152 protein-coding genes, 1 tRNA gene, 2 pseudogenes and 1 CRISPR repeat array are annotated in these 183329 nt (G+C 37.4%); of the genes and pseudogenes, 108 read left to right on the forward strand and 47 right to left on the reverse strand.

Going from position 1 to position 183329, the window contains the following annotated elements; all coding sequences use genetic code 11:
* Positions 1 to 117: 117 nt before the first annotated feature.
* From BUC06_RS14750 to pnuC, 5 genes are all read right to left on the reverse strand, one after another.
* A complete protein-coding gene (locus tag BUC06_RS14750) occupies positions 118 to 2673 on the reverse strand; it encodes a TonB-dependent receptor domain-containing protein (RefSeq protein ID WP_073334787.1) in 2556 nt (851 codons plus the stop codon).
* Positions 2674 to 2842: 169 nt separating this feature from the next.
* Positions 2843 to 3868 carry an endolytic transglycosylase MltG gene (gene mltG / locus BUC06_RS14755; RefSeq protein WP_073334788.1) on the reverse strand — a complete coding sequence of 342 codons (1026 nt, stop codon included), beginning with the start codon at positions 3866 to 3868 and terminating at the stop codon, positions 2843 to 2845.
* Positions 3869 to 3896: 28 nt separating this feature from the next.
* Positions 3897 to 4664 carry a diaminopimelate epimerase gene (dapF, locus tag BUC06_RS14760; RefSeq protein ID WP_073334789.1) on the reverse strand — a complete coding sequence of 256 codons (768 nt, stop codon included), beginning with the start codon at positions 4662 to 4664 and terminating at the stop codon, positions 3897 to 3899.
* A gap of 92 nt (positions 4665 to 4756) precedes the next feature.
* Positions 4757 to 5413 carry a hypothetical protein gene (locus BUC06_RS14765; protein WP_073334790.1) on the reverse strand — a complete coding sequence of 219 codons (657 nt, stop codon included), beginning with the start codon at positions 5411 to 5413 and terminating at the stop codon, positions 4757 to 4759.
* A 4-nt stretch (positions 5414 to 5417) separates the two neighbouring features.
* The gene (gene pnuC / locus BUC06_RS14770; RefSeq protein WP_073334791.1) at positions 5418 to 6089 is read right to left on the reverse strand and encodes a nicotinamide riboside transporter PnuC; all 672 of its coding nucleotides are present in this window, start codon (positions 6087 to 6089) and stop codon (positions 5418 to 5420) included.
* A gap of 166 nt (positions 6090 to 6255) precedes the next feature.
* Between pnuC and BUC06_RS14775 the strand changes: the two genes are divergently transcribed.
* From BUC06_RS14775 to hemN, 3 genes are all read left to right on the forward strand, one after another.
* The gene (locus BUC06_RS14775; RefSeq protein ID WP_073334792.1) at positions 6256 to 7797 is read left to right on the forward strand and encodes an APC family permease; all 1542 of its coding nucleotides are present in this window, start codon (positions 6256 to 6258) and stop codon (positions 7795 to 7797) included.
* Between the two features lie 56 nt (positions 7798 to 7853).
* Complete coding sequence (locus BUC06_RS14780) at positions 7854 to 8864, forward strand: WD40/YVTN/BNR-like repeat-containing protein (RefSeq protein WP_073334793.1); 1011 nt, start codon at positions 7854 to 7856, stop codon at positions 8862 to 8864.
* Between the two features lie 246 nt (positions 8865 to 9110).
* On the forward strand, positions 9111 to 10469 hold the full coding sequence (gene hemN / locus BUC06_RS14785) for an oxygen-independent coproporphyrinogen III oxidase (protein WP_073334794.1): 1359 nt from the start codon (positions 9111 to 9113) through the stop codon (positions 10467 to 10469).
* Between the two features lie 85 nt (positions 10470 to 10554).
* Here hemN and BUC06_RS14790 read toward each other — a convergent pair whose 3' ends face one another.
* Entirely contained in the window at positions 10555 to 11928 is a 1374-nt protein-coding gene (locus BUC06_RS14790) for a PQQ-dependent sugar dehydrogenase (protein WP_073334795.1), read from the reverse strand.
* A gap of 218 nt (positions 11929 to 12146) precedes the next feature.
* Between BUC06_RS14790 and secD the strand changes: the two genes are divergently transcribed.
* Entirely contained in the window at positions 12147 to 15056 is a 2910-nt protein-coding gene (gene secD, locus BUC06_RS14795; RefSeq protein ID WP_073334796.1) for a protein translocase subunit SecD, read from the forward strand.
* A 277-nt stretch (positions 15057 to 15333) separates the two neighbouring features.
* Positions 15334 to 16569: a TCR/Tet family MFS transporter gene (locus tag BUC06_RS14800; RefSeq protein WP_073334797.1), complete on the forward strand. Its 1236-nt coding sequence runs from the start codon at positions 15334 to 15336 to the stop codon at positions 16567 to 16569.
* 124 nt (positions 16570 to 16693) lie between these two features.
* Here the strand turns inward: BUC06_RS14800 and BUC06_RS14805 are convergent, their stop codons facing one another.
* Positions 16694 to 17638, reverse strand: a complete 945-nt coding sequence (locus BUC06_RS14805; RefSeq protein ID WP_073334798.1) for a hypothetical protein — start codon at positions 17636 to 17638, stop codon at positions 16694 to 16696.
* 325 nt (positions 17639 to 17963) lie between these two features.
* On the opposite strand from BUC06_RS14805, the gene BUC06_RS14810 reads away from it, so the two are divergent.
* The 4 genes from BUC06_RS14810 (at position 17964) to BUC06_RS14825 (ending at position 20239) form a co-directional block, all read left to right on the forward strand.
* Positions 17964 to 18299: a Sec-independent protein translocase subunit TatA/TatB gene (locus BUC06_RS14810; protein WP_073334799.1), complete on the forward strand. Its 336-nt coding sequence runs from the start codon at positions 17964 to 17966 to the stop codon at positions 18297 to 18299.
* A gap of 3 nt (positions 18300 to 18302) precedes the next feature.
* Positions 18303 to 18869, forward strand: a complete 567-nt coding sequence (locus BUC06_RS14815) for a phosphatase PAP2 family protein (RefSeq protein WP_073334800.1) — start codon at positions 18303 to 18305, stop codon at positions 18867 to 18869.
* Positions 18866 to 19678, forward strand: a complete 813-nt coding sequence (locus tag BUC06_RS14820) for a tetratricopeptide repeat protein (RefSeq protein ID WP_073334801.1) — start codon at positions 18866 to 18868, stop codon at positions 19676 to 19678. The genes BUC06_RS14815 and BUC06_RS14820 overlap by 4 nt, the downstream gene beginning before the upstream one ends.
* A 105-nt stretch (positions 19679 to 19783) precedes the next feature.
* On the forward strand, positions 19784 to 20239 hold the full coding sequence (locus BUC06_RS14825) for a tRNA (cytidine(34)-2'-O)-methyltransferase (RefSeq protein ID WP_073334802.1): 456 nt from the start codon (positions 19784 to 19786) through the stop codon (positions 20237 to 20239).
* Between the two features lie 31 nt (positions 20240 to 20270).
* Here BUC06_RS14825 and BUC06_RS14830 read toward each other — a convergent pair whose 3' ends face one another.
* Positions 20271 to 20744: a 23S rRNA (pseudouridine(1915)-N(3))-methyltransferase RlmH gene (locus BUC06_RS14830; protein WP_073334803.1), complete on the reverse strand. Its 474-nt coding sequence runs from the start codon at positions 20742 to 20744 to the stop codon at positions 20271 to 20273.
* A gap of 350 nt (positions 20745 to 21094) precedes the next feature.
* Here BUC06_RS14830 and BUC06_RS14835 point away from each other — a divergent pair, with 350 nt between their 5' ends.
* Positions 21095 to 22108, forward strand: a complete 1014-nt coding sequence (locus tag BUC06_RS14835; protein ID WP_083564087.1) for a YihY/virulence factor BrkB family protein — start codon at positions 21095 to 21097, stop codon at positions 22106 to 22108.
* Here the strand turns inward: BUC06_RS14835 and nhaA are convergent.
* From nhaA to BUC06_RS14900, 13 genes and pseudogenes are all read right to left on the reverse strand, one after another.
* Positions 22105 to 23283 carry a Na+/H+ antiporter NhaA gene (nhaA, locus tag BUC06_RS14840; RefSeq protein ID WP_073334804.1) on the reverse strand — a complete coding sequence of 393 codons (1179 nt, stop codon included), beginning with the start codon at positions 23281 to 23283 and terminating at the stop codon, positions 22105 to 22107. The genes BUC06_RS14835 and nhaA overlap by 4 nt on opposite strands.
* Before the next feature lie 2 nt (positions 23284 to 23285).
* Complete coding sequence (locus BUC06_RS14845; RefSeq protein ID WP_073334805.1) at positions 23286 to 25496, reverse strand: RelA/SpoT family protein; 2211 nt, start codon at positions 25494 to 25496, stop codon at positions 23286 to 23288.
* Between the two features lie 110 nt (positions 25497 to 25606).
* A complete protein-coding gene (locus BUC06_RS14850) occupies positions 25607 to 25972 on the reverse strand; it encodes a hypothetical protein (protein ID WP_073334806.1) in 366 nt (121 codons plus the stop codon).
* Positions 25973 to 26277: 305 nt separating this feature from the next.
* Positions 26278 to 28188: pseudogene (gene acs / locus BUC06_RS14855) on the reverse strand (acetate--CoA ligase); the annotation flags it as partial.
* 57 nt (positions 28189 to 28245) lie between these two features.
* Entirely contained in the window at positions 28246 to 30132 is a 1887-nt protein-coding gene (locus BUC06_RS14860) for an AMP-binding protein (protein WP_073334808.1), read from the reverse strand.
* A gap of 201 nt (positions 30133 to 30333) precedes the next feature.
* On the reverse strand, positions 30334 to 30696 hold the full coding sequence (locus tag BUC06_RS14865) for a response regulator transcription factor (RefSeq protein ID WP_073334809.1): 363 nt from the start codon (positions 30694 to 30696) through the stop codon (positions 30334 to 30336).
* Positions 30697 to 30702: 6 nt separating this feature from the next.
* Positions 30703 to 33399: an ATP-binding protein gene (locus BUC06_RS14870; RefSeq protein WP_073334810.1), complete on the reverse strand. Its 2697-nt coding sequence runs from the start codon at positions 33397 to 33399 to the stop codon at positions 30703 to 30705.
* Positions 33392 to 33586: a hypothetical protein gene (locus BUC06_RS14875; RefSeq protein ID WP_073334811.1), complete on the reverse strand. Its 195-nt coding sequence runs from the start codon at positions 33584 to 33586 to the stop codon at positions 33392 to 33394. The genes BUC06_RS14870 and BUC06_RS14875 overlap by 8 nt, the downstream gene beginning before the upstream one ends.
* 2 nt (positions 33587 to 33588) lie before the next feature.
* A complete protein-coding gene (locus BUC06_RS14880) occupies positions 33589 to 34047 on the reverse strand; it encodes a GNAT family N-acetyltransferase (protein WP_073334812.1) in 459 nt (152 codons plus the stop codon).
* 101 nt (positions 34048 to 34148) lie between these two features.
* On the reverse strand, positions 34149 to 34376 hold the full coding sequence (locus BUC06_RS14885; protein WP_073334813.1) for a DUF6814 family protein: 228 nt from the start codon (positions 34374 to 34376) through the stop codon (positions 34149 to 34151).
* A 43-nt stretch (positions 34377 to 34419) separates the two neighbouring features.
* Positions 34420 to 36000, reverse strand: coding sequence for an MFS transporter (locus BUC06_RS14890; RefSeq protein ID WP_073334814.1), 1581 nt, complete (start codon positions 35998 to 36000; stop codon positions 34420 to 34422).
* A gap of 51 nt (positions 36001 to 36051) precedes the next feature.
* Positions 36052 to 37431, reverse strand: coding sequence for a porin (locus tag BUC06_RS14895; RefSeq protein ID WP_073334815.1), 1380 nt, complete (start codon positions 37429 to 37431; stop codon positions 36052 to 36054).
* Between the two features lie 344 nt (positions 37432 to 37775).
* Positions 37776 to 38192: an IS1/IS1595 family N-terminal zinc-binding domain-containing protein gene (locus BUC06_RS14900; RefSeq protein WP_073334816.1), complete on the reverse strand. Its 417-nt coding sequence runs from the start codon at positions 38190 to 38192 to the stop codon at positions 37776 to 37778.
* Positions 38193 to 38352: 160 nt separating this feature from the next.
* On the opposite strand from BUC06_RS14900, the gene BUC06_RS14905 reads away from it, so the two are divergent.
* The 8 genes from BUC06_RS14905 to argH all read left to right on the forward strand — a co-directional run bounded on the left by BUC06_RS14905 (position 38353) and on the right by argH (position 47382).
* Positions 38353 to 38958, forward strand: a complete 606-nt coding sequence (locus BUC06_RS14905) for a GNAT family N-acetyltransferase (RefSeq protein WP_083564089.1) — start codon at positions 38353 to 38355, stop codon at positions 38956 to 38958.
* Positions 38927 to 40120 carry an argininosuccinate synthase gene (gene argG, locus BUC06_RS14910; protein ID WP_073334817.1) on the forward strand — a complete coding sequence of 398 codons (1194 nt, stop codon included), beginning with the start codon at positions 38927 to 38929 and terminating at the stop codon, positions 40118 to 40120. Before BUC06_RS14905 ends, argG begins: the two co-directional genes overlap by 32 nt.
* 75 nt (positions 40121 to 40195) lie before the next feature.
* Positions 40196 to 41158, forward strand: coding sequence for an N-acetyl-gamma-glutamyl-phosphate reductase (argC, locus tag BUC06_RS14915; protein WP_073334818.1), 963 nt, complete (start codon positions 40196 to 40198; stop codon positions 41156 to 41158).
* Positions 41159 to 41444: 286 nt separating this feature from the next.
* On the forward strand, positions 41445 to 42584 hold the full coding sequence (locus tag BUC06_RS14920; RefSeq protein ID WP_073334819.1) for an aspartate aminotransferase family protein: 1140 nt from the start codon (positions 41445 to 41447) through the stop codon (positions 42582 to 42584).
* Positions 42585 to 42791: 207 nt separating this feature from the next.
* Positions 42792 to 43748 (forward strand): N-acetylornithine carbamoyltransferase, encoded by a 957-nt coding sequence (locus BUC06_RS14925; protein WP_073334820.1) that lies wholly within the window; start codon positions 42792 to 42794, stop codon positions 43746 to 43748.
* A gap of 122 nt (positions 43749 to 43870) precedes the next feature.
* Positions 43871 to 44665 carry an acetylglutamate kinase gene (gene argB, locus BUC06_RS14930; protein ID WP_073334821.1) on the forward strand — a complete coding sequence of 265 codons (795 nt, stop codon included), beginning with the start codon at positions 43871 to 43873 and terminating at the stop codon, positions 44663 to 44665.
* On the forward strand, positions 44640 to 45722 hold the full coding sequence (locus BUC06_RS14935) for a M20 family metallo-hydrolase (protein ID WP_073334822.1): 1083 nt from the start codon (positions 44640 to 44642) through the stop codon (positions 45720 to 45722). The genes argB and BUC06_RS14935 overlap by 26 nt, the downstream gene beginning before the upstream one ends.
* Positions 45723 to 46077: 355 nt before the next feature.
* Positions 46078 to 47382, forward strand: a complete 1305-nt coding sequence (gene argH / locus BUC06_RS14940; protein WP_073334823.1) for an argininosuccinate lyase — start codon at positions 46078 to 46080, stop codon at positions 47380 to 47382.
* A 150-nt stretch (positions 47383 to 47532) separates the two neighbouring features.
* On the opposite strand, the gene BUC06_RS14945 is transcribed toward argH, so the two are convergent.
* A complete protein-coding gene (locus BUC06_RS14945) occupies positions 47533 to 47994 on the reverse strand; it encodes an Lrp/AsnC family transcriptional regulator (protein WP_073334824.1) in 462 nt (153 codons plus the stop codon).
* Between the two features lie 241 nt (positions 47995 to 48235).
* Here BUC06_RS14945 and BUC06_RS14950 point away from each other — a divergent pair, with 241 nt between their 5' ends.
* The 8 genes from BUC06_RS14950 (at position 48236) to BUC06_RS14985 (ending at position 57592) form a co-directional block, all read left to right on the forward strand.
* Positions 48236 to 49126 (forward strand): aspartate carbamoyltransferase catalytic subunit, encoded by an 891-nt coding sequence (locus BUC06_RS14950; protein WP_073334825.1) that lies wholly within the window; start codon positions 48236 to 48238, stop codon positions 49124 to 49126.
* A gap of 173 nt (positions 49127 to 49299) precedes the next feature.
* On the forward strand, positions 49300 to 50373 hold the full coding sequence (locus BUC06_RS14955) for a carbamoyl phosphate synthase small subunit (RefSeq protein ID WP_073334826.1): 1074 nt from the start codon (positions 49300 to 49302) through the stop codon (positions 50371 to 50373).
* A gap of 56 nt (positions 50374 to 50429) precedes the next feature.
* On the forward strand, positions 50430 to 50780 hold the full coding sequence (locus BUC06_RS14960) for a four helix bundle protein (RefSeq protein ID WP_073334827.1): 351 nt from the start codon (positions 50430 to 50432) through the stop codon (positions 50778 to 50780).
* A 56-nt stretch (positions 50781 to 50836) separates the two neighbouring features.
* On the forward strand, positions 50837 to 54019 hold the full coding sequence (gene carB / locus BUC06_RS14965; RefSeq protein ID WP_073334828.1) for a carbamoyl-phosphate synthase large subunit: 3183 nt from the start codon (positions 50837 to 50839) through the stop codon (positions 54017 to 54019).
* Between the two features lie 186 nt (positions 54020 to 54205).
* Entirely contained in the window at positions 54206 to 54895 is a 690-nt protein-coding gene (locus BUC06_RS14970; protein ID WP_073334829.1) for a hypothetical protein, read from the forward strand.
* Positions 54896 to 55236: 341 nt separating this feature from the next.
* Positions 55237 to 55707 (forward strand): DUF1203 domain-containing protein, encoded by a 471-nt coding sequence (locus BUC06_RS14975; protein WP_073334830.1) that lies wholly within the window; start codon positions 55237 to 55239, stop codon positions 55705 to 55707.
* Between the two features lie 65 nt (positions 55708 to 55772).
* Positions 55773 to 56549: an isocitrate lyase/PEP mutase family protein gene (locus BUC06_RS14980; protein ID WP_073334831.1), complete on the forward strand. Its 777-nt coding sequence runs from the start codon at positions 55773 to 55775 to the stop codon at positions 56547 to 56549.
* The gene (locus BUC06_RS14985) at positions 56546 to 57592 is read left to right on the forward strand and encodes a bifunctional transcriptional activator/DNA repair enzyme AdaA (RefSeq protein WP_228423767.1); all 1047 of its coding nucleotides are present in this window, start codon (positions 56546 to 56548) and stop codon (positions 57590 to 57592) included. Before BUC06_RS14980 ends, BUC06_RS14985 begins: the two co-directional genes overlap by 4 nt.
* 9 nt (positions 57593 to 57601) lie before the next feature.
* Here BUC06_RS14985 and BUC06_RS14990 read toward each other — a convergent pair whose 3' ends face one another.
* Positions 57602 to 58456 carry a hypothetical protein gene (locus tag BUC06_RS14990; RefSeq protein ID WP_073334832.1) on the reverse strand — a complete coding sequence of 285 codons (855 nt, stop codon included), beginning with the start codon at positions 58454 to 58456 and terminating at the stop codon, positions 57602 to 57604.
* 76 nt (positions 58457 to 58532) lie between these two features.
* Between BUC06_RS14990 and BUC06_RS14995 the strand changes: the two genes are divergently transcribed.
* From BUC06_RS14995 to BUC06_RS15025, 8 genes and pseudogenes are all read left to right on the forward strand, one after another.
* Positions 58533 to 59051: a Crp/Fnr family transcriptional regulator gene (locus BUC06_RS14995; protein ID WP_073334833.1), complete on the forward strand. Its 519-nt coding sequence runs from the start codon at positions 58533 to 58535 to the stop codon at positions 59049 to 59051.
* 54 nt (positions 59052 to 59105) lie between these two features.
* Entirely contained in the window at positions 59106 to 59666 is a 561-nt protein-coding gene (locus tag BUC06_RS15000) for a DinB family protein (protein WP_073334834.1), read from the forward strand.
* Positions 59667 to 59705: 39 nt separating this feature from the next.
* The gene (locus BUC06_RS15005; RefSeq protein ID WP_073334835.1) at positions 59706 to 60572 is read left to right on the forward strand and encodes a hypothetical protein; all 867 of its coding nucleotides are present in this window, start codon (positions 59706 to 59708) and stop codon (positions 60570 to 60572) included.
* A 147-nt stretch (positions 60573 to 60719) separates the two neighbouring features.
* The gene (locus BUC06_RS24305; RefSeq protein WP_262487920.1) at positions 60720 to 60848 is read left to right on the forward strand and encodes a hypothetical protein; all 129 of its coding nucleotides are present in this window, start codon (positions 60720 to 60722) and stop codon (positions 60846 to 60848) included.
* A gap of 171 nt (positions 60849 to 61019) precedes the next feature.
* A pseudogene (locus BUC06_RS24310) lies at positions 61020 to 61079 on the forward strand (methylated-DNA--[protein]-cysteine S-methyltransferase); the annotation flags it as partial.
* A 183-nt stretch (positions 61080 to 61262) separates the two neighbouring features.
* Positions 61263 to 61868: a DUF2911 domain-containing protein gene (locus BUC06_RS15015; protein ID WP_073334924.1), complete on the forward strand. Its 606-nt coding sequence runs from the start codon at positions 61263 to 61265 to the stop codon at positions 61866 to 61868.
* A gap of 3 nt (positions 61869 to 61871) precedes the next feature.
* Positions 61872 to 62399, forward strand: a complete 528-nt coding sequence (locus BUC06_RS15020) for a GNAT family N-acetyltransferase (RefSeq protein ID WP_073334836.1) — start codon at positions 61872 to 61874, stop codon at positions 62397 to 62399.
* Entirely contained in the window at positions 62396 to 62755 is a 360-nt protein-coding gene (locus BUC06_RS15025; RefSeq protein ID WP_073334837.1) for a cupin domain-containing protein, read from the forward strand. Before BUC06_RS15020 ends, BUC06_RS15025 begins: the two co-directional genes overlap by 4 nt.
* Before the next feature lie 105 nt (positions 62756 to 62860).
* On the opposite strand, the gene BUC06_RS15030 is transcribed toward BUC06_RS15025, so the two are convergent.
* From BUC06_RS15030 to BUC06_RS15040, 3 genes are all read right to left on the reverse strand, one after another.
* A complete protein-coding gene (locus BUC06_RS15030; RefSeq protein WP_073334838.1) occupies positions 62861 to 63604 on the reverse strand; it encodes a dienelactone hydrolase family protein in 744 nt (247 codons plus the stop codon).
* A gap of 158 nt (positions 63605 to 63762) precedes the next feature.
* The gene (locus tag BUC06_RS15035; protein WP_073334839.1) at positions 63763 to 64374 is read right to left on the reverse strand and encodes an HAD family hydrolase; all 612 of its coding nucleotides are present in this window, start codon (positions 64372 to 64374) and stop codon (positions 63763 to 63765) included.
* Positions 64375 to 64898: 524 nt separating this feature from the next.
* Positions 64899 to 65330 (reverse strand): type I restriction enzyme HsdR N-terminal domain-containing protein, encoded by a 432-nt coding sequence (locus tag BUC06_RS15040; RefSeq protein WP_073334840.1) that lies wholly within the window; start codon positions 65328 to 65330, stop codon positions 64899 to 64901.
* 7 nt (positions 65331 to 65337) lie between these two features.
* On the opposite strand from BUC06_RS15040, the gene holA reads away from it, so the two are divergent.
* From holA to trxB, 3 genes are all read left to right on the forward strand, one after another.
* A complete protein-coding gene (holA, locus tag BUC06_RS15045) occupies positions 65338 to 66375 on the forward strand; it encodes a DNA polymerase III subunit delta (protein WP_073334841.1) in 1038 nt (345 codons plus the stop codon).
* A 55-nt stretch (positions 66376 to 66430) separates the two neighbouring features.
* The gene (locus BUC06_RS15050) at positions 66431 to 67324 is read left to right on the forward strand and encodes an alpha/beta hydrolase family protein (protein ID WP_073334842.1); all 894 of its coding nucleotides are present in this window, start codon (positions 66431 to 66433) and stop codon (positions 67322 to 67324) included.
* A gap of 231 nt (positions 67325 to 67555) precedes the next feature.
* Complete coding sequence (gene trxB / locus BUC06_RS15055) at positions 67556 to 68497, forward strand: thioredoxin-disulfide reductase (RefSeq protein WP_073334843.1); 942 nt, start codon at positions 67556 to 67558, stop codon at positions 68495 to 68497.
* 895 nt (positions 68498 to 69392) lie between these two features.
* Here the strand turns inward: trxB and BUC06_RS15060 are convergent.
* Together BUC06_RS15060 and cas13b are read right to left on the reverse strand one after the other, a co-directional pair.
* Entirely contained in the window at positions 69393 to 69755 is a 363-nt protein-coding gene (locus tag BUC06_RS15060) for a helix-turn-helix domain-containing protein (protein WP_073334844.1), read from the reverse strand.
* A 241-nt stretch (positions 69756 to 69996) separates the two neighbouring features.
* A CRISPR array of direct repeats spans positions 69997 to 70494; the repeat unit is 36 nt; unit sequence GTTGTGAATACCCTTAAAATTGTGATATGTCTCAAC.
* A gap of 144 nt (positions 70495 to 70638) precedes the next feature.
* Positions 70639 to 74109, reverse strand: a complete 3471-nt coding sequence (gene cas13b / locus BUC06_RS15065; RefSeq protein ID WP_139263368.1) for a type VI-B CRISPR-associated RNA-guided ribonuclease Cas13b — start codon at positions 74107 to 74109, stop codon at positions 70639 to 70641.
* A gap of 168 nt (positions 74110 to 74277) precedes the next feature.
* Between cas13b and BUC06_RS15070 the strand changes: the two genes are divergently transcribed.
* The gene (locus tag BUC06_RS15070; RefSeq protein ID WP_073334846.1) at positions 74278 to 74505 is read left to right on the forward strand and encodes a glyceraldehyde-3-phosphate dehydrogenase; all 228 of its coding nucleotides are present in this window, start codon (positions 74278 to 74280) and stop codon (positions 74503 to 74505) included.
* Between the two features lie 213 nt (positions 74506 to 74718).
* Positions 74719 to 74803, forward strand: a tRNA-Ser gene (locus tag BUC06_RS15075).
* A 547-nt stretch (positions 74804 to 75350) separates the two neighbouring features.
* Here BUC06_RS15075 and BUC06_RS23875 read toward each other — a convergent pair.
* Positions 75351 to 75527 carry a hypothetical protein gene (locus BUC06_RS23875; RefSeq protein WP_164466262.1) on the reverse strand — a complete coding sequence of 59 codons (177 nt, stop codon included), beginning with the start codon at positions 75525 to 75527 and terminating at the stop codon, positions 75351 to 75353.
* 368 nt (positions 75528 to 75895) lie between these two features.
* Here BUC06_RS23875 and BUC06_RS15080 point away from each other — a divergent pair, with 368 nt between their 5' ends.
* From BUC06_RS15080 to BUC06_RS15130, 10 genes are all read left to right on the forward strand, one after another.
* Positions 75896 to 76450: an OmpH/Skp family outer membrane protein gene (locus tag BUC06_RS15080; RefSeq protein ID WP_073334847.1), complete on the forward strand. Its 555-nt coding sequence runs from the start codon at positions 75896 to 75898 to the stop codon at positions 76448 to 76450.
* An 826-nt stretch (positions 76451 to 77276) separates the two neighbouring features.
* Entirely contained in the window at positions 77277 to 78245 is a 969-nt protein-coding gene (locus BUC06_RS15085; RefSeq protein ID WP_073334848.1) for a phosphatase PAP2 family protein, read from the forward strand.
* A 3-nt stretch (positions 78246 to 78248) separates the two neighbouring features.
* Entirely contained in the window at positions 78249 to 78482 is a 234-nt protein-coding gene (locus BUC06_RS15090) for a hypothetical protein (protein ID WP_139263369.1), read from the forward strand.
* Between the two features lie 23 nt (positions 78483 to 78505).
* The gene (locus BUC06_RS15095) at positions 78506 to 78997 is read left to right on the forward strand and encodes a phosphatase PAP2 family protein (protein ID WP_073334850.1); all 492 of its coding nucleotides are present in this window, start codon (positions 78506 to 78508) and stop codon (positions 78995 to 78997) included.
* 194 nt (positions 78998 to 79191) lie between these two features.
* Positions 79192 to 80664: a tetratricopeptide repeat protein gene (locus BUC06_RS15100; RefSeq protein ID WP_139263370.1), complete on the forward strand. Its 1473-nt coding sequence runs from the start codon at positions 79192 to 79194 to the stop codon at positions 80662 to 80664.
* Positions 80665 to 81500: 836 nt separating this feature from the next.
* Complete coding sequence (locus BUC06_RS15105; protein ID WP_139263371.1) at positions 81501 to 81983, forward strand: hypothetical protein; 483 nt, start codon at positions 81501 to 81503, stop codon at positions 81981 to 81983.
* Between the two features lie 22 nt (positions 81984 to 82005).
* A complete protein-coding gene (locus BUC06_RS15110; RefSeq protein WP_083564091.1) occupies positions 82006 to 82443 on the forward strand; it encodes a hypothetical protein in 438 nt (145 codons plus the stop codon).
* 41 nt (positions 82444 to 82484) lie between these two features.
* A complete protein-coding gene (locus BUC06_RS15115) occupies positions 82485 to 83186 on the forward strand; it encodes a hypothetical protein (protein ID WP_073334853.1) in 702 nt (233 codons plus the stop codon).
* A gap of 24 nt (positions 83187 to 83210) precedes the next feature.
* Positions 83211 to 84476, forward strand: a complete 1266-nt coding sequence (locus BUC06_RS15120) for a hypothetical protein (protein WP_073334854.1) — start codon at positions 83211 to 83213, stop codon at positions 84474 to 84476.
* Positions 84477 to 85021: 545 nt separating this feature from the next.
* Positions 85022 to 85369, forward strand: a complete 348-nt coding sequence (locus tag BUC06_RS15130) for a transposase (RefSeq protein WP_073334855.1) — start codon at positions 85022 to 85024, stop codon at positions 85367 to 85369.
* Between the two features lie 656 nt (positions 85370 to 86025).
* Here the strand turns inward: BUC06_RS15130 and BUC06_RS15145 are convergent.
* Complete coding sequence (locus BUC06_RS15145) at positions 86026 to 88503, reverse strand: beta strand repeat-containing protein (protein WP_073334857.1); 2478 nt, start codon at positions 88501 to 88503, stop codon at positions 86026 to 86028.
* A gap of 681 nt (positions 88504 to 89184) precedes the next feature.
* On the opposite strand from BUC06_RS15145, the gene BUC06_RS15150 reads away from it, so the two are divergent.
* The 8 genes from BUC06_RS15150 to BUC06_RS15185 all read left to right on the forward strand — a co-directional run bounded on the left by BUC06_RS15150 (position 89185) and on the right by BUC06_RS15185 (position 99303).
* Positions 89185 to 89625: a hypothetical protein gene (locus BUC06_RS15150; protein ID WP_073334858.1), complete on the forward strand. Its 441-nt coding sequence runs from the start codon at positions 89185 to 89187 to the stop codon at positions 89623 to 89625.
* Positions 89626 to 89891: 266 nt separating this feature from the next.
* A complete protein-coding gene (locus BUC06_RS15155; protein ID WP_073334859.1) occupies positions 89892 to 91262 on the forward strand; it encodes a tetratricopeptide repeat protein in 1371 nt (456 codons plus the stop codon).
* A 529-nt stretch (positions 91263 to 91791) separates the two neighbouring features.
* Positions 91792 to 93867 carry a hypothetical protein gene (locus BUC06_RS15160; protein ID WP_139263372.1) on the forward strand — a complete coding sequence of 692 codons (2076 nt, stop codon included), beginning with the start codon at positions 91792 to 91794 and terminating at the stop codon, positions 93865 to 93867.
* 338 nt (positions 93868 to 94205) lie between these two features.
* The gene (locus tag BUC06_RS15165; protein WP_073334861.1) at positions 94206 to 94721 is read left to right on the forward strand and encodes a hypothetical protein; all 516 of its coding nucleotides are present in this window, start codon (positions 94206 to 94208) and stop codon (positions 94719 to 94721) included.
* Between the two features lie 204 nt (positions 94722 to 94925).
* Positions 94926 to 95870: a DUF4421 family protein gene (locus BUC06_RS15170; RefSeq protein WP_073334862.1), complete on the forward strand. Its 945-nt coding sequence runs from the start codon at positions 94926 to 94928 to the stop codon at positions 95868 to 95870.
* 713 nt (positions 95871 to 96583) lie between these two features.
* On the forward strand, positions 96584 to 97522 hold the full coding sequence (locus BUC06_RS15175) for a DUF535 family protein (RefSeq protein WP_073334863.1): 939 nt from the start codon (positions 96584 to 96586) through the stop codon (positions 97520 to 97522).
* A gap of 480 nt (positions 97523 to 98002) precedes the next feature.
* A complete protein-coding gene (locus BUC06_RS15180) occupies positions 98003 to 98803 on the forward strand; it encodes a hypothetical protein (RefSeq protein ID WP_139263373.1) in 801 nt (266 codons plus the stop codon).
* Positions 98804 to 98928: 125 nt separating this feature from the next.
* The gene (locus BUC06_RS15185; protein WP_073334865.1) at positions 98929 to 99303 is read left to right on the forward strand and encodes a hypothetical protein; all 375 of its coding nucleotides are present in this window, start codon (positions 98929 to 98931) and stop codon (positions 99301 to 99303) included.
* 289 nt (positions 99304 to 99592) lie between these two features.
* On the opposite strand, the gene BUC06_RS15190 is transcribed toward BUC06_RS15185, so the two are convergent.
* Together BUC06_RS15190 and BUC06_RS15195 are read right to left on the reverse strand one after the other, a co-directional pair.
* Complete coding sequence (locus tag BUC06_RS15190) at positions 99593 to 100978, reverse strand: MAC/perforin domain-containing protein (RefSeq protein WP_083564093.1); 1386 nt, start codon at positions 100976 to 100978, stop codon at positions 99593 to 99595.
* Positions 100979 to 101229: 251 nt separating this feature from the next.
* Positions 101230 to 101511: a DUF3817 domain-containing protein gene (locus BUC06_RS15195; RefSeq protein WP_073334867.1), complete on the reverse strand. Its 282-nt coding sequence runs from the start codon at positions 101509 to 101511 to the stop codon at positions 101230 to 101232.
* 926 nt (positions 101512 to 102437) lie between these two features.
* Here BUC06_RS15195 and BUC06_RS15200 point away from each other — a divergent pair.
* The 6 genes from BUC06_RS15200 (at position 102438) to BUC06_RS15225 (ending at position 113412) form a co-directional block, all read left to right on the forward strand.
* Complete coding sequence (locus BUC06_RS15200) at positions 102438 to 104024, forward strand: histidine kinase (protein ID WP_073334868.1); 1587 nt, start codon at positions 102438 to 102440, stop codon at positions 104022 to 104024.
* 112 nt (positions 104025 to 104136) lie between these two features.
* A complete protein-coding gene (locus tag BUC06_RS15205; protein ID WP_073334869.1) occupies positions 104137 to 106719 on the forward strand; it encodes a zinc-dependent metalloprotease in 2583 nt (860 codons plus the stop codon).
* A 6-nt stretch (positions 106720 to 106725) separates the two neighbouring features.
* Positions 106726 to 110055, forward strand: coding sequence for a SusC/RagA family TonB-linked outer membrane protein (locus tag BUC06_RS15210; RefSeq protein ID WP_073334870.1), 3330 nt, complete (start codon positions 106726 to 106728; stop codon positions 110053 to 110055).
* A 12-nt stretch (positions 110056 to 110067) separates the two neighbouring features.
* On the forward strand, positions 110068 to 111387 hold the full coding sequence (locus BUC06_RS15215) for a RagB/SusD family nutrient uptake outer membrane protein (RefSeq protein ID WP_073334871.1): 1320 nt from the start codon (positions 110068 to 110070) through the stop codon (positions 111385 to 111387).
* Between the two features lie 74 nt (positions 111388 to 111461).
* On the forward strand, positions 111462 to 112226 hold the full coding sequence (locus BUC06_RS15220; RefSeq protein WP_073334872.1) for a LytR/AlgR family response regulator transcription factor: 765 nt from the start codon (positions 111462 to 111464) through the stop codon (positions 112224 to 112226).
* 205 nt (positions 112227 to 112431) lie between these two features.
* Positions 112432 to 113412, forward strand: a complete 981-nt coding sequence (locus tag BUC06_RS15225; RefSeq protein ID WP_073334873.1) for a S41 family peptidase — start codon at positions 112432 to 112434, stop codon at positions 113410 to 113412.
* 75 nt (positions 113413 to 113487) lie between these two features.
* Here the strand turns inward: BUC06_RS15225 and BUC06_RS15230 are convergent, their stop codons facing one another.
* A complete protein-coding gene (locus BUC06_RS15230) occupies positions 113488 to 113667 on the reverse strand; it encodes a hypothetical protein (RefSeq protein ID WP_123881453.1) in 180 nt (59 codons plus the stop codon).
* Between the two features lie 182 nt (positions 113668 to 113849).
* Here BUC06_RS15230 and BUC06_RS15235 point away from each other — a divergent pair, with 182 nt between their 5' ends.
* The 8 genes from BUC06_RS15235 to BUC06_RS15270 all read left to right on the forward strand — a co-directional run bounded on the left by BUC06_RS15235 (position 113850) and on the right by BUC06_RS15270 (position 123600).
* Positions 113850 to 115652 carry a serine hydrolase domain-containing protein gene (locus BUC06_RS15235; protein ID WP_073334875.1) on the forward strand — a complete coding sequence of 601 codons (1803 nt, stop codon included), beginning with the start codon at positions 113850 to 113852 and terminating at the stop codon, positions 115650 to 115652.
* Between the two features lie 96 nt (positions 115653 to 115748).
* Positions 115749 to 116093: a hypothetical protein gene (locus BUC06_RS15240; RefSeq protein WP_073334876.1), complete on the forward strand. Its 345-nt coding sequence runs from the start codon at positions 115749 to 115751 to the stop codon at positions 116091 to 116093.
* Between the two features lie 228 nt (positions 116094 to 116321).
* Positions 116322 to 117797, forward strand: a complete 1476-nt coding sequence (locus BUC06_RS15245; RefSeq protein WP_073334877.1) for a hybrid sensor histidine kinase/response regulator — start codon at positions 116322 to 116324, stop codon at positions 117795 to 117797.
* Positions 117798 to 117801: 4 nt separating this feature from the next.
* Positions 117802 to 121413 (forward strand): response regulator, encoded by a 3612-nt coding sequence (locus BUC06_RS15250; protein ID WP_073334878.1) that lies wholly within the window; start codon positions 117802 to 117804, stop codon positions 121411 to 121413.
* Positions 121414 to 121779, forward strand: a complete 366-nt coding sequence (locus tag BUC06_RS15255) for a response regulator (RefSeq protein ID WP_073334879.1) — start codon at positions 121414 to 121416, stop codon at positions 121777 to 121779.
* Positions 121780 to 122610, forward strand: a complete 831-nt coding sequence (locus BUC06_RS15260; protein WP_073334880.1) for a CheR family methyltransferase — start codon at positions 121780 to 121782, stop codon at positions 122608 to 122610.
* A gap of 9 nt (positions 122611 to 122619) precedes the next feature.
* A complete protein-coding gene (locus BUC06_RS15265) occupies positions 122620 to 123195 on the forward strand; it encodes a chemotaxis protein CheB (RefSeq protein WP_185116983.1) in 576 nt (191 codons plus the stop codon).
* Positions 123196 to 123237: 42 nt separating this feature from the next.
* A complete protein-coding gene (locus BUC06_RS15270; RefSeq protein ID WP_073334882.1) occupies positions 123238 to 123600 on the forward strand; it encodes a response regulator in 363 nt (120 codons plus the stop codon).
* Between the two features lie 77 nt (positions 123601 to 123677).
* On the opposite strand, the gene BUC06_RS15275 is transcribed toward BUC06_RS15270, so the two are convergent.
* Entirely contained in the window at positions 123678 to 123980 is a 303-nt protein-coding gene (locus tag BUC06_RS15275) for a hypothetical protein (RefSeq protein ID WP_073334883.1), read from the reverse strand.
* Between the two features lie 178 nt (positions 123981 to 124158).
* On the opposite strand from BUC06_RS15275, the gene mug reads away from it, so the two are divergent.
* The 15 genes from mug (at position 124159) to BUC06_RS15350 (ending at position 141939) form a co-directional block, all read left to right on the forward strand.
* The gene (gene mug / locus BUC06_RS15280; RefSeq protein ID WP_073334884.1) at positions 124159 to 124668 is read left to right on the forward strand and encodes a G/U mismatch-specific DNA glycosylase; all 510 of its coding nucleotides are present in this window, start codon (positions 124159 to 124161) and stop codon (positions 124666 to 124668) included.
* A gap of 106 nt (positions 124669 to 124774) precedes the next feature.
* Complete coding sequence (locus BUC06_RS15285; protein WP_073334885.1) at positions 124775 to 125941, forward strand: cytochrome-c peroxidase; 1167 nt, start codon at positions 124775 to 124777, stop codon at positions 125939 to 125941.
* 102 nt (positions 125942 to 126043) lie between these two features.
* A complete protein-coding gene (locus BUC06_RS15290; protein ID WP_073334886.1) occupies positions 126044 to 126832 on the forward strand; it encodes an SDR family oxidoreductase in 789 nt (262 codons plus the stop codon).
* Positions 126833 to 127165: 333 nt separating this feature from the next.
* Positions 127166 to 127342 carry a WGR domain-containing protein gene (locus BUC06_RS15295; RefSeq protein WP_083564095.1) on the forward strand — a complete coding sequence of 59 codons (177 nt, stop codon included), beginning with the start codon at positions 127166 to 127168 and terminating at the stop codon, positions 127340 to 127342.
* Positions 127343 to 127444: 102 nt separating this feature from the next.
* Positions 127445 to 128023 (forward strand): DUF4240 domain-containing protein, encoded by a 579-nt coding sequence (locus BUC06_RS15300; protein ID WP_228423775.1) that lies wholly within the window; start codon positions 127445 to 127447, stop codon positions 128021 to 128023.
* Positions 128024 to 128052: 29 nt separating this feature from the next.
* Positions 128053 to 128595, forward strand: coding sequence for a helix-turn-helix domain-containing protein (locus BUC06_RS15305; protein WP_073334888.1), 543 nt, complete (start codon positions 128053 to 128055; stop codon positions 128593 to 128595).
* An 87-nt stretch (positions 128596 to 128682) separates the two neighbouring features.
* On the forward strand, positions 128683 to 129618 hold the full coding sequence (locus BUC06_RS15310) for a hypothetical protein (RefSeq protein WP_073334927.1): 936 nt from the start codon (positions 128683 to 128685) through the stop codon (positions 129616 to 129618).
* 71 nt (positions 129619 to 129689) lie between these two features.
* Positions 129690 to 133175 (forward strand): glycosyltransferase family 117 protein, encoded by a 3486-nt coding sequence (locus BUC06_RS15315; RefSeq protein WP_073334889.1) that lies wholly within the window; start codon positions 129690 to 129692, stop codon positions 133173 to 133175.
* Positions 133176 to 133344: 169 nt separating this feature from the next.
* Complete coding sequence (locus BUC06_RS15320; RefSeq protein WP_083564096.1) at positions 133345 to 134346, forward strand: GlxA family transcriptional regulator; 1002 nt, start codon at positions 133345 to 133347, stop codon at positions 134344 to 134346.
* A 101-nt stretch (positions 134347 to 134447) separates the two neighbouring features.
* The gene (locus tag BUC06_RS15325; RefSeq protein ID WP_073334890.1) at positions 134448 to 135080 is read left to right on the forward strand and encodes a DJ-1/PfpI family protein; all 633 of its coding nucleotides are present in this window, start codon (positions 134448 to 134450) and stop codon (positions 135078 to 135080) included.
* A 318-nt stretch (positions 135081 to 135398) separates the two neighbouring features.
* The gene (locus BUC06_RS15330; RefSeq protein WP_073334891.1) at positions 135399 to 135617 is read left to right on the forward strand and encodes a hypothetical protein; all 219 of its coding nucleotides are present in this window, start codon (positions 135399 to 135401) and stop codon (positions 135615 to 135617) included.
* A gap of 99 nt (positions 135618 to 135716) precedes the next feature.
* A complete protein-coding gene (locus BUC06_RS15335; protein WP_073334892.1) occupies positions 135717 to 137429 on the forward strand; it encodes a S41 family peptidase in 1713 nt (570 codons plus the stop codon).
* Positions 137426 to 137650 (forward strand): hypothetical protein, encoded by a 225-nt coding sequence (locus tag BUC06_RS15340; protein WP_073334893.1) that lies wholly within the window; start codon positions 137426 to 137428, stop codon positions 137648 to 137650. Before BUC06_RS15335 ends, BUC06_RS15340 begins: the two co-directional genes overlap by 4 nt.
* Positions 137634 to 138839, forward strand: a complete 1206-nt coding sequence (locus BUC06_RS15345) for a lanthionine synthetase C family protein (protein WP_073334894.1) — start codon at positions 137634 to 137636, stop codon at positions 138837 to 138839. The genes BUC06_RS15340 and BUC06_RS15345 overlap by 17 nt, the downstream gene beginning before the upstream one ends.
* Positions 138829 to 141939 carry a lantibiotic dehydratase gene (locus BUC06_RS15350; protein WP_073334895.1) on the forward strand — a complete coding sequence of 1037 codons (3111 nt, stop codon included), beginning with the start codon at positions 138829 to 138831 and terminating at the stop codon, positions 141937 to 141939. Before BUC06_RS15345 ends, BUC06_RS15350 begins: the two co-directional genes overlap by 11 nt.
* 64 nt (positions 141940 to 142003) lie before the next feature.
* Here the strand turns inward: BUC06_RS15350 and BUC06_RS15355 are convergent, their stop codons facing one another.
* Positions 142004 to 142507: a GNAT family N-acetyltransferase gene (locus tag BUC06_RS15355; protein WP_073334896.1), complete on the reverse strand. Its 504-nt coding sequence runs from the start codon at positions 142505 to 142507 to the stop codon at positions 142004 to 142006.
* Between the two features lie 333 nt (positions 142508 to 142840).
* Here BUC06_RS15355 and BUC06_RS23390 point away from each other — a divergent pair, with 333 nt between their 5' ends.
* The 3 genes from BUC06_RS23390 (at position 142841) to BUC06_RS15375 (ending at position 149839) form a co-directional block, all read left to right on the forward strand.
* The gene (locus BUC06_RS23390; RefSeq protein ID WP_139263375.1) at positions 142841 to 144292 is read left to right on the forward strand and encodes a tetratricopeptide repeat protein; all 1452 of its coding nucleotides are present in this window, start codon (positions 142841 to 142843) and stop codon (positions 144290 to 144292) included.
* 87 nt (positions 144293 to 144379) lie between these two features.
* Entirely contained in the window at positions 144380 to 145807 is a 1428-nt protein-coding gene (locus tag BUC06_RS23395) for a tetratricopeptide repeat protein (protein WP_083564098.1), read from the forward strand.
* Between the two features lie 969 nt (positions 145808 to 146776).
* A complete protein-coding gene (locus BUC06_RS15375) occupies positions 146777 to 149839 on the forward strand; it encodes a reprolysin-like metallopeptidase (RefSeq protein WP_073334897.1) in 3063 nt (1020 codons plus the stop codon).
* Between the two features lie 109 nt (positions 149840 to 149948).
* Here the strand turns inward: BUC06_RS15375 and BUC06_RS15380 are convergent, their stop codons facing one another.
* On the reverse strand, positions 149949 to 150341 hold the full coding sequence (locus BUC06_RS15380; protein ID WP_073334931.1) for a VOC family protein: 393 nt from the start codon (positions 150339 to 150341) through the stop codon (positions 149949 to 149951).
* A 271-nt stretch (positions 150342 to 150612) separates the two neighbouring features.
* Between BUC06_RS15380 and BUC06_RS15385 the strand changes: the two genes are divergently transcribed.
* Complete coding sequence (locus BUC06_RS15385; protein ID WP_073334932.1) at positions 150613 to 151617, forward strand: aldo/keto reductase; 1005 nt, start codon at positions 150613 to 150615, stop codon at positions 151615 to 151617.
* Positions 151618 to 151634: 17 nt separating this feature from the next.
* Positions 151635 to 152537, forward strand: coding sequence for a helix-turn-helix domain-containing protein (locus BUC06_RS15390; RefSeq protein WP_073334898.1), 903 nt, complete (start codon positions 151635 to 151637; stop codon positions 152535 to 152537).
* Positions 152538 to 152749: 212 nt separating this feature from the next.
* On the opposite strand, the gene BUC06_RS15395 is transcribed toward BUC06_RS15390, so the two are convergent.
* Together BUC06_RS15395 and BUC06_RS15400 are read right to left on the reverse strand one after the other, a co-directional pair.
* Positions 152750 to 153910, reverse strand: coding sequence for an FAD-dependent oxidoreductase (locus tag BUC06_RS15395; RefSeq protein ID WP_073334899.1), 1161 nt, complete (start codon positions 153908 to 153910; stop codon positions 152750 to 152752).
* Between the two features lie 25 nt (positions 153911 to 153935).
* Positions 153936 to 154694: a helix-turn-helix domain-containing protein gene (locus tag BUC06_RS15400; protein ID WP_073334900.1), complete on the reverse strand. Its 759-nt coding sequence runs from the start codon at positions 154692 to 154694 to the stop codon at positions 153936 to 153938.
* Between the two features lie 180 nt (positions 154695 to 154874).
* On the opposite strand from BUC06_RS15400, the gene BUC06_RS15405 reads away from it, so the two are divergent.
* Genes BUC06_RS15405 through BUC06_RS15415 form a run of 3 tightly spaced genes read left to right on the forward strand, consistent with a single transcriptional unit; the run spans position 154875 to position 157435 of the window.
* Positions 154875 to 156011 (forward strand): tetratricopeptide repeat protein, encoded by a 1137-nt coding sequence (locus tag BUC06_RS15405; protein WP_073334901.1) that lies wholly within the window; start codon positions 154875 to 154877, stop codon positions 156009 to 156011.
* Positions 156012 to 156063: 52 nt separating this feature from the next.
* Positions 156064 to 157056: an MsnO8 family LLM class oxidoreductase gene (locus tag BUC06_RS15410; RefSeq protein WP_073334902.1), complete on the forward strand. Its 993-nt coding sequence runs from the start codon at positions 156064 to 156066 to the stop codon at positions 157054 to 157056.
* Between the two features lie 16 nt (positions 157057 to 157072).
* Positions 157073 to 157435: a hypothetical protein gene (locus BUC06_RS15415; RefSeq protein ID WP_073334903.1), complete on the forward strand. Its 363-nt coding sequence runs from the start codon at positions 157073 to 157075 to the stop codon at positions 157433 to 157435.
* Between the two features lie 106 nt (positions 157436 to 157541).
* Here BUC06_RS15415 and BUC06_RS15420 read toward each other — a convergent pair whose 3' ends face one another.
* Positions 157542 to 158414 (reverse strand): NAD(P)-dependent oxidoreductase, encoded by an 873-nt coding sequence (locus BUC06_RS15420; protein ID WP_073334904.1) that lies wholly within the window; start codon positions 158412 to 158414, stop codon positions 157542 to 157544.
* A gap of 169 nt (positions 158415 to 158583) precedes the next feature.
* Between BUC06_RS15420 and BUC06_RS15425 the strand changes: the two genes are divergently transcribed.
* Entirely contained in the window at positions 158584 to 159165 is a 582-nt protein-coding gene (locus BUC06_RS15425; protein WP_073334933.1) for a Crp/Fnr family transcriptional regulator, read from the forward strand.
* Between the two features lie 263 nt (positions 159166 to 159428).
* Positions 159429 to 160364: a ketopantoate reductase family protein gene (locus BUC06_RS15430; RefSeq protein WP_073334905.1), complete on the forward strand. Its 936-nt coding sequence runs from the start codon at positions 159429 to 159431 to the stop codon at positions 160362 to 160364.
* A 162-nt stretch (positions 160365 to 160526) separates the two neighbouring features.
* On the opposite strand, the gene BUC06_RS15435 is transcribed toward BUC06_RS15430, so the two are convergent.
* The 5 genes from BUC06_RS15435 to BUC06_RS15455 all read right to left on the reverse strand — a co-directional run bounded on the left by BUC06_RS15435 (position 160527) and on the right by BUC06_RS15455 (position 163114).
* Positions 160527 to 160874 (reverse strand): 4Fe-4S dicluster domain-containing protein, encoded by a 348-nt coding sequence (locus BUC06_RS15435; RefSeq protein WP_073334934.1) that lies wholly within the window; start codon positions 160872 to 160874, stop codon positions 160527 to 160529.
* Between the two features lie 164 nt (positions 160875 to 161038).
* Positions 161039 to 161362 carry a 2Fe-2S iron-sulfur cluster-binding protein gene (locus BUC06_RS15440; protein ID WP_073334935.1) on the reverse strand — a complete coding sequence of 108 codons (324 nt, stop codon included), beginning with the start codon at positions 161360 to 161362 and terminating at the stop codon, positions 161039 to 161041.
* A 32-nt stretch (positions 161363 to 161394) separates the two neighbouring features.
* The gene (locus tag BUC06_RS15445; protein WP_073334906.1) at positions 161395 to 161952 is read right to left on the reverse strand and encodes an NADPH-dependent FMN reductase; all 558 of its coding nucleotides are present in this window, start codon (positions 161950 to 161952) and stop codon (positions 161395 to 161397) included.
* 5 nt (positions 161953 to 161957) lie between these two features.
* On the reverse strand, positions 161958 to 162458 hold the full coding sequence (locus BUC06_RS15450; protein ID WP_073334907.1) for a DUF2480 family protein: 501 nt from the start codon (positions 162456 to 162458) through the stop codon (positions 161958 to 161960).
* A gap of 29 nt (positions 162459 to 162487) precedes the next feature.
* Entirely contained in the window at positions 162488 to 163114 is a 627-nt protein-coding gene (locus tag BUC06_RS15455) for a superoxide dismutase (protein WP_073334908.1), read from the reverse strand.
* Between the two features lie 192 nt (positions 163115 to 163306).
* On the opposite strand from BUC06_RS15455, the gene BUC06_RS15460 reads away from it, so the two are divergent.
* A complete protein-coding gene (locus BUC06_RS15460; protein ID WP_073334909.1) occupies positions 163307 to 163924 on the forward strand; it encodes a helix-turn-helix transcriptional regulator in 618 nt (205 codons plus the stop codon).
* Between the two features lie 150 nt (positions 163925 to 164074).
* Here the strand turns inward: BUC06_RS15460 and BUC06_RS15465 are convergent, their stop codons facing one another.
* Both BUC06_RS15465 and BUC06_RS15470 read right to left on the reverse strand, forming a co-directional pair.
* The gene (locus BUC06_RS15465; protein WP_073334910.1) at positions 164075 to 164461 is read right to left on the reverse strand and encodes a hypothetical protein; all 387 of its coding nucleotides are present in this window, start codon (positions 164459 to 164461) and stop codon (positions 164075 to 164077) included.
* A gap of 42 nt (positions 164462 to 164503) precedes the next feature.
* Positions 164504 to 165883 carry an MFS transporter gene (locus BUC06_RS15470; protein WP_073334911.1) on the reverse strand — a complete coding sequence of 460 codons (1380 nt, stop codon included), beginning with the start codon at positions 165881 to 165883 and terminating at the stop codon, positions 164504 to 164506.
* A 73-nt stretch (positions 165884 to 165956) separates the two neighbouring features.
* Here BUC06_RS15470 and BUC06_RS15475 point away from each other — a divergent pair, with 73 nt between their 5' ends.
* A complete protein-coding gene (locus tag BUC06_RS15475; protein ID WP_073334912.1) occupies positions 165957 to 166829 on the forward strand; it encodes an AraC family transcriptional regulator in 873 nt (290 codons plus the stop codon).
* A gap of 125 nt (positions 166830 to 166954) precedes the next feature.
* Here BUC06_RS15475 and BUC06_RS15480 read toward each other — a convergent pair whose 3' ends face one another.
* The gene (locus BUC06_RS15480) at positions 166955 to 167581 is read right to left on the reverse strand and encodes an RNA polymerase sigma factor (protein WP_073334913.1); all 627 of its coding nucleotides are present in this window, start codon (positions 167579 to 167581) and stop codon (positions 166955 to 166957) included.
* Between the two features lie 242 nt (positions 167582 to 167823).
* Between BUC06_RS15480 and BUC06_RS15485 the strand changes: the two genes are divergently transcribed.
* From BUC06_RS15485 to BUC06_RS15530, 10 genes are all read left to right on the forward strand, one after another.
* Complete coding sequence (locus tag BUC06_RS15485; protein ID WP_228423771.1) at positions 167824 to 168771, forward strand: FecR family protein; 948 nt, start codon at positions 167824 to 167826, stop codon at positions 168769 to 168771.
* A 58-nt stretch (positions 168772 to 168829) separates the two neighbouring features.
* Complete coding sequence (locus BUC06_RS15490) at positions 168830 to 172138, forward strand: TonB-dependent receptor (RefSeq protein WP_073334915.1); 3309 nt, start codon at positions 168830 to 168832, stop codon at positions 172136 to 172138.
* 33 nt (positions 172139 to 172171) lie between these two features.
* A complete protein-coding gene (locus BUC06_RS15495; RefSeq protein ID WP_073334916.1) occupies positions 172172 to 172381 on the forward strand; it encodes a hypothetical protein in 210 nt (69 codons plus the stop codon).
* Positions 172382 to 172438: 57 nt separating this feature from the next.
* Positions 172439 to 173752, forward strand: coding sequence for a hypothetical protein (locus BUC06_RS15500; RefSeq protein WP_073334917.1), 1314 nt, complete (start codon positions 172439 to 172441; stop codon positions 173750 to 173752).
* A gap of 75 nt (positions 173753 to 173827) precedes the next feature.
* Positions 173828 to 174751: a T9SS-dependent choice-of-anchor J family protein gene (locus BUC06_RS15505; protein ID WP_073334918.1), complete on the forward strand. Its 924-nt coding sequence runs from the start codon at positions 173828 to 173830 to the stop codon at positions 174749 to 174751.
* Between the two features lie 210 nt (positions 174752 to 174961).
* The gene (locus tag BUC06_RS15510) at positions 174962 to 175702 is read left to right on the forward strand and encodes a hypothetical protein (RefSeq protein ID WP_228423773.1); all 741 of its coding nucleotides are present in this window, start codon (positions 174962 to 174964) and stop codon (positions 175700 to 175702) included.
* A 15-nt stretch (positions 175703 to 175717) separates the two neighbouring features.
* The gene (locus BUC06_RS15515; RefSeq protein WP_083564099.1) at positions 175718 to 177070 is read left to right on the forward strand and encodes a S41 family peptidase; all 1353 of its coding nucleotides are present in this window, start codon (positions 175718 to 175720) and stop codon (positions 177068 to 177070) included.
* Positions 177071 to 177088: 18 nt separating this feature from the next.
* Positions 177089 to 177379, forward strand: a complete 291-nt coding sequence (locus BUC06_RS15520) for a hypothetical protein (protein WP_139263376.1) — start codon at positions 177089 to 177091, stop codon at positions 177377 to 177379.
* A 941-nt stretch (positions 177380 to 178320) separates the two neighbouring features.
* Positions 178321 to 179880, forward strand: coding sequence for a T9SS type A sorting domain-containing protein (locus BUC06_RS15525; protein WP_073334920.1), 1560 nt, complete (start codon positions 178321 to 178323; stop codon positions 179878 to 179880).
* Positions 179881 to 179884: 4 nt separating this feature from the next.
* Complete coding sequence (locus BUC06_RS15530) at positions 179885 to 183235, forward strand: hypothetical protein (protein ID WP_139263377.1); 3351 nt, start codon at positions 179885 to 179887, stop codon at positions 183233 to 183235.
* Positions 183236 to 183329 lie beyond the last annotated feature (94 nt).

Consider the following 183329-nt stretch of genomic DNA (forward strand, 5'->3'; position numbering starts at 1 on the left):
TTAATACATTCTAATTTGAAAGCAACGCTAAATTTTTCTTTTCTATACATAAAAAATGCCCCTAAAAAGTGTCTAACTTTTTGGGGGCAGTCCATATTTTCGGGATTTTTTGTGGTATTACATTGGACCTTGCTGGTCGTCTCCAGATGCATTGGAGTTAATATCTTTTTTCCTTTTAGGCTGTTCTACCTTCTCACCCTGTTTGAATCTGTAGGTAAGAGAAACGGAGAATTGCCTTGGTTGCCATTGCATATAAGAATCCCTTACACTATTAGCTGTATAAGTCGTAGATCTCATTGCTCGGGTATTAAAAATATCCTGAACGTTGAATGCTAAAGTTCCGTCACCTTTCCAAATGGTTTTAGAAGCACCGAGACTGATGGCATACATGTCTTTTCTATCCTGATAAGCCGTTTTCTGGCCCCCTCTGTAGAATCCTTGTAACTGGAAGCTGAATGTTTTATCCACTTTAATCGTTGAAGAAAGTCTTGCTCTTGTTGAAAAACCTTTACCATTAAAATCAGCAACCGCCTGAATAGGATTGCCATTTTTATCAAAGGTGTCATATAGTGTGCTTCCTTTCGTATTGTAACCAAAAAGATCTACATTTCCTAAGAATTTCAACCAACTTGTTGCATCCCAGTTGAAGTTTAAATCTAAACCGAAACGGTCATCTGTACCCAGGTTAATAGGTTTTGTATGAGATTCTATACGCTTTGGATTGATAATAACTCCATTTTCATCTGTAGCCAAAATATTGTACACTAACATTTTTGTGTCATCAGTCTGATGTCTGTAATATAGCGTAGGGTTAATCGTAAATTTCTTTTTTGAAATACTGTACCCAAATTCAAAAGAGTCTACATAGGATGGATTAAGATCAATGTTTCCGTCAAAAATATTTTGGTTATCATTATAACTCGGGTTAGGAATCATAAAGAATGATCTTGGACGGTCTATTCTTCTTGTGTAGTTTAATAGCAACTGATTATCCTTAGCGAATTCATAACTTAAATATACGCTTGGGAATAAGTTATTGTAATTTTTAGTAGTTGCAGGTACACTTTTCTTAGGGTCAAGGCTGACGTAATTAATATCTACATTCGACAATTCGTCTCTTACACCTACCTGATACCCTAATTTTCCGATTTTACTTTTGAATTGTAAATAAAAAGCATTAAAAGTCTCCTTATAGGTTGCATCGTAAGTGTATGGCTTAAGAAAATCTAATGGCTTTGTTGCGGTGCTTTCACGCACATCATTGCTATAATCATTGGTATTGATATCAATTCTATATCCTGCTTCTAATTTTGAATATTCACCAATAGGCAACTCATAATCAGCTTTACCAATAACAGATCTGTTCGTGGTATTTTGATTAATGATATCTTTCAAATTATCAATAGTATCATCAATATTGGTATCATTGTATGATCGGCTTCTCTGTAAACTTAATGATAATGATAAATTTTGTCCTTTATCATCAAATTTATGATCTAACCCAAAATCACCTTGAAAAGCGAGGTTGTTGTTTGTTCCGAAAGTACTTCTGTTTGATGTATAAAAAGGATTTTTAAAAGGAGTATAAAGATAATCAATATTTCCAAAATTTTCACTGTCAAAAGTTCTTACGGTTCCGGATGCATTTACTGAGGTTTTTTCAGAAATGTCATAAACGATACCTGCAGAAGCATTATAGTTGTTGTTTTTACTTTTAGTTTCAGAGTTCGTATTTCTTTGTACCAAATCATCATCTAATACGGCATTGTTAAAATAATCATCGTTTCTGCTGGTGTTTTTTGATTCCCTGTAACCTCCTCCGCCATTGAGAAACCATGTAAAGTTTCCTTTTCTCCAGTTAAGGTTGGCATTCAGGTTGGTTTGAGGAAGATATCCTAAAGTTCCGATCACACTCCCGTTGAAACCTGTCTTCTTGGTTTTCTTTAAAATAATATTCAGAATACCCGCTGTACCGCTTGCTTCAAATTTAGAAGAAGGGTTGGTAATCACTTCAATTCTGTCGATCTGGTCTGCAGGAATACTCTGAAGCGCATTGGCACCATCATCTATCCCAAGCAGGGCAGAAGGTTTTCCATTGATCAGAAATCTTACATTGGAACTTCCCCTCATAGAAACTGTACCGTCAGTATCCACAGAAACGGAAGGAACGTTCGAAAGGACATCCTGAAGATTCCCTCCTTTACTTACGATATCCTGAGAAGGATCATACGTTCTTTTGTCCAACTCTACCTTATAAGGTTTTGTAGCTGCAGCAGTGATCACAACTCCCTGGATTTCCTGAGTTTTATTACCGGCAGTACTTGTTGACTCAGCCTCTATAGACAAAGCTCCGATGTTTCCCGCGCCTGCAATGCTTTTATTAATAGTGCTCTTTTTGTAGTCGATGGCTTCTACAGTGATGTCGTAATTTCCAGCTGCTAATTCCAGTTTGTACTGTCCTTTTTCGTCGGTCAGCACAGCATCGCTTAACGATTTGTTCGTTTTATTGCTGAACGTCACCGAAGCATAAGGAACCGGTTGGTTGTTTTTGTTGACAATCATTCCCGTGACACCTGCTTTCTCCTGACCAAAAGCCATTACAGCGGCTGAAAGTACAAAAGTAAGGGCTAGCGTTTTTTTTGTGAAAATATTGACAATTTCCGTCTGATTCATAGGGTATTTTTTGTGTAAAATCGTGAAAGTATAACTGTTAATATTATGAAATTATGAATTGGGTTAATTTACAAAATATTAAAATTATGTATTGTTTATAGATGTATAAGTCGTATAAAAGTGTTAAAAGTTAATTGTGAAATTGTTAAAATAAAGTTAAATTTGGTTTTTATTTAATATTTTTTGAATTTAACCAGTCCTGGTAAGCTTTTGCATTGATGGCATGCTCTTCTGCACTGGCTGTGAATTTGTGGTAGCCAAGCCTTGCAGGATCGGCACACATAAATATATAATTGTTGTTTTCTGCATTTAATACAGCATCTACCGAGTTTTTATCTACCACACAGATGGGTCCCGGAGGGATTCCTGCATTGGCGTAAGTATTGTAAGGTGATGGTGTAGAAAGATGTTTATAAAACACCCTTTTGATCGGTTCCTTGAAATTAGTTTGCTTATTAATGGCATAAATTACCGTAGGATCGGACTGAAGTTTCATTCCTTTTCTATATCTGTTCAGATAGAGTCCTGCGATGGTTTTCATTTCATCTTTCTTGCCTCCCGATTCTTTATAAACAATAGAGGCCAGCGAATAGATCTGATCTCTGGTAAGCCCTGACTTTTGCTCCTTGTTTTTTCTTTCACTGGTCCAGAATTCATTGTATTGTTCATCAAACTTCTTGAAAAACTCCCTGGGACTTACCGTCCAGAAAAAATTATAAGTATCGATGAAGAAATACTTTTTTAAATCCTCTGCATTTTTATAGCCTTTTTCTACCGCTACCTGATTCAGATCATTCACAAAATGTAAAGAATCCAATTCAGTCTTTTTGGTTACTTTCCCGATCATCTGGTACATATCTCCGAAATCTCCGATTCTGAAACTGTTTTCAGCCTGATTTCCGGCCTTGATCATATTCACAAGTTTCGTGTTTCCTTCCCCCGATCGGAAATGGTAACGTCCCGGTTTAAAATATTTATCCAGATCTTTATCCCTGGCTACAGCCTCAAAAGCTTCCTTATCTTTTACATAGGGAGTCACGGAATCTAGAATTTGTTTGAAATCCGCTTTGTGGGGAATCAAAACGTAACCGTCTTTCTCCACATTGTTTCCATAATATTTATTATAAAATCTCAAACCAAAAAATCCTGCCGCCCCAAAAATAATGAGAGCGATAACGAGAACCGTTTTTTTCATTCTTAAAAAATTGATTAAAAGTTTGTTTTTAAATAAGATCTATTTTACCTCTAAAAACTTGCTTCGCAGGACCTTCCAACCAAATGTTTTGAAAAGAATTTCCGTTTTTCTCAGCATGAACCTTCAGATTTCCGCCTAAGGTTGTAACTTTTACAGAGATTAGATTATGTTTTTGCAGAAAAGTTAAAGCAGAAGCTGTAACTCCTGTTCCACAACTGAAAGTTTCGTCCTCAACGCCTCGTTCATAGGTTCTTACAAAGATTTCATCATCCGTAATTTTTTCAACAAAATTTACATTGATGCCTTTTTCTTTATACTTTTCTGAATTTCTTATGCTGTTTCCTTGTGCGAAAACATTGTAATTCACCAGATCTTCTACATATTTTACATAATGTGGAGATCCTGTATTCATCACCGTATCTTCTCCATCCATCGAAGTGGAGTCTACATCAATCATTTTTAATTTAATAACCCCATTATGGATCTCCGCTTCATGCTCTCCGTCAGTCGCAATGAATTTACATTTATCTTCAAATATATCAAGGAAGAAAGCAAAGGCTACCAGACATCTTCCGCCATTTCCACACATCGTGCTTTCGCCGCCATCTGAATTATAGTACACCATTTTGAAGTCATAATCCCCTTCGTTTTCCAAAAGGATGAGTCCGTCGGCGCCAATTCCAAAACGTCTGTCACATAGTTTTTCAATAAGATCTTTCTCCTTTGGAAATTGCAGATCCCGGTTGTCGATCATCACAAAATCATTTCCAGTCCCCTGATATTTATAAAATTCCATATTCTTTTAGTGTAAAATTAACGAGCAAAATTAATATATTTAAAATGAAAAACGAACAGTGTTAGCTGTTCGTTTTCTTATTTATAATCGTTTTATCTAAATCCACCTCCGCTGTTCTGCTGTCTTGTGGAACCGCTGTTCTGCTGGGGATTGGCTGGAGTACTTGTACTGCCTCTGAATCCGCCATTAGAAGATTCTGTTGATCGGGTAGTATTTCTGTTTTGGTTCTGATTAGACTGTTGTGTATTTCTGAAACCGCCACTGTTTTGATTATTCTGAGAGCCTTGGTTGTTCTGATAATTTCCGCTTTGATTTCTGAAGCCTCCGCTGTTCTGGTTGCTCTGTTGTCTTTGGTTGTTATTAGAATTGCTGTTATTCGGGTTTCTGAATCCGTTACCATTACCATTGTTACTTCCATCTACAGGCTGACCTCTGAAGCCATTACTCGGTCTCTGTGAAGTTACCGTAGTTCTCCTCTCTACATATACTTTTCTTCGGTTGTTTCCTGAATTGTAGTAATAATAAGGAATGCCGTTATCATAATAATAGTTGACGTCGTTTCTGTAATAGTAGCCGTCGTTTCCGTAATAACCACCATTTCCGTAATAACCGGAAGGAGCATAATAGGCTCCGTTATTATAATATGGATCTCCATAGCCATTGTTCGAATAGCCATCGCTGTAAGCTAAACATGATGACAAACTCGCAATAGCAACGATGCTGAGTGCTATTTTAAATAAATTTTTCATGACTTTATTGTATATTTTTTTCTTTTAAACTTTTTTTCCAATTGAGGTATCCAAGGATAGCCATTATAGTAAATACCAAATATTGAACCGAAGTGATTCCAAGCTCCTTAAAAATCATCATGGGGATGCATATAAAATCTCCGATAATCCAGAAAATCCAGTTCTCAATGCGCTGTCTGGCCATCAGCCACATTCCCACTAAAAATATAGAAGTTGTGATCACATCCAGCCAATTGGCCCAATCCAGATGATACAGTCCTAAGTTGGCGCCATCCATAGAAAAGTGATTGTCTATATAAGGTTTGTAATAGTAGATAAGCGTAACAAGAGCCATACTTAGTACAAAAAGAAATCCCGCGAACATTCTTTCTCTTCTTGTAGCCCAGCTTACATCCACATGAATATGATCTTTAGAGTTTTTTGACCACAAGATCCAGCCATAAATGCTCATGGCGGTATAGTATACATTGATCATACAGTCTCCCAACAGACCGAAATTAAAAAGAATGTATACATAAATCAACGTAGATATGATGCCTGTAGGGTAAACCCAGATATTCTTTTTAATTGAAAAATAGACGCTCAAAATTCCGAAAACCGTACCAGTAGCTTCCAGCAGAATTTGTACAGCGCTGTAGTTTTCATACGGCTTTACAAAAAGATCATATAAATTCATGCGATCAAAAATAAACAAAAATTAACACTTTTGGAAATAAATTAAATAAAGTGTAAATCAGTTTTTTAAATATTTTAATGTAAAATAAATCACGAAAGTTTGTCAATAAACGTTAAGGTTTGTAAAATTTTTATATTTTCGTAAATCTTTAATTAAATAAAAAAACATGTCTAAAATTTGGGTTAAGAAACCAATGAGTGCTTATGAAGCTGATATCAAAAAGAGCCAGCTGAAACGCGTTCTGGGTAAATGGAGCCTTACTGCTATCGGGATCGGAGCAATTATCGGAGGAGGAATTTTTGTACTTACAGGAACCGGTGCATATTATAATGCCGGGCCTGCACTGGCACTTTCATTTGTTATTGCAGGGATTGCCTGTGTATTTGCAGCACTTTGTTATGCAGAGTTTGCTTCCATTCTTCCGGTAGAAGGTTCAGCATATGCCTACGCGTATGGAACAGTAGGGGAAATTTTTGCATGGATCATTGGCTGGGGACTGATATTAGAATATGCTATGGGATCTATGACCGTTGCCGTATCCTGGTCAGGATATTTTGCCAAGCTCCTCAAGATGTTTGGATTGCATTTGCCAGCATATCTTACCTCAGATCCTCAGACTTATATTGCTGCAGGAAACTCAGGATTCTCAATGAATTTACCTGCGTTTTTGATCGTATTCTTTGTGATTTCTATTCTTGTAAGAGGAACGAAAGGTGCTGCTAAAGCGAATAATTTTATTGTAATACTTAAAGTTTCCGCGATTATCTTCGTGATTATTGCAGGAGCTTATATCATTTTAAATTCTGCTGATCCATTTAAAAACTGGATTCCTTTTATTCCTGAGCCTACAACCATTACAGAAAACGGAGTCTCACATTCCGCATATGGTCTCGCTGGAGTAGTAGCAGGAGCGTCCGCTATTTTCTTTGCTTATGTAGGTTTTGATGCCGTTTCTACTCAGGCAGGAGAGGCTATAAATCCTAAAAAAGACGTACCATTTGCCATCATCGCTTCATTGATTATCTGTACCCTTTTATATATTCTTGTTTCTCTGGTATTAACCGGAATGATGCATTATACAGACTTTAATCCTCTTGGAAAATATCCGGATGCGATCAAAGCTCCTGTTGCTTATGCATTTGATATTGCCGGATACGCCTGGGCTGGATACATTATTACCATTGCTGCTACAGTAGGATTAATTTCTGTATTGATGGTAATGATTATGGGACAGTCAAGAATTTTCTTAGGAATGTCTAAAGACGGGTTGATCCCGGCTACATTTTCAAAAGTAAACCCTAAAACAGGAGTACCGACAAAAAACCTTCTTATTTTGGGAGTCGTTATTGCGATTGTTGCTTCTCTTACGCCTATTAACGATCTGGCACATATGACGAGTTTCGGAACTTTATTTGCCTTCACAATGGTATGTGTAGCCGTTTGGGTATTGAGAGTGAAAGAACCTAATTTGCAGAGAAACTTTAAAGTTCCTGCTTTACCGGTCATTGCATGTTGTGGGATCGCAATCAATGTTTATCTGATCTTTAACCTGAGCAAGGAAGCACAGATGTATTCTTTCGCCTGGCTGATCATCGGATTTTTTGTTTACTTCCTGTACAGTAAAAAACACTCTAAACTTCAGAAAGGAGAATATGGTGAGACTTTTAAAGCAGAACAGGAGCCTTTAGAAAAACCTGATTTAGATTAAAAAAAATATACACTCAAAATCCGCAGTAATCTGCGGATTTTTTATTTTTGTTCATTATGAAAAAAACTTTTTCCATTTTATTTTTAAGTCTTGGACTGTTGGTGTTTTCACAGCAAATAGAAAGCTTTACCACGATTCTGAATGATAAGATAAGTATAAGAGCTCTTGAGGTTGATGGTGACAAGGTCTGGTATAGCGGAACAGATTCAAAGTTAGGGTTCGTTGATTTAAAAAAAATCAAAAATCAGAAACAGATCAGACTCTCTGAACTAAAGCTGCAGTTCAGAACTCTTGCTCAAGACAAAGATTCACTGTATGCTGTAAATATCGAAAGTCCGGCTTACTTTTATAAGATTGATAAGAAAAATTTAAAGTATCAACTTGTTTTTACTGATATGAGTAAGGCAGCATTTTATGATGCTTTTCATTTTGTGAATGAAAAACTGGCGTTCGCTTTTAGTGATACAGATGATAATAGATTGAAACTTACTAGGTATAAAAATGGAGAATGGAGTTTTTTTGAAAATAAAGTAAAATTAAATCCTGGTGAAGCCGCATTTGCAGCCAGTAATACCAATATCGCTTCAACAACAAAATATCTGTGGATTGCTACAGGAGGAAAATCTTCGCGAATTTTACGATTAAATTTTAAAACTGAAGAAATTGAAATCTTTAACACGCCTTTTATTCAGGGAGAGTCTTCTCAGGGAATGTATTCAATAGATTTTTACGATGATAAATTCGGCGTTGCAGTCGGGGGAGATTATACAAAACAAGAGGCCAATGTCGATAACATTGCAACAACATACGACGGTGGGCAAACCTGGCAAATACGAGCTTCAGGAAAGAATGCAGGCTATACGACCTGTGTGAAAATAAAACCTGGTTCGAAGGGTAAAGAAATGATATCAGTAGGAGATCAACATATCAGCTATTCTTTTGATTCCGGGAAAACATGGAAGAAAATTTCCGATGAAAAAGGTTTTTTTGTTTGCCGTTGGATCAATGGAAATACCATTGTTTTTGCAGGAAAAGACAGGATTTCTGTGATGAAATTGAAATTTTAATCCTTTAAAAATAGTAATGGCAACGGCTTGAATATCGCGTCCACTAACTTAACTATATCAGAATTTTAAATCTTACAAATAGAATTTATCATTCTTTGAAGGATCCCAGTAAAGACCGTATTTAGACTCATTATAAAATACAGGCTAATATATTTCATGGTTTAAAATTCATAAGGAATGGTTAATTTTGTACGGTGAAATTTTTTAGGCTAAATTTCATCCTTCGATAATATTTTAAATTTTGAAATGAATTCTTTAATAGATAAGTATAATATTCCCGGACCACGTTACACGTCTTATCCTACCGTTCCTTACTGGGATGAAACTACATTTTCGCCTGAAAAGTGGAAGGAGACGGTGATCAGGTCTTTTCATGAAAGTAATGCAGAGGAGGGGATTTCTATTTATATTCACCTGCCTTTCTGCGAGGCATTATGTACGTTCTGTGCCTGTCATAAGCGTATTACAAAACAACATAGCGTTGAAATTCCTTACCTCGAAAGTGTTTTAAAAGAGTGGAAACTTTATCTTGCTCTTTTTGAAGAAAGACCAAAGCTGAAAGAACTTCACCTGGGAGGGGGAACACCAACATTCTTTTCGCCCAAAAACCTGAAAACCTTACTGGAAGGAATCTTTGAAACGGTAGACATTGCAGAGCATCCAGAGTTTTCTTTTGAAGGACACCCCAATAATACAACAAGAGATCATCTTCAGACTTTATATGATCTTGGATTCAGAAGAGTGAGTTTCGGAGTTCAGGATTACGATCCTAAAGTTCAGAAAGCAATCAACAGAATCCAGCCTTTTGAGAATGTGAAAAATGTGACGGAATGGGCGAAGGAAATAGGGTACAGCGGAATCAGCCATGACCTTGTATTCGGACTTCCACACCAAACCTGGGACGCGATGGAACATACGATCAGAAAAACAATGGAACTGAAGCCGGACAGACTTGCATTTTATTCCTACGCACACGTTCCGTGGGTAAAAGGAGTAGGACAAAGAGGTTTTGATGAGAATGACCTGCCAAGTGGTGAAGAAAAACGCCGTTTGTATGAAGATGGGAAAAAACTGCTTCAGGATTTAGGATACATTGAGGTGGGAATGGACCATTTTTCTCTGGAACACGATGATCTGTACCAATCTCTGATTCATAAAAAACTTCACAGGAATTTTATGGGTTATACCTCAAGCAATACCCAATTGATGGTAGGCCTCGGTATGTCTGCCATTTCAGATTCCTGGTATGCGTTTGCCCAGAATGTCAAAACGGTGGAAGAATATCAGAAAATGGTAGAACAAGGAGAAATTCCTGTGGTAAAAGGTCATATTCTGAATGAAGAAGATCTTACCGTGAGAAGACATATCCTGAATCTCATGTGTCAGCTGGAAACCACATTTAATGATAAGAATTCATTCCCCGAACTGGAAAATGCATTTGAAATGCTGGAAGAAATGGAAAGGGATGAATTGGTGGAGATCTATGACAATCAGATTAAGATCACAGAAAAAGGAAGAGCATTTACGAGAAATGTCGCCATGGTTTTTGATCTCAGAATGATGAGGAACAAACCCGAAACGAGAATTTTCTCTATGACGATATAAAATAAAGCGGTTCAGGTTGAACCGCTTTTTTATTGAAAATGGATAGAATTTCTACAACTAATAGTTTCAGGATTGAGTAAAAGTGTTATTCAATAATAAGTTTCTGACTATAAGATTTTACATCTCCTGATTTGAGGATAAGATAATAAGCTCCGGCAGGAATTCCCGTAATATCTACACTGCCATCATTTTCGATTTTCACACTATCCAAAACGATTTTTCCTTCCGTGCTGATAAGTCCGGCGGTACTTTTATTTTTGCCGTCTGCAAAACCTTCAATAAATACTTTTTCAGAAGCCGGATTAGGATAAAGCCTGATGGAAGGCTGGCGGCTTAATTCTTCCGTTCCCAGAGTGCCGGTGGTGATTTTAAATATTTTTCCACTTGTAACTGCAGCTACAAAAAGCTCTTTCTGAGAATTCTGTCCAAATGTAGAAAAATTATTTCCTGTACTTGCAGTGCTCCAAACGATAGAATTATCCGGATTTAACATTCCAATTTGGGTAGAGCAGTAGTCTGCAAAGAAATATTTCCCCTGAAGGGAAGGATATTGCGTTCCTCTGTAGACATAACCTCCCGTGATAGAGCATTTTCCTCCGGAGTGATCATAGACCGCAACCGGGAAAGTCATGGTGCCCATCGCAGCACATCCTGATGTATTGTAGGCATTATTGCCTTCGTAACAGCGCCATCCGTAATTGACTCCGGCTTGCGTCACAGGGATTTTATTAATTTCTTCAATGGCTCCCTGACCTACATCTGCAATCATTGCATTTCCTGTGGTAGTATCAAATGAGAATTTCCAGGCATTTCTAAGTCCGTAGGCCCAGATTTCATCAGCTCCGTCAATTGCTCCGGCAAATGGATTTCCGGCAGGAATAGTATACGGTCCGGTTGCATTGACATCAATTCTTAGCATTTTTCCCAAAAGTGAATTTTTATTTTGAGAGTTGTTGTTAGGATCTCCGCCACTTCCGCCATCTCCTGTAACGATCCAAAGATTTCCATCCGGAGCGAAATGAATACTTCCTCCATTGTGATTGTCAAAAGGCTTTGGAATGTTCAGTAAAATCTTTTCCGTCGCAGGATCTGCAATGTCTGGATTCGTAGGACTTACAGAATACCTTGCTACGATAATATTTCCCGCAGTATTGTTATAATAAACAAAGAAATATCCATTCGTGGAATACTGCGGATGAAAGGCAAGACCCAAAAGACCTCTTTCTCCACCATACAAAACTTTGGAACTGATATTCATAAAATCAGCCCCGTTAATCGTTCCGTTGGGTTGGATAATTTTGATAATTCCGTTCTGCTGGACCACGAAAAGCCGGGTGTCATTGGCGTTTGTAATTTCGACGGGACTGGTAAGCCCGGAAGCAAATTCAACTAAATTAATGCTTTGAGCATTAGCAATTAAAGAAGAAAAGATGCTTAAGGTAAAAAATAGTTTTTTCATAATATTTTGATATTTAGTGTATTGATAAATGAATGAAAATTTTATACCAATCAGGATTTGAAAATTTCATTACGATATGTAAGAAAAATTATTAAATCTTAAATAGAAATTAAAACCCGGATATATCTGAAAATAAACCATTTCTGCTGTTAAAAAATTCATAAAATAATAATAAAATCATTATATTTGCCGACTTAATTTAACGTAGTTATAACAAAATGCAAGGAAAAGGACTTATTACAATTGTTGCTATTGTACTAGGGTTAATTTGCTTAAATGAGCTATTACCAACTTGGTACGCCAGCAAAATTGAAAGGCAGGCGACTGCTGTTGCAGGAGACAATCCGGAAAAGTATCAGAAAGAACTTTTAAGACTTTCTAAAGATACTTTGAACCTGGGATTCACAAAACTTTATTACACTAAAGCCAAAGACAAGGAAATGAAACTTGGTCTTGACTTGAAAGGTGGGATCAACGTTCTTTTGGAAATTAACCAAAGAGACTTGGTGAATGATTTAACCAATTATTCCACAAATCCTGTGCTTATCGAGGCTTTAAACAAGACAGATGAAGTTCAGAAGAATTCTACAAAATCTTATATTGATAATTTCTTTGATCAGTTCGAGGCGATCAATAAAGCGAAAGGAACCAACCTTAAGCTTGCCGATCCGGAACTTTTCGGAAATACCAATTTGTCAGAGATCAAGTACAATACGTCTGATGATCAGGTAAAAAGTATCATCAAAAGAAGAATTGATCTTTCTGTAGGTACAGCGTTCGAGGTCATCAGAACCAGAATCGATAAAATGGGTGCGGTGCAGCCAAACGTTCAGAGAGTACCGGGTACGGCAAGAATTTCTGTTGAAATGCCTGGTATGAAGGATATCGACAAAGTGAAGAAAATGCTTCAGACTTCCGCAAAACTTCAGTTCTGGGAAGTACAGCAGGTTCCTGAAATTGCCCCTTATTTCCAGACATTGACTACCATGGTGGCAATCAAAGGTGATTCTATGGGAGTTGCGAAGAATACCAACTTCATGAATCTTTTAAACCTTGACAAATTAAGATCAAACGGTGTTGCAAGTGTAAAACTTTCAGATACTGCTGCGGTAAACAAAATTTTGAGCAGCAAAGTAGGTCAGTCATTGCGTCCTGCCAACATTAAATATACTCAGTTCATGTGGGGTTACAAGCCTGAAGCTACAGATGCTCAAAGTTTAGTATTGTATGCGATCAGAGGTAACATCAACCAGAAAGCTCCGGTAGACGGTGCTGTTGAAACTGCAAGCATTGGCTATGATGAGCTAAGCAGAGTAGTAGTAGACATGCAAATGGATTCTAAAGGGGCTAAAGAATGGAAAACATTAACAGAGAAAAACGTAGGTAAGCCAGTAGCGGTAACGTTAGATGGCAGAGTATATACGGCACCAAATGTGGTGGGCGCTATTCCTAACGGTAGAACTCAGATCTCCGGTAACTTCTCTCAGGAAGAAGCTAAAGAACTGGTAGACGTTTTAGGAGCAGGTAAATTACCGGCAGGAGCAAAAGTAGTTCAGGCTACAGTAGTAGGACCTTCATTAGGACAGGAGTCTATTGATGCAGGTGTTATTTCATTTGCCATTGCCTTCCTGATTATTATTGTTTATATCATTTTCTATTACGGTGGAGCAGGGATCTACGCAGTAATTGCAATGATTATTAACTTATTCTATATTTTCGGAATTATGGATTCCGGAGACTTTACTTTAACACTTCCTGGTATCGCCGGTATTGTTCTTACGATGGCCATGGCGGTCGATACGAACGTAATCATTTACGAAAGAACGAAGGAAGAATTATTCGCAGGAAAAAGCATTTTAGAAGCTTATAAAGATGGTTTCAAACATGCATTAAGTGCAATTGTTGATGGTCACTTAACAACTTTACTGACAGCGGGTGTACTTTTCTTATTCGGAACAGGACCTATTAAGGGATTTGCTTTGACTTTAGGAATTGGTATATTAATGACATTCTTTACTTCTGTATTGCTTTCAAGAGTAATGATCTTCTCAAGACTGAACAAAGGAAAACACCTTTCTGTTTGGACAGCTCCAACGAAGAACCTATTCAGAAATACCTGGATCGATTTTATCGGAAAGAGAAAATATGCCTATATCATTTCTGGTATTTTAACAGTGGTGTGTGTTGCATCCATTGCGATCCACGGATTCAAATACGGAATCGACTTTACAGGAGGTAGAAACTATGTGGTAAGATTTGATAAAGCTGTAAACGCTGAAGATATTGAACAGAACTTAGTAAAAATATTCAAAACTGAAGATGGTAAAAACTCTTCTGTTGAAGCTAAGACTTTTGGAAATGACAGACAATTAAAGATTTCTACCGATTACCTTATCGAGGATGAATCTTTAAAAGCTGACCAGACGGTAGAACAGAAATTATACGAAGGATTAAAATCAAACTTACCTGCGAATACGACTTTGCGTGATTTCAAATCTGCAGACAAAGAACACGCAGGAATTATTTCTTCTGAGAAAGTAGGACCTACAGTAGCAGATGATATCCAGACTCACGGTATCCTTGCGGTAGTAGCTGCTTTGGCAGGAATCTTTATCTATATCTTGTTAAGATTTAGAAAATGGCAATTCTCATTGGGTGCTGTTGTGGCATTATTCCATGATGCGGTAATTATTTTAGGAGCTTATTCATTGCTTCATAAATTTATGCCGTTCAACATGGAGATCAATCAGGATTTCGTTGCAGCGATTCTTACCGTATTGGGATATTCAATCAATGATACCGTTATTATCTTCGATAGAATCAGAGAGTATCTGAGAGAGAAGAAATCTCTTACATTGGCTGGATTATTTGATGACTCTATCTCTAGTACGTTAGGTAGAACCTTCAATACTTCATTCACAACAATCCTTGTAATTTTAGCCATCTTCATCTTCGGTGGAGACAACTTGAGAGGATTTATGTTTGCAATGCTGATTGGTATTGGATTCGGTACTTACTCATCTATCTTTATTGCATCGGCTATCGCGTATGACTTCCTTAAAACAGGAAAAGAAGACGAGGTGCACGGTAAAACGACAAGTACAAAAGAAGTACTTGCTTCAAAATAAGATCAACTACAATAAATAAGTAAAGGCTGTTTCGAAAGAAACGGTCTTTTTTTTGTTCACAAATCCGGGATACGAGTTACAAGGTCCGGTTTATGCGATCAGATTTAATGTACTTTGGATTAGAATTTAAAAATTTAATACTTAAAGTTCAAAGTTTGAATTTATATTTACAAGTCTGATATCTAATATCATATGTCTTACCATTTGTCTTTCAATTCTCTTCCAAAGTCGAAATTTAGAACCATTATATTTCAGATTTGATTAATTTTGCAGCATTATGAAAAACTCAAATAAAAAAGCGGCCATCAGCTTTATATTTATAACCTTACTGATTGACATCACAGGGTGGGGAATCATTATTCCTGTTGTTCCCAAATTAATTGAGGAACTTATTCATGCCGATATCAGTGAAGCAGCGAAATATGGTGGCTGGCTTGGTTTTGCATATGCATTTACCCAGTTTATTTTTTCTCCTGTTGTGGGAAATCTGAGTGACAAATACGGAAGGCGGCCTATTATTTTGATCTCTCTTTTTGGATTTGCTGTAGATTATATTTTCCTTGCCCTTGCGCCAACCATCTGGTGGCTCTTCCTCGGAAGGATTATTGCCGGGCTCACCGGAGCCAGTGTAACAACAGCAAGTGCCTACATTGCCGATATTTCCACAGATGAAGACAGAGCCAAAAATTTTGGTCTTATCGGTGCTGCATTCGGGCTTGGTTTTATTATAGGACCAGTGCTGGGGGGGCTTTTAGGACATTACGGAGCCAGGGTACCTTTCTATGCAGCAGCAGGTCTATGTCTTTTAAATTTCCTGTACGGGTATTTTGTTCTGCCGGAGAGTTTGGACAAAGATAAAAGAAGGGAATTCGACTGGAAACGAGCCAATCCTGTCGGTTCATTTAAATTTTTAGGTAAACATCCTGAAATTTCAGGATTGATCTTTGCTCTTATTTTAATTTATATTGCAGGACATGCGGTACAGAGTAACTGGAGTTTTTTCACGATGTATAAATTCAGCTGGACCGAAAGAATGGTCGGGATTTCATTAGGAGTCGTGGGCCTTTTGGTCGGTTTGGTTCAGGGAGTTCTGATCCGCTGGACAACTCCGAAGCTGGGAGAGCAGAAAAGTATTTATTACGGATTGGCTCTGTATGCATTGGGAATGTTGCTCTTTGCTTTTGCTTCGGAAGGCTGGATGATGTTTGTGTTTCTCATTCCTTACTGTTTGGGAGGAATTTGTGGACCGGCACTTCAGTCGGTGATCACGAAAAGTGTTCCTTCCAATGAGCAGGGAGAACTTCAGGGCGCATTGACCAGTTTAATGAGTGCAACTTCCATCATCGGACCGCCATTGATGACCAATCTTTTTTACTATTTTACACATGATGAGGCACCGTTTGAGTTTTCAGGAGCACCGTTCTTTCTTGCATTTATTTTAATGGCTATAAGCGTGGTAATGACCTATAATGCCTTTAAGAAAGAGAATAAAAATGTGATCAAAAAACTGTAAATAGATAAATCATTCCTGGCCAGCCTTAACAGTTCTGTTTTTGGAAAAAATTAAAAAATAAAACAGGGAAGCCATAAATGCTTCCCTGTTTTATTGAAAAAATCTAATAATGTGTTGAAAATTTTTACGGATAAAGTGATTTGGTACCATTACTTACCACATTACTTCCCAGTCCCGAAAAAGATACAGAAAAGTTACTGCTGTTAAAGCTTAAGGAACCTGTAGGCGTACACAATCCAAGTGCATATCTGCATTGTCCGTAGGCACCGGTTCTCTTGGTTACTTTACTTTCACTTTTAGCTTTACCTAAGCTGATATTTCCCCAGTCGCTTACATCAACATTAGAAACGCTGGAACCCGAATAATAGATCGTGATCTTATATCCTATTTCACCTCTTTTAGAACCCCAAAGCCAATTGGCCGTCCACCATTCTTTAAACCATTTAGAAGATACTTTAGCCTGAGATTCATTAGAAGAAACCTCAGAATTTCCTCTTGCATCCATCATAACAAGTCCGGCAAATACATTATCCCAGATAATCCCGGACTCATTATAAAAGCAAAGAGACGTAAATGTTTCTCCTTTATAGTTCCACGAAATTTCAAGAAGATCAGTCCCTGTTTTGATCTGCTCAGAAGCTGATTCTTTAAGGCCTTTTTGAGCTTCTGTCAATTGATCTCCGGAAAACAATACTCCGATTTTTCCAACTTTTACGGTTTCAGGATCAAGGATATTTCCTTCAGCGACAAATTGTTCTTTGTCAGAAATCAACTCCTGAGAGATTTCAATCCCTTTCTGTGTAGAAATTTTCCCTAAAATAGTAATGCCCGTGATCTGCAGATCATTTTTCAGATACTGTTCAAGGTTTTTCTTAGAATCACTGATCTGGATCTGTACATTCTCCGGAATCGTCTTCAATCCGGGGGTAATTTCCTTTTTCAGATCAGCTGTTGATGACTTAGATACAGTAGAATCCTGAATCATTTCACTGTTGTCGTCCTGACATGCAGTAAGCGTTAATACCGATATCACGGCAAAAAGCTTGAAAGTAGTAACAAGTTTTTTCATAGTGCAATATTTAATGGTTTTGTGTCTACTAAATATAAGAAAATTCATCATAAATCCCATTTATTTGAATTAAATATTTGTGAACTGAATGTTGTAGTGAAGTTAAAAGAGTAGAGAGGTAAGATCTCAGATTTCAGATATGAGATGTCAGACATCGGATAGTAGATATTGGGCCTTACATAATTCACTCCACAACAGGCAACGCTCCAGCCCATTTACCCTCTCAATCAAGCCTTCCAGCCCGGAAAAGTCCTAAAATCTTAAAATTTGTTTAAAATTTTAGTTTACTGCGAAATAAATGTATAATCTTTCGTAATTTTACCTCATGGAATTAAGCATTGGAGAAATGGCACTGATCGCGATAGCGATTGTTGTATTATTCGGTCCGGATAAGCTTCCTCAGATAGCACGTGATTTAGGCTCAGGTGTAAGAAAAATGCGCGGCGCAGTGGAAGACATTAAAACTGAGATCATGAAGGAAACTGATAATCCGGTTTCTGAGATCAAGCGTGAAATTGAGAAGGTAAAAGATGCAGCAAAAGATTTCAATCCTATGAAGGATATTGAAAAAGATGTTGTAAAGGAACCTTTAGCAACTAATGAACCTCCAAAAATAAAGCCTGCCGACGATGAGACCTACGAAGGGCCTGTAAGCAGATAATTCATGGAGGAGATCATTCAGGAAGATAAAAAGGTATTTCTGTACCTTAATAATTTGGGCGATACTTCTTTCGACCAACTGTGGATGCTCATTTCCAGTACATGGATCTGGGTGCCTCTGTATATTATATTTCTTTACTTTTTATACAAAAATTACAAACTAAAATCTTTAGTTTTCATCCTTATATTTATTGCTCTGGGAGCTACCGTTTCAGATCAGCTCGCCAGTATTTTCAAATACGGCGTCGCCAGACTCAGACCATGTCATGATCCCAGTTTGGAACATTATATGAGGATTGTAAAATGTGGAGGACAATACGGGTTTTATTCTGCCCATGCTTCCAACACATTCTTTTTAGCCGCTTATTTAAGTATTTTATTGAAAAAGAAGCTCAATTGGTTTCCATATGCTATATTTGTATGGGCTGTAGTAGTTTCTTACAGCCGAATATATTTAGGAGTACATTTCCCGATAGATATTTTGGTGGGGGCGTTTGTTGGATCTTTATTGGGAGTGATATTTGGAGTACTCGCCAAAAAAGTCATCAACAAACAAACTATAACTTCATGAAAAAAACTTTATTACTCGCAGCATTAATATGCTCCTCATTCAGTCTTTACGCACAGGATAAGAAAATAGCCGAAGAATGCTTTAAAAAAGCAGACTATAAATGTGCAGAAGAACAATATACCAAACTGGCAGAAAAAGAACAGATTCAAAAGTATCAGTCTGAATATTACAACAGTCTTGGTACAGCTCAGAGAAGGTTAGGAAAGACGGCATTAGCTTTGAAATCTTATGAATTTGCTTTGAAAGCCAATCCTTTATCAGCTCCGGTATATGCTAATCTTGCTTCGCTCAACAGTCAGAAAGGAAACAAAACAAAAGCGTTGGAATATATTTCCAAAGGACTTTCGATTGATTCTGAAAATCCCGAATTTTACCTCACCCGCTCCAAGATCTACGACAGTCAGGGCAAAAAAGAGCTCGCGATTAAAGACCTTAAGCAGATCCTTACGTTTGCTCCGGATAATATTTATGCAAAAACAGGACTGGCAAATCTGAAGAAAAACAGCGGTGACCTGGACGGCGCTTTAAAAGATTACAACCAGCTGATTTCCGAGAAACCGGAATCACTTCTTTATAATGGAAGGGCAGACGTTTATTTCAAAATGAAAAAGCCTAAGGAAGCCCTTACAGACGTTAACAAAGCAATTTCCATCGATCCTAAATTTGCGCAGTCGTATGTTACCAAAGCACTGGTTTTATTTGATACGGCGAAACCTAAGGAAGCCTGTGAAAATCTTAATAAAGCAGTAAGTTTAGGCTATGAAAAAGTGGTGCTGGCAGATTATTATACGAAATGTACGGTAAAATAATCTTATTTTGATCGTCCGTTTTTTTGCGAAAACCAATTTTAACCATAAAACTAAATAGATTTTATTCTCAGTTTTAATTATTTTGAACCCCATAAAGATATAGAGATGTTGAATATTGTTCTTGTAGAACCCGAAATACCCAACAATACAGGTAATATAGGACGATTATGTGTAGGAACAGAGAGTAAATTGCACTTGGTTCACCCGTTTGGATTTGTGATCAATGATAAGAACCTGAAAAGATCCGGCCTGGATTATTGGGTGCATCTTGATGTTACCGAATATGCCAATGTGGAGGAGTGGATAAAAAGTATTCCTGATCCGTCGCGTGTTTTCTTAATGAGTTCCCATGCTGAAAAATCATATCTGGAAAACGATTTTCAGGATGGCGACTGGCTGGTTTTTGGAAAAGAGAGTGTGGGGTTGAGTAAGGATGTTCTGGATCAGTTCCAAAATCATTTGACCATTCCGATGTCCAAATTAATCCGAAGCTTTAATATTGCCAATTCTGTAGCATTTGTCATTGGTGAAGCCAAAAGGCAGATTGGTGTAAAGGGTTAGCAGTCAATTACGGTTTTGAAAACCGGTAATTTTAGTCATTATGATAGGGTTTCCCCTGTAAAATCTGATCAGCCCGGTACAGCTGTTCAACAATAAATAAACGGATCATCTGATGCGTGAATGTCATTTTAGATAATGACATTTTTTCGTTGGCTCTGTTATAAATCTCTTCTGAAAAACCATAGGCACCTCCAATCAGGATATGGACTTTTTTTACTGATGAATTCATCCAGTTATCAATTTTCTGGGCAAATTCGCGGCTGGTGAACTGTTTTCCTTTTTCGTCAAGAATTACCACCAGGTCATTTTTATCAATATGATTGAAGAACAGCTTTGCTTCTTCCTTCTTCAAAAGGTCCGGCGAAAGATTTTTTGCATTTTTCACATCAGGAATTTCAGTGATTTCAAAATTCCAGTGTTTGGGAAGTCTGGTAAGATAATAACTGATCAGAGAAGTAATCTCTTTGTCATCTGTTTTGCCGATACAAAGTAAGCCGATTCGCATGTGTAGAAAATTTCAAAGGGCAAAGATACCAATTTTACAGGTGAAAATAAATGAATAAGGATGAAAGCCGGACCTGAAATGTTAAAATAGGGAGCACTTTTCATTTTTAAGGTTTTTAATATTTTGCTCATTTAATTTTAAAATCTGTTTATTTTGGATGGATTCTATTGGTTGAGCAGCCTATGAGCTCCTGATCTGTTCAATAATTGCCATTTTTTAGCCTGGCAGGTATGGGAAAAAGGATGGATAAAATGTTTATATTTGTACAAAGACTTAGGTAAAAGCGGTAATGTTTCTCCGGTTAAGGAGATAAAAATAGGCTGTTTTTTTAAGTGAAATGCACCAAATCGATGAGTATAAAAGTTCCCAGATTTATCTTGAAGATTCAAGAGTTTTTTGAAGGTATTCATATTCCTGTTTTAGGAATATCATTATGGCAGATGTTTCAGATCTATATTTCCGGCATTTTTAAAGGAAATATAGGGAGAAAAGCAGCCGCTATTTCCTGGAGCTTTACCATCAGTCTCTTTCCGTTTCTTCTCTTTCTTCTTTCCGTTTTGCCTTATATGCCGCATTATGACAAGCTGCAGTTTTATATTTTTGAAGTTCTGATGCACAACGTTTTTCCTTCTAATATGGAAAATGATGTGAGAGGCTATATTGAAACCAATATTATCCCGAATATGAAAGGGATCAGCAATCTGACAATCGTACTTGCACTGGTTTTTGCAACCAACGGAACTTTTTCCCTTATCAATGGATTCAATGAAAATTCAGATGAAAAACTCACAGATGTAAAGGAATTCATTCTTTCCTTTTTTATCACCATAGGCTTTATTACCATTGTTTTTCTGGCACTTTTCGGAGTCTATTATGTGGAAGTTGTGATGAAACTTTTTACCCCAGCTTACGATATTTCATGGCTCGTAAAAAACCTTTCCAAGATCATTGGATTTGTTTCTTTTCCACTTTTCTATTTTATTCTTCTCACGCTTTTTTACTGGTTGGGAACGGTAAAAATAGCAAGATTCAGACAGGCTGTTCCCGGAGCTATTTTAACCACAGTTTTATTTGTTCTCACCACTTTTATCTTTGCGATCTATGTGAAAGATATTGCCCGGTATAACGTACTTTACGGATCCATTGGAAGCATGATCCTGCTGATGGTTTGGGTGAATGTCAATGTGTATCTTCTCCTGTTCGGAAACGAACTGAACATGGCTCTCAGAAAGCTGAGGATAGAAAAACTGATGTCCGACGAAATCAAAAGAGAAGCTGTTCATTATCAAACAAGGATTACAGAACCCAATCTGGAAAGTGATGAGGAGCACAGAAGAAAGATAGAAGAAAAGAAAAGAGATTAATTTTCTATTTCGTTCATATCTTTTTTAGAACTCATACTTAATATGATAAATCCTAAGACTGCTGCCAGGAAAGACGCGATCAGAATCGCAAATTTAGCTTCGTCCTGAATGGGAATATCATCTTTAAAGGAAAGCAGCGCAATAAAAATAGACATGGTGAATCCTATTCCTGCCAGTAATCCAACACCGGCCATTTGGGTCCAGGTACTGTTTTGAGGCAGTGAGCTTAGTTTTAATTTGATGGCGATAAAAGAAAACAGATTGATCCCGACCAGTTTTCCTAACACCAGCCCGCAGATAATACCCAAACCTAACGTACTTGTAACTCCTGCTACCATTTCACTGGTAAAAGCAATATTGGTATTCGTTAAAGCAAATATCGGCATGATGAGAAAGCTTACCGGAAAATGAAGGCTATGTTCAAGTTTTTCAAGAGGGGAGATTTCTACAGTAGACACATTGGTAGGAATTGAGAAGGCCAGTAAAACTCCCGCTATTGTTGCATGGATTCCCGAATGATGCAGGAAATACCATAAGAACAATCCTGGAATAATATAAAAAATAAGTCGGGTAACTTTTAAAAAATTGAGTAAAAACAATAAGGCCGCTGTTCCAAAAGATAGCAACAGATAAGTCCAGTGAATCTGTTCGGTATAAAAAACAGCAATCACCAGAATGGCACCCAGATCATCTACAATAGCCAATGCTGCGAGAAATATTTTAATGGAGTTCGGAATCTTTTTGCCCAGCATCGAAATGATAGCCAATGAAAAAGCAATATCTGTAGCCATGGGAATTCCCCAGCCACTGCCATATTCTGTTCCGGAGTTGAAGAATGTATAGATGACGGCCGGAACGAGCATTCCTCCAACCGCTGCAAAAATAGGCAATGAAGCATTTTTGAAAGAAGAAAGTTCGCCTTCTACCATTTCTCTTTTGATCTCAAGCCCTACCAAAAGGAAGAAAACGGCCATCAGTCCGTCATTAATCCATATGCTGACAGGATAGGTAAGGTGGAAAAGGTGAGTGCCGACTTCTTTGTCTAAAAAGTTCTGAAAACCTTCGCCTGCAGACGAATTAGCGATTAATAATGAAACAAGGACACAGAAAATAAGTATAATTCCTGATGCCTGATTACTGCTGAAAAATTTTTTAAAATATAAGGATAAATTCATGTTTATGATTGTAATCGTCTCACAATGGAAACGCCGTCGATGCTTTTAAGTTTTTTAAATGTTTCTTCAAGCTGACCTTTGTTTTTAACTTCAAGATTGATATTTCCTGTAAAAATACCATTATTGGATTCTATAGACATGCTTTTCATATCCATTCCCATGCTTCCGCTGATCACGGTTGTAATATCGTTGATCATTCCCATTCTGTCAAGACCTTCAATTTCGATCTTCACTCTGTTCTTAAAGCTCTCTGCATTCACCCACTTGGCTGGGATTACACGGTAATCATACTGTGCTCTCAGATTGATGGCATTCGGGCAGTTGTCACTGTGGACTTTGATACCGTCAGAAATGGTAATAAATCCAAAAATTTTGTCACCGGGAATTACCGTACAGCATTTCGCATAGCTGTAGTTGAGCTTTTCCTCATCCTTCCCGAAAATAATCATGTCAAGGTTTTGCTCTTTCGGCTCCTCAAAATGCTGATTTTTTGTTGGTGATTTTCTGAACCTTGAAAGTAAGTTGTTGAATACATTTTTACTTTCTATATATTTTCTCAGACTGCTGACATCCAGTTCATTGCTCTGGAATTTCAGGAACAGATCCTGAGAGGTTTTTAAATTAAAGAATTTCTGAAGCTTGTTGATCTCTTCATCGTTAAAGTTGATCTTTGCATGTCGCAGTTTTCTCTGAAGAATTTCTTTTCCTTCTTCTACCAGCTGATTCTTCTGAGAATTCAGATAACTTTTAATCTTAGACTTCGCTTTGGAGGTTACTACAAACTCCAGCCAGTCAGACTTAGGTTTCTGGTTCTGTGAAGACAAAATATCGATCTGATCACCATTTTGGAGAACATATGAAATAGGGACCAGTTTTCCGTTGATTTTAGCGCCAAGACATTTCATTCCAAGATCAGAGTGAACGGAAAAAGCGAAATCCAGAGCTGTGGCATTGGTGGGAAGAATTTTAATTTCTCCTTTCGGAGTAAATACAAATACTTCTTTAGAATATAAATTGAGTTTAATATTATCTAATAGTTCAGAGGTCGAGAGGTTTTGCTGTTGTTCAAGAACTTCACGGATCTCAGTGACCCATTTTTCAAAATTCCGGTCATCGGAGCTCTGTTTGTAGCCTTCTTTATATTTGTAGTGGGCCGCAACTCCTTTTTCTGCAATTTCATCCATTCTCTCCGAACGGATCTGAACTTCTATCCATTTTTTATCTGGTCCAAGTACCGTTAAATGAAGACTTTCATACCCTGTAGAACGGGGCTGTGTGATCCAGTCTCTCATTCTTGAAGGGTTACTATGGTAAACATCCGTTACAATGGAATAGATTTTCCAGGCTAAGAATTTTTCATTTTTAGCATCCGATTTATAGATAATCCTGATGGCATAATTATCGAAGACTTCCTCAAAAGAAACGCCCTGTTTAAGCATTTTTCTGTAAATAGAAGAAATGGCTTTCGCACGGCCTTTGATGGTGAAATTTAAGCCTTCTTCTTTTAATCTTTCTGAAGCTTCAGTCTTAAATTCTTCAATGTATCGTTCCCGGCTTTCTTTGGCTAATTCCAACTTTTCCGTGATCTCATTGTACACTTCCGGATTGTTGTATTTTAACGAAAGATCTTCAAGCTCTGATTTAATGTTATAAAGTCCCAGACGGTGAGCCATCGGGGCATAAATATATACTGTTTCTGAAGCAATTTTTTTCTGCTTGTCCGGAGCCATGCTTTCCAGCGTTCTCATATTATGAAGACGGTCGGCAATTTTGATCAGAATAACTCTGAAATCTTCGGATAACGTCAGCAATAATTTCCTGTAGTTTTCAGACTGTACAGAAATATTCTGATGATTCATGATAGAGATCTTTGTGAGTCCGTTCACAATGTTGGCGATCTTTTCTCCAAAAATCTTTTTCAGATCTTCGTAGGTATAGTCCGAATCTTCTACAACGTCGTGCAACAGGGCACAAGCTATTGATGTAGCGCCAAGTCCGATCTCAGTTGCTACAATTTTAGCAACAGCAATGGGGTGGTAGATGTAAGGCTCGCCGGATTTTCTCCTTTGATCCTTATGGGCATCCAATGCAATATCAAATGCTTTCCGGATGAGTTTATTATTTTCCTCATCCAGAGTTCTGTAGGTGTTAGAAATCAAGTCCTTATATCGGGCAAGGATCTCTTTGTTTTCCTGTTCTAAATCGTAACTCATTTGTGTTAATGCCTATATTTAAACGAAAATACGAAAATTTTTAAACTTTTCATACATAAAAAATCCACAGAACGATCTGTGGATTTCCGGTTATTAGATTTTATGTTTTATCAGAATTTTACTTCTGAATCCATACCGCTGCTTGATGCCTTTATTTTTACATCGGGGCTGTTATGGATTTCTGCTCTGTTTCTGGCATCGATAAATTTTCTGATGTGATCATAATTGGCCTCTTCGATACCCATATTCTCGAATAAATAGGTCTTCAGTACTGAATTTTGGCTAAAAACATTCTTAGCACCGTCAGTTTGGTTATTATCTTTTACCGCAACACTCGCCAGATACTGAGAGGTACCAGAGTCGTTATTAACATATACTATGTAATCTGAATTTTCAAATCCTGAATTTTCCAGATCAGCTTCAAGCTTTTTGTAATCGCTGTGATGTGCAAATAATCCAGCTAATATATTTGACATAAGCAATGGTTTTTAAATTATACTTAAAGGTAATAAATATTTTTTAATATTGTTAGTAATAATTTATTAAAATTTACGTTTTACTGTTTTGTCTATATTTTTATGTTAAAATGTTTGAGGATATCTATTGAACACCTGTTTGAATTTGATGAAGATGTACTACTCCATAAAGACCGATAATCTCTATTCATTAATTTGCATTATCCTTGAAACCTGCGCGAATAAAATACACATTCTTAAGTATCATTATTTACAAAAAAAAACGGACCGAAGCCCGTTTTTACAGTATTGTTCAAAAATCTAATCTATATCTTTTCATTCTTAATTTCCTCCACAATTTCAGGATTCAGTAAAGTAGAAATATCTCCAAAGTTGCTGAAATCTCCTTCTGCAATTTTTCTCAGGATTCTACGCATGATTTTCCCTGAACGTGTTTTGGGAAGCCCGGAAACAAACTGTATCTTATCCAGTTTGGCAATAGGTCCTATCTGATCTGAGATCAGCTGATTGATTTCCTTTTTAAGGTTTTCCTTGTCGCGGCCTTCTCCTGTTTCTTTCAAGATCACAAAACCATACAAGGCATTTCCTTTAATGTCGTGAGGATAACCCACAATCGCAGATTCTGCAACAGCAGGATGTTCGTTGATGCTGTCTTCAATAGGGGCTGTTCCTAAATTATGTCCGGAAACAATAATTACATCATCTACACGGCCCGTAATTCTGTAGTATCCTACTTCATCTCTCAATGCGCCGTCACCCGTAAAATATTTCCCCGGGAAAGCTGTAAAATAGGTTTCTTTATATCGCTGATGGTCGCCCCAGATAGTTCTGGCAATTCCCGGCCATGGAAAACGGATGCATAGATTTCCGGTTACCTGATTTCCGGTAATTTCGTTGCGTTTATCATCCATTAATACAGGTTGAATTCCCGGAAGTGGAAGTGTGGCATAGGTAGGTTTGGTAGGGGTAACGAAAGGAAGCGGTGAGATCATGATTCCTCCTGTTTCTGTCTGCCACCAGGTATCAACGACCGGACATTTTTTCTTTCCGACATGGTCATTGAACCAGTGCCATGCCTCTTCATTGATAGGCTCACCCACAGAACCAATCACTTTCAAAGTGCTGAGATCATGCTTGTCAACCCATTCCGAGCTTTCTTTGGCCAATGAACGGATGGCCGTCGGTGCGGTGTAGAACTGGGTAACCTTGTGTTTTTCGATAACCTCCCAGAAACGGTCCGGTTCAGGATAAGTAGGCACCCCTTCAAAAATTACGGTGGTTGCTCCGTTAAGAAGCGGCCCGTACAGAATATAGGAATGTCCGGTAATCCAGCCGATATCTGCTGTACACCAGTAGATGTCATTTTCCTTGTAGTTAAATACATTTTTAAAAGTATAGGCGGTATACACCATATAACCTGCGGAAGTGTGAAGCATTCCTTTGGGTTTCCCCGTAGAACCTGAGGTGTACAGGATAAAAAGCGGATCTTCAGCATCCATGATCACGGTAACGAAATCAGCGGAGGCTTTTTCATAAAGATCAGCCATCCAGTGATCTCTGCCTTCTTTCATTTTGATCTCGTTGTGGGTTCTTTTTACGACCAGAATAGATTCTATGCTTGGTGTTTTCTCCGCAGCTTCATCTACAATGCTCTTCAAATCCAGAACTTTATTTCCTCTGTAGCTTCCATCTGACGTAATGATCATTTTAGCATGACAGTCGTTTACCCTTGAAGCTACTGCTGAAGCTGAAAATCCTGCGAAGATTACAGAATGCACTGCGCCCAATTTAGCACACGCAAGCATCGTTATCGCCAGTTCCGGGATCATGGGAAGGTAAATGCAGACTCTGTCGCCTTTTTCAATTCCCATTTCACGCAAAACATTGGCAGTTTTATTGACGCGCGTGTATAATTCATTGTAGGAAATATGTTGTGCCTGTTCTTTAGGGTCGTTGGGCTCCCAAATGATGGCTGTTTTTTCTCCTCTTACTGCAAGATGTCTGTCGATACAGTTTTTAGTGATATTTAATTTCGCATTCTTAAACCAAGTGATTTTGGCTTCATTCATATCATACTTAACAACCTTGCTCCATCTTTGGTACCAGACAAAATTTTGATCAGCAATCTTATCCCAGAATTTTTTAGGATTTTTAATAGACTTTTTGTACTCTTCAAAATAATGTGGCAGATCTTCAATTAAGTAATTTCTCATATCCCTTCTTTTTTTGAAATTTGAATTTTATTAATATTAAATATATGTTTAATTTATGGCTTAAGCCCTGTATTCAATGATTTTTTCCTGAATTTCTTCAATGATTTTTTCGTCATCTATGGTAGACGGAATCTGAAAATCTTTCCCATCGAGTAATGTTCTGATCAATTTTCTTAAGATTTTTCCTGAACGTGTTTTAGGTAAACGTTTGACAACCATCGCGTTTTTTAGAAAAGCCACGGCGCCTATTTTCTCCCGAACCATACGGATAATATCCTTTTCTACATCTTTTTCGGTTATAGGAGAGCCATTTTTTAACACAACCGCAGCAAAAGGAATCTGTCCTTTCAGCTCGTCATCGATGCCTACCACAGCGCATTCTGCAACGTCGGGATGTGACGACACGATTTCTTCCATTTCTGAAGTGGATAGTCGGTGTCCGGCTACATTGATGACATCGTCAACTCTTCCGGTAATGAAAATATAACCGTCCTCATCCTGAATGGCACCGTCTCCGGAAAAATAATACCCTTTGTATTGGGACAGATAGCTGCTCTGAAAACGTTCGTTGTCATTCCATATACCTAAAAGCGCGCCGGGAGGAAGTGGAAGTTTGATGATAAGGTAACCTTCCTGATGAGCATCAAGTTCATATCCATTTTCGTCAAAGATTTTAATGTCATATCCCGGAATAGGTTTTCCGGCAGACGCTCTTTTGATTTTATACTGATCATCTAAAGTCATTAGACCTAGCATGGGCCATCCGGATTCTGTTTGCCACCAGTGATCAATAGCCGGAACTCCAATATGTTCAGCAAACCAATCCAAAGTCGCCACGTCACATCGTTCACCAGCCAGAAACTGCTTTTTAAAGTGGGAGAGATCATATTTTTTAACTAATTCTCCGTTCGGATCTTCTTTTTTAATGGCTCTGATGGCGGTTGGTGCTGTAAACATGGTAGAAACTTTATATTCCGAAATAATCCTCCAGAATGTACCGGCGTCAGGGGTCATAATAGGTTTTCCTTCAAAAATAATTGTTGTATTCCGGTTGATCAGCGGTCCGTAGACGCTAAAACTGTGCCCGACTGCCCATCCGAAATCAGATGCTGCCCAATAGGTTTCGCCGGGTTCTACACCATAAATGTATTTCATGGAAAACTTCAGTGCAGTTGCGTAGCCTCCGGTATCCCGTACAATTCCTTTTGGTTTTCCAGTGGTTCCTGACGTGTAAAGCAAATACAAAGGATGAGTAGATTCTACTGAAATACAATCTGCAGGTTCTGATTTTTGAACTAATTCTTCATAATCAATGAGTCCCTCAAACATTTCGTGCTGATTATCTACTAATTGTCTGTTGTAAACAATAATTTGGTCTACTTTATCCTGTGCCAGTTCAATAGCTTTTTCAACCAGTGGTAAATAGGGAATTCTTCTCGCTATTTCTACGCCTGCAGTAGCGGTGATTAATGCTTTTGGCTTACAGTCATCGATTCTCACGACCAGTTCATGCGGGGCAAAACCTCCAAAAACAACATTGTGAATCACTCCAATCCTTGCGCAGGCCAGCATCGCAAAAAGAGTTTGTGGAATCATAGGCATATAAATAACAGCGGTATCGCCTTTTTTTAAACCCAATGATACAAGTCCTCCGGCAAATTTTGAAATTTCTTCTTTAGCCTGATTAAAAGTGTACGTTTTCTTCTGATCTGTAACAGGAGAGTCATAAATAATAGCCGTCTGCTCCCCATAACCATCTTCAATATGCCGGTCAATACAGAGATGGCATATGTTGAGCTTTCCGTCGGCGTACCATTGCGGATAATCATTTTTATCTTGAGAAAGAATCTGTTCCGGAAACTGAAACCAATCTATTTCTTTGGCTTGTTCTTTCCAGAAACGTTCTTTATCTTCTATACTTTGTTTAAACAGAATATCTGCGTCCATATTAATTTTTGTGTTTCATGTTTTTTTGTTTTTGCGGACAGACGAAAGGTCAGGGTTTTGTTTTCAATCTGCTGTCTCACATTTCAGTTGTAAGTCTGAATTCCCTATCCTTGGCAAGGTTCAAAACCTTGCCAAGGATTTCTTAAGTCTCAAGTCTCACATCACGTGTCTGAAATCTGATGTCTAGCATCTAAAATCTCCCTACTCAAACATCTCCTCAATCTGCTGCATCAGTTTTTTAATAGAGTATGGTTTTGTTACATAAGCATCGGCTCCCATTTCTATTCCTTTTTCAATGTCTCTGGGGTTGTTTTTAGCACTCAGAAATATGACTTTTGTATCTTTCAGTTTTTCCTCTTTTTTAATGGCTTCCAAAGCGCTGTATCCATCCAGGTTGGGCATCATAATGTCCAGGAGGATGACGTCCGGAACCATGGTTTTAAGAAAATCAAGAACTTCTGTTCCGTCTCTGGCGATATACACATCATAGCCATTTTTCTTAAAACTGTATTCAAGCGACATTAATATCTTGTGTTCGTCATCGGCAATAATTATCTTTCTCATAGAATGTTATTGGTTGTGTTCAACTTCATTTTTTGTTATATTGTAGGGAATGTTTATTGTAAAGGTTACGCCAAGACCGCTGTTTTCTGCTCTTATCGTACCGCTGTGTGCCTGTACAATTTTCTTGGAAATAGCCAATCCGAGTCCGCTTCCTGTAGGTTTCAGAATGTTCTGATTTTTTGACTGATAAAATTTGTCAAAGATCATTTCCAGATCCTCTTCCGGAATATGCCTTCCGGTATTGAAAATCGTAATCATCAACTGACCGTCTTTTTCAGATAATTTCGTTTGTATGGTTCCCTGCTTATCTGTGAATTTTAAAGCATTTCCCAAAATATTCTGGAAAAGCTGGATCATTCTTGCTTCATCGTGCTCCAATACAGATTGATTCAGAAGATTCACTTCACTTAAATGAATATCTTTCTGCTGGATCAGATGGAGTAGTGGGTTTAAGGCTTTTTTATACGTTTCAAGAATGTTATTTTCTTTGATGTTTAAAGCAATGTCTCCATGTTGCAGTTGATCCAGATAGAGAATATCATTGATAATTTCACTCAGTCTGTCAGATTCTGTGATGATATTATTTAAAAATTCCTGTTTAATGTCCAGTGGAATGTCATCGTCGTCCGCTAAAATTTCTCCTGCTGAACGGATAGCGGTGATAGGCGTTCTTAATTCATGGGCAACAGAATCTAAAAAGTCATCTTTCTGGCGGTCTTTAACGATCAGGTTTTCATTGGCTGTCCTCAGATCATCAGAAAGTTTTTGTAATTCTTCAGACTGTTCTGTCAGTTTTTTATTGAGTGTAATATTTTCTTTAGATTCCTCTAAAATATTTAAAACTTCCTTCAAAGATATTTTATCCTCTTTGGTCACCCCTTCAATCAGAATTTTTGCTGATGCAGTTCCAATTCTCCCTGCCAGAAGATTTTCAGAAAATTTGATAAACCTTGAATCTGCAGTTTCGGTTTTAGAATCGATATTATATTTCAAATTAAAAATCCTTAAAGCCTGCTCCGTTTTATTTTTACCCAAAAACCTTTCCAGAATGTTTTTAATGTCTGATACATAGGCGGTTCCGCGCCAGATGAATGCGTTCTCATGATTTTGGATGTGTTTATCAATATCTACATACAATTCTGCAAAATTTCTTTCCCTGTAATTTCCCTTCACGCTTACGGAAATAATAGTGAAAAGGGAGGTATTGACTAACGTCGACCAGAAGAAGATTTCCGGGATACTGCTTAAAAAAGAAATATTGAAAAATCCGAAAACGTCATATATTTCCCGGATAACTCCTTTGAATTCCTGATTATAAGAAAAATAATACTGGGGAATAATCAGCCCGAAGTAGCAGATTGCCAATCCAGCAAGAAGTCCTGCTACAGCACCCTTATAACTTCCTCTCCTCCAGAATATCGCTCCGAAAAAAGAAGGAGCCAGCTGGGCAATGACAACAAAGGAGATCAAACCTACGGAATCCAGCGATGTTTTCAGAATAAAATATTTATAAAAGACAAACGCCATGATGATCAGAGCGAAGATGCTGAATTTCCTGATGTTGGTAATATTTCTTGTATTCTGAACTTCATTGTCAGATTTGAATTTTCCCAATAAACCGTAAGGAATGATAAGGTTATTGGAAAGCATGATGGATAAAGTGATTGCAGAAATAATGATCATGGAAATACATGAACTCAATCCGCCAAGGAATACAAAAACGGTAATTAAAGTATTGTCAAAATGCTGCGGAATCAGAATAGAGTAGAATTCCGGATTCACATTCTGTCCGTCGAAAATAAGTCTTCCGCCCCATGCAATAGGAAAAATAAAAATAGTGAAGATCAGTAAATAAAGCGGAAAAAACCAGATGGCTGTTTTGATGTGCTTTTCCTGTCTGTTTTCGATGATGGCCGTATGAAACTGTCTTGGAAGAATGCAAATGGCTGTAGCGGAAATCACGCAGAGAACCATCCAGTTCATTGCGCCCTCGATTCCGTTGAACGTATTTTTTTCCTTGAAATCTTCAAATCGGCTGGCCTTCTCATAGATATCCGAAAAACCATCAAATACAAAGTAAATAACGAATATACCAAGAATAATGATGAAAAAAAGCTTCAAAAAACTCTCCAAAGCAATCGCTGAAATAATTCCTAACCGTTTTTCCGATGCATCCACATATCTGGTTCCATAATAGGAGGAGAACAATGCAATCAGAATAACGACAAATGTTGCGTTGTCAGTCAGTATATTGCTGGACATTGAAGTTTCCGTCACCAAATGAAAGGTTTCGGAAATTGCTTTGATCTGAAGTCCTATATAAGGAACAATAGCCAGCAGGCAGACGATTGTGATTATCGCACTGAAACTTCTGCTGTTTCCATATCTTAAGGAAATAAAGTCCGCAAGACTACTGATTTTGTTGATTCTGGAAATTCTTACGATTTTCGTATTGATGTAGATCCATGCAGGAATGATCATAATCGGTCCGATGTAAATGGGAAGATAATTCAGTCCGCTTGTTGCTGCAACGCCGATACTTCCGTAATAGGTCCATGCTGTGCAGTACACGGCAAGAGACAAGGCGTAGATATACGGATTATTGATCCACCGCTTGCTCTTTTTCTTCTCTGCCAGATGGGCAACTAAGAACAAAAGAGCGAGATAGATTAAGACCACAACAAATAATGCGAAGCTACTCATCATACTTTTTTACGATTACAAAAGAAATAATGATGGAGATCGTCCAGACCGCAAACAGATAGATCAGAATCATTGGGTAGCCAAAAACATTTTTTTCACTGTTGAATAGCAGTGAAATAGGGATGCTGAAAGCCAACATCAGTCCGATGCTCAGGATAATCAGTTTTTGTTCGTGTCTTTTTTTCATATCTATAATAGTTCTTTACCAAAGCAGACAGCTTCTTCGCGCCCTACGTATATTCCGTAGTTTTCAATTATTTTATATCCGTTTTTAAGGTAAAATGAAACAGCATTCTTATTGTTCTTTCGGGTTTCAAGGTAGATATATTGGTAATCTAATTGCTTAGCTGTAATTTCGAGTGCTGAGAGAATTTTCAGACCTAATCCTTTTCTTTTTTCTGTAGAGAACATTCTTTTAATTTCACAGGTCTGTGGAAAAAGTGGACGAATACCTCCACAAGCAACAGCATCTTCTCCACATACAGCAATGATGAATCGAGCTTTTTCTTGAGTAAAATCATCTAAATTGGCACTTTTAGCTCCGTCACATCCAGAAATATCAATAAGAGAACTATTTAATTTATTGATTAAATTAATAACTCTTTTGTCTAGTGCGGGATGTCTAACTACTTCAATTATGATACTCATTTTTATCTACAGGTAAATTTTATATGCAGTATTTTCTTTTTAATTTAAAAATAATTGATGAATGACTTATAAAGCATTCATCAATTATCATTTGAAATATTTTAAATCTTATCGTCCGAATACTCTCCCGTCAGCGAATAATAGCCGAAAATGGCCAGTCCGCCAGAGATAATCGGCATCAGTACAAATAAGATGATGATCCCGAATACCAGATCTTCCTGCTTTCCTGAAGTGATTTTTGGAATTCCAAGAACCGTTGTTCCGAAATATCCTACCACCAGGGCTACTGCAATCCAGAGTATACCTAATATTTTTTTGATTCCGTTCATTTTAGTAGTTTTAAAATTAGTAAAAAATTAAGTGATTTGCTATCTAATCGTGAATATTATTATTCTTATTTTTAAGATAAAATAATCCGATGATTAAACAGATTGCGGCTACTCCAATCGGATACCAGAGTCCTTCCAGGTACCACGTTGGATGTCCTGCATCTTTTCCCTGAGTAACAAGATACGTGGCCACTGCCGGAAGAAGTCCCCCGAATACTCCGTTTCCGATATGATAAGGTAGTGACATCGAGGTATAACGGATCCTTACCGGGAACATTTCAACAAGAAAAGCAGCGATAGGGCCGTAAACCATGGTGACAAAAATCACCTGAATGAAAACCAGAAACACCAGATACCATCTTGTATCATTGCTTAGCGTGATTGATTTTGTGACTTTGGGTTCTTCCGCTTTACCGTCTTTCATCACAGGGCCAGTTGCAGACCAGTGTACAATGCTGTCTTTTTTAATGAAAGTCCCGTCTGTGTATGTAGTTTCTTTGTGAAAAGTAATTAAGCTGTCTGATGCAATGTCTTTATGAATGGCGGCACTTCTTGTCTCTTTGATTCCGTCGCTTGCAACCGTTTTAGCTTCAATATTGACACTTTTATACATGCTGTCATAAATCGGCCTGTAGGCTAGAATAGCAACCAGCATACCGGTCATCATGATTGCTTTTCGTCCGATTTTATCGGAGAGCCAGCCGAAAAATACGAAGAATGGGGTTCCCATTAATAGGGCAGTAGCCATTAAATAATCAACCTGCATGGAGTCTATATTCATTACTTTCTGCAGGAAGCTCATGGCGTAGAACTGTCCGGTATACCAGATAACCCCCTGTCCCATGGCAGCACCGAACAGTGCCAGTAAAACAAATTTGAAATTAAATTTATTCCCGAAACTCTCTTTTAATGGGTTTTTAGATGTTTTTCCTTCACTTTTAGCCTTTGCAAAAAGCGGAGATTCTTTCATATTTTTTCTGATGAAATAAGATACTCCCACCATTAAAATTGAAATCCAGAAAGGAACTCTCCATCCCCAGGAATCAAATTCTGCAGCAGATAATGTGTTTTTAGTAATTAAAATCACGATTAATGAAATGAAAAGTCCTGCAGTGGCTGTCGTCTGAATCCATGATGTCCAGTATCCTCTTCTGTGTGGCTGCGCGTATTCTGCGACATAGGTTGCAGCACCTCCGTACTCTCCTCCCAACGCTAAACCTTGTAAAAGTCTTAAAATTAAAACTAAAACCGGTGCCATGAATCCGATGGTTTCGTATCCCGGAATACACCCGATCAGGAAAGTAGAAAATCCCATGATCAGAAGCGTCACAAGGAATGTGTATTTTCTTCCGATAATATCGCCTAATCTTCCGAAGAACAAAGCTCCGAAAGGTCTTACAACGAACCCGGCTGCAAAAGTAGCCAATGTAGATAAAAATGCTGCAGTAGGATTGTCAGCAGGGAAAAACTTCGTCGCTAAAACGATAGCTAAACTTCCAAAAATATAAAAGTCATACCATTCTATCAGAGTACCGAGGGATGAGGCAGTGATCACGCTCCAGATGGTGCGGTTTTTCTGCCGTTCGGTCATATTCTCGTAGTTTTCGTGGTGATTGTCGCTCATGTTGATTGATTTTTGATGTTAATGGATTAAGATATTGAGTTCATCCTGGGTTTAAAGGTAAATCTGGAACTGTACAATGAATTCACCTTTTGAGGAAGGGCTTTCCGTAGGGCTGGTATAAACCGGTCTTGTAGAATATTGCGTAGTAATCTTGGCATGATGGCCGTCTATAAACCAGTTGGCACCTACATCGAATTGTGAAGACGACTTGTCGAATGCTTCAAAACTTTTATGCGTATACGCCGCGAAAGGCTGTATTCTGATCTTTGGTTTTTCGGCCTTGCTTGGAAGCAGTAATCCGGCTTGGGCATACACTACATTGCCTGTTCCTATCATCGGTTGTAGATTCCCGGGACCCGCGATAGCTCTGTTTCCTGCAAAATTGGGATCATTGGCGGCAATATTCATCGTTCCCAGATTTCTTATGTAGTTAGGACCGAAATTGTAGTTATAATATCCGGCATAAGCAGAAACGGCCATTTTATTTTTCGCATTTCCCAAAGGAATATCAGCAAAAGCATCTACTGCTACAAGAGTGATATCATGTTTTTCGATATTGGAATTCACTGAAGTCCTTGTTCCGTCGGCCTGATGGTAGAAACCTGCACCTACATTGAACACTTTCTTGGTTCCTAAATACGAGCCCACTTTGAAAGGAAGGGTATTGGATTCTTCATCAAGAAACTGGTATTCAACATAACCGGCTTTAGAAAAGCTTGGATTTCCATTGTTGTCAACAGCTGCAGCTCTTGAAGGATCTGTAACATTAACAGGGACCAGGTCTGTCGCGAAAGGTTTGTTTAAACTGAAACGGTATTCCAGTTTCCCATACTTTCCTTTAGCGAACATCCCGAGTTGTCTTGCGAATTGATCGGAATTATCAATTAAAGGCCATGAGAAAATAGGAGAGTCCACAGTAAGAAAATTAAGAGTTGAAGCCATCGTCATCCGGGAAAGTCCCATGTAGTAATGAAGGCCTGCTCCTAAAGATAAACTGAATTTTCCCGCTTCTCCGGGTAAAATAACTGCGTACTCATTCCATGCATCATGAAAAAAAAGCTGAGGTTTCTTGCCGTTTCCGTAACCTCCTGTTCCTGTGGTGCCTGTAGCTCCGCCGTTGATGAAGGTTTGATTATTGATCCCAAAGTGAGCAAGGATCATGTATCTTTTAGAGATTTGGGCATACATTAAAGCACGCAATCTTCTGTTTCCCAGGCTCCAGGAATTCTCGGCAGGTTCTCCACCCACCATACTTCCCGGGTTCATTTGGGTGTTTCTGAGCCAGAACTGGTCCCATAATATAAATCTGATGTACTTATCTCCTTCATTATTGAGGTTTAATTTTAATCCGCCTCCGTAATCAGGAGAACCCTGTCCGTATAAAGAACTGCTTATTAGGGCTAATCCAATAAATGAAAGTAATTTCTTCATAAATTATCAATTTTTGGCGTTGTTTTTTGTGAAAGCCAAATTGTAATTAATAATTTATTTACAAAAATTTAATATATATTAGTGGTAATGGTATAGTTTTTTTTGTAACCAACTGGTTTTTAGTTGAGAGTTACTAGATTTGAGTTATGGGTTTTATTGTTAGAGAGCCTGAGTGTTGGAGAGTGAATGTGTCAGGAGAAAGTTGTGAGTTGAGTTTTGATTAATAAATGACAGGTGCTTGGTGGCTGAGGCTCCCGAAGCCACCACTCCTAATGTTTGAAATCTGAAATCTGATGTCTAGCATCTTGGCTCTTGGCTCTTGGTTCTTGACTCTAATATCTCAGCTACTTCTTAAACCTCTCCCACTTAATCAGCATATACTTATCCGCAAACTGAGTAATGATAAGTCCGGAGTTTTTGATATTTTCTTCTTTTGCGATATATTCAATTAATTCGTTCTGTTTTAGAATTTTATAGACAGGGTGGAATTCGGAATGAGGAGGTCTTGTGATGTTGTATTTCTTGATCCAGGAGCTGATCGTGACGTGGGAAACGCCGATAATCCTTTCTATTTCTCGAAAACTTAAGCCTTCAAGATACAGCTGGAGAGCTTTGGTGACATAGTAGTCATCGATCTGTTTTCCCATTTTTTTAACGGTAAAATAATACGTGCAGTCTTTGCAGAGAAAACGTTGTTTTTCGTTGATAATTCCGCTTTTGACAATCTTGTCGCCGCCGCATTTTGGACACTTGTTTTCCATAGCTATATGTTTTTAGCAAATATATAATAATTTAGCAAAGTTACATTTCTGGATAAAGATAAAATTACCTGTGTATTTCATTTAAACAAAAAAAATATCTTTTTAATTTGGTTTTTAAAGTTATTATGCTTTAAATTTGCCAAAAAAATTAGATAAATAAATGGAAATAGAAATTTCCTCATGCGAACATCTCATGTATGTGAGTGAAATACAGCAGGAAATGTATGATTCTGCACAGCGCAGAGGAACGGGGATCGCAAAACGTTCCATCGAATATTTAACGAAAAAGATTTCGGATGGTAATGCTGTGGTTGCCACTGAAAATGGCGAATGGGTTGGCTTCTGCTATATTGAGACATGGTCACACGGTCAGTTTGTAGCCAACTCAGGACTTATTGTATCTCCGAATTACAGAAACAGAGGAGTAGCCACTTTGATCAAGAATAAGGTTTTCCAGTTATCTAGAGAAAAATATCCCAATGCAAAGGTATTTGGGTTGACCACAGGACTTGCCGTCATGAAAATTAATAGTGATCTGGGTTACAAGCCGGTGATCTATTCTGAATTGACTCAGGATGAAGAATTTTGGAGCGGGTGTAAGAACTGTGTGAATTATGAGATTTTAATGAAAAAGGAACGTAAAAACTGTTTGTGTACAGCGATGCTTTTCGTTCCTGAAAATAATAATAAAGTGAACGGGACTGAAATTCAGCAGTCCGAAATTGATGAGTATAATGGAGAAAAAGAAAGTAATCTTAGCGTTTAGCGGAGGTTTGGATACCTCTTACTGTGCTAAATATCTTAGTGAAACACTGGGATATGAAGTATATGCAGTGACTGTAAATACCGGTGGTTTTTCTAAAGAAGAAGAAAAAGAACTGGAGAAAAAAGCCTTCCAACTTGGGGTGAAGGAATACAGGTGCGTGGATGCTCAGGAAGATTACTATAATTCTTGTGTGAAGTATCTGATCTTCGGAAATGTACTGAAAAACAACACGTATCCATTATCTGTAAGTGCTGAGCGTACGGTTCAGGCGAAGGAAATAGCAAAATATGCCATTGAGACCGGTGCTCATGCTATTGCTCACGGAAGTACGGGAGCTGGAAATGATCAGGTACGTTTTGATTTGATTTTCCAGGTGATGTGTCCGGAAGTAGAGATCATCACGCCGATCCGCGATATGAGTCTGTCCCGTGAAGAAGAAATTGAATTCCTGAAAAATCATGGGTATGAAATGGAATTTCACAAAGCACAATATTCAGTCAATAAAGGCCTTTGGGGAACATCAGTTGGAGGAAAGGAAACATTAACATCCCGAAATTATCTTCCGGAAGAAGCTTTTCCATCGCAAATTAAAGAAACACTGCCTTCAGAACTCGAAATTGAGTTTAAAAACGGTGAGGTTGTAGCGGTAAACGGACAGAGTTTTGAACATTCTGTGAAGGCGATTCAAAAAATTGAAGAACTGGCTTCCGCTTATGGAATCGGTCGTGATATTCATGTTGGAGATACCATTGTGGGGATTAAAGGAAGAGTAGGATTTGAAGCAGCGGCTGCATCAGTGATCATCAAAGCGCATCATTTATTGGAAAAACATACGCTTTCAAAATATCAGCAGATGATGAAGTCCCAGCTTTCCGACTGGTATGGAAACTGGCTTCATGAAGCGCTTTTCTTAGATCCGGTGATGAGGAATATTGAGTCTTTCTTAACAGATTCTCAGGAAACAGTCAGCGGAAAAGTATTTGTAACCCTTCATCCGTACAGATTTATTTTAAATGGGATTGAATCCAAGCATGATCTTATGTCCGATAAATTCGGAAGCTATGGCGAAGCCAACAGAGCATGGACAGGACAAGATGTAAAAGGATATACAAAAATTGTAAGCAATTCCTTAAACATATACCATCAGATCAATTCAAAATAAAGAGTTCCAACGGAAAGGCTTATCCAGGATAGGACGCAGTCCTATCAATTATCAACATCATCATATCATTAAAATATGAAAAAAGTAGGAATTGTAGGTGCCAACGGCTACACAGGAAGCGAATTGATTCGTGTACTGGCTTTTCATCCCAATGTGTCATTGAGTTTTTTATATAGCCGTTCCAATCCGGGGACAAAAATTTCAGATTTGTACCCGGATTTAACGGCCGTTTGTGAGCAGGTTTTAACAGATCAACCTGAAGAAGTTGATATTTTATTTCTGTGCCTTCCTCATAAAGAAAGCCAGAATTGGTTAACTCAAAATCCGGTTAAAAACGACACTTTAGTCATTGATCTTGGGAATGATTTCCGTTTGGATGGAAGTTTTGGAAGTAGAAATTTTATCTATGGACTTCCTGAAATCAATAAAAAAAATCTTTCAGGCTCAAAAAGTATTGCCAATCCGGGATGTTTTGCAACAGCTATTCAGCTTGCTCTTCTTCCATTAGCGGAAAAGGGTTTACTGAATGAAGTGTACACAACAGGCATTACAGGCTCAACGGGTGCGGGGCAGTCTTTACAGGCAACCACTCATTTTACCTGGAGGAATGATAATATTTCAGCATATAAAACTTTGACGCATCAGCATGTAGATGAGGTTTTACAGCAGTTAGTTTCATTGAATCATAAAGAGGTTAGTCTGAATTTTGTTCCTTGGAGGGGAGATTTTGCAAGAGGAATTTTTACCAGCTCTACAGTGAAAACGGAATTAGTACTTTCAGATATGGTTCAGTTGTATCAGGATTTTTATGAAAAGGAGCCTTTTGTAAAGGTAAGTGAAAATGCAATTGATTTAAAGCAGGTTGTCAATACCAATCGCTGTGTGATTCACATAGAAAAGAGTGGGAATGTAGCGGTTATTCACTCAGCGATTGACAATTTGTTAAAAGGAGCTTCCGGACAGGCCGTTCAAAACATGAATATAGCAATGGGCTGGGAAGAGAATCTGGGGTTGAACTTAAAACCAATAGCATTTTAAAAAAGTGAATGGTTAATAAGGTGAATAGTCAATAAGTCAATTGTGAATTGAAAAACCGAAATATTCGACTTAGGAAAATGAAGCGTTAAGAAAATTAATTCTGTGAACGTTAAGAAAATTCTACTGTTTGAAGCGCGAGATAAATATTAAGTCGAATAACAGATGCCGAATTCGCGCAAGTTTTAGAATTTTTAGAGAACAGAAATAATTTTTAGCGGAAGTTTCCAGGTCTTGAACTTTTGTTTCTTTTGTTTCAAGACAAAAGAAATTAATTAAAAACAAAAAAATGAATTTATTCAACGTATATCCATTATTCAATATAAATCCGGTAAAAGCCCAGGGCTCATTCCTTTGGGATGACAAAGGAGAAAAATATCTTGATTTTTACGGAGGTCACGCAGTGATTTCAATCGGACACAATCATCCGCACTATCAAACTCAATTGAAAGAGCAGCTGGAGAAAATTTCTTTCTATTCAAATTCTGTTGAGAATGAGTTGCAGACTGAATTGGCTGAAAAATTAGGCAAGCTTTCGGGGTATGAAGATTACAATCTGTTCCTGTGTAACTCAGGAGCAGAAGCTAATGAAAATGCATTAAAGCTAGCGTCTTTCCATAACGGAAAAAGCAAAGTGCTTTATTTCTCTGGATCTTTCCATGGAAGAACTTCTGCGGCCGTTTCTGTGACGGATAATCCAAAAATTGTTGCTCCGGTTAATTTCTCTGAGAGGTTCATTAAATCTGATTGGAACAACATCAGGCAGCTTGAAGAAATCTTTGAAATACAGGGAAATGAAATTTCATCGGTGATCATAGAAGGAATTCAGGGAGTTAGTGGAATCATGATCCCAACGTTTGAATTTTTATCCAAAATTAAAGAACTGTGCGAAAAATATGATGCAGCATTGATTCTTGATGAAGTTCAGTCAGGATACGGAAGAAGCGGATATTTCTTTGCTCATCAGGAATTTGGAATTGAACCGGATATGATCACGACAGCGAAAGGAATGGGAAATGGCTTCCCAATCGGTGGCGTTTTGATACATCCTAAGTTTCAGGCAAGCAATGGTTTGCTGGGAACAACTTTCGGAGGGAATCACTTAGCCTGTGCTGCAGCCATTGCGGTTTTGGATGTCATGAAAGAGGAAGATTTGATGACAAACGCTCAGAAAATGGGTAATTATATTGAAAACGAAATTAAAGATTTTCCGCATATCAAATCGATCCGAAGGAAAGGATTAATGATTGGAGTAGAGTTGGATCAGGACTGTGCAGAAGTGAGGAAAAGTCTATTGTACGATCATCACATTTTTACAGGAAATTCCAATGACAAAAGCGTATTGAGGATCCTTCCGGCTCTAAATATCAGCAAAGAAGAAACAGATCTTTTTGTCGGTGCTTTAAAAACAGTTTTAGATAAGATTTAAACCACAAAAATCATAAAAGATATAAACACTTAAGCAATGTAAAGAAACGACTAAGCGCTTAAGAAGAACACTTGATTTTCATCTTATGTGAACTTAAATAAGTATCATCATTTTAAACTTACTTATGTGTTCTAAAGTTTTTAAATAAAAGAAAACTTTTCTGCCTTTTGTGGTTAAAATTATCCAAGTAATTAAAAAAAATATCCAATGAAAAAATTCACCTCTGTAAACGATGTAAAAAACTTACAGGAAATTATAAAAAAAGCGTTACAAATTAAAGAAAATCCTCATTCCGAAACAGAAAAAGGAAAAGGGAAAACAATAGGGCTAGTATTTCTAAATTCAAGCTTAAGAACCCGTTTAAGCAGTCAGATCGCCGCACAGAATTTGGGATTGAATGTCCTGACTTTAAATGCAGCCCAGGAAGCCTGGAATCTTGAATTTGCAGACGGAGCCGTAATGAATGGCGATACCGTTGAGCACATCAAGGATGCGATAGAAGTACTCAATCAATATTGTGATATCATAGCAGTACGTTGTTTTGCAGGAATGAAATCTAAAGAAGACGATGTTAATGAAAGTATTTTAAGCCAGTTTGAGCAGCATGCAAAAGTGCCTGTTATTTCTCTGGAATCGGCAACGCGGCACCCATTGCAAAGTCTGGCAGATTGCATTACCATTACAGAAAACTGGAAAGAGGACCGCAAACCGAAAGTAGTTTTAACATGGGCACCACACATCAAGCCGATTGCTCAGGCTGTTGGAAATTCTTTTGCAGAATGGATGCAGGAAATGGATGTTGATTTTGTGATCGCTAATCCCGAAGGGTATGATCTCGATAAGAAATTTACAAAAGATAGTAAAGTGATCCATAACCAGGATGAAGCTTTAAAAGATGCGGATTTTATCTATGTCAAAAACTGGTCTTCCTTCGATGAATATGCAACAATGCCGGAAGTAAAAGAAAACTGGATGCTGACCGGAGAAAAACTGAAAAACACAAATAAGGGTAAAGTAATGCACTGCCTTCCTGTTCGCCGTAATGTAGAATTAAGTGATGAAGTCATGGACGGAGAAAACTCCATTATCTATCAGCAGGCCAAAAACAGAATTTTCTCTGCACAAGCCGTCTTCAGCGAGATTTTGAATGAAATAAATTCGTAAAGAGTCCTAGCGGAACGATGTAGAAAAGGATAGGATTCAGTCCTGACAATAAAAATATAAACCGATAAAGAGTTCCAACAGAACAATTTAACCCAAGATAGGATGAAATCCCGCCAATCAAAATGAAAGAAAAATTATACATCATAAAAATAGGAGGAGCCCTGATCGACGATTCAGAGTTGCTTAGCCAATTTTTAGAGCAGTTTTCTGAAATTAAAGAAAAGAAAATTCTGGTTCACGGTGGCGGAAAATTAGCAACTACTTTGGCTGATAGGTTAGGCGTTGAACAAAAAATGATCAACGGACGAAGAATTACAGATAAAGATACGCTGGATATTGTGGCGATGGTGTATGCCGGAAGTATCAATAAAAATATTGTGGCAAAACTTCAGCAGAAAAAATGCCAGGCAATAGGCTTTTCCGGAGCGGATGCGAATTTGATTAAAGCCAAAAAAAGAGAACATGCAGAAATAGATTTCGGGTTTGTAGGAGATATTGAGAAGAAAAGTGTGAACAGGAAATTGATTTCAAAATTGATTAAGCTTAAACTTGTTCCTGTTTTTTCAGCCATTACCCATGACAAAAAAGGAAATCTTTTTAATACCAATGCAGATACGATAGCTTCGGTCATTGCTCAGGCTTTATCTTCAAAATACGATGTAGAATTATTGTATTGTTTTGATAAAGAGGGAGTTTTGGAAAATATTGAAGACCCTGGATCAGTTATAAAAAGTGTATCTGCAGAAGAGTTTTCTGTTTTAAAAGAAGCGGGAAAACTTCATAAAGGAATTTTACCCAAACTTGAAAATGCTCTGGGAGCTGTAAAAAATAAAGTAAATAAGGTATTCTTAATTAAAGAAACCCAATTAAAAAATCATATAGAAAACCATCATGGAGGAACTGAAATCTGTTTATAGTAAAGAAGAGCTACTGAGTCAGGCAGTTGATTTGCTTAAAAAACTGATTGCCACTCCTTCATTCAGTAAAGATGAATACAATACATCCGTAGAAATTGAGAACTTCTTCAAGAAAAATCAAATTCCTACGAAACGTTTTAAAAACAACATTTGGGCGGTCAGTAAAAACTTTGACGTATTGAAGCCATCCATTTTACTGAATACCCATCATGATACCGTAAAACCCAATAAGGCCTATACTTTAGACCCGTTTCTTCCGGTTGAGCAGGATGGAAAACTGTATGGATTGGGAAGCAATGATGCCGGAGCCTCTCTGGTATCAATGGCTCAGGTTTTTGTACATTTTTATGAAAAAGAAGATTTAAAATATAATTTAGTTATTGCTTTGACGGCTGAGGAGGAGATTTCAGGATTTGATGGAATTGAGGCCTTGTTTCCAAAGCTTCCGAACATCGAACTCGCCATTGTAGGAGAACCCACGCAGATGAATCTGGCGATCGCGGAAAAAGGACTTTTGGTGATAGACGGGGAAATGAAAGGAACTCCTTCTCACGCTGCTCATCCAAATGACGATAACGCTATTGTAAAATGTATGGAAGATATTCAGAATGTTCTGAACTTCAGGTTTCCGAAAGTTTCCGATTATTTAGGCGAAGTGAAAGTGACGTTGTCAGGAATTCACGCAGGCGTTCAGCACAATGTAGTTCCGGAAGCCTGTACTTTTACTTTGGATGTCAGGGTTACCGATGAATATTCCAATAAGGAAGCTTTTGAAATCATCCAGGGACAAATGAAATCAACATTGACGGCCAGGTCTTTCAGATTGAATTCATCAAAAATAGAAATGGATCACCCGTTTGTAAAGGCAGGCTTGGAAATCGGAAGGACAACCTACGGTTCACCAACATCATCCGATCAGGCCATTATTCCATGTACATCCGTGAAAATAGGTCCGGGCGACAGCAGGCGCTCTCACACAGCAGATGAATATATCTATATAAAAGAGATTAAAGAAGGAATCGAGATCTATATCAGGATCTTGGAAAAAGTTTTATAGAGAGAAGTTAGAGGCTAGAAATTAGAAGTTAGATGCCCGAAATTTATACATACACCTTAGTACTAACATCTAATTTCTAACATCTAATATCTAAAAAATAATGTTTTAACCCCGCTCAGCAGGCAGATCAAAGTTCAGTTTTTAATAAGGATTTATGCAAAAAAGAAAATTAAAGACGAAGACTTTTCAATGCGGAGATGTTTTTTTATAGTTAAAGATGCTTCGCTGAGCAGGTTGAAACGAATTGAATAACATACAGAAAACCGGTATAAAATCATTATTGATTACTACTCTGGTCAATTAATACAGATCAGGACCGTCATTATGAGGGTCTTGGAAAAATAAATAATTACCTATGAAAAAGATATGGCAAAAGGATAACCTGGCCACCAATATATTAGTCAACAAATTCACCGTCGGGAAAGATCTTGACTTCGATGAGCGTTTAGCAAAATATGACGTTAAAGGTTCTATGGCGCATTGCCAGATGTTGGCAGAAACCGGAATTATATCCGGTGAAGAATCCACACAGATGCTTTCTGTTTTAGCCGATATTTTAAAAGATATCGAGAACGGAAACTTTGAAATCGATAAAGAAGCAGAAGATATCCATTCTCAGGTTGAAGCCATTTTAATTGAAAAATTAGGTGATACCGGAAAGAAAATCCATACCGCAAGATCACGAAATGATCAGGTTTTACTGGATATTAAACTCTATCTATTGGATGAAATTCGTGAAATTACAGCTTTGACGGACGAGTTTTTCCAAATTTTAATCAAACTCGCTGATCAGCATAAAAGTAAATTACTTCCCGGCTATACCCATCTTCAGATTGCCATGCCATCTTCGTTTGGATTATGGTTTGGAGCCTATGCTGAAGCATTGCTGGATGATGTTGAACTGTTGTTTTCGGTGAAGAACATTATCAATAAAAACCCACTCGGTTCCGCTGCAGGTTATGGCTCTTCTTTCCCTATTGATCGGGAGAGTACCACCTACAACTTAGGTTTTCAGTCCATGAACTATAATTCTGTATACGCACAGATGACCCGTGGGAAATCTGAAAAAATGCTGTCTATGGCCATGGCTACTTTAGCGGGAACGCTTGGGAAATTTGCTTATGATGTCTGCTTATATTTAAGCCAGAATTTCGATTTTATCAGTTTTCCAAAAGAGTTTACCACGGGAAGTAGTATTATGCCGCACAAAAAGAATCCGGATATTTTTGAACTGGTTCGTGCCCGATGCAATAGAATTCAGTCTTTACCGAATGAACTTATTTTACTGACAAACAATCTGCCGTCAGGGTACCACAGAGACGTACAGTTGACAAAGGAAATTCTTTTCCCTGGCATCGATTCCCTGAAAGAATGTCTGGAGATTTTAAGCTACACGCTTCCAAATATTCAGGTAAAAGATGGAATTCTGGAAGACGAGAAGTACAAATATCTTTTCAGTGTGGAAAAGATCAATGAAGAAGTGAAAAAGGGAAGTTCATTCCGTGATGCCTACGTGAAAGTAGGGCAGGAGATTGAAAATAATGAATTTGAGTTTGAAGTTGGAAATCTTGAGCATACCCACCAGGGAAGTCTGGGAAATCTTTGTCTGGACAAAATAGAATATCAGTTTAATAAGCTGAAGAATAAATTATTGGGTTGATTTTGAACCATTAAGATTATTGAAGTTTTTAAGGTAAATTAAGAAAATCTATGATTTTAAAGAAGCTATCTTATCAGAATTCGCTTGCGAATACTTAACTATTCTTAATCCCTTAAAAGAATCTTAATGGTTTAATACATTTAAAAATAATTATTCAAGATCAATTTTAAATTTAGTCGATTTTTTTACCTCATGAAGCACAATAGAACTGTGATACTGGCCAATGTTTGGAATGTTTGAGATCACATTCACCGCGAAATCATTATAAGAATTAATGTCCTTTGCAATGATCTTAAGCATATAATCATACTCACCGGAAAGACTGATGATCTCCTGAACTTCATCATGTTTCATAATGTTTTTCTCAAAAGTTTCCAGTACTTTCTGGGACTGCTCTTTCAGGCGGACATTACAGTAAACCACAATATTGAGCCCCAGTTTTTCACGGTTCAGAAGACCGACATATTTTTCAATGATTCCCTGTTTCTCCAGCTGTTTGATTCGTTCATAAGTAGGAGTAAACGTAAGACCTATTCTTTCTGAAATTTCTTTTACTGATAGCGTAGAGTCTTCCTGAATAATGCTGAGAATCATTTTGTCCTTTAAATCCATAGGGTGGGTTTGAGTTTTAACAAAAATATCAATTATAAATGAAAATAAGGAAGGAATACAATTTTTAATTTATTTGGAACTTTAGTTTTGCAGATTCGTAAAAATACTATATCTTTGCACCTAATGAATAAAAGAGTGTTTATATCATTAGATTTACCGGGCGAAAGCGCCCTTTACGATATTTATTATTATTAAGCGAAGATCCTGTCTTCGCTTTTTTTATGCACAAAAATTAAGAATTATGTTTACGATCACAGAACTAAGTACCGAGAGAATCAACAGTATACTGACCGAAGCACTGGCTTTTGCCAACGGGAAAACTGCAAAAATTGAAGGAGAAGTATTCTGCTCAAATCTTTTCTTTGAAGACAGCACAAGAACAAAGACAAGTTTTGATATCGCAGAAAGAAAGCTTGGTCTGCAGGTAGTACCTTTTGATGCTTCACACAGTTCTGTAAACAAAGGAGAGAGTCTTTATGATACGGTAAAAACCATTGAAAGTCTGGGAGTGAATCTGGTCGTTATCAGAGATAAGAAAGACCGGTATTTTGAAGAGTTAAACAATATTACTATTCCGGTAATCAACGGAGGAGACGGAACAGGAAACCATCCTTCCCAATGTATGCTGGATCTGATGACCATCTATCAGGAATTTGGAAAGTTCGAAGGACTAAAGATAGGAATTGTTGGAGATGTAAAACACAGCCGTGTGGCCAATTCAAATGCCGAAGCCTTAAGAAGACTGGGCGCTAAAGTATACTTCTCAGGACCCGAACACTGGTTTGATGAAGGCGCTTTGATTAACGGAACTTATTTGTCAGTAGATCAGCTTACTGCTGAGGTAGATGTTCTGATGCTGCTAAGGATTCAGCACGAAAGACACGATGCCCAGATGAGCTTCTCAGCTTCCGAATACCACAGAAAATATGGTTTGACGAAAGAAAGAGAAAAAGTAATGAAACAAGGAGCGATCATCATGCATCCCGCACCGATCAACAGAGGGGTTGAAATTGATACAGACCTCGTGGAATGCGAACGTTCAAGAGTGTTTAAACAGATGCAGAACGGTGTCTTTGCAAGAATGGCTATTCTCAAAGAAGCATTGGAAAAACAAGGATATACCTTTAAATAGATAAAGGGTTTTGAGATCCGGATTTCCGGTCTTGAACCTACAAAAATTCCCCTCCCATGGAGGGGTGTCAAAAAAAAAGAATTTTTTTTGACGGGGTGGTTAAAAAGAAAAAATAAAACAGAACGAGGAAGTCTAACTTCTCAATTCTTAAATCTAATATCTAATTTTTAAAAATGAAGAAAAAATTAATACTGGAGTCCGGTGAAGTGTTTCATGGAGAAGGTTTCGGAGCAGAATTGGAAACTGCCGGAGAAGTAGTTTTCAATACCGGAATGACAGGGTATCAGGAGTTGATCTCAGATCCGTCATACTGCGGTCAGATTGTTTGCATGACCTATCCGCTTATCGGAAATTATGGTATTAACCGTGATGATTACGAAAGTATCGAGCCGGCTATTAAAGGACTTATCGTAAAAGAACTTTGCGATCTTCCTTCCAATTTCCGTACCCAGATGACTTTAGAAGAATTATTTAAAAGGAAAAACCTTTCAGGAATTTCAGGAATCGACACCAGAAGATTGACCAGAATTCTACGTAACTCCGGGGTGGTAAAAGGAAAGATTGTGAATGCAGACACTGATGAAAATGCAGTGGTAGAAGAATTGAAATCTACAACTTTTCCAACCAATCAGGTGGAAATGGTTTCTACAAAAACGTCTTATGCCAATCCTGGAAGAGGATTAAAAGTAGTATTGGTAGATTTTGGTTCCAAATTAGGAATCATCAGAGAATTGTCTCAGAGAAACTGTGATATCACCGTAGTTTCACAGGACACCACAGCAGAAGAGATCTTATTGATGGATCCGGATGGAATTATGCTTTCAAACGGTCCCGGTGACCCGGAAGACAACCCTCAGGCTTTAGAAATGATCCGCGGATTATTAGGAAAAGTTCCGATCTTCGGAATCTGCCTGGGACATCAGTTAATCGGTTTGGCTTGCGGTGCAAAAACGTTCAAACTGAAATTCGGACACAGAGGAGGAAACCACCCGGTACTGGATCTGGAGAAAAACAAAGTATCTATCACTTCTCAGAACCACGGCTATGCAGTAGATCAGGAAAGTCTTAAAAACACAGACTTAGTTGAAACCCACATCGCTCTAAACGACAGAACCAACGAAGGTCTGAAACACAAGATCCACCCTTGCTTCTCCGTTCAGTATCACCCGGAAGCAAGCCCCGGTCCTGAAGATGCAAACTATTTGTTTGATGAGTTCATCGATTTAATGGAGGGCTTCAAAAAATAGAACCAAGAATCAAGATACAAGAACCAAGACGCAAAAACAAAATTAATAGACTACAGATGCACAACTTTGAGAAACTACTTTTTTGGCAAAAATCGATTGTACTGGCAAAAAATGTTTACATTATCTGTCAGGAGGTCAGTAACGATGAAAAGTTTGGTTTGATTTCTCAAATTAAAAGATCTGCAGTTTCTATTCCTTCAAATATTGCGGAAGGTTCTGGTAGAAATGGAAGTAAAGAATTTAATCATTTTCTAGCAGTTGCTCTAGGTTCAGCTTTTGAACTGCAGACACAGCTGATTTTGATTAGAGAATTAAATCTTTTACCTGAAGAAAAAATAAATGCTTTACTAAGTGAAGTTTCTGAAATTCAGAGAATGATTTATTCATTTAAAAATAATTTAAAATAAAAGTCTGGAATCTTGGCTCCTGGCTCTAGAATCTTGACTCTACAATAAAAAGAAAAATGGCAAAACGTACAGATATAAAAACAATTTTAGTAATCGGTTCAGGACCCATCATCATCGGTCAGGCAGCTGAATTTGATTACGCAGGAACGCAGGCTTGTTTGTCTTTGAGAGAGGAAGGCTACAAGGTGATTTTGATCAACTCAAACCCTGCAACCATTATGACGGATGTGGAAATCGCAGATAAAGTATATATCGAGCCGATTTCTCTTCAGTTTGTAAGTCACATTATCAGAAAAGAACGTCCTGATGCTTTGTTACCAACATTGGGAGGTCAGACAGGTCTGAATATGGCAGTAGAATTGGAAAAATCAGGAATTCTTGAAGAATGTAAAGTGGAAGTTTTAGGAACTACACTTTCTGCCATCAACAGAGCGGAAGACAGAGATCTTTTCCGTGAGTTGATGAGAGAACTGAACGAACCCGTTCCTGAATCAGATATCGTGACTACAGTAGAAGGAGCCATCCGTTTTGCTGAAGAAATCGGATATCCGGTGATTGTTCGTCCTGCCTTTACAATGGGAGGAACCGGAGGAGGTATTGCCTCTACCGAAGCTGAATTGAAAGAAATTGCTGAATTAGGATTGAAATACAGTCCGGTGACGCAATGTCTTATCGAAAGATCCATTGCAGGTTTCAAAGAAATTGAATACGAAGTAATGCGTGATGCCAACGACAATGCGATTGTGGTTTGTAACATGGAAAATATAGATCCGGTAGGCGTTCACACAGGGGATTCTATCGTAGTAGCCCCTTCTCAGACGCTTTCTGACAGAGAGTATCAGCTACTGAGAAACGCTTCTCTGAAGATCATCAGGGCCTTAGGAATTGAAGGAGGATGTAATGTTCAGCTGGCTTTAGACCCACATTCATTCAACTACTATATCATCGAGGTGAACCCTAGAGTTTCCCGTTCATCAGCACTGGCAAGTAAAGCGACAGGATATCCGATTGCGAAAATTGCAGCGAAGATCGCTGTAGGTTTAACATTGGACGAGATCATGAACCCTGTGACAGGAAAAACATACGCATGTTTTGAGCCTGCCCTTGACTATGTGGTAACGAAATTCCCAAGATTCCCATTCGATAAATTCGAAACGGCGGACAGGAGATTGTCTACCCAGATGAAAGCGACCGGAGAAGTAATGGCCATCGGAAGAAACTTCGAAGAATCTTTACAGAAAGCCGTTCGTTCTTTAGAAACAGGTTTAAGACACCTGGGATTAAAAACAAAACAGGCAGCCGCTTTAACGGATGAAGATATTGAAAGAAGAATCAGAGTTTGTGACGACGAAAGACTGTTCATTATTTGTGACGCTTTAAGAAGAGGGTACGATTGGGAACAAATTGTAGAATGGAGTAAGATTGATAAATTCTTCATCTGGAAATTAAAGAAACTTGTTGACTTTGAAAAAGTAATTGCAGCCAATAAATTCGATAAAGAAACTTTAATTCAGGCTAAAAAATTAGGTTTCTCAGATCAGAATATCGCTCATTTATGGGAATCCAAGCAAAGAGAAGTTTACAATTTCAGAAAAGAAAATGGGGTGATCCCTGTTTACAAGATGGTGGATACTTGTGCCGCAGAATTTGAAAGTGAAACTCCTTATTTTTACGGAACGTATGAAGAAGAAAATGAAAGTGTAGTAACCGACAAACAAAAAGTAATTGTTTTAGGTTCAGGACCTATCAGAATTGGTCAGGGAGTTGAGTTTGACTACGCAACCGTTCACTCGGTTTGGGCGATCAAAGAGATGGGGTACGAAGCGATCATCATCAACAATAACCCTGAAACGGTTTCTACAGACTTCTCGATTTCAGATAAATTATACTTCGAACCTTTAACGGAAGAAGATGTAATGAACATCATCGATCTTGAAAAACCAACGGGAGTGGTGGTTCAGTTTGGAGGTCAGACCGCGATCAACTTAGCGGATAAACTGGCAAGCTATGGAGTGAAAATTCTGGGAACTTCATTAGAAGATTTAGACAGAGCTGAAAACAGAGATAAATTTGAAAAGGCCCTTCAGGAAATGGGAATTCCACAACCTTTAGGAAAAACGTCAACCTCAAAAGAAGAAGCTATTGCAATTGCCAACGAAATCGGTTATCCGGTTTTGGTTCGTCCGAGTTATGTACTGGGAGGTAGAGCCATGGAAATTGTTTACACTGAAAGCGAATTGTCTCACTACATGGAATTTGCGGTAGATGCAAGCCCGGAACACCCGGTTTTGGTAGACCGTTATATTACCGGAAAAGAAGTTGAAGTAGATGCCATCTGCGACGGTGAAACGGTTATTATTCCTGGGATTATGGAACACATCGAAAGAGCGGGAGTTCACTCCGGAGACTCCATTGCTGTGTATCCGCCTCAGAATGTTTCTCAGGAGGAAATAGACACTTTGGTAGATTACACCCAGAGACTGGCCAAAGGATTGAATGTCATTGGTTTAATGAACATCCAGTACGTCCTTTTCGAAGGAAACGTATATGTGATCGAAGTGAATCCACGTTCATCAAGAACAGTTCCTTTCTTATCTAAAATTACTGAAGTGCCGATGGCGAATCTGGCAACAAAAGCAATATTAGGTCAGAAACTGAAAGATTTAGGATACAAAAACGGATTAGTTCCGAATAAAGAAGGCGTCTTCGTAAAAGTTCCTGTATTCTCTTTCTCAAAATTAACGAAGGTTGATATCTCTCTGGGACCTGAAATGAAGTCTACAGGAGAAGTAATGGGGAAAGATACAACGCTGGAAAAAGCCCTTTACAAAGGATTGATCGCAGCAGGAAGAAAAGTTCCGATGCACGGGTCAATTTTGTTCACAGTTGCCGATAAACACAAGCAGGAAGCTGCAGATCTGGCAGCAAGATTTCACGAAGTTGGCTTCAGAATCTGGGCAACAGAAGGAACGGCTAAATTCTTTGAAGAAAAAGGAATTCCTTGTAAAATAGGATACAAGATCGGAGAAGATGATGTCAACCTGATCGACCTGATCCAGAAAGGAAAAGTACAATACGTAGTGAATACCATGACCAAAGGAAAGCAGGTAGAAAGAGACGGATTCCAGATCAGAAGAATGAGTGTGGAAAACGGCGTTCCTTGTTTAACATCCATGGACACGGTAGAAGCTATCCTGAAAGTTATTGAAAGCATGAGTTTCAAAATGGAGACGATGTAATTTCGGATTTAAATGATATATTTCAAACCCCGTAAGTTTTCTTGCGGGGTTTTTTGTTTGGTGAAAATTAAATTTTTGTTGATTAATGGAAATTTGTATACATTCGGAAAATGATACATTGATAGAACGAAAACGATGATGGAAAAACGGGGGTATCAAAAATTAACTTAATGCTTATCGAATACAATGAAATTTTTAAAATACCTATTACCAGTTTATAGTTTATGTATTGTAGTATCCTGTAATAAAGGAACAGACAATATTCCTGAAATTTCAAAAGGGACATTAACAAAAGATTGGAAGTATCACAATGAGTCAATGAATTTCACCATTCAGCTTCCGAATAGTTGGAGCTTTATTGATAATGAAAATGGATTTTCTAAATTCATACCAATGAACCAAAATGCACCCGGTACAATTCTGACGGGAGGTAAAATCAAAATATCTAAAAAGCTTAACATTACTCAGGAAGATGCTGTGTATCCCTTATTTTCAATTTCGAATAATAGTTTGGATGAGGTTAAATCAGGTTTAAGAAAAGGAGATCTTGTATTTGCCGTTGTCTCTTCTCCAAGTGAGAATGCTGAAAAAGACATTAAACTCATAAAAGAAGAACTGAAAAAACAGTTTGAATCTAATTCTGATTATCTAAAGCTTAATAAAGAAAATTTAGAAGCAACAAATAATTTACAGTTTGGAAAAACTGATAAAATCCCCTATCTAAAAGTATCAATTCCTGATATAAACGGAAATATAACGGGAAACAGAATGTATGCTTTGAAAAATTATGAAAGCTATAACCTGCTTATTATCATAACTTATACCACAGAAGAAGAATTACAGAATATACAATCTCTATTAGCTGAAGTCAAATAGTAAATAATATTAACCCGAATAATTTTAAAGGATAAAATAAGTCCGTACTGGAAGATCTTCTTAATGCTAAAAATCCAAAAATATATACATGCCCTCAGAATTTGATATAAGACCTGTACTAAAATTTACTTTAACATCAATGGAAATGGTAGAATCAATCTTGAAATTAATTGAAAGCATGAATTTCAAAATGGAGACAATGTAATGATCGAAACCAGACGATATATTTCAAACCCCGTGAGTTTTCTTGCGGGGTTTATTCTTTCAAATAAATAAAAAATACTTGTCCGTTTTTCGGTTGTACTATGAATGGTGTCAATTTAAATTTGTAAAAAAAGGAAATGAATAATTTTAAATTGGAAGCATTGAATTATTTAGATTTTGAATATTTGAATGATTTATCAGAAACTGAACTCGCAGAGAATCATATTAAAAAAATAATAGCAGATAAATTCCCGGGATTTCCATGCAAGGTTACTTTGGAAGATGCTGCGATCGGGGAGACGGTTTTCCTCCTCAACTATGATTTTCACAATGTCAACTCTCCGTATCGGGCCAGCGGACCTGTTTTTGTACGGGCAAATCAATTAACAAAAAAGTATGCACAAAATGAAATTCCCGTAATGTTCAATCATAGATTACTTTCTATTCGAGGTTATAATAAAGAGGCAATGATGATTTTTGCTTATGTTTCTGAAGGTAGGTTTCTAAAAAACAAACTTTTGCAAATTCTGGAAAATCCTAAGATTGAATATATACATTTGCATAATGCAAAACCAGGATGTTTTAATTGTACCGTAAAAAGAATATAAAAATACTTGTCCGTTTTTCGGTTGCATAAAAATAAGATCCCCAGTACTTTTGATAAAAAAATAAGATGACAGCAATTCAGAGATTCAGAGCACTGCATGAGCAGGATGATCCACTATTAATAGGAAACGTTTGGGATGCCCAAAGCGCAAGAGTATATGAAAAACTGAGCTATCAGGCAGTAGCAACTTCAAGCTCGGCCGTGGCATTTACCCTGGGATATGAGGACGGTGAGAACATGAGTTTTGATGAATACTTTTATATCATTGAAAGAATTTTGAAATCTATATCAATTCCCTTGTCCGTAGATCTGGAAGGAGGCTACGGGCAAACTGCGGAGGAGATTGTTCTAAACATTTCCAGACTGGCAAATGCTGGCGTTGTTGGGATCAATATCGAAGACAGTGTCATCATTGACGGAACCAGAAGACTATTAAGTACAGAGGATTTTTTTGAAAAATTAAATACCATTATTAAGAAACTTGAAAAACAGGATATTGAAATTTTCGTCAATGTAAGGATAGATCCATTTCTGTTAGGCGTAGAAAATGCAGTAGAAGAAAGCCTTCAGCGGATGAAAATCATTGAGGAAGTGGGAGCGGATGGGATTTTTGTTCCATGCATTACAGAAGTACAGGATATTGAACACGTTATTCATGCTACGCAACTTCCGTTTAGTGTGATGTGTATGCCGGATCTTCCTGATTTTAAAACTCTTCAGGAATTGGGTGTAAAAAGAATCTCTTCCGGTAACTTTTTAAATGGGTATATTTACGATCAGTTGGAGACTGCTGTCCTGAAAATCAGTGCCGGACAAAATTTCTCACCAATTTTTATATCATGATGAAACTGACGGAAGATAGGATGTATCAGGCATCTTTAGACAAAGATTCCTCATTTGAAGGCAGCTATTGGATGGCGGTAAAAACCACAGGCATATTCTGCCGGCCGACCTGTACAGCCAGAAAACCCAAAAAAGAAAATGTAGAATTCTTTTTTGATCCCGAAAAAGCGATAGAAAAAGGCTACAGACCCTGTAAAATATGCAAACCTTTGGATAAACTTAATGAAACTCCGGCTTATATTCATGAATTATTGGAGGAATTACAAAAGGATGCATCCTTAAAAATCAAAGACTCAGATCTTGTGGAAAGAAATATTGAACCCGTAACTGTGCGCCGCTGGTTCCTGAAAAACCATGGAATGACGTTTCAGGCTTTCCAAAGACAATTCAGAATGAATAAAGCATTTAAGAAAATAAAAAACGGGGAACGCATCATAGAGGTAGCCCTGGAATCAGGTTACGAAAGTTTAAGCGGATTCAATGAGCGGTTCAAAGACATCATTGGGACCACTCCTAAAAATACAGGCCACCAGAAAATCATTGATCTGAAAAGAATAGAGACTCCATTGGGCCCTATGTTCGCCTGTGCCTGTGAAGAAGGAATCTGCCTGCTCGAATTTACAGACCGGAAAAATATAGACCAGCAGCTTACCCGGCTCTCCAAGACAATGAATGCAGAAATCGTTCAGGGTGGAAATAAACACTTCAAACAGCTGGAAGAAGAGCTGAACGAATACTTTGAGCGAAAAAGGACCAAGTTTGAGGTACCTCTTTATATTACCGGAACGGATTTTCAGAAGAAAGTCTGGAAGCTTTTAACAGAGATCCCCACAGGAGAAACCCGCAGCTACAAACAACAATCAGAGTTTTTGGGTAACCCTAAAGCCGTGCGTGCTGTAGGAACGGCCAATGGAATCAATAAAATTGCCATCATTATTCCGTGTCACAGGGTGATAGGTTCAGATGGAGAACTGGTAGGCTATGCGGGAGGAATATGGAGAAAACAAAAACTGTTGGAATTGGAAGGGGCTATCTTATTTTAAATAACTTCGCTAATTAATCTTATAATAAGGTTCCGAAAAATACTTACTCGGTTGGATATACGCTGTTTTTCGGTCTGCATCAAAGATCCAGTTGAATCTTCGCAACAGATCGGCACCAAAATAATTGACTGTCTGTTTTTTTAGGTCACCGATAAAAAATCCTGCTGAAACATCTTTTAGGACACTATTTCCCACTTTCAAAAAAGGAAGTATGCCCTGTTTGGTGATGATGCTTTTCCCGCTGGAGTTTTTTAATGTCTTTTCTCCTGTGATCTTCAGTTTTTTGTCCAGCTCTTTTTCGGCAGCGAAATCATTACTGTACAACAACCCTCCTGAATATCCGGATTGAAGGACAAAATAAGCTTCCTGTTGCTTATTTCCGTCAATAACGTTATCAGCTACAATATAAAAAGCTTCATGGTCATACATCGTGTTAATAGGTTGGAAGTCTTTTACTTCCGGTGTTTTGTCATAGACAATGAACTGATTATGGTCATAATCGATCTTAAATGCTTTTCCTCCAAACAGGACTGTTCCTATCTTTCCGTCAGCCTCGTGGCCAGCCAGCTGATTATCCGAAAAACGGACATTATTAAGAGTTAATTTTCCAATCTGCACCGTATTATTTTCGCTGATTTCCTCTTTGTTGAAAATAATATGATCTGCTTTGCGCTGTCTTTCCGGGGAAATAGCGGCGTCTTCCATCGCGATCTGGAACATCAGATCCAGAGAATCCTTTTTATTGACCAGTGTTTTCACAATGATATTATTATGTTTGGTGATTCTGAAAGGGATGGTTTGCTGTGCATGTATGTTGAAAAGACCCGCAGAAAAGAGGAGAATAAGGCTTGTTTTTTTGAACATTGTAAAGTGATTAGTGGTTAAAATCAGGAATTTTAAAATTACCTATTATCTTTGAAACAGCAAACAGGAATGTCAAATGATTCAAAAACTACTTAACAGTGGCCTTCATTGGAGGGAAAAAGAATTCAAAAGAAATGAATTTCTCAAGATGGCAGGAAGCACAGATACCGATATTTATTTTATAGACAAGGGTAGCATCAGGATCTATATGATGGATGAAAATGAAGAACGCATCATCCGCTTCGGATATACAGGAAATATTATTGTTTCACTGGATTCATTTTTGTCCGGAAAGCCTTCCGGTTTTTATATGCAGGCGATCAGAAAAACGCTTGTAAGGATAGCTTCTAAAAAAGATTTTTATGAATTTATTCATTCAAATGAAGAGAATCTCAAGTTTTGGAACAGTGTTTTGGAAGATCTCGTTTTACAACAGATTGAAAGAGAAAAAGACCTGCTGATCAATTCTCCACGAGAACGTTTTAACAGAGTATTGAAAAGAAGTCCGAAGCTTTTTCAGGAAGTTCCTAATAAATACATCGCCAATTACCTCAGAATGTCTCCGGAAACTTTGTCCAGGCTCAAAAAATCTTGAGTTCAGTCAAGATTTAAGAAAAAACGGATCCCGAAATTTGTATAAAAATCATCAATGAAAATTTCTACATCACAATTATTGAATGAATTGAAAATACAGGTTCAGGAACATAGTCATGTAGCGGAAAATCTTCTGCATGAGTCTGAGGCAAAACTCAATTCCAGAGCCTCACATGAAAGTTGGAGCGTACTGGAATGTCTGGAACATCTGAACCGCTACGGAAACTTTTATATCCCTGAGATCAGTCATAGAATCTCAGCTTCCCAAACTTGTCCTGCGCCAATTTTTAAATCAGGAATTTTAGGAAACTATTTTGCTCAATCGATGCTTCCCGTGGAAAAATTAAAGAAGATGAAAACTTTTAAAAGCATGAACCCTATTAACAGCCAACTGGATAAAAGGGTGGTGGAAGAGTTCATCAGACAACAGCAGCAATTACTGGAATTACTCGAAAAAGCAAGGAATATTGATCTTAATAAAGTTAAAACTAATATCAGCATTTCAAAATTGGTCAAACTTAAATTGGGGGATACTTTTCGTTTTATGATCTATCATAATGCAAGACATATCAGTCAGGCTGAGAAAATTTTTATTTTAAAAGCGGTATGCATTTAGGGTAAATTTCATACTTTAGCCGCGCTAATAAGTCTTTTTATGAAGAAATATCTACTGGGAATTTTGTTCCTCTCTGTCTTGTCTTGTGGAAGTTCAGACGATTCAGAAAATCTGATAACAAACGATCCTGCGCTACTAAAAATTAAAACTTTAACCCTCAAGGATGAAGATGTTGTCAATGGAGTTACTTTCCTTTATGAGAAACTTGACTTTAAATTTGAATACAATAATGATCAGTTGGTTAAAGTCTGGGATATTAATGGTAACTATACTGAAAGCCTAACCTATGTTAATGGTCTGCTGTCAGGAATATCAATAACAGGTTATATGTATCCTCAACTGCACCTCCACAATCCTTTGGATATACGGAGAAAACTTACTTACACTAATCAAAAGCTTTCAAAGTCAGAAGTTTTAGAGCAGCCTCTGGATGGAAAAGTATATACTACTTTTGAATACCCTTCTAATGACATTATTATTGCAAGAGATTACACCAAGTATTATTTAGGCCAGATCAATAATACAATGATGTTTAAAATCTACATCACTAACCAAAATGTTACTAAAGTAGAAACCTATCAGGGCGAAAATGCAGCTGCGTTGACGCATACTACAATCTATGAATATGATCAGAATATAAATCCTAATTTTTTGATTGATAAAAACAGAATTTTAGGATTGCCGAGTTATGGCTATAATATCTTTTCGCTTCGTGATTATTCTCAGATCTCTAAAAATAATGTGGTTAAGAAGAAAACATATTTTTCCACTGTTCAAGATGAAAATCTTATGGGTGAGTTCAATACTTTTTACCAGTATCAAAGTAACGGTTTACCATCCACGATCTACTATAAAGAGAATGATCCCAATAATTATCTAAAAGTATCTGCTATTTACGGGTATTAAGCATTGTAATTTTATATACATTTAAAGAGGCTGTCTCAAAAGGTAAACCAACGCTCTGAGAATCTCCTAAATGACAAAAGTTGTCAGACAGGAGTCCGAGTCCGAGAGAGGGATACTTTTGAAACAGCCTCTTTTATTTTTCAATCAATGGAAATCATCTACCAAAAAACAATACAAACTCCACTGGGAGAAATGATTGCCTGTGCTGTAGAACAGGGAATATGTCTGCTTGAGTTTACCGACCGGAAGAATTTTGAAAAACAGTTTATCTCTTGATCAAAAGTATTAAAAGCGGAAATTGAAGAAGGAGATCATATACACTTTAAACAGCTTGAAGAAGAGCTGAAAGAATATTTTGAAGGGAAAAGACAAACGTTTGATATTCCTCTGTACATCACCGGAACCGAGTTTCAGGAGAAGGTTTGTCTGCTGTTGCGCGAGATTCCGATGGGAGAGACCAGAACCTACAAACAGCCATCTGAGTTTTCAGGAAATCCCAAGGAAATACGTACCGTAGGAACGGCGAAAGGTATTAATAAAATTGCTATTTTGATGCCCTGTCACCGGGGTCATTGGCTCAAACGGAGAGCTGGTGGGCTATGCAGGAGGATTCCGGAGAAAGCAAAAATTATTGGAATTAGAAAAGGCTATTTTATTTTGATTTTTGTAAATTTAGGCAAAAATTTACACGTGAAAAAGTTACTATTTGCACTTTGCCTATCAGCTTCGGCTTTAAGTTTTGCTCAGGATTACTCAGTACCGGCTGCAAGTCCGCGTCAGAAGGTAGAGCAGCAGTTTTCAATGTCTAAAATCAGCATCGATTACGGAAGACCGGGAGTGAAAGGGCGTAAGATATTCGGAGAACTTGTTCCTTACGGACAGGTTTGGAGAGCAGGAGCGAACTCATCTACTAAAATCACATTCGGACAGTCTGTTAATTTCGGTGGAAAAATGGTTCCGGCAGGAACTTACGGTCTTTTCATCGTTCCTACAGAAAAAGAATGGAAGGTGATCCTGAATAAAGATTTCCAGCAGTGGGGCGCTTATACCTATGATCCAAAACAGGATGTGGTAGATATTACAGTACCTGTCAATAAACTGGCGGATAAGCAGGAATGGTTTGAAATTACTTTGAACCCTACCGACGAAAATTCAGGAAACTTAGTCATTAAGTGGGATATGGTTCAGGCAGAAGTGGCTCTGAAGCCAGCAAAACCTGATGCGGTAATCAAAATTTCAGATAAACTGAAAGAAATCAAGAAAATAGAATCTGACGCAGCAAAAGCAAAAAGCTAAGCAATGAAATTTTCAATCCAACCTGTTTTAGAAAATCAGGAATACCAATTAATCCCCTTACAGCAAGGGGATTTTGAGTGTGTATATGAAGTGGCTTCCGATCCGCGGGTTTGGGAGCAGCATCCCAACAAAGACCGCTATAAAAGAGAAGTTTTTGAAAGTTTTTTTCTGGGAGCGATGGAAAGCGGAGGCGCTTTTAAAATCATAGAAAAATCTTCCGGTGATGTTTTGGGAAGCACCCGGTTTTATAACTTTGATGAAGAGGAAAACCGTATTTTCATTGGCTATACCTTTTATGGAACAAAATCATGGGGTAAGGGAATTAATCCGCAGGTAAAGAAACTCATGCTCGATTATATCTTCCAGTTTGTAGATAAAGTGCATTTCCACATCGGTAAGGAGAATTTCCGCTCCCAAAAGGCTTTGGAAAGAATTGGCGGAGAGAAGATTGCAGAAGAGGAAGTCGCCTATTTCGCAGAGCCTACAAGAACTAATTTTGTGTATGAAATTAAAAAAGAGAATCACTCATGAAAAAATATAAAATCCAGAAATCACCCTTTGTAGTTCCTACTACAGACGGAAAACTGATCGAAGAACATTGGGGAAACTCCACAGGAAACTCTAATGTATCCATTGCCCACATGGTGGCACCACCGGACTGGAGTGAGCCGCATCAGACTCCTGAATTTGATGAATTTACCCTTATTATTTCGGGAAAAAAGCAGTTTGAAATCGATGGAGAAATTGTCATTCTTGAAAAAGGACAGAGTATTCTGATAGAAAAAGGAGCAAGAGTGCGTTACAGCAACCCGTTCTCAGAACCTTGTGATTATGTTGCTATCTGTCTTGCTGCCTTTTCTATGGAATTGGTGAACAGGGAAGCTTAAAAATATACCAATTCAGCAGTGTAACAATGTACCAATTCGATTTTTTCGATAAAAGTATTGTTACACTGTTAAATTGATAGATTGTTACATTAAAATAAATGAAATTTATTTCAGTATTTCCTTCAAAAATAGCAGCGTATGATTCCACGCTCTTTTTGCCATCACTTCATTATAATCAGGTGATTTCGGATCGGTGAAGGTATGCTTTGAGTGAGCATAAGTGATGATCTGCCAGTCCGCATTGCCTTCGTTCATTTCTTTGATTAAATTATTATAATCTTCCGGAGTGACTCCCTGATCGTCCGCTGGATTTTCAACTAAAATCTTCGTGGAAATAGGTCCGTTTTTTCTGGTCTGATCTTTTCCGATGCTTCCATGAATAGAAACTGCTCCCACAACCGGAAGGCTTCCTCTTGCAGATTCTAAAGCACCCGTTCCTCCGAAACAATAGCCAATCACAGCAATTTTACTGGAAACGGCTCCATTCTTTTTCAATTGGTCCAGAGCCAGAGAAATACGCTTCTGGTAGGCCTCATAATTCTGTTTGTAGTATCCCGCAGTTTTACCGGCAGAAGCATTGTCTGTTGGAATATTTCCTTCTCCGTAAATGTCGGCAATAAAGGCAATATAACCTTGCTTTTCAAGTTCGGCAGCAGCGGTTTTAGCTTCGTCATCAATCCCTTTCCAGGCTGGAAGAATCAAAACACCAGGAAGTTTTTTTCCAGCGTTGGAAGTGACAAGGCCATTCAGTTTCTGTGTTCCGTCCTTATAGGAAATGGTTTTAAGTTTCTGGCCGAAAACGGTTCCTGTGCTCATTATACAAGCGGTTAATAAAAGGGTACGTATCATATTTTGTAATTTAATTAAAGGATCAAATGCATGCCTGTTCTCATGGTGAATAGGTCATTTGTAATGTTTGACCGTTATCGGACATAAAAAATCCTCATCTAAATTACTGAAAATAACTGATCATGAGGATAAATATAATTGTTAAAACTGGAAACCAATCAGAGCTTAACGCCTACGTTTTCCAGTTCCTGTTTCAGATCCGTATCAGGATTGATTTTAATGGTGATAAAGCCTAAAGACTTAGCCATTTCAATATTCTTTGGATTATCATCAATGAAAAGAGATTCACCGGCCTGGATGTCATATCTTTCCATCAGGACATGCCAGATTTTCGGATCAGGTTTGATCAGTTTTTCTGTTCCTGAAACAACGATTTTTCCGTCAAAAATTTGAAAAAAGTCATAGTTTTCCAATGCGTATGGAAAAGTTTCTTCAGACCAGTTCGTCAGTCCGAACAAGTGATACTCTGTATTTTTTAGACGTCTTAAAATATCTACATTTTCCGGAATATCACTTTTCAGCATCACCGTCCAGTTGTCATAATAGGCTCTGAGTTCCTTTTCCCATTCAGGAAATTTTTTCACCTGGATATCGGTCCCTTCAGCAAGACTTCTTCCTTTATCCTGTTGTTCGTTCCATTCAGAGTGAGCAATGTTTTCCAGAAAGTATTCCATTTTTTCATCATCATTGAAATAATCTTTAAAGAAATATCTGGGATCCCAATCCATTAGTACACCGCCAAAATCGAAGATGATATTTTTAATTTCCATAGATGTTTTTAAACTTTTTTAATTTTATTTAACCACAAAAGTCGCAAAAGTTTTGATATTTAAACCCTTTAGAATACATAAATTTCAAAAGATTATTATTCTGAAAACATTAAGTTCATATCAATAGAAAATCAAAAGAAATTATAAACCTTACCTATACTATTTAGCCATAAAAGTCCCAAAATTTTTTAATGTAAAACAGTTTAGATCACTTTAGATTTAAAAGTTTTACCATCTTGAAAATAATAAGCTCCCATAAAGAGAAAATCAGAGATTTTCATGAAAACTTAAGTGTACTTCTTATGCGTAATTTATTTAACTTAAATAACTAAAGTGTGCAAACAAAATGCTTTTGTGACTTTTGTGGTGGATAGTTGTTCTGTTTTAAACCACCCCGTCAAAAATTCTTTGAATTTTCGCCACCCCTCCGGAGGAGGGGAATGGGAGAGAGACCCGGGAATTGGGGTTTGGATTAACGGGTTTTCTTATGGTTTTAAATTTTTGTGGTTGAAAATATCAACTGTTTACTCAGGTTTATAAAACTGATACTGTTCGTTTTCGTAATAGGCATTGATATGATGAAGGCCATTCGTAAGGATAATTTCTTGCGCTCCGATAATGGAGTTATACCGTGCAGTCTGTTCAAATGTTTTCTCTGTCAGTTTGATCTGTGGGGCTTTGCATTCGATCAGGATGATGGGTTCGGTTTTCTCCGTCACCAGAAGGTCGATTCTTTTGGTGAGGCCGTTCAGAAGGATCTTTTTTTCAGTAATGAGGGCAGAGGCAGAATACCCTTTTACCGTAAGATAATAGTGGATCCAGTGCTGGCGCACCCATTCTTCAGGAGTGAGCAGAAGGTAAGTTTTGCGGACCAAGTCATAAATAAAAAACTTATCTTTGTCTTTCTTGAATTTAAAATCAAAAGTTTCCTGAAAATTCAGTTTTGGAAGTTCCATTAATAAGATGAAAGAATTAGATTTAATCCTCAAAAATATTAAAAATAAAGAAGTTTTACCTATTTATTTTTTCCACGGAGAAGAACCTTACTTTATTGATGCTGCTGTAAAAGTGCTTGAACACGACTTTCTGGAGGAAGATGAAAAAGCCTTTAACCAGACGGTGGTGTACGGAAAAGATACTTCTTATCAGGAGATCCTTTCTCTGGCCAGACAGTTCCCGATGATGGGGGACAAGCAGCTGATCATCGTCAAGGAAGCTCAGGATCTGAAATTCAATGAGGAAGAAAACCGGGTGCTGGAAGCCTATGTGGACAATCCTGTTCCTTCTACGGTACTGGTTTTTGCCCATAAACACAAGAAACTGGACAGCAGAAAAAAAGCGACAAAAGCTTTAGACAAAGCCAAAGCCCTTTTCTTAAGTGAATCCGTGAGAGATTCCAATCTTCCCAAATGGATCGCTGATGAATGTGCACAATTGAAAATCAAAACAGCCCCGAATATTGCCCATCTGCTTGCAGAATATCTCGGAAACGATCTTTCAAGAATTGCCAACGAACTGAACAAGCTAAAAATCATCCTTAAAGAAGGCGAAATCCTGGACGGAACGATCGTAGAAAATCATATCGGAATCAGTAAAGAATACAATGTTTTTGAGCTTCAGAAAGCTTTAGGAACCAAAAATGCAGATGCCGCTTTCAGGATCGCTCATTTTATGGGTAAAAATCCAAAAAACAACCCATTTGTCATGATGCTGGCCAATCTTTACAGTTATTTTTCCAATGTGATTATTTACCAGACGATGTCCGGACAGTCGCCGCAGGTTATCGCTTCACAAATGGGTGTCAATCCCTATTTTATCAAAGATTATGCGGAAAGTGCAAGACTGTATCCGCTGAAGCACGCGACCAGAGTAATTTCGATCTTAAGAGAATTTGATATGAAAGGAAAAGGCCTTGGAGCGGTTAATATGGGAGAAGCGGAACTCATCAAGGAATTGGTGTATAAGATCATCAATATTGATAAAATTAAAATGAAGGTGTAGGGAGTTTTGAGAGTATTAGATTTAGAGTGTTTTAGGGTTTTATTTTTTTGTTGATATGATAAAAAGTGTTTTCCTGATTGTTTTATCTGTGTTTTTAATGGTTTTTGCGACTCAGAATGTTTCGGGGCAGACGATAAAAGGCAGTCATTATGAATTAACTATTGCACAGGATCAGAAAGCGGTCCTTATTTTATTTCCCTGCTTTCCCTGTACTATTGAACATACGAAAACTGAAGCCGGATTTTTAAAAGGCATCGAAAAGAAAGGGATTACCACGATTCTTTTAGATTATAATCAGAAATTATTTTTAACGGAATCTGAAAAACAGGAATACGCAAAAACGTTACACAAAATATTTAAGCGCAATGAAATTTCCACAGATCATATCTACATCGGAGGTTTTTCCGGGGGTGGAAATGTCGCACTTCTTCTGGCTACTTTTTTAATTAAAAATCATGATCCTATACAGCCCAAAGGTCTGCTGGTTGTAGACTCTCCAATTGATCTTGAAAAGCTGTACGATAATGCTAGAAAAGATGTAGCTAAAAATGCTGATCCCGAAGCCGTAGAAGAAGCAAAGTTCCTGACTGAACTTCTGGAAAAAGAAATAGGAAAACCGGATATTAACCGTGAAAAATATAAAACGTTTTCACCCTATTTAATGTCTGCACCCGCTGATGAAGGTAATATCCAATATCTTAAGAATATTAAAACAAGATTTTACTGCGAACCAGACCTGAAATGGCAGCTGGAAAAGAAAAACAGAACCTACGAAGAACTTAATGCCTACGTACTGGAAAAAGCCAATCAAACATTACTGAAAGCAGGAAATAAACATACGGAACTCATCCAAACCCAAGACCGCGGAATTCGGGCAAACGGAACAAAACATCCGCATTCATGGAATATTGTGGATGGGAGTGAGCTGGTGAAGTGGATGGTGGAGTAGTTGGTGTGGAGGGTTTTAGAGTGAAAAGTGAAGAATGAAGAGTGAAAAATTATATTTCATTCCCCTTAACCCAGCGATCTATATCACTTTACCCAATCTCGCACTCACTAAACCATTCATCGACAGTCTACATATTTCATATTGACAAGTATCATTAAAAATACTTTAATAAAACATTAAAAATTACGAAATTAGCGGTCTGAATTAAAATCTTTTTGAACAAAGTAAATTATGGAACAAAACATTTTAGATTGTGTGATCGTTGGATCCGGGCCTTCTGGCTTTACAGCGGCTATTTATGCAGCAAGAGCAGACTTGAAACCAGAATTATATACCGGTTTGGAGCCGGGCGGACAATTAACCACAACTACGGAGGTTGATAACTTTCCAGGATATCCGGCAGGAATTACAGGACCTGAAATGATGATGGATCTTCAGAAGCAGGCGGAAAGATTTGAAACGAAAGTTCATTACGAAATGATCACCAAAGCTGAGTTCTCCAAAGAAGAAGGCGGTGTTCACAAATTATACGCAGGAAATAAAGAGATCTTCGCCAAAACGGTGATTATCTCTACCGGGGCTACGGCAAAATATCTGGGTCTTGATGACGAAAAGAAATATGCAGGAGGCGGTGTTTCAGCATGTGCTACGTGCGACGGATTCTTCTACAGAGGAAAAGATGTGGTAGTTGTAGGAGCGGGAGATACAGCGGCAGAAGAAGCTACTTATCTTGCGAAACTTACGAGAAAAGTAACGATGTTGGTAAGGAAAGACGTTTTCAGAGCTTCTAAGGCGATGATTCACAGAGTGGAAAACACGCCGAACATCGAAGTGAAATTCAACCATGAGTTAATAGGAATTGAAGGAGAGAACAGCCTGGTAGAAAGAGCGATGATCATCAACAACCAGACTCAGGAAAAATCTTCAGTTGATGTAGACGGGATCTTCATCGCGATCGGTCACAAGCCGAATACCGATATCTTCGTGGGACAGATCGATCTTGATGAAAACGGATATATCCTTACTGAAAAAGGATCTACAAGAACCAATCTTCCGGGAGTATTTGCTGCTGGAGATGTTCAGGATCATATCTACAGACAGGCGATCACGGCTGCAGGAAGCGGATGTATGGCTGCGATGGATGCAGAGAAATATCTTGCTGAATTACATTAATATCCAGCTTTTTACAATACAGAGCGTACCCACCGGGTACGCTTTTTTTATGTCACTTACTCCCGATTCTTCCCACAAAAATTATAACTGGCGAGCATCACATTCCCCTCCACTGGAGGGGTGTCGAAAATTCAAAGAATTTTTGACGGGGTGGTTTAAACAGAACAAACATCCACCACAAAAGTCACAAAAGTTTTTTAAACACTTTAGTTATTTTAAGTTGAAGGATTGCGTACAAGAAGTACACTTAAGTTTTCATGAAAATCAAAGATTTTCTTCATTATAATAGTACATCTGTTAAACCCATTTTAATTAGCAGGGATCTACATTCCCCTCTTTCGGAGGGGTGTCGAAAATTCAAAGAATTTTTGACGGGGTGGTTTAAAACAGAACAAATATCCACCACAAAAGTCACAAAGGTTTTTTAAACACTTTAGTTATTTTTAAGTAAATACATTACGCATAAGAAGTACACTTAAGTTTTCATGAAAATCAAAGATTTTCTTCATGATAATAGTACATCTGTTAAACCCATTTTAGTTAGCAGGGATCAACATTCCCCTCCACTGGAGGGGTGTCGAAAATTCAAAGAATTTTTGACGGGGTGGTTTAAAAAAGAATAACATCCACCACAAAAGTCACAAAAGTTTTTAAACACTTTAGTTATTTTAAGTTAAAAGATTGCGTACAAGAAGTACACTTAAGTTTTCAAGGAAATCTTTGATTTTCTGCTTTTGTATTTTTCTTATTTTCATGCTGATAAAACTTTTAAAACTAAAGTGTTTAAATAATTAAAAAGCTTTTGTGATTAAATAATAATACGGGGTAACGGCCACAAACAAAAAAACTGCTTCCGGTCTGGAGCAGTTTGGATATCATGATCTGTCGTACAGATTTATTTTCTGGATTTTAATCTTTTATTTTCCGCTTTTAGGGCTTCTATCTGCTCCTTCAGAAGGTTGATATATTCTTGCTGGTTTTCTAAGATATAATCAGGTATGTTGTAATTATTGTTAAGAATTGCAGTTCCAGAATTGGTAGATGAGTCATTAAAATTGACTGTATTTCCCGGTTTATCTTCTTTAATATCCTCTACTTTAACGTCCAAAGCTTTAGCCAGCTTTTCCCACTCATCATCAAATATTCTCACATCACCGCTTTCTTTACGGCTGTAGTTGGATACATCGGTAGCAATAATATTGGACATATACTCCTGCGTATAGCCTCTTTGTTTTCTTAGAGTTCTTAGCTTTTCCATAGGGTGTGGGTGTGTTTTGTACAAATATAGAAAAAAAATTTTGGTGACAATTAAGGATTAGAGCATTTAAGGCAAGCTTTAGAGTATTTTTTTAGAAGTAATAATAATTTGTTGTGAGCACCCTTCAAACTGTGGCGTGCCCCAACAAAACCGACAATGGCAGTAAGAAATGTGGCGTTGTGAATACCTTCAAATTGTGATATGTCCCAACTGTTGACGCTGGTAATGCTAACTTCATGTCGTTGTGAATACCCTTAAAATTGTGATATATCCCAACTCGAAGAACTACTTAACTCAATAAAAGAATGTTGTGAATATCCTTAAAATTGTGATATGTCCCAACTCGTTCAAAAACAATCAATAAAAGATAGTAGTTGTGAATACCCTTAAAACTGTGATATGTCCCAACAAACCATACAATGAGTGATGTTTGAGTATGGTTGTGAATATCCTTAAAATTGTGATATGTCCCAACTAGGTTTCGTGGTTTTCCTTTATATGCGTGGTTGTGAATATCCTTAAAATTGTGATATGTCCCAACCCTTCATCAGCCAGGCAGAATTTAGAATCTGTTGTGAATACCCTTAAAATTGTGATATGTCTCAACTGGTGGGGTACTTGGGGGATGGCCGCGTCAGTTGTGAATACCCTTAAAATTGTGATATGTCTCAACAGCCGAAGTAATGGATGCTGATAAGCAGCTGTTGTGAATACCCTTAAAATTGTGATATGTCTCAACCTCTTGGTTTCATAGTCTAGTTTTTTGATTGTGTTTGTTATTATAGTATGTTATACAATGGATTGTAATATTTCATGTAAATAAAATGATTAGGCTTAAAAATTTCAAAAAATTCAAAGAACGGTTAATAGAGCAAAGCTCTGTCTATTTCTCTAATAGCTCTAATAGCTCTACAACAGCAAGGTTAATAAAATTCAAGTATAATTCTGAAGTTGTACTTCCTTGTATTTCCGGATATTTTTTTTGAATAAATTCGAAAAACTGTACCGCTGGCAATTGGTTATGGGCAAACTGATTCCTTATCATGATGATTAGAAATGCAGTCTGTATGGATTTTGATTTTGTTTCCAGTTCTTGAAAAGAAAGATTTTTAAAATGAGTTTCATTTAAGTTTTCCAGCCAATTATCTTCGCCTTCTTTAAACCAGTCTGTATGTTTCCGAAGAATGCCGTTTACTACGTACATTTTAAAATTAGGATGGTTGACACCTTTGTTATCAGTAGTTCCAAACTCTTCAGGGTGATCTGTACCATTCCACGGCCAGTCAGTTAATGTCTGAAGCTCAAAATTCTGGATTTTCTTGAACAGCTTTTCTCTTCGAATCACTTCGTATGAGTTTTCACCAATAGAAAGCTCAAGGTCTAAATCATTTTTGTTCCATACTTTATCTTCGTTATAGGACAAAAGCGTTTTCACCTTATCATCCAAAAGAAATCTGTTGAACTTACCAATATCTTTAAGTTTCACGTTCGGTTCAGAAATCTGTTTACTCTCATAAGTCACTGTTTTACTCCCTATAAAATTATCCTTTATTATATTATCGCTGTGATCTCCTTCTTTTCTCTGGCTTTGTATGAGTGCTTCCTGTTCTTTGTTCAGTCTTTCTTCCTGCGTAAGGTAAAGCTCATCCAGTGAAAATGAAGCCGGATATTTAAAAATATTCTCGAAAATGTGTCCTGCTATCAATTTAAGGAAAAGATCCTGTATTTTTATTTTCTTAATCTTAAGATCTTGCTTTAGTTTAATAAGCTCTAGCTGACTGGTCCTGGAATAATGTATGCTGTTTTTAGAGAAGTCATTGTCTTTTTCAAGCTCACTCTCTAGTAGATCATTATAATCTCTTTCCCAGCCATAGAAGTTTTGAAATACATGCTCAGTACTGTATCCGTATTGATACCATTCTGCAAATAGTTCTGGCTGTTCATCTACTTTTATTCCCTTTATAAAGGTTGGTTTTGTATCAAAAAGGCCTCTGGGGAAAACTAAAGGTTTAGATAGGATTTTATTTTTCTCGGTTTCTAAATTCTCTAACAGATAATGACGGTTTTCAAACAGACCTTTAGGCATCTGTTGATCTATAAACCTGCGGAGATTTCTATGATTTGAAGTGTGCTGTTTAATATTTTCAGCTAGAGATGAAAAGTATTCTTTTCTTCCCTCAAAATAGGCTTCATAAAAATATTCAAAGCTTCTATTTTTTACAAAGCTGTTGATGATCCAGCCGTTCCAAAAAGAACTGCCATCTGCAAAGTCCCAGCCATCCTGTAGTATAGTAAAAGCTTCTTTCGGTCTACTATTAAAAAAGGCCAAAGACTGCTGCAACTGATTATGCTGATAACCTTTCCAGTTTTTTCGTAAAATGTCTGGCATAAACCGTTTAATATCATCAGCAAGCCATGTAGCTTCCCGTCCCAGTTCCATATTAGAAAATATAGTCTGTCTTAAAGGTTTCCCTCTGAACTTTTCTTTAAGTTCTTTACGGTTTTTAGCCAATAAAGCAAACTTAGCTTCAGTAGCATCAATTTCTTTGTTTATTAGATGGATAAGCTTTTCTGGATTTATAACTTTCTTCCCCTTATCAGTAGTATTATTTCTAAGTCTTTTGCTTATTTGCGATGCCGGAAGAGGTTTTTCGGGGTCATAATTTTTAATGTTTTCGAAATGGCTATCCAGTTTTTCTTTTATAATAAGCTCAATCTCTTCAGGAGTTGTTTTCTTTACCAGTATCTCGTATAAAAGAGCGGGCATCTCGTTTAACGAAAGCATTGCAAGGGGAGTTTTAGAGTTTAGACTGCCTGCATTTCCAATCATACTTGCAATATCACGTTTCTCTTTTTTGTCCTCGCCTCTCATCTTCATTTCTTCAGGCTTCTCTTTTCTTCTGAGTTTTATAAATTCACTGCTGCCATTCTTAAATGTTTTGTTAGTTGAAATATATATCGGAATATTATTATCAATAAAAACATAAGACGGATTGGGGAAAATTTCCCATCCGGTATCTGAATCGAGGTCAAGTTCCTTCTCTATGTATTCCGTTTTAAGGCTGCTAATTTCTGAAAGCTTTCCAAAAACTTTAATCCGGTCTTTCACGACTCTTTCAGTCTGAAATCCGGTTCCATGTATGTCTTTTATACGTCTGTCATGCACGAAGTTACCCAAATGTACTTGAAACCTCAGTGATGGAAATTTAATAAACTCATCCAGAAAACGAACTGCAAAATAATTGAATTTATTTTCATAACGCTTTCTAATGACGGGATGTATAATAGTAGAGTCTCCCAGACTGAAGTCTTCATTTCCCTCTCTTATGTATTCATTTATATCTTCAACGAACTTTTCTCTTGTGGCTGTGTCAAAATCGTGATAAACTTCATCCGGAACCTTACTAAGTTCATCGATGATTTGAATGAGTAGGGTCTCTTCATGAAAATCGGTAGAGAGTCGTTGCTTCATTCCTTTAAAAGAAAGATAGGAGAAGATCCAATGTGTTGCCATAAACTTCAATCCACTGATATTTTCCTCACCATCTCTTACTATTTTTGCTTTAAAGCCTCTTATCCTGCTTTTAAGATCTTCTATCTCTTTTTTGCCAAGAAACATGCTCAATAGAAACAGAAGACCACTTTGTGAAATGGTAATCCCGTTTTCTGCAGAATCTGCCCCATAATAAAAAGAACTGTATGATAGAGTAGGTTTGGCTATTTCACCTTCCTTGTAAATAAGATGATTAAAAGCTGCATTCAGTACTCCGTTTCTGATTCCTGCTTCATCACGCAGATCAATATTTTTGCCCTGTTCTTTAAGCTCTTTTAATCTTTCAAGCTGTTGCTTATAGCGGATATCAAGCTCTTCAGCGAGACTTTTGCTTAGGAGTTGCCTTGTTTTGTCATCCTTCATTTTATGTTGCTTTACTTCTACAGCAACACTAGCAAAAACAGTATCAAGAAGTTCAAATAATTCTGTAGAAAGAGCAAGCGGACTATGATAGTAATGTGTATAAAAATTTCTTAAAGAATCTACCGCTTTTAAAAGTGTTGAGAGTTTTTGTCTGAATGTATTTCTGTCGCCCCCATAATTTAGGTATCCAATGACTGGTAGATGGGTTCTAACATATCGTACTTTATTCTGAAAATCGGTATCAGAATCTTTATCCGTAAAACATGATTCTGCAAACTGAACAGAGCTCATTGGATTTTTATCAAACTTGATGCAGAATGCTTTAATTACTGCGGTGATATTATCTTGTGCAAGATTAAGAAAACCTCCAAAAAAATGTTTATCCTCTTTCTTAGTATGGTCATATGAAACTCCCATACCAGTTACTCTTGTATTCATAGTTATTTATAAGAAATTTCTCCAAGATAAGAATTAATATGATACGTGAAAAAAGGAAAGCCATAAAGACATATTCTTATTCAGCTTATACTGTTTTTAGAGTTCATCAAAAACATCTTCTCACTTAAACTAAAATCCCTAAATTTATCCCCCAATCAAAAAAACAACATGCACAACAAAATCATAAAAATAAAACACATCACAGGAACCTACACCATTGATGTAAAGGAGGGAAAACTGAATGAAATGCAAACCCAGCTGGACAAATGCCTGAACGATGAACAAGGCGCCATTGTGGTGAAGGGAGAAAACGGAGATCAGTTTGTATATCCGTCGGATTTTCTGAAAAATAGTTTCATTTCAATCGTAGATCGGGAAGAGAAGAAGGAGAGCTAAACAAAACAAAAGTCCCAAATGTAGTACAAAGACTGTACTTTTAGTTCCGGAACGTAATATTAGGGATCTGTTTTAAAGAAATGAGTAAAAATAATTCCCCTGATTTTAAGCCTATTATTAAGTTTCGTTAAAATTTATCAGGGAAAAGTTTTGCAGAAATATAAAATCGCTTTATATTTGCACCACTGAAAACAACGGTATCACCGGGATTCAGGAGAGATGGCAGAGTGGTCGATTGCGATAGTCTTGAAAACTATTGACTGTAACAGGTCCGGGGGTTCGAATCCCTCTCTCTCCGCAAAAAAAGCCTTAGAAAATTTATTCTAAGGCTTTTTTATTCCTGAATAAGATGTATTGATCTTATCTGGTATAGTCAAAATTGTAATCGATCTGCCGCTCATAAGCTATGGCATTTACTTCTATTAAAGCCCCGAACAGGTATGCATCCAAAACATCTTATCTGTAAGCGTTCAATACATGCATTTTGTGCAGGTTTTACCAGTTGTATATATTGCAATTCAATATCATTATCTTTACAGAAGTCACAAAAACCTTGGATAAAAACTCAGGACCGTTGTCGGTTATTATACGCTTGGGCTTAGGTCTATAGGTGATTAATTATTTTAATCTTTGTACCAATCGGACCCTTGGAATTGAATAAAATGCTTCATTAATCAATGCCTCCCTATTCTAATCATCAATGATATTCAGAACCCTAAACCTTCGTCCATTAGATAAAGCATCACTCGTGAAGTCAATTGACCAGGTCTCATTGACTGTGCCTTGAACGATTAGCTTCTCTGTAATCCGACACGGAATACGACGTTTGCGCTTAACTCTTAGTTTTAAATTAATATTTCGATAAACACGAAGAACTCTTTTTCTGTTCCAAAGCACATCTTCCAAACGTATCTTACCGTAATAAGTTTCAAATCCCTTGTAGGATATCTCGCCGCCAAATCCAGTAATTTTGAAATAATGGGTTGGTCGTCTTTTTTATGCCCATAATAATACATACTCATTACTAAAGAAGTAGAAAGACGGTCTTTAGAAACTTATTTGTTTGATAATTTTATATTAAAAAAAACTCTTTTTTGAAACTTTAATGATATGTAGATGAACCGTAAATAAAAAAATAAATTGATGTACACATGATGTATATATGATGTATATATGGTGTATGTAGGTTTTATCGGAGAAACAAAATGATTAATAATTTTGAAGGGCAATAAATAAGAAATTTTAAAAGTATGATTATTAATACTATGTTGATTGGATTTGTGATCCTACTTTATTTTCTATTTGCTTACAGCCAGATGGAATTAAAGTCATTATTTTCTTCCGTCAATTATTTACAAAAACAATTAGAAAACAAAGTAAAATAAAAGAAATGAGAAAGTTAATTAACTTAATTGCAGTAACAGGGTTAATATCTACTGCTAATATAGTAAATGCGCAACAAAAACTAGGTCACATTAATTCAGAAGAAATATTGATGAACTTACCTGAAGCCAAAGAGGCTCAAGTGACTTTACAAACTTTAGGAAAGCAAAAACAGGCTTATATTGATGGCATCATTAAAGAATATCAAACAAAAGCAGCAGCGATTCAGGCAAAAGAAAAAACTTTAAGCGAAACAAACAGAGAATCTCTTACTAAGGAATTAGAAAAAGCTTATGGAGAAATTCAGGAGTTAGGAAAACGTATTGAAGATACACGAAATAAAGCATCTCAAGATATTGCTGCTAAACAAAGTGAGCTCCTTCAGCCTATTCAAGCTAAAGTTGCGGCAGCTATTTCATCTGTATCTAAAGATAAAAGTTTGGCTTACGTTTTTAATATCGCAAACGGACAAAGTGGAAGTGATTTAGTATTCTGGGAAGGAGGTGAAGATATTACTCCGATTGTAAAAACTAAATTAGGTATTACTACTATAAAAAAATGATATAATTAACTACAAGTTATCACTCGCGATTCTAGAAACACAAGGTAATACTAAAAATCAGTAAAGCCTAAGGAAACTTAGGCTTTAGTGCAAAAAAAAATTATAACACTATGCAACAAATTTGGAGTTGCTGCATTTGAACAGACAGTAAGTTAAGAAAATTCATAAAATATCAAAGCCTCTTTGTTGTATTGCTGGAGGAAGGAGTCATTTATTTTTTGAATAATAGTTGAATTCAAAATAAGAATATTTTTTCCACATGATGTATTCATGACGCATGCATGATGACTATCATTTAAGTCTGATTATTCCATTTTCCAATAAATTTACACTCGTAGAAATAGTAATTCTTTTTTACTTTATAAATTAATAAAAAATGAGGAAAACAATTTAAAACCTATTGTTTAAGTATTAACGAGTTTATATAATTTGACTTAAATTTTAATACGCGAAGTTCAATCTCAGCATCCTTGACATATTGTTTCTTTCAACAAATCAATACAGCTTCTCAGGTAACCTACTTGATGTTGTTACAAACCCATTAATCTATCTAAAAAGATGGCATTACCGTACCCAGACTTACCAGACAAGAGCTTACCAATAAAGGGAATACATTATATACTGATAGTGAAAAAGATACATTAATCTATATTACAGTAAAGATATCAGTAGGTTCAAGATCCCTGTCGTGGGTTTCCGAAGTGGTAAGTGAGAAATAAAATGCAAGCCCGAATACAACTACTCCCACTATGGCACTACTTTCCACAACTGGAAAATTCCTAAACTAAATACTAACCGTTAATTAAGGTTAGTAAACACACATTTTATGAAAAAAATTAGACTGTTACTATTACCAGTCTCTATACTTACATATGCTCAAAAAAGCGATAGCATAGAGATAAAAAGCTTGCCAAGTTCACAAGTTTACACCTTAAAAGATGGTTCCGTCAGAACCTACACAAAGCCCCGCCTTTTTGACTTTATTACCAAATTGCCTAAAAATTTCATTGATATCAACAAGGATTTTGTTGCGAAGAATCATGCGTATTATTTAGGTGGCGCAGTTGCCAGTACATTAATACTGCTACCTTTCGACCAGAAATTAATTGATAATTCCAGAGATCTGGCTGATCAATGGGGAATGAACGTGGATAATAATTACAGCACAGCGGCAGGTTTTATTAAAATACCCAAGGATATTGGTTCAGGGCTGTATCTGATTGGAAATGGATCAACGATTGTTCTTTTGGGAATTGGTTTCGGAGCGTATGGGTTTATAAAAAATGACTACAGAGCTCAGGCCACTGCAAGTGGACTGATAGAAAGCTTAATACTTTCGGGAGTTTTTTCTCAAACTATCAAAAGAATCATGGGAAGAGAAAGTCCATTTATTGCTATAGACAACAATCATCCTGGAGGTCATTGGACGCCATTTCCAAGTTTTTCAGCATTTGCGAAAGATACCCCCCATTATGATGCTATGCCATCTGGACATTTAACTACTTTCATGGCTGGTTTGACGGTGATTGCAGATAATTATCCTGATGCGAAATGGATAAAGCCGGTAGGTTATACATTGGCTGGTGCTTTATGCTTTCAGATGATGCAGAGCCGTGTTCACTGGGCATCAGATTACCCTCTAGCTTTGCTTATGGGATATTTTATTGGGAAAACGATTTCTAAAAGTAGATATTCACAGTCAGAGGCCAGTACTAAAGGTCGAGATTATAAGATGAGTTTTATGGCATCCCGTGATCTTGGATATAATATGTTAGGATTAAAAATTTCTTTTTAGTCTATGAAAAAACATATTTTGCATGTATTTATTTACATGTGTCCCTTTTTTATAGAGGCTCAAAATTCATTACCTGTTGTTGATGTAAAACAGGACGACAGAAGGTTTAGTTACAAACAATTAATTTTACCGGCAGGTCTTATCACTGCTGGAGCGGTTTTAAAGATACCTTCGGTAGAAGATGACCTTCAAAAAAGTGTAAGAGGGGCTACCGGGGGAAAATTTAAAACCAAATAGATGATTATACACAATATGTCCCTGTGGTAGCAATATTTTCAGGAGATCTATTAGGGTTTAAAGCCAGGCATAATTACAAACAAAGAGCTTTTAATAGTATCATTTCATCCCTAATTACCGGAAGTGTTATCTATGTAGGCAAATCAGGTTTTAAAAGTCTAAGGCCTGATCATTCTACTAGTAATTCTTTTCCTTCAGGCCATTCAGCTTTAGCATTCAATCTGGCAACCTTACAGTTCTTAGAATATAAAGATTCCAATATTTGGTATGCTTCTTCGGGCTATATATTTGCTGCTGCTACAGCATGTTTGAGGGTTACTAACAATAGACATTGGGTTGGTGATGTATTAACTGGAGCTGGTTTGGGGATAGGAATTGCAGTTGTAGTAAACCATTGGGGTCCACTTTCAAAATTTACACATGGAGATATCTTTAATAAACGAATTTCTTTAATTGGATACCCTGTTATAGATAAAAATGCTTATGGTGCAGGAGTTGTAATTAGTATAAAATAAAAAATGGGATTTAAAGAACCTGTAATTAATTATGTAATAATCTTTCCTTTAAATATTTCATCCTAATAAAATCTGGTATGGGATATTAATTATAACGGAATTTGATTTAGGAAATTATTTATATAAACAAAATATGCCTGATATTTAATCAATTTAATAGTTTTTTTCTAAAAATATTTTTATTTTAGCATTCAATGAAATACTTTAAATACTTATTTCAATTTTTATTTACTATTGGGATTTTTTTCTCATCTGTAATGCTATTTCCCCAAAACATTAAACATAAAGAGTATGATTCAATTCTTCTAAATAAACCCAGAGAAATGGGTAATAACAATATTCCCGTAGAAAAAATCATTCTTTGGAATAAGAAAATGCTTGAAAAAGTAAAAAAAGAGGATTATAAAAAAGGAATTATTTGGGTTTATACTAGTTTAGCTGATGAATATTTAGACGTCGGTAAGTCTGACGAGGCTGTAAAGTATCTTAATACTGCAAAAAAGCTTTCTGATAAGTATTCCACAGATAATTTTACTGTAGGGAGTATATATCAAGTATATTCTAGAATATATTATGAGTTAAATCTAAATGATATAGCTCTTAAGCATAATTCTAAAGCCATTTACTATGGAAAAAACATCGAAAACAGCTATGAAAAAAAGAAATTTTTGCAATACGCTTATGCAATAAGAGGAACCCTTTATTATAATGTTGAAAATAAGGACTCTGCAATAATCTATATAAAAAAAGCAAATCAAATAGATGAAAGTCCAGGTATTCTTTCTACGATAGCCAATCATTATCTCGATTATTCTCCAAACCAAGACTCTGCAAGAAAGTACCTCAATAAAGCAGTGCAAGTGATTAAAAAAAATGGCAAAAAAATTGATTCTCATCAAATTTCTGTTACCAATTATTATTATGGAATCTACTTTATGAGAGAAAAAGATTACGCTAATGCAGTACTATATTTAGAAAAATCACTTTTATACAATAAAACAGAAAATAACAAGGATCTGCTTCAAGATATTTATAAAAATTTGGCTTTATGCTATAAAGGTTTAGGTGATAAAAATAAAGAAAATGAAAGTCTGGAAAATCTAATAAGAATAACAGATACAATTAGTGGATTGAATACAAAAACAGCAGAAATATCCATAAAAAATATCGAAGAGGAAAAAATTGAAGAAAAGAAAACACTAAAAAAAACAATACTAATATATACTAGTATTGTGAGTTCTTTGAGTTTAGTATTGTTCATTTATTTGTATTATCAGAACAAGAGAAAAAAGAAACTGATATTAGAAAGCAAAGAAATAATTTCCCAAAAAGAAAGCGAAACTCTGAAACTGAAAAGTAGAATTGTAGATGCACACGAAGAAATAATGCAGTTGGCAAAGACTAATGATATTGGATTTTTAGCAAAATTTCAGGAAGTTTACCCTGATATTTCCCAAAAACTTTTGGAAATCAATCCGACTTTAACTAAAGACAATCTTATATTCTGTGCTTTAATTTGGTTAGGATTTTCCTCAAAAGACATTGCCGAATTTACTTTTATGCAACACAGATCCGTACAAATAAAGAAAGGCAGATTGAGAAAAAAACTCAATCTTGGATCAGATGTAGATCTTTATCAATATATTAAGTCTTTGGTGAACAATTAGTTTACTTACATCTATTTTTTAATTAGATTGTGTGATTCTGTTTTAATTTATTTCAAATCTAATTAATGTTACAGCTAACATGCTTATAATTGTCTTGTATTTATGCGGTATTTGTTTCTTATCCTTTTAAGTGATCCTGATTATAAATTTACGTCTATAAAAGTAAAACCAGTGATGCACTATTATATTAAGTTAAAGACACAGTGTGGAAAGCTTAAAAACCAAAGGAAAAGGACTATCTATAAAAAATAGAAGAAGAAAAAACTGAAGAAAGGGGAGTACTGAATAGGGATGTGCAGCATGGGTTCTAAGTTCAGTATCGCTCATTTATTCGTATCATCAGAATAAGAAAAAAAAAGAAGCTAATATGGAAGCTAAGAAATAATTTCCCGGAAATAAGACGAAATAAAGATATTGGACAGACGAATTGCAGTAATGCGTGAAGATCTTAATTCAATGGGTTGTTCGAAAAATTTCATGAATTTCACCGTAATGTTTTCTTATACTTTGTGCTCTAATTTGGTTAGGGTTTTCTTCCAAAGGCATTGCTGAGTTTACTTTTATGCAACATAGATTCGTCCAAATCAAAAAAGTAGATTGAGAAAAAACTCAATCTTAGATCAGATATGAATCTTTATCATTTCTAAAATCTCTTGTGGAAAACTGATATTCTTCAATTTTTTTTTTGAAATCCTGATTTTTCTTTCATTTAAAATTCTGGTAATGAGTGTTTTGTTTGGGTGATGTATTTATGCTGTATCTGTTTTTTGCTCTTGTAAGTTGTTTCAGATATACATTTGTGTCTAGAAAAACAAAACACAAAAAAGATGTACTACTTGGACACAAATTTTCTTGTAAAAAATAGGAAGGTGATTTTTCGCCTGCATTTACTCATTTTATTTTTGATGCCTGTTTTCCTTTTAGCACAATTAGCACAAAAGCAAAATAATGGTATATATCTATCCAATGATATGGTTTCGTGTGACCAAAATTCTGGAGCTGTAGAAAACCAAAAATCCCCAATTTGCATTTCTGCAGCTTCTGTCTATACTAAAGGAAACATCAGCAAGGCTGAATTCATTGCACAATCAAAAACTCAGGATAAAAATAGTTCTTCTAAACGCCAAGAGTCGATAGCAAAAATAGTTCAAAGAAAAATACTAAAAGAACAAGAACATATGGCCAGACTTAGTACAGAAATAAAAATAAATCCTGCTCCTGAAAATAAGAACTTTATCAATTTTATCAGATCAACAGGGAATAGTGCTATGGCTACTGCAAGTTATTTTCTGAAGTTTTTAGAACTGAAGACATTTTAACTTTACTAAATCCAAATTAAAAATGAAAAACGTATTTATCATTTTCCTCGTCCTCTTGTTTTCCTGTAAAACAAATACCAACAAATCAGAGTCAATTACCTTCAAGGTTGCAAAAAACTATTTTGTAAAAAATGCCCAAGCGATAAACACACCTGCCGAAAAAGTCATTACATCCAAAAAAGAGTTTGATGAAATTTTTGGGACAGCAGCCCATATGGGAGAAAACGGAATGCCAACAGCAATTGATTTTTCTAAAGAGCAGGTAATCGCCATTATGCTTCCTGTAACCAATACTTCTACAGAAATTTTTCCAGTAAAGATAGTAAGGGCCAATCCTGATGATGCTGAATTCTATTATAAAATTAAATCCGGAGAGAAATTAAGCTATGATATTAAACCCAGATTATTACTAATTATTAGTAAAGAATACAAAATAATACATTTCAATAAGGAAGATTGATCTGATATCAATACGAATTGAAATAAATTAAATGATTTCTTATGGAATTTGATAAATTATTGGATAGTTTTGAAAAGTTATGTCTCAGAATTTTAACGGATTTACTGCTTCTTCCCGGAACAGTTTTTACGCTGTTCAGGAACCCTAAACTGTGTTACGACCTGGCAGAAAAAGAGGTGCATGAAGACTCGGAGTTACAAGATGATGATATATTATCTCCTGTCCGGTTCAGTATCTATACTTCAGTGGCTACAAGTTTAATTATTTACGAAAATAACCAAATTGATTTTCCGATTGCGAAATTGCTTGGATCTTTAAACTTTACAGAAAAGGCTATTATTATATTTTTTTTTAACAATATGACTGCTATTATGATGAGCCTGATCATAACGTTGCTTAATAAAGAAAGAATATCCGGATTGGGCTTCAGGAAATATTTATTTGCTTTTTTATACACTTCTATTTATATGTTATTTCCAATTATTCTATTGTTTTTTGGAATGGCCGCCGCCGGTGGAAGCCTGAATTTAAAAACAACTGTTTTTGATGGCAGCAATTCCTCTACCATAAAAATTTTATCAATTTTTATAGTTTCATTCATTTTATTTATCATGGGTTTTTACAAACTAATAAGAGCCAATTACCATATTATAAAAGAGTCACTTTTTTCCCGGAAATACCTGATTGCTATAAATATATTGGCAATAACACTGGAAATAGGGTGCATTTTGTTCCTTCAATAACACAATTTTAAAAATATCGAATCAATGAAAAAAGAAACTATTCTTCCAATTGTCTTATTTCTAACAGGATTTAGCAATGCTTTTTTTTCGCAAGTAGGCATTAACAATACTACTCCCGATGCAACCCTTGATATAACGGCCAAGAATGTTACAGGTACAGCGTCAGCAGTAGATGGACTTCTTATTCCCAGAGTAGACAGGGAAAGAGCTCAGAGTATGACCGGAGTCCCGGTTTCAACACTGATTTATGTAAATAATATTGCTACTGGCACTCTGGCAGGAACGGCTTTGAATATTGATGCTGTCGGTTATTATTATTACAACGGCACTGTATGGACAAAGTTGAATATTCCCGTTAATATCTATAATGCTGATGGTACTTTGTTGACAAACAGAACTGTAACCATGGGAACAAATACATTGCAGTTTAGAAATGGTTCAAATTCCATTATATTCAGCAACGTTGGCACGCAAAGTTTTCTAACTGCATCGGGTGCGTCAAGAGGTGCAATCCGGGCTCAGGGCGGTTCTGCCATATTAGACATGTTTGTGGATAATGCCAATTCCGCACAATTGGCTGCGTCCGGTAATGCAGCCAGTTTGAATTTAATTACTCAATCTGCGAGTCCCATCATTTTCAGCACCAATAATGTACAGCAGGCTACTGTTAGCTCATCTGGTAATTTAGGGATTAACACAACCAATCCTACCCATAAACTTCATGTAGTACCTTCAGCTAGTACCGACCCCGTAAAAATTGAAGGATTAAGGACCGCTTCAGGAACTGACAACAATATAGTGGTAGATTTATCTACAGGAGTATTAAAATATTCACCAACCGTTGCTCAACCACTTTTCCACGCCAAACTGGCAGCCAATCAAACCAGTCTTACAGGAACCAATACGATATTGCTTGGAACTCCGGATGCTACATCTTCCCTATATAGTTATAATACATCTACCGGGGTGATGACATTCAACAGTGCCGGAAATTATTTGGTGCAGATGCAGATGAGTTTCAGAAATGTATCGGCAAATGAGCAGGTTATTATTGGGATACGGGATGCGGGTGGAGATTTTATAGGAAGGGGATCTACCCGAATTGCGACAACTATTCCAGTTACAGCAACAGTTGGGCAAATCCATAATTACACCACCGTTATCAGTGCTACAGCTGGTCAGCAGATTACTTTTGCAGCAAACGGTGCTAACACCTATGCGCTTCTGAGAGATGAAGTGGGTACTATTGGAACAGGAAATGTAAGCAATATAACGGTTATCAAATTATAAATATTTAATAACCTTGTTTTGTATGCAACGAATGATAAGTCAAAAGGCTTTTGTAGTGTTTATTAGAGAAAAATTAACCTTTTATAATGGGTATCATCAGTGATGTAAAACATGATGGTGCCCTTTCTATTAATGCTTATGAATTTCAATTTTAAAGAAATACACATTGGAGAGATAATCCGGTTGCGGATTGAGGAACTGAATATTGAAGAAGAAAGGATTCTCAGTTTTCTTAAGTGCGATCAGGGGTTTCTTATGAATGTGCTGTCTTCAGAAGATATATCTACAGCTACATTGTTAAGATTATCCAAACTACTCGAATATGATTTCTTCAGATTGTACTCTCACCATTTGATCCTGTTTTCCCCTCCGGCCTCAGCTGAAAAGGATAGATCCAATAGCGAAAAAATTGGACTTCCTCAGTTCCGGAAAAATATTTATACAAAAGATATAATCGATTTTATTCTGGAATTAGTAGAAAACGGGGAGAAAACTAAATTACAAATTATACAACAATACAAAATCCCTAAAACTACTTTATATAAATGGATAGTAAAATACAAAAAGTAGGTACAAAACCGGATTATCACAAAATTTATTCAGATATCATTCGATTAAGACATCCGGAAAAAAGGAAGTATTGTGAAGACATTCTCTCTAAAGGACATCTTTCTGACTTAGACGTTATCAAGCTGAATGATATTGTTTTTTCTCAGCAAAAGAAAGAAAGCCAGATCTTTAACCAGATGCATCGTGCTTACAATGAGCAGGCAATTTTACAGATATTAAATTATCAGAAGAAGAACAAGTTAAACAATAGCCAATTGGCAGTTTATTTTAAACTCAGTAGAAATACAGTGGCAAAATGGAAAAAAATATATAAAATTATTTAAGAAATAATAAGATGGAAGAAGGAAATTAAATAATGAAGTCATGTAAACCTTTCCATAAAAAAAGCTTGCTTTGGCGGAGATCGTTAACTGTATCTTATACAAACTTAAAACAGGAGTTCAATGGGAGTATTTCCCTGTAAAAAGTCTTTTTGAGGATAAAGTTTTGAGCTATCAAAGTGTTTTTTATCATTATCGTAAATAGTTCATATACTATAGAAAGGACAAATGCCTGGCTGGATAGCTTTAGCTCATTGCTTAATCGTTTTGACACAACAGTATCGAGTTGGAAGTCTTTCAATTACATCGCTTTTATGGTAATCGCTCTGCTGGAAGCAGGAAGTAGGAGGTTTGAAGTTACTATTGGAATCATCGTTTCTTAAAATTGAATTAATTAGTCTTAAAAAAATTAATAAAAACTGGAGTTTCGTTATTTTTTATGACCTCAATAGCTTCTCTCTTCCAGCTTCAGGCCTCTTTACCTTATTAAAAACAGAAATGTCTTATCCCGACGTTTGATGATAAAGTGAAGGTGATATAAAATAAAAACAGGCAGAACGGCAATTTTTGAGTTGCTGTACGGCCTGTTTTTTTTAACAAGATTATTTTTCTGATAATTTTAGGGGTTTGTTTTACATCACCTGTGCATTTTTTAAATTTTACCTTAGTCGTTTTACAGAAACCTGTGTAACAGGACCTTGGCCTGTAGACCCTAAACTATGAGATCTCCATATTGTATTTTGAGTATTTGCACCTTTGAATGAATAGGTAGTTGAAGCAAACATCGGAATCGAAGTAATTAAGGTATAAGTCTGTAGTTGTTTTGCTGCTGCTGAATAATAGTCATTAACTCTGGCTACCCAGCTGTTGGTGCCATTATCCCATATCCCAATTACTGGGGACGTTCCTGAAGTGTCGCTATCTACCCATAACTGTACATTCATGGTAACCAGATAGATTCCGTCTGCAGATACTTTAAATGAATTGGTAGTAGCTGAACCCGTATATAGGTTTTCGTTGTCTATAATTTCATTGGTTAAATTTCCTATAGGGTAAGATGGTCCAGTACCAGGTATTGTAAAGTCAGATGTCATTTGTACTGATATTTCCTGGGCTACTATAAACTGGCCGTTCACAGCTATTACAGTTCCTGTGGCATTCGGAACACCGGCTAGAGTCTGCCATGAAGGAGCTGCTCCGGGGCCATTGGATTTAAGAACCTGTCCTGCTGTTCCTGCCGATCCCGCAGTAGCGGCATCACCTCCCACATTGATTTCATTGGTAACCTGTAAGCCACCATTAACATGCAGAGCTCTTTGTGGTGTACTAGTTGCTACGCCTACATTTCCTCCCACCGGGTTTAATACTAAAGGAAGACCTGTGGCAGACGTTTTATTCTGGCTGGAGATATAGGATCCAAAAGGAGCATTGATATAGGTTCCTAAGTCTAGGGCGTGGCTGGTATCTCCATCAATTCTCAATGTGGCATTGGTATTGGCTGTACCTAATGCTGAAGGCTGGGCATTGATACCTGTCACTACCAGCTTGTTGGTGGGTGCTGTCGTTCCTATTCCTACATTTCCCCCAGAAGCAACGGTCATTCTCTGTGTGTTACTGGTCAGAATATTTACAGGAACCGCTGTGTTAGAACCAATGTCAAGACCTGTGCTATTGCCTAATGTCGTTATCACTCCTTTTCCGTTATCATTCGCATACATGCTTAAAAAGCTACTACCTCCGGCTGCCACAACCGATCCTCTTGAAGAGCCGGTCGCAGTTACAATTCCCTCAGTACCGGTTGTTCCAACAGATACATTATTGGATCCGTTTGTAAAAGAAAGCAAATTCCCCGCAGTTGTAACCACCCTGTTGCCTGCAAGAGTACCGTTTGCATTATAAATATTAACCGGAGCAGCTCCGGCTGCACCACCTTCCGTAGATCTCCATAATGAATTGCTGAAAATAAATTCCAGTGCTTTGCCATTAGGTACAGTAACCCCATTCAGTGTAGCATCAAATCCGCCCGTGGTATTGTTATAGACAATAAGACGTTGGCCAGGATTAGGAGCAGCAGGAGCCGAAATAGCTACTGCACCAGTAGCAGCTCCTGTAAGCTGTACCAAACTCACGTTAGCCGGAATAGCAACGGCATTACCCGCAACGGCTACAGCGGTTTCACGGTTGGTAATCGCCCCGTTTACATCCAATGCTGTACCGGGAGTGGTGTTAACGCCTACATTTCCACCCACCGGGTTTAATACTAAAGGAAGGCTTATGGCTGAAGCTTTGTTCTGACTGGAGATATAGGATCCAAAAGGAGCATTGGTATAGGTTCCTAGGTCTAGGGCGTGGCTGGTATTTCCATCAATTCTCAATGTGGCATTGGTATTGGCTGTACCTAATGCTGAAGGCTGGGCATTTGTGCCGGCTACCACTAATTTATTAGTTGGTGTTGTGGTGCCGACTCCTACACGATCATTGGCAGCATCCACTGATAAGGTATTTCCATCTACAGAAAAAGCATTGGTTTGTGTGCCTGTAAATGCAAGGGTGTTAGCTCCCTGTATTACCGTTCTGTTACTTGCAAGAGTACCGTCTGCTGTATAGATATTAACCGGAGTAGTTCCGGCTGCGCCTCCATCAGTAGACCTCCAGGATGAATTGCTGAAAACAAATTCGAGTACTTTACCATTAGGTATAGTAATCCCATTCAGTGTTGCTCCAAATCCTCCCGTGGTATTGTTATAGACAATAAGACGTTGGCCAGGGTTAGGAGCAGCAGGAGCCGAAATAGCTACTGCACCAGTAGCAGCTCCTGTAAGCTGTACCAAACTCACGTTAGCCGGAATAGTAACGGCATTACCCGCAACAGCTACAGCGGTTTCACGGTTGGTAATCGCTCCGTTCACATCCAATGTAGTACCGGGAGTGGTAAGACCCAGCCCCAGATTACCATTAGAAGTCATCACCAGATCATCTTTGGCCTGAGAAGCAGTAGGCACCCCGGTTGTCGGATTATTTTTTAACCCGTCAATGTTAAATACTCCCTGAGGATTACTTGTATTAATCCCCACTTGTGATTTGACCACTAGGGAAAAAGTGGTCAGCAAGCCTGCTAGTAATAATTCTTTTTTCATAAAGTATAATTAATTAATATCTTTCTTTTATTAATTGTGTCGGTATTGAAAATAATAGTATGTTTTAATTATTGTTTGAGGGTAGAACGACATCTCTGGACTTGAATAATTAAATTTGTTTTGCGGGTTATTACTTAAGTAAGAACAAAAGAAAAACTATGCTAGGTGTATTGTTACTTTTATATTTCCTCAAGCTTTAAATTATATTCCTTGAACAAAACTAAAACTTATTACAGATTAGTGTATGTATTGCACATACATCATAGATACATCACGTGTGCATTTTATATCTTATTTTATCATTGATGTGTGAAATAGTTAATGAATTACGCATTTTTTTCTGTTTTGTATTCACAATTTTGGAGTATTGTATTTTGGAATTCTTTAATCATCTTCAAAGGCTTTTTATTCTTTTTATATGACAATGTAATAGTGTTATATAGAAGTGTAGTAAAATGATTCAACAAAAGGAAAAGGATCAATAATAATTTTAATAAGCGATTTTCTTATAAGTGAAGTCTTTAACAAAACCGCTATTAATGTGCATTAATGCATATATGATGTACTTGTGCTGTATGTAATTGTTGTTTATGTTCATGTTTTCTTCTTAAGATTGCAAAAAAATATGGTAACTGAGAATGTTATACTCAAGACATCTATTATATAAATAACACAGATATTATGAAAAAAGCAATTTTTCTACTTTTCATTATTTTTATTCATTCTTGTCAGATTAATAAAAATAATTCTACTTCAGTACTTCCTTATAAAGCTGTACATAATTATTTTGTAAAAAACAATTGCGAAATTCCGGACTTCGTAGAAAAAGTAATAACTACCAAGGATGAATTTAACAAGTTTTTTGATGAAGCAGCTTTTATGGGCAATAGCGGAAATCCAACACCTATAGATTTTTCAAAGGAAAATGTGATAGTCCTTTTACATCCGGAAACAGACAGGGCGGTTGAAATAATTCCGATAAAACTGGAAAAAACCCAAATGGGCGAAGTTATTTACCATTATCAGATGAAAACTGGAGAGAAAAGGTCTTTTACTGTCATCCCAAAACTAATTATCATTGTTAATAAAAATATAGAAAAGGTAACATTCAAAACTGAATAATTATATTTTATTGAAGAATAAATTATCATGTATAGGGTATTTTGTTCTGTTCTGTAACAGTCATATATTTTGTCTAATTAGAATATACTGATATGACATATTTATTGTGATTATTTTATTTTTATAAATATTCTATTATTATTAAATAATCTATTGTTGTAATGTGCTTTTTAAAAAAAATAAATAAAACACTTTGCTTCTCTTTCATAATTTGTTGTTCAAAATTATTTTCACAACAATCTGCAGAAAGAAATATTGATTCTCTATTGATAAAAACAAACGAAGTACTTCGGACAAGGATATCAGATGATGATCTTATCCGTTGGAATAAAGGAATCATAAAAGCAGCGACTCAAATTGGCTACCGGGAAGGAGAAGCAATGGGATATGTCAATATTGCCAACCGGTTTCTATTTAAGGGAGATTTAAAGAAAGGTTTAGAATATTTAAACAAAGCTGAAGATATATCGAAGAAATGCAGGGATAATTTTCTTTTTGGTAAAATAAATCAGGAGTACTGCCAGATCTATAATAAAATAAATGTGAACAGGTTGGCTTTGGATTACAATTCGAAAGCTATGAATTATGGTTTGAAGTTGAGAAAAGATAACCGTGACTGCCGCCTATTTTTACGTTACGTTTATTCAATCAGATCCATGTGTATGTACAAGATTAAACGACCTGACTCTGCAATTATTTACCTTCATAAATGCACAAAAATTGATCCGAATCCTCTTGATGTAGCTCATATTGGAAGACACTATACTGAATATGAAGTAAAGCCTGATTCCGCTGAATATTACTTTCGGTGGGCTTTTGAACTTTTAGAAACTAAGAGCTTCAAGCATAACAAATTCCAGAGAGCTGTTGTTTTACAGGATTATGGATATTTTCTGCAAAGTCAGAAAAAAAATAATCAGGCCATTATTGCATTTAAAATGTCAACTGAGCTTGCAAAGCAGGTCAACAGACCAATGCTTATTCTTTATAATTACAATGAATTATCCAAACTTTATAAAAAAGAGCACAATCCCAATGAAGAAAATGAATATCTGAACAAAGCAAACTCATTAAAAGATAGCCTGGATCAAAACCAAAATCAAGCTGTAAGTCTTTCTATTAATAAACTGATCGAAGAAAAAGAAAAGGGATGGGCTGAACTTAAAACTGAAAGTACTACGGCTTTATGGTACGGAAGTGTTTTAATGCTGTTGAGTATTTTATTCATCCTTTATTTTTATGTACGCATCAGAAAAAAGAGAACCAAACTGAAAGAAAGTGAAAAAATCATTCTTGAAATAGAAAAAGAAACAAAAAATTTAAAAAGGAAGTTGAGTGAAAATCACGAAAATATTATTCAGCTTGCCAGACATAACAGCATAGGATTCCTTCCTAAATTTCAGGAAGCATATCCGGAACTATGTTCAGAGTTGCTGAAAATTAATCCTAATCTTTCCAAATCCGATCTGTCCTTTTGCGCCATGATATGGCTCGGCTTTTCTTCTAAGGAAGTTGCTCAGTGTATCTCTATGGAACACAGATCTGCACAGACAAAAAAGTATAGGATACGAAAAAAACTGAATCTGGAACCCGAGACAGATCTATATTGTTTTTTCAGATCTATTTCAGAGCAATAGATAGGTCGATTGCGAATTGCTAATAAAAGGGCTAGTCCATTCTTCATCTTTTCTTTAAATACGATTACTAACATTGGAAATCATGATGATGATATTTTTTTATAATCAAAAAATTCTTTTTGATTGTGGAAGATAAATTGTATCATTTCAAAGACCCGTTTTTTTTCATTTATCAACAAAAATGCTGTGATCAGTATTAGCCAATACACTCATCTATTTTAGTGACATGATATAGTTTAAGAAGAAACTGATTTTTTAGATAATGCAAAGATTTTGATTTAAAACACTTAAGTGTTTTTGCTTTAAAGGGAGTCTGTAAATATCTAGTTTTCATTTTGTATATAATGGTAAAATATTTAAATATCCTGAAATATAGACATAATGCATAAGTGATGTATTAATAATGCATCTGTGTTGTAGGGGTAATTTGTAAGCTTTTCCTGTGAGTAATCTACTTTTGCGTCAAATTATTTTAACGAAATTTTCCAAAAAAGAGAAAGATTTTTATTATTAACCTAAATTCTAAATGATGAAAAAAAAATTATTACTGACAGGCTTGTTTATCACTTTTTCCCTAGTGGTCAAATCACAAGTGGGCATTAATACAGCTAATCCTCAGGGGATATTTAGTGTTGACGGGTTAAAAAACAATCCGTCAACAGGAACTCCCACAATAACTCAGGCTAAAGACGACTTAGTGATGACTTCCAACGGTAATCTAGGGCTGGGTCTTACCGCTCCCGGTACCACATTGGATGTGAATGGGGCAATTACTAACCGTGAAACTGCATTAATTGTTGCGGGTAATGCGGTTACTATTCCTAGTAATGTGAGTTTGATACGGCTTACCGGTGCTGCAACAGCAGCAGTAGCTATTACGGCCCCTGCTGCCCCTAATGCGGGTCAGCGTCTTATTGTCTATAACAATACCACGGGTGGATTCGGTGCTACCCTGGACGGGATTACTGTTCCTAATGGTAAGGCGCTGGAATTTGTTTTCAGTAATTCATACTGGAGGTCTACTGATGGGGGGGGCGCGAGCGGAGCCTCACCGATTAATATTTATAATGCAGACGGTACCCTTACGGGAAACAGAGCAGTAACGCAGGGAGCTAATACCCTGGCATTTACAGGCACACAAACCAATGCATTTTCTGTAGACGGAAATACCTTTTCAGTGGATGCAGCCAATGATCGTGTCGGAATTGGGACCACCACTCCTTCAAGCAAATTACACGTAGAAGGCAGCCAGTTGCTTAATGCCGCCGTTACTACAGCTCAGACTAAAAATGCATTGGATATTAATATTGGGGAGGATGGTTATAGCTATGGTAACCGTGCAGAAAATTTCGGTATCAATATGAAGTCTTCTTCTTCTTCTTCTACAGGACCCATTTCACGTATTAACTTTGGTGATGTTTCTACAAGTAGTACAACAGGCAACCGTTATCTGTCTTTTAGTGTTGGTAGGACCCCTAACGAGTTGATGTATCTTACAGATGCTAATTCCGGAAGAGTGGGAATAGGAACGGTATCACCTACTAATAAACTCGTGGTGAAAGGTGCTAATGCACAACCTTCAGCGTTAGGTATAGAAGATACCAATGCCACATTGAGAGTTGATGGGAGTACCAGTCATGCCCTTGATTTTGGAACCTATACCAATGCTCCTTTTGGATCCTATATTTCAAGCCAGAATAAAACGTCTGCAACAGGTCTTCCTTTAGTATTAAACCCGGTAGGGGGGAATGTAGGTATTGCGACAGCTTCTCCGGGAACAACACTTGACGTGAACGGAGCGATTACCAACCGTGAAACAGTACTATCTGTATCAGGTAATGCAGTGGCTATTCCCCCTAATGTAAGCCAAGTGCGGATTACCGGTGCTGCTACAGCAAATGTATCTATTTCAGCACCTGTGGCTCCTAATGCAGGGCAGCGTCTTATTGTTTATAATAATACTACAGGTGGTTTTGGAACCACACTGGATGGGGTAACTGTTCCCAACGGTAACGTACTGGAATATGTTTTCAGTAATTCGTACTGGAGATCTACCGACGGAGGTACCGCTGGCGCAGTCCCACAAAATATTGGCGATGTTAAACCCAGTTTTTCAAATTCTGATCATAACGGTTGGGTAAAATTAGATGGAAGACCGCTAGGCAATCTGACCATTACCCAAAGAGGGGCGGCAAATTCTATAGGCTTTTCATCCTACCTTCCTAACGCCTCCAACTCTTACCTTGTACAAAATAATACTGCCCTAGGAAGTATAAGCAGTAACAACAATCGTACAATATCAAGGGGTCAATTGCCTGATTTTCAGCTTTCGGGTGCAACCAGCTCTGTAGCTCCGAGTATAAGGTATGATATTATTTATAATAATGGTAAACCATCAGACAACGTACAATCACGTACATTTTTAGCAGGAAAAATAGGTACTGGTTGGAGAGAGGAAAACAACCGTAATACTAATGTACTGGCTCAAGATCAGCACAACCATACATTTACCACTAATAGTGTAAACGGCGGTGTAGCACAGCAGTCCATCAATATACAACCTCAAAGTTTAAGTGTAAATATGTTCGTTTATTTGGGAAAATAAATTATTGTACATCATCAAAAAAATTATAGAAATATCAAAAGGCTTACAGAAACCGGGATAGAAATATTCCGGGCTGTAATTTCCAGAATTTATTAATTAATTTTATTTACTTCTTGCTCTATGGATGACAACCTTGCTCCTTAGTTATCTTTTTTCAACAATATGACAGCAATGATCATGAGTCCAATCATTAGCATTGCTTACTGCCAAATCATAAAAAAATTACCTAAACTACTCAAAATATTTTGGTTGTTGTATCTAATTTAACAACGACACTACAAATTAGAATTATTATGTTCTTTAAATAATCAGAAAAATAAAAAAAAAATAGTTTTAATATGAAACCAATGATAAGTACATTTTTTCTTTCAGTATTTATGACTTTAACTGGATTTATCAGTGCTTTAGCACAAAAAATTTCGGACGGACAAACCGTTGATATCAATGGAATAAACGTCTCTATAGCACTTATAAATAAAGAAACGGTTGAAATTAAAGGAAAAAACTATGAACGGTATAAAGTAACTGCAACTGCCAAGAATAATTCCGGCAAGTCATTTTACATCAGAGAAAGCAATTATCCGGAATATTTTAATAAAATACACGGCATTGAATTTAATTGCATTAATGCAACTGGATTAAGATTAACAGGAAAACAACTAGTACTTCGTCCCAAAACACATACTGTAAAAGCTACCATACAAACCTATGATCAATCTGGGAAATCGATAAGTAAATCCTATAATATCACGGCTGGTTATTATTTTGATCCGGAGGATACTTTACAAGGAAGTGATATATTCATCGTTCCGGCAGGAGAGAAACCAGATTTTTCTGTGACAAGCTCGCTATGATACTCGCTTTTTTATCTAAATTCAAGCTAATTCTGCCAAATTTTTTGTTGCGAAATGTTCTCTGGTTATAATTGAATTTAAGCATCGTTTTATTTTTATAGCCCAAATATTAATTAACCCAATTAGCACATTCATAACATGAAATTTTTGTATCTGTGTATATTTCTATATCCCTTTGCAATCAATTCCCAAACCGAAAAACCAATGAAAGAAAAATTTGAAAGAGATTCTTCTTATATTAAAAGTTTTTACGAAAAAGTAGTATTAAAAATAAATGCAGATGATAAAATCAACGAATTTCATGTAAAGAAGAATAATATATTGCTAAACTTTGCACCTAACATCGCGTACAAGTACAATGTATCGGCTGAATGTGATTTTTTTTCCCTCTCGATTGGTTTACCGAAAAGATGGACAGGTAATCAAACCGACAATGAAAAAAAGGGGAATACGGTAGGATTTGATGTCTCCTTTACCTTTTTTAAAAACCACTGGATGCAATCTGTATATTATGATCAAACGAAAGGATTCTACATAAAAAATACTCAGGATTTCTTACCTGTCTGGACAGATGATTTACCTTATGTACAGTTACCTGATTTTAAAGTCATGAAAGTTGGTGGAAGTACTTCCTATGTTGCGAATGCGGAAAAATTATCTTTCAGAGCGGTAAACAATCAGACAGAAATGCAGAAAAAGAATGCAGGGTCATTTATTTTTACGGCAAATTATAGTTATACCCAACTTGATAATAAGCAGGACGAGCAGAAAAGCAATCAAAGGAGGTACAATATAATTCCCGAAATATCTTACCAATATAATTGGGTTTTATTAAACAAAAATTTGTTACTGTCTGGTAAAGCCGGCAGTGGATATGGTTTGAGCTATGTTCAAGATAATTCCGACCAAAATAAAGCTTACGCAACAAGGATTTTAAATTTAAACCTAAATCTAAACCTCAATTATCAGTGGAAGAATTTCTTTATGGGCATTCAGCATCAAATTAATTTTCAGAATTATAAAGAAGATGAGTTTAAAGTGAACTATACGCTGCAGTATTCCAATTTATATTTAGGATATCGATTTTATGCACCAAAAATCTTACAGAAAAGCTCTTATTGGGTGAAAAATAAAATAAATTTTTTATGAAAAAGTCAATAATTAAGGTATAAAATCAGATCGTAACTTATTTAACAAAACTAACTAAGTATTTGTATAATTAAAAAAATAGGTAAGCTGTATGTAAATGCTATAATCTTCAATTAAGATAGGATTTCGATGGATTTTTACGAATCAACTTATTAGTAAGCTTTCTTCTGATATAATGAAAAAATTAAATTGACGGCTAATTATAATGCAATATCTCAAATTACAGAAAGTAGTTTTTATTGATGTATTTCCTTGATATTGAACTGTAGAATAATCAAATAATTGATAATACAAATCTTCCTTATGTATTATTTCTCTTGATCAATATCATGCCCATGTGTTACAACAATTGGAAGCTGAGATTTAATAGTAACGATGCTGATTGAAGCCTATAATCGGTTACAATACCAAATTGCACCATGCGCAAAATAGATGCGGATTTTTTTGAGACTTTGAACTGTTAAAGGCTCATGGATAGTACTTGTTTATTGGTGATTAGTATGTGCTTAGTTATAAATGTGACCTTCCAAAGTATAAACCTTTAAAATCAGATCCCGAGTACCTAACCGGGACTATGTGGAGAAACAAGTTAGTGAAAATGTTGACGGTGGTGGTGAGTTTTGTGAAAAACGGATCTCTGTAGGTGCTTTACTTTGTCTATGCCGGATCAGTCTCAAGATGCTATTGATGGATCAGTATAAATAAAAATATAAATGAAAAAAAGTATGTTCTCCAATTTTCCTTTATTAACCTCTGGTATAAAAGGATGGAAACTTGCAAAATTTGCATTTTCTGACGAAAAGAAAAAATACAGAATAAAACAGCAGTATAAAAGTTTTTTCCTGGCGATGTTCAATCCTTTCTTTGCTAAAAAGTGGTTTAATAAAATTAATTCTTCTGAATTTTCTGAAATCTTATTCTTTAGACCGAGGCTATTCCTAAAACCCTTTAAAGCATATATGTCAATTACTTGGACTAAAGAACAGAAAATGAAAGTTATTATTGATACCTATACCTTTCTTCTTTCAAAAAAAGGGAAAAGAAACTTAATTTCACAGGAAATAGTCATTTCAAAATTTTTGCTAAAAGATGGAACAGAAGCGAGGGTTATTATAGGGTATGATGATCGTTACAGAAAAGAAGGTGAGATTGTTATGTCATTATTTTGCGGGGAATTGCACGGTGTGATTTCTTCCATTGCATTTTCTTTTGAAGAACAATCTCCAGACCATTGGGTTTGTTGGATTGGCTGTTTACAGGGAAGGCCTCAGACAGAAGGAACTTATGTTACAAAAAAAGCTCAAAAACTGATGTATGGTATACGGCCAAAAGCTCTATTATTTGAATTGCTTCAGAAATTAATTAATGATTTAGATATAAAGGAGATTTATGGAATAGGAGACGGAATACAGGCTCAGAAAAGAAAGCACTTTATTCATCTTCCACGGTTGCATACTATTGCATTTTCTTACGATGGTTTCTGGAATGAACTTGGAGGAGATTATCAGGAAGACGGGTGGTACAGACTACCTGTAAAAACTGTGCGTAAAGACATTAATAATATAAAATCTCATAAACGTGCTTATTACAAAAAAAGATATGAATTAGTCAATTTGATTTTATTAGATATAGAAGAATTTCTCTCTCGGTAGAAAAAGTACTGCATATCAATTTGTCACAAATAGTGATTGAAGTAGCAACCTTTGTTCGGACACGGTTCTTATACTCTTTATCTTTAAGAGTATGAAAAAGATCAGAAAAATTATAGTTTAGAGTTTAAGATGCAAACGGCAGCAGATATGGAAGTCCTCGGATGGCTAGAGAAACCTACAAGATATTTCGACGAATCTAATTAGAAGCAAAGGCAATGAGAGCCTCACGTCGTTTTGTTACCAAACTGATTTATTCGTATATGATGTATCTATGATGTATTTTATTTAAGCTTTATCACTCCATTTCCCCATAAATTTGTACTCGAAAAAATAGTAATTCTTTATTACTTTACAAAGAATGAGAAAAACAATTTAAAATCTATCTGTTTAAGTATTGATGAGTTTATACAATTTGATTTTAAATAATCACAGATTAAACCTTACATATATTCTCTTTCGAAAAACCATAAAACTTATATGATGAAAAAATCCATTTTTTTACTAATTTGTTTTATACCGATTCTTTTCTTTTCGCAAGCCGGTATCAATACAGCTTCCCCGACAACCACACTTGATGTCGCTGCAAGTCCATCTGATTTATCTAAAAAAGATGGCATTACCGTACCCAGACTTACCAGACAAGAGCTTACCAATAAAGGAAATGCATTATATACCGGAAGTGAAAAAGGTACTATGATCTATATTACAGACATCAGTGGGGGAGATACTGTTTCTACGAGAGCTAACATCACAGCAGTAGGTTATTATTATTTTGATGGCAGTATCTGGCAAAAAATGAGTCCTGATATTTCAACTCCTATGCCTGCCTATTTTCGTGTCACTGCCGATATTCCAAGCTTTTTAACTGCACAGACTGCAGGCCAAGCTACAAGAGTATTCAATCTTGCACAAATTAAAAATGCCATACCTGGCCTTACTTATAATGCATCTAATTCTACCGTTGCGTTTCCTCCGGGTACATATCAGATTACATTAGTGTATGAAGCAATACATAATGCAACAGGCTGTAACATAAGTTCGTATTATGTTGATTTTCCTGAGGGAATTGGGGCTGGCGTTACAAGAGTACACAGTACAGCTAGCCACATCGAAGGAGCAAGTTCTAATCATGGTGGTAGTATTACCTATACAACAGTGTTTACGGGGAACAGAGCCTGGCGGGTGGAATTGGGGAGAGGACAGTCCGGAAACTGTTGGGGAGACGGGATGACTCTGAGGGGGCAATCTACTCACTTGCTGATTTTTAGAATTGGAGATTAGCACCTGGTATAGACAGATAATTTTCTTTCAACAGCAGATTTCTTAATCAGACCAATCGATTTTAAAATCAAATTCCTGATCTGACAGTAAAAAAATATTAAATACAAACATAAAAAAATCAAAAAATGAGAAAGTACATTTTAATTGTATGCCTTTCTTTAGCCGGCATATTTAAAGCTCAAACTTCAAAAGAATTAATTGGCAAATGGCAACTGGTAGAAACTCAGATTAACAGCCAGCCTAAGGATATAAAATCAATTTTTGGGAGTGATACGGTGTTTCAGGATTTCATGCAAAATTCAAGCTTTGAAGCAACAATCGGAAAAAAAAGGAATAAAGGAAAATGGGAATTAACAAAAGAAAATAATGTCCAGATTTTGAGTATAACAGTTGGAAAAAATATAACAAAATTTAATGTTGATTATTTCGATGAAAATAAAAGAATAATTTCTTTCATAAACAACGGAAACAACATTTCTTTAACTTATAAAAAAATCTAAGGAAAGCACCTCAAATAATAGAAAAACCGAGTCTAATTTAGACTGGGTTTTTCTATTATTATTTTGACGGAACAGTTTGGCAAAAATTTAGTTCTGGTGTTTCTGTTTCTGTATCGAAAGTTAAATCTGGCTTTTGGAATTGACCCACAGTTACTTTAATTCGAAATGACTAATATTTAAAGATTATTGAATTATGCTGGAAAAAAGTTAATAAATTCTCTTCGTCACAGCATCAAAAAAACCGTCCCAAAGATGAGACGGTCTGCTTGTAAAATATCAATATATTTAATTAATAGGCATAGAATTCAATTCCTTCAAATACATAACCAGATGGTTTTACACTTGATCTTGAATAATAATGATCTTTCCCGTTATAATATCTGTAAATAGGAACAGTATTAGGCTGCTGGGTTGCAAATGCGTTAAACTCAATTCCCTCTTCTACATACCCCTGGTAATACCCCGGAGTTCTTGTATAGTAGTGATCTTTCCCGTTGTAATATCTGTAAATAGGAACAGTGTTTGGAGCTTTATATAAGAATGCATTGAACTCTATCCCTTCAAAATAATATCCGCTATAGCTTCCCGGAGTTTTTGTATAGTAATGATCTAATCCGTTGTAATATCTGTAAATTGAAATAGTATTAAATTCAAGATAAACTTTATTGTCGATAAGATATTGATCTACATACGCTTTAAGCTGAGCTTTTTTAGCTGCATCTTTCACCAGATCGTAAATAATCACCAATCCGTTGTTTCCAAAATCTACCAAAACTGAATTGCTTGCATTAGAGCTGTTCTGCCAGTTGGAAATATTAATTTTAGGATTGGTCTGATCAAGGTTCAGGTCTCCTACCAATCCTTTTGAAGGATCTCCTCCTCTGGTTTTATAGGCTAATTTTTTAGAATAGTTCATGGATGATTCAGCAGTATTCACATCATTGGTAACATCTACATCAAAAATATCTTTCATCCCTACTTTCACCCCGATTCTTGCAGCACGATCACGGCTTTGGCTTCTTGTTTCTGCCTGGAACAGAACATCCAGTTTAGCACCTGTATAGATATCGAGTGCCACGTGAGTTCCGTAGTCCTGTACAATCTGTTGTGGAGTTTTTGTCTGCAGATCCTGAACAAATTCAGGAGTCAGATAATCTCCCAACATATCTGTGGTTGCATTGAATCGTAATCTTTTCTGTTTGATCGTCAGGTTATAACTTCCGTAGATGTATTTTGCATCAAACTTATTGTTTGTAGTCACTGCTGAATTGAATCCTACTGAAAGTGTTTTCTTAAACAATGGGATACCGGCAGTAACATTTACTTTGGTAGAAACCATTTTAGAATACGACTCCGCATTTTCACCATATTCTTCAACATATTCCTGTGAGAATGTATTTTCGCTCACTAACCTGTTCGCCTGTTCTGTTTTAAAACGATCAATATCGATCACTTTAAAACCCGCTGCAGTAGCATTGGCATATTCACCGGTAACATTATAACCATGCCCTAAGACATCATAAATTCCGTCTCCTGCAAATTTGGCAGCCGACAAACGATCGGCTTTTGCTTCTGGACTGCCGGGCGTTACGTCAGTATTCAGCTCTTCAGTAGAACAAGAACTCATGAAAAGCATCAGTAAACTACTGACGCAAAATAAAATTTGTTTTTTCATAATATTATTAAAAGTTTCCGGCAAATATAATATTCAATAGACAGTGAAAAAATAATCACGTAATGATATATGTCATTATTTAGTGAATTTAATATTTAGTTAAATTACTGAACCTGTTTAAACTTTTAAATTCTAAAATAAGGGCCACGAAAACCACGAGCGTGTTCAGTGTCTGAAAACGGCTACTCAATTTGATGACCAATAATTGTGACTGATAAAAGGTGATAATAGGAGGAAGTACAATAGTTTTTTTAAGAATACTCTTTTTTGAGACCTTTATCCAGGATCAATGGGACAAATGGAAGGACAGACGCTATCAGATACAGCATAATTCTTTTAAAACTCCACCTGTATTGTATTGCGGCTGCCACGAGGGCTACCATAAATACAAGAAACAAAACCCCATGGATCCATCCAAAATATTTTACTCCTTCCGGAATATTAAAAAAGTATTTTAAAGGCATGGCAATGAAGAGGAGAATCAGATAGGAAAAACCTTCAATTAAAGCTGTTTTACGGTATATATTGATCATCTGAATAATTATGCGGTCAAAAGATTATTTTCTCAGACAATAATAACTTATTCCATTGGAATGGACAACAGTGGAATTCTCCTGCGGGGATGATATTGGTTATTTATAGTAAGAAAAATGATTTGATCGTAATTTTACAATAGTATCCAAGAGCATTGAGATGACGCATTTTTAATGGCTGTCTCCGCGGGGAGGTAAGCCGGGAAGTTGAAGGAAAAGGTACTGATAATCGGTTCTGGTGACTTGTGAAGCAGTTTTATTTGATTTTAGCAACGATTACTGCAAGACGCTTTCAATATTTAATGGTATATTTGCAACTTATTTTTAATGGTATTGCAAAAGGTAAAAGGGGCATTAAGTGCTCGGCAGTAATTCTCCAAATCTCCGCAAAAAAAAACTCATTCCATTAGAAGGCTAATGGAATTTTTTCATGGAAAAAAGTCACCGGTACAGGATGTAACTTTTTGTAAATCACATTAGGCAGGAACTACCAGAATCCGGAGATCAGGGAAATCTTGTTTTTTGAAGCACTTTGTAAAATTTGTTTTAATGCAAATGTTTATAAAAATGCTTTATATGTGAAGGAGAACAAAGGAGTCGGTAGAGCCGTTGACAAAACGTAAGGAAAAAACACCCGTTTAAAAGAATCAATGCAATTGACTCCCTCTTTGCAGCCTTTACAATAAGCAGGATCAGAATCAAACTTTGCATTAAAAAAGTATTCTGGTAACGGAAGATCCCAGCCTTGAACTTTGGGCCTTTTGTTTGACTACGTCGAATCTTTGATTTCAAGACAAAGAACCTGTAAAAATACACCTCATAAAATCACACCCCACAAAAAGTGCATCCATTGGACGCATAAGAAGAATCTGATCATCAGATTTTAATCGTTTGATCATTGAATATAATGAAGAAGAAGGAAAGAAATGAATACTAATTTTAAACACATACTCGCCCAGAAATCGATTTATATAGCCGCTATATCGGCCTGTTTCATTGCGGTCGTTGCCTTTGCGGTACTGAGTTTCCTCATTACCCGCGACAGCCGGAAAAACAATGAAGGTTTTGCCAAGAAAACCTTTTTTCAGAAATACGAAACGCTGGAAAAAGAATTCAGGAATATAGAAGAATACCAGTACCTGCTGCGGGCCCTCATCCGGAAAGACGGATTGAAAAACTATAAAGAGTATTCTTCCGTTTTAAACAATATGAACAGAAAAGGAAGCCTGTTGCCCTACAGCTGGTATTCCTATTATGATGCAGCTTCCGGAAAATCTATAAGCAACAGTACTTTATCAGATGTGCTGACAAAGAAATCAGCAGACGTAAGGTATACCAAAATAGAAAACAACAGATCCGGACATTTCAGAGATTTCCTGACCACACGAAAAGACACAACCTATTGGGTAAGCTACGACTCACTGGTACTGCCCAGGAAAAATAGACTCTATTACGGTTCTGCGGTAAGCCTGAACGACCTTCACGAATATTTCTCCAATATCGATAAAAGCCTGAACAATTATGCCTATGTTTTTACCAAAGAAGGCATCTGCATTTCCCATCCTGAAAAGAAATATTTAGGCAGAAATATTTTCGATTTTACAGATGTTCAACCAAAAGATACCTTATGCAGTGCAACAAAATCCGGTTACACCGAAGGAACGGGCGTTTCGGAATATCTTAATCTGGAGGTAACCCGATTCGTAAAACCATTGAAAACTGATAATTTTGATGGCTACGCGGTGGTCAATCATGTGAATTTCCTGATCGATGAAAGCGTCAGCAATACAAAAATGTATACCGTCTATATATTTCTGGCGGCCTTGTTCCTTATTGTAGCCGTTTTCATCTTATTTCACAGGGCAGCCAACATAGCTTATAAAGAAAAAGAAAAGATACAGTCCGAAAAAAACCTGCTGTTGGTAGAGAATGAAAAAATGCACAGGGTAGAAGCCCTGCACCAGCTTCAGCAGCTTAAAAATAACATCAATCCGCACTTCCTCTTCAACTCGTTGAATTCCCTTTATATGCTCATCGGGATCAATAAAGATAATGCACAGCGGTTCACCATGAATCTTTCCAGGATCTACAGATACCTTATCGTACCTCCACAGGAAAATATCGTCCCTGTAGCCCAGGAAATCAAGTTTATCCAGCAGTACATGGAGCTTTTGAAAAGTAGATTTGATGAAGAACTCACCTTTGATCTGATCGTTCATCATCCCAAAAGTCTGGAAAAGCGGATTCCGTATCTGTCTCTTCAGATGGTGGTAGAAAATGCTATAAAGCACAATATCGCGACCATAGATCATCCACTGGACATTCTCATCACTGTGGAAAGCGAAGAGATCAAAGTGAAGAATACCTGGCAGCCTAAAACAGGCGAAGATGTTCAGGGAGCCAAATTCGGAATTGACTATTTGAATCAGGTTTATGATTATTTTAAAAAGAATTCTGTTAATATTTCCGTAGATGGTGAATATTTCATATGCATTTTACCATTATTAGAATAAAAAATGAAATCCATTCACTCCCGAAAAACTACCTCTCACTCCCTAATGCTGTTGATATTATTTCTTTACGTATAGTTTTGCGAGCTGAAACTGAGATATCTAATAATTTGGAATGAATCGGACTATGGTAATGAAGAACTACAGACTGGCATTGTACTTAGGATTGGCATTAGCCTCACCAGCAGTACTGGCACAGAAAAAAGACACATTAAAAACAGATAAAGAAAAATCGGAAAAAACGGAGGGTTCATCAAAAAAAGCAAAGAAAATTGATGATCTGATTAAAAAAGGAACCTACAAAAAAGGCCTTTTCAATACCATCCAGGTAAAGACCGATGTTTATTTTGAAATTCCCGACAGTTTAATGGGACGTCAGTTTTTGGTGGTCAATAAACTGTCGCAGGTACCGATGCAGGTGAACGAAGCCGGGCTGAACAAAGGAATGAACTATGAAAACAAGGTAATTTCTTTCCACCGTGATGCAGTAGCTAAAAAAGTATGGGTGAAAACGTTGGTTCCACAGGTATCATCACCTAAAAACGATGTCATCACAAGATCTGTAAAAGACAACTTTTCAGAATCTGTGATCGAGGTTTTTGATATCGAAGCCCAGAACAATGACTCTACCTCTGTAGCCATTAAAGTCAATAAGATTTTTGACGGAAATCAGAAAAGCTTTAATGATGTTTTGGCTAATGTAGGGCTTGGAGGATCTGTAAAGTCCAACCTTTCCTACATCGAAGGCGTAAAAACTTTTCCTCAGAACCTGGTTGTAAAATCCCAACTGACCACATCCGTTAATGAAGGTGGAGTAGACCTGCCGGTAACCCTTGGAGTAACTACTAATCTTGTATTGCTTTCCAAAGTACCGATGCAGCCGAGAATTGGAGATGCAAGAGTGGGTTTTTTCAGTGAAAAACACTGGACATTCAACGACCGTCAGCAGAAAATGGATGAAAAACAGTTTATCACCAGATGGCGTCTGGAACCTAAAGATGAAGATAAAGAAAAGTATGTAAGAGGCGAGCTGGTAGAACCCAAAAAGCCCATCATTTACTATATAGACCCTGCAACGCCTATCCAGTGGCGGGAGAAAATCATTGCAGGAGTTTTCGACTGGCAGGCCGCTTTTGAAAAGGCAGGTTTTAAAAATGCAGTGATTGCAAAAATGCCGGATGAAAACGATAAAGACTTTGATATTGATGACGTAAGATATTCGGTGATTACCTACGTGGCTTCCCCAAAATCAAATGCCATGGGACCTTCAGTGGTAGACCCAAGAAGCGGGGAAATCATAGAATCCGATATTATCTGGTGGCATAACGTAATGACTTCCCTTCAGGAATGGATGAGAATTCAGACAGGACCAATAGATCCTAAAGCCAGAGGAAATGTATTCAGCGATGAGCACATGGGCGAGGCGATCCGTTTTGTATCGTCACATGAAGTGGGACATACTTTTGGACTGAAGCATAACATGGGATCTTCCTTTGCCTTTCCTGTAGAATCGCTCCGTTCAAAAGAGTTTACAGATAAAATGGGCGGAACTGCGCCTTCCATTATGGATTATGCAAGATACAACTACGTAGCACAGCCGGAAGATGGAGTTACTGCGATCACCCCAAAGATCGGTATTTACGACAAACATGCTATTGAATGGGGCTACCGTTGGTATCCTGATGCAGCATCAGAGAAAAAGGCGCTCAGAGATCTGATAGAAAAGCATGAAGATGACCCATTGTACTTCTATGGGGAGCAGCAGAGCTATCTGGAAACCATTGATCCGCGTTCGCAGTCTGAAGATTTGGGAGATGATGCAATGAAGGCCAGCGAATATGGAATGAAGAACTTAAGAATCGTTGTAGACAACCTTCTGAAGTGGACGTATGATGACGGAAAAACGTATACCGATGCAGGAAAACTGTACATGGGCGCTATCGGGCAATGGGATCTGTACACCGGTCATGTGATGGCGAATGTAGGAGGAATTTATCTGGACAACACCGTCTTTGGCAGCAAGAAGAAAGCCTATGAAGCAGTACCTGCAGAAATCCAGAAAAGAGCGGTGGATTATCTGATTAAAAATTCAGTCAATCTTCCGGAATGGTTATTCTTTAACCCGATTACGGAGAAAACCTATTCTGTGAAAAATTCCCCGATGGGACCCTTCGAGCAGACTCCGTACACATTGGCAAGAGGAATGCAGTATGCCAATATTTATTCCCTTCTGATGGATGACAGGCTCCTCAGAATGATTGAAAACCAGTTAAAGCATGAGGTGTCAGGGTCAAAAGAACAGATTTATACCGTAGAAGACCTGTTCGACCAGTTGAGAACCGCTGTTTTCAATAAAAAAGGAAGCCTGACGATTCTTGAAAAGATGACGCAGAAAAACTATGTAGATGCTTTGATCGTTTCCGTCAATAAATTATTTGAAAAAACAGCAGTAAAAGCTTTAAAAGTAGAGAATACACTGAACATTCCGATGATCTGTAATTTCCATGAACAAGACCATACGCTGAGGAATATCAACTACTCATCTATGAGAAGAGTATCTGAAGTCACGACTTATAAAAGAGCAGAACTACAGAAAATATTGAACGTATTAAATAGAAATAAAAACAAAGGAGAGGAAGCTTCCAGGGCTCATTATGCAGACTTGATCATCCGGATAGAAGAGGCTTTAAACAAATAATCAGCTATGAAAAAAACTCTAGTACTTTTACCTCTTTTGGCGGCTCAGATTGCATTGGCCCAGGAAAAGAAGACCATTACAGGAAAAATAGAAGATGGAAATACATCCGCTATGATTTCCGGAGCATCTGTAAAAATAGAAACACAGTCTGTTTCTACAAAGACCGACCTGGTAGGAATTATTGAAAGTGTATCGGTAGGTACAGTAACCGACAGTAACGGAAAATTTATCCTTGAAATTCCTGCAGACACCAGGTCTGTGCTGGTAAGTTACCCGGGCTATGAGTCCAGGGTCATTCAGATCAGTGAAGGCCAGACCAATTATACCGTAAGACTGATCCCTGAGGTATCAGACAAAAATAAAATCCAGGAAGTCATCATTACCGGATATCAGAAAATTGAAAAGCGTAAGCAGACTTCTGCTGTTGCCACGGTGAAGATGGATAACATCAACCAGGCTGGGGTAGCCAGTGTAGATCAGATGCTTTCTGGACAGGTTGCAGGGGTTGTGGTGACGCCTCAGACAGGATCTCCCGGAGGTCCCGCAAAAATCAGAATCAGAGGAACCGCTTCTCTTTCAGGTCCGCAGGATCCGTTATGGGTAGTAGACGGTCTTCCGTTGGAAGGAAATGATGTTCCTAATTTCAGCGATAAAGATAATATAGACCAGCTTCAGAATTTTTCTATCGCAGGTTTGAACCCTAATGATATTGAGGATATCACCATTTTAAAAGATGCTGCGGCTACTGCTATTTATGGAGCCAGAGCGGCCAATGGGGTGATCTCTATTACCACTAAAAAAGGGAAAAAAGGAACCATGAGAATCAACTTCTCAGCCGACACTTTCGTGACATCCCGCCCGGATTTTAACAAGCTTAATCTTCTGAATGCTTCTGAAAAAGTAGATCTGGAGTTAATGCTTGCAAGCCGTGCCGACCTTACTTATCGTGCCGATAAAGGGGAAGTGATGAGAATTCTAATGAAAAACGGACAGCTGGATGCGTACAGAAACGGAGGTTTAGGAGCATTGAATACGTTTACCCGTCAGCAGTTGGATGGGCTGAGAAGCAACAATACCGATTGGGGGAAACTTCTTTACAGAAACGCAATCAATAAGCAATATGGAGTAAGCATTTCAGGAGGAAGCGACCGTTCAGATTATTATTTCTCATTAGGATATTATGATGAAGAGGGAACAACCATCGGGACGGGTTTTAAAAGATATAACCTGACTTTAAAAAACAATTATAAACTAAGTGATAAGTTAAGTGCAGGAATCTCTGTTTTCGGAACACAAAGTGAGCGTGAATCATTTGTAACGGATGCTGATGCCTCCATCAACCCTATCAATTATTCAAGAAACGCCAATCCTTACCTGAGTCCGTTCAATCCGGACGGAAGCTATAGATACGATCAGGATATCGATGGTTTCTCTGACCGGTATATTCCTTTTAATTTCCTGGAAGAAAGGGAAAATACAAGTTATACCCTGAAGAACCGTTCTTTAAAAGCCATATTCGATTTAGAATATAAAATAACAAAAGATCTGAAGATTACTTCTCAGTTGGGGATGCAGTATGACAGCAACAAAACAGAGAAATTTGCAGCTCAGGATACCTACTTCACCCGAAAAATGAGAGAAGGAACCCGTTATTACAAAGATGGGACATTCCGCTATTTCCTGCCTGACGGTGGCGTAAAACAAAACTGGGATAACGACTTCTTTCAGTACAACTGGAAATTGCAGGGATCGTACAGCACAAAAATCAATTCTAGACATGAAATTGATTTGATGGCCGGAACAGAAATCCGTAAAACGGAAGACAATACGACATTAACCAGAGCTTTCGGTTATGACGATACAACAAGAAAAGCAACAGCCATCGTTTTCCCGAATTCCAACGATGCTTCGGACAGAAGATATGAAACCTACCGCGAAATGCCACCGGTTGAGAATGCGTATGCTTCCATGTTTGCAACGGCTTCCTATACTTTTGACCAGAAATATACTTTTTTCGGAAGTGTAAGATATGACGGGACCAATTTATTCGGGGTCAATAAAAAATACAAATACCTGCCGATATGGGCCGTTTCAGGTTCGTGGCTGGTAACGAAAGAAAACTTCATGAAGAACCTTACGGCTATTTCTAACCTTAGACTTAGAGCTTCTTATGGTCTTCAGGGAAATATAGACCGTAATACGTCACCGTTCTTTATCGGGGAGTACTATGATGCAACAATTCTTCCGGGATCTAAAGAAAATATCATCAACGTGATCAGCCCTCCAAACGATAAACTGCGTTGGGAAAAAACAACCAATGTCAACTTTGGACTTGACTTGGGAGTGCTTAAAAACCGCGTCAACTTTACAGCGGATATCTACAGCAGAAAAGGTACAGACATGATCAGTATGAAAGAAACACCGCTTGAAACCGGTTTTGAATATACGATGATGAACTGGGGAAGTTTGACCAATAAAGGTTTTGAATTGGCTTTATCGACCAGAAACATTGACAAGAAAAATTTCAAATGGAGTACGACGATTAACTTTGCCCACAACAAGAGCAACGTTCTTAGCGAACAGCCTCGTAACAATGCCTTACTTCCTTCAAGAGAAGGGCTTCCTGTAAATGCCATTTTTGCTTTGAGAACTGCAGGAATGGATGCAAACGGAAATCCAATGTTCTGGAAAGGAAATGAAAAAATATCAGCAGAAGATTTCTTCAAATTGTATGACGTGTATGCCGATTTCCTTCCGGGTCAGCTTGTAGATACCAAATTATCCAACGAGGAGCTTAGAAATCTTTTCACCTATGTAGGAGACAGAGATCCTAAATTTACAGGAGGAATTATCAATACATTTAAAGTACGCAATTTTGATCTGACTGTTTCTGCCGCTTTCAACTTCAAGCAGACGGTGATGAGGTCGCCATCTTACCGGGGAATGGATCTGGACAGAGGAAGAAATTACACAAAAGATATCTACGAGGCCGGAACTACACTTCCGGGAATCACCAGTCCTGATATGGAAAGCAATCCGGGATGGATGGCGAACAAATGGTTTGCCGATAACCGTTCCAATGCCTACAGCTTACTGGATGTGTGGGCAAAAGAGATCAGCTACGTAAGAATCAGCAGCATTCGTTTAGGCTATACACTCCCTAAAGAGTTTACCAGTCCGATGGGAATCAGCAGTCTGAGACTGAGCATCGAAGGACGTAACCTGTTTGTGTTCAGTAACGGATACAAAGGATACTTTGATCCGGAAACCTACGGAAATATCTATGCACAACCCATTGCAAAATCAGTTACAGTAGGATTTAATGTTTCTTTTTAAAACTTGAGAAAAATGAGAAAAATTACAACAATCATTGCGATCGCAGCACTAAGCCTTTCCAGTATAGGATGTGATCGTTTTTTAGATATACAGCCCGAAGGGAAAATTATTCCTGTCAGTGTGGAAGATTATCGTAAAGTACTTACATCAGCCTATTCAAAATATCCGGTTCATAAATCTTTAACCGCTCTGCGTACAGATGAGATGAATATCGATGAAAATGTAAATGAATTTAATGTCTACCGTGAAATTGCGATGTGGAAAGATTCAAATACAGATCAGGCAACGGCAGAATTTCCATGGGTAAGTTTTTATTCCGTAAATTTTTACCTGAATCAGATCATCAATGAAGGAAGCAAGACCATGGCAGATTCTCCTGAAAAACAGCAGATTCTTGCAGAGGCCTATGCACTTCGTGCCTATTTATACTTTGATATGGTCAACCTATACGGAAAACCATACAATAGTGCTACAGCAGCGACAGACAGAGGAGTGCCGGTCAGTCTTGAAATTGATCTTGAACAGGTATTGAAACCTTCTTCAGTACAGGAAGTCTATAACCAGGTGAATGCTGATATTGCAAAAGCAGAAGGACTTATGATAGAAGAGAAGCAGCCTTCCGGCATCAATTACAGATTCTCAAAAGTAGCATTGAAAGCATTTCAGGCGAGAACCGCTCTTTATCAGGGCGACTGGAACAAGGCTTTAAACTTTTCAGAGCAGGTGATGACCGCGAAAGGAGACTTAAGCAATTTAAATACTGCGACGACGGCACCTAACCATTATGCTTCAGTAGAATCTATTCTGGCTTTGGATAATGCATTCAACATTGCGGTGCAGAATGTTTCCTTTGCCTCTACAGAACTGACTTCAAAATATAATACGGCGACAGACAAAAGATTTGCACTTTATTTTCAAAAGAACGGCAGCAAATATAAAGTGATCAAAGGAGGAACCACAGATTTCAGAGTGTCTTTCAGAAGTGCGGAGATGTATTTTATAAAAGCTGAAGCATTATTAAAACTGAACAGACTGAGTGAAGCCAAAGATACATTGCTTAAAGTGGTAAAGAACAGATACACTCCGGAAGGATACACTGCAGTTCAAAACCAGATCAGTTCAATGAATGCTACAGAATTCATGACTTTTATACTCGATGAGAGGTTCAGGGAATTTGCCTTGGAAGGACACCGCTGGTTTGATTTAAGAAGAGCCAATCAGAAAAAAATCATTCATAATGTGAACGGCACAGAGTATATTCTTCAGCAGAATGATGTGAGATATACCATAGAATTCCCAATGAGTGCCAAGAAGAATAATCCCCTTTTATAAACATTCATATTAACAACCCCTGAAACCGCTTGAACTTAATAGTTTTAGCGGTTTTTTTGTACTTTTGTCATGTTATGAAAATTGCCATTATAGAAGATGAGTTGCTGGCTGTTAATTATCTCAAAGATCTCTTGGATAAACAAAGCATAGTCCCTGTAACTGAGACGGTGGTTCTCCGTTCAAAAAAACAGGCCATAGACTTCTTCGAAAACCATTCAGCAGATCTTATCTTTATGGATATTCACCTCGGTGACGGAATGAGTCTGGAGATTTTTGAATATGTGGAGCTTTTTACACCCATCATTTTTATAACCGCTTTTGACGAATATGCCATGAGGGTTTTCAGGCATTTTACAATAGATTATCTTCTGAAACCTTTTGAAGAAGAGGATTTGCATCAGGCATTGCAGAAATTTATCTCCATACGGACTACTTTTGACCCCGAACCCGTTCTGAAGTCAATGTCCACCTTACATCAGGCCGACGGTCCGGACGTGATGAAACGTTTTATGGTACGGGATGGAAATAAGCTTAAATCAATAGATGAAGGAAATACCGCCTATTTTTTCGCCTCAGGAAAATACCTTTTTCTCACAACGAAGGATCATCAGACCTATATTTATGATGATACCATCAAAGATGTCATCCATAAACTGAACCCACAGCTGTTTTTCAAAATCAACCGTAAGTTTATCATCAATAAAAATGCAATTGTTGAGATCATCAAACATTCCAGCCAGAAAGTTGAACTTAAACTGTTTCCTGCTCCTGAAATTAATTCAGATGTATTTATCAGCAAAAGACAGATCACGGAATGTTTAAGCTGGCTGAAAAGCTGATTCATTACGGAGTATTTTCCCTTTTTTCTGAATAGATAACCGCCGTCGTTTTTTGACAAGTTTTTAATAATTAAATGAATTCCTCAGAAACTCAATTGGGTTACTTAATTTACATACAATGAATATTTTGCGAAAATTATTAAGCCATTGCCTGCCCATTTTTCAAAAAGATTATCTTTACTGCATCTCTATTGATAAATATACAATGAAACGATTTTATTTTCTGATCACAGGTTTTCTGCTCCTTGCTCATGTCAATGCCAATGCACAGACCGACAGTGTTAAAAATTATGTAGTCAGCGCTCTTGACCTAATGAAGGCTAAATCTGTCAACAAACATCGGATCAACTGGGATTCTTTGTATACAGATTCCCGCAAAAAAGCTGAAAATATTCATACCATCAGAGAAACGTATCCACTTATAAAAGATATCCTTGGAGACCTGAAAGATGCCCATTCTAATTTTTTTCCACCAGAAATGGTTAAGAACTATACTCTTGGCTATAGAGCTACAGGGCAGGAATTTCCTGTTATTGAATCAAAAATGATTGAAAACCAGATCGCTTACATCAGACTTCCCGGTATTGCCTGTTATCATTTTGCCGAATGGGATGAGTTCGTCAACACCTTTTACAAGAAAATTGAAGAACTTAATGCCAAAAAGCCCAAAGGCTGGATATTGGATCTGAGAGATAATGGAGGTGGGATGTTTTACCCGATGTTTGCGGCTCTGTCGCCGATGCTGGATAAACAAAACGTAATCGGTACCGTAGATGCAGAAGGGCAGTATGCTTTTTTTAAGTATAACACAAACGGAGACCTTTACGAAGGGAAGCCGCTTGCCCACCATTTTAATATTAAAAAAGTTCCTCAGCAGATCACGAAGCCGATTGTCGTGATGGTCAATAAGAAAACATCAAGTTCCGGCGAATTTTGCACGGTTGCGTTTGCAGGTCAGAAGAATGTAACGGTTATCGGACAGAATACAATGGGCCTTACGTCAGGAAATCAGGAATATAAACTTTCTGATGGAGCATTTCTTGTTTTGACTACAGGAAACATCGTAGACAGGAATAAAAAAGAATACTCCAAAGTAGGAGAGGGTTTTTCGCCTCAGGTAAAGTTAAAAGATTTATCAGATACCGGATACATGAAAACAGCTACAGAGATATTGCTGAAAAAATAAACTTTAAATGATTCAGAAAATTCTCTGCGCGAAGTCGAAGACTTCGCGCAGAGAATTTTACCTTCTGTTGTTTCTTTACCGGATCAGTTGTTGAAAAGAAAAATCCGACTTTCGCATGTCAATTTCATTCCTTTCTGATGCCAGTTGTGCTTCCCGCACATAGATCAGCATTTCTTCTTCATAGCTTTTAATAGCAGACTCAAGCGATTTGTAACTTTCATGGGTAAGTTTTTCGGATAATATTAATGCATCCAAACAACCATTATTGAAGTCCACCGGAATGAATCTGAAACAGGATGTGTGGATGTAATATAGTAGGGGTAATTAGTGTCTTATAAATAATAGTCCTTTGATTTTAAAAAGCTTTATAAATTTATTCAATACAAGATAAAACTTAACTATTTTTGACCAACTAATTTTCAATTTTCAACAAATAAATGATAACCAAAACTCCCTTTTATACTGCAATCATCATAGGAATGATTTACATTCCAATGGCTGCACAGACAAAATCCCAATTGAATAACGAAATTTCCAAAGTAGAAGCAGGATTAATACCTGCCGTCCGTTTTCAGGGTGAACCCACCTGGACGCTGGAATCCAGAATGAAGCATTACAATGTTCCGGGAGTCAGCGTTGCTGTCATCAGAAATTCAAAAGTGATCTGGAGCAAGACCTACGGTTTTGCAGATGTAGAATCTAAAACTCCTGTCAATTCCAAAACACTTTTTCAGGCAGCATCCATGAGTAAGCCGGTAACTGCTTATGCAGCATTAACAGAAGTGGAAGCCGGAAAAATAAATCCGGATGTCGATGTCAATTCTTATTTGAAATCCTGGAAAGTTCCTGAAAATGAATTCACAAAAGAGAAAAAAGTCACGTTTAAAAATATAGTCAGTCATACCGCTGGCTTTACCATAAGTGGATTCCCCGGATATGAGTCAGGAAAGCCTGTTCCTACTTTAATTCAGGTGTTAAATGGTCAGAGTCCGTCCAATACCACCCCTGTTTTTGTAGATAAAGTTCCCGGAACACCATTTCGGTATGCAGGTGGAGGATATTGTGTACTCCAACAGATGCTTATCGATTTGGAAGGGAAAGATTTTACCACCATTATGAAAGAAAAAGTACTTCTGCCACTGGATATGAAAAACAGTACTTTTTCTCAACCTTTATTCGATATTCAGTCCCAATTCTCTGCTACGGCATATAACCAGGATGGGGTAAAAGTTTCAGGGAAATCTCATACCTATCCAGAGCAGGCTGCCGCCGGATTATGGACTACAGCTGAAGATTATGCAAAGTTTGTCATTGATATTCAGAATACCCTGAGCGGAAAAAGCAGTACGATTATTTCACAAAAGATGGCTGAACAGTTTACGACTTCCTTTATTGATCCGTTTATGGGACTAGGAGTCTTTCTGGAAGACAGAAGAGGACATATGTATTTCAATCATGGTGGCTGGAATGAAGGATTCTCCAGCAGATTTATTGCCAGCAAAACAAGTGGTGACGGGATTGTGGTGCTAACGAATACCAATAAACCTGACTTTATAGAAGAACTCGTACGTTCTGTGGCAGAAGTCTATCAATGGCCTTTATTTAATGGGCCGGTTCAGAAAATAGTACCGTTAAATCAGAATGATTTCAAAAATGCAGGACGTTACAGAAATGGGAAATATGGCTTTTCCAGAGTCTATAATGAAAACGGAAAGCTGATGAGTGCTTATAATCTAGAAGCTCCGGTAGAAATGATCAAAGTCGGAGAAAATAAATACGCCTTTCGGGACTGGGATTTGACCGTAAAATTTGTAAAAAATGCCGATACCGGGAAAACAGATAGGGTACAGATCTATTCTAACGGGAAAATCAAATCTACAGAAGCGCAGATGAGTACAGACGATAAAACACCTCTGGAAATGGTATTGGAAGGAAATTTCGATAAAGGTCTGGAAGCTTATAAGAAGGCCAAAACTGAAGATGCAGGTGATGATCTTCTCTCAGAAGGTTATCTGAATGGAGCAGGATACAAAATGCTTGGGAATAAAGAATTTACAAAAGCCATTGATATATTCCGGGTGAATGCTGCACTGTACCCTAAAAGTGAAAATGTCTACGACAGTTTGGGGGAGGCATATCTGAAGGCCGGACAGAAGGTTAAAGCCAAAGAGAGTTACCAGAAAATTCTGGAAATCAATCCCAAAAATGAAAATGCTGCGAAGCTTTTAAAAACGTTATAAAAATAAACTGCTTTCATATCTTGAAGGCAGTTATTATTTTTAATAGGCCGCAAACCATAATGAAAGTTTCTATCCAACAAAATATAAATGCGATTCATGAGTAAAAAAGATGAATACGGACTGGACTTTGTAAAAATAACCTCAAACGGAAATACAGAATACAACTGCATTCGAAAAAATGGTGTTGTTGATCAGAATAACCTACTTCAGTTTTTAAGTGATTTAGATATCCTCCGTACTGAGTTTCTTTTGAAGGAAATCAATGACTATCTCAATGATACTCCAAACCATGATTGGCCATCTTATGATTCGCTGGTTTTAGAGCATATTAATCTGACACTTAACTACCCGGATTTTATAATTGATGAACAGCCTCACCCCTTTCCATTGGCTGATATCAGAGATTTACTTCTGGAATGGCTGGATTTCCTGAGGTCTTAGGTTGTTGGGGATATCAAACCAGTATTGATTAAGTATGATTTATGTAAGAAATTGAGATTTTTTTTGATTATAAAAATTAATTTTAAATATTTCTTTTAAAAATTGATTTATAAGTGTATATGTGTGGTATGTGGGTATAAAATGATGAAAAAATAAATGTTTTTCGGAATTTTGTGAGTATTTTTGGCGTTACTAAAAATATATAAACCACAAGTACTGATTCACCCTATGATCTTAATTGTTGATGACAACCAAAGTAATCTTTACTCATTAAAAAAACTGCTGGAATCTAAAGATTTTCAGGTAGATACAGCCGACTCAGGAGAAGAAGCACTAGGGAAAGCCATAAAAAATAATTATGCATTGATTATTTTGGATGTTCAAATGCCAGGGATGGACGGATTTGAAGTCGCTGAAACTCTTGCTGACTACAGCAAAACAAAAGAAGTTCCTATTATATTTTTATCGGCAGTAAGTACTGAGAAAAAATTTATAACCCGCGGTTATGCTTCAGGGGGAAAAGACTATGTCACAAAACCGGTAGATCCTGAAATTTTATTGCTTAAAGTTAAAACTTTTTATAATCTTCAGGAGCAGAGCCTTGCGATGAAAAAGACCCAGCAAAGTCTGGAACTGGAAGTGAAAGGCCGAAGAGAATCTCAGGTGACCATGAAGTCGCAGATTGATCATTTTCAGCTCATGTTGGAATCGCTGCCACAGATTGCATTTACACTCAATGGAGAAGGAAACATAGAGTTTGTTAACCTCAAATGGTACCAGTATTCAAAAACAGATATCGATTTTCCGGAAGTTCATCCGGATGATCTGGACATCAGAGAAGAATTTGAACGCTGCAGAAAAAAGAACAAAGCTCTGGAGCTGGAAGTCAGAATAAAAAATATAGATTCCGGTGACTACCGTTATCATCTTTTACGCGTAACTCCTGTGAATGATGGGAATGGCGTTAAAAACTGGGTGGGAACCTTTACAGACATCGACGACCAGAAGAAGGTGGAAAAGGAAAAAGATGAATTCCTGAGTATTGCAAGCCATGAACTCAAAACTCCTTTAACAAGTATAAAAGCCTATGTTCAGTTGCTGGACCGTAAATTAAAACTGGATAAAGAAAGTGCCGAATCCGGTTTTATGGGTAAAGTTCAGGATCAGATCGAAAAACTGAATACCTTAATCACCGATCTCCTTGATGTTTCTAAAATAGAAAACGGCAAACTTAAAATCAACAGAAAGCCAACCAGTCTTGAAAATGTGATCAGCAACGCTGTTGAAACCATTATACAGACTCATGATGAAAATAAAGTCAAGATAAAACGACACGGGATAGATCCTGAAATCCTTATTCCTTTTGATGAAATACGCATAGAGCAGGTCCTGATCAATTTCCTGACCAATGCCATCAAATATTCTCCTCAAAATAACCAGGTGATTATCACTGCATTTGTGGACGAAGAAAATCAGGAAGTAAAAGTGAGTGTCACCGACTTCGGAATAGGAATCCCGGACTTCAAGCAGGATGCTGTATTCCGCAAATTTTACAGGGTAGAAGAATCTTCTCTACAGTTCCAGGGAATGGGAATCGGTCTGTTTATCTGTTCGGAAATCATTAAACAGCATCACGGAACCATTGGAGTATCCAGTAAATTAGAGGAAGGTTCTACTTTCTATTTCACTTTACCTTTAAATTAACTACATGCCGAAAAAAATAATCAGAAATCTTCAGTTTGGGGTCGGGTTATCTTTACTGATCTTAATTGCCAGTTCTATTGCATCCTATCTCAGTATCCAAAGACAGATGGAGCATCGGGAAAGCCTTTCCAAAAGCCGGAAGTCAATAACGGCTGTAAAAGATGTTCTTGTCGCTTTACTGGATGCAGAAACAGGAAACAGAGGATATCAGCTTACAGGAAGAGACAACTTTCTGGAGCCTTATAACAGGAGCTTAAGCGAATATAAAAAAGCTTTTGAACGCGCAAGAGCTTTAGATATTTCAGATAAAAACCAGCTGGAACGCCTAAATGCTTTAGAAAAGAATGTGAACAGTAATATTGGGAATTTAAAGCAATTTGTTCAGAACAGAAGAAGGGGAATGGTCATGACGCAGGAGCAAATCCTGATGAGCAAAAGTTATATGGACAAATGCCGTCAGATCGTTCGCGATTTCGTGCAGTATGAAGAAGCCCAGCTTGAAATTAAAAATAAAGATCTCAACCGTTCCTCCGGGACAACCGTTATGTTTATTGTCTTTTCGGCAATAGCAGCGGTAGTCGTTACGATCTTTTTCTATATTAAACTAAGGTCAGATTTGATCCGTAGAGATAAATTAGAAAAAGAACTGAGAGCCAAAGACCTTGAAATAAGCAGAAGAGTAAGCGCTATTCAGCAGATTGCCAACAGAGTCGCTAATGGTGACTACAGTCAGAGGGCAGTAGATCATTCACAGGATGACCTCGGAGATCTGGTCGATTCCTTGAATCATATGACCGATTCACTGAAGAAATCTTTTGATAAAATCAACAAAAGTGACTGGCGCCAGAAAGGTCTCGCTTTACTGAATGAATCTTTAGTAGGAAATAAATCTGTAAAGGAAGTTGCTGATGCCTCTTTAAATCAGCTTGTTGAATACGGGAAATGCATCAATGGCGCGCTTTATCTTTTTGATGAAGGAATACTGAAGCTATGTACCGCTTTCGGTCTGGAAAGCACCATGAAAAAAACTTTCGAACCGGGAGAAGGAATGGTAGGTCAGGCCTTTACCAATGAAAAAATGCAGGTGTATAACAATCTTCATGAGGAAGATTTTATGGTAAGCTTCGCCAGCAGCAGAATAAAAATAAACGGAATATTGCTAATTCCAGTTCATGCAGACGGCCACTGTATCGGAATCCTTGAGTTGGGATCAACTTCAGATTTTGATCAGGACAGACTTGATTATTTTGCCGAAAGCAGCCGCAATATCGGTATTGCTTTAAATGCCGCAAAAGGGCGTGAAAAAGAGCAGCAATTGCTTGAAGAAACCCAGGCTCAATCTGAAGAATTGCAGGTACAGCATTCCGAATTGGAAAACCTGAATACAGAACTGGAAGCCCAGACCCAAAAATTGCAGGCTTCAGAAGAAGAACTGAAAGTGCAGCAGGAAGAGCTGATGCAGGCTAATGCCGAACTCGAAGAACGCTCAAGACTGCTGGAAGAAAGAAATCACATGATTGCTCAGAGAAACGGTGAGATTCAGAAAAAAGTAGAAGAACTTGCTTTAAGCACCAAATACAAATCTGAATTCCTGGCTAATATGTCCCACGAGCTGAGAACACCGCTGAACTCAATCTTACTACTTTCCAGACTGATGGCAGAAAACCCGGATGAAAACCTGAATGAAGATCAGGTAGAATCGGCAAAGGTGATTCAAAGTTCAGGAAGCAGCCTTCTGACCCTTATTGATGAGATCCTGGATCTTGCCAAAATAGAATCAGGTAAAATGACGCTTGAATATCAGGATGTTGTTGTGAATGATGTGATCAGAGATTTAAGAAGCCTGTTCAACCCGATTATTCAGGAAAAGAAGATCAATTTTGATATTCATGTAGAAGAAGGCCTTGAAAAAACTATTGAAACCGATCGACTCCGTGTAGATCAGGTATTGCGTAATCTGTTGTCCAATGCAATAAAGTTTACGACAGAAGGAAGTATTACTCTACATATTAAAAAAGATACCGGAAACAAAGATTTTATTGTTTTCAGTGTGAAAGATACCGGAATAGGAATTCCTGAAGAAAAGCAGGCGATTATTTTTGAAGCTTTCCAGCAGGCAGACGGATCTACACGCCGTAGATTTGGGGGGACCGGGTTAGGGCTTTCCATTAGCCGTGAAATTGCAAGATTACTCGGAGGAGAATTAAGCCTGAAAAGTAAAGTGGATGAAGGAAGCGAATTTAGTCTTACTATCCCCGTAAAAGCGATATCTGAAACTATTCAGCCTGAGAACGACCAGAACCTGGTAGATATCATTCGTGAAGATGTTGAAGAAATCCAGAATATTCTGGAAGAAGCAGAAGCTAAAACAGCATTGCATTTGGAGACCTTAGAAATTCCTGAAGATGTAGACGATGACAGAGACGCGATAACTCCCGAGGATAAAGTGATCTTAATCGTAGAAGATGATATCAATTTTGCCAAAGCACTTCTCAAATACACCCGGATGAATCACTATAAGGGAGTTGTGGTGGTAAGAGGAGATTATGCACTGTCAGCAGCAGTTCAGTACCATCCGCAGGCTATTTTACTGGATGTTCAGCTTCCTGTAAAAGACGGCTGGAAAGTGATGGATGAGCTTAAGTCCAACTCTGCAACCAAACATATTCCGGTACATATGATGTCTGTTCTGCAGCTTGAAAAAGAAAGTTTGATGAAAGGGGCTATTGATTTCATTAATAAACCGCTCGCTCTGGATCAAATGACAGACGTCTTCAAGAAAATTGAGGATGCCCTTCAGATGTCGCCGCAAAAAGTTTTAATTGTAGAACATAATGCGAAGCACGCCAAAGCATTATCATATTATTTAAGTAATTTCAATATTTCTTTATCTGTAGAAAATAATGTGGAAGACAGTGTTAAAGCGTTAACTTCTGACCATATCGACTGTGTCATCCTGGATATCGGAGACTCAAGAAGCAGTGAATATAAAGTCGTTGAATCCATTAAAAGTTATGAAGGACTGGAAAATCTGCCCATCATTATCTTTACCGAACACAGTTTATCCAAATCTGAAGAGCTCAAGATCAAGCAATATGCAGACTCTATTGTTGTAAAAACGGCTCATTCTTATGAAAGAATTTTAGATGAAGTAGGTTTATTCTTACATTTGGTGGAAGAAAAAAACAACTCTGTAGAGACCGCAAGGAATAAGGTTTTAGGTTCTTTAACTGAAGTTTTGAGCGGAAAAAAAATATTGATTACCGATGATGATGTCCGTAATATTTTCTCTCTGACCAAAGCCTTGGAAAAATATAAGGTGGAAGTTGTTGTGGCGATGGATGGAAAACATGCCCTGCAGCAGATCAAAGAACATAAAGACATAGACGTTATTCTGATGGATATGATGATGCCGGAAATGGATGGCTACGAAACCATACGGGAGATCAGGAAAATGCCTGCATTGGCAAGGCTCCCTGTCATTGCGATCACAGCAAAATCCATGATCGGGGACCGTGAAAAATGTATAGAAGCGGGGGCTTCAGATTATATCTCAAAACCTGTAGATATCGATCAGCTGTTATCCTTACTCCGTGTCTGGTTATATGAAAGTTAAATGATGAATAAGAAGATTTTAATTGTGGACGATGATCCACGTAATATATTTGCACTGAAACTGACGCTGAAATCAAGAGGTTATCAGATTGAAAGTTGTACAATGGCCCAGGAAGCCATTCAGATTTTAAAAGAACAGGTAATAGACATCGTCCTTATGGATATGATGATGCCTGAAATGGATGGATATGAAGCCATCAGAATGATGAGAAATACACCATCCATGAGTGAAATTCCTGTGATTGCAGTGACCGCTCAGGCTATGCCGGAAGACCGTCAGAAATGCATTGATGCAGGAGCACAGGATTATGTTTCAAAACCAATTGATGTAGATCAGTTGATGACAGCCATCGAAAAATTTTCATAAATGCTGGAGCCGAGTATTGTAAAAGATGAAGAAGTAGAATACTTGATAAAAGATGTTTATGAGAGGTACGGCTATGATTTTTCAGAATATAGCAGAGCTTCTTTTAAACGTCGGGTTAACCGTATTTGCCTCATTGATAGATTTACCAGTTTTGCGGAACTTCGGTACACCGTTCTCAATGATCCGGAATACCTGAAACGCTTTGTAGAAGAAATTACAGTGAACGTGACAGAAATGTTTCGTGATCCTCACTTTTTTAAAGCGCTCAGAGAAAAGATTTTGCCGCAATTAGGAACATATCCGCTCATCAGAATATGGGTGGCAGGTTGTTCTACGGGAGAAGAAGCGTATTCAATGGCTATTTTGCTTAAAGAAGCCAACCTCTACCACAAATCACTCATTTATGGGACAGATCTGAATCCTTCGGTTTTGGAAACGGCGCGCTCAGGCGTTTTCCCGTTACAGCAGATGAAACTCTATTCAGAGAATTATATATTGTCAGGAGGGAAAAAAGATTTTTCAGATTATTATACTGCCAATTACGACAGTGTACAATTTGATAAGAGCTTGAAGGAAAAACTGATATTATCTACCCATAATTTAGTTTCAGACAGTTCTTTTAACAGTTTTCAACTCATCATTTGCAGAAATGTACTGATCTATTTCGACCGGGACCTGCAGGAACGTGTTTTTAAGCTTTTTGATAACAGTCTTGAAAACCTGGGCTATCTTGCTTTAGGTTCAAAAGAAACGCTGAGATTTTCAAAATTAGACAAAAATTATCATCAGATCGATGACCAGAGGATCTGGAAGAAAACGGAGCATATGTAACACAAACAGATGATGGAAACAAAAAACACAAAGACAGAATTGGTCGTGATAGGAGGATCCGCAGGAAGCCTGCAGGTTATTCTGGAAATGCTTAAAAATTTAAAAAATGAAATCAGTTTCCCGATTTTGCTGGTCGTTCATCGCAAAGCCTCTTCAACGAATGTTCTGCAGACCTTACTCCAGCAGTTCGTGACCATGGAAGTGATTGAGATCGATGACAAAACTAAAATTCAAAATAATAAACTGTATGTAGTCCCGGCCGATTATCACTTATTATTTGAAAATAAAAAAATGATGTCGCTGGATTTTTCAGAAAAGATGAACTACTCGCGTCCATCAATTGACGTCACATTCAAGTCTGCGGCCGAAGTATATGGAGAAACTCTGGTAGGCGTTTTGCTTTCAGGTGCCAATGCAGATGGAGTGGAAGGTTTGGGATTTATAAAAAAAAATAAAGGAAAAGTCTGGATTCAGGAGCCCGAAACGGCTGAGGTAGATTATATGCCCAGACATGCAGTAGAAGAAGTAGACTATGATTTGATTATTCAACCCAATAATCTGGCCGATTATATCAATCAACTATAAAATAAGACATTAAAACAACTTTAAGATTTAAATAGAACGAATATGAGTACAAAGAAAATTTTGATTTTTGATGATGATACAACTATTTTAGAGGTAATTACCATCATTTTCGAAGAGAATGGTTATCAGGTCGAAATTTCAGAAACCTCTCATGATATACTGGAAAAAGTGTCAAAGTTTCAGCCGGATGTTATTCTTATGGATAACTGGATCCCGAAGATCGGTGGAGTAGAGGCTACCAAACTTTTAAAAAGTCATGAAGAGTTCAGATCTATTCCTGTGATCTATGTAACCGCTAATAATGATATCGTGAGATTGGCAGAAGAAGCTCAGGCCGATGATTATGTGGCAAAACCATTTAACCTGGATGATCTGGAAGATAAAGTAGCCAAGTATTTAAAATAACAGACTTACATTAAAAAGCAGTGATGCTTTTCGATATTTATAAGATATCCTTGCACAACTGTGTAGGGATATTTTATTTAAATAATCCTTCTGAAAGGCTGCCTCCTCATCTCTTCAAAATGTCTGGTTCTCTCCCGGAGAAGATCTACTGTACATCTTCCGCTGTTGATTTCAGCAATCAGAGCAGATAAGAATAATTTCAACTGAGGATGAGACCGTATTTTATCTGTAAAAGTAGTAGCGATAATGATTTTTTTAGAAACGATATTCTGTGTAAAGATATATTCGCCTTCCAAATCAACATTCAAATAAAACTGATCTGCAATACTGAGTGATAAGTACCGATGGATCAGGTCGATATTTTGTAACATATTTTCCATCTTGGTGTATTTATATAATATGCATTAATATTCATGCCATAGTTATTCTTTTAATAATTTTTTAATGGATAATCTCTGAGAAGACAGATGCTTACTGAATATTTTAAAATTAATATTATATTGCTGTTTTAAAGAAAGTTTTCAAGAATGACCAATATCAATAAATCCTGAAGTATCTATGTTAAAAGATATCATTGCCAAAGACCTTACCATTGTTTTTTGCGGAATCAATCCGGGTTTGAAATCTGCAGAAGAAGGGTATCATTTTTCGGGAAGAAGCAACCGTTTCTGGAAAGTCATGCATCAGGCAGGATTTACACCCTATCAGATCGAGGCGGAGAATGACAGAAGTATTTTGGATTTCGGATATGGACTCACCACTGCCGTAGCAAGAGCAACATCCCGTGCTGACGAACTTTCAAAAGAAGAATTTGATCACTCCCTCGAGCAATTTAAAACAAAAATAACCCGTTTTCAGCCAAAATATATTGTATTTCTTGGAAAAGCCGCCTATCAGGCTTTCTCCAAAAAGAAGCAAATTCTATGGGGACCTCAGTCTGAAGATTTTTGTGGTTCCAGGGTTTGGGTGCTACCGAATACCAGTGGTTTGAACAGGGGATTTACTCTTGATGCTTTAGTTACATCCTATAGCGGACTTTATCATGAGATTCACAGTAATCAGATCTAGATTTTTCAATCAATTTTGTCATTTTTACCCATAAAAGAGGAATCTTATTCATCAATTTTCAAATGTATGTATTAGATTTCCTATTTTTACCAAAATCCTATTATCCATGAAGAATGTCCTGAGCTGGATATTAATTGCATTTCTTACCATTTCTCTTTTGAATAACTGTTTCAGCAACAGTGTTCAGAAAGAAATCCGGGAGAAAGCCTCATTTCTTGCCGAACTGAGGATATTATATTCTTCAGGAGATGCTTCAAAATGGCCTAAACCGATCTTAGATCCTGATGCCAGACCCTACTTTTCTGAAATAGGACATCTTCCTGAAATTCAGTACCCCTCAGACAATCCGTATTCGGAAGACAAAGCTTTGCTGGGAAAAATACTTTTCTTCGATCCCCGTCTTTCCAAATCCGAGCAGATTGCCTGCGCTTCCTGCCACGATCCGGAATTGGGATGGTGTGATAACCGAACTTTCTCTTTCGGACACGACAGACAGCTTGGTACACGGAATGCCATGAGCATTCTGAATGTTGCCTATGCAAGGTCTTTATTCTGGGACGGACGCGCGGCGTCTTTGGAAGAACAGTCCGAAATGCCAATTCGGGATGAAAAAGAAATGAATGGACACATCGATCTGGCAGCCGGGAAAATTGCGAAAATCAAAGGCTACGAATTATTATTTGAAAAAGCTTTTGGTGATAAAGCTATTTCAAAAGACAGGATTTCCAAAGCAATTGCCGCTTTTGAAAGAACCGTTAAAAGCGGAACTTCCAGATTTGATCAGTTCATAGACGGAAAAGCAGAAGTGTATACGGATGATGAGCTGATGGGCCTTCATCTTTTCCGGACCAAGGCGCAATGCATGAACTGCCACAGCTCAGGCTATTTTTCCAATAACCAGTTTGAAAATATCGGGACTTCTTTATTAGGTTCTAAAGAAGAAGATCTGGGCCGTTATCTCGTTACCAAAAAACCGGAAGATGCCGGAAAGTTTCGTGTGCCGGGACTCCGTGAAGTCACAAGAACAGGACCATGGATGCACAATGGCTCTATGGCGACTCTCACGGAAGTCATTCAGTTTTACAGCAGAGGAAATCCTGAACATTCTCAAAAACGGGAAACTGTTCATCAGGGTGTCACACTTTCCTCAGAAAAATCAGGTTTTGTAAGGCTGCTGGATCTTACCGATATAGAAATTGCCCAGCTGGAAGCATTCCTACGGACTTTATCTACGAAACCGGAAAGAGTTTTGCCCCCTGCATTGCCTCAGTAAAATAGTACTTATTATTCTGTAATTATTAAACATTCATTGACCGGAATGTAAAGGTTTTTTGCTACATTTATCTGTCATCAATCAGCAAATAAATACCAAGATATGAACATTCAGCTTTTTTCAAAAAATGCTTTAGTGGGAGCCGCTACCCAGGGAATAGGTTTAGGAATCGCTCTGGAACTGGCAAAATGCGGGGCAAACGTCACGATAATGGCCCGTAATGAAACGAAACTTAAAAAAGTGGTGTCGTCATTACCGGTTATCCATCCTGAGCAGAAACATCAATATCTGGTCGCAGATTTTTCCAATTTTGAAGAATACAGAAAAATTATTTCTAACTATTTCAGTCATCATTCTATAGATATCCTCGTCAACAATACAAACGGTCCGGAACCCGGATTAGCACTCGATAAAAATGCAGAAGACTATCAAAAAGCATTTGATCTCCTCTTTAAAACGGTCTGTGAAACTACGCTTCTTGCTTTACCTCACATGATCCAACAGAAAAATGGAAGGATCATAAATGTTTCTTCATTATCAGTAAAAGAACCCATCAGTAATTTATCCCTTTCTAATTCCATTCGGTCGGCGGTCATTGCATGGGCCAAGACTTTATCGAACGAAGTAGCACAACATCAGATCACAGTCAATAATATCTTAACCGGATATTTCGATACCGAACGTATTCAAAACCTGATCAGTCATGAATCAAAACAAACAGGAAAGTCAGAGGAAGCAATCAAAAAAGCAAGGGAAAATAAAATTCCAATGAAAAGACTCGGTAATACTGAAGAATACGGCTATCTGGCAGCTTTCCTCGCTTCAGAATATTCGTGCTATCTTACAGGAACCAGTATTCCTTTGGACGGAGGATTGAATAATACGTATTAATTCAGAAGATTATTTATTTGAGGGTTTCTGGAAAAAAAATGTCAATAAATGATATGTGTTCATTTGATGAAGCGTACAGATACTACATTCGCTTATTCAGTAGTGTAGTCACACTTCTTTGCGCACCTTGAAACTATGCCGTTACCATTAAAAACGTTGCGTTTAAAAAGTAATTTTTATTTCAATGATCAGATTGACCGATTGAGCTATCGTAAATGAAATTAAAGTAAAAATCGATCAAAAACCTCCGTCCTTAGGGCATTCGTTCTTTTCGGTTCCAATGTTTTTTCGTAGTTTCACTTTCCTTTAATAAAAATACCATCACAATCCACAATGAAAAGAAGCTTTATCAACCAAAAAGAACTGTCCGATAAATTCTGGAATATTGAGTGCTCCGGAAAAATACAGACCATATCTTTTGGGAAAACCGGAACCAAAGGCCGCGAAACTGTTAAAGAATATGCAGATGAAAAAGAATGTCTTCAGGAGTCTGAAAAGCTCATTGCTTAAAAGATAAAAAAAGGCTATACCGAAATTCAGGAAAATGGTGAGATTCCCCAAAAGATAGAACTGTCAGAGAATGAAAAAGCAGATATTTATTTTTGGGATGCCATAGAGAAATTCAACAAATATAAAAAAAACCATTGGAGCGAATATGATATTGATGAGCACATCGAAAATCTGACCGATCATTTGTCCAAATTTGGCAAAGAAAGAATGATTCTTTTCGAAAAAACGCTTCAGGAAAAATTAAGTGAATTGTACACTGCTGAAATTGCAGAACTCTCAATCATTCTTGAATGTGATTTTAAAAAGGAAAATGAAGTTTATATCTTTGATGATTATCTTTCTGATGATGGATTTATTTATTTCAGATGCTGGCTGCTGTTAAAAGGAAAAAATTTTTTTGAAGACATAAAATCTGATATTCAGTCTTTTGTAAGCGGGAAATACAGTTTTGATGTGGCAGACTGCTGGGCAGAAGGATTGCTTTATGTGGCAGATGATGCGTATGCCCAAAATCATGAAGATGAAGAATCCATTATCAAAGACACGGTGTATGAATTATATCCTGAAAACGATTACGACGGTATGAATAGAAGCATGAGCCGGGAACCCAAAGGAGGAGCTGATTTGCATACAATGTATCCAAAGCTGGTGGAAGAAATAGGAGAATTGAGAAGTAAATAAATAATAAATCTGATGAATAGCCTTAAGAAATGAAAAATGCGGTTAAAGCTTTAAGAGAGAAAAAGAATATGACCCAGACTGAACTTGCAGAAAGTTCAGGAGTTTCTTTACGAACCGTTCAGCGAATTGAAGCAGGAAATATTCCAAAAGGATTTACCCTGAAAGCTATTGCCCGGACTTTAGAAACAGAACCTGAAAATTTGATTCTGGCAAGTGAAGAAAGCCCCAATGTTGACCGCGCAAAATTAATTAATCTTGCCTCTCTGATCGGCCTTATTATTCCCTATGGAGGAGTGATATTTCCCTTGATTTTAACCTATAAAACCAGAGACCCATTGAATAAAGAGCTTGGAAAAAAGATAGTAAGTATTCAGATTATTTTAGCAGGTATCGTTTCTGTTTTAATGATCACTAGTCCGTTTATTCAAAAGGCATTATCTCTAGAAATTCCTCTTTTTCTTGTCTTTTTAATAGCTTTTATATCGATTAAACTCTTCGTTGTTATCAGAAACGGAATAGGTCTCAATAAAAACAAAGATTTGTATATTCAATTGAAAACCAGTTTCTTATAATTAAAGGCGTAATAATGGCGTAAAGATGTCGTATTATTTTTGCAGGAAAATCAGATCATTATACTGAATCTTGCAGAAAATTTTGATATGAAAATCTTTAAGAAATTAATGTTATCTGTTGCCATATTGATAGCACTTTCCCTGATTGGGGGTTACCTTTATTTTGATCAAAAATTCACGCCGCCGCAAAATAATCTGAATGTTGCTGGAATTGCAGAAAATACTAATCTAAGCTGGGATCATACTGACGGGAACTCTCACGCCGCCGTCCTTTTACCTGTGAAGATCAAAGGAATTGACAAAGTTTTTTACATGCAGCTCGATTCCGGTTCTCCCACTACTTTGTTCTATAAAAAATCATTGGAGTCCATCAGGGCGAAATTTCAGAATAAAATTAAAATCAATGAAAAACGGAATACAATTTCAACGCAGTTTAACATAGGAAATATGACAGTGACTTCCGATTTTGAATTATTAAATTATGGAAATACAGTAGATCTTAAAAATCCTTTGGGAAAAAATATCATTGGAACCATCGGAACCGACCTGTTTGAAAAACGTATTGTCATTCTTGATTTTAAAAATGAAACGTGCTTCTTCGTAGAAAATACCGATGAAAAGGATTTTAAAACATTTGAATTCAAAAAACGGAAAATCTTAATTCCCGGAACCATTGGAGATCAAAAACTGAAACTGCTTTACGATTCAGGCACCAGCGGCTACGAATTCCTTACCAACAAGGAAGAATGGCAAAAGTACAGACTCCCAAACGGTAGCATCAAAAAAGAAAAAGGAAATTCCTGGGGAAATGTATTAACGGTTATTTCTGCGCCTGCCGATCAGACCGTAAAAACAGGAAACAGTGAGCTTCAACTCTCAGAAGTGACCTATGTAGAAGGAACTTCACAAATACAGAATCTTCTGATGAAAACTTCCGGAATGCAGGGAATGATTGGTAATAAACTTTTCCTGAACCATACCTTAATTATAGACTGTAAAAATGAAAAATTTAAAGTAAAATGATGTTTTTTACAGGTTGATGTAATAATTCCCTAATCTGGGTTGTCTTACTATGTATTGAAATTACATCGTATATGAAGAACTGGTCTTTTAAAAAATGGAACACCGTTTTAGGATGGGTAATGTTCACGATCGCCCTGATTACTTATCTTTCCACCATGGAGCATTCTCTCAGTTTTTGGGATTGTGGTGAGTATATTTCCTCAGCCGTAAAGCTTGAAGTAACGCATGCTCCCGGAGCGGCTTTATTTCAGATTGTGGGTTCTGTGGCCAGTATATTTGCTTTCGGAAATGAAGAGAATTATGCTATTGTCATCAATGCTATGTCTTCATTGTTCAGTGCCTTTACTATTCTGTTTCTGTTCTGGACGATCACTCATTTTTTAAGGAGATTATTAAACAAAGACCTTGAAGAAATAACAAAGCACCAGAAAATCTCTATTCTTTTTGCAGGAGCGGTAGGAGCGTTGTGCTTCACCTTCTCAGATACCTTTTGGTTCTCTGCAGTAGAAGGAGAAGTATATTCCATGGCTTCTATGTTTATCGCATTACTGGTATGGCTTGTTACCAAATGGGAAAACGAATACAAAGCAGCAGATAACGAAAGATGGGTCATCCTTATTTTCTTTATCCTGGGGCTTTCCGTTGGAGTTCACATGATGTGTATGCTGGCAGTTCCGGCTGTTTGCCTGGTCTATTACGCCAGAAATTACAAATTTACCTGGAAAAACTTTATATGGGCGAATGCCATCACACTGGGAATTTTGATTATCGTATTTAAAATTATATTCCCACTGATCATGACGATGTTCGGAAGACTGGAAATATTCTTTGTGAACAGACTTGGACTTCCTTTCCATTCAGGAACGATCGCCGCATTTATTCTGATGACAGGAGCTTCTTATTTCATCATTAAATATGCCCGGAAAGTCAAAAGAAACCTATATCAGACCATCGCATTATCTGTCGTATATATGATGATCGGTTTTTCATGCTGGATGGTGATTCCTGTAAGAGCCAATGCCAATCCGCCCATGAATCTTAATGATCCGGATACCGCAATTGGTATGCTGGATTACTACAATAGAGAACAGTACGGAGACTGGCCTACCATCTACGGTCAAAACTATACCGCTTTCCTTGATGCGAACGGAATGGAGAAGAATGAAGACGGAAGTTTTAAAACTGAAAAGACAGGAGAAACCTTTGAAAAGGATGAGAAAACCGGAACCTACAGAAAAACCGGAGACCGGTTCCGTTATGTTTTCAGTAAATCTCAGGTAAGTCTGATGCCAAGAATGTTCAATCAGGACAAAGATGTGATGGCCAATTACATTTCAATGTACGGAGCTCCCGATTTCACCTTCAATGATGGTAACGAAGAGGTGGCAGATAATCCTCAGGCCAAACAGATCTTTGATGAACTGAGAGGGAAGTATGAAGATAAATCAATCACCGCAGCCGATTACCTGAAAGTGAAACCATACAACCTGATCAATGTTCAGAAGCCTTCACTGGCGCAGAATATGGACTATTTCATTACATTTCAAAACGGGTATTATTTCGTTAGATACCTGATGTGGAACTTCGTGGGAAGACAGAACGACCTTGAGGGGAAAATGGAAAATACGAGAGGAAACTGGATCTCCGGAATTTCTTTCATCGATAATGCTTTACTGGGAAATCAGGATAAAATGCCTGCCAAATTCAAAAATGAAAGTACGGTGAAGTTTTTCTTTTTACCCTTAATTTTAGGCCTGATGGGTTTCTTCTTTCAGTTGAACAGAGACTTTGGAAGATTTTATGCCCTCCTTTCCCTATTTATTTTGACCAGTTTAGGAATTGTTTTTTATACCGGAGTCAAACCTTTTGAAGTAAGGGAAAGAGATTACGCAATGGTAGGTTCCTTTTATGCATTTGCCATCTGGATCGGAATGGGAGCAGGCGCTATTTTATGGTTCCTTCAGTCTAAAGTAAAATCTAATGCAGCCAATATCGCGTTAGGCATTATTTTATTAGGAGTTCCTTTGATGATGGGTTTCCAGAATTATACACCGCATGACCGCAGCAAAAAATCGGCAGCGCGTGACTATGCTTACTCATTCCTCAAATCGGTGCCGAAAGATGATATTATTTTCATCTACGGTGATAACGATACTTTTCCTGTATGGGCTATCCAGGAAACGGAAAGATTCCGGGATGATGTGAAAACCGTGAATTTTACTCTTCTGGCAACGCCGTGGTATATCGATCAGGTCAAAAGGAAAACCTATAATGCGACAGGCATTCCTACCCAATTAACCCACGATGATTACAGAGACGGGGTGAATGACCAGATTTATCTGATGAAAAAAGAAGACTGGGAAGGCTTTTTCTCTATGTTAAAACAACAAGGCGTTCCTGATACAGAATTCCAGGCCTTCAGAAAGTTCCTCACTCAGGATACTCTCACTCTGAAGGAAGCGGTAAGCTTTTTAAAATTCAAATCTCCTGAAAAGGATGAGCTTCTGAAAATGTACTTCGGTGAAGAAAAGTATGCAGAATACAATATTCTTCCGGTAACCAAGTTTATTCTTCCTGTAAATAAAGAAAATGCTTTAAAAGCAGGAATCATCACCCAGGCAGATCTTCCGAATGTTGTTAATCAAATCATGATCACCTACAAAGGAAACACCCTTTACAAAAATAACCTGATGATGCTGGATATGTTTGCCAATTTCGATTGGAAACGTCCGATTAACTTTTCATCAGGAGGAGTCTATGACAATGAAAATATTTTCTACCTCGATGAATATTTGCAGTTTGATGGCTTCAGCTACAGGTTGGTACCTATCCATACAGTTCCCAATACGGATGGCAATATGGGTAGAGTCAATGCAAATTCACTTTATGATGTGGTGAAAAATTTCAGATGGGGGAATTTTAAAGACCTTGGTATTCATTATGATGAGGCCGCTACTTCAAATATCATGGGCTATAGAATGACTGCCAGCAGAGCAGCTTCTGCATTGGCATTAAGCGGACAAAAAGGAAAAGCACTGGAGATACTGGATCTGGTTTCAAAAGAAATTCCGGCTGAAAAATACAATGATCCCCGTTCATTAAGTTCGATGGTAACAGGATATATTATTGCAGGACAGGAGAAGAAAGGCCTTCAACTGGCTGAAATTCTCAAAAAAGAGATCTTTGAAGAATACGATTATTACCTGAGCCTTTCCCCGGCATTCCAGAAACAATCGGCAAGACAGATGAGAGTGAAACCTATGGAATATTCTCTCGTGGTATCAGCAGTTACGGATGCTTACAAGAAACTGGGACAGAATGAAAAAGCATATAACTACCTCATAAAATCCATAGAGCCTGTTGATAAAAAATTCAATATTTTTATCACAGCACTTCAGCAAATGGGTAAAGAAAAGGCCATAAAAGAGTCTGAGGATATACAGAAAATCACTCCTTTCTACCAATATTTATTTGATGTGATGCAGCCTTTTGATTCTACTTATTCTAAAAAGAAAGAAGATCAGATCACCAGGGCAATGATTAAAATAACTCAATAATTTACAAATCTTATTGTAAAATATAGCCAAAAGGCTTCAGATTAAAATTTGGAGCCTTTTTATTTTAAATCCCAGACAAAAAAATAGTCGAATTCTGGCCGAACCGGTATCTTTTTTGTCATTGCAGACGGATCGTTTTATCGGTACATTTGTATCTACAGAATCGGTTATGAAAACAGCAGGTAAAATGAAAGGAACGAAAAATATAGTGCTTTTGGTACTGCCGCAGGTACAGCTGCTGGACATTGCAGGTCCATGTGATGTCTTTACATCAGCCAACCGTTTTATGATGAATGACCAGATAGATTCTGAATACAGAATCTATCTGGTCTCCGGTACTGCAGACAAAATATTGTATTCAAGTTCCGGGATGCCAATCACGTGCGGTCATACCATTTATGATATCGATTTTCCAGTTGATACCCTCTTGGTGGGAGGTACCGATCTTACTGTCCTGGATAATATCAATACAGATATTTACACTTTTCTCCGGAATATAATGGGGAAGGTAAGGCGTATGGGATCAGTCTGTACGGGTGCATTTGTACTGGCAGGGGCTGGGCTTCTTAATGGAAAAAAGGTAACAACACACTGGAAATTTGCCGATATTTTACAAAAATCTTATCCTGAGCTTGAGGTGAATGTCAACCCATTTTTTATTCATGATCAGCAGATATATACTTCAGGTGGTGTAACCTCTGGAATGGATCTCGCATTAGCATTGTTGGAAGAAGATTTTGGTCAGCCAACGGCATCAGAAGTGGCTCGTCATCTCGTTCTGTATTTGCGAAGGCCGGGAATTCAGACGCAATTTGGAAGTGCATTGCCGGATTATGATATGATGAGCCGATTCATCAAGGAAGTACGAAATCTGCTTAAACATAGACTTGGAGAGAACGTTTCAATTGAAGACATGTCAGAAGCCATGAACATGAGTGTACGGAATTTTTCAAGGGTATTTCTGAAAGAATCCGGCATCACTCCCGGTCGGTTCCTCGAAAAGATGAGGCTGGATCAGGCGAAAAATATGCTTGAATATACGGATATGAGTATCGATATGATCGCTGCTCAATGTGGTTTCGGAAGTGCAGTATCGCTCCGGAGACTTTTTATGAAACATATTTCTCTTTCTCCTTCACAATACAGAAAGGCGTTTAAAGGTACAGAATAATCATTTTACCTTTTTAATATTCAATGGCTGATCAGGCATGATCGGTATGGAGAAGTTTTGCCTTTATTTTAAATATAAATTTTAACTCTAATTATCACCTTATGAAAGATGTACGAAACACAAAAACAGTAAATGTCGCATTTTTAGTCTATGATCAGGTAGAAGTGCTGGATCTGAATGGTCCGCTGGATGTTTTTGTGAAAGCCAATGTTTTATATCCGGGAACTTATAATTGCTATACCGTCGGGAAAACGAAAGATCCTGTGAGGGTAGAAGCTAATACCATGACGGTTATTCCAACGTATGATATCAAAAATTGCCTGAGACCTGATATGATTGTTGTTCCGGGAGCCAATCCGGAATATGTAATGCAGTATCTTCAGGATGATGATTTCCAGAATACAGTATTGAAATGGGTAAAAGACGAATATGACAGTGGAACAGTAGTTTTTACAATATGTACAGGAGGTATGTTGCTGTCAAAAACGGGTATACTTGCCGGTCATGATATTACCACGCATACGATGCTGCTGGATGCACTGGAAAAGTACAATCCGGAAAGCTCTGTTAAAAGGGGAGTTCGTTATGTCGATCAGGGACAATTGGTAACAACAGCAGGAATTACAGCAGGAATAGATGCTGCATTATACCTTATTGGAAAGCATCTGGGGCAGAAAGCTGTGGATGCTATCGTGAAAATTTTTGAATACCAGCATACGAATTCGGGGAAATAGGAGAGTCAATTAAGGAATAAAGACTGATAAAAAGACGATTATTATCTCTGTTTTCGATAGATTTGAAAGTTTTTCTCAGGTTTATTTTTCATTGCAGTAGATCATTTTTATTCATTTGCTATTTTCTTTTTTTGCTATTATTCCCTTTGCTGGGGCCTAATAGATGTGAATGCGGAGATTGTTCAAACTATAAAATGACCTGTTAAGATAACGTGCCTTTGAATGATGTCAAGTTCTTTCTTCTCTTTTTAGTGATTTTTTGTTTTGTATGTAAATTATTTTTTTATTTTTGTTTTGCAATTAAAATAATTAACAACCATGAAAAAATTAACAAAACTTAAATTTGATAAGAAAGTTATCAATGAGTTAACAAAAGTAGAGCAGAGCTCTGTAAAAGGAGGTGCAGCAGAAATTGAAGTTGGGGTTTCTAAAGATTTTGATACTCCAACATTTAATGACAAGTGTTTCGACGGAGGTTCCACAACTTTCAAGAAGGCATGTACATGGTGTGGATTCTTCCACAGTACTAAGTGGTAAAAAATAGCTAACCATTTGCTGCAGATGATTTGTTTTAATTAACAGATCATCTGTGTTTTTATATGCCATAGTGCAGGGGAATTCTTAGCTGTTAATTTTATGAAAATCAAAATTTTTTTGGGAATTCTGGTTTCGGTTTTGATCGGGATTTTCTTTTTCAGTACAAAAAAGAAACAAAAAGAGGGAAATATTCTGTTCTACAATACTATTGAAGGTGTTGGACGTGATTCTTCTGCTACAGGAAAAGAGAAAGAACTTCTGGAATTATGTAAGGTCTGGGGGGCTATTAAATACCATTCATCGGACCCTGATCTTCTTCAAACGATCGATTCATCTCTGATCAGGAATTATAATAAAATCATTGCGGGCGGCACTGATTTTAATACTACGATTTCTCAAATCATTCCATTATCCTCTACCAATAAAACTACTGCTGATAAGCATTATATTGGTTTTTTCCCGGATAAAAACTGGATTGAGAATTCTCCTTTCATCCATGAAAATGATAAGAAAAAATTAATACATTTCATTACACAATCTTACCATTATTCCGAATCAAAGCTTGTTACAGCAGAAGAAAATGGCGAACTCAACTTTGAAAATGATTCTCTGTTTTATGATGAATCAAAGACAACGCCGGCAAAACGTTTTCTCGCTTTGTGCAAACTTTGGAATATCGTTCGTTATTATTATCCTTACTTTCAGACCATTTCCGGTGCCTGGAACGATGTCTTTTTTGAAATGTTGCCTCTATTCATCAATGCTGAGAACGAACAGGAGTATTATTCAGCTGTACAGATTTTTGGTGCCCGGTTGAAAGATAGCCATGTTGCCGTTAAAATGGGAGATTCTGACGAATATGAGGGAAAGTATGTGGGAAATGTTGTTTTAAAAACATTGGAAGAAAGAACATTTGTTAAAGGTTATATTGTCAACTCAATCAAAAGTGCACTGCAAAAAGGGGATGAAATACTGAGCATTAACGGAAAGAATATTGTTGTGATGCAGGACAGTTTAAAAGAAAAAAACTCAGGTTCCAATGAAATTGTCTTACGCCGGGATATTAACAGGTTATTATTGCTCTCTAAAAAGAAAACAGCAGAACTACAGATAATCCGGAGGAACAAGATCATTAAAATCCACGAACAATTAACGTATATCAACACGGCTAGGGGAGCTGAAGAAAAAGAATATAAGTCTAATGCAGGTAAAGCAGTATCTGAAATCATAGACCGGAATATCGGATACATCAGGATCAATGATATTTTTTCTGGAAATTTCAGGGTGTCTTTTGAGAAAATCAGAAATAGCAAAGCGATCATATTTGATCTGCGCGCTTATCCCAATGAGATTGCGGTGGACTTCCTGAAATATTTTGATAACAGGCCGTTTCAAACTATGAATTTATACAGAGCAGATATTCATTATCCCGGAATGATGAGGACCATAGAGAACGAAATGCATATTCCGTCTTCTAAGAAAGATGCTTACAAAAGGCCCGTGGTTCTCTTGATCAACGAATATACCCAAAGCCAGGGCGAAAGCATGCTTCTGGCCATGAAATCAATAAAAAACTCAGTTACTTTAGGCGATTATACCGCAGGAACTAATGGAAATGTCATGGTGATCACCTTACCAGGAAAAACAAAAATTCGTATGAGTGGCATCGGTGTGCTTCTGCCGGACTATGCTGCTACCCAGAGAACGGGAATCAAACCTGATATTCTGGTTCAGGAAACTCCCGTTTCTTTATTGAAAGGTGAGGATATCCAGCTTAAAGCAGCTATTAATCATATCAATAAAAAACTATGAAAACCAAACGTATTATAACCCTTTTTTTGATAAGTTTCATCACCATCAATTTATTGATGTACTTAGACTATGAAACCGTTTCATTGATAGAAATATACAGAAATTCTGAATCCACTATGGAAGTAGCATTCGGAACGTTAATACTCTTTATTGTTCTTCTGGTGATCTATTATATTGCCTATCTGATCAGAAAAAAAATACTGCATGGAAAGACGAAATGAAATCAATCAACTGATCAAAATCTGTGAAAAGGAAATTAAAGAAGATATTGTGGACCTTGGGATCTTTACCGGATATCCGGGACTGGCTTTGTATTATTTTGAGAAACACAAGCTGTTTAATGATAATGATGCATTTAAAAAGTTTGAACATTATCTGGATAAATCTCTTAACGGATTGCAGGAAGACAAAGTTTTTTCCTTATGCTCCGGTTCTGTAGGCATCTATTATCTGATCTTTTATCTCACCAAAAACAAGTACTTTGATGATCCGATAGAGGAATCGTTTGAAGAATTTCCCGAATATGCAGATGAACTTCTGGAGTACTATGCCGGGAAAAGAAATTTTGATTACCTCCATGGCTTTATGGGTGTGCTGTTTCTTTGTCTTGAGTTATACTCTTTCAGTACAGATCAGGATTTTAAACATCAGATAAAAGAAAGGATCATCACGGTGGTTTATCTTCTTAAATCTTTGTCGGTACCGGTAGACGAAGACAAAATCGCCTGGATTTCAAAAGGACTTTACAGTAAAGTGGAAGGTTTTTCATTTGGTTTTGCGCATGGAATTCCCAGTATTATAAGCTTGCTCAGCAATGTATATACAGCAGGAATTGAAAAGGAAACCATTAAAGAAATGCTTGATAAATCCTACCGTTTCATAAGATCTGTACAGGGAGATTATGACGGATCCAGTTTCCCGAATTTCATTACTGTGCGAGATGGAGAACGAATAGCCACAGACAGCAGTCGTCTGGCCTGGTGTTATGGTGATCTGAGCGTAGGAATTGCCCTGCTGCATTATGGTAAGGCATTGGGTAATCAGGAAAGTATTTCCGAAGCCGAAAAAATATTGGTAAAAACCACAGAAAGAGAATATGGAAAAACCGGAGTTGTAGATGTATTCTTATGCCATGGAAGTTCAGGACTTATCATGATGTATCATTATCTGTACAGGGTTACCGGAAATGAAGCTTTTAAAAAAGCAACAGATTTCTGGACCCATGATACCCTTGCCATCGGCAATCATCCGGAAACAGGAATGAGAACCTGGCTTGGTAGTGAAGGCTGGATAGAGCAAGATACCATTTTGGAGGGACGCACAGGACTGTTACTTCAGCTGTATGCCATAACCCATGAAAACTATAAAAACCCACTAGAAAAACTATTTTTACTCGACCATGAACATTGAATTTATAGATAAAATAATCCTGAGAACACCCGTAGGATCTATTGATGATCTTAAACCTATCCGTGAGATTACAGAGATCTCTTCAGACGGGCTGAAATTTGTGGAAAAAACCTTTACAGGACATTTCAGGCTGGCCGTTTTGTATGCTACAAAAAATTTATTTGAAGAAATTACCAAAGCATTAGAAACCGGAGATCTTCCGGAAAAAATGTTTTTTAGCTACCTCAAATATTATGTACGTTACTGCTCCAGATCTACCCCTTTCGGACTATTTTCAACCTATGGTGTCTGTGATCTTAAAGAAGGAGGTGATCAATTTTCTGTGCAGATAGAGGAGAGCGAGATCCGCATGAGAATAAGCCTTAGCTACATTTATGAATTAAGCAGAGAGATCAACGGATGTAAAAACCTTTGGAAATACAGTTTTCTGTATCCCAATCAAACAGCTTATGCTATTGCTGATGATATACGGTATAATGAACTGTATATCAGGCCTCATTCTATGAACTACAGACTGTCATCCGTTGTTACCAACGATGTTTTGGAATCCATATTTTCAGAAACGGAACAAGGGATTTATTTTGAAGATCTTTCTTCAAAACTTCAGGAAGAGGGCTATGAAAGGGAAGAAGTAGAAGAATACCTTTATGAGCTGATTGAAAATAATGTAATGCTGATGGATATTTTTCCGTCACCCGCTACCAATAATTATGTAGAGGCTTTCATTGAAAAATTAAAAAAGATTAAAACCAACGGGGAGATCATTTTAATAAAAGAAAAAGAAACAACTGTTGATCAGATGATTAATGATGTCATTAAGCTTCAGGATAATTTGAAAACAGTCATCAAAGAATCAGATGCCGGCTCTTCTGAAAAGCTCGAGAACCTGCTTTTGAATGAGATGCAGAATATTGATGTTACCAGTTTCAGAGATGGGGAAGCAGAGATCAACAGCAAAGTCTTTCACAACGTCAGAAATACGCTTCAATCCCTGTCGTACCTCAATTCAAGAAGAAAAGAAAAAGATCCTTCACTGACCCAGTTTATTGATGAATTTAAAGATAAATACGGAGAATCTGAACTGCCTCTTTTACACGTGATCGATCCTGAGCTGGGTATCTTTACAGACCGGGTAAGCAGTATTTCCACACCATTTCTGGACGGAATCTTATTTCAGACCGGAGGAGGCAGAGATTATAAATTTACCGAAGTAGATGAATATCTGTTTAGTAAATATCAGCATGCCCTGCAATTTGGTAAAGATGAAATTGTCCTGACAAAAGAAGAGTGTTCAAAATTCAAACCTTCCTATTCAAGGGTTTTCAGTCAGACGCTCAACTGTAATATGACGCTTTTTAAAGATCAGCAGGATCATACAGTAACGGCGATTCACGGGGCATTCGGTTCCAGTGCGCTTAATAATATGGGAAGATTTACCCATGGTTCTGAAAAGTTGCAGAAGCTGGCGGAAAAGATTGTAGAAATAGAATATGCCAACCTCCATGAATCGGTAGAATATGCCGAAATTGTAGACCTTCCAAGTTTAAGACATGGAAATCTGGTCGTAAGAGAAAACTATCTGAAAGACGAAATTCTCATCAATATTCCGGCCCCTTCCGATACAAACAAAAATACGATAAAACTCTCTGATATTACAATTTCCATAAGAAGTGAAGAGGTCATTTTAAGAAATAAAAATACAGGGAAGATTATCGTTCCGCGTCTCAGTAATTCTCATAATTTCCAGCTGCAGAACTTGTCTCATATCTATCGGTTTCTTTCCCTGATCCAGGTTCAATGGGATTGCTCAATTAGTTTTTCATGGGGTTTTATAGATTCTTTTGCTAAATTTACTCCCCGTGTTAAAATTGAAAAAGTAATCGTCAAAGAGGCTGCCTGGAACCTGAACCAAACCGATCTGATATTTTTAAACGCAAAAGAAGAAGAACAGGTAACAGAGTTTAGAAAATTCAAAGAAGAATGGAAAATTCCTGACCATGTTTACCTGGTGGAAGGCGATAATAAACTTCTTTTTGATTTGTCTTCTGACATTTTTATCCGCCTTTTCATTTCTATGATCTCGAAAAAAGGAAAAATTACCTTAGTGGAAGATCTGGTTAAAGCAAAATCCAACGTTCTTGATGAAAACGGTAAGCCTTTTTACTCCGAGCTGATAATTCCTGTTATCATTCAGGATGAAAAACAGAATTTTCAATTTAAAGACTTTTCTGAAAGTAAGGCTAAACTGTCGCCACTTTCCGAGTGTCTGTATATGAATGTTTACACTGGTGAGCAACAAATGGATTCGTTGATTAGAAACGAACTTTTTGAATTGAACGGAAAGTTATTTGAGAAAAATCTCATCAGCAATTTTTTCTTTATAAGATACAATGAGAAGGGTAATCATATCAGGCTGAGGTATTTTATCAAAAATTATGGAATATACAACGATCTTTTTGCTCACATCAGAGAGGCGATGGAAAACTACATCGAGCTGGAGATCATTAAAGCATTTGAGATCACGACTTACAAAAGAGAACTGGAAAGATATGATTATGCAGGTATTGAATTTACCGAAATCTATTTCGGCAAAGAAAGTACAATGGTCATGCTCCTGCTGAGAGAACTTGAAGAAGTAAGTTTTGAAGACAGATGGCTGGCAGGTACAGTCTTTACAGATAAGTTGCTTGATAAATTTGCATATACTCTGGACGGAAAGCTTGAATTCTTTACCCAATTAAGCACTCAGTTTAATCAGGAATTTAATTCCAATAAAGCTTTGACAAAAGTCATAGCGACTAAATATAAAACATTTGAACAGTCAATTCATAGCTCTATAGGGTTGCAAAATAGTGAATTAACGAATATTTACAGACTATTTGATTCTTTCCTCAATTCATTCTCCCTTGATAATCTTTTGAGTGAAAAAGGGAGAGAAAACCGCGATAGTTATGTTGGAAGTTTAATTCATATGTTTTTTAATCGGCTTCTTGTTTCCCAACATAGAAAGCAAGAACTGGTCATCTACAATTTTATGCTTAAATACTATAAAACCCGGTTAAACAAAGCAACAGCAAAAAAGGAAATTCCTGTTTTATAAATCATTAAAATAATTGAAAAGGCCTCCGGATCAAGGGTTCGGAGGTCTTGTTTTTTAATGATTTTTATTGATTGGAATAATCATTCGTATGAAGAGAAAGTCGCATATTTCCAATCATTTCTTTTTGTTCCACAGGGCCATTTACTTCTTTAAATCCGATTTTTCTGTACAGATGATATGCTTTTTCATTTTTATCCGTTACTTCAAGGAAAATATCGATACCGTTAAATCTTTTCTTACCTTCTTCAATAACGGCCTGAATGATTCTAAAACCTATATTTTTCCCCTGAAAATTTTCTCTTATGTACATCTGGTAGATATTGCCTTTCCCATTTTCATCCATCACAAAAGCGCAGATTCCAACCAGTTCTTCATCGGCAAATGCTCCGAGGACAAATCTGTCATGATTCTGGTCTTCGATATCACTTTCCAGCCGGAATTTTTCGATTTTCAGTGCTTCCTGGTAATTTGCTCCAAATGATTCAGGAAATTTCTTCAGACTTTCAAGCCTGATGATTCTATATTTTCTGCTTTCATGAGACATGAGAAGACGGTAGTCAATATTCATGGGAAATAAAATTTTAAATTAATATTTTTCGCTATATATGATTTAATTGTGAAAATATTTTCTAAATAAAATCATTCTTTTTAATGAAAAATAAATTCCGGTATTTTTCAATTAATATCGTAAACAAGGATGTTTCTAATGAATCGCTTGTTTTTGTGTATTTCATTCAATTTAGTAGTGAAATTTGTGTATATTTATAACAAACTAACAACTATTTCGTTAATATATTCAATATTGATTGGTTCTTTCAGTAAAAAACTGATAAGCAGCACCTAAAGATCAATATGTACCGAGGGAAATAACTGATAAATTATATATGTGTACCATCCTATTATGAAAAAGTTGATAGTCCGTATTCTACGGATGGTTATATTAGTTATTATTGTTTCATGCACTCAGACTTCTCCTTATAGTCAAACAGAAGATTTTGATCAGCCTTTGATAGAGCAGAATAATGAAATGAATTCTTCAGGTAATTTTGAAGCACTCGTTAAACTCAATGGAATATATTTTAAAAAAGCAGCAAAATCAGGATATGAAGAAGGTAAAGGGCTTTGTCTTCTTAATATTGCCAATGTGAATTCTACAGAAGGAAACTACGAAAGAGCGCACCTCCTTTTAGACAAAGCAGGAGAAAGTCTTAAACATTCAGAAAATAGCTTTCACCGGGCCAAATTTTATGACAGTTATGCTCACTATTATTCCCACCTCAAACAGTATGATAAGGCGGTCATTTATAGTGATTCAGCCTTGTATGCTTTAAAAAAAGCGCCGGATTCAAATCTTAAAAAAAAGCTACTGCCAAGAATTTATATCAACAGAGGAACCTATTTTGCATGGAAAGGGCAGCTGGGAAATTCATTGAAGAATTTTCATAAAGGAAATGTTTTAGAAAAATCAGCTTATTCTACCTGTATGATTGCCCAGTATCACCTGTATACCAACAAGCTGGATTCAGCCGGAATCTATGCTTTGCGTGCGGAAGAAATGATGAATCGTCAGAAAACACCCGATATTGAAAAGCTATGGATCTACTATACAATAGGATACTACAATAAGGAAATCAGACATAGTGATGAGGCAGAAAAAATGTTGAAAAAGGCATTGGAGATGAGTGTTAAAACACGACTTACCTATTCTTTCCAGATAAAAGACGTCTATAAAGCTTTATCAGAATTGTATAAGATGAAAAAAGATGATGAAAAATCATACTACTACTTATCCAGGTACCTGCAGGAAGACAACAGACTGAATGAATCCAGATTTGCAGCTATCAATAAAACAACAGACAGTTTTATATCAGAAGCCAAAAAAGAAGCGGACCAAAGGAAAAATGACTTATGGATCATAGGAATACTCTCTTTTGTAACCCTTTCTGTATCCGGATTATATGTCCGGAAAAAGATACAGCTTTTAAAATACAAGAAAAAAAGCCTGAAAACAGAAACTGACACCTTGAAAAGCCGTGTTTATGAAAAAAAACTTCAGGAAGTCATTGAACTCGCAAAGAAAAATGATTCTTCATTTCTGATGAAGTTTAAAGAACTGAATCCTGAATTTATTAAAAATCTTCTGGCCATTAATCCGGATCTTGAGAACTCTGAGCTGGCTTTCTGTGCCTTATTGAAACTTCATTTTACCTCAAAAGAAATTGCAGAGTACACCTTTGTTCAGCACAAATCCATTCAGCAGAAAAAGTACAGGATCAGAAAAAAATTGAACATAGAAGGGGATCAGGATATCTATGACTTCTTTGATCGTGTAGGAAAAAACTCCAATGAATGAATTTAGGAATAAACCTTACATTTGACAGCAGACTTTGAAATTTTCACTTACATTTAAAAATATAACTAAATATAATATAAAACGTACATGATACGCTGTTTTCTTTTCATTTTACTCTTTATTTTGACTTCATGTACTTATGATTTCCACAATAAGTATGAAAATGATTTTGATTCTCCTTTACTCACGCAAAATGAAAAATTTCGTCTTTCCGGCGATTACGATTCTCTCGTAAAACTGAACAAAACGTATTATGAAAAAGCAGAAAAAATAGGGTATAATGAAGGAAAGGCATTGTGCTTTCTGAACTTGGCCAATGTAAATCTGCCTCTGGAAAACTATAAAAGAGCAGAGTTTTTTTTTGATAAGGCCAATAAAATACTGAAGGATTCAAAAAATAATATCCATAAAGCAAAATTCAATAATGATTACGGTAATTTTCAGGTCTATCTTAAACGGCTGGACAAGTCTTTTGAGTACAATACATTAGCAATGAATTATATAGAGAATACTAAGGAATCTTCTTTCCGGAATGATGTTCTCTTTAAGATTTACTATAAACGGGGGGATTATTTTTACCGTAAAAAGCAGTACAATCAAGCGCTGGAATATTTTCGTAAAGGAGGAAAATTAGATCAATCAGGAAGGACAGAATGTGCTATCGGAGATCTTTATTTATATGGATTCAAAAATATGGACTCAGCCCGGATCTACCTATCCAAAATTGCAGAATCGTGCAACAGACAGGGGAGAACAGATGGGGTGGCTCTTAATGCCAATACGGTTCTGGGAGAATATTATTTAATCACCAAACAATACGATAAAGCAGAGGAGTCGCTGTTGAAGGCGTTGGAAATCAATAATAAAACAAAGTTTGTCTTTGCCCAATATACCCAATATATTTATACAGATCTTAAATCGCTGTATGAAAGTAAAGGAGATAAAGAAAAAGCCCTTAAGTATTTACAGGCCTATACCCACGAGAGGAGCAGGTCCGATACTGCGTTGCTGGAAGCGATTAATGATGACATGGATAGTTTTATTGTGGAAACGGAAACAGATACTAAAAATCACAGGTATACTATCATGATAATTATCGTTGTTTCTGCATTGGTTTTCGCCCTGATTGGAATCTATGCCCGGAAAATCATAAAACAGCTGAGGAGCAGAAAAAAACAGCTTAAAGATGAAACGAAAGAACTGGAAAATAAAATATACAATACCAGTCAGCAAGATGTAATTGAGCTCGCAAGAAAAAATGATCCCACATTTTTAGATACTTTTAAGAAAGCTTATCCCGGCTTTATTGAAAAAGTACTGGGTATCAATCCCGATCTTGAAAATTCCGACCTTGTGTTTTGTGCCCTGCTGAAACTTCATTTCACTTCCAAGGAAATAGCCAACTACACTTGTGTACAGCCCAGATCCATCCAGCAAAAAAAATACAGACTTAGGAAAAAACTGAATATTCCAACGGAGACAGATACCTATCAGTTTTTTGACAGCCTGATCTGATTCGTTGAAGATATTCCGATCCTTCTTCCGGAAATTCAATTTAAGTATAGACAAGACTATTGTAAACAAAAAAACTGCCTGATCATATCAGACAGCCCTCGAAATTTTTTTTTCCATCATAACTGAAAACCCAATTTCACCACTTATTGTTTATAGTTTCAAATTTGCGCTTTTTATTAGAAAATGAGAAAAAACATTCTACTACACAGGTACTACATCGCGATTTTTTTTTCATTAATTATCGATTTCTACTTAATTTTTGACATCTGTGAATTTTAATTTTTTAGTGTCTATGTGTTTGATTTTTAGAGTTTTAATAAGCTATTCATGTTATGTTTTGCAGTCAGATATGATGATGAGACTAATAACTGATGAGAAAAATTATTCTTTTTATTTTGTAAACACGTACAAGATGGTATTTTGGAGTCGTACATAAGTAGAAGGCAGATTTTTGGTTCTCAATATTTTATATAAGAAATTTGAGAAGGATAATTTTTCAATTGTTCTCGTTAGTAAAAATTAGGAATAGCTGCCCGGCTTTGTCAGGCAGCTTTTTTATTCTATGACGTTCGGGTTATCTGGTTTTTTTAAGCTGAATGCTGACCGTTATTCAAAAATTTAGGTTTAATAAGGGTATCACTTATTGAGTTGATTTCATCATTATAATCAGCGTAGCTTCTGATCAGTTTCAAATTATGTTAAATAGATGAAAAATGATTTTAAAATTTAATTAATTGTAAATCAATACATTGTATTTAAGAAGTATCTGAGTAGTACCTGATTTTATACCTGTATTAAGACGATAGTGATATTTTTATTTCCCTAAATGAATTTTCATTAATTCATGAATTTATTTCAGATAAATCAATGAAGCACCATGATTTTGATACTAGTTTATATCAATTTATTGATAATCGATAATTAGTGAGGATTCAGTTAAATTAAATTAACTATTTATTAATCAGTTTTATGAAAAAAAGAATTCTATTAGTGAGTGTTTTGGCTGCCGGATTTACAGCTGCTTATGGTCAAAGGTGGGAACCTGTAGGGCAAAAAGCATCCGAAACCAGAAAAGAAGTAGAAGTAAAGCAAGCGTACAGAGTAGATCTTGCGACCCTTACCCATCTTTTGAAAGATGCAGTGGAAACAGGAAAAGGAGCAAAACCTGTCATTATTTCGTTACCTACAGCAGAAGGCAAGATTGAAAAATTTGCAGTATACAGCGATCCTGTTATGGAGAAGTCTATGGCAGACAGATATCAATTAGGCTCTTATGTAGGTGTTGGAATTGATGATCCATCTAAATACTTAAGATTCAGTACTTCTCCAAAAGAAATACAGTCGATGGTAATTAAAGACGGCGTTTTTCAGTTTATCGAGCCGATAACAGCCGATAAGCAGACCTATGGTGTCTTTTATAAGACCAAGAGAAATGAAGGAGATCATGGTTTTGAATGCACATCGGAAGAAAAGAACTTTAAAGATATCAAGGGGTTGGAAGCCAATGGCAAAAAAAACCTTTCTAATGTAGGCATTACAAACAGACCTGCAAGTACAAAGTACAGAACCTACAGATTGGCGCTAGCGGTGACAGGAGAGTACACTAAAAAATTTGATCCTGCCGGAGGAACTGTTAATACGGTAGCACAGATGAATGCTACCATGAGTCGTGTCAATGGAATTTTTGAAAAGGATTTTGGAATTAAACTGATCGTTCAGGACCTTCCCAATATTATTTACACCGATCCGGCAACGGATTTTTATACTCCACCAGCAGTAGATGGAGATCCTTCGTTAAACTTACAGTTGCAACAAACATTAACTAATATTGTTGGTAACGCCAATTATGATATGGGGCATGTCTTTAATGCTGCAGGAGGAAATGGTAATGCAGGTTCTATAGGTTCTACTTGTGTAGATCCTGCAACAGCAACGACTTTAGCAAAAGGATCTGCATTCACTCAGAGTGCAAACCCTACAGGAGATGCATTTGATATAGATTATGCAGCTCATGAAATGGGACACCAGTTAGGGGCTAATCATACATTCTCTCATGTTTCAGAAGGATCAGGTGTCAATGTAGAGCCCGGCGGAGGTACAACTATTATGGGATATGCCGGAATAACAGGGGATAATGTACAAAATGTTACAGATGCCTATTTACATTATTCTTCCATTAATCAGGTGTTAAACAGCCTGGATAATAAGTTAGCTTGCGGAACATCACAGGACATCACAACGAATACGGCTCCTGTAATTTCACCGCTTACGGCTTATAGTATTCCTAAAGGGACTGCGTATTATCTTGATGCTAGCGCAACAGATACCGATCCTGTTAAATATACATGGGAGCAGTATGACAGTGTTGACTCTTACAATTCCATTTCCGGAGACAGCGGATGGGGATATAGCGCACAGGGAGCGTTAACAAGATCTTATTTCGGAACAGCCAGCGGAAGGAGGTATTTCCCAAGCTTACCTTTAGTCATGAACGGAATTCTGACTAATAAAACAGTTCCGGGAGCTGCTACAACGCCAAATTGGGAAACCGTATCTCATGTTCCTAGAACTTTACATTATGCAGTGACGGTAAGAGATGAGAATGCCGTTAGACCTATGCTTTCTTCTTCTGAAACTACGGTTACCGTTGGAAATGACGGACCTTTCAAATTTTCAGGACTTACAGCCTCTTCAGTGCTATATAATAACGCATCCAATACAATCTCATGGGATGTTGCCAATACCAATACAGCACCGTATAATGCGCCTAATGTAAAAATTGAATATACTACAGATCTTGTCAACGGAGCCACGTGGACAGAATTGGTAGCCTCTACACCCAATACAGGAAGCTATACAGCACAAATGCCGGCTTCTTTAACGGGTGCTGTGAAATTAAGGATTTCTGCCATCGGAAACGTATTCTATGCAGTATCTCCACAAGTGACGGTAGGTGCAGCACCTACGTCTACGACTGCAGCTCCTACAGGACTTGCAGCAATAAAAACAGAAATTTTTAAAACTACAGCCAGAGTATCCTGGAATAGTGTTCCAGGGGCAACGTATTCAATTAACTACAGAAAAGTAGGCACAACAAACTGGTCAAATGCAACCAGTCCTACCAACTCCGTGGTGCTGAGCACTCTTGAAGATGAAACAAACTATGAAGTACAGGTTGCTGCAGTAGTAAACACGGTTCCGGGAGCATTCTCAAATAACTATACCTTCAAGACTAAGGGACTTACAACAGGGGTTGATTACTGCTTAATGACAACTGGTGGAAATAGTTTTGCCAGCTTTAGCTATAACAGTGGGATGGCTCAAATGAACATATCCAATTTAGCGTATTCACAACTGACCTTTAAAACGATTTTCAGTACTTATCAGGATTTTAGTGAAGATACAGGCAAGTTGATCAATTTAACCAAAGGAACACAATACACATTGTCTTATTTCAATGTAGGTAACACTGAAGGTTATAATGACAATATGGAAGTGTGGATAGATTATAACAGGAATGGGGTATTTGAAGCTTCAGAGAAAGTTGGTTCTGTAACTACCGTTCCGCCGGATAATGGTCAATATCAGGGATCACTAACATTTACCGTTCCTGCGACAGCGTATTCCGGAGATAAACTGTTAAGAATGAGAGTGGCAAACACTTTCTTTAACAAAGCTACAGGGCCATGTGGCAGCCCATCGGTGGGAGTAACCGGAGGAGGAGTGATCTCACAAGGTTCATTTAAAGATTTCTCTGTAAAAATCACTAGCGGATTAGCAGTAAATGATGTAAACGGCCCGAAAACAACTGAAATTTCCATCTATCCAAACCCTGCAGATACTTTTGTAGAAGTGAAGAATCTTAAAGGACAAGCTGATTACAGCATTTTCAGTGCAGACGGAAGACTGGTTCAGCAAGGTGAGACTGTTGCTAACAACAGAATCAATGTGGCATCATTAATCAAAGGAATGTATGTGATCACGCTTAAAGATGACAAAAACACGTACAATACTAAACTTATCAAAAAATAAAATGAGATGCTTTATATTCTGAGGCAGATAATTCATCTGCCCTGAAATGAAGACCCTATTTCATGGTACCGTTTGTGTGAGGAAAGAGCCCGGAATATCCGGGCTCTTTCTATTTTTTAATTTCCTGATCAATCGGCTCCCACAGCTGAATCTTGTTGCCCTCAAGATCCAGAATATGAAGAAACTTTCCATAATCATAGGTTTCAATTTCGTCCAGAATGGTAACGTTTTCCTTTTTTAATTCCTCTGCCAGAGCCTCCAGGTTTTCCACTCTGTAATTGATCATAAAATCTTTGGCAGAAGGTTCAAAATAGGTTGTATTTTCAGCAAAAGGAGCCCACTGCGTCAGTCCTTTTTTAGTGGTGTCTTCACTTTCGCGCCATTCGAAGCTGGTTCCGTAGGGGCTCGTTTCAAGGCCAAGGTGGGTTTTGTACCATTCATTGATGGCACCGGGATCTTTTGATTTGAAAAGGATCCCTCCAATTCCTGTTACTTTTTTCATGTCTATTTTTTTATCTTTAGAATACAGGGGGTTATCCGGAAGTTGATCTAGGCTTCCGTCTGATTTCAAATATATGTAAAACTTTTCATTAGAATATCCCTTTCATTTTAAATGATCAGCTTTCTCTTGGCAATCATGTTATTTTTTAATAGAATATGGGGGTTGTGTTCTGCGAAATAAATAATTCCGTGATTTGCATACAATATTCATCATTCTGCATACATTGGCTTCGTCATTTCTTCTGAATTTTGTACTTATAAAAATCAACGATATGAATTTGAATCAGATAAAATTAGGAAGCCAGGGCCTTACCATCCCCAATATAGGTTTAGGATGCATGGGGATGACAGGTTTTGAAGATGCCCATATGTATGGCGAAGCAGACGAAAAAGAAGCCATTGCTACGATTCACCGTTCCCTGGAACTGGGAGGTAACTTTCTCGATACTGCCGATCTTTACGGACCTTTTAAAAATGAGCAGCTGATCGCCAAAGCTATGGGGAATAGTCGGGATCAATATATCATTGCAACAAAATTCGGATGGGAAATAGATGATCATGATCAGGTGACCTGGGCGATCAACGGAACTAAAGACTATGTGAAAAAAGCAGTAGAAAGATCTCTTAAAAATTTAAAAACCGACTATATCGATCTCTACTACATGCATCGTCTCGATAAAAATACTCCGGTAGAAGAAACCGTGGGTGCGATGAGTGATCTTGTCAAAGAAGGAAAAGTAAGGTATATCGGTTTATCAGAAGTATCTTCAGAAACAGTGAGAAAAGCACATACTATACATCCCCTAACGGCTGTCCAGAGCGAATATTCTTTATTTGAAAGAACAGCAGAACAAAAAGGAGTTCTGGCAACATTGAAAGAACTTGGAATTGGTTTTGTGGCCTATTCACCGCTGGGAAGAGGCTTTTTATCAGGACAGATCCGTTCCATCAATGATCTTCCGGAGAATGATTTCCGAAGAGCGATTCCCCGTTTTCAGGAAGCCTATTTTAATAAAAATATTGAGCTGGTGAAAGCTATCGAAAGCATGGCTGCAGAAAAGAGCGTAACATCTTCACAACTGGCGCTGGCCTGGATTATCAGTAAAGGGATCGTTCCGATTCCCGGAACCAAACGCAGAAAATATGTAGAACAGAATATTGATGCCACCAAAATTCATTTACAGGAAGCTGACCTTTTAAAACTGGAAAGTATTGTACCTTTAGGAACTGATACGGGCGCTCCGTACGATGAGTTCAGTATGGGACTCTTAGATTAATTTTTTAATTGTAAGCTATGAATACCATCCAGTCTGTTTCCGCTTTTCACCGTTTGCTGTCATTGCCTGAGCCCAAACATCCGCTCGTAAGCGTCATCAATTTATCCGAAAGTGTATTTCTGGAGGATGAGGTCTGGAAAGGTTTTGTGAACAGATTTTACTGTGTCGCACTAAAAAGAGAGGCAAAAGGCAAAGTAAGATATGGTCAGCAGCATTATGATTATGATAAAGGAGTTCTGAGTTTTACTGCACCCAACCAGGTGCAGTATCTCGACCTTCATACGATGGAATGCGGGGAAGGATATCTGTTGATCTTTCATGAGGATTTTATATTAAAACATCCTTTAGCTCATATTATTTCCGGTTATGGATTCTTTTCGTATGCGGTGAATGAAGCTTTGCATTTATCTGAAGATGAAGAAACGAACCTTATTGAAATATTTCATAAAATAGATAAGGAATGCCAGCATATTGACAAACATACCCAGGAAATTATTCTGTCGCAGATTGATCTTTTGCTTAATTATTCCAATCGTTTCTATGAGCGGCAGTTTATTACCCGAAAAAGCAATAATCAACAATTGCTGGCCAGATTTGAAAAATTTGTAAATGATTATTATGACCAGGAGCAGTCCGCAGAAAAAGGAATCTTAACCGTTCACCTTATTGCAGAAGCGATGCACCTTTCGCCTAATTATTTAAGCGATCTTTTACGGTTCCACACAGGAATGAATACCCAGCAGCATATTCATGAAAAACTGATCACCAAGGCTAAAGAAAAACTTTCCGCTACCGAATTGTCAGTCGGTGAAATTGCCTACAGTTTAGGATTCGAGCATGCCCAGTCTTTCAGTACTTTATTTAAAAAGAAAACCAGAATGGCTCCCTTAGAATTCAGGGCGGGATTTCGATTGAGCTGATTCCAGAAATATTTTGTCCGAATTTTCTGAAATGCTTACATTTGAGTTTCTCCTGCATGGATTAACCTGATTATTTATGAAACAAAATAACTTGCGCTTACTCCAATTTACAGGGTTTGCCTTACTTCTTATTCTGATCTGTAGCTGTTCAAAAGAAGAAAAAAAACTGATCGTAAAGAAAATAAATTCCACCGACACTTATTCAGTGAAACTTAATGGCTGCTGAAAAATTCAAGCATGGTGGCTAAAGCTGTTTCAGAATGCATCTTGTCCCCGTTTTCCAAAGACTCTTTAATGGCTTTGGCGGCTCTTTGGCGCATCTGAGTTTCATAATGGGAAATAGCTTCGTAAAGGGTACTGAACTCATCAGAAGTCAGACATCGGCTGAGTTCCAGAGCATCAAGCATCGCCATATTGGCACCTTCTCCCGCAAACGGCGGCATTACATGAGCAGCATCACCAAGCAAAGTCAGATGAGACTGAGTTTCCCATCCCTGATCCAAAGGCATATAATAAATGGGACGGGGAATAAAGGGAACAGAAGCATTTTCAAACAGTTCATACCAGATCGTACTCCATCCGCAATATTCCTTTTTAAACCATTCCAGGACCTGTTTTCCGTCAGAAAAATCCAGACCACTCTTTGCTGCCCAGTTTTCATCGGTCCTGAAACTGGCATAAAATCCAAGATCACCACTCCCTTTCTGGCCAAGAAGAAGGTTTTTGTCATTTCCAAAGGCCATTATTTTACCGTCTTTGATCAGTTCTTTGATATGGGGAGCTGCTGTTTCGGCGTTGGAAACATTCCCCTCAAGCATTAAAATTCCCGAATAAATCGGTCTCAGATCGGTAAGATAAGGACGGATCTTTGAGTGGGCTCCATCCGCGGCAATCACAAGATCAGCATACGCTGAAGATCCGTTTTTAAAATGAAGTAACCAGCCGTTATTTTGTTTCTCCATCGAAATAAAATGACTGTCCCAGACTACAGTTTCAGGCTCTAAAGAGTCCAGCAGCATATTTCTCAACGGACCACGGTCTATTTCAGGACGGAAATCTTCATTCCCGAAATTTTCATCAGGTTTTGTTTCATGATCACTGAATACGATCACTGCCTGTTCATTTACGATCAGCATCTTGTCTGCACCGGGACGGTAATTCTTTTTAAATTCATCCAGCAGATCTGCAGCGCGCAATGCATCCATACCTGATCCTTCATGCATATCAAGAGGGGAACCCTGTACTCTTGCATATGGATTAAGATCTCTTTCATATACTTTTACATCTGCCTGATGAATTTGTAAAAGTCTTGCAAGCGTCAGTCCTCCCGGACCACCACCTATTATCGCTATTGATTGATTATCTATTACCATTGTTATTTAATTTACTGATGCAAAATTATTTTTGTTTCAATACAGATAATAGTATAAATCGGTCATTTTTATTTTGGGATAATTCTTTCGGAGGTACACCGGAAAATTTTTTTATTTCTTTGATGAAATGATTCTGATCCGCAAAATTGAGCTCGGGAAATAATTGGCCCTCTGCGATATGCTCCAGGGATGCTCTGAAACGGAGAATAGTGCAATAAGCTTTTAGAGAGAGTCCAAACTGCTGATTGAAGTAGCGGTTGGTCTGTCTGCTGCTCCAGCATGTGCTGTCTGAGAGTTCCTTCACGCTCATCTCGCCGTTTGAGGAGTAGATGAGATTGAAAAGCTTTCGTTTTCTTTCATCAACTGTTTCAGGCAAAAGTTCTGTTATTTTTCGTGATATTTTTTGGGCAAATAAATCAAGATCGGTGAGATCGTTAACAGAAAGATTCCAAAAATCATCAGGGAGAGTCCGTGCAGTATTCAGAAGATCTGCAATAGAAGTATGCAGAATATATTCAACGGCTAAAGGTCGGAAGCTGATGACAAAAGCAAGTGTGCCGGAAGGAATGGTTCTCTGCTCAGGCTCAGTTTCCAATCCGATGAGAAAAGTAGCGAAAGGTTCATCTTTTCCATTTTGCATGAAAAACAGATCGACTCTGCCATCAGGCATCACAACAACTTCTTTTGCTTCATCAGAAGGATTATGAAACATCCCGATATTTTCTACAAAGCGGTCCAGTGACGGATCCGGCTTGATGAACTGACAGTAGAATTCGTGTTCCATAAAAATGTCCCTCTTTTATTTCAAAATAGAAAATTACAAAAAAATGTGATGAAATCATATGAACTCCTCAAGATGATGATTTTTAATTAAAATTCATTTAAATCTTTATAATGTGAATAATTAAGTCTTAAAATTTGGAAAATAGGCAAATAACTGATAATTTAGTAATAAATCACAAGTATGAAATTTTGGCTTTCACTAGGTCTTCTTCTACTCACTATTACGAATCTGGCAGGGCAGGTTATTGATAAAGAAAAACTTTTGGACTACTATGAAGCCCAGAGTTATACTGAGGCTGCGCAATATCTGCAGAGTATTTATCCTCAAGATACAAAAGATATAAAAGCATTAATGCAAATGGCTTACTGCCATATGATGTCTGGAAAACTTCCGGAAGCAGAGCAATATTATCTGAAACTTAATGCTTTGGAACCGGGCAGTATTCCTGTTTTATTCAGCTTAGCCAATATCAATTCAAGGAGAGGAAATGCTGCGAGATCCAAAAACTATCTTCTGGAAATTATTCAGCTTGATAGTCTTAATTTCGGCGCTTATAAACAATTGGCGGGTTTGGGAGATATCCCTGAGATTAAACTAAAATATCTTAAAAAAGCGAATTCTTTACGCAATACTGATCCAGATATCGCCTACGATCTTTCGATGGCTTATCGCGAGCAGAAACAATATCAGAAAGCTTATGACATCCTCAAAACGGCTATTGATGCAGACCGTGACAACTTTACACTCCGGCAGGCACAGCTTCCTTTGGCGAATCAGTTGGGTAAATATAAAGAGGTTATTGAAACCGGAGAGAAGCTGATGATGATCAATACAGATGTGAATGTGATGAATGAAATGGGACAGGCGTATTTTTATTTAAAAGAGTATCAGAAATGTGCTGCTATTTTCAAAACATTGGAAGATCTTGGTGTTCAGAATGAGGGAACTTTGTATTTTATGGCTCTGAGCTACCGTGAACTGAAAGAATATGATAAAGCCACAGAATATGCGAAAAAGACCATAGATGAAGGAATATCAGATCATACCACGCTTTATTATACTGCGCTGGCAGGGATTTACGAACAGAAAAATCAGTTTTCAGAAGCTTTGGAGGCATATAAAAGAGGTCTTACGTTCACTGCCAGCAGTACTGTTTATTACCGTTTAGGTCTTCTCTATGATCTTAATTTGAAGCAATCTAAAAATGCGCTCATTTACTATCATCTGTATTTGAAAAATAAACCTGATCCGGAGAAAGAAAAAGAGCAGATTACGTATACAAAAGAAAGAATTAAAGCGCTTACATCAAAAATATAGTTCATTAGCTCAATAAATTATTTTAGTTTTACAGTAAGGTAAAACCCCCGGTATGAAATTGAAATTAGGCATTCTGGATCAGTCTCCGACCATTGAAGGAGGAAGTGCTTTGCAGGCATTGAATAACAGTATTGATCTTGCTGTATTGGCCGATAAAGCAGGGTTTCATAGGGTGGTTTATTCGGAACATCATGGGGTGGAAGCCTATGGAAGTTCAAGTCCTGAAATTCTGTCTGCCGTTGTCTTAAGCAAAACCCGGCGCATCAAAGTAGGAACCGGAGGGATCATGATGAAAAATTATTCAGCCTACAAGATCGCAGAATGGACTAAGATGCTGGAAAGTCTTTACCCCGGACGTTTTATTCTGGGTTTAGGAAAAGCTCCCGGCGGATTAAAAGATGCCGTATCCGCACTGAATAATCACAGACCTGTAATTTTAGCCAGCCAGGAAACGAAATTGGAAGAGATCATCCGATACATCAAAGAAGAAAAAGGAATCTACGACGGTCTTATTGCCCAACCTAAAAATCTCACGCACCTTCCTGAAATCCTTTGGCTAGGTTCCGGAATTCAATCTGCCAGAGAAGCAGCTCAACATGGCGTAGGCTATTCGTATGCTGATTTTATGAGAAATGATCTGGGAACGGAAAGTACTGAAATTTATTTAAGCGAATTTGACAGAAACCAGTACAGTCCGGTTCCTTTGCTTCAGGTGGCTGTTGCGGTATCTGTAGCAGAAGATCTCTCATCAGCTCAATATAATGCGTATGGAATGGCCTATCAGTTTTTGCAGGCAAGACATATTCAGTCCCCGGAAGCACTTCTTCCCCCGGAAACAGTTGAACAGAGAATATTGGGAAGTGAAGATGAAGAAGAATTCTTTAAGATCCTGGAACATATCATTACAGATACTCCGGAGAATATTTCAGCGAGACTTCAGGAAAAAGCTGAGGAGTATCATACGGATGAATTAATCATCCTCTGTAATATGTTTAAAGAAACAGACCGCATAGATACCTATAAAAGTATTATATTGGCGAACTGATAATCACATATCCCTCATGAGCTACAATATCCAGTTATTCAGCATTAAAACAAAAGAAAAAGAGAAGGCCGCCGATGACGACAGCTTTTTTGACCGTGAAGAAAACCTTGTCCCATTCACCGGAGCGCAAATGGCGGGATTGAAAAAACGCCTTTTACAATATAAATATGCATTGGTAAGAGATGATGAAACGGGAACTCATTTCAGCCATCCTGATGAAGATTTTGGAAGCGCCTTACTTACTGATAAAAGCCTTTATTTCAATGCAAATTTGAGTGAAAGTTCCATCTTTGAAGTAGGAATGACGGCTTCTGAATTTACCGATACCGGGGAATTTGCAAAATATGACCCTCAGAATGAAGGCTGGGAGGAGTTCTAAATACTGAGACTTCAAAATATAACCTTAATGAACGACCATCAAAAACATCCAGGCCAAATATTCCTTTTAGCTATCATTCCTTTTGGATCAATTAAAAAAAAAGTGTTTACTTTTTGTCAGATAGTTTGTTAAAATTCTGTAGGGTTTCTATAACTCCTTCAGGATTTTCATTCTCAAAAATACCTGACCGGTAAACCCTTTCAAAGGTTTCAGCGGTTCCGGAAGCGATGATATGTGGGAGGTTTTCACTTTTCAGCATATCGGCCAGACCTTTCATTTCATCAATTCTTCTCAGGATATGCTGTGGATAGGTAGGGGTTGTTTTCATGAGATCCTGATAAGTTCCGGGAAGAAATTCCTGAAGGCTTTCATTCAGTTCATCCAGGATTCCGAAATGAGCTGCTGCTGTCATGGTTTCAAAGAAGAGAGCATTCATTCCTTTATTTACCATCGAAAACAAAAGTTTGTACGCTGATGCCGCCTCTGTTTTTTCACCAGCATCCTTAATTTTAAAAACGGGAGCAAGCAACTTAATAAAAATAGATCTGTAGATACCACTCACGACTAAAACAGCATGGTCTGGAACATCCTTGGAAGCGCCCATCACAGCTCCGTTGACAAAAGGAACATCGATAGCCGAAAATAACTGTTCCATAGATAAGGAAAGGGCAGGAGTATTGGAATTTAAATCCACATAAAGAGGACGGTTGGAAGTTGTTTTCAGACAGGAAATAACAGTTTCTGCCATTTTAAGGCTTCCTTCCGGGCTGGTAAGCGAAAGAATAACATCTGCCTGTTCAACAGTATTCTGAAGAGACTGGGTATCCGTAATTCCTGAATTTCGTATATTGTCTAAGGTCCGTGCTGATCTTCCTTCGCCTGCCGTAATGACTTTAAAATTATGGTTTATAAGTGCTTTGGCAATTTGGGTTCCCATATCTCCGGGGAAAAGAACTGCAATGACGGGCTGAGTTTTCAATATTGATAATTTTTTTAAAGGATGAATAGTTTTACAATACAAATCTCCTCATTTTTTTTAAGCGGTTGCGCCTATTGTTTCGATGGTGATTATTGATAAAACCGATTAATAAAGGAAAGTGTTCGGGATTTTGCTTAATTTTGATTCTTGTTGCCACACTTTTATGATCATGAATAAGTCTTCAATTAATCACTACTTCCATTCTTTATTCGACATCAAAGAAGAGGTGGTTGGAAAAATCACAGAAACCTTTAGTTCCTTCGGGCTCAAAGCGAATGAAGTTGTCCTGCATAAAGATGAGGTCAGTACCAGGACTTTTTTTTTGGAAAAAGGCTACGTCCGTTCCTTTATTCTGAATGAGGACAATGAAGAAATCACGACTAATATCTATGTCGCACCCTGTTTTGTCAATGACTTTCTGTCCTTCTTCAGACAGCAGCCCGCCAAGGAAACCTACCAGACCATAACGGCCTGTTCTTTTTGGGAAACAGGATTAGAAAATGTACAGCACAATTTTCATAATATTCCTGAATTCAGGGAGTTCAGCAGACTTCTTTTTGTTCTTAATTACCACAGCATTCACGACCGGCTGATCGAAATGGCCAGTCAGAAAGCTTCTACGAGATATTTTAATCTGATGAAAAAGCATCCCGAGATTTTCCAGCATGTTCCTTTGAAAATTATTGCGTCCTACTTAGGAATCAAAGACAGTTCATTGAGCCGTATCAGAAGGGATATAAATAAAATGTAATCGTAAGTGTTTGAGGGTTGGAGTGTTTTTGGGTTTTAGAGTTTTGAGATACGAGTGGTATTGATTTGCAGGTTAAAATAATAGGGCTAATTAAATTGTTGCTACTGGTAGCTGGTTTGTAGGATATATTCGTAATCTCAGTCTAAACTTTGTCTGAAATCTGAGTCTTACATTTTTTGGCTCTTAAATCTTACAGCTAATTTCTTCGCATTTGTCAAGTGATAGAATCAAATTTCAATCTCATCTTTGTTAAAAATAAATTTATGACTAAGAAACATATTGTTGTGATTGGATTGGGTGGAGTAGGCGGATATTTCGGTTTTAAAATCAACCAGGAAAATGAGTCCTCCCAGAAGTATAAAATCAGTTTCGTAGCAAGAGGAGAAACGTATCAGAAGGTAAAAGAAAACGGACTGGTTCTTATCTCGTCTGAACATCCTGTGGATCATACGCGCCCCGATGCTGTAGAGCAGAATATCAGCGATGTGAAAAATGCAGACTTAGTATTCATCTGTGTCAAAGAATATGATCTTGAAAATATTTGCCGACAGCTCAAAGAGGTGATCAGCACTGAAACCGTGCTGCTTCCCATGATGAATGGGGCGGATATTTATGAAAGAATCAGAACAATAATTCCTGATAACGTTATACTTCCAACCTGTCTGTATGTCGCTTCCCATATCAAAGAAAAGGGAATCGTAGGACATAAAGGAAAAGCGGGAAAAATGATTGTAGGAAGAGACCCTCAGCACTTCTCTGCTGAGGTGGACTGGATTGCAGATCTGTTGAAAGAAAGTAAAATTGAATTCGATTTTAAAGACAATTCTCTGACAGACATCTGGACCAAATATATTTTTATCGCCAGTTTCGGATTGGTAACGGCCAAACATAATTCTTCCATCGGAACGGTATGTGAGAATGATGAACAAAAACAGGAAGCCTCTGAAATCATGAAAGAAATAAAAATGATTGCTGACAAGAAAGGGATCGCTTTAGACGAAGATATTATTCAGAAAACCTTTGAAAAAGCCTCTGCATTTCCCTTCGAAACTCCCACTTCGTTGCAGTTAGATGTCAATTCCGGAAAAGGAAACAACGAACTCGAATTATTGGGGGGTGCCGTTTTGAATTTCGGTAAAGAACTGGGGATACACACTCCTTTTACTCAAAAGATGTATAACGGGGTAAAAGCTAAATAGTTTTTGGAAAAGCCAGAAGAAAAATTTTATAGAAGCGGCGGATTTTTAATCCACCGTTTCTAATTTTAACCACCAGCAAAATATTCTCACAGATTTTGCAAACCAATTTGTGATCGTTTGTGCAAAATATTTGTGAGATGAGTGTTTAAAACTAAGATTCCGTTAATGGTGTAAAAACTCCTGCCGTCGGAATAAAATATCATCGGTTTCACGATGTTCCGGATCGTCCACACAACAGTCTACAGGACAAACTGTTTTACATTGAGGCTCTTCATGGAAACCTTTGCATTCCGTGCATTTTCCAGGGACAATATAATACACATCATCAGCATAAGCTTGTTGATACGCTCCGGCATCAGCCTCAGTTCCATCCGGAAAAACAACCTTACCGGAAAGTTTGGTTTTATCCTGCCAGCGCCAGTCAACAGCGCCTTCATAGATCGCTGAATTAGGGCACTCAGGTTCACACGCTCCACAGTTGATGCAGTCATCTGTTATTGTAATAGCCATACTTATTTTAGTTTTAGAAGTTTGCTTAAAAAAAAGGGATTTCTTTTGACCAGTGATGGTTTCGGAAATCCCTCCGTCTAAATATAACTTAAATGAAAAAAAACATTGGGCTGCAAGCATTGATCGGTTCATCACTCAGGCAGCTTTCTTTTATTTTTTAGGAATTAATCGTGTGCAATTTCTATGGAAAGACCATCCATTGCTGCCGTCAGCTGAATCTGGCAAGCCAGCCTGCTGGAAGGCAGAGTCGTAAAGAGTTCAGATAGAAGAGCCTCTTCAATGTCTCCTTTTTCCGGCAGCACCGAAGTTTCATTCAAAATATAACAGTGACAGGTGGCGCACATCGCCATTCCTCCACACAGCGCTTCCATAGGCAACTCATAAGCTTTACAAATGTCTTTCAGGCTTAGCCCCATTTCCAGTGGGCAGATCAGCTCATGAATATTTCCGTCCTGATCCTTTACCGTAATTATAATTTCTTCCTTCATGATCATCAGTCAATTCCAGTTATTTAATAATTTTACTTTCCTTTTACTATGCTTTTCGTTGTAGCAATATTGATCAGTTTATCGAATTTATCAGAATACAGCGAAGATATTTTTGTTGGGTCTTCATGATCAAACAATGCGGTTCTGATCACAGGAACACTGAAAGGAACAGGCCAGGCCCGAAGAGATTTGGCTACAGCATCCATTGTATTAATCCCCTGCATGGCATGAAGGCCATCTGCCCAGCATACAAGTCCAATCATTTTATCCGTCAGATACGGCTGATAATGCCCGGAAGTTACTTCAAGCCAGTCCAGACAGTTTTTCATCACTCCGGGAATGCTTCCATGATACAATGGGGCAAGCCAGAAATGAATGTCAGCCTCCAGAAATAGTTGCGTCATCCGTTCTACAGCTAACGGTGTTTTTGTAAGGGGCACATCAAAAAGAGGAATTCCCGAATCTGCCAGGCTAAAGATTTCCGTTTCAAATCCTGATTTTTCAACTCTTTCTGCAAAGTATTGTGAAATCTTTCCCGATGTTGACTCCGATCTTCTTTCCAGGGAGCCGTTGAATATAATTGCTTTCATTGTTTTTAACTTTTAAAAATGACTTTCGGTAATCCTATTTCACCATACATGAGACTTCTAACTAAAGGTTTAAGAAGCCCGGCCGCTAACAAATACAAAGCAGGATCATGATCTGCCCTTGCCCTTACCACAACTTTCTGATCTTTAAAACATTTTAAATCGGCATACATGAGACGACGCTTCCAGAGATCGATAAGGACTGTTTCAGCATTATTTAAATCGGCATAGACAACATAGGGAGCTAATTTTTCCATAAGCATCATTAATGCCCAGGGCGGAATAATAGCATCCACCGAGCACACAATAGCGACAGCTTTTTCATTGTATACAGAAAAATCAACGGCAGCAATTGATTCTTTAAACTCTTTCTCCTTCACAATCATTCCCATAAAAAGATGGTCTTTAATATCCAGCTCCACGATCTCTGTAGTAGGTTTATAGTTTAAAAGATCAAGGGCAATAATTCCCGAAGCTTCTGCTTTATTGATGAAAATTTTCTGATTCATAATTGATTTTTAATCAATGTTTTAATAGACTACCTGATTTTTGATAAAGCTTCTTCGTATTTTTTTTCTACGGCTGACCAATCCAGAACTGACCAGAATGAATCGAGATAATCTGCTCTTTTATTCTGATAAGCCAGGTAATAAGCGTGCTCCCAGACGTCTATTCCAAGAATGGGAAAACCTCTGTTGACAGATTGGGTATCCATCATCGGGTTGTCCTGATTCGCTGTTGAAGTGATCGCCAGTGAACCACTGAATTTGACCAATAACCAGACCCATCCGGAACCGAACTGTCCAAGACCGGCTTTTTTCATTTCAGCTTTAAAATCTTCAAGACTTCCAAAACTGGTATTGATGGCTTCTGCCAGTTTTCCTTCAGGATTTAATTTCGGCTGTGGGGAAAGAATCTCCCAAAACAGAAAATGGTTGAAGTGTCCGCCACCATTATTTCTGATGGCCGGGCTGTATTCACTGATCCTTTGAAGAATAGAATCCAGATCGGTAGAAGTTTCTCCAGCTGACTGTAAAGCTGCATTCAAATTGTCGACATACGCCTGATGGTGACGCTGATGATGAATGGTCATTGTTTCTTTATCTATAAATGGTTCCAGTGCATCATAAGCATAGGGAAGCTGAGGCAGTGTTAATGAGTTCATTATTTTATTTTTTTTGATTAATGTGTTTCAAAGGTAATCATATATTTTAATAAAACAACTTAATAGTTGTTTTATTTACTTGATGGGATATTGATTAATAGTCTGATTACTATTGAATTAATCTTTAAAATTGGAAATTATAGAAAATGACTATATTTGTTGTAGAAAATAAAACAACTTAAATATTGCCAAATGAAGAAGCCGGCAGCAGATCGTATCCTGATGTTTTTAAAGATGAGAGCAGAGGCCACCTCACTTTTGATCTCTAAAGAACTCTCTATTACAAAAGAGGGTGCGCGGAAGCATTTACTGAACCTGGCCGAAGAAGGGCTGATCACATCTGTTTCAAAAAGTGAAGGGGTGGGGCGTCCGTCTACCTACTATACCCTTACAGAAAAAGGATTATCCCAGTTTCCGGATTCCCATGCTGATGTGACGGTACAGATTCTGCGCTCTGTAAAAAATCTCCTGGGAGACAATGCTTTGGATCTGCTGATCAATGACAGGGAGAAAACGACTTATCAGCGGTATGAAAAAGCTTTACTCAATGCAGAGTCACTTGAGCAGCGTCTGGACGTACTGGTAAAAGTCCGCAGTGAAGAAGGGTATATGGCGGAATGGACGAAAGAAGATGATGCCTATTTCCTCATTGAAAATCATTGTCCGATCTGTGCCGCTGCCGCAGAATGTCAGGGATTTTGCCGTGCCGAACTATCCAATTTCCAAAACCTCATCGGTCAAGCGTATCGGGTAGAAAGGGTGAATCATATTTTGTCCGGCGGGCAGCGGTGTGTGTATAAGATTACTTAGATAAAAGATAAAAGATAAAAGATAAAAGATAAAAGATAAAAGATAAAAGATAAAAGATAAAAGATAAAAGATAAAAGATCTTGTCGTTAAATATCTGTAAAAAGAATCACACGTGTATTTTGTGAAAAGTAGTCATTTCCGGCTCCATGATCATATCCATTTCTCGATGAGGTGCAGCCAAAATGCTTTATCCTGATGCATCACAAAGACTGCTGAAGATTGGCGGTGTGTTACCGAATCACCCGTGGTCTGAATCTCAACATAGGAGGCAAGTCCATGACGTTCTGTAGATTGAACCTCGATATTGTCAAGAACAATACTTCGGTCAGGAAATTGACCATAAGCTCCCGGGAGCCATTCCGAAAATGAAGCTAGCGTGATCGTGTTATTGTTACCGCTGATCATTTTAAAATCTGAATTAAAACCGGACAGAAGCTTTTTATAAAGGCTCTCCTGATCTTCTTTTCCCCGAAACCAGGCTTCGATATCTCTGTGAAATTCCTTAATTTCTTCAATGATTTTTTCGTCGTTATTCATAGGTTTAAATAGATAATGTTTTGATTGAATGAGTAGTAAAATTTAGTTTTTGTTGTATTTCACCAGTTTTTTATTGATAAAGATTCCGGCGATCTGAGCCGCTGCAATTAAGAAAACGGCCAGAGCAAAAGCTTTTGGAAACCCAATCATTGATAAAGTACTGAAAAATACAGTTCCAATAATCGTACCTCCGGTTACACTGCCTATTTGTATACTGATACTGATCAACCCTGAGGCTTGGCCTGCTTTTTCTTTATGAATGAGGCCAATTGTTTTCCCCATCATTACAGGCATGATCATCCCATGACCCAATCCTGCCAGAAACAAACTGATATTCAGTAGCGTTGAAGGCCTTTCATCAAGAAAAATAAATAATGAAGTCAGGGTAAATCCAATGATCAAAAGGCTCAAAGCCATAGGAATGAGAATAGATGAAGAAAGCTTTATCCTTGAAATGAGCAGCGGTCCGAGAAAAAAAGCGAGTCCGTACGGAATAATGGCAAGACCTGTTTCTACCGGATTCCAGTGCAGAAACTGCTGCAGATAATAAGGATAACAGATAAACAGTCCCGATGTAAAATTATAAAAGAAGATAATGATAAGGCATAGAACAAAAGGCTTCTGCTGTAAAAGACCAGGATCTATCAGTACAGGCTTGTTTTTTTCCAGTGATTGAACTTCATATCTGTAAAAAACGACCAATAATAAAATTCCTGCGAAGAGGATCGCAAAAATCCACCAGGCCCAATCGTATTTTCTTCCAAAAATAATGGGACATATGATCATCATCAGAGAAGTGATGAGCAGTAATGCTCCTGTAAAATCAATATTTTGTCTTTGTTCCTCGCGGTTATCGTCCATAGTAAAATGAATACCGATGATACAGAGCAGGGTAACAGGTACATTCACCAGAAATACCAGTTCCCAAGAAAAGGCTGTCCAGTGAAGATTGAGCAGAAATCCACCCAGCAATTGTCCCGCCACAGAAGCCAGACCGAAAACAGAACTGAATATACTGACCGCTTTAGGTTGTTCGCTGCTCTTAAACAGTACCCTGACAGACGCCAGAACCTGAGGAGCCAGAAAAGAAGCTCCAATTCCCTGAAACAGCCGGGCAGCGATAAGAAAATTAATATCCGGAGAAAGAGCACATGCAAGGGAGGACAATAAAAAGAGGTACAATCCGACGGTAAATATTTTCTTCCGTCCATACAGTTCTCCTAAACGCCCTCCACAAACCACAAGTGCTGCATACGTGAGTCCGTAAATGGCAACCACCATCTGCAGCTGATGATCACTTGCATGGAAAGCCCTTTTAATGGAGGGAAGCGCCATGTTGACGATAAAATAATCCAGTGGTGAAAGAAAAGCTCCGGCAGTAAGATAACCAAGAGCCTGCCATCGTTTAGGATAGATGTTCATGTTTTTTTTGCAAAATTAACCGCTTATTGTACCTGTAAAATTGTACTTTTGGAGGAAAAATAAGTACCGAAACATGAAATTGTTACCCGTTGAGCGTATCGATGTAAAGGAAATCAAGCTTTATCATGAGGAAATTGATCTCAAGACCAAAACCTTTCTTTCACTGGTTTATGTTCTGAGAGGCCATGGAAAACTTACCTATGACGAACGGACCATTACTTTTAAGGAATCTAAGCTTTTTATTATTCCCCAACACCAGCGGTATCGTTTTAAAAGTGAAAATGCAGAATTGGTTGTGATCCAATGTCCCATCGAATTCATTGATAAAATAAGGTTGGAAGCCGACCGTATAGAAAGTTGCGAAAACCTTCACAAACTGCAGTACATCAGCAATAATTACCATGCACGGGCCGGATGTGTTTTCCGTAATAAAGATGATGAACGGTTTGCAGAAGTCCTTATTGTACAGATTGCCAGAGAGTACAGGAATAAAACCAACGACTATCTGATTATCCGGAACTGTATTTCCATTCTTCTTAATCTTATTGCCCGGAATATCATTGAAAGTGAAACTTCCGATCTGCAACAAAACAGAAAAGCTTTCTCTGTCATGAAGATCATTACCTATATCCAGGAACATGTAAAAGATAAAGAAAAGACCAGAATTCATGCAATAGCAGACCATTTCGGGATTTCCAGAAATTATTTCGGAGAATACTTCAAGCAGCATACAGGTATTTCTTACCAGGACTATCTGCTGGATTACCGTCTGAAACTGGTGGAAACTTATCTCAAATACAGCAGTGTCCGCCTCAGTGAAATCGCATATGAGCTTCAGTTCAGTGATGAAAGCCATCTGTCCAAACTTTTTAAAAAGCACCGGAATATAACCCAAAAAGAATACAGGAAGAGTGTTTCGGCCGAAACAGATCGGGAAGATATTTAGGCTTTGGTGTGCTAAGATGAAGGAAGATAGAGGTGATGTAGGACTGCCGATAAATATATTTCATTAAAATTTGTTTTTCCCAACTTCATAGCTTCCTTATTCAAATACTTTTCTATCCTAAGAACTTAATATTTCGTCAATATTTCCATCAGCATCAGTATTGACACCAGTTTTTTAGAAGACTGGTATTCCGGGTTCAGCTGATCCCGTATTTCCCCTAAAGCTTTGCTTAATTTATTACTTACCGTTTTGTTGCTGATGCCCAAAGCTTGAGCCGTTTCATCAACAGACATATTTCTTCTGATTCTCATATCGTACACAGTCTGCTCTGTGGAAGGAAGCTTTGAAACCACCTCATCAATCATGGATAGCAAAGAAGAGATGTCATTTTCTTCAAGGATTTCAAAATATTCCGTATCAGAGATATCCATTTCTCCGGAAGGGTCAAATTCGTCTATACTAATGGTAGACGGTATCTTTTTAGAGCTGTTATAATGATCGATAATCCTGTAATGCAGATATCTTAGCAGATATCCTTTTACGCTTTCTGATTCGTCCGTCTGGATGGAAGCCGTATCCTCAAGAATTTTGATCCAGAGGTTCTGAAGCAGTTCCTCAGACATCTCTTTATCTCTCGTTCTCATGAAAACAAAACGGTAAAGACTATCCCAATACCGCTCATAAAGCAGCATGAATGCAGGACGGTCGCCTGATCTTATTTTCTTTAATATCGTGTAGTCGGTTGGTTTCATATTGGTACCGCAAAATTACCTAAAGGAAAATTAACTTTTTATGAACTTTGGGGACTTCAAGATTAATTATTTCTGAAAAAAATCCCCATAATGTGAATCAAATGTTGATAAAACAACCAATCTGCTTAAAATTATTAACAAGCTGGTTGTAATATGAATACAATATTAAGAACTGCCTGGGGAAGTTTTTCATTTTCACAGTCTTATAGATAGAAGTATCTGTGAATAGCATGAAATATTTTATGAAAAGTCAAAAATATAAGAATACCAAAGCTTTCGTTTTTAAGCTCTGGGAAAGGGAAGTTTCCGAAGAAAAAATTTCAAAAAAAGAAAATGAATTATTAAGCCAGTGGAAAAGCCGGGCAGAAAAAAATCTGGATAAGATCCATATGACCGAATCTAAAGAGAGAGTCCTATCTGCACTGGAACTGTATTGTATCAAACCGGTAAAACCGACCCCCATTTATCAGTTGAAAAGATACGCTTACACAGCCGCCGCTGTGGTGATACTTCTGTTGTCGGTAGGAGGAATTCTTACCTATACTACTTTATTTAAGCCTGATACTTACACTGCCAATACCGGAAACCGTAAAGTTTATCTGGCAGACGGTTCTGTAGTGACCTTACTTAAAGGTGCAGAACTTACCATTGACAAATCATTTCCCGGTTCCACAAGGATTGTGGATCTGAAAGGAGATGCCGTATTTTCCGTGGCAAAATCAAAAACACATCCGTTTATTGTCCGGGCAGATGGTTTCAGTACCAGAGTATTGGGAACCGTTTTTAAGATCTCCCAGTCCGGGAAAGATAAGTCTGTACATCTTTACGAAGGAAAAGTGGCCGTATCCTCGGCCGGAACGGAAGTTTCTTACCTGAAACCTAATCAGAAATGGACGAATTTCGGGATAGCCCATACCGCAGCAGTCCTGTCACTCACTCCGGAAAATAAATCCGGGAAACAGAAATCTGAGCTGGTCTCATTAAGCTTCAATGATGTTTCATTCAGAGAAGTAGCAGAGGTGATGCAGGCGAACTATAAAATCAAGATTGTATACCCGAAAGAGATGGCAGATAAAAGAATTACAGCGGACTTTACCGGAGGTGCTGCTGATGACAATATGGAAGCACTGGCATTTATACTGGGACTGGAAGTGCATAAAGAAGACCATATCTACACCTTGAAAAAATAAAATTATCCTATAAAATCAACCCTACAAAATAAAACTTTTAATAAGAGAACTTGAACATATGAAAAGATTGAAATGCGGTCTTACCGTTGCGGCAGTATTTTTTACGGTAGCAGCCGAAGCACAGGAACTGGTCCAGAAAGTATCATTCACTGTCCCGGCAAGCAGACCTCTCATTGAGGTGCTGGAAGATTTTGCCGGAAAAACGGGAATGCGGCTGGCTTATTCTAAAATGGATATCAAAGAACTGAAGGTGAAAGGCGTAAAATGTGAGAATACTTCTGTAAACAACTGTCTTAAAGATATTATAAGCGGACTTCCTGTAGCATTTCGTCTCCGTGGGGACCTGATTTCAATAAAATATGAAGGAAACGGCATCTCGGTTATCGGTAACGGAAAAATCTCAGGAAAAATAGTAGATGAAGTGGGGAATCCTGTTGCCGGAGCTGAAGTTACAGTAGCAAAGAAAACCATATTAACGGATAATAACGGTGATTTTGTAGTGGAAGTTCCTTCAGGAGTCTATACCCTTACCGTAAAAGCATCAAAATACAGCCCATTGAGGGTAGAAAAACTTTCAGTCAATAACAATGAAACCAGTACGGTGTCATTTGCCATGAAGCAGGCATCGGATAAGATAACGGATATTAAAGAAGTAGTCCTTACCGCAACCCGAAAGGCAGATACCCAGGCAGGACTCCTTGCCCAGCAGAAAAAGGCAGCTCAGATGAGTGACGGAATTTCTGCCGAACAGATTGCAAAAACTCCCGATAATGATGTGGGAGGAACATTGAAAAGAGTAACCGGAATTACAACGATCGACAACAAATATGTAGTGGTACGATCTATGGGAGAGCGTTGGAATACAGCAGCGATGGACGGAATCAATCTTCCAAGTACAGAAGCGTACAACCAGAATTTCTCATTTGATATTATTCCCACAGCGATGGTGGAAAGTATTGTGGTAAGCAAAACGGCAACACCGGATATGAACGCAAGTTTTGCAGGAGGTTATGTAGAAGTACGAACCAAAGATATCCCCAATGAAAATTTTACCACGGTAAGCCTAGGAACTTCTTATAATGATCAGTCGGCGTTTAAAGAATTTCTGACCCGTAAGCAGGGAAAATATGATTATTTCGGATATGACGACGGAACCAGAGATTTTCCTAAAGGTATGGAAGCCACAGACTGGAACAATCCTTTGTTTTTTGAACAGTCAAAAAGATTTACCAATGACAATTTCAGCACCTTCAAAACAAAAGCTGATATGGGATCCAATCTTCAGTTGGCGCTGGGAAGAACCTTTGCCCTTGACAATAACAACAAGTGGGGATTTGCCGGAGCATTTACGGTAAGAAACGAACAGAATAAACTGGATATTGATCATACAGGAAGAGGAAACTGGTTGGATACAACCGCTCCCTACGATCCTAACTGGCAGGCAAATGGAACGGATCCTATTGTGTTTTATCATTTTAAAAACAAAGGAGCTTCCTATAATTACAATTCCACACTGGCAGGAATGCTGAATTTCGGATTACAGTTGGGGAAAAACAGAATTTCCTTCCGTAATTCTTACACGCATATCTATGACAATACACTGACCCGTATTACAGGTTGGAACGAATATACAGGAGGAAGCGGAATGGCTGCCAATGCCGAAGCTTCCTATAATTATTTCTACAACGGAATTATTCCGAATAACGATCCTGCACAGATTAAAAACCTGGACAAACCTTATACGGACAATACCAATTATCCTATTTACCAGACGCTTTTGCAGAATAAACTGGAAGGAAATCATAAAATACGAAATGTTGACATCAACTGGTTTGCTGCAAGAACAGGCGTGAAATCTGACACTAAAGACTATACGCAGTATTTGAGCCAGTATGATTTTGTGGGAAGCGAGATTCTTACGTATCATATGGTCTACAATTCAGCATCTAATTTTTACAGAGGATATATCGCCAATAAAGAAACGGATTATAACTACGGAACTTCCCTGAAATGGAATATAGACGCAGGGAATTTTAAAACTGACATAAAGGCAGGCTACGCCGGTGTTATAAAAAATAATACCAATCAACAGCAGAAATTCTTTCTTAGGGTGGATGAAAACAGAGATGTTCCCAGCAGTGAAAAAGGGTTTATGTCGCTATATGGTTCTTTGAATCAGTGGTTTGATGGATCTAAATATGTTCCGGGAGGAATAGGCTGGCAAACAAAACCGATGTACAAAAATGACAAGTATGAAGGGAAGGTGACCCAGAATGCATTTTATGTCATGTTTGACAACAGATGGAGAAATAAACTCAGGTTGGTATGGGGAGTCCGTGCTGAGTATTTTAAGTATGACCTGATCTCCCAGCAAATGGATGATTCGGATAATCAAACTGTTAAAAAAGCACCTATTGATGATCAACCATGGCAGTGGATGCCCTCCGTTAATTTAACGTACAGTCCTACAAATAAGATCAATGTAAGACTGGCTTATAATAAAACCGTTATTCGTCCTCAATTCAACGAAAGAACCGGACTTCCTTATTTTGATCCGGTAGCTAATGGATTGATTTACAATACGGAAATGACCTCATCGGTAGTCAATAATTATGATTTTAAATTGGAATGGTTTCCCGGTCTGGGTGAAATATTCTCTGCCGGATTGTATTATAAAGATATCGACAGACCTATTGAGCGTGAAGGCCGTCTTTCGAACGAAGGAAATCTCTTTCTCTACAATGGGAATTCTAAAAATGCAAAGCTGAAAGGATTAGAAGTGGAAGTACGGAAAAACCTCGGATTTATTGCCGATGGCTCTTTGCTGGAAAAACTTTTTGTAAGCGGAAATTTCACCTACAATACAACCAGGGTAATTGCTTTTAAAGATCAGTATAAAACAGGGGAGGATAGTGAGACCTATGAAGTGGAAAGGCCACTGTACGGACAAACTCCTTATGCCTATAATTTAGGCCTGACGTTTGACGGAAGCCGCCTGGGAGCCAGTTTTTTATACAATGCCAAAGGTGACCAGTACATCACGGTAGGTTATGACTATAACGGAGAAGAAATACAGCGTCCCTACGCCGTTGCAGATGCCCAGATTTCCTATAAATTCTTAAGAAACAGAAACCTGGAAGTTAAATTCAATGTAAGAAACCTTTTCAACAGGGTGAAAGAGTTTTATAACAATTTCAATTCCTATTCCGTGCCCAACGGATCCGGAGGAAGCACCATATCAACAGACCGGGAGGCATGGCAGCTGCTTCCGGGAGCTACGGACAAATATGACAAGAATATTGATAAGATCACATTCCGCGCATACAGCGGAAGGATATTCGGGGTCAGTGTGAACTATACGTTTTAAAAGATTATAAAAAACAGAATAAAGAGCTCATTAATGCCATGTACAGGTTTCGGAAACCTGAGGACGATCCGGATCAATACTGATGATGCGCACAGCAGTACCGGATCAGATCAAAAGCCGGCCGCTGTTATTTTTTCCCGGACAGCAGCGGAAAATCAGGGAACCCCTGCAAGACAGCCCCTCCTGAAATGCAGGGTGATGATCACAACCAAATCGCAGGAATATAGAGGCGGATGTTCCTAAATATTAAAAAATTCGGACATAAAAATAATATGACCGGGTCTGCTAAAAATTATAACAATGAAAAAACTAACTTTAATTGCTGTTGCAGCATTATCTCTTACTGCTTGTCAAAACGATAGCCTTGCAGATTCTTCTACTCCGTTTGAAATGAAGCCTGCTTCTGCTGAGTATATTACAGCTTCTTCTCTTCCTGTAACTACGGTAAGCGGTGATATCACTTCAAATACAACATGGAGTGGTGTTGTAGAACTTAACGGTATTGTAACGGTGAAGAACGGGGCTACATTAACTATTCAGCCTGGAACTTTCATTAAAGCAAAACCAAACGCATCCAATACGGCTACAGGAGTTTTAGTTATCTCTAAAACAGGTAAAATCAATGCTACCGGTACAGAATCTCAGCCCATTATTTTTACAAGTTATAAACTGTTAGACGGAGATGAAAATACAACGGCTGCTCCCGGAGATTTCGGTGGTGTGATTATTTTAGGTGATGCACCTGCCAACACGCCTGATACAAAGACGATTGAAGGATTAACAGGTTCTGATTTTTATTACGGAGGTTCCAATGCAGCTCACAACGGAGGGACATTGAAATATGTTCGTATTGAATTTGCAGGATTTGATCTTTTAGCACCAAACTCAGGAAACGAGATCAACGGTCTTACTTTAGGAGGAGTTGGAAACGGGACTACTGTAGACCACATCCAGGTTTCTTATGGTAAAGATGATTCTTTCGAATTTTTCGGAGGTACAGTAAATGCTTCTAACCTGGTTTCTTTTGCCGCGGATGATGATAACTTTGACTTTGATAACGGATATACAGGAACCATTACCAATGCACTTGCTTTAGCAGATACCAACTCTACACACAGTTTAAGTGGTGGTGTTTCTGATACCAACGGTATTGAGCTGGATAATAATGCAACAGGTACTGCTACACCGCTGATCACCAATCCTGTCATCAACAATCTGACCATTATAGGATCACGTACAAATGTGTTGTATACCTCATCAACTCCTTCCGGATCTTTTTATGAAAACGGTATTCACATCAGAAGAAACGGGAAATTAACTTTGAATAATGCCGTAGTGACAGGATATCCTGTTGGAATCAAAGTGGAAGGAACAGGTTCTGAACTTACTTCAGCGTCTAACCTGAGCTCAATTCAGGTACACGGATTTGCAACTTCTGTTACAGGTACAGGTACATCAGGAATTCCTGCCGCCAACCTATTGACAGGAACTACCGCTTCATCCTGGGGGATGAGCCAGCCGTTCTTCAACGAAGGACCATGGAACGTTTCTCCTAGAAATGGTGGAAACTTCCAGGGAGCATGGACGAAATATGACTTCTCTATTCAGGAATAAAACCTAAAATGCAGGGGAAGCTTCCCATGTCTTTCCCTGCTTTTTATTTTTTCTAAATCTCTAATAATCTGTATTATGAAAAAACTATTTTTATTATCTATTGTATTGGTATCACAGGCTGCAGCAGCGCAGTTTCAGGTATGGAGCAATTCTTTTGATACGCCCGCTGATCTTCAGGGTTGGACAACTTATGACCTTAACAACAACGGAAACGGATGGGTACAGGGACAAAATATCTACTTCAACGGTACCACACTTACCTATGGTACTTCAGGGACTCTCCGTTATTCAGTAAGTTTGGTTCCCACGGGTAATGCTCCAAGCTTTGGTACGGAAAACGACTGGATCATTTCTCCACAGATCAGTCTGGAAGGAGCAGCCGGAACCATCAGTCTGGCAGCCTATATCGGAAGACAGAGAACCACACACCTTAATTTCGGACGTGATCTGTTTATTTATGTAAGCACTCCTCAGAAGCCTGTTCCTACATTAGCCGATTTTCAGGCAATGACCGTAGATGGAAATGGAAATGATGTTGCAAGCCCCTACAGAATTATAGCCGGAACACTCAGCAATCCTTTCCCGAATGATCTGACTCAGTTTAAAGAAAACCTGATCGATATTTCTGCTTTTGCCGGTAAAAAAATCTACATCGGAATGTGGTCTAACCGAAAATCAACCGGAAACAATTTACAAAATATTAATATCGATGAAATGGCTATTTATGCTTCAACATTTCTGGGAACAAAGGATGTAAAAAAGAAAGAAAACCTAACTAAAATTACAGAAAACCCGGTGAATGAATTCCTTCAGCTTCAACTGAATCCAGGTTGTAATGAAAATAAGACGGAGGTGAATATTTATAATATGACCGGACAGAAAGTGCTTTCAGTGTCTTACAATAGATCTGTGAATGTCGCTTTATTGGAGGCTGGAATGTATATCGCAGAAGTTTCTGACGGAAAAATAACGGAAAGACTGAAGTTTATTAAAAAATAATCAGAAGTCACGATTCAACTACCTACAGAAAATTCTGCAGGAATTAACCATGAAAAATTTAATTGATCAAAGCTGATTTGAAGCTTCCCCGCAGAGAATTTTTGATCATCAACATATCCAACTTAGTTTTTTTATAATTATTCTATTGTCCCGTTATCCAAGGGCGGGACAATATTTCTAAGTTTGATTTTATAATTTAAAATAATAGAAATGAATAAGTTCATTACCCTTTTATCTTGCATCCTATTGGTTTCCTGTGCAGACAGCAGCGTTATGCAGCCATTTGACAAATCGCAGAAACCTGCCGAAGTTACCATTAAAGGATATTCAAAGCCGGACATTATCCAGCTGAGACTTAACGGAACTCCGGTATCCATCAACGGAAATACTTCTTATACCAATACAATAGAAACCCAGCTTAATTTTGTTCTTGATGAGGGAGAAACAGACAGGCTGGCGATCTATAATAATGAAACGGGTGCTGAGGTAGCCCATTATAATATAACCTACGACAATATCAATGACTACAAAACCCTTAATTTTTTTAATCTTCCGGGGATCTTTCTTCAGGCTTCTGCAGTAAAACCACAGGTCAATCTGGGGAAAGTGGGATTTGAATTTATTTTCCCGAATCTTGGTGAATATTCCGGGTCCACACTGTCCGGTGTGAAAGGAGTTTTGAAAAGAGAAAATGGAGTAGTACTCGCCGAATTCGAAAATATCGGAAAGAGAAGCTTTACGGAGGTTAAAATATATAACTATTTCAGTAATACAGCCCCGGTTTACCTTGAATTATATAAATCAGGCACTTCCACTCCTTATACCGGATCTGAAGTCATCAAAGTAAAAATAAAACAGGATATAGGAGCTAATCTGATTGTTCTTCAGGAAAAAATGGAAAATGGAGCACTCACAGTGAAAGGAGAGATCGATGTAGCGGATTATCTGTAATACAAGTCAGCGTCTATGAAAAGATATTTTAATTTTCAGTTACTGCTGCTCTTTGCGGTTTCCCTCTGTATTGGATCATGTAATCCTAATGATGATGAGGGCGGTCCGGTTTTTCCGGAAGGAAGCACAGAATCTGTTAACCTTTGGGTACAGGACAGTATGAGGCGGTACTATTACTGGGCAGATCAGATGCCTGCGAAACCTGATTACCATCTCCCTGTGAAAGATTTTTTTAAAAGTCTGCTGTCTTCTCAGGACCGTTTTTCATTTGCTTTAGATACTCAGGATCCTTCTTCCTATCCGCGTTCTGTCCGCAATAGGTATGGCTTCGATTATGCCGTGATCCAATTGGCTAATGGAGATGTTGTCACGACCGTGAAGCTTGTGATGAAGAATTCTCCTGCTTTCAATTCCGGTTTGCAGAGAGGAATGATGATTACAAAGATTAATGACAAAGCTATTACGGCAGCTAATGCAGAAGCATTAACGTCATCGATTAAAGATCAGACGGTCATCGAACTTACGGTAGGAAACTGGAAAAACGGATTTATTGCGGATGAAAAGAACATTACGGTGTATTATGGGTATTCTTTTGAACAGCCTTTGGAATCCAAAATATTTGAAAAAAACGGTAAAAAAACAGGCTATCTCTATATCTATGATTTTCCGGATGGAATGACGCCTGCTCTTAGGCAAAAATTTGCTGAATTTAAAGCGACCGGAGTACAGGACCTGATTCTGGATCTCCGCTATAATTATGGTGGTTCCGTATCATCAGCTGCGGCGCTCTGTTCATTGATCCCTGCTGGTATTACAGTCTCTTCACCCTTCATCGTGTACAAAGGAAATAAAAACGGAGGTGAAGTAAAACGTACCTTTGCGCAACAGATCAGTTATGATTCTAACGCCCTTGATTTCAGTATTCTTCGGACTAATGCCTTGGGTCTGAATAAAGTATATGTTCTCACTTCCAGCAGTACAGCATCTGCGTCAGAAATCGTGATCAATAACCTTAAACCTTATCTGCAGGTCGTTCAGGTAGGAGAGGTGACGCTTGGTAAAGATATGGCCGGATTTCTTGTGGAAGATAAAAGAAAACCCAAAAAGATCTCATGGCAGCTTCATCCCGTTATTTATAAAGTTTTTAATGCCAATGGGGAAGGAGCCTACAGCAATGGAATCTCTCCACAGATTGCAGCCAGTGAATATACAAAACTGCCATTGCTTCCGTTAGGAGATTCAGAAGAATCCCTTATTTCATCAGCTCTCAATAGCATTTATTCTAAATCAGCAGGTAAAAATGCTTGGGAACCCGGCGTAAAGGTTTTATTTCAGAGCGATACGCCTTCTGCCGCCATCGGAAAGTGATTTTCTTTTTAAACTTTAATGCGTAAACCAAAAACCATGCAGGGAATAGAACCTAAATTTCACAGCAGCCTTACAGACCGGATGGACTATTACCGAGTTCTGTTGAAAAAGACCGCCGTAGATTCTGATATTCAGCCTTCTGATATGATTTCGAGAATCTCGGAATTAGGCAAGTTATATGAAGATTATCTGGCCAATAAGAAGCAGCTGGAAAAAAGTATTAAAAATTACAGGCAATACCATAACGATCTGCGTAAACAGCTGACTTTGCGGGTACGGGAGCTCAGAAGAAAAACGAGACAGAAATAGTATGGGTATCCATAAAATCTTAGATATTTGTGGAAAATATATTGTTGGTCACAAAAAGAGTGTTGATCATTATTTGCTCAAGCAGATCCAGCTGATGTAACAAATTCTCATGTTCTACTTTTTTTAACGTTAAGGAAAATGAAGGAGGTAAGGTTGTTAAGAAAAACTCAAATGATTTTTTAAGCTGCATGTCTTAAAGCGAAGCTAAACACTTACTATTCTTAAAAACTTAGCAGAATCTTAATGGTTTGAATTTCTCCTCTCGCAGATAATACGGATCAGGCAGCTGACCAAAAGTAAAAATTTTCATTATCTCGACCATCTGCGTGATATTTTAAAGTTGGATGATCTGTATCCATTTCCTTCATCAGAATCAATGAAATTGATTCCACCTTTACTTACTTTTATATAGGATACTCATTTTCTCTGCTTTAAAAAAAATTATCTACTCTTCAGGTTTTGCCATTGATCCATTATATCGGTTCAATATTCTGCAACAATTTCCCTTTTTTTAAGGGAAAGAATTTGCTATGGCCTTAATCGGATATTGATGGTCAATTTCCAATCGTGTTTATGCTTTTGAATTTAAACCTGTTCCATCCTAAAAGTTCTTAATTACGTGAATTATTGAATTTTTTAATGAAAATAATTCTTTGCAAAAATCTCTTTGAAGTACGTTTTTTGTTTATGATTCCAGGATGAAAATAAATATTATATTGACCTTTTAAAATCAACTAAACTTAAAAAAAATAATACGACCTGATTTGTCGTCTACCGATTATATCTTTGTTATAGTCATACTTAACAGTACATAAAAACACACGGGCAAGTGACAAAAATAAGGTTAAATCTCATTGAAGAGATATTGAAGGAGTGTTGAAAATCGTTAAATTTGCGCAACTTTTATTAAAAACTAACATTAACTTAAAATACACAAACAGATGAAGAAATTCTACTCTGGTGCATGTATTCTATGCACTATTCTGGGGCTTTCTGCCCAGGAAATATTATGGCAGAAAGATATCCAATCTTCTACACAGGATTTTTTAAGCCAGGTGACTACGACCATTGATCAACAGTATCTAATTACAGGAAGCTCGATCCAATCCCAGAAATTTTCAACGGAAAAAAAGCAAAACAATGGCTACGATTTCCATTTGGTAAAACTCAATCAGCAAGGCGAACAGGTTTGGGAGAAATATTTCTCCGGAGCTAATCATGACTATCTGTCTGCAACCGTTGCTACGCAGGACGGAGGTTTTTTAGTCTCAGGTACTTCGTATTCCGGAAAAGGTCTTGATAAAAAAGAGGATTCCAAAGGTGGATCAGATATCTGGTTAATCAGATTAAATGAATTCGGAGACGAACTCTGGCAAAAAACACTGGGGTCAACATCTGATGAAGAAGCAAGATCAGTCATTCAGACTACAGATTTAGGATTTTTTGTGGCTGGAAATAGACAGAGTTCCCTTCGAGAGCCTCAGGGAACCAGCGGGTATGGTTCGAAGGATGTTTTGATTGTAAAACTCGATAAGAATGGAAAAGAACTTTCACAATCTATTTTAGGAGGGAAAGGTTTGGATGAAGTCGAGAAAATGATTCCTACGAAAGATGGTGGTGCTTTGCTGGGAATCTATTCAAGAAGCAATATTGGAGGCTCCAAGAAAACTGAAAACTTTGGCGAAGGAGATTATTGGATCATCAAACTTTCAAAGGAAGGAAAGGTTGAGTGGGAAAAAAACTTTGGAGGCAAAGGAGATGATCACTTGAGAACGCTGGCCTTAACCTCGACTGGTTACATCATCGGTGGAGAATCAAGATCCGAAAGATCAGGAAATAAAACCGTGGGAATCGAAGAAGGAACGGATCTTTGGCTGATTTCTTTAAGCGAAAAAGGTGAAGAGATCTGGCAGAAGTCTTTCAATTTCAAAAACAGAGACATCCTGATGGGAATGAGCGTAATTCATTCGGCAGATGACAGATCTTCAAAAGGAATTCTTTTAGGTGGTTATACACAGGCAGAAGGAAGGATTGAAACAGATGACGAAACGTTCTGGATGTTGTATCTGAATCAGGACGGAAATGAGCAGTGGAGAAAACATGTGACAGGAGATAAGAGACAGAAAGAGGAGAGACTTTCAGACTTAAAACTCAACCAAGACGGTTTCATCATTCTGGCAGGAACCAGTGCAGAAGAATTGGGAAAAGAAAACTGGAAAATTGTGAAGCTTGGCGACAAACAAATCGATCAGTTAATCGAGAAACAAAACATTAAGATCTATCCGAATCCGGTATCAGAGTATGCTTATGTAGAAATAGGCTTTGACTTTAAAGAAGCTGATATTGTATTGTATGATATGGGTGGACGACAGCTTCAGAGTTTGAAGACTAAGAATAAAGTAACCAAGATCAATACCCAGAATCTGATTCAGGGGGCTTATCTGGTGACGATAAAGACGGATATGAATAAAATGGCAAATGCTAAACTTATTAAGAATTAAAGAGATGAAAAATATATTTAAGATAATAATCAATAGTATTATTATATTAGGCAGTGGTCTTATCTCTGCCCAGGTTGGAGACTACAGCATACAAAAAAAAAACATTGTCGCTTTTCCGACTTCTGCGAATGCTTATGCGATGGACAAAGTCGGGAAACTCCCAGTCGATATGTTCAGAGGAAAAGCAAATATTAATATCCCTTTTTACGCAGTAAATGTAGATGGAGTTAATATTCCTATTTCTTTGTCTTACAATACAGGCGGAATAAAATTAAACGAAGTCGCAAGTACTGCAGGTTTAGGCTGGTCCTTAAGTATTCCTAACAGTATCAACCAGAATATTTTAGATAAGGATGATAAGTCTTCTTCAATGTATACTAAAAATATCAATACTGTATTATCCAAACTTGTTGATATAAGTATGTACGAAAATGAGCTCCGACAAGTAGTGGTTGATCATTATGAAGGAATATATGATACAAGACCCGATATGTTCAATTATTCCCTGCCATTCGGAGGAGGAAGTTTTATTTTTAATAATGATACAGGACATACAATTCCCCATGAGGATCTGGTGATTACGGCTACAAATAATAAAAAGAATATTAAGATTGTGAATACTGAAGGGACTTCTTATTTCTTAAGTATTAAAAACTCTACACTGGTAAACTCTGGAGTGCCTGGTGATATGGGATCCGGTTCACAAACACTTTATCAGGTAGACAGTATAAGAACGGCAAATAATAAGAAAATTTTATTCGAATATGCAAAATCGTACTCCTATGAGGAAAAAAGTATTACCGAAAAAGTAAATATTGATATCACTAAAAACGTCATGACAGACGTAAATCTGCCGCCTAGCTTACCTGAGTACGAGAGGTATACAGGATCGGCAGCCAGTATGGAGAAATTAATCACAAAAATTATTTTTCCCGACGGAACTGTATATTTCAATTATTCTAATGACGGATTGCCTTTTTCTGACGGAACAACTATAAGAAAAGATCTTTCGGGAAATAATGGTATAGCATTGCGCCAGATTATTGTCAAAGATAATTATGGAAAGATCATCAAAAATTATCATCTGAATTATTCTTACTTCACTTCAAATACTGGCACTGATTTTCAAAATTATAGGCTTAAATTAGTAGACGTATATGATGACTTGCAGAATAGTTATTATAAGTTCTATTATAATGAAAGTATTCCTTTCCCTGCCCGTAATTCCAATAATGATGACTATTGGGGATATATTAATTCTACTAATTCAAGTGAGGATTCTTATAATCTTCCTCATCAGATTTATACAGATTATGTACCCGCAAATGAAAATGTTTCTATAAAACCTCAATATACAAGGAATCGGGATACTAATCCGGCTTATACACAGATTGGTATTTTAAACAGAATTGAATACCCTACAGGTGGAAGTAAAAATCTGTATTATGAAAATGCTAATAAGTTTTTTAACAAAACAAATTATCAGTGGGGGTATCTGGATAATTTTGCTACGGTCCTTAGTGCACCGACTGGCGCAGGAGGATTTACCGACGATTTTGGAAACGTCAATCAGACTGTCACTATTCCGCAAAGTTTCTTTGACGGAAAACTAGCGCCTAAAATCAAATTAACATTTGGTAATACCTGCGAAAATAATGTAGATGATGAAACAAGCCAAATTCACGAAACATCCTGTTATGGCAATGCAATTGCAGGAGGTCAGCCCTATGGAACCAATGGAAAGCCTGCAGTGTTTGAAGTTTCTCCTAGCAATAATTCATTTAATATATCTTTATCCAGACAGGGTAAATGTCAGTGTGGATATGCTATAGATGTGGTGTACGGAAAAAACAATACCATTAATTCAAACGTTCCAATTGGAGGACTTAGAATTAAAAGAATTGAAGATAAAAATGAAAGTAGTATTGTTAATGCTTACAATTATAAATATGATATCTTCGATCCGGTTACCAATACCAACAAAAGCAGCGGCGTTCTGAATATACCTTTTCAATATACAAGATTACTGAAAAGATATTCTGAACTTACCAACGAAGGAATTGAGATATATCCCCCGTATGTTCAAAAATATCTTGTTATTAATAACTCAAGCACCAGTTATAACACCTATGGTTCTTCAGATGTTATTACCTATAAGCAAGTAACGGAGTATAATGATTTGGGAGAAAACATCAATATATTTTCAAAGGTCAACAATTCAGACAGTGATAAAATGTATACCCACATTTATTCCAATTATGATGACTGGAAAAATGGATTACTAGAAAAAAATATCGTCTTAAATAAGCTGGGTGATACTTTGAGAGTTCAAACTAATAAATATGCTTTTAATAATCTAAAAAACCCCAAAGCCGGATTTATTACGGGAGATCCAAACCAAATGGGATTTGCTTTAAATCTGGATATAGTAAAATATCCCAAAAGAATAACGAGTAGTACACATGAGACCATTTATGGCCAAATATATTTAGTAAATAAAGAAATTTTATCGATCAATTCAGGTAAAGTTGAAAATACAGAATCTAAAACGAAAGAATATTTCCCTGGAAATAAAGTCATAGAAACAGTTACGAAGTCTAATTTTAATGATACGGATATTAACAAGCCTATAAATGTGAAAACCGTGTCTGTAAAAACTTCAAACAACACCGTCACAGAAACCTCTTACCAATACGCCCATGAAAAAGGCAACCAGTTGATGATCAGTAAGAATATGATTGGCATTCCTTTAGAAACTTCTACCACTCAAACCATAGGAAATACTACAAAAACACTATCAAGGACAGAAACACTTTATCCAAAGACTACTACCGAGATCACCAACAATAATTCTTCTCTGGTTCTTCCGTTGTCTGTACTTTCCTATGAGGTTCAGAACAATACGCCGTCTACTGAAGTTACGTACGATAAATATGACAACAAGGGAAATCTGCAGCAGTATACCGCCAGAAACGGTATCTCGACAACCATCATCTGGGGATATAACCAGACTCAGCCTATTGCAAAGGTAGAAGGAGCCAAACTTTCAGACATTCCTCAGGCACTCATCGATAATATCGTCAATGCATCTGTTAATGATAATCAGTTCAGTACAGAGGCGTCAGAGCAATCATTGATCTCTGCTTTAGATGTATTTAGAAATAACGCTGCATTATCAGCTTATCAAATCAGTACGTACAGCTATGATCCGTTAATTGGTGTTAAAAGCATCACGCCTCCATCTGGCATCAGAGAGTTTTATTTTTATGATACCGCCAACCGACTGAAAGAGGTAAGGGAAAACAGCCCGACGGGTAAGATCTTGAAGGAATATAAATACAACTACAAAAACTAAACACAGACATGAAAAAAATAATCATTCCTATCGGGTTGTTGCTGATCACTCAGTCAGCAAAGGCCCAGCTTACCCAGGGAGAAAACTATGTGTA

The organism is Chryseobacterium carnipullorum (assembly GCF_900142785.1).
Lineage (GTDB): Bacteria > Bacteroidota > Bacteroidia > Flavobacteriales > Weeksellaceae > Chryseobacterium > Chryseobacterium carnipullorum.

What these genes read in the sequence shown, in the direction of transcription:
- BUC06_RS14750 (WP_073334787.1), bottom strand. Translation starts at nt 2,673, where the DNA reads ATGAATCAGACGGAAATTGTCAATATTTTCACAAAAAAAACGCTAGCC.
- mltG (WP_073334788.1), bottom strand. Translation starts at nt 3,868, where the DNA reads ATGAAAAAAACGGTTCTCGTTATCGCTCTCATTATTTTTGGGGCGGCA.
- dapF (WP_073334789.1), bottom strand. Translation starts at nt 4,664, where the DNA reads ATGGAATTTTATAAATATCAGGGGACTGGAAATGATTTTGTGATGATC.
- BUC06_RS14765 (WP_073334790.1), bottom strand. Translation starts at nt 5,413, where the DNA reads ATGAAAAATTTATTTAAAATAGCACTCAGCATCGTTGCTATTGCGAGT.
- pnuC (WP_073334791.1), bottom strand. Translation starts at nt 6,089, where the DNA reads ATGAATTTATATGATCTTTTTGTAAAGCCGTATGAAAACTACAGCGCT.
- BUC06_RS14775 (WP_073334792.1), top strand. Translation starts at nt 6,256, where the DNA reads ATGTCTAAAATTTGGGTTAAGAAACCAATGAGTGCTTATGAAGCTGAT.
- BUC06_RS14780 (WP_073334793.1), top strand. Translation starts at nt 7,854, where the DNA reads ATGAAAAAAACTTTTTCCATTTTATTTTTAAGTCTTGGACTGTTGGTG.
- hemN (WP_073334794.1), top strand. Translation starts at nt 9,111, where the DNA reads ATGAATTCTTTAATAGATAAGTATAATATTCCCGGACCACGTTACACG.
- BUC06_RS14790 (WP_073334795.1), bottom strand. Translation starts at nt 11,928, where the DNA reads ATGAAAAAACTATTTTTTACCTTAAGCATCTTTTCTTCTTTAATTGCT.
- secD (WP_073334796.1), top strand. Translation starts at nt 12,147, where the DNA reads ATGCAAGGAAAAGGACTTATTACAATTGTTGCTATTGTACTAGGGTTA.
- BUC06_RS14800 (WP_073334797.1), top strand. Translation starts at nt 15,334, where the DNA reads ATGAAAAACTCAAATAAAAAAGCGGCCATCAGCTTTATATTTATAACC.
- BUC06_RS14805 (WP_073334798.1), bottom strand. Translation starts at nt 17,638, where the DNA reads ATGAAAAAACTTGTTACTACTTTCAAGCTTTTTGCCGTGATATCGGTA.
- BUC06_RS14810 (WP_073334799.1), top strand. Translation starts at nt 17,964, where the DNA reads ATGGAATTAAGCATTGGAGAAATGGCACTGATCGCGATAGCGATTGTT.
- BUC06_RS14815 (WP_073334800.1), top strand. Translation starts at nt 18,303, where the DNA reads ATGGAGGAGATCATTCAGGAAGATAAAAAGGTATTTCTGTACCTTAAT.
- BUC06_RS14820 (WP_073334801.1), top strand. Translation starts at nt 18,866, where the DNA reads ATGAAAAAAACTTTATTACTCGCAGCATTAATATGCTCCTCATTCAGT.
- BUC06_RS14825 (WP_073334802.1), top strand. Translation starts at nt 19,784, where the DNA reads ATGTTGAATATTGTTCTTGTAGAACCCGAAATACCCAACAATACAGGT.
- BUC06_RS14830 (WP_073334803.1), bottom strand. Translation starts at nt 20,744, where the DNA reads ATGCGAATCGGCTTACTTTGTATCGGCAAAACAGATGACAAAGAGATT.
- BUC06_RS14835 (WP_083564087.1), top strand. Translation starts at nt 21,095, where the DNA reads ATGAGTATAAAAGTTCCCAGATTTATCTTGAAGATTCAAGAGTTTTTT.
- nhaA (WP_073334804.1), bottom strand. Translation starts at nt 23,283, where the DNA reads ATGAATTTATCCTTATATTTTAAAAAATTTTTCAGCAGTAATCAGGCA.
- BUC06_RS14845 (WP_073334805.1), bottom strand. Translation starts at nt 25,496, where the DNA reads ATGAGTTACGATTTAGAACAGGAAAACAAAGAGATCCTTGCCCGATAT.
- BUC06_RS14850 (WP_073334806.1), bottom strand. Translation starts at nt 25,972, where the DNA reads ATGTCAAATATATTAGCTGGATTATTTGCACATCACAGCGATTACAAA.
- BUC06_RS14860 (WP_073334808.1), bottom strand. Translation starts at nt 30,132, where the DNA reads ATGGACGCAGATATTCTGTTTAAACAAAGTATAGAAGATAAAGAACGT.
- BUC06_RS14865 (WP_073334809.1), bottom strand. Translation starts at nt 30,696, where the DNA reads ATGAGAAAGATAATTATTGCCGATGACGAACACAAGATATTAATGTCG.
- BUC06_RS14870 (WP_073334810.1), bottom strand. Translation starts at nt 33,399, where the DNA reads ATGAGTAGCTTCGCATTATTTGTTGTGGTCTTAATCTATCTCGCTCTT.
- BUC06_RS14875 (WP_073334811.1), bottom strand. Translation starts at nt 33,586, where the DNA reads ATGAAAAAAAGACACGAACAAAAACTGATTATCCTGAGCATCGGACTG.
- BUC06_RS14880 (WP_073334812.1), bottom strand. Translation starts at nt 34,047, where the DNA reads ATGAGTATCATAATTGAAGTAGTTAGACATCCCGCACTAGACAAAAGA.
- BUC06_RS14885 (WP_073334813.1), bottom strand. Translation starts at nt 34,376, where the DNA reads ATGAACGGAATCAAAAAAATATTAGGTATACTCTGGATTGCAGTAGCC.
- BUC06_RS14890 (WP_073334814.1), bottom strand. Translation starts at nt 36,000, where the DNA reads ATGAGCGACAATCACCACGAAAACTACGAGAATATGACCGAACGGCAG.
- BUC06_RS14895 (WP_073334815.1), bottom strand. Translation starts at nt 37,431, where the DNA reads ATGAAGAAATTACTTTCATTTATTGGATTAGCCCTAATAAGCAGTTCT.
- BUC06_RS14900 (WP_073334816.1), bottom strand. Translation starts at nt 38,192, where the DNA reads ATGGAAAACAAGTGTCCAAAATGCGGCGGCGACAAGATTGTCAAAAGC.
- BUC06_RS14905 (WP_083564089.1), top strand. Translation starts at nt 38,353, where the DNA reads ATGGAAATAGAAATTTCCTCATGCGAACATCTCATGTATGTGAGTGAA.
- argG (WP_073334817.1), top strand. Translation starts at nt 38,927, where the DNA reads ATGGAGAAAAAGAAAGTAATCTTAGCGTTTAGCGGAGGTTTGGATACC.
- argC (WP_073334818.1), top strand. Translation starts at nt 40,196, where the DNA reads ATGAAAAAAGTAGGAATTGTAGGTGCCAACGGCTACACAGGAAGCGAA.
- BUC06_RS14920 (WP_073334819.1), top strand. Translation starts at nt 41,445, where the DNA reads ATGAATTTATTCAACGTATATCCATTATTCAATATAAATCCGGTAAAA.
- BUC06_RS14925 (WP_073334820.1), top strand. Translation starts at nt 42,792, where the DNA reads ATGAAAAAATTCACCTCTGTAAACGATGTAAAAAACTTACAGGAAATT.
- argB (WP_073334821.1), top strand. Translation starts at nt 43,871, where the DNA reads ATGAAAGAAAAATTATACATCATAAAAATAGGAGGAGCCCTGATCGAC.
- BUC06_RS14935 (WP_073334822.1), top strand. Translation starts at nt 44,640, where the DNA reads ATGGAGGAACTGAAATCTGTTTATAGTAAAGAAGAGCTACTGAGTCAG.
- argH (WP_073334823.1), top strand. Translation starts at nt 46,078, where the DNA reads ATGAAAAAGATATGGCAAAAGGATAACCTGGCCACCAATATATTAGTC.
- BUC06_RS14945 (WP_073334824.1), bottom strand. Translation starts at nt 47,994, where the DNA reads ATGGATTTAAAGGACAAAATGATTCTCAGCATTATTCAGGAAGACTCT.
- BUC06_RS14950 (WP_073334825.1), top strand. Translation starts at nt 48,236, where the DNA reads ATGTTTACGATCACAGAACTAAGTACCGAGAGAATCAACAGTATACTG.
- BUC06_RS14955 (WP_073334826.1), top strand. Translation starts at nt 49,300, where the DNA reads ATGAAGAAAAAATTAATACTGGAGTCCGGTGAAGTGTTTCATGGAGAA.
- BUC06_RS14960 (WP_073334827.1), top strand. Translation starts at nt 50,430, where the DNA reads ATGCACAACTTTGAGAAACTACTTTTTTGGCAAAAATCGATTGTACTG.
- carB (WP_073334828.1), top strand. Translation starts at nt 50,837, where the DNA reads ATGGCAAAACGTACAGATATAAAAACAATTTTAGTAATCGGTTCAGGA.
- BUC06_RS14970 (WP_073334829.1), top strand. Translation starts at nt 54,206, where the DNA reads ATGAAATTTTTAAAATACCTATTACCAGTTTATAGTTTATGTATTGTA.
- BUC06_RS14975 (WP_073334830.1), top strand. Translation starts at nt 55,237, where the DNA reads ATGAATAATTTTAAATTGGAAGCATTGAATTATTTAGATTTTGAATAT.
- BUC06_RS14980 (WP_073334831.1), top strand. Translation starts at nt 55,773, where the DNA reads ATGACAGCAATTCAGAGATTCAGAGCACTGCATGAGCAGGATGATCCA.
- BUC06_RS14985 (WP_228423767.1), top strand. Translation starts at nt 56,546, where the DNA reads ATGATGAAACTGACGGAAGATAGGATGTATCAGGCATCTTTAGACAAA.
- BUC06_RS14990 (WP_073334832.1), bottom strand. Translation starts at nt 58,456, where the DNA reads ATGTTCAAAAAAACAAGCCTTATTCTCCTCTTTTCTGCGGGTCTTTTC.
- BUC06_RS14995 (WP_073334833.1), top strand. Translation starts at nt 58,533, where the DNA reads ATGATTCAAAAACTACTTAACAGTGGCCTTCATTGGAGGGAAAAAGAA.
- BUC06_RS15000 (WP_073334834.1), top strand. Translation starts at nt 59,106, where the DNA reads ATGAAAATTTCTACATCACAATTATTGAATGAATTGAAAATACAGGTT.
- BUC06_RS15005 (WP_073334835.1), top strand. Translation starts at nt 59,706, where the DNA reads ATGAAGAAATATCTACTGGGAATTTTGTTCCTCTCTGTCTTGTCTTGT.
- BUC06_RS24305 (WP_262487920.1), top strand. Translation starts at nt 60,720, where the DNA reads ATGGAAATCATCTACCAAAAAACAATACAAACTCCACTGGGAGAAATG.
- BUC06_RS15020 (WP_073334836.1), top strand. Translation starts at nt 61,872, where the DNA reads ATGAAATTTTCAATCCAACCTGTTTTAGAAAATCAGGAATACCAATTA.
- BUC06_RS15025 (WP_073334837.1), top strand. Translation starts at nt 62,396, where the DNA reads ATGAAAAAATATAAAATCCAGAAATCACCCTTTGTAGTTCCTACTACA.
- BUC06_RS15030 (WP_073334838.1), bottom strand. Translation starts at nt 63,604, where the DNA reads ATGATACGTACCCTTTTATTAACCGCTTGTATAATGAGCACAGGAACC.
- BUC06_RS15035 (WP_073334839.1), bottom strand. Translation starts at nt 64,374, where the DNA reads ATGGAAATTAAAAATATCATCTTCGATTTTGGCGGTGTACTAATGGAT.
- BUC06_RS15040 (WP_073334840.1), bottom strand. Translation starts at nt 65,330, where the DNA reads ATGGAACTTCCAAAACTGAATTTTCAGGAAACTTTTGATTTTAAATTC.
- holA (WP_073334841.1), top strand. Translation starts at nt 65,338, where the DNA reads ATGAAAGAATTAGATTTAATCCTCAAAAATATTAAAAATAAAGAAGTT.
- BUC06_RS15050 (WP_073334842.1), top strand. Translation starts at nt 66,431, where the DNA reads ATGATAAAAAGTGTTTTCCTGATTGTTTTATCTGTGTTTTTAATGGTT.
- trxB (WP_073334843.1), top strand. Translation starts at nt 67,556, where the DNA reads ATGGAACAAAACATTTTAGATTGTGTGATCGTTGGATCCGGGCCTTCT.
- BUC06_RS15060 (WP_073334844.1), bottom strand. Translation starts at nt 69,755, where the DNA reads ATGGAAAAGCTAAGAACTCTAAGAAAACAAAGAGGCTATACGCAGGAG.
- cas13b (WP_139263368.1), bottom strand. Translation starts at nt 74,109, where the DNA reads ATGAATACAAGAGTAACTGGTATGGGAGTTTCATATGACCATACTAAG.
- BUC06_RS15070 (WP_073334846.1), top strand. Translation starts at nt 74,278, where the DNA reads ATGCACAACAAAATCATAAAAATAAAACACATCACAGGAACCTACACC.
- BUC06_RS23875 (WP_164466262.1), bottom strand. Translation starts at nt 75,527, where the DNA reads ATGAGTATGTATTATTATGGGCATAAAAAAGACGACCAACCCATTATT.
- BUC06_RS15080 (WP_073334847.1), top strand. Translation starts at nt 75,896, where the DNA reads ATGAGAAAGTTAATTAACTTAATTGCAGTAACAGGGTTAATATCTACT.
- BUC06_RS15085 (WP_073334848.1), top strand. Translation starts at nt 77,277, where the DNA reads ATGAAAAAAATTAGACTGTTACTATTACCAGTCTCTATACTTACATAT.
- BUC06_RS15090 (WP_139263369.1), top strand. Translation starts at nt 78,249, where the DNA reads ATGAAAAAACATATTTTGCATGTATTTATTTACATGTGTCCCTTTTTT.
- BUC06_RS15100 (WP_139263370.1), top strand. Translation starts at nt 79,192, where the DNA reads ATGAAATACTTTAAATACTTATTTCAATTTTTATTTACTATTGGGATT.
- BUC06_RS15110 (WP_083564091.1), top strand. Translation starts at nt 82,006, where the DNA reads ATGAAAAACGTATTTATCATTTTCCTCGTCCTCTTGTTTTCCTGTAAA.
- BUC06_RS15115 (WP_073334853.1), top strand. Translation starts at nt 82,485, where the DNA reads ATGGAATTTGATAAATTATTGGATAGTTTTGAAAAGTTATGTCTCAGA.
- BUC06_RS15120 (WP_073334854.1), top strand. Translation starts at nt 83,211, where the DNA reads ATGAAAAAAGAAACTATTCTTCCAATTGTCTTATTTCTAACAGGATTT.
- BUC06_RS15130 (WP_073334855.1), top strand. Translation starts at nt 85,022, where the DNA reads ATGGATAGTAAAATACAAAAAGTAGGTACAAAACCGGATTATCACAAA.
- BUC06_RS15145 (WP_073334857.1), bottom strand. Translation starts at nt 88,503, where the DNA reads ATGAAAAAAGAATTATTACTAGCAGGCTTGCTGACCACTTTTTCCCTA.
- BUC06_RS15150 (WP_073334858.1), top strand. Translation starts at nt 89,185, where the DNA reads ATGAAAAAAGCAATTTTTCTACTTTTCATTATTTTTATTCATTCTTGT.
- BUC06_RS15160 (WP_139263372.1), top strand. Translation starts at nt 91,792, where the DNA reads ATGAAAAAAAAATTATTACTGACAGGCTTGTTTATCACTTTTTCCCTA.
- BUC06_RS15165 (WP_073334861.1), top strand. Translation starts at nt 94,206, where the DNA reads ATGAAACCAATGATAAGTACATTTTTTCTTTCAGTATTTATGACTTTA.
- BUC06_RS15170 (WP_073334862.1), top strand. Translation starts at nt 94,926, where the DNA reads ATGAAAGAAAAATTTGAAAGAGATTCTTCTTATATTAAAAGTTTTTAC.
- BUC06_RS15175 (WP_073334863.1), top strand. Translation starts at nt 96,584, where the DNA reads ATGAAAAAAAGTATGTTCTCCAATTTTCCTTTATTAACCTCTGGTATA.
- BUC06_RS15180 (WP_139263373.1), top strand. Translation starts at nt 98,003, where the DNA reads ATGAAAAAATCCATTTTTTTACTAATTTGTTTTATACCGATTCTTTTC.
- BUC06_RS15185 (WP_073334865.1), top strand. Translation starts at nt 98,929, where the DNA reads ATGAGAAAGTACATTTTAATTGTATGCCTTTCTTTAGCCGGCATATTT.
- BUC06_RS15190 (WP_083564093.1), bottom strand. Translation starts at nt 100,978, where the DNA reads ATGAAAAAACAAATTTTATTTTGCGTCAGTAGTTTACTGATGCTTTTC.
- BUC06_RS15195 (WP_073334867.1), bottom strand. Translation starts at nt 101,511, where the DNA reads ATGATCAATATATACCGTAAAACAGCTTTAATTGAAGGTTTTTCCTAT.
- BUC06_RS15200 (WP_073334868.1), top strand. Translation starts at nt 102,438, where the DNA reads ATGAATACTAATTTTAAACACATACTCGCCCAGAAATCGATTTATATA.
- BUC06_RS15205 (WP_073334869.1), top strand. Translation starts at nt 104,137, where the DNA reads ATGAATCGGACTATGGTAATGAAGAACTACAGACTGGCATTGTACTTA.
- BUC06_RS15210 (WP_073334870.1), top strand. Translation starts at nt 106,726, where the DNA reads ATGAAAAAAACTCTAGTACTTTTACCTCTTTTGGCGGCTCAGATTGCA.
- BUC06_RS15215 (WP_073334871.1), top strand. Translation starts at nt 110,068, where the DNA reads ATGAGAAAAATTACAACAATCATTGCGATCGCAGCACTAAGCCTTTCC.
- BUC06_RS15220 (WP_073334872.1), top strand. Translation starts at nt 111,462, where the DNA reads ATGAAAATTGCCATTATAGAAGATGAGTTGCTGGCTGTTAATTATCTC.
- BUC06_RS15225 (WP_073334873.1), top strand. Translation starts at nt 112,432, where the DNA reads ATGAAACGATTTTATTTTCTGATCACAGGTTTTCTGCTCCTTGCTCAT.
- BUC06_RS15235 (WP_073334875.1), top strand. Translation starts at nt 113,850, where the DNA reads ATGATAACCAAAACTCCCTTTTATACTGCAATCATCATAGGAATGATT.
- BUC06_RS15240 (WP_073334876.1), top strand. Translation starts at nt 115,749, where the DNA reads ATGAGTAAAAAAGATGAATACGGACTGGACTTTGTAAAAATAACCTCA.
- BUC06_RS15245 (WP_073334877.1), top strand. Translation starts at nt 116,322, where the DNA reads ATGATCTTAATTGTTGATGACAACCAAAGTAATCTTTACTCATTAAAA.
- BUC06_RS15250 (WP_073334878.1), top strand. Translation starts at nt 117,802, where the DNA reads ATGCCGAAAAAAATAATCAGAAATCTTCAGTTTGGGGTCGGGTTATCT.
- BUC06_RS15255 (WP_073334879.1), top strand. Translation starts at nt 121,414, where the DNA reads ATGATGAATAAGAAGATTTTAATTGTGGACGATGATCCACGTAATATA.
- BUC06_RS15260 (WP_073334880.1), top strand. Translation starts at nt 121,780, where the DNA reads ATGCTGGAGCCGAGTATTGTAAAAGATGAAGAAGTAGAATACTTGATA.
- BUC06_RS15265 (WP_185116983.1), top strand. Translation starts at nt 122,620, where the DNA reads ATGATGGAAACAAAAAACACAAAGACAGAATTGGTCGTGATAGGAGGA.
- BUC06_RS15270 (WP_073334882.1), top strand. Translation starts at nt 123,238, where the DNA reads ATGAGTACAAAGAAAATTTTGATTTTTGATGATGATACAACTATTTTA.
- BUC06_RS15275 (WP_073334883.1), bottom strand. Translation starts at nt 123,980, where the DNA reads ATGGAAAATATGTTACAAAATATCGACCTGATCCATCGGTACTTATCA.
- mug (WP_073334884.1), top strand. Translation starts at nt 124,159, where the DNA reads ATGTTAAAAGATATCATTGCCAAAGACCTTACCATTGTTTTTTGCGGA.
- BUC06_RS15285 (WP_073334885.1), top strand. Translation starts at nt 124,775, where the DNA reads ATGAAGAATGTCCTGAGCTGGATATTAATTGCATTTCTTACCATTTCT.
- BUC06_RS15290 (WP_073334886.1), top strand. Translation starts at nt 126,044, where the DNA reads ATGAACATTCAGCTTTTTTCAAAAAATGCTTTAGTGGGAGCCGCTACC.
- BUC06_RS15295 (WP_083564095.1), top strand. Translation starts at nt 127,166, where the DNA reads ATGAAAAGAAGCTTTATCAACCAAAAAGAACTGTCCGATAAATTCTGG.
- BUC06_RS15305 (WP_073334888.1), top strand. Translation starts at nt 128,053, where the DNA reads ATGAAAAATGCGGTTAAAGCTTTAAGAGAGAAAAAGAATATGACCCAG.
- BUC06_RS15310 (WP_073334927.1), top strand. Translation starts at nt 128,683, where the DNA reads ATGAAAATCTTTAAGAAATTAATGTTATCTGTTGCCATATTGATAGCA.
- BUC06_RS15315 (WP_073334889.1), top strand. Translation starts at nt 129,690, where the DNA reads ATGAAGAACTGGTCTTTTAAAAAATGGAACACCGTTTTAGGATGGGTA.
- BUC06_RS15320 (WP_083564096.1), top strand. Translation starts at nt 133,345, where the DNA reads ATGAAAACAGCAGGTAAAATGAAAGGAACGAAAAATATAGTGCTTTTG.
- BUC06_RS15325 (WP_073334890.1), top strand. Translation starts at nt 134,448, where the DNA reads ATGAAAGATGTACGAAACACAAAAACAGTAAATGTCGCATTTTTAGTC.
- BUC06_RS15330 (WP_073334891.1), top strand. Translation starts at nt 135,399, where the DNA reads ATGAAAAAATTAACAAAACTTAAATTTGATAAGAAAGTTATCAATGAG.
- BUC06_RS15335 (WP_073334892.1), top strand. Translation starts at nt 135,717, where the DNA reads ATGAAAATCAAAATTTTTTTGGGAATTCTGGTTTCGGTTTTGATCGGG.
- BUC06_RS15340 (WP_073334893.1), top strand. Translation starts at nt 137,426, where the DNA reads ATGAAAACCAAACGTATTATAACCCTTTTTTTGATAAGTTTCATCACC.
- BUC06_RS15345 (WP_073334894.1), top strand. Translation starts at nt 137,634, where the DNA reads ATGGAAAGACGAAATGAAATCAATCAACTGATCAAAATCTGTGAAAAG.
- BUC06_RS15350 (WP_073334895.1), top strand. Translation starts at nt 138,829, where the DNA reads ATGAACATTGAATTTATAGATAAAATAATCCTGAGAACACCCGTAGGA.
- BUC06_RS15355 (WP_073334896.1), bottom strand. Translation starts at nt 142,507, where the DNA reads ATGAATATTGACTACCGTCTTCTCATGTCTCATGAAAGCAGAAAATAT.
- BUC06_RS23390 (WP_139263375.1), top strand. Translation starts at nt 142,841, where the DNA reads ATGAAAAAGTTGATAGTCCGTATTCTACGGATGGTTATATTAGTTATT.
- BUC06_RS23395 (WP_083564098.1), top strand. Translation starts at nt 144,380, where the DNA reads ATGATACGCTGTTTTCTTTTCATTTTACTCTTTATTTTGACTTCATGT.
- BUC06_RS15375 (WP_073334897.1), top strand. Translation starts at nt 146,777, where the DNA reads ATGAAAAAAAGAATTCTATTAGTGAGTGTTTTGGCTGCCGGATTTACA.
- BUC06_RS15380 (WP_073334931.1), bottom strand. Translation starts at nt 150,341, where the DNA reads ATGAAAAAAGTAACAGGAATTGGAGGGATCCTTTTCAAATCAAAAGAT.
- BUC06_RS15385 (WP_073334932.1), top strand. Translation starts at nt 150,613, where the DNA reads ATGAATTTGAATCAGATAAAATTAGGAAGCCAGGGCCTTACCATCCCC.
- BUC06_RS15390 (WP_073334898.1), top strand. Translation starts at nt 151,635, where the DNA reads ATGAATACCATCCAGTCTGTTTCCGCTTTTCACCGTTTGCTGTCATTG.
- BUC06_RS15395 (WP_073334899.1), bottom strand. Translation starts at nt 153,910, where the DNA reads ATGGTAATAGATAATCAATCAATAGCGATAATAGGTGGTGGTCCGGGA.
- BUC06_RS15400 (WP_073334900.1), bottom strand. Translation starts at nt 154,694, where the DNA reads ATGGAACACGAATTCTACTGTCAGTTCATCAAGCCGGATCCGTCACTG.
- BUC06_RS15405 (WP_073334901.1), top strand. Translation starts at nt 154,875, where the DNA reads ATGAAATTTTGGCTTTCACTAGGTCTTCTTCTACTCACTATTACGAAT.
- BUC06_RS15410 (WP_073334902.1), top strand. Translation starts at nt 156,064, where the DNA reads ATGAAATTGAAATTAGGCATTCTGGATCAGTCTCCGACCATTGAAGGA.
- BUC06_RS15415 (WP_073334903.1), top strand. Translation starts at nt 157,073, where the DNA reads ATGAGCTACAATATCCAGTTATTCAGCATTAAAACAAAAGAAAAAGAG.
- BUC06_RS15425 (WP_073334933.1), top strand. Translation starts at nt 158,584, where the DNA reads ATGAATAAGTCTTCAATTAATCACTACTTCCATTCTTTATTCGACATC.
- BUC06_RS15430 (WP_073334905.1), top strand. Translation starts at nt 159,429, where the DNA reads ATGACTAAGAAACATATTGTTGTGATTGGATTGGGTGGAGTAGGCGGA.
- BUC06_RS15435 (WP_073334934.1), bottom strand. Translation starts at nt 160,874, where the DNA reads ATGGCTATTACAATAACAGATGACTGCATCAACTGTGGAGCGTGTGAA.
- BUC06_RS15440 (WP_073334935.1), bottom strand. Translation starts at nt 161,362, where the DNA reads ATGAAGGAAGAAATTATAATTACGGTAAAGGATCAGGACGGAAATATT.
- BUC06_RS15445 (WP_073334906.1), bottom strand. Translation starts at nt 161,952, where the DNA reads ATGAAAGCAATTATATTCAACGGCTCCCTGGAAAGAAGATCGGAGTCA.
- BUC06_RS15450 (WP_073334907.1), bottom strand. Translation starts at nt 162,458, where the DNA reads ATGAATCAGAAAATTTTCATCAATAAAGCAGAAGCTTCGGGAATTATT.
- BUC06_RS15455 (WP_073334908.1), bottom strand. Translation starts at nt 163,114, where the DNA reads ATGAACTCATTAACACTGCCTCAGCTTCCCTATGCTTATGATGCACTG.
- BUC06_RS15460 (WP_073334909.1), top strand. Translation starts at nt 163,307, where the DNA reads ATGAAGAAGCCGGCAGCAGATCGTATCCTGATGTTTTTAAAGATGAGA.
- BUC06_RS15465 (WP_073334910.1), bottom strand. Translation starts at nt 164,461, where the DNA reads ATGAATAACGACGAAAAAATCATTGAAGAAATTAAGGAATTTCACAGA.
- BUC06_RS15470 (WP_073334911.1), bottom strand. Translation starts at nt 165,883, where the DNA reads ATGAACATCTATCCTAAACGATGGCAGGCTCTTGGTTATCTTACTGCC.
- BUC06_RS15475 (WP_073334912.1), top strand. Translation starts at nt 165,957, where the DNA reads ATGAAATTGTTACCCGTTGAGCGTATCGATGTAAAGGAAATCAAGCTT.
- BUC06_RS15480 (WP_073334913.1), bottom strand. Translation starts at nt 167,581, where the DNA reads ATGAAACCAACCGACTACACGATATTAAAGAAAATAAGATCAGGCGAC.
- BUC06_RS15485 (WP_228423771.1), top strand. Translation starts at nt 167,824, where the DNA reads ATGAAAAGTCAAAAATATAAGAATACCAAAGCTTTCGTTTTTAAGCTC.
- BUC06_RS15490 (WP_073334915.1), top strand. Translation starts at nt 168,830, where the DNA reads ATGAAAAGATTGAAATGCGGTCTTACCGTTGCGGCAGTATTTTTTACG.
- BUC06_RS15495 (WP_073334916.1), top strand. Translation starts at nt 172,172, where the DNA reads ATGCCATGTACAGGTTTCGGAAACCTGAGGACGATCCGGATCAATACT.
- BUC06_RS15500 (WP_073334917.1), top strand. Translation starts at nt 172,439, where the DNA reads ATGAAAAAACTAACTTTAATTGCTGTTGCAGCATTATCTCTTACTGCT.
- BUC06_RS15505 (WP_073334918.1), top strand. Translation starts at nt 173,828, where the DNA reads ATGAAAAAACTATTTTTATTATCTATTGTATTGGTATCACAGGCTGCA.
- BUC06_RS15510 (WP_228423773.1), top strand. Translation starts at nt 174,962, where the DNA reads ATGAATAAGTTCATTACCCTTTTATCTTGCATCCTATTGGTTTCCTGT.
- BUC06_RS15515 (WP_083564099.1), top strand. Translation starts at nt 175,718, where the DNA reads ATGAAAAGATATTTTAATTTTCAGTTACTGCTGCTCTTTGCGGTTTCC.
- BUC06_RS15520 (WP_139263376.1), top strand. Translation starts at nt 177,089, where the DNA reads ATGCGTAAACCAAAAACCATGCAGGGAATAGAACCTAAATTTCACAGC.
- BUC06_RS15525 (WP_073334920.1), top strand. Translation starts at nt 178,321, where the DNA reads ATGAAGAAATTCTACTCTGGTGCATGTATTCTATGCACTATTCTGGGG.
- BUC06_RS15530 (WP_139263377.1), top strand. Translation starts at nt 179,885, where the DNA reads ATGAAAAATATATTTAAGATAATAATCAATAGTATTATTATATTAGGC.